The sequence below is a fragment of the Siminovitchia sp. FSL H7-0308 genome (assembly GCF_037980985.1).
Classification (GTDB): domain Bacteria; phylum Bacillota; class Bacilli; order Bacillales; family Bacillaceae_C; genus Siminovitchia; species Siminovitchia thermophila.
Window position 1 is genome coordinate 980,416 of record NZ_CP150282.1, and the last position, 230,686, is coordinate 1,211,101.

Consider the following 230,686-nt stretch of genomic DNA (forward strand, 5'->3'; position numbering starts at 1 on the left):
GCTTTCCAAAACATAGCGGTTTAGGCGCCAGAGACGAATGGCCCAAGCTTTAATCAACAAGGTTTTATTGACGGCACTGTTTTTATTTGAGGAAACGATGCAAATTTCCAAGATCCGTTTTTCTACAGGAATTGTACATGAGCCAGCAAATTGGCAGTTTTCTAGGATATGTCATTTTGGTTCTCTGCCAGTCCTTGTTTTAACTTGTGCTTTCCTCATTTTGAAGGTCAATCAATTCACCGAAACTTTTTTCCCATACTTCCGTAATACAATATAAGAGAATATAAGAAAGGAACGTGGAGGTATGAGTTTAAAGAGGATATATTCTGTCATCGGCATGGCTGTAGCAGGGATCGTTCTGACTGTCTCCTTGTTTACATCTTGGTACACGTTAGGAGAGTCGGACCAGGCTGTTATACTGACATTTAGAAAAGCAGAAGATACGGTCACAGAGCCTGGACTCCATTTTAAGCTGCCTTGGCCGATACAGAACGTAGAAAAGCTGGCCCGCGAAACGATGAGCCTTGAGTTTGGTTATAAAGAAGAGAACGGCAAAAAGGAAAAGTTCTCGGATGAAACAAAAATGATTACAGGTGATGAAAACATCGTCTATGCCGATCTTGTTGTACAATGGAAAATTACGGATCCGAAAAAATACTTATTCCATTCCGAAAACCCGAAAGAAGTTTTATACGATGCGACATCCGCTTCTTTAAGGAGCACTATCGGCAGTTCAAAAATAGACGATGCTCTAACTTCCGGAAAAGCGGAAATTGAAGGAAGCGTCCGGGAATTACTAACCTCCCTGATGGATAAATATGATATTGGGATTTCCATTTTGGCGGTCAAATTAAAAGATGTGGAATTGCCCAATAAAGAAGTACGCAGTGCTTTTACAGCCGTGACCGATGCCCGGGAAACGATGAATACGAAAATGAATGAAGCAAAAAAATATGAAAATCAGCGATTGAATGAGGCGGAAGGTGAAAGAGCAGCCATTATGCATAAGGCTGAAGGGGAGAAAGCGGCCCGTTTGGAAACAGCCCGCGGGGATGTAGCTGTTTTTAATAAATTATATGAACAATATAAATCCAGCCCGGAAGTAACGAGGGAGCGGCTTACAATTGAAACACTCGAGCAGGTGTTGCCCGGTGCCGAAATATATATTATGAACGACGATGGCAGTACAATGAAATATTTCCCGATTCGGCCATTGGAAAAAGAACAACAGCCGAAAAAATCCGATGAATCGAAGGGAGATGAATAATATTGGACAAAAAAGTGGTCGATTTTAATGAGCGCAAGCCTGTGGATATTCAATGGCGCAAATATACGAAAATAGGTATCTTTATTCTTATCATTATTTTATTGCTTGTACTACTTCTTTCAAGCTTGTTTATCGTCAGAGAAGGCGAATATAAAGTTGTCCGACAGTTTGGTGAGGTAGTAAGAATCAAGACAGAGCCGGGGCTTTCCATGAAAGTGCCATTTATCCAAAGTGTCTCCACTTTGCCGAAATACCAAATGACATATGATGTTTCCAGTGCAGAAATTAATACGAAAGATAAAAAACGGATGATCATTGACAACTATGCCCTCTGGAAAATCGTTTCTCCTAAAAAAATGATTACAAACGCGAGAACGGTAGAGAACGCGGAATCAAGAATGGAAGAGTTTATTTACTCTGTCATCCGAACCGAATTGGGCCAACTGAATTATGATGAAATCATAAATGACGAGAAATCGTCACGGGGTAGTCTGAATGACCGAGTAACAGAAAAGGTAAATGAACTTCTCGCCAATGATGAATATGGAGTCGTTGTAACAGACGTCCGCATGAAGCGTACGGACTTGCCAAATGAAAACGAGAATTCCGTCTATACGAGAATGATTTCCGAGCGAGAGTCCACAGCCCAGGAATATTTATCAAAGGGTGACGCGGAAAAGAACCGAATTACCGCGGAAACGGATCGGAAAGTTCGTGAAATGCTCTCCAAAGCCCAGGCAGACGCGGAAGTAATCCGCTCCGAAGGGGAAGGAGAAGCTGCTAAAATGTATAATGAGGCTTTTTCAAAGGACCGGGAGTTTTATCAACTATACCGTACTCTTGAATCTTACAAGAAAACGATCGGAGAAGATACTGTGATCGTTCTTCCGGCTGATTCCCCATATGCACGCCTGTTGATGGGCTACACACAATAAAATAGCACGGTCTTTATCTTCTGGTGAAGCAGAATCCGACCGTCACGTTGGAAAGTTCAGACAAGCGACGTCCTCAAAAAAACTTACGACGCTGTTGTGATGCGGTTCCGCTTGCGCTCGCACATCCTGTATGTTGCGCCAGCCCCATGAAAAAGAAGGATATTTCTTCTTGTGATGTGTCGCCGCTCTTTTCTTGTCCTGTCGGCCTGAACGAACCGATTTTACTGGCGGATAGCCTTTTTCGACTTACTTTAGGGTTAAGAGTATTGCTGCGAGATAAAGCGGGATAAAGGTGGCCGTCGGACTTTTGGACCGGCGGCTTTTCTTCATAAAAGAAACTTTCTTTTACAGCCACATTCATTTAGTATTTCTCCTCTCTTTATCATCTTCCGAAACGAATTTTTCACTTTCACCATTCCACGTGCTAGAATAAATATATTGATATGTTGGACGAGCTGGAACATTGGGAGGGTTTGTTTTGAAGAAAAAATTAATGCTGATCGACGGAAATAGTGTCGCCTATCGCGCTTTTTTTGCGTTGCCGCTGTTGAACAATAACAAAGGCGTATATACGAATGCGGTATACGGTTTTACCACCATGCTGATGAAAGTCCTTGAAGAGGAACAACCAACACACATCCTCGTCGCATTTGACGCGGGAAAGACGACTTTTCGGCACAAAACATTTCAAGAGTACAAGGGAGGACGGCAAAAAACGCCACCCGAATTGTCCGAGCAGTTGCCGTTTTTACGTGAACTGTTGAATGCTTATGGTATTAAACAGTACGAATTGGAAAATTATGAAGCGGACGATATTATCGGTACGCTGGCTGTCGAAGCGGAGAAAGATGGATATGAGGTTAAGGTTATTTCGGGTGACAAAGATTTGACGCAACTCAGCACGGATCATGTCACAGTCGGGATTACGCGAAAAGGTATGACGGATATAGAGAACTACACACCCGAGCACGTGATGGAAAAGTACGGGCTCACTCCTGGACAAATCATTGATATGAAAGGATTAATGGGAGACCAATCTGATAATATCCCTGGTGTTCCTGGAGTTGGAGAAAAGACGGCCATAAAACTGTTAAAAGAATTCGGGACATTGGAAGCCTTGCTCGACTCGATAGACCAGGTGAGCGGCCCCAAACTGAAGGAGCGTTTAACGGAGCATAAAGATTTGGCCATACTGAGTAAAAAGCTTGCTACGATTGAAACCGCGGCTCCAGTAGATATTTCAATGGATGAGATAGAATACAAAGGTTACGATCCAGCCGACTTGAAAGCAGTGTTTCAAGAACTGGAATTTAATTCTCTGTTGGACAAAATAGAAGGTGGAGATTCGCCTGAAGAAAGTACAGAATTAAAACAAGTCGAATTTACAACTGTGGAAACGATCAATGAGGATCTTTTCTCAAATCAAATGGCTTTTTACCTGGAAGTACTCGAAGAAAATTATTATACAGGTGAAATTGTCGGGTTCGGGCTGGCGGATGAAAACGGACCGGTGTTTTTACCGGCAGATATCGCCTTGCAATCAGCGTCCTTTAAAAAATGGGCTGAAGATGATACACAGAAAAAGTTGGTTTATGATGCAAAGCGCTCCATTGTAGCGTTAAAAAGGCGCGGCATTGAATTAAAAGGCATCGAATTTGATCTGCTGCTGGCGTCTTATTTGCTGAACCCTTCCGAATCAACAACTGATTTTGCGGGAGTAGCCAAACGCCACGGCTTCACGGATGTGGAAACAGATGAAGTTGTTTACGGCAAAGGGGTCAAGAGAAAAGTAGCAGAAAAAGAAGCGCTCGGCGAACATTTGGCAAGAAAAGCGCTTGGGATTCATGCTTTATACAAAACATGTCTCGATGAATTAAAAGAAAACGAACAGTTAAAATTGTTTTACGAGCTGGAGCTTCCGCTGTCACTTGTCTTGGCGAAAATGGAATACACAGGTGTAAAAGTGGATGTCGGACGGCTGAAAAAAATGCGTGGCGAAATGGCGGAGCGGCTTACTGATATAGAAGCCAAAATTCATCATTTGGCCGGACAGGAATTTAACATTAATTCACCGAAGCAGCTCGGGGTCATCCTCTTTGAAAAGCTTGGACTTCCAGTCATTAAAAAAACAAAAACAGGCTATTCCACAGCTGCGGATGTTTTGGAGAAGCTGGCACCTTCACATGAAATCATCCAGGAAATTTTAAACTACCGCCAGCTTGGAAAGCTGCAATCAACTTATATTGAAGGTTTGCTTAAAGTGGTACAAAAAGACACCGACAAAGTACACACCCGATTTAACCAAGCTTTAACACAAACAGGAAGACTCAGCTCTACAGATCCCAATTTGCAAAACATTCCGATCCGGCTTGAGGAAGGGCGGAAAATTCGCCAGGCATTCATCCCGTCCCAGAAAGACTGGGTGATTTTTGCAGCGGATTATTCGCAAATTGAATTGCGTGTCCTCGCCCATATTGCGGAGGATGAAAATTTAATCGAGGCCTTTCGCCAAGATATGGACATTCATACAAAAACTGCGATGGATGTGTTCCATGTCAGCAAAGAGGAAGTCACCCCTAATATGAGGCGGCAGGCAAAAGCAGTAAACTTTGGAATCATATACGGAATCAGCGATTACGGTTTATCGCAAAACTTGGGAATTACAAGAAAAGAGGCCGGAAAATTTATTGAGCGCTATTTGCAAAGTTTTCCGGGTGTGAAAAATTATATGGAAGACATCGTGTTGGAAGCAAAGCAAAAGGGCTATGTATCCACTCTTTTGCACCGGAGAAGATATATACCTGAAATTATGAGCAGAAATTTTAATGTGAGAAGTTTTGGCGAACGAACCGCCATGAACACCCCCATTCAAGGGAGTGCGGCCGATATCATTAAGAAAGCGATGGTCGAGATGGCGGAAAAACTGGAAGAAACCGGGCTTCAAGCGCGCCTCCTGCTCCAAGTGCATGATGAGTTAATCTTTGAAGTGCCTAAAGATGAGATAGAAAAATTAAAGGTACTTGTACCAAGCGTCATGGAAAACGCGCTGGAGCTGAAAGTTCCGCTGAAAGTGGACTATGCGTACGGACCGACATGGTACGATGCTAAATAAGGTGAAACAGCAATCAGCTGGGAGGCCCACCCCAGGATGTGGGGGAATACAGGCCAGGCAGTACCACACGGTACGGCGCCAGCCGCATTTTCCCATTGATAGAAATAAAATCGAAAGCCGCTATTGGCAAGTGTAAGCAGCGACGTCCGCTTTACTTGTACGCTACATCCTGGACCTGTACGTCGCAAGGCCTTTGTCGACTTCTTGAATAATTGGACACTTTTACTGGGTGAGATGTGTCACTGTCGAAGTTTTTTCCTGTCCTGTCGACTTTTACTGGCGATAGCTCCTCCCATTTCCAATCTTGCTTTACCGGGAATTCTTGAAGTGAGGGGGCTTGTTGCCAGTTAATGCTGGATAAGGCGAAACTTCAATCAACGTGTGTTTTATTTGTGAAACCACTCGAGCTATGCTGGGAGATGCTCCTCACTTTACCAATTGAAGTGGAAGTCGTACTGCCAGTTAATGCTGGATAAGGAGAAACTTCAATCAACGTGTGTTTTATTTGTGAAGCACTCGAGCCATGCTGGGAGATGCTCTTCACTTTACCAATTGAAGCGGAGGTCGTACTGCCAGTTAATGCGGGAAAAAAACAGAACCAGAAAGACAACGGGGGGAAGGATCGATGCCGGAATTGCCTGAAGTGGAAAATGTGTGCCGCTCTTTATTAAAGCTGGTAAAGGGGAAAACAGTGGAAGATATACACATTGGGTGGCCCAAAATCATTCATTATCCACTGGAAATCGAGCAATTTCAAGACGCGTTGCGCGGGCAGACGTTTCGTGGACTTAATAGAAAAGGAAAGTTCCTTGTATTTGAATTGGATGACTATTCGCTTGTCTCCCATTTACGTATGGAGGGGCATTACAGCGTTCATAAAAAGGGTGATCCATCCGATAAGCATACACACGTTGTGTTTTGTCTGACGGATGGAGAGGAATTGCGTTACCGTGATGTCCGCAAGTTCGGGACAATGCATTTGTTTAAAAAAGGGACGGAGCAAGGCCAGCTTCCGCTCTCCAAGTTGGGGCCAGAGCCTTTTTCCGCTGATTTTTCCGCCGAATATTTAATGGATCGTCTCAAAAAAACCGACCGGATCATCAAGGCGGTACTACTCGATCAAGCGATCGTCGCCGGCCTCGGGAACATATATGCGGATGAAGTCCTGTTCAGAGCCGGCATTCACCCGTGCCGGAGGGCAAAAACGATAACGGAAGAAGAAGCGCGGGTGCTGACAAGCCAAATGATTGAAACGCTGAACGAAGCCATAGAAGCCGGAGGGAGTTCTGTCAATACGTACATGAATTCTCTAGGCTTGGCCGGCTCATTTCAAAATAGCCTTCACGTTTATGGAAGAAATGGCCAAGAATGTGTAAGCTGCGGTACACTGCTTGAAAAGATCAAAGCTGCGGGAAGAGGAACCCATTTTTGTCCATCATGCCAAATAATTGAATAAATGCCTTGAGGTGTGTTACGCCCAAATGTGATTAACCATCAGCCAGCTCATTTCATATACTGATTTACCGACATTGAAGGGAAAGGAGCTGGCCGATGAGCTACATCTCTCTTTTATTGCTGGCGGTTGCAATCAGTTTGGATGGATTGGGCACCGGATTCGCATATGGCCTTAGGAAAATGAGAATACCATTTAAATCCATTATGATAATCGCATTTTGTACCGCCCTTTCGCTTGGCATCGCCATGTTGTTTGGGCAGTTCATTCAAAGTTTTTTATCGCCGCTTGCTGCCAGCCGGATTGGCGGCATGATATTGATTATCATCGGCAGTTGGATCATATTTCAATTTTTTAGATCAGAAATAGAACATTCGGGGTCGCATGAGAAATTTGAATTTAACTGGGAAATTAAATCGCTCGGCATTGTCATTCACATTTTGAAAAAGCCGACACGAGCAGATTTTGACAGTTCGGGCACGATCACCGGACTGGAAGCGATCATGCTTGGTGCCGCCCTTTCTCTTGATGCTTTTGGGGTGGGGATCGGTGCGGCCATGCTTGGTTTTAGTCCTTTGCTTTTATCCGGGGCTGCTGCCTTGTCAGGTGTTCTTTTTTTAAGTGCCGGGCTTGCGCTTGGCAAGTTATTCTCTCATATGAAAGCAATGCAAAAAATCACTTTTTTTCCGGGGTTATTACTCATACTAATTGGCATTTTAAAAATGTAGTGGAAAGAGGCTAGTTTCATGGCATTGATCATAGGTTTAACCGGAGGAATCGCAAGCGGCAAAAGCACTGTTTCCCAAATGCTTGAACAACGCGGATTTACAATAGTTGATGCAGACCTCGCGGCAAGAAAGGTTGTTGAACCCGGAGCATCCGCATATAAGCAGGTGGTAAGTCAATTTGGCGAGGGCATTATACAAAATGACGGGACACTCAATAGGGAAAAGCTTGGAACTATTGTATTCAATGATGAGGAAAAAAGAAAGAAGCTGAATGCCATCGTACATCCCGCTGTTCGGGAAAAAATGAAAGAGTGGCAGGAAGCGGCCATTCAAAACGGAAAAAAAACAATCATTTTGGATATTCCGTTATTGTTTGAAAGTAATCTCCTTCATATGGTCGATAAAACGATTGTCGTTTACGTTGACGAAGAAACACAACTCCAAAGACTTATGGAAAGAAATTCGTTCAGGGAAGATGAAGCCCGGGCACGGATCGCATCGCAACTGCCATTAAGACAGAAAAAGGAAATGGCCGATGCTGTGATTGATAATAATGGTTCGCTCAGTGAAACAGAAAGACAAGTCGAAGACCTCATTAAAAAATGGAAAATGGTACCTTAAACAGGAGTGGATGGGCGCTCTTGTTTTTGGTTAAGATAACAGACACATTTTATTGTTCCTTTTTATGATAATTATGTTATACTAATTACGATAATATGAAATTACAGTATAACACTATATAGGGGGCTCCCGGTAATGATGAAGGCTAATGTTGCGATTAATGGATTTGGCCGTATTGGCCGCATGGTATTTAGAAAAGCGATCATGGAGGACCGTTTTAATATCGTGGCGATCAATGCCAGTTATCCGCCTGAAACGCTTGCCCATCTTATTAAATACGATACAACTCACGGAAAATTCGAGGCTGATGTGCAACCGAAAGAACAAGCCCTTGTAGTTAACGGCAAGGAAATTACATTGTTAAATAACCGCAATCCTCGTGAACTTCCGTGGGATGAATTGAATATAGACATTGTCATTGAAGCGACGGGAAAATTTAACGCTCGTGACAAGGCTGCAATGCATCTTGAGGCCGGTGCCAAAAAAGTCATCTTGACCGCGCCAGGGAAAAATGAAGATGTTACAATTGTGATGGGAGTAAACGAAAACGACTTAAACATTGATAAGCATGACATTATTTCAAATGCTTCCTGTACGACTAACTGTCTTGCGCCTGTTGCAAAAGTACTGGACGATTCATTCGGAATCGAGAATGGTTTAATGACAACTGTTCATGCTTATACAAATGACCAAAAGAACCTTGATAACCCGCATAAAGACTTGCGCCGTGCCCGAGCATGCGCTCAATCCATCATTCCCACAACAACCGGGGCTGCAAAAGCTTTGTCGCTTGTCCTCCCTCAATTAAAAGGGAAGTTACACGGAATGGCACTTCGCGTACCAACACCAAACGTATCGCTTGTAGATCTAGTTGTGGATGTAAAACGCGAAGTAACCGTACAAGAGATCAACAATGCGTTTAAAAAAGCGGCCAATGGTTCTTTAAACGGTATATTGGAATTTACAACAGAACCACTCGTCTCGATTGATTTTAATACAAACCCGCACTCTGCGATTATTGATGGACTTTCCACAATTGTCATGGAAGGAAAAAAAGTCAAAGTATTGGCTTGGTATGATAATGAGTGGGGATACTCTTGTCGTGTAGTGGATCTCGTTACTTATGTAGCATCCTTACTAAACAAAAAAGAAGTAAAAGCTGGTTAATTTAGGGTTTTCTAAAAAGCCCTTAAAATCAATCAGGCGGAAAAATCTGTTTGATCTGCACCGACCTGTTGAAATGAGAAACATAAAACACCTTCGGACGTGTATGTTAAAATAACATGCGCCATTCCGAAGGTGCTTTTAGTAAATACGGCATGAAATTCTTTCAAGGTCAACCTTGCCATCAAGTGTGAAAAATCGCAAAAGCGGTTACCAAACCCGACTAATCGTCCTTATCCAAGAGAGAAAATCGTAAAAGAGTTCATCCATCTATTGTTCATCGTCCCGTCCAAGGCAGGAAATCACAAAAGCGGTCACAACCCCCTGCGAACAGCACCTCAAGAAAAATCGCAAAAGCGGTTACCAAACCCCTGCGAACCGCACCTAAGAAAAAAATCGCAAAAGCGTCCCAAACCCGGCTAGTCGTAGCCGTCCAAGGGAAGAAAGCCCAAACCCGGCCATCCATCTGTTTTATCGTGTCCGTCCAACGAAGGAACTCGATAAGCTTCCACCAATATAAAGCCTGTTCGAAAAAGCTTCATCAATGTAAATAGCTTTCCGATAATAACGGGCAACATTGGCCAGCTCTTCATTACCGATTTTCCTTCTCGTCTTATACCTCAATAGCAGGATGCTATATGAACCGTCATTAGCTGGATGGCCCAAATGCTTCAAATGGATAAATGCGGAATTTTACTTCGCCAATCACAGCATCATAAGAAATGAGCCCGAATGTACGGCTATCCTTGCTGTTTAAGCGGTTATCGCCCATCACGAACAACATTTGTTCCGGAACCTTGGCTTTTCCAGTTTTCTCCTGTAAAGAAAAGTCCTCGGTCAGTTTGTGAAATGGATTGTTTTCTTTATTTTCCGTTAAATACGGCTCCTTGAATCGCTTTCCATTGATATAAAGAGTGTCATTTTTCATTTCAATGCTGTCTCCCGGAAGTCCAATGACACGTTTAATATAGTGCTCATTTTCGTTGTCCGGCGCATCAAAAACAACCACATCAAACCGTTGAATTTTGGAGGTTTTGCTAATGATTACCTTGTCGTGATCCTCAAAGGAAGGCGACATGGATTCTCCAAATACAGTGATGGGCGAGAAGAGAAATTGTCTGCAAACAAGTGTGATAATAACTGCAAATGCGAGTGATTTCATCCAGGAAACTATTTCTTCCTTAGTGCTTTCTTTCAAAGGACTCCCCCTCCAAATTTCCTATTTATATATATTTACTGTACCATATCAATCCGTATAAACAAGATATTTTATGTATCATTTTTCCTTTTATGCTGTTTTACCGAAAAGCTTTTCAAGGCAATCCCCTGCCTCCCGTTTTTCTCCTTTTTCTTTCCTCTTCAATTGCTGTATAATGGGAGAAGCACACTGGAACGGAGCTGAGAAGATGAAATGTCCTTCATGCAAGCATAATGGTACACGTGTCGTAGACTCGAGACCGGCGGACGAATGGAGGTCCATCAGAAGAAGAAGGGAATGTGAACGCTGTTCCCACCGCTTCACCACCTTTGAAAGAGTCGAAGAAATGCCTCTAATCGTCATTAAAAAAGAAGGGATACGTGAAGAATTCAGCCGTGAAAAAATTTTACGCGGTTTGATTAGGGCTTGTGAAAAACGCCCTGTCACCCTTGATCAGCTTGAAAAAATTACAAATGACATTGAAAGCGAACTGCGCCGTCTGGGCCAGCCTGAAGTGAAATCCGAAATAATCGGAGAAATGGTTATGGACAAGTTGGCAAAAGTGGATGAAGTGGCATACGTCCGCTTCGCTTCCGTATATAGACAGTTTAAAGATATTAATGTATTTCTTGACGAGTTAAAAGAATTGATTAAAAAAGATTAGTGAAAGTGTGTTTGGCGTGAAGCAATATTGGAATGAAGTTCAGCCTGTCGATAGTCTTTTTGTTACAATGAACGGTGTACTCCATGAATATGATAAGAAAGTGATTTCACTTTTATACCAGCCTCTTATCGGAGTAGTCAGTACAAATTTATACAATACACTTACATATGCCGTGGAAAAAAACAGCCTATCTTCAAATGAATGGAACCATTATCAACTGATGAATTTAATGGAACTCAACTTGGAAGAAATTTACGAAGCAAGATTAAAACTGGAAGGGATCGGACTTTTAAAAACTTACAGAAAAAGCACCGATGAAAAAAGAGCCTATATTTATGAACTTCAGCCCCCGTTATCTGCCGAACAGTTTTTTACAGATGGTATGTTAAATATCTATCTTTATCAAAAAATAGGCCACACTCACTTTATGAAACTGAAAGGCCAATTTTTGGAAAAAAATATAAAGTCTGCTGAATACAAAGAAATTACCCGCACATTCCAAGATGTGTTTACTTCAATGAGCGTTGAAGCATTGCATTCAGGAAAAGGTGAAAAGGCGAGCGAACCTGAAGAGAACACTTCCTTTGTTCAGCGAAAAACGGCGGAGCCGATTCAAATTTCTGGAAATCATTTTGACTTTGATTTGTTATTATCAGGTTTAACAACTTCTATGGTTCCCAGAAAACTGTTGACGCCGACTGTAAAAGATACGATCAAAAAGCTGGCGTTCCTTTACTCGATCAACGAGGTGGAAATGCAAAAAATCATTCTTTCCAGCATGACAGCAGATGAAACGATTGATCTCGATGAACTGAGAAAATGGGCACGTGACTGGTATCAAATGGAAAATGAAGATATGCTTCCGCAATTGGTCAACCGGCTTCAGCCGCCGAATCTGCGCGAAAGCGAAGGGCCAGGAGATACCAAAGAGAGTAAGTTGATTTACTATTTGGAAACGACATCACCCCGTCAGTTATTAATTGATCTATCGGGGGGCGCACTGCCGGCAATGTCTGATTTGACTGCTGTAGAAGATGTGATGCTTGGCCAGAAGCTTGACCCCGGAGTCATAAATGTGCTGATCCACTATGTCATGTTAAAAACAGATATGAAGCTGTCCAAAAATTATATGGAAAAAATCGCTTCCCATTGGGCCCGAAAAAAAATAAAAACAGTCAAAGCGGCGATGGAATTGGCGAAAAGCGAACATCGCCAATATCAATCATGGGCAAGCAGCAAAAAAGACGGGAAGGAAGCACGGAAAAAACCAATTCGAACGGAAATGCTTCCTGACTGGTTTCTGGATGAAGATCAAGAACAAGTCCCAACAAGCCAGTCACAGACTGCAAAGGGTTCCGATAAACTGGATGAACGTCGCCGCAGATTGAAAGCCATTCAACAAAAATATCAAAAACAGGGAGGTGAAAAAGGTGGAACGAATCAATGATACATTAAGCAGGCTTTCCGGGGGAGAGGCTTTTAAAAGAAGGTTTGAAGATTTGAAGCAGGAAGTGCTACATCATCCCGATGTCCAAGCGTTTATCAGAGAAAACGCCGGACTCGTCACGAGAACCATGGTCGAAACCAACTTAATCAAGCTTTACGAATACATATCCCAAACAAAAAATTGCGCGGATTGTCCGGATCTTGCCAACTGTATGAATATGATGGAGGGATATGAACCTTCTCTCGTCATAAATGGCCAAACGATCGAGGTTCATTACAGGCCATGTGCCAAAAAGCTCATTGATGACGAGCGAAGAAAAACAGAAAAATTGATTAAGAGCTTTTATGTTCCGAAGGATATATTACAAGCATCCTTTGCCGATTTTTCTCTGGACAGCCCCGGCAGGATTGATGCTTTCGAATATGCGGAAAAATTTGCCGCCGAATTCGACCCGCAAAAGAAAATGAAAGGTTTGTTTTTATATGGAGGTTTCGGTGTCGGTAAATCTTATTTGTTGGGGGCAATTGCCAATCAATTGGCGGAAAAAGGGGTGTCCTCTTTTATCGTTTACGTCCCGGAGTTTTTCCGGGAAATGAAACAATCACTTGGCGATCAAACATTGAGTGAGAAGCTGGAGCTTGCCAAAAACGCGCACATCCTGATGCTTGATGACATTGGCGCGGAATCGATGTCAAGCTGGACGAGGGACGAAATTCTCGGCTCTATTTTGCAATACCGCATGCACGAACATCTTCCAACCTTTTTTACTTCTAATTTTGATTTTCAAAGTCTTGAACACCACTTAACTTATACCCAACGTGGTGAAGAAGAGAAGATGAAAGCCAAACGGATTATGGAGCGCATAAAATATCTTGCCAAGCCGATCAAACTTGATGGACCGAACCGAAGACATAAATAAGCCTGCATTTACCGGCCTGTCAAAAATAAAAAGCCCGCCTCCACCGTACTGTCAAAAAACAGCCTGTATCCTGACTATGCTTTGTGAAGGATGCAGGCTGTTTTCATGCTGCCCGCAGTGTAAAGTTAGGCCGCAGGATACATCTCCTGCTTCGTTTTGAATTGAAAACTCCAGGTATTTTCCATGTGCCAGATCTTTACGGTTCCAAATGGCGATCTTTAAACGTGGTTGCAAGTCAAGTCAAAAAACGAACTGCGCCATGTTTAAGCTTATTTCCAATGATTCCTTCTGGAGGAAAATCAAGCCCGACAAAAGCCCAGACAAACAAAACGGCAAGCCAAAGCCATGTTACAGATCGTGTTATTCCAATGAAATGAATAGTTGCTACTTGGCGAAAACGATGAAAAGCTGGCGACTTTTCCCACAAAAATCTCGCAATCCCGTTCCGCAGCTTTTTAACGGCGCCATTCCCAGTTAAATCCATCGCTTTTTTCATTCATTGGCATAGCGTGGACGTGCCCTCCATATACATATATCAGTGCAGTAAAGTTTTTGAATGAGGAGGGGGCCGTCTTGGAACTCATTTTTTTAACTGAAGAGGATGCTTGTCAGTTACAATCTTTCTTTACCAAAACGGGCGTACATTTATCCTATACAAAACAACAAAACCGTTATGTATTCTTTTTTCCGCGAGACGAAAACACGGATCGTTATGCAGAAGCTTTAACGGACTTTATTATAAATGTAAAAAGAGCCGAATTTTTGGATAAGATGTTGTCCACTCACTTTTTTTATGAGAATGAAGAGGAGCGCATACAAATTATCGACATTGTTACAGCGATGTGTTTGGGGAAACGAAAAGAACTGACGGCATTTACAGGCAAGATGAATGAGCATTCCATTGTTAAACAAGCTGTAATCGCCGTTTTTGAAACAAGTGATGCCGTTTTGTTTGATTCTTTGTTAACGTTTCGGCTGCAAGATTATTATGATGCGCTGAAGAAATATTTGTGTGTTGCCATTGATGAATATAAAATGGAGCAGGATTATCAAATGTTTGTTAGCATGCTCAGAGACTATTTACACAAGCAAGAGCCGAAAAAAAAGCTCGTTCACTTGTCACTAACGGACCCTGTATGTTTTTACGATGAAAACTCCAAAGTCATGACAAGGGATGAAGTCATGAAACTGGTGGATCGCCGCCTATTGTTCAATCATCCTGTTTATATTGACTCAGCCGTGATCGCTCCGCTTCTTTCCATCGCGCCTAATGAAATTTTACTTTACACCGATTCTGAGGAAAAAGCGATTATCCGTACATTGTTAAACATTTTTGAAGAAAGATTGAAAATTCTTCCTCTTGCCGATTTCCGTAAATGATCAGTCAACCCCTTGCATTTCCTCAAACAACGATCTATAATAACCTACATAATCATATCATGAAAAGGTTATGACAAGGACATGAGTGTTCACTTACGGTTTACAGAGAGGGAAGATGAAGCTGGGAGCTTCCCAACACGATTTGAATGCTTACCCCCTTGGAACTCCATTCTCGAATTTACAGTAGTGAATGGCGGAGACTTCCGTTACATCTTCTGAAAGTCATTGGCTGTTTGCCAATGAGAATTAGGGTGGAACCACGTGAACAAACTCGTCCCTTTCTGGGGGGCGGGTTTTTTTTATTTTGGAAAAGGAGAGGATAGCATTGACTGAACAACTACAAATTACTTTTCCGGACGGAGCGGTGAAAGAATTCCCAAAAGGAACGACAACTGAAGAGATAGCAGGGTCAATCAGCACGGGTTTACGGAAAAGTGCGATAGCCGGTAAACTGAATGGCCGTTTGCTCGACCTGCGGACACCGATCCAGGAAAATGGAAGCATTGAAATTGTCACGGCGGGCAGTGAAGAAGCACTGGAAATATTGCGCCATAGTACAGCACACTTAATGGCCCAGGCGGTTTCGCGGTTATATCCGGGCGTCAAACTCGGTGTCGGTCCTGTTATTGAAGGCGGGTTTTACTATGACATGGATTTGGATCATTCCTTGACACCTGAAGATTTGCCAAAAATTGAAAAAGAAATGAAAAAAATCATCAGTGAAAATTTGGAAATCGTACGGAAAGAAGTGGAGCGAGATGAAGCGAAAAAGCTTTTTTCCCATGATCCGTACAAGCTGGAATTGATTGACGCCATTCCGGAAGAGGAAAAAGTCACGATCTATGAGCAGGGTGAATTTTATGACTTGTGCAGGGGCGTACATGTTCCTTCTACAGGGAAAATAAAACAATTCAAGCTGTTAAGCATTGCAGGCGCATACTGGCGCGGTGACAGTAATAATAAAATGCTTCAACGCATTTATGGAACGGCGTTCTTTAAAATGAGCGAGCTTGAGGCCCATCTCAAAATGCTGGAAGAAGCAAAGGAGAGGGATCACCGCAAGATTGGAAAAGAGCTCAGCTTATTCACAAACTCGCAAAAAGTGGGACAAGGGTTGCCGCTTTGGTTGCCAAAAGGAGCAACGATCCGCAGAATTATCGAACGCTATATTGTGGATAAAGAAGTGGAGCTTGGCTATGACCATGTCTATACACCTGTTTTGGGCAGTGTCGATTTATATAAGACAAGCGGCCATTGGGATCATTATCAAGAGAACATGTTCCCGATCATGGACATGGACAATGAACAGCTTGTCTTGCGGCCCATGAATTGCCCGCATCACATGATGATCTATAAAAATGAAATCCACAGTTATCGCGAATTGCCGATTCGAATAGCGGAACTCGGCACGATGCATCGCTATGAAATGTCAGGCGCGCTTTCCGGCCTGCAGCGGGTTCGCGGCATGACATTAAATGATGCCCATATCTTTGTCCGGCCCGATCAAATCAAAGAAGAATTTATCCGGGTTGTTCAATTGATCGAAGAAGTATATCGGGACTTCGATTTAAAGGATTATTCATTCCGCCTTTCGTATCGTGATCCGGAAGATACGGAGAAGTACTATGATGATGACGAAATGTGGGAAAAAGCGCAGGCGATGCTGAAAGAAGCGATGGACGACTTGAACCTCGATTATTATGAAGCGGAAGGAGAAGCGGCATTTTACGGACCGAAACTGGACGTCCAAGTGAAGACGGCTCTCGGAAAGGAAGAAACGTTATCCACTGTACAATTGGACTTCTTGCTTCCTGAAAAGCTGGACTTGACCTATATCGGAGAAGACGGGAAGCAGCATCGTCCAGTTGTGATTCACCGCGGCGTCGTATCAACGATGGAACGATTTGTCGCATTTTTAATTGAGGAATATAAAGGTGCATTCCCAACTTGGCTTGCGCCTGTACAGGTCGAGGTGATTCCTGTTTCGCCGGATGTCCACTTCGACTATGCCAAACAGGTCACCGATACATTGAAAGCGAACGGCTTCCGTGTTGAAATGGATAAGCGCGACGAGAAAATTGGCTATAAAATCCGGGAAGCACAAATGCAAAAAATCCCTTATATGATCGTTGTGGGCGATCAGGAAGTAAGCTCTGAAACAGTCAACATCAGAAAATACGGCGAGAAAAAAACAGAAACGCTTCCGCTCCGGCAATTTATCGAAGAACTGAAAGAAGTTGTAGAAAAATATCAGTAACCGCCGCTTGAATCAGCTACTAGCAATTACCCGGGAAATCATGGTAGTACAGAAATCGGACGATTGCAAGACAACCAATCATATCGCTGGCAGGTTTTAAGTGGCGGGAATAGCCTTTCCTTTACAGCTCCATTAGAAAAAAGGACGTTCGCCGCCTGTATGATAAGCGAAAATCACCGGGAGTGGGTTTGATCATTGTATGAGGATCATTCCTCCACATTCAGGAGAGCGGTTGTGGAGGTTTTGTCCGAGAGAAAAAATAAGGGCTGTTTCGCCAAATCAGATTTCACTGATTGCGGAACAGCCCTCTTAAAATGGCCGTGGACCGGCAAGCTCGTGCCCGTCAACGGCGAATTTGCCAACACGGTCACCAGCCGGCCGAGATCGAGTTCCGAGTTGGAAGTGTCCAATAGTCGTTTTTTCGGCTTTTGAACGATTTCAGTCAACAGTATTGCACATGACCAAGGGATCCATTTTACAGCTTTTGTCGATTTTTTGAGTCGTTGGTTTGGCTCGGTATTCGGGAATGTCAGAGCCTACTCCAGTTTAGCAGAGGTTTTTGCGTCTCCAACCTTATTTTCGATCTTCAAACTCTTTCTTCGTTCCGTTTTTTAATACATAATCGAGTTCAAACTTCGTATAATTGTCATCGATTTGAAATGTATCGAAAATTTGTTGCATCGCTTCCTCTTTCGTTGTGTTTTCATCCAGGTGGATGTCTTGCATTAATGTATAAAGCGTTTGAAAAGCCTCTTTTCCCTTTAATTTTTTATCATGGACGGAATCTTCCAATTCCGCACGATAGCTCGCACCGTTGTCATTTACTTCATATTCGAAGTCATATTGCATATCAGGCGCATAATCTATTTCCAGGCTGAACTTGGTAAAAGGGATTTCTTCCATCATTTTTTGTTCATCCATTGCTCTCACATTTCCGTCATCCGAATTATTGCCGCTTTCGTCTTCCCTTACAACGTCATCATTCGTATTAGCGGATTTATCGTTCGCAGACTGTGTTAATTGCTCCTTCGGATGGTTGTCAATGGAAGGATCATCAGAGCAGGCGGCCATTCCAAAAACGGATAAAGATGTTAAAAATACGTAAAACCACTTTTTCATATTGGCGATCTCCTCCAAAACGCATTTGTTATAAAAAGTTTTTCCCATTTCTTTGGAAATAAACATGATTGCGATAGAAACCTTGTAAGGAGATCAATTTTATCATTGTCATTTGCTATTTCAGGGCGTCATTGGGCTTATTCCTTTATCAAGGATTGGCCACGTTTTTTAATTGAAAAGGGCAGATACCCCATAAAGAATACCACCGAGATAAAAGGCAAGCCAGACGATTGGTCATCGTATAAAAAGGTAGCTCACTATAACCTATGATAGCAATGCCAATCATTTGACAGAAGATAAACATCGAAAACAATAAGCATGTTGGTGAAAAAATCCGGTCATTAATTCAGACGGTCAACCCCGCCAGCAAAAAATAACAGCCCATATAAAAGAGATCAATATGAAAAAAAGGCATCTTTTGATCATCCATACGCCTTCTTCGAAATACTGCTGTATGAAAAAAACAGCCAACAACCTGTAAAGATGAAAGGTAAAAATCGTATTCATGAATAAGGCGCATCGTGCAAGCGCCAGGAATGGAAAGCCGCAGCAACTGAATATCGAATGTACAAATGAATCAGCTTAAGCCTTGGGGAACCTCTTTTAAAAGCGTGAGATACCCATCCATCAAACGGGGACAAACTGGTCGGCCCACTGGCTCATCTGATAGGACACGCACAATCATATAGGAATGTTCTTCGTGCATTTGTACAACTTCTTTAGTCGCAATCACTTCATCTAACTCCGCAGGCGGAACGTACAATTCATATGTGCAATGCGCAGCTTTTTCTTTGAGTGTTTCCGGACTGCCTTCAAACAACACTTGTCCATCGCGAATAATGCCAATTTTTGTACACAGAAATTCAATATCTTCTACAATATGCGATGAAATAATAACAGTGTGACGCTGCCCCAACTGCTTTAACAGGTTGTGAAAGCGCACACGTTCTTCCCCAACAAGACCTGCGGTCGGTTCGTCAAAAAGCAGGATCGACGGCTTGCGAAGTAAAAGCTGTGCGATGCCGACACGCCGGCGCATTTCATCTGATAATTCCCGGATTTGCTTATATAAATGATCGGTTAAATGGACTTGCTCCGCAACCTCTTTAATTTGTTTGTGGTATGTGGCAGAGAGCTCGCTTCCTTGAAGGATGGCAATATGTTCAAGCACATCATACATCTTGAGCTCCGGGTAAATCATCAAGTCATGGGGCAAAAATCCAATACGATTTGTACGTTTCACATAAGTGGCTGTACTGATTAATTCCTCTCCAATGAACACGCTTCCAGATTGAAAACTTGCCAATCCCGCCAATATTTTCATTAACGTTGTTTTGCCGGCCCCATTTGGTCCCAATAGACCATACACACCTGAGAAAGAAAGGGACACATTCGATAATATGGGCTGTTTTTTAATGATCTTTGTCAGTCCTTGAACCTGAATCTCCAACGAGCTTCACCTCTTTCCTAAATCCAACGCCTGATTCCGTTTTCTCGTACCATTTTTTAGAAATTGCTGCTGGGGGCAAACATCCAATTGATAAAGTTCATTAGCTTCCGAATCGAAAATTCTACGATTGAACAAGAAGATGACAGAACCCCAAAAAGGAACACTGGTGTTGGAGACCGCTACCAGATGTAGAAAATTGATGCTTTTGCTGAGCATTGCCGATCTCAATAACAGTTTTCGTAATTCTGTAGCTATTCGCAGTTGTGATGAACTAAATCGAGCTTGAAAAATTAATAATTTACTTCTGTAAAATGTTTCACATAAAAAAGAGCGCGCTTCATGTCACGTAAGGAAGAAGAAATTCATACGCCATCCGTTTTTCTTATATTTTGTTTAAATTATGACATAGTTACTATTCGATTTCACCGTAATTCAAGTTGCGGATTTCCGTAACATATTTGCGCTCAATGGACGATCGAGCTTAAGCGAAATTCTGTTGATATTTGCTAGAAGAAAAGCAAATATATGAAAAAAGACTTACTTTCACATAGCAACCTTTTGCCTATTACGTCATATACCGCAATATGATTTGCGGATAACCGCAAGGAAGGTTGCGGCAAAATTCCGCTAAATGTATTAAAATATACATAATAGGAACAATTTACTAGCGGGGAGGAGGAAAGTTGACCAGTGTCGAAGACAGAATCGTACACTCAATAAACTGGATCGTAGATCAGGAAATTCAACAAGAAGATTTAAAAGAAACACTCAAAAAATATGTAGCTGCCCAATCTGCCAAAGGATTTCCTTTTGCAGAACTGACAATTTTACACTATCAAATGCTCAATGGATCGGAGCTGGGCGAAGTAATCCCTGTGGCAGCCGCGATTGAACTATTGGTGTTGTCTTTTGATATCTTGGATGATGTAGAGGATGGTGATGACGATTTAAAGCTTTGGATGCAGGAGCCCAGCGTGGCGTTAAATGCATCTACCGCAATGATTTTTTTATGCGTACATGTCATTAGAAAATCAAAATTGCAGAATAAAGAAAAAGCCGTATCTATCCTCTTGGATTACGCGCTACTTGCCATTAATGGGCAGCATATGGATCTTCTGGGCCATTGCCGCACAGAACAGGATTATCTTGAAATGACGTTAAAAAAATCGGGGGCATTGGTATCGCTCGCTTGTTTGTCCGGGGCCGTGTTGGTCCGTGATGATTATCCGCAAGAGATAAGACAATATCCCAAGTTCATAGGATTGATCGGTCAATTAAATAACGACCTCTCAGATTTAAAAACTTGGGAAGGAAAGAACGATTTATTAAATAGAAAAATGTCGCTTCCTATCATTTACTTATTACATCTTGATGGAAATGACGCGGACATAATTCGTGCTTATTATCAAGGCACGGTTGAAAAAGAGGAACTGCTGGGCAAGCGGGAGCAAATAAGCAAATTGATCATAGAGAGCGGAGCGCTCCATTATACTGAAATTATGAAAAAAGTGTATCAACAACAGGCGAAGAGTCTGCTGGACAAGCTGGATGTCGAACGCAAATATATTCATCAACTATCTGACTATATAATTTGATAGAAAGGGGAAATAACAATGATAGAAATGGTACAATACTTATTAAACAACCCGGATATTTTAGTCAAGGTGAAAGAGGGCAGTGCGAGTTTGATTGGCGTGAATGAAGAACAACTAACAGCAATCAAGGATGTTTTCTTTGGAGAAAGCATTGTCCCCAAAGCACGTTTTTGGAAATAAAATCCTTGCATGGAACAGCCCGGTTATCTAAGGTGATAAGAGTGAAGCGGTTTCAGAAATCCTATGTTATTTTCTCAATAATGGTATTTTTAAAGATGGCGCTGATTTTATATTTTGGTTTATTGATTCTTCAATATCCATTAATTGGTATAGACGTTGAGCATAAAAACGGAAAATGGGTCGTAGGGCAAGTGTATGATAAGGGGTGGGCTTCTAAAAATCAAATTGAAAAAGGCGATATTATTCAGGCGATTAATGGCATTGACCCTGGCGAGCATAAAACGGTTGCCAGGTTTAATTATGTGGAGAAGGCCAAGTCCATTACAATCGTTGATCAGCAAGCGAATACGAATACATATGCGATCTCTTATAAAGATGTAGACATTCAGTATTTCATGTATTTATTTCTGCCCCTTTTACTTTGCCTTGCGACATTCTTTTTGGGGCTGTATTTTTATTGCGCAAATAAAGAAGAAAGCTCGGCCATGATCCTCATATGCTTTCTCTTTTCATTGGGATTATGTTATTTAAGCGCTCCGGTATCCGCTAGGGCCGACTTGGTCGGAAGAATGACAGTAACAGTGACCTTTCCGGGTTCATTGGTGTTACTGATTCATTTTTTGAAAAGTTATTTTTCGAAACATCATCTCGAGTTTGTAAAAGATCGCATGATAAACATATTGTATATTGCTTACTTTCTAGTGCTCACGAGCCACTTCTTTTTTAATGGCGAGCCCCGTGCTTTCACGAGAATGGTTGAATTGGGTTTTTTCATTTTGTTAGTATGCTTGTTGCTTTTTCTTTTAGCAAGATTGTACTATAAGTATAAACATTCCGAAGGTAAAACGATCATCCAAATTCTTTTGACTGCCTTCGTGATTGCATTTAGTCCTTTTATCATTCTATATGCAATCCCTCACATTTTTTGGGGGAAAGGTTTTGTTTCCGCTGAATTGGCATCCATGTTTTTATTGGTTATCCCACTTGCTTTCGTTTATTTACAAAGAGCAAAAAAGCTGTTTGACATTGAATTTTTACTCGGCAGGCTCCAGTATTATGCGCTGCTTTCGTTTGCTTTGACTACTTTTGCAATCATTATTTTAATCACAGTTTTCGATATGAAGATCCTTTCCGGTTCCGCTTTCCTATTTTTTTTCTTGTTCTTTATTGTAGCGATTTTATTTTTGTACATTAAGGAATATATCGATTATCGTTTGAGACATCATTTATTTTGCCAAAAGAATCATGTTGAAGCAAACCTTCACAATTTTTTTCAAAAGGCGAAACACGAAACAAAAGTAAATGGGTTTATCGCAAGTTTGCTGAGAGAAATAAAAGAGGTATTAAGGGTAAAAGAAGTTCATTATATCAATATCCAGGAAAATAAAGATCTAAACAGATGGATTGTAAAGAATCAACAAGAATTCTCTTTCAGCGAAGAAATAGAACAAGTGAATTGGAGAAATTGCCACCCCGGTTCACTTATAGAAGTTCAGACGGGGTTTTGTGTTGTCATTGGCGAACATTATCATGTGAAAGAAATTATTTTCTGTGGTTTGAAAAAGTATAAGACCACTTTGAATATTCAAGAAAAAATTTGGCTGGAAAATATCGCCTATTTTTCGAGTGTTTTGCTTGAGAACTTCAAACTGATAGAAGGATTGTTTGAAGAAATCGAACATTACCATAAAACAAGACAAAATGAAAACGACTCCTATCCTTCGTGGCTGTCCAGGCTTTTATTTTCTTTATCGGAAAAAGAGCGAATGAATTTGTCGATCGATCTTCACGACACCATTTTGCAGGATCAATTGCAGCTCCTAAGGGACATTGAAGCAATCAAAACCAAAATGACAGATCCTTATCTCAAAGAAAGTATGTACCACGTGAAAGAAACAATTCTTGATAATATACATCTTATCCGAGAGACATGTAACGAATTAAGGCCACCGTTTCTTAGTGAATTAGGTCTAATTCAATCGATTCAAAATTTAATCGAGCGTGTCAAATTACGTTCCAACTTTCTCCTGCATGCGGATTTGGACCCTACGATTCAAAGGATGGTTCCAGAAGATGAGTTAACTGTTTATAGAGTGATTCAAGAACTTTTGAATAACGCCATGAAGCACTCGAAAGCTTCTGAAGTGAGTATTTCGTTGAAAAAAATCAACCGTGGCTTCATGTTGTCCTATATAGACAACGGGATCGGCATTCGTATGAGCGAACTAAATGATTCCTTCAAAACGATGGGAATATACGGGATCAAAGAGCGTGTGCGCTCCATGGGCGGCAAGATAAAGATCGAATCGGCGCAAAATCAAGGGCTAAAAGTTCAAATCTTATATAGACAGGGGGATAATGAGATTGATCAAAGTGTTAATTGTGGATGACCACCCTGCCATGGGAGAAGGAACCAGGGCCATTATTGAGTCAGAACAAGACATGGAGGCTGAAGTGTTAACAGAAAGTGATAAAATTACGGAAGTATTGAAAAAAGAAACATATGATGTGTACCTGATCGACTTATATATGCCGAAGATGAACGGAATTGAATTGACAAAAATGATTCTGGAATTCGATCCGGATGCAAATATTCTTATTTACACAGGATATGACGTCATCTCCCATTTTAATTTGCTTACGGATGCAGGCGCATCGGGATTTATCAGCAAAACCTCCACACGGGAACAATTATTGACCGCCATTAGATGTTCCTTGAGGGATGAGGCAGTCATTCCTATCCAATTATTAAAACAATTAAAAAGAGTGGAAGCGGCTCCATCAGTCAATAAAGGAAAACAACATTTGGGAAGTATCAGCTTATCCAGAAAAGAACAACAAATTTTAGAAGGTATATCTAAAGGCCATACGAACAGAGCGATTGCCCTAGAACTGTCTATGAGTCAAAGAAGTGTTGAATACCACTTAACCAAGATTTTTTCAAAACTTGGCGTTGGCTCAAGAACAGAAGCGCTGTTAAAAGCAGAAGAACTTGGACTATTATCACTATTCTCTGTGAAAAAATAGACGCAGGGAGGTTGTAGGGTACGGGACTAATCCAAGTGTCTTTTTTTTGATACTACCGAAATACTTTGCGGAAAACCGCAACATGATTTACGGTGAAAATTCCTGAAAGCTATGTGAAAATTAGGGAGGAGGCTTACAGCTTTAGTGGATCATTAAGGAGTAGAGAGGTCAACTGAAATGGTCAAAGTGACGCGGACATGGATGACGGCTAATGCGTGAATTTTAGTTTAGAAAACGATAATTCAAGTACAAAGTTTTCAATATATTCCTGATCAACACTTTGGAAAAATACATAAAAAAAGCTTTAGAAAGATGAAAAGCTAAAACAGATACAAACTTCCAGAAGCTCAAATGGCAGTATAATTACCTAATCATGATGCAAAGCAGTTACAAAGGGCCATACGATCATAGGATCGAATGGAATGAGACTGTTAAATCACAAAAAACATCCTCCGGCTGTTTTGATGCAGGCGATGCCTGGCAAAGGTAAATATACTTGCTGATAAACTAAGTTCAGCACTTACGATAAAACAGTAAAAGCGTATAGAAACAAGTAGGTGCCGTTAATGAAAAAACGCAAGGGCACAATACTAATTATCGGTATCAATGCTTGTTTTTTACCAATCAGATCGTGAAGATTTAGTTATCAACCAGTCAATTATACGAGTGCACTAGGGTTAGCTTAAAAGTATTCCTCTGTATACATGCGCGATTCGCCTTACATCAAAAAGTAAAAGGCCTCTTGATGAGTGCGTTCATAAAGGGGAATGATTAATGTGATCAGCATGAAGTACATGGCATACTTTGTGGTTTCGTTGGTACTATAATTGCTGTTGTTCTGGTTACAAAGGAAAGCCCTATTATAACAGTGCTAGATTACGTTAATTATTCTCAATTATCCACATTAATTATGTTCATTATCGATAAACTACTCCAACACATAAGCTTGCTTTTTTGCGATGGACAGCATTAGGATCATAACTCAACATTAAAATCTATCATATTTTTTATCAATTCCTTAGTAAATTGGAATACACCAATTACTACTTCATTTACATCAAGAACGATTGCGGCAAACCGCAGGTTAATTGCGGCAAACCGCAAGTTGATTTACGGTGTAATTAGAGAGGATGTATGCAATAATCATAAGTAAGATTCAATTTGCATTTGTCGAAAAAGAGAGTTCCCTTATGAATAGGAAGGGAGGGTTTTTTGAAAGAGAGGGGATTCTTTCAGTACCTTTTAGGCAGTATGTTTGATTATAGACTAAGAGGAACTGGAACCTTATTTAAGTGACAAATCCAAGGGAGTTCACTTTTCAAAAGTGACTGAATCTTAGGAAAATAAGAAGGGGAGAGGTGTAGTAATGGGGAAAATTAAGCTGAAGAAAAAAACTTTAATGCTCTTTGCTATGGTTTCAATGGTGACTATCATGTTATCTAGTCAAGTTTTGGCAGCCTGGTATACTAGCACCATTACATTACCCCGTAATGGTTGGTGGTACACAGTAGAGAGAACTGCGACATCAAATGTACAAAAAACGAGAGTGTCTAAACCTAAATATGATGTTGTTTCGAATATTGCGAGTCCTAGGAATGTGAAATTATCTTCAAATAAGACCCACACAAAAAATAAGACCATTACAAATACCCACGTTACGGGTGCCAAAGGGGCAAAGGTAAAAGGAGCTTTTCGCTCATCTATTATTAATCAGCGTACAAACAGAGTTACCTTAAGTTGGGAGCCATAATTTTCAAGAAAAAGCATCAAACGTGCTTTGATGCTTTTTCTTCTTCTTGATACGCCCAGCATAAGCCAGTCTACAGGGGGCAAGTCCCATCCATGTAGTCAGAAGTAATGTAAGCTTAACGCAAGAAATCCCGCGTAAAGTAGGATTTGAAGGAAGGGGGCGGCAAACTTCCAGTCCGAGGGACACGAATTTTATAATAAGACCTGGGGATGATTGGTAATTTTTCCAAACCAAAACAAAGGTTATATCCATTAAATGAAGTGGACAGAAGGAGGGAAAGACTACGATTCTTACCTAGGGAGGTTTGATGGACACGCCCAATTCCCTTGGTAACCTGTCCAGTGCGATGGACAGTTGAACTATCAGAAGTCAGAAGAGCGGAAGTACTGCGTCCAGCTAAAGATGGACAGGAAGGGCTGAAAAATTGAGAGAGAACAGCATATTTGTATCCAGTCTTCTGTGGTGACTATTGGTCAATCTCGTGGCTGCAGGACGGTGAAGCAGAGGATGGCATAAGAAGGAAATCTAGTTAACATAAATGAGAACTTCGCGTCATCAAGTTTAAATGAGCTGCCCTGTTTCGAACCTTAACGTACTAATGTGAAGGCCGGAGATTAGTCACTCCCTTTTACCCATTAAACAACTGCATTAAGGAGAATGCACATGATTTATAGATTTATACAAGATTGTTTAAAAAGTTTGATAAAGAAAAAGTTTACGTGGATGGCGTTCTTTTTCTATCTTCTAATTGCTGCGGGCAATATTTTGTTCATTCGCAGTGAAGAACCCGTTGGGAATCCTTATTTTACACCGACGTCCGCTTTTGAATACTTTGTTATGATTCAAGGTGGAGGGTCTGGTGTTTTAATGGTTTTCCTGCCTTTGCTGGTCACATTAGCAACAGGAGATTTTTTTATCAAAGAAAGGCGCTCCAGTCTATTATCTTATAGTTTGATGAGGACAAGTCTGCGGCAGTATATTCGCAGTAAAGTGCTATCGATTGGTTTCAGCAGTTTTTTATTTCTCTTTTTTTGCCAATTGCTCCTGTTTATCAGCTTGCTATTGATTTTTCCATTAACGAAGCCGAGTGTTGATAACATCAATTATGCAACGGATTTATTGGTACATAATCCATGGATATATTGTTTGCTCATTATCCTTAATAGTGCGCTTATGGCTTTTTTCTATAGCTGTTTGACGATAATCATTGGCATTATTTTTCAGAACCTTTATGTTTCGATCATGCTTCCGTATGTTTGTTTCATCGGACTATCAGAAATTTTCATGTCATTTCCGCTTTTCCTTGATGGAAAATTAGGAGCTTTTTTTTATGATTTTGCTCCAATGGCTATGGCTGGAGATTATATCACAAGCACATTTTACTGGGCTGTTATACCTTTATATTGGATCGCGCTGGGAGGGCTGAGTTATCTATTCGTCATTTGGCTGTTTGAATGGAAATTTCAAAGAGAAAAGCTTTTGTTATTATAAAAGGAGAAGATATGAATGACAGAAGAGAATAGAATTGTATTTCATCGCGTCGATAAAAGCATAGGCGAACAAACGATTCTACAAAATGTCACATTTGAAGTGCGTGCTGGAGAAGTTGTCGGTATTATAGGCGCGAATGGATCTGGAAAAACAACTATCCTTCGACTTGCAGCAGGCTTAAGTTACCCTTCAAAGGGAGAGATCCTTATAAACGGCAAATCTATCCAACCAGGATTAGTAGGGAATTTACCTGGCGGGATAGGGGTGCTTATTGAATCACCGACATTTTTAGAAAATGTAACCGGTTTTGACAACCTTTATTATTTATCAAAAATTAGGAATCAAATTGATAAGGAAGATATTTATCATGCGCTAAAACAAGTGGGCCTTGATCCAAATAATAAAAAGAAAGTGAAAGCTTACTCATTAGGGATGAAACAGCGCTTTGGGATAGCGCAAGCAATTATGGAGCGACCAGAAATTATTTTATTTGATGAGCCGACTAACGCGTTAGATAAAGAAGGAATATCGTTATTCGGAAACATTATTGACGAGTGTAAAAAAAGAGGTACAAGCTTTTTATTTGTCTCTCATAGTATGGAGGATATCCAAAATTATTGTGATCGTGTCTTTAAGATCGAAAATCAGACCGTTGTATTACAAGAAAACATGCGTTATTACACAGTAATGCTAAAAAAATTAGAAGATGTAGAGAAAGTGCTACAAATAAAAACAAATGCCCGTATTGGTGAAAGACTGGACGGAAACCCGGTGATTCGTATACCTTTTGAAACAGAAAAAGAGCTCCATTCATTTTTTGATGATTTGCAATTAGACTATCAACTATTAAAGGATAAAAAATCATCATGATGCCTTTTGAAATCGCCAAATATTTGAGGCATTGTTGGAAACGACTAGCCGTTGTCACAGGTATACTCATATTAAATGCTATTTTTAATAAGAAAAATGTCTATACTCTTTTAGAATTATTGGATTTAATCCCAGAAGGGGCAGTCCTAACCGTACAGGATTATATAGTCGGCCTTTTTAATTCAGCACAATTTGTGATGTTTTTTATATTTCCCGTTTTGTTTGCTGTGTTGATTGCAGATTTAATCACAGCCGATTTTGATGATGGCTTTATATATCTTATACTTTCCAGATTGGAAAGTCGTTTTCATTATCTTATCACGAAATGCGCCATTGTTTTTTTGATGGCCATTATCTTTACATGTTTAGTTGTCATTACCGCACTCTTTGTAGTGGCTGTTTTCCGTATTCCTTTTTCCGGAGAAACATACCATTATCTCTTTTTAGCAGACCAACGTGCTAGTTCCATCATGACATATGTCATGATCCTAACAACGTTTATACTTGGTCTAACTTTTATCGGAATGCTGACGCTTGTTATCTCTGTTTATACAAGAGGGGCTGGTATTGCGGTGGCTGTAATCATTTTGCTCGGCTTTATACATAATATTTTTTATGTACTCGGCAGTCCTTTTTTACTTTGGTTACCTTTTACACAATATGTTGTCGGTATGCATGCAAACTATGCCCCATTTGGGATCTCGGTCCCTTACTTTACAAACGCATTTTCCAGTGCGTATTTGATCATCGGGATTATTTTTTCTTTTGGACTAATGATGTGGAAAATACGATCCAGTGACATAAATAAAGTGAGGACCAGTAAATGAAAGCACTCGTATTCCTGCAATTAAGGTCGATATTTACGAAAAAAACAAGTATCATACTGTTGCTTTTTTTCATTATTCTTGCTTTCTTACAAGGGTTGCGGTTGCGTCAATATTTCTTAATCTATGAACTAGAAGGAAACGCATTAGACTTTTTGATGTTTACGGTTGGTGGTTGGCAAAGTCCGACATTATTTACATTTATCTTATCATGGCTACTTTTCATGTTCATTTTTCTTTATTTCTCCTTACTTTCATCAACCATTGTTGATCAGTTGTTTAACTACGTGTTGCCGCGATTGCAAAAACGAGTCATTATATGGGGAATTACGTGTATGATGCAAAGTATCTTAAGTGTTCTTCTTTTTCTCTTATTCGTTTTTCTACATCTGTTGATTGGTTGTTTGTTATTTGAAAACAATTGGAATTTCAGCACGTACAGTTTGCAGTTTTACCCGTATTGGGTGAATGCTTCTCTTTCTGTCAAAACGATGTTATTTCGGATAAGTGTGATATTTATTAGTGGATTATATGCCTTATTTATGATGCTGCAAATAATCTTACTTTTCCCGTTGAATAAAACTTATTTGTACATCAGTTTTGTTCTATTCGGTATAGGGACTAGCATCGCATATGTGTATACGACTATGCCGAGAATGTTTGCTCCATTCTTTTATGTCAGTACAATGTCTTTGCCAGCAGATCAGACAGCCTTTATTACGGCTTTTCTTAGTAATATGCTGATTGTTGTTTTTTGTGGGCTGATTGGCATTTTCTTGTGGAGAAAGCGAGAGGTGCTTTAATAAATGTTTAAAAATGACGACAAGTGAAAAGGAGGTTCTATTCAAGAAGGCATGACTGTCCTTATTAATCTGAATAAGGGGGATAATAATGAATGAGGTCTTAAAAATTAAAAACCTGCATAAAAAAATGAATTCAAAAATAATTATTGATAATGTATCTTTTAAAGTAAAAAAAGGAGAAATATTTGGACTTTTAGGCCCTAATGGTGCTGGAAAAACCACTAAAAGTTGGAACTGTTTAACGAAATCATCTGAAAGCAAATAAGCATTTGACCCCTCTAAAAAAGTTAGAGGTATGTATTCGGTTTTAATCTCTTATATTCTGTTACAATGCATACTAAATTGTGAAAACACTCCTCTAGGTAGAGTGCGACTGACGGAATGGAGACAATAGTTGGATGGTCAACTGATTTCAATACACGCACTCACATAGAATGCGACAAGCTACGCACTTGGCCGATAAATCATGGTTACAATTTCCATCCAGGCTCTCCCATAGGGAAAATCGAAAACAAGGATTGTAAAAGACAAAAAGCAGTCGTCACTATATCAAGCGATATGAAGTGCCATTTGGAATGGCATAATTTTTAACATGGACAATTATTATTTATAACAAATGTCATTTGACAAAACTTCTTGTATATGGTAAATTTACTAAGGTGAATCGAATACTCGTTTGTGTAAGAAGGAGCTGCCCGCTTCTCGCCTGATTGACGCAATTTGGCTGTTGACAGGTTACGAATTCATAATCTATTTTTCACATTTTACATGATAAGTGATAATAGCGCGGGTCCTCTGCATACCCGTGCTTTTTTGTTTTGGATGTTTTTAAAATAGGCGAACAAGCAAGTGAAGGAACGATCGAACAGCCCATTTTACCAAACAAAGTATTCTTAAAAAAACTTGGAGGTGGCTAACTATTAGCAAAGATATGTTTGTAAATGAGGGCATTCGTGCCCGTGAACTTCGTCTCATTGATCAAAATGGCAATCAGCTCGGAGTGAAATCCCGAAATGAAGCGCTTGATATTGCTGCCCGCGCTAACCTTGATCTCGTGCTTGTTGCACCGAATGCGAAACCGCCTGTAGCCAGAATTATGGACTATGGTAAGTATCGTTTTGAACAGCAAAAAAGAGAAAAAGAAGCACGCAAAAATCAAAAAGTGATCAATGTGAAGGAAGTTCGCCTCAGTCCCACAATTGATGAACATGATTTTAACACGAAACTCCGCAATGGAAGAAAGTTTCTTGAAAAAGGAGATAAAGTGAAGGCTTCCATTCGCTTCCGGGGACGGGCCATTACCCATAAGGAGATTGGCCAGAAAGTTTTGAACCGATTTGCCGAAGAATGCAACGATGTTGCTACGGTCGAGTCAAAACCGCGAATGGACGGCAGAAGCATGTTCTTGGTGTTAGCACCGAAAACGGAAAAGTAATTTTGAGGAGGAAATTGACATGCCAAAAATGAAAACACACCGCGGCGCGGCGAAGCGCTTTAAGAAAACAGCTTCAGGCCAATTGAAGCGTTCACATGCATACACAAGCCACTTGGCTGCAAATAAATCTACAAAACAAAAACGCAAATTGCGCAAATCAGCGCTCGTTTCAAAGGGTGACTTCCGTAGAATCCGTCACCTTCTTGACAATATTAAATAATTCATTGAGCAATTCATCATAGGAGGGAAATCAAATGCCACGTGTAAAAGGCGGAACAGTAACTCGCAGACGTCGCAAAAAAGTATTAAAATTAGCTAAAGGATATTACGGTTCTAAACATAGATTATTTAAAGTTGCCAATCAACAAGTCATGAAATCCTATATGTATGCGTATCGTGACCGCAGAAACAAAAAGCGCGATTTTCGCAAACTATGGATTACACGTATTAATGCCGCTGCCCGCATGAATGGTCTTTCATACAGCCGTTTAATGCATGGCTTGAAAGTAGCCGGCATCGAAGTAAACCGTAAAATGCTTGCAGACCTTGCTGTTTCTGACGAAAAAGCATTTGCTGAACTGGCAAACAAAGCAAAATCTGCATTGTAAACATGTAAATGAAAAACCATGCCATCATAATGGGATGGTTTTTTTTATTTGCGCCCGGCATGGGCTATAACTTGGTGGTGAAAGTCCACTACAGGCTTGGCAGTAGGAACTGTTAGCTAATGGCAAGGGTGTACATGGGACGTGGAATCTGAAGGAAGTTCGAGGCAAACCTCTGGTCTGACGAACAGAAATCTATAAGAGGCAACGTACGAGGATAAGACTGCAAAAGAAGTTAAAGTCCGATAGCTACGACTGATCATACGGTGTATATATGGCAGATAGATGGAGGGAAAGAGTTCGCGCGGTCTCACTGATCTGCGCCAAAATCTTATAGCGATGTAAGACTGGATAGTGAGAAGTCAGCAGAAGACGTAGTAGTGAAGAAGTCTAATGAAAGTTAGAAGGAGCGAAAGGCTGAGAACCATTTTATCGTTTTAGAAATCTTGATTGGAAGAGGAAAAAAGACCACTGGCATGATGCGTAAAAGTGGATACCAACTTCACGAGACAGAGATGAAATAACGAGCGTGTACGAAGAAAAACTACTCGACAAAATTCTGGAAAGAGAACACCTCAATCAAGCATTCAAGCAGGTGAAAAGGAATAAAGGTGCAGCCGGAGTGGATGGAATGACTGTAGAAGATCTAGTGGGATATAAGGTAAGAAACAAAGAGGAAATCATCTCACTTATAAAATTTTAGTGTTTTTAAAAAAAGATTGACAAGTAAGGAAACGTGATACAAAAGTAGTGATGGCACAATTCCGCTTGCTAAGCTTGCTAATATACTAAATGGGTTATCAATATTTAACATAGAAGTTGAGGTGGAAATTAAAATTAATAATACACCTACACTTAAGATGCCTCCTAAAGCATATCCAATAAGTTTCACAACATACGTTAAAAATAAATTGTGTATCTCTAGCTTTGCAGATTTATAATCTATAAAATAAGATAGGACGGTTCCATACACTAAATAAACAGGCAAGAAAAAAGTAAGATAAATACCGAATAGTTCTTCAAAAGAACTATAGGGAACGCCTATTTCTCGATTTTCTACTGGAGTATAACCTAATTGCGCGAAATACAATGAAATTAGTAATGCCGAAATTAAAGATGATATCACTTTTTCAAAAATGATTAACCCCTTATTCTCAACTTTACTATTTAAGATAATGAAATAACCAATAATAGAAATGATTACTAAAATAAATGGAGCCAAAAGATCCCCTCCACTCCAGAATAAATTTAAGCTCGGTTTAATACAACATATCATAACTTATTTAAAAACATATCCTGAAACACTCTTTTGTCTATAAAGAGAATTTCAAATATTAGGAAAGTAAAAGACATATAAACAAAAAAGAAGGAAGATATGTCGGCTTTCCTGATGAATCAGAGAGAAAAAGTGTGCTGGATCTCTTCGGCACTTGGCTGGCCATTGGCCCAAGCCAGAGCCAACGCTTCGTTTAACAGAGAAAAGTCACTTTTTTTCAGAAGCTTTCCCAATAACCGAAGAATAGCTTTCTGTTCCTCTTCTGTACAGTCGCGGAGAAACTTTGTCCACACTGGAGGGAATTGGTCGTACATATTTGAATACTTAATCGCTCTTGGCCGTTTGGCAAGCAGATCAGATAAGGCTGGCCACTATGGATTTACGCTTCATTCCATACAGCCTGGCGTGTTTGGCCATCACTTCATTTTATATGATGATAGATTCATGGCTGATATGCATACAAACCTTATGCCTCGCTAACCGGGGGGGAGGTGGAATAGTGCTTCTGATCAATAACGAATAAAGTGAAACTTCCCGCATGATCTCCATATTTTAAAACAATAATATCTTCGGCAAAGTTTTGTTTATAGTGTTCCTAAACTAATTGGTGTGCTGTTTAAAAACTTTGTAGTATAAGCCCTTTGTGCTGCGACTCCATCAAAAGTCCCATGAAACGCACCTGTAACAATAACGATTTTATCTTTCCCCGCTGTAGCACGTGCAGCTCGGATAGCTACCATCACCGCCTCGGATTTGTAGGCCTTCAATGCGGTCATCCATTTTCCCGACCTGGCTCCGGCTGTCAACAGGAATGAATAATATACGTTATAACGGAGGGAAATTGGTATACGGTCGTTTCGGAAGCTCGACAACCTACTTTAAAATGTAAGCTCGATCCGATTTATCCGTACGTGGCTAAACACGATTTAAGCCGTTTGTTACTTCTTGGCCATCAGTCATAACCAAAACAACATGAAAATACAATTGTAGAGGAAAGCAGGTGATCACCTTGAATGAGCAATTATTTATAATGCTTTCACTCGTGAAGGATAGCGGAATGTTAGCCCCCGTGATCTTTATTTTTTTTCATGTTGTCAGGCAATTTATGTTTATTCCAGTTGCATTTGTTTGCATGGCTGGCGGTATGATGTTTGGAAGTTTGTTGGGAACGGCTTATTCATTGGCAGGATTGCTCGTACTTTCGGCCGTATTTTATTTTGGCATCGGCAAGCTTCACAGGACACGGTCCAAACTCATGTCCATCAAAACGAAATGGTTCGGTCCCTATACAAAAATGACGGTCGGCCAAATTGCGGTCCTCAGGCTCATTCCTTTTTTTCATTATCACTTGCTCAACCTTTGTCTATTGGAAAGGCGGCCTGATTTTCGCGGATTTATGAGGGGAGCAGTTGCAACGAATGTTCCGCTCGCTTTTTTCTACACTGTATTTGGAGAATTTATTACCAGCTTTTCACCGTTCATGGCCATAATGATTGTTATATCTTTATTCATTTTGGTTTATATTCTAAGGGAAAGGGTCAGTGTCATTAAATGGTCTGATTTTTTTGGCCACCATTCGGCATAAATTAGTCCGCTCTGTTTTTTTTCAGCAATTCTTTGATCGGGCTTTTCCAGTCAATTACTGCATTTGGATAACGCAATTTGATTTCGTTTTCAATAAAAACAAAATCTTCATAACCCAATCCATGAAGTAAATCATTGTTATGTGGAAAAACAAAAATGGATACGACTTCAAATGACTTGTCAGTCGTCCCCAAATATTTTTCTCCCTCAAACATGACACCTTTATAAGTAATGAGAAAATTTTTTCTTATGTTGTCAGGGATATCATAAAAAAAGAATCGCTTCTGTTCATGGGCGCTTTCCAGCTTCCTCTTTGGATCAATAATAAACTTGATTGCTGTATAAAATAAGTAAATAATGAGTGCCAAAATAGCGATCCTAAACAGCAAAATCATGACGATTCCTCCCATTCAATATCAATACCCCATATACGTACAAACAAGCGAAAAGGTTTCATTTCTGGTATAATTTTTTAAAAAAGAGGAGTGAGCCAAAAAATGACTTTTCAGGATTGGTTTACCATGCAGCGGGAGCTGGACCGTTATATAGAAACAAATCATGGTTTACAGAAAGAAGATGTAACAGACAAAAAAATATTGGCTTTACTAGTAGAAATCGGAGAATTGGCGAATGAAACAAGATGCTTTAAATTTTGGAGCAAAAAGCCGGCAGCGGAAAGGGAAAAGATCTTAGAGGAATTCGTCGATGGCATACATTTTATTTTATCGATCGGGCTGGATCTCGGGTTGGAGGAAAGGGAGTTCTCTATTATATCTCATGAAGGAAATGAAGATTTAGTCCGTGGATTCCTTGCGGTATTTGAACGTGTGAACGCTCTGCGCCAATCGAGGAGCGCGGAAGATTATGAACAGTTACTCCGCAGATACTTTGTTTTGGGACATTCACTCGGATTTTCGATGGATGAAGTGCAAGAAGCTTATAAAATGAAAAACAAGGTAAACTATAAACGGCAAGATGAAGGATATTAAGATCGCTTTTTTCGTTTCAGCCATTTAACTATAAGTTTCGATCAATGGAGGATGAAATAAAATGAAGCAATTAGATGAGACGCTGACAATGCTGAAAGAGTTAACGGATGCAAGAGGAATTGCCGGAAATGAACGGGAAGCGCGCGAAGTGATGGAAAAGTACATAGCTCCCTATTGTGATGAAATCAGCACTGATGGCCTTGGAAGCTTGATTGCCCAAAAAACGGGTGAAACAAATGGCCCGAAAATCATGATTGCCGGGCACTTGGATGAGATTGGCTTCATGGTAACGCAAATTGATGACAAAGGATTTTTGCGCTTTCAAACGGTTGGCGGCTGGTGGTCACAGGTGATGTTGGCACAGCGGGTAACGGTTGTGACGGCCAACGGTGACATAACGGGCGTGATCGGATCCAAGCCACCCCATATATTATCTCCTGAAGCGAGAAAAAAGCCGGTTGATATAAAAGATATGTTTATTGACATTGGCGCATCCAGCAAAGAAGAAGCAAAAGAGTGGGGAGTCCGTCCCGGAGACATGGTTGTGCCATCGTTTGAATTCACAGTAATGAAAAATGAAAAAATGCTGCTGGCGAAAGCATGGGATAACCGTATTGGCTGCGCTATTGCGATAGATGTCTTGAAAAACCTAAAAGATGAAAAGCATGGAAACGTCGTGTACGGAGTGGGCACTGTCCAGGAAGAAGTCGGTTTAAGAGGTGCTAAAACTGCGGCTAACCGCATTCAACCTGATATTGCCATCGCGGTGGATGTAGGGATTGCCGGAGATACACCCGGTGTATCGGAAAAAGAAGCCCAAGCAAAAATAGGTGAAGGTCCGCAAATTATTTTATACGATGCTTCCCTCGTATCTCATAAAGGGCTTCGGGATTTTGTCACAAAGACCGCTGACGAGCATGACATCCCTTACCAGTTTGATGCTATGCCCGGTGGCGGAACCGATGCCGGAGCTACGCATTTGACCGGAGAGGGTGTGCCATCTATAGCGATTACGATCGCAACCCGCTACATTCATACACATGGAGCCATTTTGCACCGTGATGATTATGAAAATACGGTGAAATTGATTACAGAGGTCGTTAAAAGATTGGATCGGGAGACGGCAAAGCACATCATTTATGGATGATGGAGCACGGAGAGAATCAGGTAGTGCTCGAAAACATTGGTTAAAGCAATAAAATTTGGGAATGTTCATTCGTGATTTTTTATTGCAGAGGAGAAACGATGGGAAGTATATGGGAATATGTCATTATTTTCTTATTGGCAGCTGTACCATGGATTGAAGTGGCTGCCGTCATACCGCTTGGCATCATCCGGGGTTTGTCGTCGACTTATGTTGTGATTGTGGCTTTTCTTGGTAATTTGTCGACAATCATCTTACTCGTATATTTATTTGATAAAATCAAGGATTTTTGGGTGAGAAAAAAAGGGGAGCAAAAAACATCCGGGAAGCGGCTGGAGAGAGCGAAGCGAATTTGGAATAAATATGGTTTGCCGGGCCTTAGTTTGCTTGGACCGATTTTCATTGGTATTCACATTGCGGCTTTCATTGGTCTAACCCTTGGAGCAACGAGAAATTGGACACTGCTGTGGATGACAAGCAGCTTGGCGTTATGGTCTATTGTTTTTGGTGTAGCCGCGCACTACGGCTTGTTAACATTCAAGATGCTTTTTTAAAGCAAAAAAGCGGCTTTTATGCCGCTTTTACTGTTTCAAGCCTTGTTCTAATGTTTCGAGCATATTGCTTTTCTCTTGTTCATCAGCATGTTGCCAAATGACTTCAAAAAGAACACCTAGCCCTGGAAGCAATTTTTCTTCTCCGCGCTGAATGGCATCAACGATCGTATCCCGCAATTGCGCCTGGTCATTATCTGATACGTTATGGATTACGGCTTTTCGAATATTTATATCCATCCTTTAGACTCCTTTTCAAATCTTTTTATTAGCTTTTCGCAAACGGTCAGAATTATGTACAATGATAAAGCGAAACTTTAATCAGAAGGGGGAAGGCGCTCGCGATGCGGCGTTATGAGTCTGCAACCCTTAAGCACCCATAACTCCTGTTAAGAGCTATCCTTATCTTAAAGCTCGCGCTTTTTTCAAGCCCTGACGATGCGTCAATTTCCGCTTTGCCGCTTCGCTTGCACTCGTATATTTTGCCTATCACCACTCCTTTGTTTGTGGTTGCCATCATTGAAAAAATGCCATGCCTGGTGCGTTGTTGTCGACCCGAAACAATCGGACTTTGAGTGGCGGTTGTCCCGAATAATCCCTTCGATACCCTTTAGATTATGTGGGGCTGACTATCCGTTATTGCGGGATATAACCAGAAAGGAAATACTTTGTCATGGACGTATTACAATCTGTGAAAAATCCGCGTGTCAAAGCGTGGAAAAAACTGCATACAAAAAAAGGGCGCGACCAAACCGGGACCTATTTGATCGAAGGAGCTCATCTGATAGAAGAAGCGCTAAAAACAGATGAGCTTATCGAGCTGATGATTGAACACAATCAGCCGATCCCGGAATATGTCAAAGAAGCCGATATTCCCATTACGTTCATTTCCCCGGAAATCTGCCATGTGATATCAGGGACGGAAACTCCGCAAGGTATGTTCGCTCTTTGTAAAAAAAAGTTGGTGAAGCCTGATCCAACTGTCAACAAACGTTTTTTGCTGCTGGATGGCGTGCAAGACCCGGGAAATATCGGAACCATGATCAGGACGGCGGATGCGGCGGGTGTTGAGGCTGTTATTTTTGGCGAAGGTACGGGGGATTTATATAATCCGAAAGTGATTCGTTCAGCCCAAGGCAGCCATTTTCACCTCCAAATTGCCTCGGGCAATGTACTGGAATGGATTCCGCCATTAAAAGCCCAAGGCATCCCTGTTTACGGTACAGCACTCCGCAACGCGGTCACTTACAAAGAGATACGCCCAGCGGAATCATTTGCATTGATCGTTGGCAATGAAGGTGCCGGTGTTTCGGAACGAATCCTTGACATAACCGATCAAAACATTTATATACCAATTTATGGAAAAAGTGAATCCTTGAACGTGGCAGTCGCTGCCGGTATCCTTATGTATCATTTAAGAACATGATTTGAATTTTTCAAAATGAACGGCTATAATGTGAATATCTATATGGAAAAACGATGACGGAGAAAAGTAACCGGAGGAAACTTACAGGGAGAAAGTGCCTTGACTGCAAGCATTTTCAGTGACAATCCAGGTGAAGTTCATCTCTCGAGTTGGCATCGGGACCGCTGTCTGGCAAACAACAGCGTAAAGATGACCCGGCACGGCCGTTATGACAATGAAGTGAACATGATAACATGTTTATAAGGGTGGTACCGCGACCATAGCCTCGTCCCTTGCTTGGGGGCGGGCTTTTTTTATTTGCAATAAAAGAAGGAGGAATTCATAAATGGAGGAAAAGTTAAAGAGCTTGGAGACGAAGGCGCTTGTGGAAATTAAAGATGCCGCTAATTTAAAAGAGTTAAATCAAGTTCGTGTTGCGTATCTGGGAAAAAAGGGGCCCATTACGGAAGTGTTACGGGGCATGGGCAAATTATCAGCGGAAGAGCGCCCAAAAATGGGGGCACTCGCCAATATGGTGAGAGAGACGATTGCCAAAGCGATTGAAAACAAACATGAGGAATTGGAACAAGAAGCTGTTCGCAAGAAGCTTGAATCGGAAACAATCGACATTACGCTTCCCGGCAGGCCGGTTAAAATGGGGAGCCGTCATCCGCTTACGAAAATTATCGAAGAGGTGGAAGACTTATTTATCGGCATGGGATATAAAGTAGCGGAAGGTCCCGAAGTGGAATTGGACTATTACAATTTTGAAGCAATGAATTTTCCAAAAGGACATCCAGCGCGTGATATGCAGGATTCCTTTTACATCTCAGAGGAAATCATGCTCCGCACTCACACATCGCCGGTACAGACCCGAACAATGGAGAAACACAAAGGGAAAGGGCCGGTCAAAATCATCTGTCCAGGAAAAGTATATCGACGTGACGATGATGATGCGACACACTCCCATCAATTTATGCAAATCGAAGGGCTTGTCGTTGATGAAGACATTACAATGGGTGACTTGAAAGGAACGCTTGAAGTGTTTGCGAAAAAAATGTTCGGGGAAGATCGGGAAATTCGCTTGCGTCCAAGCTTTTTCCCGTTCACGGAACCATCCGTCGAGATGGATATTTCCTGTAAAATTTGCCAGGGCGACGGTTGCCGCGTTTGTAAACAAACGGGTTGGATAGAAATTTTGGGGGCGGGCATGGTTCATCCGAACGTGCTGGAAATGGCCGGTTTTGATTCGAAAAAATATACAGGATTCGCGTTTGGAATGGGGCCTGACCGAATCGCCATACTGAAATATGGAATTGATGACATTCGCCATTTCTATACAAATGATATTCGTTTTCTTAAACAATTCGCTGTCCAAGAATAGATCGGGAGGGTAAACACATGTTAGTTTCTTATAAATGGCTGCAAGAATACGTTGACTTGGGAAATATAACAGCCGCCGAACTGGCGGAAAAAATAACGAGAAGCGGAATTGAAGTAGACGGGGTAGAACAGCTCAGCAAAGGATTGAAAGGAATTGTCGTAGGGGAAGTCCTTGAATGCGAACAGCATCCCCAAGCGGATAAACTCAAAAAATGTCTCGTGGATATTGGAGAAGGCGAGCCTGTCCAGATCATCTGCGGCGCACCAAATGTCGCAAAAGGACAGAAGGTCATCGTTGCAAAAGTTGGGGCTGTTCTGCCAGGCAATTTTAAAATTAAAAAAGCGAAGCTCCGTGGAGAAGAGTCAAACGGCATGATTTGCTCCCTTCAGGAGCTTGGGATCGAAGGAAAGCTCGTTCCCAAAGAGTTCGCAGACGGTATTTACGCTTTCAAGGATGACGTCGAAGCCGGCACCGACGCGATACCACTGCTCAATTTGGATGATGAAGTACTTGAGCTTGATTTAACGCCAAACCGGGCAGATGCCCTCAGTATGCTGGGCATGGCATACGAAGCAGCGGCCATCCTTGACCAAGATGTCAACTTGCCGGATATTGAAATCAACGAAACAGACGAGAAAGCGGAAAGTATGATTTCCGTCAAAGTAGAAGCACCCGAGGATAATCCGTTGTATACAGCCAAAATCATTAAAAATGTGAAGATCGGACCGTCGCCGCTTTGGATGCAAATGCGTCTTATGGCAGCCGGTATCCGGCCACATAACAATGTTGTTGACATTACAAACTATATTTTACTTGAATATGGCCAGCCGCTGCACGCCTTTGATTATGACCTGTTCGGCTCCAAAGAAGTCGTTGTTCGTCGTGCCCGCGAAGGGGAGAAAATCGTTACATTGGATGAAATTGAGCGGACATTGACTTCCGAACAGCTTGTCATCACAAACGGAAAAGTCCCAGTAGCACTTGCGGGTGTTATGGGGGGCGCCGACTCGGAAGTAAACGACGATACGACAACGATTTTACTAGAATCGGCTTATTTTTCAGGACAATCCATTCGCGATACCTCAAAGTATCACGGCCTTCGAAGTGAAGCAAGCCAGCGTTATGAAAAAGGTGTTGACCCGGAACGGGTGCGCCCCGCGGCCGAGCGGGCGGCGCAATTAATGGCCAAATATGCAGGCGGAGATGTGTTGACAGGGCTTGTCGAAGCGAATCATTTATCGATTGAGCCGGCGGTTGTGTCCATTACTTTAGAAAAAATCAATCGTGTACTTGGTACGGAAATTAGTATGGATGAAGTGAAGAAGATTTTTGAGCGTTTAAAATTCGGGGTTCAAATCGAAGGCAGCCTTATTACAGTCACAGTCCCAACACGACGCGGCGACATTTCGATTGAAGAAGATTTAATTGAAGAAGTGGCCCGGTTGTATGGCTATGATCGTTTGCCAAAAACATTGCCAAAAGGAGAGGCAACTCCCGGTGGGTTGACCAAAGCACAAAGAAACCGGAGAATGACAAGAGACTTCCTTGAAGGGGCAGGATTATTCCAAGCGATTACGTACTCGCTGACAAGTGAAGCCAAATCAGTGATGTTCTCTCTTGAACATCGGGAACCGGTAAAGCTCTCTATGCCGATGAGTGAGGAGCGAAGCCGACTGCGATTAAGCCTGATTCCCCAATTACTGGAATCCTTGTCGTACAATATTGCCCGGAAAAATGAATCAGTTGCTCTTTACGAAATCGGCTCCGTTTTCTTAAACGAAGGAGAAGGGCGCCAACCAGAAGAAAGGGAACATATCGCTGGGGCCATGACAGGAATGTGGGTTGACCATCCATGGCAAGGGGAAGAAAAAATGGTTGACTTTTTCGTGGCAAAAGGGATTTTAGAAGCGTTATTCAAAAAGCTCGGCGTGGATCCCCACATCGAATGGAAGCCTGCACAAATTGAAGGCATGCATCCCGGTCGTACGGCGCAAATCTATTTAGCCGGCGAAGAAATTGGATTTGTCGGCCAGCTGCATCCACACTTGCAAAAAGAGTTCGATTTAAAAAATACGATTTTGTTCGAATTGATGGCTGAACCGCTGTTTCATTATGAGCATCCGGAATTGCGATACAAGCCGATTCCTCGCTTTCCGGCGATTTCAAGGGACATCGCGCTTGTGGTTGACAAGGCCGTAGATGCCGGCACATTGGCATCTATTATCAAGGATGCGGGCGGGAAATGGCTCAAGGATATATATGTCTTTGATCTTTATGAAGGAGAGCATATGCCGGAAGGCAAAAAGTCGATCGCATTCTCACTGACTTTTGCTGCTCCTGACAAAACGCTCACCGACGAAGAAGTGGCGGCAGCCCATTCTAAAGTAGTGGAGGCTGTCCAGAAAAAAGCGGGGGCGGAATTAAGAAGCTAATCACACATTCCGGGGCATAATCGCCCCGGAATTTTCTTTCGGGAAGGATTCCATCTAAAACACTCGCCTTGCACTTGGCAAAATTCGAATCGCCGGCGTTAAAAAGTCAATCTATGGAATTCATATGGGAGAGCCTTCGATATAAAGTGGTTTAAAAGAGCCGGCACGCACTCCAATTTATCCCAGATTTTCATTAAAAACCCGATTATATCTATTGTTCACGGATTTGTCATCTAAAGGTTTCGGCACCGGAAAATACATGATAAGATAATAATAAAATGTGCTGCAGGCAAGTCGAGTAATGCGGGAGAGGAGGGACCAATTACTTGAACACGACTATTCTTTCAGGCTATTCCTGGTTAGAATTGTGGAGCCCCGTTACTTTTGTTGCTGTAGTTCTATTGTCATTTTTATATTATAAAAAGGTGGCCAGCTCTTCCCGGTATGTCGTGACCAAAAGGCAAGTCACATACTTTTTTATCGCCGCTTTTATCTTTTATATTGTGAAAGGAAGCCCGGTGAAAGTGATTGCCGACACATTTTTGTTTAGTGCCCACGTCTTTGAAATTATGGCGCTTCTATTTATTGTGTTGCCGCTTCTCATTTTAAGCATGCCGGCCGAGTGGGCCAGAAAGTATTTCTGGAATCATCGTTTAAAATTTGCGATTAAGTTGTTCGGTCATCCTTGGATGGCGGCGCTTTTATTTAACGGTGCCTTGACCGTTTATTTTGTTCCGAGGTTTTTCAACATCGTCCACGAAAGTTTGCTTCTTTCCATTATAAGTCAATTATTTTTAATGTTTATGGGCTTTTTAATGTGGTGGACGATTATTATGCCGCTTCCGGAAATAAGCAAGTTTTCTTACTTCACAAGAGTGGCTTATATCTTTTTAAACGCGGTTTTGCTCATGCCGATCGGAATTTATTTATTGATTATCATCCATCAGGTGCATTACCCGATTTATGAAGCGACCGCCACCCAGTTTATTCCGTCGATAACGGCTGTGTATGACCAGCAGCTTGGCGGGGGACTGCTTAAAGCGATCCAACTCGCGAGTTATGGAATTGCTTTATTTTACCTCGTTAAAAATTGGAGCAGAAAAGAGGACGAACAAGAAGGACAAGTAGATGATGAAAATATTCGTGTTGTTCAAGGAGTCGTCATACACTTGCCTAAAAAATAAAAAGCTGTTTAACGGGCACATCAACCCGGAAACAGCTTTTTATATAAAGGATATATCTGAATTTTCCGTTATGAAAATTCGTTTATCTTAAACTGAAAACGGCGTTCATGTTCCGAAGGGTTTGAATAGGTTCGTTCAATCAACTGCACCTCCCCCTTCTTACTGACTGTAAGGACTGTCGAGCAGCGGGTTCCATAATGGGGACTTCGGATAAAGATAGATGAAAGCGTTTTTTCTAAATCCAATGGAACTCCGGTTTTAGGGAGTTCGTCCTCCAGTGCAGGTTCATCGTCACGGAGTATTTCAAACAATTTTTCATGATCTATTGTTTTCTCAGCTATTAATTTGAGCATAGATGCCTTTCCTTTTTCCACTTTAGGCCAAGGGGAATTCAGCAAGTGGTTGCTCAGGCCGTAAACTCCTGGGCGCAGTGCTTTTGCTTTGTTTTCGATATTGGAATAGTACATCAGTGAGCTTTGATTTCCAACGAGCAGATTGAACCCGCGAAAGTTTTTCTTCTTGCTTTGGAGACTATCCAAGAAATGTTCCGGTTCTTCCGATCCCGATAAAAAATCTCGGACGATGTGTCCCCTGGACTGTTTGTTTGCCTGTTCTTCGTTTGGATCTCGATAATTTGTCAAAGCCGCAAATCGGCCGCTTAATGTTACGCCCATCCATGTACCCATTTGTTCCAAATCTCTTCCCGCAAGAATGTTGGGGTCGTCTTTCCAAAAGTGGGCCGGAGCCGCTTTCCTGCTGTAAAATTCATCACGGTTTGCGGCGACAATCAGGTTGAAATCAGGGTGGGATTTGTAGGCGGCAAATATAATGCACATACATAATCTCCTTCAGTCGGCATTTTTCTTTTTCTGTATTTTAACATGAATCAGATTGATCAGCAGCAAGATCCCCACTTCGCCATCTGGGTAAAACAATAATGGGAAGAGGAGAGCAACAGCCAGTTACTGCCGATTGCCTTAACTAACAATAGCTGAAGCCTCCAGCCAGCAATCGCAATTGGCCAACGAACGATTAGCTGAAGTCCCCACAGTAACTTACGATTGGTTCAACTCACAATCAGCGGCGTAAAAGCTCGCCGCGGCTAGAAGTTTCACTTTATCCGGCGTTAACTTGCAGTAAGACTTCTATTTAAACTGATTTGTAAAATAGCAAGGTTTTTCATTGAAATCAACTGCCAGTAATCGCCCGATTGGTTTAACTAACAGTCAGCGGCGTAAAAGCTCGCCGCAGCTAGAAGTTTCACCTTATCCGGCGTTAACTTGCAGTAAGACTTCTATTTAAACTGATTTGTAAAATAGCAAGGTTTTTCATTGAAATCAACTGCCAGTAATCGCCCGATTGGCTCAACTCACAGTCAGCGGCGTAAAAGCTCGCCGCGGCTAGAAGTTTCACTTTATCCATGGAGGGATCGGTTATGAAAAAGGTATGGTATGTATTGATGATATTGTTTGTTGTAGCCGCTTGCTCTAAAAAAGAGCAGGAGCAGAACGAAAGCGCCGAACGAAAAGAAGAAGCGCCGGCTTCCGGAAGGGTTGCTCCTGAAGTTATTGCCGATCATCTATCCGTACCGTGGTCGATTACAAAGAAAGGGAGCCAGTTTTATATAAGTGAAAGGAATGGCGCGATTGTTTCCGTAGATCCAGAAAGCGGGGAATATAGCCGGTTGCCTGTCATGACCACAAAGGATATATTTACCGGGGGAGAGGCGGGTTTCCTTGGACTGGAGCTTATCCCGAATACGGATTTGGAAGCATTCGCCTACCATACTTATGAAGAAAATGGAGACATTTTCAACAGGCTTATAAGGTTGAAAAAAGAGGCGGACGGTTGGATGGAAACGGATAGCATACTGGAGGGAATACCGGGGGCTCACATTCATGATGGCGGCAGGATAAAGATCGGGCCGGACGGAAAAGTGTTTATAACAACAGGAGACGCCTCCGCACCTGATTTAGCCCAAGATGTAAACAGCTTGGCCGGAAAAATATTAAGGGTTGAAATGGATGGAACGATCCCTTCTGATAATCCATTTCCAAACTCTCCCGTTTATTCGTATGGCCACCGCAACCCGCAAGGCATCACCTGGGATGATAATGGAAATATGTATGCTTCAGAGCATGGATCAAGCGCACATGATGAATTAAATCAAATCGAACCCGGAAAAAACTATGGCTGGCCTGTCATCCAGGGGGATGAGCAGCAAGCAGGAATGGAAACCCCGATGTTTCACACAGGCGAAAAGACGTGGGCGCCTGGAGGCATCGCCTATGCCAATGGCAGGCTTTACATTGCGGGGCTCCGGGGCCAGGCAGTCTTTCAATATGATTTATCAACCGGAAATGCCGATATTTTTCAAACGGGACAAGGGCGGACTAGAGATATATTCATAGAGAAAAATGATTTGTTTTTTATAACAAACAATACGGATGGCAGGGGAACACCTGCCGCAAATGATGATAAGCTTTTACACCTTGAATTGAACGGGGCGCCTGATTAATCGGCGCCCCTTTTCGCACTATGAAATCCCCGCTATTTTCTTCGCTTTTTCAGTATTGGCAAAATGCACTTTGGCAAATTCGGACAAAGCGCCCAAACCTTTATTCCTTATCAGCCTGGCGGCCGCAACATCCACGATGGAGCCGGCCCCTTTCGGAAGGGAAAAACCGGCTTTTTTGCTTAATTGCTCCATTGCTTGCAAAAAGGAGTACCTCGCCAAAATGGAAGCGGCGGCAACAGCAAGGTGGATACTTTCTGCTTTTGTACTGAAGTAGACATTTTCTTTTAAAATTGTTTCTTGCCCCTTTAAATGGCGGAAATATATTTGGGCTTCCGCAAACTGGTCAACCAAGATCGCTTCCGGCTTTTCCGGTGCTATTTTTTCCAAAACATGCAAGAGAGCCCGGTTGTGCAGGATGGCCGTCATTTTTCCTTGCGTCATTCCAGACGCCTGCGCCTCGTTGTATTTTTTGTTATTGAGCTTTAACGAGCTGTAGGGAATAAACGTGAGAAGATCTTTGGCGATGTCCGTAATTTGCTTGTCTGATAAGTGCTTGGAGTCTTTTACACCAAGTTCCTTTAAAAGAGGAATATGCTCTTTTTTTACATAGGCTGCCACGACAGCGAGCGGGCCGAAATAATCTCCTTTACCGACTTCATCCGATCCGATGACCGAAAGGTTGGTAATGTTTTCCGGAAGCGGAGTCCCGGAAGCTTTTCTCGGCTTTGTAGCCGTTGGCAGATCGTGTAGGTTCGCCCACTTTCCAGCTTCCCCTTCACGTCCAACACCTTGAAACATTACTTTTCCCGAACGGTAGGCCGTGATCGTGCATCCGCCTTTTTTTGCAGAAAAAACACTGCCTGGAGGAGAAGTGTCTTTTAAAAATGGACGGTAGTATTCTTTCATTTTATCTATTTCTGCTCGCTTTGCTTGAATAACAATATTTGCCATATCCATTGCTCCCTTACATGAAAGATCAGGAATAAACAAATTTAGACATCTATTCCCATCTATTTTTATTCGTGATATGATAAGAAAGTGGGATTTCTTTAGGAAATGGAGGCATCCGATTTGTCGGGAAATCAAAAAATCCGCACTCCTGTTACAATCTATGGCCAACATTATATCATTACGGGGACGGAAACGTCAGCACATGTAAAAAAAGTGGCCCGATTGGTGGATGAGAAGATGTATGAGATTCGCTCGGCGAATCCAAATCTCGATACAAGCAAACTAGCTGTACTAACGGCTGTCAATGCCGTTCATGATTATATTAAACTGCACGAGCGCTTCGAACATTTGGAAAAAGAGCTTGAACGCTTAAAGGAATGAGCTTTTCATGTTGAGTTTAGTATTATTGATTCTATTGGCCACCGGTTTTTTCGTTGGGTTGCGAAGAGGATTTATCTTGCAGCTTATTCACATGGTTGGCTTTATCATATCTTTTATCGTCGCATACATTTATTATGATGATTTGGCACCAAAATTGAAACTTTGGGTTCCTTACCCTGATTTTGATCATGGACAAACTATGAAAATACTATTGGATGGAGCGGGCGCTGATGAAGCATTTTATCGGGCCATTGCTTTTGTCATCCTTTTTATTGCTGTTCGTATTATCCTTGGGATCATTGGTTCGGCATTGGATTTTGTCGCCAGCTTTCCAATTTTAAAGACACTGAATGTCTGGGCTGGGGGCATACTGGGCTTTTTGGAAATCTATATTTTGCTGTTCATCCTTTTATATATTGGGGCCCTATTGCCGATTTCCAATATCCAGGATGCTCTCGATCAATCCATCCTCGCCAAATGGATCATCCATTACACCCCTTTCCTTTCCGGCGAGGTCAAGAATATGTGGTTTAACTACATTAAAAGCTAAGCTTCTCTTTGCGCAAAGAGAGGTTTTTCTTTTGTCTTGCTAATTTGCTACAATGATAGGCAGGAGAATGAGAACGGTTGGTGACATAAATATGGAAATCAACAAAAAAGATGTGATTCGTTTATTGGAAAAGATTGCAATATACATGGAGTTAAAAGGGGAAAATCCTTTTAAAACAGCTGCTTTTAGAAAAGCGGCTGCCTCGCTGGAAGCAGATGACCGGAGCCTTTCCGAGATAACAAATTTCACCGAAATTCCGGCGATTGGGAAAGGAACGGCCGCTGTTATCGAGGAATTTGTGGAAGATGGTGTTTCTTCCGTTCTTGAGCAACTTCAGGAAGAAGTTCCGAAAGGCTTGATTCCGCTGCTGCAAATTCCGGGGCTTGGCGGTAAAACGATCGCAAGGCTCTATAAGGAATTAAATGTCACAGACGTGGAGTCTTTACGAGAAGTATGCGCTGCCGGAAAGCTCAGGAAGCTGAAAGGCTTTGGGAAAAAAACAGAAGAAAACATTAAAAACGCTCTTGAACAAATGGGCAGACAGCCTGACCGCTTCCCGATTGCTTATATGCTTCCATTTGCTGAGCAAATAGAGTCCTATTTAAAAGAAGTCAAAGAAATCAAGCAATTTTCCCGGGCCGGCAGTTTACGGCGCTTATCGGAAACAATCAAGGATTTGGACTTTGTCATAGCGACAGAGCATCCCAAGGCTGTAAAAGAACAATTGCTGAAATTGGATGGAGAAGCCGCTGTGAGCGGAGATACGAAAGTAACCTTGCACCTGCAAGCCGATTATACAATCTCTGTTGACTTCCGGATCGTTAAACCGAGCGAATTTGCCACGGCCCTACACCATTTTACAGGATCCGCCGAACATAATGTCCGGATGCGCCAAATTGCCAAAGAACGGGGCGAAAAAATTAGCGAGTACGGAGTGGAAAACACTGAAACGGGCAAAGTGGAGACGTTTCAGACAGAAAAAGAATTTTTCAAACATTTTCAGTTACCTTGGATTCCTCCTGAAATCAGGATGAATGGAAAAGAAATTGAACATTTTTCGGAAGCAAAACAGTTGATCGAATTAGCCGATATAAAATGTGATCTTCATATGCATACGACTTGGTCGGATGGCGCCTATTCCCTTGAAGAAATGATCGAAGCATGCAGAAAAAAAGGGTATGAATATATGGCCATTACGGACCATTCTGAATTTTTGCGGGTTGCAGGCGGCCTTACGCCCGACCGGGTGAGAAAGCAAAATGAAGAAATCAAAGCCTTAAATGAAAAATATGACGATATTTTCATTTTATCTGGAATCGAGATGGATATATTGCCGGATGGAAGACTGGACTTTGAAGATGAGCTCCTTTCTGAGCTTGATATTGTCATTGCCTCTATCCATTCCAGTTTTTTTCAGCCCAAGTCCCAAATAATGAAACGCTTAACAAATGCCTTGCAAAACCCGCATGTCGATATCATTGCCCATCCGACAGGGCGCTTGATTGGAAGGCGTGACGGTTATGAGGTAGACATGGACATGCTGATCGAATTGGCCAAAGAAACGGATACGGTGCTTGAATTGAATGCCAATCCGGCAAGACTTGATTTGGCGTACAGTCATCTCCAAAAAGCCCAGGAAGCCGGAGTGAAGATCGTCATCAACACGGATGCGCACAACATCAGTCATTTGGAATATATGGATGTCGGCGTATCATATGCGAAAAAAGGCTGGATCCGTCCGGGATCTGTTATAAACACATGGAAAAAAGACGAGCTGCTTGCCTTCTTAAAACGCGGCGATTAATAATGGGAGAGTGATGTTTTACCCCATGAACGAAAAGATATTAAAAACATTAGAATTTGATAAAATTCTTTCCCGAATGGAACCATTTGCTTCTTCAACGCTCGGGGCAGAACAAATCAGAACACTTAAACCTTCCACCTCATTTGAAGAAGTTTCCATGCTTTTGCAGGAAACTGATGAGGCTTCCACTGTTTTGCGACTTAGGGGCCATGCGCCATTAAGCGGTATCCATGATATCAGACCGCATCTTAAACGGGTGGCAATCGGAGGAGTTTTGAACTCGGCGGAACTTGTTCAAATAGCTGATATGATACGGGCAGGGCGGACGATAAAACGCTTTATTGAATCTTTGCTTGAAAATGAAGTGGAGATCCCCATACTGGAAGAAAAAGTGAATGACATCGTCACCATGAGTGAGCTTGAAAAAGAAATCCGAAATGCGATAGACGACGGGGGCGCCGTGCTCGATTCAGCAAGTGATGCGCTCAGAAATATCCGGCAGCAAATGCGGAGAAATGAAAGAAAAATCAAGGAAAAGCTCGATAGTTTCGTCCGCAGCCGAAATGCACAAAAAATGCTTTCAGACGCGATTATTACGATCAGAAATGAGCGGTACGTCATCCCGGTGAAGCAGGAATACCGTGCAAATTATCCTGGAATCGTCCATGATCAATCTTCTTCCGGACAAACCCTTTTTATCGAACCGCAGGCTGTCGTTGACTTAAACAATGAACTTCGCGAACTCGCATTAAGGGAAGACAGGGAAATTGAACGGATTTTGATGGAGATTTCAGCAAATGTGTCAGAGTTTGCCGATGATCTGCAACTTTTGGTGGATATCATGGAATCACTGGACTTTATTTTTGCAAAAGCACGATTTGCGAAAGACATCCAAGCTACTCGCCCAAACATTAACAAAAAGGGCGTTATCCATCTATACCGTGCGAGACATCCGCTGATTCCCGCAGATGAAGTGGTTGCGAACGATATATCTCTTGGCCAGGAATATTCAACCATTGTCATTACTGGCCCAAACACCGGAGGAAAAACGATCACGTTGAAAACGGCCGGACTTTTAACGGTAATGGCGCAGGCCGGATTATTTCTTCCTGTATCAGAAGGCTCCGAAACAGCTGTTTTCCAACAGATTTATGCTGATATTGGAGACGAGCAGTCCATTGAGCAAAGCTTAAGTACTTTCTCTTCTCACATGGTCAATATCGTTGACATTTTGAAAAAAGCAGATGAAGAAAGTCTCGTTCTTTTTGATGAATTGGGTGCCGGTACGGATCCACAAGAAGGTTCCGCTCTTGCCATCTCGATCCTGGATGACGTTTATAAGCGCGGAGCGCGCGTTATTGCAACGACCCATTATCCGGAGCTAAAAGCTTATGCTTATAACCGGGAAGGGGTTGTGAATGCCAGCGTCGAGTTCGATGTTGAAACGCTGCGTCCGACATATAAACTGTTAATCGGTGTTCCCGGCAGAAGCAACGCCTTTGAAATATCGAAGAGGCTGGGGCTTTCGGATCGGATCATTGATTATGCAAAATCATTGATTAACGCCGAGAGCAACGAAGTGGAAAATATGATTGCTTCACTGGAAAAAAGCAGACACGAAGCAGAAAGAAAATATGAAGAAGCAATGGCTCATTTAAAGCAGGCGGAAAAGCTGCATAAGGATCTTGTACAGCAGATGTCCGAATTTCAGTCAAGAAAACAAGAGTTGTATGAAAAAGCGGAGCAAAAAGCTTCTGAAGTCATTGAAAAAGCAAAAGCTGAAGCGGAAGAAATCATAAAGGAACTCCGCCAAATGAGGCTGGCGAGTGGAGCAGGGGCCAAGGAACATGAGCTTATTGAGGCAAGAAGAAGGTTGGAAACGGTTGTTCCGCAAATGGGTGATGGGCAGGAAACAGTGAAGTCCAACCTAAAAGCACACTCATTTAAGCCTGGTGATGAAGTAAAAATCGCCACCTTGAACCAGAAAGGCATATTGCTTGAAAAAACCGGTCAACACGAGTGGCAAGTTCAGGCAGGCATCATGAAAATAAAAGTGGCGGAAAAAGACATGGAATTCATTCAATCCGAGCCAAAGAAAGAGCCGAAGCCGCTCGCTTCCATTAAAGGAAAGGACTACCATGTCGGAGTAGAACTGGATATTCGCGGGGAGAGATATGAAGATGCCCTTCGGAAGGTCGAGAAATATTTGGATGACGCACTTTTAGCCAATTATCCCCGTGTATCGATCATCCATGGGAAAGGGACCGGGGCTCTTCGTACAGGAGTTTCCGAATTATTGAAACGTCATCGCGCTGTGAAACGTATTAGATTGGGAGAAGCGGGAGAAGGCGGTAGCGGTGTGACCATTGTTGAATTTAGATGAAGCCACACTCTTCCAAAACAAAAAAGGAGCGATGATCTTGGGCTCGTTTTGGGAAAACAATTATGTCCAAACGGCAGGTTACTATAGTGTTACGGTTCTTTGTATTGTGGTCTTCCTATTTATATTTGAGGTTGTAACGAAGTACAACAATTGGGAAGAGATCAAGAAAGGAAACGTGGCGGTGGCAATGGCTACCGGCGGGAAAATTTTTGGGATCGCCAATATTTTCAGACATTCCATTTTGCATCATGATGGATTGTTCGTCATGCTTGGCTGGGGAATGTTTGGCTTTTTACTGTTGTTGACGGGATATTTTATATTTGAATTTTTAACGCCGAAGTTTAAAATTGACGAAGAAATTGAACAGGGCAACCCCGCTGTTGGCTTGATTTCAATGGTCATATCGATCGGATTGTCATTCGTCATTGGTGCCGGCATATATTAAGGAGGAAACGGTGGAAAAACTGGCAAAAGTACTATTTGTCGTGTGTGCAATTTTCGTATTGGTAGGAGTTATATATTTAGTCCGTATGTAAAACCGCTTTTTACCGAAGCGGTTTTTTGCGTTTCTTTTATTCTATAAATAATGTAATTCGTTGTATGTAAGATTTTATTGTAATATAATAAGCATAAGTTTAAATTTTCTGTTTATGAAAAGGGGGACTATACTTGTATGAAACCATGGTTAGAGCATTACCCTGACGAAATTCCGAAAACGCTCACATATGAAGAGAAGCCGGTCCAGCAATATTTAACGGAAGCTGCACAACGTTATCCGGATAAAACGGCCATTCATTTTATGGGCAAGGAAATGTCATATAAAGAAGTGTATGAAAGTTCTCTCAAAATGGCCAATTACTTGAAAAGCCTTGGTGTGAAAAAAGGCGACCGTGTCGCAATCATGCTTCCCAACTGTCCGCAAGCGTTTATCAGCTATTATGGCATTTTATACACCGGAGCCATCGTCGTACAGACGAATCCGTTGTACACCGAACGGGAATTGGAATACCAAATGAAAGACTCAGGGGCTATCGTAATCATCGCTCTCGACTTGCTTTATCCCAGAGTCGCCAAAGTCAAAAAGGAAACGAATTTACAACATATTATTGTAACCGCTATCAAGGATTATCTGCCTTTCCCGAAGAATTTTATTTATCCTTTTATTCAAAAGAGGCAGACCGGAATGGTTGTGAATGTCCAACATGAAGGCAGCCAGCATCTTTTTCCAAAAGTTATGGCCCAGTCAACAGCAGAACCGGTCACAACGGATCTTGATTTTGAAAACGATCTGGCACTCCTTCAATATACGGGGGGAACAACTGGAAAACCGAAGGGGGTTATGCTCACCCACAAAAACTTGATTGCCAATGCGACAGCATGTGACGCATGGCTGTACAAGATGAAAAAAGGAGAAGAAAGCATTCTTGGCATCCTGCCATTCTTTCACGTATATGGAATGACGACAGTGCTTATTTTAGGCGTAATGCAAGGGTACAAGATCATTCTTCTGCCAAAGTTTGATGTCGAAACAACGTTGAAAACAATCCATAAACAAAAGCCAACGCTTTTTCCAGGGGCACCAACGATGTATATCGGGCTTTTAAACCATCCGGATATTAAAAAATACGATCTCTCTTCCATTGAATCATGTATTAGCGGCTCTGCACCGCTTCCAGTAGAGGTACAAGAAAGATTTGAGAAAATCACTGGTGGAAAGCTTGTAGAGGGATACGGCCTGACAGAAACATCCCCTGTAACCCATGCCAACTTCTTGTGGGCAAAAGACAGGGTAAAAGGAAGTATCGGAGTGCCTTGGCCCGATACAGATGCAGTAATCCTATGTATGGAAACGGGCAGCCCGCTGCCGCCGGGGGAAGTGGGGGAAATTGCTGTTAAGGGTCCCCAAGTCATGAAAGGCTATTGGAACATGCCCGAGGAAACGGAAAAAACATTTAAAGACGGTTGGTTATTAACCGGCGATCTCGGGTATATGGATGAAAAAGGTTATTTTTACGTCGTTGACCGGAAAAAAGATATGATTATTGCCGGTGGATTTAACATTTACCCGCGTGAGATCGAAGAGATACTGTACGAACATCCAGCGATTCAAGAAGTGGTAGTTGCCGGTGTTCCCGACCCTTACAGAGGTGAAACGGTGAAAGCCTATATCGTTTTCAGGGAAGGAATGACGTCGACAGAAAAGGAACTTGATGAATATGCCAGAAAGCATCTCGCCGCATACAAAGTACCAAGAATATATGAATTCCGGGATGAATTGCCCAAAACAGCCGTAGGAAAGGTCTTGCGCCGAGTATTAGTAGAGGAAGAGCAAAAAAATCAGGCGCAAGATGAAAAGCTTGGATAGATCGGACGGACGATTTTTTTATCACATATAAGAAAACTTCACAGCGATTTTCCCTTGGTTTGTTGGACAATGAAAAAGGCGTATTGCTGGAGCCGGCGGGCTCTTTTCTTCTGCACGGTATTGCTTGACAGATGAAAAATGAACCTTTAGGATAGAATGATGAATGAACAATCATTCATTTTATGGTGCGGAAAGGTGAAACATGTGAAAAGAAACAGACCGAAATATAAACAAATTATTGAGGCGGCTGTGGTAGTAATAGCCGAAAATGGTTACCATCAGGCCCAAATTTCTAAAATTGCCCGCCAGGCCGGAGTCGCTGATGGCACAATCTATCTTTACTTTAAAAACAAAGAGGATGTTCTCATATCCGTCTTTAGAGAGAAAATGGGCATGTTTGTACAAAAAATAAATGAAGTAACAGCAGGAAAAAAAACGGCAGCAGAGAAATTATTAGTAATGATTCAAAACCACTTTCGGATTTTATCCGAAGACCAATACTTGGCCATCGTGACCCAGCTTGAATTGCGGCAATCCAATAAGGCGCTCCGCTTTAAAATTAACGAAGTGCTAAAAGAATATTTAGAAGTGATCGACCATATATTGGTTTTCGGAAAAGAAAACGGGGAGTTGGCCGCCGACTTGGATATCCGGCTTGCAAGGCAAATGATCTTTGGCACGATGGATGAAACAGCCACAACGTGGGTTTTGAATGAACATAAGTATGATTTGGTTGCGCTTGCCCCGAAAGTACATGAATTAATCCTGTATGGGTGTAAATTAAAAAGCAGTGTATAAAGAAGGAGGACTACATAATGGAGTTCATCACTGTCACTAAAGAGGGGAATGCAGCGATCCTAAAGATTGAACGTCCGCCCGCGAACGCATTGTCTCGGCAAGTGATGCAGGAGCTTGCGAGCGTGTTCGAAGACCTTGAACATGATTCGGAAATAAGGGCAATTCTTTTGTATGGCGAAGGCCGTTTCTTTTCTGCCGGTGCCGATATTAAAGAATTCACAGCGGTTGAAAGTGGGGAAGCCTTTACTGGTCTCGCCCAAAACGGACAGGAAGTCTTGGAAAAGATTGAGAACTTTTCAAAACCGGTTATCGCTACAATACATGGCGCTGCGCTTGGGGGTGGTCTAGAGCTCGCCATGGCATGTCATATCAGGCTTGTAAGTGAAAACGCTAAACTTGGGCTTCCGGAACTGCAATTGGGGCTGATCCCCGGTTTTGCGGGAACACAGCGGTTGCCGCGCTATGTGGGAACTGCAAAGGCGGCTGAAATGTTATTTACAAGTACTCCGCTCACGGGGGATGAAGCAGTTAAATGGGGACTGGCCAATCATGCTTATCCGGAAGAGCAATTGCTGGAAAAGGCAAAAGAAATGGTACATCTAATCGCGCAAAAGAGTCCACTCTCTTTAAAGGCGGCCATCGAGTTGCTTTACCATGGCGGACGGTTTGAAGAAGGGCTGAAACTGGAAGCCAAGAGATTTGGCGAACTTTTTGATTCAAACGATGGAAAGGAAGGCATCTCGGCGTTTATTGAGAAAAGGGAGCCCAAATTTATAGGAGAATAGCAACTTTTGATTTTCAAAGACTGGGAGGGTCATAGAATGAACATTTTTGTACTGATGAAAAGAACATTTGATACGGAAGAGAAAATTACGATTTCTAACGGCCAGATTGATGAAGAAGGGGCCGAGTTTATCATCAACCCATACGACGAATATGCGATTGAAGAAGCAATCCGTGTCCGTGACGACCACGGCGGGGAAGTAACAGTCGTAACGGTTGGGGATGAGGGAGCCGAAAAGCAATTGCGCACCGCCCTTGCCATGGGAGCGGACAAAGCAGCTTTGATCAACATCGAAGATGACCTGGATGAATATGATCAAACGACTGTCGCGCACATTTTGGGCGAATATTTAAAAGACAAGGATCCCGACTTGATACTTGCCGGTAATGTCGCTATTGATGGTGGTTCCGGACAAGTTGGCCCCCGTGTTGCCGACATACTCGATATACCATATGTGACAACGATTACGAAACTCGAAATTGAAGGTGAAAACGTCAAAATTGTCCGTGATGTAGAAGGTGATTCTGAAACCATAGAAGCTTCGCTTCCTTTGCTCGTAACAGCCCAACAAGGACTGAATGATCCGCGTTATCCATCTTTGCCTGGAATCATGAAAGCCAAGAAAAAGCCGCTGGAGGAACTGGAACTGGATGATTTGGATCTCGATGAAGATGACGTAGCAGCCAAGACCAAAACGGTTGAAATATTCCTACCGCCGCAAAAAGAAGCAGGCCGCATTTTGGAGGGGGATATTTCCGACCAGGTGAAAGAATTGGCTGGCTTGCTTACCAAAGTGATTTAACTGATTTCGGATTCTTATATAGAGAAACAGGAGGTTATAGGTGATGGCAAAAAAGGTGTTGGTACTTGGTGAATTGCGTGAGGGCATATTGAGAAACGTATCGTTTGAAGCGATTGCCGCAGGGAAAAAAATAGCTGCAGGCGGAGAGGTAACGGCTGTACTGATCGGCAAATCGGTCAAAGATCAAGCAAATGAACTTTTTCAATACGGTGCAGACCGGGTCGTAGTGGTCGAAGATGATCAACTCGAACACTACACACCCGACGGATATTCCCAAGCATTCATGGCAGTGGTCAATCAAGAAGAGCCAGAGGGAATTGTTTTCGGCCATACGGCGCTGGGGAAAGATCTGTCTCCGAAAATAGCGAATAAAATGAGCGCCGGTTTAATATCTGATGTAACGGCGATTGAGGAAGTGAACGGTGAATTTACGTTTACCCGCCCGATTTATTCCGGAAAAGCGTTTGAAAAAGTGGTGAGCACCGAAGAACCGCTCATGATCACAATCCGCCCAAATAATATAGATAGTTTGGTAAAGGACGCTTCCAAAACCGGAAATGCGGAAACGATGACTGTTGAAATAAAAGACCTTCGTACAATTGTGAAAGAAGTTGTGACAAAAGCGAGCGAAGGCGTTGATTTGTCGGAAGCGAAGGTCATTGTTGCCGGTGGACGGGGAGTGAAAAGCGCGGAAGGCTTTGAACCGCTCAAGGAATTGGCGGATGTGCTCGGAGGCGCTGTTGGAGCTTCGCGTGGTGCATGCGACGCGGATTATTGCGATTATTCCCTGCAAATTGGACAAACAGGAAAAGTAGTAACGCCTGATTTATATATAGCTTGCGGCATTTCAGGAGCGATCCAGCATATGGCCGGAATGTCCAACTCAAAAGTGATTGTTGCCATTAACAAAGATCCCGAAGCCACCATTTTCAATGTGGCGGACTACGGCATAGTCGGCGACCTGTTCGAAGTCGTTCCTTTACTGACGGAAGAATTCAAGAAAATCAAGGTTGCCTCCTCTTAAACCCCGTGTGTAAATGCTTTTGTTTCGGGTATACTAAAGTGCAGGCAAATTGTTAGCGCGGATCACTGCCTGATGATATACTTGCGTTAGCTTCGGATAGTTTATTAGGAGGTAAAAAAATGGCTATAGTTAATGCAACTGACCAAAACTTTGCAGCGGAAACAGGGAGTGGAGTCGTTCTTGTCGACTTTTGGGCGCCATGGTGCGGACCATGTAAAATGATTGCTCCCGTTCTTGAAGAACTTGATGGCGAGTTGGGAGATAAAGCGAAAATCGTCAAAGTAAACGTTGATGAAAACCAGGAAACAGCTAGCCAATACGGCGTAATGAGTATTCCTACTCTCTTTGTCATGAAGGATGGAGAAGTAGTAGATAAAACAGTCGGCTTTCAGCCAAAAGAAGCATTGGCTGAGTTAGTCAACAAACATTTGTAAACCGAAGTGAAAATCCGAGCCGAAATTGCTCGGATTTTTTTCTGACCAAGGTCAAATGCAACTCAGGAAGCATGTGCTCCTGAAGCATGCTATCGCAAGTGTTTCAAGTTAGCTTACTCAGCATGCAAGCGCCCCTAAGGGCAGTAGCGTTTGCCTTGACAAAAATTTCAAGGTGGCACATTCAGTATGCGTATGCTCTTGCGGCGCAGCGAAAGCGGGGAAGACACTTGTTTCACATCGTTGCCGAATCTCAGGAAGCATGTGAAGGTCCTTTTACCTCGCGGAAAGAGCATAAAGGAAGCTTGTTTTTTTCGTATACGCGTGTCCCTAAATGAGGAAATCTTGTTTCACCTTATCGCGAAGCTGCATGAAGCTTAATCCGAACTTATCACATATGATATGAGCGTAGGGCAGTCGCTTGGCACCGGGAGGTAACTTGAATGAATAATGCCATCAAACATAAGCTGGAAATTTTGCCTGATCTTCCCGGCTGTTACTTAATGAAAGATAGGCATGGAACAATCATTTATGTTGGAAAAGCAAAAATATTAAAAAACCGGGTTCGTTCTTATTTTACAGGAGCCCATGACACAAAAACGCAACGCCTTGTATCTGAAATACAAGACTTTGAATATATCGTCACCTCATCTGATATTGAGGCACTCATTTTGGAAATGAACTTGATCAAAAAGCATTCGCCGAAATACAATGTTCTTTTAAAGGATGATAAAAGCTATCCATATATCAAACTGACGAATGAACGCCATCCGCGGCTGATCACTACTCGCAAAGTGAAAAAGGATAAAGGGAAATATTTTGGCCCCTATCCGAATGCTTATGCAGCCAATGAAACGAAAAAGTTGCTTGACCGCATATATCCCTTGCGGAAATGCCGGGCGCTTCCTGACCGGGTTTGCCTTTATTACCATATGGGGCAATGTTTGGCACCGTGTGTAAATGAAGTATCTCAGGAAACATACAAACAACTGACAAGTGAAATTGCCCGCTTTTTAAACGGTGGTTATAAAGATGTAAAAAAAGAGTTGGAAAACAAAATGTACGAAGCCTCCAACAATCTTGAATTTGAACGGGCCAAAGAATATCGCGATCAAATATCCCATATTGAATCAACGATGGAAAAACAAACGATTATTTCTACTGATTTTACAGATCGGGATGTTTTTGGTTTTTGGATTGAAAAAGGCTGGATGTGTGTGCAGGTTTTTTTTATCAGACATGGCAAGCTAATAGAAAGAGATGTTTCCCTTTTTCCGGTATATGCCGAGGAAGAGGAAGAGTTTTTGACATTTCTGGGCCAGTTTTATTTACAACCGCAGCATTTTAAACCGAAAGAAATTCTTCTTCCCCAAGCGGTAGACGAGGAGCTTGCGGAACAGCTTGTCGGGGCAAAAGTGTTAAAGCCAAAAAGGGGACTAAAAAAAGATTTGGTGGAGTTGGCAGAAAAAAACGCCAAAATGGCCCTTCATGACAAATTTGCGCTTATTGAACGGGATGAAGAACGGACGATTGGCGCAGTGGAAAAACTGGGCAAGGCAATGGGCATTTATCCGCCATATCGTATAGAAGCATTTGACAACTCCCATATACATGGCACTGACCCGGTTTCTGCCCTTGTTGTCTTTACTGATGGAAGGCCTGATAAAAAAGAATACCGTAAATACAAAATCAAGACGGTTGAAGGGCCGGATGACTATGAATCAATGCGTGAAGTCGTCCGGCGGAGGTATACGAGGGTGTTAAAGGATCACCTACCGTTGCCTGATTTGATCATAATAGACGGCGGCAAGGGGCAAATAGAGGCGGCCAAAGATATATTAATCAATGAACTGGGACTGGAGATACCGGTTGCGGGGCTGGCCAAAGATGATAAGCACAGAACTTCTGAGCTTTTGTTCGGCGATCCCCTTGAAGTGGTGGAATTGGGAAGAAGCAGCCATGAATTTTATTTACTCCAACGGATTCAGGATGAAGTTCACCGATTTGCCATTACTTTTCATCGCCAGCTAAGAGGAAAAAGCGCATTTCAGTCCGCATTGGATGAAGTGCCGGGTATAGGGCCGGCCCGGAAGAAACTGCTTCTTCGCCACTTTGGCTCATTGAAAAAAATGAAAGAAGCGTCGCTGGAAGACTTTACGAATATCGGCATTCCGTTGCCTGTTGCCGAAAAGCTGAAAGAGAAGTTTGAAGAGCAGAGTTGAATGTTTGATTATTGCATGCTATAATAATTCAAATTTAACAAACTGATAGAGGTGCGGTCCTTAAAGAGTAACCGTTTGGAGAAGTGTGGGCTTCGAAGAAGGATGGTGAAAGGGAAGGATCGCCGAAGTGAAAATAAGACCCATCATTATTTTTGCTGGTTCTGCATTGAAGAAGTGCAGGATTGTCAGCATGAAGGTACATTCATGCTGGAGGGCTATCTCAGATTGTGCGTCGATATGATGTGGCATCGTGTATCACAAGCAATGAGAGCAGCTTCTCATTGCTTTTTTATTATGAGAAAGAAAGAAGGCATGTAAATGGGAACGGTAGTCATTAAATTTGGCGGCTCATCATTAAGTACCACGGACAAAATCAAGCAGGCGGCGAAGCGGATTATTAACATCAAGAAAAGTGGCAAGAACGTCGTCGCCGTAGTATCTGCGATGGGTAAAACAACTGACCAGCTCCTTGGACTGGCGGGGCAGATAACAGACAACCCGGCAAAGCGTGAAATGGACATGCTTTTGGCGACAGGTGAACAAGTATCCATCTCCTTGTTGACCATGGCGCTGACTGAAATGGGAGAGCAGGCTGTTTCCCTGACCGGCTGGCAGGCCGGAATTGTTACGGAAAAAGTCCACAGCAACGCAAGAATCGTTGATGTAAAAACCAACCATCTGGAAGAAATTCTTCAAGAAGGGAAGATTGCTGTTGCGGCGGGCTTCCAGGGGGTAACCGAAGATGGGGAAATCACAACACTTGGCAGAGGCGGCTCTGATACGACAGCAGTGGCACTTGCAGCGGCCCTTGATGCAGAACGTTGTTCCATATGCACGGATGTAACCGGCGTATTCACCTCTGATCCTCGCTACGTCCCGCAAGCAAGGAAGCTTTCATCCATTTCGTATGATGAAATGTTGGAATTGGCCAACTTGGGTGCTGGCGTATTGCATCCGCGGGCAGTTGAATTTGCGAAAAACCATAATGTCAGCCTGGAAGTCCGCTCGAGCGTGGAAGATGAAGAAGGAACTGTGATTGAGGAGGAAGTATCTATGGAAAAAAATCTCATTGTTCGCGGAGTTGCTTTTGAAGATCAAATTACGAGAATGACCGTTTTTGGTCTTTCAAATGAAATTACCGGATTGCCGGCTATTTTCTCTACTTTGGCGGCAAATCATATTGATGTTGATATCATTATTCAAAGTCAAATTGAAGGTGGAAAAACAAACTTGTCTTTTTCTATTAAAAATAAGGACCGTCAAGAAGCAGTCCAGGTTTTGGAACAAGAAAAGGATGCAATCGGATTTGAGCATATTGAGTGTGAGACGGGGCTTGCCAAAGTATCAATTGTGGGTTCCGGAATGGTCTCTAATCCGGGAGTGGCCGCAAAAATGTTCCAAGTGTTGGCTGATAAAAATATTCAAATCAAAATGGTCAGCACGTCTGAAATCAAAGTGTCTGCCGTCGTCGATTCAGATTGCATGACAGAAGCGGCTCAAAGCTTGCATGACGCTTTTGAACTAGGCGTCTTGCAATCGGCTGAAAAATAAAAGATACAGGAAAAGAAGCCTGCTTCTAAATAGAGCAGGCTACTCCTTCGTGCCCAAAGGGATGCATTTCTGACGAATAGCGCAAATAAGGGATTCACGAACCTACCGGGTCGTTTTTATCCCATCTGACGGTGATGATCACCTTCATTTGTTTTTTGTCGATTTCTTCAAAGGCTTCCGCCAATGCTTGTTTCATCGACTGTACTTGTTCGGCAATAAAACCCGATTCCAGGCGGAAACAAGATTGGGAGTTGATTTGCAGCCGTCTTTTCACGATCGAGCCGCTTAATTCAAGCTTGTATTCATTTCTTTTTTCATGAACGATCTGCAAATGACCCCATCCGGCTTCGGCAAAAAACGACAAAGCTTCGTCGATTGATAACAGGGGAAACTTTCTGGCCAAGTTTTTACCCGCCAAATAAGAGATTTCGAATATGTCATCGCCAAGCAAGTCCGGAATGAGAACATCTCTGAGCAGTTCGTAGGCAAACATGGGCACTTCCTGTTGTTTGTTTTCCTTTTTAGTTAGAGATTCCACTATTCATACCCCTCTCTAATGCTAGTTTCTATTATAAACGATTTTTGAACAGCTTAGGGAAAATTCTGTAGGGCGTTGAATTTCGAATATTGGAATCCATTGCCTTGACGAGCCATGAACAGGGGAGTAGAATGTAATATGGTCACATAATTGTTACAAAGAATTGTGTTATTCGACATCCATAATTTGTACAAACGATTAAAGCACATGCAAAGTACTAAGGGAGGTTACATTGTGGCAGGAAAAAATGAGTTTTATTGGCGCAGGCTGCATTCATTGCTCGGGGTGATACCGGTAGGGGTCTTTTTGGTGCAGCACCTTTTCATTAACCATTTCGCTACTATGGGAGAAGAAGCATTTAACAGGGCGGCAGGTTTTGTCGGAAATCTTCCATTTGTCATTATTCTGGAATTTGTCGTTATCTATATACCGCTGTTGTTTCATGCTATTCTCGGGATCTACATTGCATTTACCGCAGACAATAATCCAGTCAGATTAAGCTTTTTCAGAAACTGGATGTTCACACTGCAAAGAATTTCGGGTATTATTCTATTACTTTTCATTTCCTGGCACGTATGGGAAACACGTATCCAAAAAGCTCTGGGTGCAGAAGTGAATTTTCAAATGATGGAGGACATTTTGTCCAATCCAATCATGCTCATCATTTATATCATTGGAATTCTTTCTGCGACTTTCCATTTGTCCAACGGACTGTGGTCTTTCCTTGTTCGGTGGGGCATTACCCAGTCACCACGTTCACAATATATTTCATCTTGGGTAATGGGAGTATTTTTTGTCATTCTTTCGGTCATTGGCATCCGCGCAGCGTTGGCCTTTGTACCAGGATTCTTTAGCTGATTTTTTTGCACGGATTGCGGATAACCAATAGAACAAGTAGCTAAAAAGGAGTGTAAACCACACGATGAGCAAGGGTAAAATTATCGTCGTCGGCGGCGGATTGGCCGGCTTGATGGCAACTATAAAAATTGCAGAACAAGGACACCCCGTAGATCTATTTTCGCTTGTACCCGTAAAACGGTCACACTCGGTGTGTGCCCAGGGTGGAATTAACGGGGCTGTAAATACGAAAGGGGAAGGAGATTCCCCTTGGATCCATTTTGATGATACGGTTTACGGCGGAGACTTCCTGGCTAACCAGCCTCCTGTAAAAGCCATGTGTGAAGCAGCGCCAGGGATCATTAACTTGCTTGACCGGATGGGCGTTATGTTTAACAGAACGCCGGAAGGATTGCTTGATTTCCGGCGCTTTGGAGGAACACAGCACCATCGGACGGCATTTGCGGGGGCGACTACGGGGCAGCAGTTGTTATACGCCCTGGATGAACAAGTCCGCCGTCATGAAGTAGCTGGTCTTGTCAATAAATTTGAAGGTTGGGATTTCCTTGGCATCATTCAAGATGATTCCGGTGTCTGCCGTGGAGTTGTCGCGCAAAACTTGACAACAATGGAAATCCAATCATTCCCTGCCGATGCTGTTATCATGGCAACCGGAGGACCGGGAATCATTTTTGGAAAATCAACGAACTCTGTCATTAATACCGGCTCTGCAGCATCGATTGTATATCAGCAAGGTGCAGCCTATGCCAATGGAGAATTTATTCAAATCCATCCGACTGCCATCCCCGGTGATGACAAGCTTCGCTTAATGAGTGAATCTGCGCGTGGTGAAGGCGGCCGTGTTTGGACATATAAGGACGGAAAGCCTTGGTACTTCCTCGAGGAAAAATATCCGGCATACGGAAACCTTGTTCCGCGTGATATTGCCACACGGGAAATCTTCCATGTGTGTGTGGACTTAAAACTCGGTATTAACGGGGAAAACATGGTTTACTTGGATTTATCCCATAAAGACCCACACGAACTGGATGTGAAACTTGGCGGCATTATTGAAATTTATGAAAAGTTCACGGGTGATGACCCGCGTAAAGTGCCAATGAAAATCTTCCCTGCAGTTCATTACTCGATGGGCGGCTTGTGGGTTGACTATGAACAACATACAAATATTAAAGGTTTATTCGCGGCCGGCGAATGCGACTATTCACAGCACGGAGCGAACCGTCTAGGAGCAAACTCATTGCTATCCGCCATTTTTGGAGGAATGGTCGCGGGCCCCGAAGCATTAAAATATGTGAATGGCCTTGATAAAACAGCCGAAGACCTATCTTCTACACTATTTGATTCAGCCGTTAAAAAGGAAGAAGAAAAATGGTCTGAAATTATGTCGCTTGACGGTACGGAAAACGCCTATGTCCTTCATAAAGAACTCGGCGAGTGGATGACAGACAACGTAACAGTCGTTCGTTATAATAAAAAACTACAAGAAACAGATGATAAAATTCTTGAATTAATGGAACGCTGGAAAAATATCAACATTAACGATACAACGAGCTGGAGCAACCAGGGGGCGGTCTTTACAAGACAGCTATGGAACATGATGCAGCTTGCCCGCGTTATTACAATCGGAGCTTTAAACCGAAACGAAAGCCGTGGAGCGCACTACAAGCCGGACTTCCCGGACCGTAACGATGAAGAATGGTTAAAAACAACAATGGCGATGTATAATCCGGGCAAAAACGGGCCTGAATTCAGTTACGAGGAAGTAGACGTATCGTTAATCAAACCTCGGAAACGCGACTATACCAAAAAGAAAGAGGAGAACAAGGGATGAGTGAAAACAAAACAGTTACCTTTATCATAACTCGTCAAGATCATCCTGACTCACCGCCATATACAGAAGAGTTTAAACTGCCATACAGGCCGAATATGAATGTTATCTCCGCTTTGATGGAAATTCGCCGAAATCCGGTTAACGCAAAAGGGGAAAAAACAACACCTGTTGCCTGGGACATGAACTGCCTTGAAGAAGTTTGCGGAGCATGCTCCATGAGAATCAACGGAAAGCCGCGTCAATCGTGTACGGCACTCGTTGACCAACTGGAACAACCCATCCGTTTGGAACCGATGGATACGTTCCCGGTAGTACGCGACCTGGTCATTGACCGCAGCCGAATGTTTGATGCGTTGAAACGAATCAAAGCATGGATTCCTATTGATGGCACATATGATCTTGGACCGGGACCGCGGATGCCGGAAAGAACACGTCAATGGGCATATGAACTTTCCAAATGCATGACTTGCGGCGTTTGTCTAGAAGCATGCCCGAACGTAAACAGCAAGTCCAATTTTATTGGTCCTGCTCTACTTTCGCTCCCGCGCCTATACAATGCCCATCCAACCGGAGCAATGAATAAAGATGAACGTTTGGAAGCACTGATGGAAGACGGTGGAATCAGCGGTTGCGGAAACTCGCAAAACTGTGTGCAAGTTTGCCCTAAAGGCATTCCTTTGACGACTTCGATTGCCGCAATGAACCGTGCAACGAACATTCAAATGTTTAAAAACTTCTTCGGAAGCGACCATATGGTGGATTAAGGAAGAAGATCATTTTCAAAAACAGCAGTTTTCCCATGTGGAGCTGCTGTTTTTTTAAAAGGAGGATCATGATGTCCCGAATCAGTTATATTCATGACTTTAACGAATGGAAAAAAGAATTTTCATTTTACCAGGAAGTGAAGGTCCGTTTTTCGGAAACAGATATGTTCGGCCATTTGAACAACACAGTTCCATTTGTTTATTTTGAGCAGGCGCGGATTGCTTTTTTCAAAGAAAAAGGATTTATGCAGAACTGGGTAAAACAACAACACGAAACGATGCCGGTAGTCGCCGATCTGCAATGTGATTTCATGGCCCAGGTGTATTTCGACGAATTGTTAAAAGTATATGTGAAAGTAGGTGAGGTGGGAAAATCCTCTGTAGATCTTCATTACCTTGCGACACGTGAAGATGGCTCACCATGCTTTACGGGGAGAGGCGCCATGGTGCAAGTATCCAAAAAGACAGGAAAAAGCGTTCCATGGACAGATGAGATGAAGAATAAGTTGTTAAGCTCCTGAAAGGCGAAAATGGTTGCATGTCACGAATAGGACCTCGGATACATACTTTTTAATAAAGGAAGTTGACAATGAAGAGAATCGCCTTGTATGCGCTCCCGATCGGGATTATTGTTTATTTTCTGTCAATGTGGTGGCTCAATAAGCATTACACAGACATCGAACCGAATATCCGCGTATATCTTGCTATTGGAGCAGCCCTCTTATCCGCTATTATCTCCTTTTTCTTATTTAAAGGAGATGCAGGGGACATCCATCCCGGAAATCAACGTAAAAAAAAGTAATCGTAAGCCTATTTATCCTTTTCTTGCCTTCAACATGTCACTCACGATATTTAATTCACATATGATGTGGTGACAATTAAAATACCCATCCCCACGGTTTAAGCTGGCGAAGGCAAGGAGGGTTACAATAGTTGAAGGAGAACGATTTCACTCATAAACCGCTGCTCACGAAAAGAGAAAAAGAAGTTTTTGAGCTGTTAGTTCAGGATAAGACCACAAAGGAAATCGCAAGCGAACTGTTTATTAGTGAAAAAACGGTTCGGAATCATATATCCAATGCCATGCAAAAGCTCGGAGTCAAGGGGCGTTCTCAAGCTGTCGTTGAACTTTTGCGCATGGGGGAACTAAAGCTATAATAAGCAAAACCGGTTTCCGTAAGGGAACCGGTTTTGTTTTTGCGGCCAGCAAGGCGCGCCGATTCTTGACCACTTGTTTTTCATTAAAGGAGATTTGTTATGCGGTGATGATTCGTTCCAATTTCTGTTCGTTAGGTTGACGGTTAAGTAAAGGTCTGATGAAGCATCTTTTGATATTGCTTTCGAGCCCATAGTGGGCTTGTGTTTCAGGTAACATTCCCGGCAAGAATCCATTTCTGAGAAAATCCATCATCAAAACCATCATTGTCAAGGGTTATTCTTAATACCCTATTTTTCCCATCTCTCATACATAATGGCATGATTGGCTTTCCAACTGTTCTCCGGATAAAAAACGTTTGCCTCCATACAGATCGTTCTTTGGGAAGATCAGCATCTTCTTTTCATCTTCAGCAGCCTGACTTGGCCATTTCTTTTCCCGTTTTCTTTTTGATGGTTCGTTGCTGTTTCACGATTGATCAATACTTTATTGACTTTAACCAAAGTATTTGCGTTAATGGCAGGGCATTGATAAGAACGATAGAAATATTGCTGCAAAATGAGTGAAAACAACGTCACCCATATTGACACCCCTTTTTTCGCACGAATGAATTAGGGGATTTCCCCTATAGGATTCTCTCCCTGTTTTGATTAAGGTTAGAGTAGAAAGTTCATAGAATATAAGAAAGAAGGCTAACGCATGAGAAACTCTTTTAAAGTTGTTATTGTCGGAGCCGGCACAGCTGGAATATCTGTCGCAGCGCGTTTACTTCGCAAGTCACATCATTTAGCTAATGAAATAGCTATTATAGATCCCGCACAAAAACATTATTATCAACCACTATGGACCCTTGTTGGAGGAGGTGCGGCGAAAAAAGAAGATTCAGAACGTGATATGGAAAGCCTGATACCAGAAGGAGCTTTTTGGATTCAACAAGCTGTCGACACTTTTGATCCGGACCATAACAAGGTTATTTTAAAAGATCAAACAGCAGTTACCTATGACTTTTTAGTAGTCGCAGCAGGAATCGAAATCGACTGGGGTTCCATTAAAGGGTTAAAAGAGTCACTCGGTACAAAAAACGTTTGCAGTAACTATTCATTTGAACATGTACAGTATACGTGGGAAACAATCCGTCATTTCACATCAGGAACAGCTTTATTCACACATCCAAATTCCCCAGTGAAATGCGGAGGTGCTCCACAAAAAATCATGTACCTGGCTGAAGATTTTTTCCGAAAAAAAGGGATACGGCAAAATGTGAACATTGTATTCGGTTCAGCAAACCCGGCAATTTTTGATGTGGTAAAATATCGCAATGCCCTTGAAAAAGTAGTGGAACGTAAAGAGATCAATGCGCGGTTCCGCCGCGACCTCAAGGAGATCAAAGCGGAAGAGAAAGTGGCAATATTTGAGAATCTTGAAACGGGAAGCATCGAAGAAGTTCGGTATGACATGATACATGCCGTCCCCCATATGAAAGCTCCAACATTTATTGCCAACAGTCCCTTGGCAGATGAAAACGGCTGGGTGGATGTGGATATGTATACGTTACAGCATAAAAAATATGAAAATGTATTCGGCTTGGGAGATAACGCCAACTTGCCAACATCAAAAACAGGCGCCGCCATCCGGAAACAGGCACCAGTCGTTGCCGAAAATATTGTTGCGAGCATGCGTAACCAGCAAATGAACCACCATTACGACGGATACTCTTCCTGCCCGATCGTCACTGGCTACAACAAATTGATCTTGGCGGAGTTTGACTATACAAAGGAACCAGCGGAATCTATGCCGTTTAACCAAGGCGTTGAACGGGCCAGCATGTATATGATGAAGAAAGACTTACTTCCAATCATGTACTGGAACGGCATGCTAAAAGGAACAATGTAGAGGAGCGCGGATATGATGGAAATGAATCCGATACAACAGCAACTACAGCAGCCAGAAACACAGAAAGCCATTGTCAACTTACTCGTCAATTTACCAACATATCAAAAGAACATGGAAACTTTGGGAGAATGGATCGACTTTGGAAAAGCCGTTTTACAAGATAAACAATCACTCAATCAATATGACGAGCTGATCCGCAGCTACAATCTTGATTTGGAAACAGTAGAAGCACTCATCAGTCTTCTTGAAAAATTGCCGCGTTTAAATGAACTCTTTGAAAAACTCGATAACTTCCTGGAATTTGGCGAAGCCATTTTACATGACGAAGCCTCTTTGGAATATGCGGCAGCCAGCTTGAAATCATATGCTGATCCCGTTGTTGAAAAAGGCAGACAGGGGCTGCGCATTGTGAAGGATATTCAGCAGAAGGCGCAAGCCGACTCTGAACCTATCAAACTAATCACTATCCTGAAATGGTTAAAAGAGCCGTCAGTACAACAAGGACTGAAATATGTACAAGCTACGCTGACCACTTTGAATAAAACAATATAAAAGGGGAGATTCAGAATGTTATTACGGTATTTTTATGATGAAAAACTGGCACACGCATCTTATATGGTCGGATGTCAGCAAAAAGGGGAAGCAGTCATTATTGACCCTATGCGAAATATCGAACCTTATATCCAGGTCGCTGAAAAAGAAAACATGACAATTGTTGGCGCGCTTGAAACACATATTCATGCCGACTTTGTAGCAGGATCACGCGAATTGGCCGATAGATTCGGTGCAAAACTATATCTATCCGACGAAGGGGATGAAAACTGGAAATATCAAAACCTTGACGGAATATCGCATCAATTGCTCAAAGACGGCGACAAATTCGAATTGGGACGTTTAACATTTGAAGTGATGCACACACCCGGCCATACACCGGAATCCATTTCATTCCTGTTGACTGACGGAGCAGCCGCGGATAAACCAATCGGTATTTTCACCGGCGATTTCGTATTCGCGGGCGATATCGGCCGCCCCGATTTACTGGAAAAAGCGGCAGGTATTCAAGGAACGGCAGATGCTGGAGCGAAAGCAATGTTCAAATCCGTCGAGCGCTTCAAAAAGTTACCCGATTACTTGCAAGTGTGGCCAGCACATGGGGCGGGCAGCGCATGCGGTAAAGCATTGGGAGCCATTCCATCCTCTACTGTCGGGTATGAAAAACAATTCAACTGGGCCATGAAATATGACAACGAAGATGAATTCGTCAAAGCATTGCTGGAAGGTCAACCTGAGCCCCCCTATTATTTTGCTGTGATGAAACATGTCAATAAAGTAGGAATCGGTCTGATCAAAGATTTACCACCAGTCCAAACGATCACATCCATTGATGAGGTAGAGCGCCTGGTCACAAAAGGAAGCCAAGTAATTGATACACGGGATGCAGCAAGCTTTGCAAGGGGACATATAAAAGGGACTATGAATATTCCTTTCAATAACTCATTCACCAATTGGATGGGGTGGATTGTCGACTATGAAAAACCATTATACCTGCTCGCAGACCCAGCTCAACTTGATGAAATGTTGATTGCCCTCCGTTCCATCGGCATCGACAAAGTGGCAGCATATGCGGATGCAACAGATATGATACAGCAAGCTCAAGAGCTAGATTCTTATGAAAACGTAACTCCTTTAAAAGCAAAAGAGCTCATGGAGCAAGAGGATGTGGCAGTGCTTGATGTGCGTAATTTAACAGAATATCAAGAAGGCCATATCGAAGGAGCTCAGCATATCATGGTCGGAACACTGAAAAATCGCTTGGACGAAGTGCCTGCGGATAAAAAATTGATTGTCCAGTGCCAGTCTGGAGGCCGCTCCGCCATTGCCGCCAGTATTTTAAAAGCGAATGGCTATCATAACCTTGTCAATATGGCTGGCGGTTATGGCCAATGGATCAAAGATGTAAAAAATTAATCCATTTTACTCAAGAGTGCTCTTGTTCATAAGGGCACTCTTTTTGGGGATGATTGCGTGTCATTTCGTTTCTTATTTTCTTTGTCCCGGTTTGGGCCACCTATACAAAAAGAAGAAAAAACGGGTGACGTTTAAAATGAACAAATCTTAGATGCGTGTGACTGCTATTCAGGCTGTTGCTGTCTCAAACAGGGAATTCCTATTCTTACAGCTATTATCCCCACTGAAAAAAACAGCCGTACAATAACAACTTGAAAGTAACTGCTTCATCCGCTGGCTGCAAAAACATGGCTTTTCAATCAACAACTTTATTAAAATAGATACAACAAAGGAGTTGTAGCTAAAGGAGGCCAAATCATGAATCCAGACATGGAAAACAAATATCTTCGGAGAATATATGAGCACATGTTGGAAGGCATCATTGTCATGAAGGAAAGCAGGGAAATTGTCATGATTAACCCTGCCGCTGTAAGAATGACAGGTTGGAAAGTCGGCGGGCATGTCGATTATTGCTCTTATTGCAAAACCCGCGAATTGAAAGAGGGCGAACCCACGTGCTACTTGATAGCAAATAAAGAGGTGCCAACATTCTTATCGGAGATGCCGACCTATCATGGAAAAACCATTGATGTGGAAATGAGTACCGCTGCTATATATATGAATGAAGATACCGGAGGGACTGAATATCTGCTCGTTTTACGGAATCATGAACTGCATAAACGGGCAAGGGAAGCGGCCATCAATAAAAAAATGATCCGCGCACTAATCGAAGCAAAGGAAGAAGAGCATAAAAGGCTGGCCCACGAACTGCATGACGGTGTTGGCCAATCATTGTTTTCCGTGTCTGTCGCCTTACAAGCCATTGAATCATTTGTGCATGATAACAAACAACTGAATGAATATATTGTCGAAGTGCGAAAAGAGTTACAGAAAGTGATGGACGACATTAATTCATACTCGCATCGCCTGCGTCCCCATAGCCTTGATCAACTTGGCTTAGAGCCAACGATCCGCCATTTGATCGAATTGATCCATAAACAGGTCCCGGGGATTGATATTGAACTAACCACGGAAGGGATTGATCGTAGCGACCCAGCCGTAGAAATCAACCTGTATCGTATTACACAGGAAGCTTTGCATAATGTGATCAAATATGCGAAAGCAACGAAAGTAGATATTAATCTTTTGCGTGATAAAACCCATATATATTTAACCATCAAAGATAATGGCATCGGCTTTGCTCGTGATAAAATCCAAAATGAAGGACTCGGCTTAAAGCATATGGAAGAACGGGTTGATCAGCTGGGAGGCACGTGCAAAATCCTGTCGGAAATCGGACGGGGAACGTCCATTGATATTGTTATTCCAAGATGGAGGCCTGAAATATGATTAAAGTGTTACTGGTGGATGACCATGTGTTAATTCGAAAAGGTATTGGACTGCTATTAACAAAGTATCAGGATATCGAAGTGGTAGGAGAAGCCTCTGATGGTGCCGAGGCGATTCAACTCGCGGAACAATTGCGGCCGAATGTTATTTTAATGGATATTTCGATTCCCAAAGGCATTGACGGTTTTACTTCCACCATCGAAATTAAAAAACACCAGCCTGATATCAAAGTCATCATGTTAACGATGCATAACGAGCTCGCCTACATCCGCCAGGCCATTGAAGTGGGAGCGGACGGATATATTTTAAAAAACAGCCAGGGGGGCGAAATGTATCAGGCGATTCAAGCTGTCTATACGGGCAGGAATTTTTATGAAGTAGGCTTACCTGAAGAACAGATTGAAAAACTGTATAAACAAAAGGGGAAGAAGAAAGCGGATATCCTTTCGACTCGGGAACAAGAAATTTTACGCTTGACCGTTCTTGGTTATTCCAACATTCAAATTGCCGATCAACTGTTCATCAGTACAAAAACAGTAGAAAATCATAAGTCCAATATAATGCAAAAGCTTAATGTCAAAACAAAGGCTGAATTGATTCAGTACGGAATTGCCAATGACTACATCAAGTAGTGATTGGCTTGTACCTGTAAAAGATGATTACGCTTCAAGGAAGATCCCGAATGCCGGCATGCATTTGGGTTTTTTCGTTTTTCTACTTCCTTCAATGGAATTTCTGTCACAACCTTGTCAAACTGATTTTACTTATGGTGGAATCCCCCTATACTTTTTTCTTTTCCCTTTTTTTATACTGAGTTTAAAGATAAGTGAATAAAGAAAGAAGGTGTTAAAAATAGATTGGACATTTTTTATCGTCATATTTCTCATTGGTTTTGTCGGATCGTTCGTTTCCGGACTTGTCGGGGTTGGCGGGTCAATCATTAAATACCCGATGCTTCTCTATATCCCGCCCCTTCTCGGAATGGCCACATTCACTGCCCATGAAGTATCGGGGATCAGCGCGATTCAAGTTTTTTTCGCATCTATTGCGGGTGTTTGGGCCTATAGGAAAGGCGGCTTCTTAAAAAAAGATTTAATTATTTATATGGGGTCTGCCATCTTGATCGGGAGTCTGATCGGCAGCTTGGGCTCAGGCGCCTTGTCAGAGAATACTGTAAATATTGTATATGGTACACTTGCCGTCATTGCGGCGGTCATGATGTTTATTCCCAAGAAAAAAGTGGATGATAAGCCGATGCATGAGGTGACTTTTAACAAACCATTAGCAATGGGGTTGGCGTTGATTGTCGGTATTGGTTCAGGAATTGTTGGTGCTGCCGGAGGTTTCCTATTGGTGCCGATTATGTTGACCGTCCTTCATATTCCTACACGCATGACGATAGCTTCAAGCTTGGCCGTCACATTCATTTCTTCCATCGGCGGAACGGTAGGAAAAATAGCGACGGGCCAAATTGAATATAAATCGGCGGCCATCATGATCATCGCAAGTATCATAGCGGCTCCACTTGGCGCAAAAGTAAGCGGCAAATTGAACACAAAGGTATTGCAACTCATTTTGGCTGTTTTGATTTTGGCGACAGCTATCAAGACTTGGACTGATATTTTATAGATTTTTTGATTACGATTTAATCAGCAACCAAAGACAGGGGTGACGCAATGCTTTACAAAAAACATGAAAAGGTATTGATGGGACTTGTATTTGGCGTAGCAGCCATTATGCTTCTATCCATGCTTGGACGAATTCTCGGAAGTTGATGAAAGGGTGAATGTTTCATGTTTAATGGAGATTCTTTATTTTACAGCAGATTATTAACCGAACTTACCCTCTCCTTCCATATTATTTACGCCACAATTGGAGTCGGTGTCCCGCTGATGATCATGATTGCACAGTGGGTCGGCATCAAGAAAAACGATGAGCATTATATTTTACTTGCAAGAAGGTGGGCTCGCGGTTTTGTGATAACCGTTGCCGTCGGAGTTGTGACCGGAACAGCAATCGGCTTACAGCTCTCCCTTTTGTGGCCCAACTTTATGGAATTGGCGGGGAATGTCATCGCTCTGCCGCTGTTCATGGAAACTTTTGCTTTCTTTTTCGAAGCCATTTTCCTGGGAATTTATTTGTACACATGGGATCGGTTCGAAGACCAGCGCAAGCATCTCTTGCTTCTGATCCCAGTGGCGGCGGGGGCGGCTTTTTCCGCCGTTTTTATCACAATTGTGAACGCATTTATGAATGCGCCGCAAGGTTTCGATGTTGTCAATGGTGAGCTTGTGAATATCAACCCGATCTTAGCCATGTTTAATCCGGCCATGCCTACAAAAGTGGCACACGTTGTGTCAAGCGCGTTTATGACATCCGCTTTTATTTTGGCAGCCATCGCCGGTTTCAGATTGTTAAAAGGTTCAGACCATATTTATCACAAAAAAGCTCTTTATTTGACAATGAAGTTAGGATTGATTTTCTCTATCGCAACGGCAATCATCGGTGACTTTTCAGGAAAATACCTGGCTGATTATCAGCCGGAAAAACTGGCGGCTGCCGAGTGGCACTTTGAAACATCTAAAGACGCACCATTAATTTTGTTCGGGAAATTGGAAAATGGAGAAGTTAAATATGCCATTGAAATTCCCAAAGCGTTAAGTATTTTAGCATACACCGATCCTTCGGCTGAAGTTATCGGATTGGATCAAATCAAAGAGGAAGAAATTCCGCCTCTTTATATCCACTACTTATTCGATATCATGGTTTCCATCGGTGTATGGATGACGCTGTTATCCTTTGTCTACTGGTTGGGAATGAAAAGAAGCTGGTCCTTTATAAACAGCAAGTGGTACCACTCGCTTATCGTTCTCGGCGGTCCCTTATCAATCGTGGCTATCGAGACGGGCTGGTGGCTGGCTGAAGTAGGAAGACAGCCTTGGATTCTCTACGGCCTTATGAAAACTTCCGATGCTGCAACAACAAGCGGTCACGTTGACATGATGCTCATCCTTTTTGCTGGGTTATATCTCATTCTTGCCATAGGCAGTGCCATCGTTTTAAGCAGAATGTTCCTAAGAAACCCCGTAGAACGTGAGCTTGAGGAACGGAGAGCGGAAAAAGGCGGTGCAGTTCAATGAATCTGGAAATCTTAGGCATTATGGTGTTATGGACTTTTTTATTCGGCTACGTCATTGTGGCTTCGATTGATTTTGGGGCAGGTTTCTTTAACGCATATAGCTTATTTAACGGCAAGCAGCATATATTGACGAATATTATTCAGCGCTATCTATCGCCTGTCTGGGAAGTGACGAACGTGTTCCTCGTATTCTTTTTTGTCGGCATCGTCGGTTTCTTCCCCAAAACGGCTTTTTACTACGGAACCATACTACTTGTCCCTGTCAGTATCGCCATTTTATTATTGGCAATCAGAGGGTCGTACTATGCTTTTGAAACGTATGGAGCGAGAGGGCATAAAGGATATTCGTTCATGTACGGATTGTCAGGACTGTTCCTTCCTGCCTCTTTGTCGATTGTGCTGACCATTTCAGAAGGCGGATTTGTTTCGATCGTGGATGGAAAGCCCGTGCTGGACTACTGGGAGTTGTTTACCAGTCCCTTTACATGGAGCATTGTGGTATTGAGCATTGTGGCCGTACTTTATATTTCCGCCGTTTTTCTGACTTGGTATGCCCATAAAGCGCATGATCAAGATGCAACGGAGTTGATGCGCAACTATGCGCTCATCTGGTCAATGCCATTGATTATCACCGCTTCCGGGATCATTGTCGAAATCCGGGCCCATAATCCGGAACACTTTGGGAACTTGCTCAATCTCTGGTGGATGTTCGCTTTATCATTCCTTCTATTCTTGGGGACGGTTTGGCTCATCTGGAAAAGGAAGCATTACGGAAGAGCTTTCGGCTTATTGGCGGGTCAATTTGCCCTTGCTTTTTTTGCATATGGCTTTTCACATTACCCTTACTTGCTTTACCCGCATTTAACGATCTATGATGGCTTTACAAATAAAACGATGGCAATATCGCTGGTTGTCGCCTTTATTGCCGGACTGGGATTATTGATCCCCTCTCTTTATTTACTGTTGCGATTATTTCTTTTCAACAAAGATTACGTCACCGGACAACACATTCATACAAACAAAAGGAGATATTCCTGATGCAGAATTTCTTTATCTTCTACGCACCTTTTCTTACCTTGGCTGCAGCAGTCGGTGTTGCGTTTTGGGCAGCTTTAAAAGATGTACATTTAACAAAATAACAAATGTAGACGTGTCCTAAAGTAATAGTAGTGTCCTTATAACAGGTTGCCAAAATCGGTGAAAAATGACCATTTCCTAATCGGGCTGGGTATTGTGTTCCTTCTATTTTGTAAAACAGGAAATGAAACGTGGGAGCAAGTTCGCTTTGACCCAACAGAAAATATAGCTAAAAATGATAATAGATCCTTTTGAAGAGTGAAATAATGTGCCTTTTTTACTCAAATAACTTTTAAAAACCACTTCTGAAATCAGAAGGTATTCCTTACCGAGTTGGACGAGCCTTTTTTTCAACGAGATAAAGGGATATTGAAATGAGCGTAATTTCTTTATTGTGATAGGGAAATTACGCTTTTTACATAATCAACCCTATTTAAAAAGTGTACAATTTAATTCTGAAACACGAATGTCATTCGGTTATGTACAAGTCTTCCGTAACAACAAAATAATCGGTCGGAGCATCCATTTTGCCTTCAAAAATCCCCTTTAATATTACCCCCGTTTTTTAAAATGAAGTGGCAAAAAGTGAGTGAAATCATTACATAGCGACATGCGATGGCTGGCGTTCTGCGATAGGAGCTGCGAAGGTTGGCCAGAGTGTACTTCCTGCTGAACCTCTTGAAAAATGAATGAACTTTGTTAAAAATCTATTTGCCAAACTGGCAAAAAAGAAGTTGATTGTATGTAGGGCCGTCCACGTGTCCCACCTGCATAGGGTTTCATGAGGTGATTTTACGGTGAGCAAGAAAAAGAGAAAATCTCCTTTGTATATTGGTAAAGAGTATTATGGCGATATTCCAATTGAGGAAGCTTTTAATACAGCGTTAGCACCGTGTTTTAACCTTGATAACTCAACAGAAGCTAAAGAAAAAACAAGCTCATAATGTTAAGACTTTTTCTTTTTTTTAAAGGACAAGCCTCCTATGTATATGTTTTTGTTGACATTTATCGTTTTGATAAGATGAAGTCCATGGTTGCAAAACTGCTATAAGATCGGTCACGATTAAGAAAAAGTGGATGGGCTCATTCACGGGGCGGTTCAACATAAAAAAGGAAGGGTATTGATTTTTCTACCAATAGTAAACAAAAAAATTTAAAGGCTATTTCAATAAAAAAACCATGCTATTTCCCGGCTATCGTTTGTCATGAGGAAGTCTTATCCTGAATATCAAAAGGAAAGAAATATTGGAGAATTCGATCGGATGCTTGATGGATATGACCGTTAGTCTTGTATAATATAATTTATAAAATCTGTTCGGGAGGGATTGTTTTGGATTTATCCAAAGAATATGTTGAGGATTTGTTGGTGAGAATGTCGCATCACTCAAGCGCAATTGAAAACAATACAATTAGCTTGCCAGAAACCGTATCAATCATATTGCATAATACCGTGCCCAATAAAGTTTCTCTTAGAGAGTTGTACGAAATTGATAATCATCGTCACGCGATGGAGTATTTGCTTTCACCGGAAACTCTAAAAAAAGATTTTACTTTCGACATCTTGTTTGAGACACATGCAATACTAATGGATCGGCTGCATCATGAAAGAGGTAAGTTTAAAACAGAGGAAAACTTTATGAAAGGTGCGGATTTTGATGCCGCACACCCCAAAGAGACTCCTATGTTAATGAAGCAATGGATTGATAATGTAAACTTTCGACTGAACACCTCTCATTCAGATAAAGACGTAATCGATTTAGTGTGTGAAAGTCATATTGAGTTTGAACGGATACATCCATTTGCTGATGGAAATGGACGGACAGGGCGATTGATTATGAATTACCTCTTACTGAAAAAGGATATTGCTCCCCTCATTATTGAAAAGAAGGATAAGGAAAGGTATATCTATTTTATAGCAAACCAAGATGGTAAAAGCTTTTCTGATTTTGCGGAAGAAAAAATAAAAAAAGAACAAAAACGAATTAAATCTTTTGCGCCTTCAAAAGTAAATAAGAAAAATAAGCATTCAGAATTTGAAAGCTAATACAATGTCCCATGCAACATTTTTTTGCGTGGGGCTATTTTTTGTAGGGCGTTTTTTATGGAAGCTCCTCTGTTTCATAAAAAAAGTGAATAGATCAGCATTGAAAATTTCTATTTTACGTGTTTGTTTTATTTCACTATAATCAGAATGAAATCGTTACCAAAGTTAAAGGGGGAAGGATTTTGAGGAAAAAGTTCTCATTTTTAGGGATATTCATTGCACTTTCATTTATTCTTGCTGCCTGTAGTGAAAGCAGTCAAGGAACCACAAATGGAGATTGGAAACCAGAAAAGTCAATAGAAATTGTAGCACCATCTGGAGCAGGCGGGGGGTGGGATACAACTGCCCGAATGGCCGCAAAAGTCTTAGATGAAGAGGGAATTATTGATCAAGATATTGGTGTTGTGAATAAAACAGGTGGAGGCGGAGCAGTAGGCTGGGCATATGTGGCGAATTTCAAAGGTGACCCCTATCATCTGTTCGTCGCTTCTCCACCTATTATCGATGTGCCTTTAAATGGACAGTCTGAATATGATCATACCGACTTTACACCAATTGCGAATATCATTGCAGACTATGGTGCATTTGTAGTTAAAGCTGACGCAAAGTGGAATACATTACCTGAATTATTTGAAGATATGAAGAAGGACCCTTCCAGCATTACGGTCAACGGTTCTTCTTCACCAGGAAGTATGGATCATTTACAGTTTATCCGTTTTGCTAAAGCTTATGGTGTGGATATTACAAAAATCAAATACGTATCTGAACAAGATGGCGGTGAATTAGCTGCTTTGCTAAACGGAAGTGTCGATGTGTTCTCAACCGGAGTGGCTGAAACAGTTGAACAAGTTCGTGCAGGTAATGTGAAAGTGCTTGCCATTACTGCTGAAGAGAGACTTGAAGGGGAAATTTTCTCTGATTTCCCAACAGCCAAGGAACAAGGAATTGATGAAACTTTTGTTAATTGGAGAGGATTTTTTGGACCGCCTAATATGGATGAGAATGCCAAGAAATTTTACGAAGAAGCCTTCAAACAGTTACATGAGAGTGAAGCTTGGAATGATATTCGTGCCCAGTTCGGTTGGAACGAAATGTTCATGGGCAGTGAGGAGTTCGAGAAATTCTTAGAGGAGCAAAGAGAAGAGGTAAAAGAGCTTTTAGACGAACTGGGACTCACAAAATAGAAACAACCATATTCTATCAAATAAGAGGGATGGGTAATACATTCCTCTTATTTGAATGAAAGGAGAAAGGTCAATTGCTACGATCAAAAAATAAGCTGGCAGCAAGTGTTTTATTTTTAATATCTGTTTTTTATCTATTTTTTGCTTTTCGCTTGCCAGCGTACGACTTAGTCCCTGTTGATTCAGATGCTGTTCCCTATGTACTGGGTGTTTTATTATTGATTTTGTCTATTGTTTTATTTTTTGAAAAGGATCAGGGGAACGAAGATCAAGAAAGCGCCATTAAGTTAGACAAAAATGCTTTGAAAATGCTGGGTGTCATTACTTTATTTTTCATTCTTTATGCCATCCTATTTGAAGTACTTGGGTTTATGATTTCATCCATGCTTTTCATCTTCATTTCGACCTTTGTTTTAGGATACAAAAGGCATATTGTGAATATGATCGTTTCAATTATGACGCCTGTAGTATTTTACTATATTTTTGAATTACTACAAATCTCACTGCCAAAGGGAATTTTATCGCTTTAGTCTACCATAAGGAGGAAGAGAATGGACATTTTAAATGGTGTAATGCAAGGGCTTCAAGTGGCATTTAGTGTTGAAGGAATCTTGCTTGTTTTTATAGGTGTCCTTATAGGTACCCTAATCGGGATGATTCCCGGACTTGGACCGATTACAGCAATAGGCGTTATGATTCCTATATCATATGGAATGGATATAAATTTAGCGCTCATTATGATGGCGGGGGTTTACTATGGAGCTATTTTTGGCGGTTCCACTTCATCAATATTGTTAAATGCGCCTGGTGTAGAGGGAACCATTTCGACTGCCTTTGATGGGTATCCTATGGCGCAAAAGGGGCATGCAGGAAAAGCATTGGCAATTGCCGCCATCTGTTCTTTTGTCGGCGGTACCGTAGGAGTTGTTTTATTAATGACATTTGCACCGGCATTGGCTTCTGTTGCTGTTGCCTTTGGGCCGGCTGAATACTTCGCGTTGATGCTTTTAGCGCTGACGGCTATCACAAGTTTATCAGATGGATCTATGTCAAAGGCTTTGATTTCCGGAGTATTAGGGTTTATGGTTGCAACAGTGGGGATTGATGGACAAACTGGTACACCAAGGTTTACTTTCGGCAATATCAATTTATTAAATGGAATTGAATTTTTGGTTATTGGTCTCGGTTTATTTGCCATTGCAGAAGTTGCGGTTTTGATCATTAACCGTCATAAAGCCCAAGCAAAAATGCATAAAATAGGGTCCTTACGATTAACGAAAGAAGATTTTAAAGAAATGAGAGGACCTATGGCCAGACAATCGTTAATCGGTTTTCTGATTGGCGTATTACCGGGTGCTGGTGCCACAATTGCATCATTTATTGGATATACATCCGAGAAAAAGCTTTCCAAAAAGCCGGAGGAATTTGGAAAGGGGGCTGTAGCCGGATTAGCCGGACCCGAAACTGCCAATAATGCTGCGACTAGCGGCGCTTTTGTACCTCTTTTAAGTCTTGGGATTCCAGGTTCTGGTACTACGGCTGTCATGTTAGGGGCATTCCTTGTCATGGGAATTCAGCCTGGTCCCTTATTAATGACGGATCATCCTACATTATTTTGGGCCATTATTATTAGTATGTATATAGGTAATATATTTTTATTAATCTTAAATTTACCATTAATTCCATATATATCAAAGATATTGATGATACCACGCCCAATGTTAATTTCACTCGTTATTTTTTTCTGTGTCATTGGCATTTAAACATTAAGCTTTAACGTATTTGATTTATACTTGCTCTTATTCTTTGGCGTCATTGGCTTTTTGATCAAATTGGTCAGAATTCCGGCAGCACCATTTATTTTGGCGTTTATTTTAGGAGATATGATGGAACAATCTCTCAGAAAGGCATTAACGATTTCCAATGGCAGCTTATCCATTTTTATTGAAAAACCGATTGCCGTGTCGCTTTTAATCGTATCTGTCCTGTCTTTGATGATTCCGCCGCTATTTAAATATATTAAAAAAAAGAACACGAGTGAGCAGCCGATGGATATGTAAGACTATGGATAGAGTCATTAAAAACAGAAACAGGTCTGTTTTGCTGGAGGAAGATGATGAAAAAAATTGCATTTATTACGTTAGGTGGTACGATTTCTGCAAAAGGAACGAATAGACTCGACTTAAAAGATTATAAGTCAGGTTTAATAGATGGGGCATTTTTTGTGGAAAATATTCCTGAACTGAAAGAATTAGGCAAAATAAAAGTAATACCCTTTGATAATGTGAGCAGTACTCAAATTAACAGCCAGCATTGGATTCAATTAAAATATGATATTGAATATTATTTAAACGAAAAGGATTTTGACGGTGCTGTCATTTCTCATGGAACGAATACATTGGAAGAAACCGCTTATTTTCTCCATTTAACTGTATATAGTTCCAAACCAATTGTACTGGTAGGTTCTCAGCGTCCTTATACTGCTATCAGCTCCGATGCCCAATTGAATTTATTGAATGCTTTTAGGGTAGCCATACATCCAGATTCATACGGGAAAGGTGTATTAGTCGCATTCAATAATAAGATTCATAGCCCGAGGGAAGTAACGAAAGTGGATACATACGATGTGGATGGGTTCCAATCGGGGACGATGGGATGTTTAGGGTATATCGATGCAGCCCATGAGATTGTTTATTACCGCGAGCCAGTTAGAAAACATACGATAGATTCCCAGTTTTCACAAATCAAAATAACCGATCTGCCAAATGTTGAGATTGTCTACTCCTATGCTGGCGCTACTGGAAATTTAATTAACCATATTGTCCAAAGTGAACATTATCAAGGAATCATCATAGCGGGTACAGGCGCGGGGCGATTTTCAAAAAGTGAAGAAGAAGCTCTCCTAAATGCTGTGGAAAAAGGAATTAATGTGGTACGGAGCAGCAGGGTTGGGAATGGCCGAGTAGTTTGTATCGAACCCTATGACCAGCTCAATGCCATTAGCGGAGATAATTTAAATCCTCAAAAGGCACGCATTTTACTTTCATTAGCACTGTTGCTTGATCGTGATAGAAACTCCATTCAAGAAATATTTCATCAATATTGAGGTTGTGGATGATATGAAAGAGCTGGGACGCAACTAAATCAGCTAAACCATAAAGTGAAACTTCATTCAGTAGGGCTTCTACTGAATGTTAGTTGAACCAATCGGGCATTTAGGTGCCGTTATCTCCCACTTAGACATTTTGTATTCACTCAAGATTTTGAAGTGGGAGTCTTTACGGCACCTTACATGCCGGATAAAGTGAAACTTCATTCAGTAGGCGTTTTCTTCCTCTTCCACTGAATGTTAGTTGAACCAATCGGGCATTTAGGTGCCGTTATCTCCCACTTAGATATTTTGTATTCACTCAAGATTTTGAAGTAGGAGTCTTACGGCACCTTACATGCCGGATAAATTGTCCTAGTGTTATAATACGCAAGCTTTTAGCGTAGTCAACATATGTAGACTCCTGCGGGAATAGCTCGAGCTAAAGATCCCGAGGGAAGCGACCTTTGCTTTCCGAGGAAGCTGAAGAGACCTGCGGAAAGCGAAATTTTTTTGACGTAGCGATGATAGGGATTTTTTTACACAAATAAACCGAACAATTATAAATGAATTGTTCGGTTTTAGCTATTTCGTATTTGCTTATGTTCCAGCCTCTTTCTTACGATTAGTCAAGTGTATTTCATCAATTTCTTTTGTTGTGATGATTAGTTTTATAAATGGTTATGATCATGTAATTTCGCGTAAGAAGAGTGGTTTTTGAGAAACTTAAAAAACTCTTGAACGGCAGGGAAATTCAATGTTTTATGCCTGCAATATGCCCATGTATCACGTTTGACTAACTGCTTATCATGGCCATATAAATTTTGAATAGATAATTCGTGCTCATTCATGAGGCAAATGCCGGGCAATATTGTATATCCAAGTCCCACACGAGCCATTTCCTTTGCTGTTTCCAGGCTATCTACACTCATAGAAATAATGCTGGGTTTTTTAAAAATATCTTTCCACCATTCATCTACCATCCCCTTCAAATAGCTGTCCATTTCGTATTGAATTCTCAGTAATGTAGGTAAAGCATTCATTTCAATAGGTGCCTTCGACACAATGCTGATTGGCTCTGAAACTAATAAATGCTGTTTCTCCTCCCAAAAATACTCCCCTCTTAAAATGGCGATATGAACATCCCCGGATAAAAACAATTTATATATATTCGAACTTAATCCTGTAATGATATGAAAGTTAACCTCTGGATAAATGGATTGAAATTCTTTTAGTATGGTAGGCAATATGTATTGTCCAAAAGTTGATGCTACACCTAGCTTAACCGTACCACGAACACTTTGTTCCATTAATTGTATTTCATCTAGAGTCAATTCTATGTTTCTTACGTTTTTCTTTGCTAATTCAATAATCAATTCTCCCTCTGGAGTAGGGAAAAGACCAGACCGATCACGAATAAAAATCTTTGTATTGAAATATTCTTCAATCTGTCGAAGTCTATAGGTTAAATTGGGTTGCGAGATAAACAACTTTTCAGCAGCCTTTGTCATATTTCTTGCTTGATCAAGCATGATTAAAATAGCGTAATCTTTTTTGTACACTGGAAGTAATCTCCTTTATTTTAAGTACATGAAAATAAAGGTCCGTTGCTGTTTACTCATATGGTCTATCGTAAATACTCGGTATTGAACCATTTTTCAAACTTTCGTGTATTCAATGACTATTATAACATGTATCATAAATGATTTTTCAAAAGCATTAGGTTCAAGAAAGGCGGGAAAAAGGTGTGTTGGAAAAAAAGTCCGCCCGAAAGCATGATAAACGTTAGGCCCTGGAACTGCACTTTTTTTCTTTCTACCGAAGAGTGTTTGTAATTTCAAAGACACTTGTATATCCGGCGCCGGGGAGGATTGTCACTGTTTTACAGACAACGTGATATTCCATTGCCAGTCATTTTCCACACTTTTTTCCATATACTAACTTTTATTTTGCAAATACAGTTTATTCGACCTATACCCAAAGAAAAAAAACAGGATGATTGCCAATGGAAAAAATACCCAACTATATCCCCGCATTAGCGCAAATGGTGTTTCAAATAGAAAGGAAGACCAAAAAGATATCCCGGTCTTATCCCATAAACCAGGTGTAAAATAGAACTCTTGTGGATTCGTTAACGCCTTGAAATCAATGATATCTATCAAATAAAATACTACTAACAGCGGTAAATAGCTGATTGCCAATTCAAAAAACATATTGGCCAATCTTTTATATCTGGCAGCTTTGGAATGATTATCAGAAAAAATCTCATCTCCAACAGTATCGTCCATTTTTTTAAAGTATTGAACCCCTGAGCTTTTCGTGCCGGCAAGATGTTTCCAGCCACCGTCCTCAAACATCGTACAATAATCGATGAAATCCTCCTTTTTCTTAAACATTCTGAAGTCAATTTTTATCGTTGCTTTTTCAGGCTCTCCCTTTCGAAAGTGATATCCGAAGAACTTATTTTGTAAATGATAACCCTCATTGGCCATCTGCTCTAACCATTGTTCCTCTTTTTCAAAGTCGATAAAAAATTTCAGTTTATACATCTTCTTTCCCTCCATTACCTGACATTGCCGTAGGCAGCAATTTTTCAGTTGCTTGTACAATATGCTTCATTCGTTCACAATCCAGTCGCAATACTTCTTTGCCCTTCTCGGTGATGACATATGTTTTTCGCCGTTTATCCGTACTTTTTACTGCTGTAATGAGTTGCTGTTTTAGCAAGTTTTCAATTGCTCCATACATCGTACCCGCAGCTATCTTTACAGTCTGATTGCTTAGCTCTTCGACCTTCTGCATCATAATATAACCATGAGCGGGCTCAAGTAAGGATAATAAAATATAATAGGTCGTTTCAGTCAATGGCAAATATTTATGTAACTCCATATCATTCACGCTCCACAAATTTTTCAAAATATACAGTTAAACTATATAGTTTAACTGTATAGTTTAACTGTATACAACCTAACTGTATAAGTCAATCAAAACTTGAGCCCATTTCCAAAAGAATGGATCTTATGCTGGCATGCCTAATCATTTTACATTCAAAATCCTTTTAAATATAAAAATAATTCAATTTATTTTTAAAAATATACTGTATATATTTTTAAAGCATGTTACATTCGAAATGTGGCAAACAAATACAGGAGAAAGGAAGAAAACAGTGATGCACTATAAAGTAGAAACACTTCCAAACTATCGCCTAGCTTATGTACGAAGGGTTGGTCCATATGGACCTGCCAATGTCGATGTCATGGAGAAGTTAAAAAAATGGGCCAGGGAGAGAAATCTTCTTGAATCGGCAATCCTATTTGCCATTCCACGAGATAATCCTGAGACAACACCGCCTGAAAACTGCAGATTCGATGCTTGTATTGTGATTTCAAAAGATGATCAAATGGATGGTTCCATTTATGAAGGTGAACTCTCTGGGGGAACATACCTCATTTACAAAGTGAGACATACCGCAGAAGATATTCAAAAAGCATATGCTGATATTTTTTCATCCTTACAAAGCACCGGCTATCAAATTGATCATAAACCTATCTTGGAAAAATACACTGGCGATATGAAGAGCAATCCATATTGCGAAATATGCGTACCTGTAAAATCGTAATTTAATTCATTTTCGCGGTTTTAGAAGCGGAGAAGCGTACGGCAATCAAATTGGAACAATATATACTGTATCAATAAGTGCATTCTTGAAACAGGCTGTGTATAAAAAAGTGAAGTATCAAGAACGGAGTGACATTCCTAGAGTCTTTTGATTTCTCCCTGGAAGTTTAAAACGGATGATTTAGCTCTTGAAAATGATACGCCATCCTTGACGCAAATGAAAAGTCTGTTATTTATTGATGAGGCTGTTTACGCTAGTTACAGTAGTAGAACTATCATGTGTTTTAAATGATGAAACAGCTTATCGCAGTCGATCGGCTATCAAAATAAATAAGGAATGGGAGTGGGGAATGCGCATCTATCGAATGTTAAAGTGGCCAAAAATGAAGAAAGATTCACGCCTGGCAAAGCGTCAACGGGTGCTCTGTCCAAATGGTTGGAAACTGAAAAACAGCGTCTGCGGGTAGTAAAGTACCCATCTGGTTATCAAGCCGATCACGTTTGCTATGATGGGCACGCGTTTTATGTCGTAAGTGGCACTATCAAGATCGAAATGGGCGCAGATCTTACTGAGCGGGAAGCGGGAGATGCCTTTATTATTCCCGATGAAGTGCCGCATCGAGTGGTGAATCCTTTTGATGACGACGCTGAGGTTGTTGTTGCAGATCAAGGGTGAGCCGTGCTGAAAGGCAGGAGTACGAAAATGAAATGTGAAGAATCAAGATTGAATCAAGAGAGTTAGAAAGAAGTGCTCGGACAACTGGTGCATGATCACCAAGCCTTTAGCAAATGATGGGAGGAATTCGTTTTTCCAAATGGAAAAATATGGATATTATCCGTTTTTTGCAAGCAAATAAATTCCGCGCAAAAGCTTGAAGCTAGAGTCAGCATTCAAGCCGACACTGAATTTTTGGCAAGACTAACCCTATTCTCGTAATAGGTGATTTCGTTCGAACAATCCGCAGCAAGACGGATTTTGCTGGGGATTGTTCTTTTTTTGAACCTGCCTAGTAGGCTACAAGCTGACGTCGGCACGGATGAACCAATTGAACGATTTTTTATATTTGCTATTCATCTTATTTATGCTATAATGATTCCTATTACTACAAGTGTAGTTAATTCATAAAAACTACATTTGTAGTAATTAAACTTAAGGAGAAGAAGGGGAGCGTGTGAATAGTCGAGTCAGAAGAAAAAAAGATAACAATAAAATGGTTTCTATCATACTATTAATCTTCTTAGTGGTGGGCGGGGGCTTTGGTCTGTTCTTCTTCATTCATAAAAATGATAACAGCCAAGCACGAGAAGCAGCAGATGCTTTCATTCAGATTTTAGAGAACAAAGAATATAAAAAAATGGAGGATGTGCTTGAAAAACAATCATACACTTCGTTAGGCTATACTTCCCAAGAAGTGATAGATAAATATGACCACATCTTCAACGGAATTCATATTCATAACATACAAGCATCCAAAATCTCATTTAAAAAAATAAATAATAGTGAACATGAGCTTTCCTATCAATTAAGGTTTACAACTCCACTAGGTACTTTGAAAAATGTAAAATACCAAACAAAAATCATAAAAACGGATGGTCAATATTTGGTAAAATGGGCTCCTTCCTTGATTTTTCCGGGAATGGAAGGAAAAGATAAGGTGGCTTTCCATGATTGGCAAGCAGAACGCGGAGAAATAACAGATCATCTAGGAAACGGATTGGCGGTAAACGAAGCTTTTAAAGAGGCTGGAATTGTTCCGAAAGATTTATCTCAGGGGAATGAAAAAGAAAAGAGGCTGGAAAATGTGAGTCGGCAACTCGATATTCCTATAGAAGAGATACATCGAAAACTACATCAAAAATGGGTAAAAGATGACTTGTTTGTTCCTCTTAAAGTATTAGAATCCAATAAAACGGAAAATATCCCGGGCATTTCTTATCGAAATATAATACTGCGATATTATCCTTTAAAGGAAGCCGCGGCCCATTTAACCGGTTATATAGGTAAAGTAACAAAGGAAGATTTGGAGGAAAATCCACATGTGGCAGAAGGGGACATGATTGGCAAAGCGGGATTGGAAAGAGCGTTTGACCGGGAATTGCGCGGCAAAGGTGGAGGAGAAATTGTTATTGTCAATGAAGATGGTCAAAGGAAGAAAGAAATTCAAAAGCGGGAAAAAATAGATGGGAAAAATATTCAGCTAACGATTGATACGTATATTCAAACGGAGGCATTTAAACAATTGAAAGGAAAGCCCGGTGCTACCGTTGTCATGAGCCCGAATGATGGAAAACTGTATGCTCTCGTTAGCTCTCCTTCATTTGATCCAAACAAAATGGTTCAAGGAATAACTAGGGAGGAATATGATCAATACGCGAATGATGAAGATAAGCCGTTTATTTCAAGATTTGCTAAACGATATGCACCCGGCTCCACTTTTAAAACCATCACCGCCAGTATTGGCCTTGACGCCAAAATAACATATCCAAGTAAGCTCAGAAAAATAAATGGATTAAGCTGGAAAAAAAATGAAACGTGGGGAGGGTATTCGGTTACTCGGGTTTCTAATGTGCGTGATGTCGATATGAGAAAAGCGCTCATTTACTCGGATAATATTTACTTTGCCCAAGAAGCCTTGGAAATGGGGGAAAAAACTTTTAGAAATGGGTTGGATCAGTTTATCTTCGGCGAGGAATTAAATTTGCCAATCGCCATGAACCCCGCGCAAATTTCCAATCATTCGGCATTTGATTCAGAAATTCTGCTGGCAGATACGGCATACGGACAAGGGGAATTATTGGTCTCGCCGATTCAACAAGCCGCTATGTATTCTGTTTTTCAAAACGAAGGAAAAATTGTTTACCCGACATTATTGAATGATAAAGCCGGGCCAAAGTCAAAATCAGCCATTACTCCTTCAACAGCCAATGAAATGAAAAAACTTTTGCAAGAAGTAGTCAATCATCCAAATGGCACAGCTCATCTTCTGTACAACCATCAGCAGCAATTGGCTGCCAAAACCGGTACAGCGGAATTAAAAATGCAGCAAGGGGAAAAAGGGGATGAAAATAGCTTTTTGCTTGCCTTTGATGCGGGGCATGATCAATTTCTTCTTCTTTCATTTGTAGAACATTATACCGGGGGAAGTTCCGCAACCCAGTTGAATAAAACATTTATAGCGGAGTTATATAAATATTTTCAAATGCGGGAAGGGATGCGGACTCCATCATAGCGAGTAAAGGACTCGTTAGCTCTTTAAGAAATCAGCACTGCCTGCTATAATAAATACTACAAATGTAAAAGCAGGAGGCCGCGATGAAGGAGATTCCGCAAATATCAGAAGCAGAATTTGAAGTGATGAAAATAGTATGGAAATATGAACCGATCTCCACCCCCGAAGTAGTAGAGAAAGTTTCAAAAAAAATTGATTGGAAGCCGAATACGATTCAAACTATGCTTTCACGCCTCGTGAAGAAGAAGGCTTTGCAAACGAAAAAACAGGGGAGAGTATTTGTTTACACATCTCTAATCGAAGAACATGAATATGTGGAACAAAAAAGTAAAAAATTTCTTAAACAATTTTTCGGCGGTACGTTGAATACAATGGTCTTAAATTTTATTGAAAATGATCAGCTTTCAAAGGAAGAGATTTCGGACCTGAAGAAAATATTATCTGAGAGGGATACGAAAGAAGGGGAAAAATGATGGATATTTTTATACTCCGTTTTCTATTAAGTACGATTCTCGTATCTCTTCTTTATTTAATAATTCTCTTCACGAAAAAAATATTCGCCAAACATATGTCCAAACAAACACATTATAAAGTTTGGTATTTTCTATTTACTCCCCTTCTTATTTCCTTTTTTCCTTGGGATTTTTTCCGCCTACATGAAATATCCCAATATATGAAAAGCCTGATGTTCACTAATAGGAACACGCCATTGAATCATGAACAGATAAGTGGAGTGGAAGTTTCACAAGCACCCAACACAAATGTCCTGCATGATTTCTCCGTGTCTGTAAATAAGGCAACGCCGGATTTCTTCTATCATACCTTTATGGCTGTTTGGATCACTGGAATGGTTATTTTCGTTGTGATGGCGATTTACGCAAACTATCAAATCCGGCAATTAAAAAAGTCGGCTGCTCCTATTCAAAATGAAAAAGTAAATGAATTGTTAGAAGTGTGCAAAGAGATGGTCGGAGTGAAAAGAAAAATAAAGTTGCAAGAAACAGCGCTTATTGCCTCTCCTAGCACGCTTGGACTGATACAGCCTTATATTCTTTTACCAAAGACGACACTGGAAACATTCTCATTAAACGATTTAAAATATGTTTTTTTACACGAATTAACCCATCAAAAAAATAAAGATGTGCTTATTAATTACGTCATGTTGTTATTAAACATTATGTACTGGTTTAATCCATTCGTATGGCATGCCTTAAAAGTCATGAGGATGGATCGAGAATTGGCTTGTGATGCCGCTGTTTTAAATCGCTTGGATGAGAGCGGATATATCGAATATGGACAGACGATCATTCATTTTGCAGACAAACAACAAAGCCGCGCCTTTGGACAGTACGCCTCCGGGATGGGCGGAACAAAAACACAAATCAAACAAAGAATCAAGAGCATTGCGAATTACGCTGGGGATTCTCAATTATTGAAATGGAAAAGCAAAGCAATCTGTGCGGCTCTCGGGATTTTTATGCTCTGTCTGACACCGCTCACCTCGGTGATCGCCAGTTCAGACGACGTATATCAATTTAATAAGAAAAATGTAATATATGAAGATTTAAGTTCTTATTTTCATGGATATAACGGGAGTTTTGTTTTATATGATCCCTTTAAAAATCAATATCAAATTTATAACCGCAAGATGAGTGAACAGAGGGTTTCTCCCAACAGCACGTATAAAATATATTCTGCATTATTTGCTTTGGAAACAAATGTCATAACCCCTCATCACAATGAACAACTTTGGGATGGAACAGTTTATCCCTATAAAGAATGGAATACGAATCAAAGCTTATCAACTGCATTGGGCAGCTCTGTCAATTGGTATTTTCAACATTTAGATCAAAAAGTAGGGAAAAAACAACTACAATCTTATTTTCATCACATAAACTACGGGAACGAAGACCTGTCCGGGAATCTGGAGCGTTACTGGATAGAATCTTCATTAAAAATATCACCAATTGAACAAGTACAAATATTATATGGATTAGATGAAAATACATTTGGCTTTAAAGAGGAAAACGTTCGTGCAGTAAAAAACGCAATCCTTATTGATGAGCAAAAACATCGTCAATTATTTGGAAAAACAGGCACTGGTTCGATCAATGGGAACAATGTCAATGGTTGGTTTATCGGCTTTGTAAAAAAGAATGGTCGTAGCTTTTATTTTGCTGTCAATATCCAAAATAAAAAAGGACATGCAAACGGGAGCAAGGCGGCGGATATCGCCCGGCAAATACTGCGTGATAAACGAATATACGAATAAAAAAACCCAAAAAGGATTACTTCATCCTTTTTGGGCATTTTCTCCACTTAATACTACAATTGTAGTATTTATTCCTGTAAAAGGAGCTTTTTATAATGGAACAAAAAAAGAGAAATGTAACCACATTACGAATCAATTTCCTGCTTTTTATCATTTTTCTGCTTTTTTCTGCTCTTATTTTGCGGTTAGGTTACCTTCAAGTTGTACACGGTGAACAGTTTTATAAAGAGGCTGATAAATCGCATTTGGTCGTTGTAAAAAAAGCTGTGCCAAGGGGATCTATTTATGATCGGAAGCATCGTCTATTAGTCGGAAATAAGGGGAAGAAAGCCATTACGTATTTTCGAAATAATGATAGTACGCCAAAAGCGATGGTAAAATTAGCGGAAGAACTAACGAAATTTATTTCCATAGATACGACTGGGCTTAAAAAACATGATTTACAAGAATACTTTGTCGCCAAATATCCGGATAAAATCAATCATCGGCTTACTGGAATGGAGCAGCGTTTAAAAGCAGGAGATTTATATAAAGCGCAAATAAAAAAAGTGACTGACGACGACCTGGCTTCCTTAAACGAAACAGAAAAAAGTGTTGCCAGTATATATAAAAAAATGAACAGCATTTCCGCATTTGAAACTGTAACTATTAAAAATAATCATGTGACGGATGAAGAAGCGGCCAAGGTAAGCGAACATATGCAAGAGTTACCGGGCATCGACGTTACAATGGATTGGGAACGTGAATATCAGGAAGGCACCGTGTTAAAAAGTGTATTCGGTTCGGTAACATCCGAGAAAACAGGTTTGCCTAGTGATGAAAAAGAATTACTGCTGGCTAAAGGCTACGCCTTAAATGACCGGGTCGGCAAAAGCTACTTGGAAAAAGGATATGAAGATGTGCTGAAAGGCACTAAGGAACAATATGAATTAACAATCAACAACGGAAAAGTGGAAAAATCTGTTCTTAAAACAGAGGGGAAAAAAGGAGATAATCTCGTATTAACGATCGATATTGACTTTCAAAAAGAACTGGATGAAATTGCAATCAACGCGTTGCTTCAACGGAAAGGCAAATTGGCAGATCGGCTTTATATTAGTGCCATTAATCCGCAAAATGGGGAAATTCTCGGCATGACCGGAAAAAGGATTAACATGGCTACAGGAAAAATAGAAGATGATACATTAAGTGTTTTTAATACTCAATATACGATGGGATCCAGCATAAAAGCGGCTACTGTTCTTGCGGGTTATATGGATAAAGTGATTTCATTGGATGACAATACACTCATTGATAAACCACTTAAATTTGCGGAGACAAAATCAAAAAGTTCTTGGTTTAACCGCCGGGGAAGTATGCCATTAAATGACATCACCGCGTTAGAAGTATCTTCGAACTCCTATATGATGCAATTGGCTATGCGGATGGGCGGAAAATATGACTACATGCCTGAGGAAAGCTTGAAAATGGATAGTAAAGCGGCTTTTCATAAACTCAGATATTATTTTTCGCAATTTGGCCTCGGTGTTCCAACCGGACTGGATGTTCCGGGGGAGACGCATGGTTTAAAAGGAGTAGAAACAAATCCTGGTCTCGCTCTTGATCTTTCTTTCGGGCAATTTGATACGTATACAACTCTGCAATTAAATCAGTATATATCGACGATTGCGAACGGGGGAGACCGGATCGCTCCAAGAATTGTAAAGGAAGTTAGAGGCAATCATGAGAAAGGTGAACCAGGTGAACTAAAAAAAGCTTTTACTCCAAAAGTCATCAACCATGTAAATATCGAAAAAAAATATATTGATAGGATTCAATCGGGCTTATATCATGTTGTATACGGCAGCAATCCATATGGAACAGGAAAGAAACTTTCCGATTTGCCATATAAAGTCTCTGGTAAGACCGGAACTGCCCAAGCTTTTTATAGTGGGCCCATTCAATCGGCAAATATGACGGCTGTCTGGAATTTGACTTTCGTAGGCTATGCCCCGTCGGATAATCCGGAAATTGCGATCGCTGTTGCTTTGCCTTTTATGGATACAGATAAACAAGATGCGATCCTGGATATCCCCAAAAAAGTATTTGCTGCTTATTTTTCGCTTAACACATGATGATTAAGTCGTTTCATTTTGTCCTAAATACAAACTCTCTAAAAAGAGTAAAGTCCATCAGAAAGGCTCGATTGACTCGTAAATGCAGACGAAACTGTGTAAGTGGGAGGTGTACGCTCCCGCTTCACAGTTTCGTTTCGGTTTATGACAAATTAAATCTTGAAAAACCGCCATTTTAAAGACAATAGAAAATCGCCAGAAAAAGCTGCCAATCAATAAGGAAGGAAGCTGACTTGCCAGCTGCCGCTTTTAAACAATGAAATTCAATTCATTGTAGTAATGATTGATGGATTATTTACTATGAACCCCTTTTTTGTCGACAGCAATAAGCCGCTTGATGATTTCATTTGTAACCTCTTTTGTGCTATGTTTCCCACCAAGGTCTGGCGTTAAGATGCCATCGTTTGTGACGCTTTCAATAACAGTCAATAATGTATTTCCCAAATCTTCTTCTCCAAAATGATCTAACATCATTTTAGCCGTCCAAATTTGGCCAATTGGGTTGGCAATCCCTTTTCCGACAATATCCGGAGCCGATCCGTGAACAGGCTCAAACATGGAAGGATATTTTCCGTTGACATTAATATTCGCTGATGGGGCAATTCCAATGTTGCCCATAATCGCCGCCCCCAAGTCTGATAAGATATCTCCGAATAAATTGCTTGCCACAATGACATCAAATCTTTCAGGCCGGGTGACAAAGAACGCCGATAAAGCATCGATATGTTGGGAATCAGTGCTAATTTCCGGATATTCTTTGGCAATCTCTTTAAAAATTTTGTCCCAGAAAGGCATCGAGTATGTAATGCCATTTGATTTTGTCGCGCTTGTTACATGCTTTTTCCGTTTAGCCGCTAATTCAAAAGCATAACGCATGACTCTTTCCGTTCCTTTTCTTGAAAAGACCGCATTTTGAATGGCCAATTCATCTTCACCGTTGTAGATATTTCCCCCAATAGCGCTATATTCTCCTTCACTATTCTCTCTAACAACGATTATATCAAAATCCTTAGGATTTATAAGCGGGGATCTCACACCACTCATCACTTTTGCGGGACGAATATTAATCACTTGATCAAATTCACGACGAATTTTAATGAGTAATCCCCATAAAGAAATATGGTCGGGAACAAGATTACTATCTCCCACAGCTCCCAAGAATATACTATCGAAATCTTGTAATCTCTCCATGCCATCATCAGGCATCATTTTGTTATGTTCGAGATAATACTCACAGCTCCAAGGAAAGCTGGTAAAATCAAATGTTAATCCTCCATGAATATCTGATACCGTGTTCAAAACATCGATTGCTGCGGGAACAACTTCTTTACCAATTCCGTCTCCTGGTATAGCGGCGATTTTTAACGTTTTCAATTTCAATCTCCTCGCTTTTATATATAATTGTCGTGCAACAGGTCGACAGTATCCGGTCGACCAGATCATAATTTGATTATACGAGACGAAAAAACGTAAAGCAAGCTCGTTTTTTTAAAAAACTTCTTGTGTGAGTGCGCGTATTTTTACAAAAATGGAAAGAGGCCACCACTCTATGTAAGTGTGTGGATTGAAATGTTTTCATGAGCGGACAAAAGGGGAAGTGCCGCATATCGCGCTCTATGGGGAGTATATAAAAAGCCATGATCTACTCATCATGGCTCAGTTGTTTCGGTTGTATGAAGAACGCCAATCAAATGGGATAAATCTAATTTCAAATGTTCAACCATTTCTTTGGAAGCTTGTTCCGCATTTCTTTTCTTCATTTGTGAAAATATGTCCCAATGTTGGCTCAGGATTTGATCTGCTCGACCTTCTCCCTGGAAGTTTAAGATACGGAAAAAGTACATAAGTGATTTTAAATCATTGAGTTGCTTTTGCAATCGGCGGTTATGCGTATACTGGACAATTAAATTGTGAAATTGTTCATTTAATGTAATAATCGTATTCGCTTCTTCTGAATGAAGGATTGCCTGCTCCGTTTGTTTTAGAGTACTCTCAATGTCAGCCAACTCCGTATCCGTTGAAATGGTAGTCGTTAACCCGACCGCGAAGGACTCGAGCGCCATACGGCAAAAGTATATTTCCTCAACATCCTTTATGGTTGGCTCGTAGACGATTACTCTGGACTTTTCGTCAACTGTAACAAGCCCTTCTGTTTCTAAAATACGAATGGCTTCTCGAACTGGACTTTTACTGACATTAAATTCTTTAGCCAATTGCGTCTCGATAATACGTTCTCCCGGTTTGAACTTACCTTCAAAGATCATTTTCTTTATGGAGTGATAAAACTGTTCATAATACGGTGTCGGTTTCTCAATCTTATAATCACTCATATTCTCACCTTTTTCTATACTTTCTACATTTATATAAAAACGAAGCCAATTTTCATTGGCGATGAACATGTTTCTTGATAACAATATTTTCTTCCATGTCTTAATCCTTTGTTTTCTTCAGCATACATAAAGCTTGCTCAATTGTCCTCTTTAAGGATAAAAAGAAAGGGGGCTGAAGTCAATGTATGTTCACGAAAATGAGGCTAAACCATCTTCCCTTTAGACTGGTACTTAACGCCGCTTTGCCAGATGCCATGAAGGGGAAAGCCGGATGCAAAAAGGACTTGATGTATACGAAGGGGATTATTTTAAAAAAGGGTGGTTACTGTCCACGAAAATGAATAAAAAAGCGGGTTTCTTTGTCTGCATTATTGTATGGAGAAGATTATACTACAGCCATTATACTCTATTTACATCCGGAAAAAGTTCAGCCTTTTGAGGAAAATGCCTATGCAAACTATTTATTGTTGTAGGAAAAAGAGATTCAGTGAAAAGGAAATATGCTTATTCAAAACAATGTTCCATCAAGGACTTGGGACCTTGCCCAAAGCTATATTGAAAACTAGTACCAAAATTTGGGAAAGTCATCGTTGACCGATCAAGAATTTCCTTGAAATCAAATAAGCGGATGGGGCAGCTGACAAAAATGATCCATTCCTTCCACATATTATTTCCCTAAAATGAGGAAAATCAGTTGGCTAAAACGGAAAAAATATATTAACATATACATAATGATCATGTTCTTACATACATGCTTTTTTGGTAGATCGTTTTGATTTTTCGGTGAAAGATACGATAGATTCATATTTTGAATGTAGACCGTCTATATTCCCGATTACATATAGGGGTTGTGAAGAAAGGAGATCCCAAAAATGAAGCTATGGCTCAGAAGAATGTTCGTCTTTTTTGTAGCCATCATGACCTTTGGATTGTATATCCCGTCAGCTCAACCGGATTCGAAAGTAAATGATGAGAAAAATATCCTTTCTTCAAGTAAAATCGTTGAGGAAAATGATGAAGGCTCCGACTCTCCAACTGAAGATGGAGATTGTGTCCATTATCCCGAAGAAAAGGAAAGCAAAACGGCTTTACTGGCCAAACAGGCAAGAGAACAAGCGATAGCGAAATTGGGACCAAGAATTTTGGAGCAGGTGGAAGATGACTTCATGGAGGTCATTTTACCGACAATGGAAGAAGTTTTGACCACCCTGCTTGTCGAGGCGGGATCGCAAGAAGTTCCCTATTTCATGATTACTGATCAACCCGCCGATGGGTACGGAGAAAAAATATTTCATGTATATGATGTGCGAAATGATATGGATATTGCCAGATTTCATGTCAGGCGTGATAAGAGGCCGTTAGAAGGATACTGGTTTAATTTCCATTATCATTTGAGTAAAGATCATTTTGAAAAGCACCATGAAATTGGAGAGATTTACTGGTCTAAAGATGACCCGCCAAAATGGATGGCATGATGATTGTTCATAACAGTGTTTGCGATCTTTTTTCGTTTTGACTTCATGCAAAAACACCTTCGAAATTGTGTATGTTATTTCTGCGTACCTGTTCGAAGGTGTTTTTTGTTGTTAGGTTAATCCATGATCGTGTTCAGCCTTGTTAGTAATGATTTTTCATCACAATCTTATAAATGAACGGTTATTCCCGGCCCAAACGGAATTCCGAGGTAGGCAAATAACAATAGTAAAAGAATCCATGTTCCCAAGAAAAACAGACTATATGGCAACATGAGGGAAATCAATGTGCCAATTCCGGCTTTCTTATCGTAGTCTCTCATAAAGGAAAGCACGATCATCATATAGGGGTTCATGGGTGTAATGACATTTGTCGACGAATCCGCAATTCGGTATGCCGCTTGCACAAAAGCGGGGTGATAATCAAGAAAATAAAACATTTTAACAAATATGGGCGCTTCCAAAGCCCATTGCGCAGAGCCGCTAAAGACAAACAAGTTTAAGATCGCTGTTAAGAAAACAAAACCGATAATGACCAATATGCCTGTTAAACCGATGGACTGTAAAAAATTTGCTCCGCTTACCGCAATCCATAAACCTACATTAGACCAATCAAAGTAAGCGATAAACTGGGAAGCTGCAAATATGAGCACGATAAAGCCGGACATGTCTTTCATGGCATCTCCCATATATTTTCCAATATCTTGTGTCGATGTGATTGTTTTCAATGTGAGGCCATACGTAACACCGAGAATGATAAAAAAAACGATAATAAGGGGAATAATTCCATCTAAAAACAATGAAGGGACAATTCCACCACGTTCATTTGTTAATGGAGAATGAGGAATAAGCAGGACAATGATTATAAAAGCAATATAGGCTCCCCCCGCAATCGCGGCATTTTTTAACCCTTTCATTTCTAATGCCGTAGCCTTTTCAAATTGTTTCCCGACAGATCCTTCGTATTTTCCAAGTCGGGGCTCAACTATTTTTTCTGTAACTAAGGCCCCGACAACAGATAAGATGACAACAGAAGTTACCATGAAGTACCAGTTATCTGCCGGTGTAACAACGATATCTGAACCGAGGGATTGCATTACTTCTGTAGTAATACCGGATAAGAGTCCATCTGTTCCCGTAATCATAAAGTTTGCTGTAAAGCCGGAACCGACGCCGGCAAAGCCCGCAGCTAATCCCGCCAATGGATGTCGTCCAATGTTATAAAACACCATCGCGGCCAGGGGAGGAATAATCACAAAGGCTGCATCAGAAGCGATATTTCCCATAATTCCGGTAAAAACAACCGCGTATGTCACAAGTGATTTTGGCGCTTTTACAATGGTACTTTTAATCGCGGTTTCCAATAAACCTACTTTATCGGCTAATCCAATCCCAAGCATCATCGCTAATACAAGACCTAAAGGTTTAAAGCTGACAAAGTTATCCAGCATCGAGGTCAAAATGAATTCCAATCCTTCTGTTGACATTAAGCTTTTGACGAAAATCTTTTCTTCTTCTCCCGGCTGGATAAATGAAACGTTAAAAAGAGAAACAAGCCAGGAGAAGATCATCACGATGATTGCAAGATACACAAACAACATAAAGGGGTCAGGCAATTTATTCCCAACTCGTTCAATTCCATTTAAGAAACCTGTCAGTTTTGACCTTTTTACGGAGTTATTTTCTAAAGCCATATCATTTACCCTCTCTTTACTTTTTATCTTATAAAGCGCTTACATATAATCGGTGTGAATGATTGTTTTTCACTTTGGGAAAGGCCATCAATTACTAAGAGGATGTTCTTTCCGCAAGCACAATACGAATAAACGTTTCCAATGCCACGGGCAGCAATTCTTCTTGAAAATCAAATCGTGGATGATGGTGAGGGTAGTGTAAATGAGTGCCAAACAACATATAAGTTGCTTTACCACCATTTTTTTGAACCTGATCCACCATATAGCTTGCATCTTCTGAACCCATCACAGTTATTTCCGGAATGATGTTTTTAATATAGACACCATTTGCGCAACATGCTGAAATATGAGAGATCAACTCCTCACTGCAAACTATTTCATTGGTGCTGCCCACTTCTTCAATATGTGAGTGAACATCGTGCATGGAAGCCGCGCTCTCAATGATGCGTTTTGCCTCCTCAAACATATACTGATTTACTTTTCGTGTGATTCCTCTCGTTTCGACTTCCATCTTGCTGTTATCGGCAATAATATTTCGCCCATTTCCAGCCATTAATTTTCCGACATTGATACGTGTGATTCCCTCACTATGACGAGGGATTGCATATAAATTAGAAACGGCTGTAGCGGCAGCCAATAAAGCGTTTTTCCCTAATTCCGGCTGCATTCCCGCGTGGGAAGATTCTCCTTGGAACGTGACATTCAATTTGGTTGAAGCTAAAAACCCTTTTGTAGTTGCGGCCACTTCTCCCACTGCCAGAGGTTGAATGCCAATATGTCCGGCGTAAAAATAATCAACATCATCAAGCCACCCTTTATCAACAATTGCTTTCGCGCCGCGCCCACCTTCTTCGGCAGGCTGGAAAATAAGCGTATAGCGTCCCTTTAGTTCATTTATATATTTAGCAATAAAGGCGGCCAACCCTAAGCCAATCGTCATATGGCCGTCATGGCCACAAGCATGCATGACATTCTGAAACGCAGATGCAAAATGGTGTTGAGAAGGAAAATGAGATGACTCTTTACATTCATCAATTGGCAATGCATCGATGTCGAATCGAAAGGAAAGATGGTTTCCTGTTTTACCTGTATCGATCGTTGCTATAACACCTGTAAATCCACCCCGCATGTGATGTAACCAAGACTCTTCGACGCCCCACTCTTGGGCAATCGTCTCTTGTTCTATTAACTTCTTGTTCTCGGGAACACCTAATCGTGATTCGTCTTGCATTACATCCTTTCCAAGGTAGATTGTATATCCAAGTCTCTGTAATTCTTTCCCAATTTTATACGTTGTGATATATTCCATAAATCCAAGCTCAGGTTCTCGATGGAATGAGCGCCGCCATTTTACTAGTTGCGGCGATATATCGTCAATAAAAGCAGCTATCATTATTTTCATCCTTTTTTAATTCATGTAATGTGTCGATGGCAATTTGGGTTAATAAGGCGCTTCCAAGCGGCAAAGCTTGTTCATTTAACTTAAAAAGAGGGTCATGCAGCGGTTTTTGTGCTGTTGGATCATCTAGTTGAGTTCCTAACCATATAAGTGCTCCCGGATATCGGTTTAAAAACCGACTGAAATCTTCGGCTGTTAATGCTGGTTTTACTTCTGGCGCCGCATCTGGTCCCATTATTTTTCGTGCCGATTTACGTGCCAAGCTCGCCCATTTGGGCGTATTAACGGTAGGTGGATATCCATCTTGGTACTCAATTTCTACCCTTGCTTCATACATCTCGGCAACTTGATTGGTAATGATAAAAAAGCGTTCTTTGATTCGATTTTTAATAGATTGCTTATACGTTCGAATCGATCCTTCAAGTATTACTTTGTCCGCGATCACATTTGGCGCGTAGCCACCTTCTATTTTGGCGATGGTAATAACAGAAGCCTCCATTGGATCAATATTTCGACTAACAATAGATTGCAAGTTTGTAATTAAATAGGCCGCGGTCACGATGGCGTCACTCGTCTCATGAGGCATACTCGCATGCCCCCCGTTGCCATGGATCGTAATATGAAAACGATCACTCGCACCCATCATTTCCCGATTTCGAATGCCTACTTTTCCAACGGGAAGTTCGGGCCAGACATGTTGTCCGTAAATGACATCAGGTGTATATGTCGCAAAAACGCCATCCTCCAACATGGCTTGTGCGCCCCCAATCGGCGCATCTTCTTCCGCTGGTTGAAACACGAGCAAAATCGTTCCGTGAATATGTTCCTTCAAGTTATTCAGCACATAACCGGCTCCAAGTAACATGGCTGTATGCGCATCATGGCCGCAAGCATGCATGATACCATGATGTTTAGAGGCAAAAGAACAGCTATTTTGCTCCACAATCGGGAGAGCGTCCATATCAGCTCGTAAAGCGACTGTTTTTCCTGGGTAATGACCATGAATAATGCCTAAAACTCCTGTTTTCGCGAAACCGTTTTCAAAAGGAATATCGTATTTTTGCAGCGTTTCCATGATTAGTTGTGAAGTGTTCCATTCATTATTACTCAGTTCCGGATATTGATGCAGATGCCTTCTGATCTCAATGATGTCATTTTCCACCTGTAGTATATGTGTCTGAATATTGATGTCCATGGTTAACCTTCCTTCTTTATGATAATGGAATACTTCCATATCTATTCCGTAAATGGTCATTTTTACATGGGATCAGCGTTATAGTTTATGAGTATGTTTATACCAAGAATAAGATGAATCATTTCTGTTGGGGGGAGGATGAAGGCTTGCTCAAATCTGGTATATTAGCCCTGTCCCGCGCCGCGAACCATTTCGAGATAGATTACTGTTTACCCTTATAAAGCTCAACAAAGGAATGACATTCTCCTTGAGGCTTTGCTGTCCTATGATAGAGGGGAGGGACTCCCAACCTGACAGCGTTTTTCCCTCTCAACAACTTTGGCAACCTCTAAGCCCGCCAAAATCATCCAACAGCCACATACATGGCAATGGCTAGTCAAACCATGTTCCCATCTTATACTGATCTTATGCAGTTTTTCGGCGACTGGCAGGCGCCCTTGTAGTTTATTATTTCTTTGCGCTGCTTATATTAAGGATATTTCCTTATATATTCCTTAATATAAATAAACGATGTTTTATTGTCAATAGTAAAAAAATTTAAATAGAAATGGAGAGGAAAGGAAAGATAGGGTTTTTTCTATGGTATAATAACGGTGTTTGGAGGAGATCTGTATATAAAGTAATCTGTAAAAATGAACGGACGACCATTATCGAAGGAGAACATCAATGAAAAATCGAATAGGAATTGTCGGACCACAAGATTCCGTTGATCTTATATTGGAGGTTGCACAAGAATTTCATGATCGAATCACGCAAGTCCCGTTTGTTTATACACATTCGGAAGAGGCAAAAGACATTGTATTGGATCATAAAGATAAAATTGATGTGTGGTTTTTTTCGGGACAAGCTCCTTATGCGATAGCAAAGCCATATATCAAATCAAAAAGCGGTTTTTACCCATCTTTAACGGGGTTTAGTTTAACCAAAGTGTTGCTTGATATATCCTATCGTGATCAAAAAAGCTTAGATCGTTTGAGTTTTGACACAATACCTGCCAGCGAAGTAATGGAAACTTTTTCCGAACTGCATTTGCAAACGAAATCGTTGGAACTTTTTCCTTATAGCGGTTATAAGCCCAGTGAGGAATTATTTCAATATCACTACGATCTTTATAAACAAAATAAAGTGGATTGTTGTATCACGGGCATTCACTCTGTATATAAGAAGTTAAATGAATTGGGCGTACCTTCTTATCGGCTCATTCCGACTAAAATGGATATTAGGGATAAAATGTTGATTGCGACACAGCGAAGTGAAATTATGCAATTTCAAAGTTCCCAAATTTCTATCTTGATCCTGCAAATACATGAGATGAGCCATTTGATTAGTAAAAGCAATGTGTCCTTTGATGCGCATCGTTTAAGTTTAAAGTTGCAAGAAATCGTGATTGAATTTGCCGAAAAAATACAAGGATCTTTTATCCAACAAGGGATTGAAAAGTTTATTATTTTTTCTACAAGAGGCACGCTGGAAGACCAATCCAATCAATCCATATTTGATTTATTAGAAAAGATAAAGCTCATTACGAATCTCCCGGCCAATCTGGGGATCGGCTATGGCATTACCGTTGTAGATGCGGAGCAAAATGCCTATCTGGCATTAAACCATGCAAATCAATATGATAAAAACACGATCATGTTAGTAGATGAAAAGGGAGTGGTGAACGGGCCGCTTTTCGATAAAAACAGTATTTCATTCACACGGCGCATTCATGATTCGGAAGTCGTAGATAAGTTGCAGCTTGCAGGTGTAAATGTGAGTACCTACACGAAAGTACTAGCGGTTCAAGAAAAATTAAGAAACGGTTCCTTAAGCGCCCATGAACTTGCTAAATGGTTAGGAATGACACAACGAAATGCCAGAAGAATATTAAGTGACTTGGAAAAGCACGGATTGGCTCAGATTGTGGGGGAAGAGGTCCCCGGTACACGTGGAAGACCTCGAAGAATCTTCAAAGTGGGGAAGGTACAAGACACCCCATGAAGCTTCCCAATATAACTTGGTTCCGCTTTTTGGCTGCCGCCAAATTTCCGGATCATTGGAAGTAGTTTAGTTGGTTGCCAGTCAAGAAGGGGGAGGGCAGCTTAGTTCGAAAAGGTAACAAAAAAAGAGCACTGTAATGACTCATAAAGAAGAAAATAGGCTCCGCCTTCCCATCGTCACGAGTTCTTAATGCGGGAAATAAAGTGGCGAGCTTACTACATAAAGCTTTGAAAGATTGTCTTTCCTCATTCTGCGGAATCAATAAAGCATCATGTTCCGAATAGTAATAGGTAAGGAGAAGTTTAATATGAGCATTAACATCATAACTGTAATCGGATTCATCGGCTTATTGTTATTTATTATATATGATCTTTTTAGAAAAAAATTGAAAAACCTATTAAAGAGAACGATCCTGTTCAGCTTTATTTTCTATTTCATTGTAGTAGCCACTGTTACAACGGGATATATTCACATCCCTCCTCTTGAAAGGGGAGTTGTCAATATACAGCTTTTTCCGTTTTATTTTATTTGGGATTTGAGCGGTTATGGCCCAAACAGTTGGTTCTTTTGGAATGCGGTAAAACTCTCCTTTTTTAATCTTATCATGCTGTTCCCATTGGGTGTGTATTTACCGTTCATTTTTAACATCCAGAGTATAAAAAAAGCAACGCTTATCGTGTTTTTTACAAGTTTATTGATAGAGACTTGCCAACTTGTTCTTGTATACTTTGGCTTTTTATCAGGACGGACGTTTAATGTAGATGATTTACTATTAAATACATTGGGTGGTACTTTAGGTTTTATCTGTTTTAAAAAAATCGCTGAACTGATTCTTGGGAAAAAAAGAAAGACCAAACATATAAGCAGCTTTCCACAATAAAAATCAAGGAGGAAAAAATGAAAGAATTTCCGTTCGAACGTCCAACTATTTATTATGATGAACCTTCTGATGTAGGCTTTGAGCGGCATGTGGCAGTTGTAGATAAACAAGAGACTTTCATTCATTAGAGATGCCTTTTACTGAATCGCTTGGGGGAGTTTATCAACATATGAATTTCCTCCATGAAAATCTTGATGAGAACACCCCGTATTCCCCCGTCATGTTATACCATGTTTGAAAGAGGGGATACCTCATATGACTAAAAAAGGGGCATTTCCTACTGAGAATGAAATCGGATGGTGGGTTGAATCAGAAACTAGTTGTTCCTTCAAGCCTCCCTTAGCCCAATTAAAATATCATTCCAGGCTGAATCCTTTTTGGATTCGGTCTTTTTTGGCTTTCCTGCCATTTTTTATTTCAAACAGTAATCAAAAACATTCCAAAATGAGGGCTTTCGTTCTCGTTCCTCCAGTGGTCATACGGAGAAAAATGGGAGTGGCATTTAGACGACATTGGGAAAGAATAGAGTATTTACCGCGGCTTTTAAGTAGGTGTTTTAAGGATACGCTCGGCACTCGGCTTACATATGATAATTTGCAGGGCTTCATGATTAAATTACTGGAATGGCCATTAAACAAAAAGTGAGGGATTTTCGTTGGAATGGCTCAGCTCTTTTTTTATCATCAATCTGATCGGATTAAGTGCCAATTTAGATAATACGGGAGTTGGCATTGCATATGGGCTTAAACATTTTAGAATACCTTCTTGGTTCAATGCCATCATTAATGTCATTGGTTTCTTTAACACACTGATTGGTGTTTTTTTAGCATCTATCATTTCGCAGGTTATTTCTCCTACAGCAACTGGACTTGTTTCTTTTTGTGTGTTTTTTTCTATCGGATTTTTGACAATTTATAATCGTTATTCTGGCTTACTTTATGGAAAAAATAAACCGATGGTAAAAATTCATCAGCCTACATTGCGGCAGGCTATTATCCTCGGTTTTGCTTTGTCGGTCACCAATATTGCTGCCGGATTTGGAGCGGCGGTTGCATATGAATTACTTATTTGGCCTTTGATCATTAGTATTACTTGTTGGGGATATATTTGCATTTGGATTGGAAATGTGATAGGAAATACTGTTTTCTTAAAAGTTTTTGGCCAATACTCTTCCCTTGTTGCCGGGCTCATTTTTATGGCAATAGGTCTTAATCAACTTTTTCAATAATGCCTACGCAAACTCCAAGAATAAAATGTTAATGAGATTTTCAGTATTAGTCATTTGTATTGCTTTTATCAATATAATGGAATGATAACGATTCTTACTGAGATGCTCTTTTGAAAAAAACAAATGGGATTAGGAAAGAGAAAACCAAAAGAAAAGGTGATTCCATAAGAGATGTTAAGTCTTGTTTCAATAATCCTATTCTTTGTAGCAACAAATCTTGATGACCTCTTGTTTTTGATAACCTGGTTTTCACAAGCAAAAACAACAGAAGAAAAATGGTATATCGTAGCAGGGCAATACATTGGTTTTATTCTCCTTCTATCCATTAGTTTTATCGGGGCTTTTGGAACTTTGCAACTTTCCGAGGAGTGGGTAGGTTTATTTGGGTTCATTCCGATCTATCTCGGAATGAAATCACTCATGTCTTTATATCAGTCGCGAAAGAAAAAAAGCCGCCCTGTTATGTGGCTGTTCAAAACCGCAGTCATAACCTTTGCAAATGGCGCCGATAATATGGGAGTCTATATTCCGCTGTTTGCAACTTATAACCTTGAGAGGATTATGTTGATATTAGTGATTTTTTTAGTCCTAGTAGCGATTTGGTGTTATTTGGGACTTGTATTAGTTCAACAACCTTTATTTGCCCGGGCACTCGAACGCTACGGTCATTTTATCGTTCCTTTTGTTTTAATAGGCTTAGGCGTCTTTATTATGGTAAAACAAGGCACATTTCATTACTTTTTGTAAAGACGGCTTCTAATTGATTCAAAACAACATATAGAAAAAAGATGTGAAGGATATTTGTTGAAAGGAAATCTTTTTTTCGCGGTAAAAGTGGTTGGAGCCCGGAATAGTGTCAAAAGTCAATGTACCTTCCCAAAGCATCTTGCATAGGATGATGTATATATTTGTGAAGGGAATGAGCAAATTGTACCAAACTTCTTATATGTATCCATACCCTTATTATGCATATGACTATGCAAGACACCCGGTATATTGGACTGCTCCATATTCAAATCAACTTGATTCCTCGCACTCATCAATTCCCACTGACAGATTGAAAAGAAAGGACTATGGAAGTCAACCATTTGTGGTGAATATCGAGAAGGCCGTAAAGCAAAATCGCACGTTTCGGACAGCCTTGTGGACAGGGAAGCATTTACAGGTCACATTGATGAGTATCAAACCGGGAGAGGATATCGGCTTGGAAATTCATCCACATCTTGATCAATTCTTAAGAATTGAACAGGGGCAAGGAATTGTTCAAATGGGTAATACGAAAGAAAATTTATACTTTAGGAAAAGAGTTTATGAAGACTATGCAATTATGGTGCCTGCCGGTACATGGCATAACGTAACCAACACTGGAAATATACCATTGAAATTATACTCCATTTATGCACCGCCACAACATCCATTCGGTACTGTTCACAAAACGAAAGCCGATGCGATGGCCGCTGAAAGAAATCAATTTTATTAAAGGTGGGGGCGTAAAGAGTTGATGATGTTTCATCAGCTCTTATTTTCATTTTGTTGACGTGGGTTAACGAGGAGTTGCCCCCGGAATAAAGTTGTTGATTCTACCGTTACGCTAGACAAATGTATTCCATTATAATAAAGAAATACCGTTGGGAATAAATGACATTGACAGCGAAAATGACAGAAGTAATCATTTACTGCGAATTTCTTCTATTGGCATTCACCGTCACGTTTTTATGGCCGATGGCATTTACCATCACGTTATTTTCAGAATGGCCGATTTGATTTTCCATACATATCAAGTTGTGTCTCGTATCATTGAGACAACCTTTTTTGGCTTTGTATATGATTGCCATCACCTTGGACTCCATTATCTCGCTGACCCGTCTTCACGCTGTAGTTGATTACGGCGGAAAGTTGTGTGATGTGAGGAATAAGGAGAAGTAAATCAGTTGCATCCCAAAATAGCCTTGTTTTGTTATGATCTTGGTAAGACAGCAATAAATATACAGCAAGGAGTAATGTGATGGAACTTGTGTGTAAATTCTTTTTTATAAGACTTTCGTACATTGTACATGATGAATCTTCCAGATATAATGGCGGGAGGACATATTTCCATAAAAAGGAGCAGTATAATGGATGAAAATATAAAGAAATTAGTCCGAAGAGTTGAAACCTTGGAAGAGGAAGTAAGTACTTTAAAGCGAAAAATTGCGAAAATGGAGCCCCTGTCAACTGCCGACATCAGGAAAGCGGAAGTAAAGGAATCACCACAAAAAACAACGGTTGAGCAAACAGGAGAACGAATGACGGCTGAGCCGGAAAGCAAGCAAACAGCTGCGCAGACAACGGCCGAGTTGGAAGACAAGCAAACAGTTGCGCAGACAACAGCTGAGTTGGAAGACAAGCAAACAGTTGCGCAGACAACAGCTGAGTTGGAAAGCAAGCAAACAGCTCAACCTGTTCAAATGAAACAGGAGCCGAAAAAAGAAGTAGACTTTGAAAAAATATTGGGAATTTGGCTGCCGCGCGTTTTCATGTTCATTCTATTACTGGGCTTTTATGGGGATTGAAAGTCGGCATGGACAACGGCTGGATTACCTATTCAGTCAGAATTGTGATGGGATATGCAAGCACCATACTTCTTTACTATTTAGGAATGCGCTATGTAAAAGGCGAGAAAAAATTGTTCGGGGTGACGTTGCTGGGCGGAGTTATTGCTTTGGGGATTTTAACGACATTTGCCGCACACTATTTATACGATTATTTTCATTATATGTTGGCGTTTATGATTGGGATCTTCTACATTGCGCTTGGATTATTTTTGTCTAAAAAAACAAAGTCCGAAACGCTTACCATTTTCTCTGCCATCGCCGGATTTTTACTGCCATTTTTATTAGAAGGTCAAGGAGCAACAGCTCTTCAATTTTGTTTATATATCTTATTGCTTTTCTTATCATTATTTTATGTTTCATTAAGTGAGAAACACAAAATCACTTTTTATGTAACCTTTGTCTTGTTCCATGTAACGTTAATGATTTATGCCAACTTTGCAGGAACGTATGGCAGTGAATATATTATTGTAGCCACCGTCCTCATTCAGCATATATCCTTATTGACTTTTTATATAAGAGGACTTATTTCAAGACAAGTATTTACAGAAGTATTAATTTATACAAACTTTGTATTTGCGATAAGCTGGATTAAATTGCTCATCCAGCCCCAAGAAGTGGTTGTTTACGGGTTGTTTGCATTATTATACATCGTTTTAACAGCATATGTGTTTTCCGAAAAAGATCGTTCGTTACAAGGCGTGCTATCAGCCGTAGCGGTATTTGCAACGAGTGTGTTTATCTTGTCATTTCAACTTGAACATATTCAAGTGAAATTAATGTTATTGCTTATTAACGGCGCGATCGGATTATGGGTCGGCCTCTATTATGCTACGAAACGGACGATTGTCACGAGTTCGATCATATACGGGATTACAGCCTGGACGGTTATCTTAACTGTATATATGGAGCGGTTTGTTTCATATGATCATCTCGTTTGGCTCCTGTTGTTAATAACGATGGGGTGGATCTATCATTCTATTTATCGCTTTGGGCCGAACAAATTTCATTTACAAGTCCAAAAGATTGATATGAGTCTGATGATCGGGCAAATCATCAGCCTGCTTTATATTTTTCACTTAACCCAAATTTGGCTGGCTCAGACTTACCTGCCATATGAAACAGAAAGCCATATTCAAGCGCTCATCTTTATGGCCGCCTTGCTTTTCATGTATTTTGCATATAAATGGAAACATGGGGTTTATGTGACGTATGCGGCCGTGATCGAATATTTGGTGTTGGGGCTTGTCATTGTTTCTCTACCATTAACCGATGATTTTCTGAATCAATGGTTTTTATTTCATTTATTTGTGGAAATCGGATATGTCTTTTTGTTAACATGCCTTTTTGTGATCATTTTCAAAGGAAAACTTCCTAATAAGGAAGGAATGAAAGCAAAAGCTTCTGCGTATTTTATTGCGCTGCAAGTTACTTGTTTTATCTTCTTAAATAAATGGTATTTCGCCATTACAAATGTGTACGATTGGGATAGAGAATATGTCTTTTTAGTTCATACATTTTTACTCTTTTTATTCGCGTTTCTCTCCATTAGTTTGGGACGGAAATGGAATTGGAAAGCTGTAAAAATCATCGGGAGCTTGCTCATTGGCTTTTGTTTATTGAAATTGTTTTTCATTGACTTGATCAATATTTCCATCATTATTCGGGCTATCCTCTTTATTATCGTTGGGGTTGTTGGACTGTTGTATTCAAGGACATTATTGAAAGATTAGTTCATGAAAAGAAGGGAGCCAGAGCGGTCATTTTGTAAAAGTGAGCCGCTTGGGCGGCTCCCCTACAATGGAGTAGAGACACGAAACCTTGGCGTCAAACGGAAAAAAATAGCGGAACGTCAACTCATTCATGGGCCGTCTGTATCCTTTCTTGATTTGTTTCCAGACTTCAAGGAAACAGAACAAAAAGCGAACTGATCACAAGTTTGAAAAATAAAGCGGGGCTGGGGACATAAGCAAATACGAAATAGCGGGACAACCCCTGTAAAATGAAACAAACCGCATGAAATCAAGTTTAAAACCTTGATTTCACGCGGTTTTATTCTCACGATTTTTACAAATATGCATCAGATTTCAACTTGTGTCCCAGCCTCCAGTTGTTGAGAAACCCTTGAAAACTGAATCACGGGCAAATCCATTGGGGAGTTGCTCGCTTCTTTGTTCATTTACTCTGTCCTTATGGGCTTACTATCCACTTTCTCTAGAAGCGGTAGTTTGTTCTTAAAGTCGTCACAGTGTATTCAAGCACCCTATTGTTTTATTTTGGGATAGGCTATACGATTGATGCAAACAGCTCCCATATTTCGGGTATGTAAGCGAGTATGGCTGTAGGAGTGAAAAAAGTTGGAAAATGTCACTGTATTACTTGCATTTAGTGCAGGTTTTTTAGCGTTTATTTCTCCATGTTGTTTGCCGCTGTATCCGTCTTTTATTTCATACATAACCGGGGTCTCTGTAAATGAGTTAAAAGAACAAAAAGAAACTTTCTTCAGCAAAAAAGTATTGCTTCATACGCTGTTCTTTTCTTTAGGTTTTTCGGTTGTTTATTATATCCTGGGGTTTTCTGTTAGCAAGCTCGGAGCGTTTTTTTCTGCCTATCAAAGCTATATTAAAATGTTTGGCGGCATTTTCTTAGTGGCAATGGGCCTGTTTTTAATGGGCGTTATTAAACCGGCATTCATGTTCAAAGAAGTTCGGCTTCATTATCGAAAAAAATCTTCTAGCTATTTCAGTTCTTTTTTAGTTGGTTTCGTATTTGCCGCTGGATGGACACCTTGCATAGGGCCTATTTTCGGGGCGATTATATATGCAAGCGTTTTAAATCCCGGACAAACATTTGCCAATATTACGGCTTATTCATTGGGCTTTTGCATTCCCTTTATTTTGATGGCGCTTTTTATTAGTAAGACTAAGTTCATCTTAAAGTATTCTTCCGCTTTAATGAAATTTGGCGGTTTTGTTATTGTCATTTTGGGTCTCATGCTTTATTTTGATAAAATGCTGTATCTAAATATATGGGCTTCCACTTTACAATATTTTATTGAAAGTTTATTTTTCGATTAACCATTCCATTTTGAGGAGTCTTTTTCTTTCAGTGAAAATAGATCGCGGTTGTTAACTCCCTGCTTTAGTCTGCTACATGACAATGTCTTGTTTCAATTGTTAAATTTGATTGGTCAATCAAATTTCATCTTAATCAAGCAAATAATAGGGTGTTTATGGGTCAATATAATAATCTCCCGCACGGATTTCAACGTATAAGCATTGTTTTATGTGCGGTTATTTTGCCATCAGGCTTTTTGCGATGCCTATACCATGGCATGGAGAGGGTGGGGCGTCTGTTTTGAGTAATTTTAAATTGAAGCCTTTGTTAACCCTAGGGTTCATTTTTATCTTTCTGACAACTCTTCGTCTTTTATGGGTGGCGTATCACTATCCTCCAAAGCAACCTTTGGCGCATGATGGTGTTTTGGATTTGCAAGACTATGATTTAAGTAATGATCAGACCATTACGCTGAACGGGGAGTGGGCTTTTATTCCAAATACTTTCATTTCTCCCGACCTGACAAACGGCAATGTAAGCAATATGGAAAAAACTTTATTGCCGGTACCATTTGAGGGGGAAAAGAACGTAACTTATCAATTTGGAACATATCGGTTACGGATTTTACTTGACGGAAATCAGGGAGATGTGCGTACATTTGGGATTCGGTTACCATCAGCAAAAACGGCTTCTGCATTGTTTATCAATGGACGGTTAAAAGCACGCTCTGGTACAGTGGCTGATAATCCTCACGAACATAAAGGGGAAGATATACCGTCCACAGTTTTCTTTAGCACTGATCAACAAGAGATTGATATTATTTTGCATATTTCTAACTTCGATACTCCTGAAAGTACAACGATCAATAAAACGATCACATTCGGTATGGCCGAGGCGATTATCAAGGAAGAGAGTTTCATAAAAAATTTGATCACGATGATTGTCGTTGTCCTTATTCTTCATAGTATATATTCACTACTCATTTATTTTTTTATTTATCGACATAAAATGTTGCTTTTTTTTACAGTCGGTTTCCTTTTTCCGGCGATAGATGAGGTCTTGATTTACGATAAAGGTATGCTCTCATGGCTTCACCTTGATTATGATTGGTCCATGAAGCTGGGGAACTTGATTTATTTGGGCTCTTCATTTTTCTTTGTGCAATTAATGAGGATGTTATTGGAAAAGCACCGAAATGACCAATGTTTTCGTTGGTTTACGATATTATACGGTCTTTGCGCACTAACCATTATCGCGCTTCCCACAGAATATTTAGTACCGGCAAATGCCCTCTTCTTTATCGTTTATTTCTTGTCATTTATCACGATTCTTTTTTTGGCTCTGAAAGAATATTTTCATCATCACAAAGAATCTTTTTTTCTTGCCTTCGTTACTTTGAGTACGACCTCCGGAATTATTTGGGGACTGATCAAAGTCTTGGCCAAGATGGAAATACCATTTTACCCCTTTGATTATATATTCGCCTTTCTCGGATTTGCTATCTTTTGGTTTAAACAATATCATAAGAAAAACAAGCAAGCGGCAGAACTTGTCCATGAGTTACAAAAGGCGGATACATTGAAAGATGAATTTTTAAAGAATAGTTCTAAAAAGTTGCGGACACCTTTGAATGAAATGATCATTATGGCACAAACGATATATGATGGGAAAAGGACCGAATTTGCAAAACAAGACAAGGATGATCTTAAATACCTGATCAATATGGGAAGAAGCATGTCCTTTATGCTCGCCGATCTTCTTGATTATACACGGCTCAAGGAGCGGACAATCCAGATAAACCCACAAAGTACGAATATCCATGGATCTGTCTCGGGGGTGTTCGACATGTTAAGGTTTATTTCAGAAGGAAAGCAGGTTCAAATGATATCAACGATTCCGTCTTCTTTTCCAAACGTATATGTTGACGAAAATAGACTGATTCAAATATTGTTTAACCTTTTGCATAATGCCATTAAGTATACACATGCAGGAAAAATAGTCATTGATGCCGATGTGCGTGATAATATGGCGGTGATTCATGTTCAGGACTCCGGGCAGGGAATGGATGAGGAAACACAGAAGCGAATATTGGCTCCCTATGAACAAGGAGAACCATATGATACTGGGTTGGGCCTAGGTCTGAATGTTTGTAAGCAGTTAATCGAATTGCATGGGGGCACTTTACAAGTGGAATCTGTATTAAGGAAGGGATCAGATTTCTTCTTTACATTGCCACTGGCCAAAAAAGAAAATGTCGCGAATATGGCAATACAGAGTATGGATATAAATGATTCGGCGGCTGCGGTTGATGGTAGTATGCGCAAGCGGCAAAATCATATGGCTGACAGCAAAAAGCATTATATTCTTGTGGTAGATGATGATCCGGTCACTTTGAAAGTCATCAGTAATCTTTTCCCGGCTAACAAATATGATGTCTTAACTGTCATAAGCGGTAAAGAAGCACTGGACATGTTAGATAAAGTTGAATGGGATTTAATCATTATCGATGCCATCATGCCCCATATTTCCGGCTATGAATTGACGAGGTTGATTCGGGAGAAATATTCCGCACTGGAACTCCCGATCCTTTTATTACCTGCCAGAAATGATCCTGAAGATGTGTATACTGCTTTCTCTTTAGGGGCGAATGATTATGTGACAAAGCCCATTCATTCTCTCGAACTGAAATCTCGCGTACGTGCCCTTATTGATTTTAAAGACTCAGCCAATGAGCGTCTTTATATGGAAGCCGCGTGGCTGCAGGCTCAAATTCAGCCTCATTTTCTCTTTAACACTTTAAATACAATCGCATCGCTAAGTGAAATTGATTCAGAAAGAATGATTAACCTACTTAATACATTTGGAGAATACTTGCGCGGAAGCTTTAATGCGGAAAATTTGAAGCGGCTCGTTCCTTTGAATCATGAACTTGAACTGGTTCGTTCTTATCTGTATATCCAAAAGGAGAGATTTGGAGATCGCTTGCAAATAAAATGGGAAGTGGATGAAAACGAGGTTTTCGAAGTTCCACCCCTTTCGATTCAACCGCTTGTGGAGAATGCTGTCCGTCATGGCGTTATGAAAAGAATACGCGGAGGAACCGTTGAGATACGAATTGAAAATCATCCTACATTTACAACAATTGCCGTTGCGGATGATGGTGTGGGCATCAGCAAAGAATTAATGAGCCGAATACTGAATGAGAAAACCAAGATTGGAAGCGGCATTGGGTTGATCAACACAAACAGACGACTAAAACGAATATACGGACACGGATTAGAGATTACCAGCTCGGTGAATCATGGAACAGAAGTGAAGTTTAACGTCCCTAAATTAGAATAGTGGGGATGTAGACAATATGATCATACGTCTTGCATGAAAATCATTCTAGGGCTACCATTTTTTGGAATATGCATAGCTGTATGAGGGTCAATATTGAAATGAAAATGGGTCATACAGTTGACGAAAACAAAACACTCATCCTATTAGGTGTCATGAACTTGATCTGATCATCAAATATGTAACAGGCAATTTTTCATTTTCTTGAAGCTTACAGAATATATCCTTTGGCGCTTAATATGGTCGTGCTGGTTGTCAGCGGATTTCGTTTTTCTCGAATTTTTGAGCCATTTCCGGTTTGTTCCCCGGTATTCCGATTTTGCTTAAAACGGGTTTAACATTTTGTGAACAGACTATAGTTATACGAAGAAACAGTCTCCTCATAACAAGCAAGCGCTCATTATCGAATATAATATTATACGCTGAAAGAAACTACATATGTCTATCATTTTTACACAACAACGTTCTGTTTGATTGACAAGCGCCTCGATGATCAATCCATTAGCATCATAACTCAAGATGCAGGGATGCGGAAAATATCTTGGATTTGGGCAATGAACGCGCAGAGAACGAGTTTTCTTTGCGCTTTTTTTCGGGTTACATCTTGTTAAGTCTATGGACATCATCACCATCTGGATGTTAGATATAAGATAAATATTCGTGCTATTTATCTATTAAAATGAAGATGGTAACGCTACTGAACTTATTATCTTATGGGGCGGAAGCCTTAAAACCATAAGTCTTCTGTATAAGAAGGGTTCCCGTGGAGATTTTGGGCCGCTAGATGCGGCAATGAAAAATCTACCGGGGGAAGCAGAAATATTGATGGGCTGCCTATAAATGTTGTTTCATTACATCTAGTGCCGCCAATGACATTTGGAAAAGGAGTTGGTCTTTTATATTTTTAGGATCTAGTTGAGTTAATTCCTGAATCATTTTTAAACGATACCTGACAGTATTCTTATGGATGTATAATGCATCCGCGGTACTATCAAAATTCGCGTTGTGAGCTAAAAATGTTTTTAAAGTTTCTAATAGATCACTGTTTTTTTCTTTATCATATTTGATTATGTTTACCAAACAATCTTCAACGAGTTTTTTTGCTTCATCACTCGGATTATGGGAAAAAAGGAACCGCTCAACATTTAATTCGGAAAAGGTACGGACATACAGCTGATTCACTTTCTTTTGATTAAAATCTTCAGGTATGTTGGCATAGGCTACTTTTAAAGCCAACAAGGCTTCATTATAACTCGCTGCTAAATTTTCAATAGGATGTAATCTTCCAATTCCACCATAAAAAGAGGTTGAATTTATTTTTTTGACTAATTTGTTTAAATGATGAATAAGATCTTGTTGATATTTCTTTGGAATGAGTAATGTAAAAAAATTATGTTTATCAAAGCCTATAAGTGATCCTGGCGATAACCATTTTAACTCATAGTCGATCATTTCTAGAATAGTTTCTTTCTTTTGCCATGTGGCCAGGTTTTTAGACTTGTTGGATACATATTTTTCTTTCACATCAAAATCCAACAATACTACATGATAGTGACTTTCGAGATTCCATTTGACCTCTTCTGCCCGTCTGGATAATACTTCGTGTGATTCAAATCCTTCAGATAACAACATGTTTAAAAAATCATTTCTAAAACGTTGAAAAACTAAAGATACGCTTCTCATGCGTTCTATTTCTAATGCTAATATAACAGCGGTTTGCTCTAGAGCTGCTTTTTGCCATGTGTGAAGATGAGTATGTACTCCCCATAGGAATACGCCCCCTTCTAATTGATCTGAATTGTATACCCACCTGACAGTAAATTTGTTTCCTTGCCAATTCAATCTCTGGATTGGCCGCTCCTGTACACAAGACAACGCCGATATCATACTTTCAATTTCATCCGCCGAAAAAAAGCTGTGATGTACGTCAATTTTTTGATGAGCGTTTCTAACGTAGATGGTAACCGGTTTGTTTAAAATCTTATTGAGTAATTGGGCAAGATCCTGTAAGTCACCTTGCATCTTTAGATGGTGATGGAACATCTCGTAAACAGTGTGATTCATTTCTAATTCATTTTGATGTTGTTTATTGATTTGGGTAACAATGGGCATAATAATCTCTGACCAAGAGACATTATGCGGTAAAGAAATAACCGGAAAGTTATTGTCGTTGGCATAAGAAAGGGCCTCTTTTGGAAAGGACGGGATGTAACGCCCCAGCTTTATTCCTAAACCCGAGCATTCTTTCTCAATAAGCGCATGTAGTAACTTCATGATTCCCGCTTCCCAATGCATATTACTTGTAAAAGGATATCCTGTTGTGATGATGAAATCCCCTTTCGAACACCACTTATAACCATCGGGTGCATCAATGATGGTAGCATGAAGTACTCTATTGTTTAACCCCTTTTTTCCGGCAAGAATTTCTGAATCTTTTAGTACATCTAATTGGTTAACATCATTAATATTCATCACTCACCACTCCTCTCCGAATATGTCAAATTCAAATACCATTTCGGCCTTAGTTTTATAGATTACTAATATCGGGTTAATTTTGAAATATTTAGAATAGGCCTTTGACTCAATTCCCTTTATTTGTTCGTATATACAAAGTAGTTCACTATTCTTTGTGCTTATTTCCAAATGTTACTATGCTAATATTGTATAACAGTTAGAAACAATAGAAACGTTTAAAATGAAAAAGTTTTTTAAATACAGGAGATGTATTTCACAAAATAATGATAGGCGGTTGATCTGATGGTAAATCAAGAAAGGGCTATCAAATTTTTGCAAAAGCTAATCAAAATAAAAAGTGTCAACCCTCCTGGAAACGAGCTTGGGGTTGCCAAGGCAATCGTTGAGCATGCCGCAAAAGCAGGTTTGCAAACTGAAATTAAAGCGCTTTCTTCAAGTCGGGCAAATGTGATTGTTCGTTTAAAGGGGAATGGTTCAAAACATCGTTCTTTACTATTTAGTGGACATCTTGACACTGTGCCTGTAGGAGAAACTGAATGGAAGCATTCACCGTTTTCCGGCAGTCTCATAAATGGAAAAATCTTTGGGCGAGGCTCTTGTGATATGAAAAGTGGTGTTGCCGCGTTAATAGAAGCAATGATTACTTTGAAGGAAACAAGGACAAGTCTGGATCATGATGTGGTTTTTGTCGGGACTGCGGGTGAGGAGGTCGATTGTATAGGTGCTTCAATGATGGTTAATGATGAAGCACTTAAAAATGCTGGGGCAATAGTTATAGCAGAGCCTAGTAATGGAAAGGTTTTCACGGCTCATAAAGGGGCGTTATGGATTGAAATTAAATTATTTGGTAAAACAGCCCACGGTTCCATGCCCCATGAAGGTATAAATGCTATTGTTCATATGAGTGAACTGATAGAAAGACTGAAACATTTTTCTTTTTCATACGAAAAAGAACATAAGTTATTAGGAAAGCCGACACTCACTATCAGTACTGTCAATGGGGGAATAAAGACAAACGTAGTGCCAGATCAATGTAAAGTGACGATTGATATACGAACAATCCCTGAAATAAAGCATGGCAACATCATAAAAGACATCAAGGAAATCCTGAAAGATCTTGAAATGAAAATTGACCACTTCAAAGCTGAGTTAAAGATCATAAATGATTTGCCGGCGCTGGAAAACGAAAGGGATAGCGATTTTGTTTCATTAGCTTTGGAACTTAATAAAGAATTGAACAAAATAGAAGCAGAAGAAAAAGGCGCAAATTATTATACGGATGCATCAGTCTTTTTTCCCGCTTTAAAAATCCCGACGATTATCTATGGACCGGGTGATGAGAAGCTGGCACATCAATCTGATGAATATGTCGAGGTAAAAAAATATATAAGGGCTATCCAATACTATGCGGAAATAGCTAAAAGGTTTTAAATGAAAGGAGGTGGTTACTGAGACCGTTCGATCATCCATTTTACATACAATTACGCAATCTCTTTTAACAAGACCACCACATGATAGGGAGGAATTCACATGAGTGCCAACAAATTGACAGAGTTCATGGCTAAAACAAAATTGATAACTGGCTCCGGTTGTGTAAAACAACTCAAAGATGAAGTGAACAACAGAGAATACAATACGATGTTAATTGTCACCGACAAAGGAATAAGAAACTCTGGAATTCTTGAAAAAATTGAAACTATATTACAATCTACCTCTATAGAAACGCTGATCTATGATGAGGTTAAACCAAACCCCACAGTAACAGCTACTAATGAGGCATATATATTATTTAAAGATAAAGGGATTAAAAGTATTTTAGCTGTGGGCGGCGGAAGTGTGATAGATAGCGCAAAGGCGCTTGCCGTATTATTTGCAAATGGCGGTTCCATTGCCGATTATTTTGGCTTTGATATATATGGCAATGACCCCATCCCTCTATTTGCTATTCCCACTACAGTAGGGACTGGAAGTGAAGGGGGGCATGCAGCCGTTATAACGGAAGATCATGTAGAGCTAAAAACAAAAAAGCTTGTTTTTGGGGAAACGTTGTTTCCCAAGGTGGCGTTTTTAGATGGCGAGCTATTACAAGGTATGCCTGGTTCACTTGTGGCATCAACAGGGATGGATGCTTTAACACACGCAATAGAAGGTTATGTGTCAAGAAATGGATCAGTCATTACAGATGCGCTTAATCTTCATGCGGTACGGGTGATTGGAGCGTCCATTCTCGAAGCAGTTGGCAATACGGAAAATGTAGAGGCAATGAACAAAATGGTTCAAGCTAGTTGTTCAACAGGAATAGGCATGGCCAATGGCGGTCTCGGTTTGGTTCATGGGATTTCACATGCCATTGGTGCGCAGTATGACGCTCCACATGGAATTGTAAATGCCATTCTTCTTCCATATGTTTTAGAGTTTAACTGGATTGCCGATCCTTATAAATTTGCGCAAATTGGTGAGGCTTTACGTGTCAATACATGGGGAATGACGGTTGAAGATGCCTCGAAAGCAGCTGTGGAAAAGGTAAAAGAATTGACACGGGAAGTGGGGATTCCTGACAAGTTAAGCGCAATTGGGGTAGATAAACAGAATATAGATGTGTTAACGGATATTGCCTGTAAAGATGAGCTTTATATGATACCTAATCCACGCAAAGCGACTCGTCAGGATATATATAACATTTTAGAAGCGGCAATTTAATTCTTATCTAAAAAAGGAGGTTTTAAAGTGACACAAACAATACAAATTTCAAATAAAGTGGCGGCGTTTTTAAAGGGCACGAAAAAATTGTTTATAAATGGGGAGTTTGTAGAATCAAGCTCCGGTAAAACTTTTGAAACGTATAATCCGGCAAATGGCGAAGTCCTGGCATATGTCAGTGAAGCACAAGCTGAAGATGTCGATAAAGCAGTCACTGCCGCTAAAAGAGCGTTTGAAGAAGGGCCTTGGTCCAGAATGAGCGCAGCGGATCGTGGCAGGCTCATGTATAAACTTGCTGAATTAATAGAAAAAAATAAACAAGAATTAGCGGAAATCGATACGCTCGATAACGGAAAGCCCATCAATGAAGTATTAGGCAATGATATTCCCAATGCAGTTGGCCAATTTCAATATTTTGCTGGATGGGCGACAAAAATAGTCGGACAAACAATTCCGGTTTCTGGAAATTATTTCAACTACACCCGACATGAACCTGTTGGTGTCGTCGGTCAGATTATCCCATGGAATTTCCCGCTCATGATGGCTGCTTGGAAAATAGCCCCGGCATTGGCTACGGGTTGTACGGTTGTTTTAAAGCCAGCCGAACAAACGCCACTTTCCGCTCTTTATCTAGCCCAATTGGCCGCTGAAGCCGGTTTTCCGGAAGGGGTCATCAATATGGTTCCTGGTTTCGGTGAGGTAGCGGGAGATGCATTGGTCAAACATCCTGATGTAGACAAAATTGCCTTTACAGGCTCCACCAGCGTCGGAAAGGCCATCATGAGAGAAGCGGCAAATACAATGAAGCGGGTAACACTTGAACTCGGTGGAAAGTCTCCCAATATTATTTTGCCAGATGCCGATTTGTCAAAAGCGGCTCCCGGCGTTTTCTCGGGTATCATGGCGAACCAAGGTGAAGTGTGTAGTGCCGGGTCTAGGGTTTATATTCAGAAGAAAGTGTATGATCATGTATTATCCGATTTAATCAATTATGCTGAAAACGTGAAACAAGGCAGTGGATTATCGACCGATACTGATATGGGGCCGCTCGTTTCGAAAAAGCAGCAAAACCGTGTTGTTGATTATATCAATAAAGGCAATGAAGAAGGAGCAAAAATGCTTTGCGGCGGCGGGCATACTGAAAAGGGGTATTTTGTAGAGCCCACTATTTTCACGAATGTTGATGAAGAAATGTCCATTGCGAGAGAAGAGATTTTTGGACCGGTGGTCGTTGCAATGCCGTATGAAAGTCTAGATGAAATCATTGAACGTGCCAACAATTCCAATTTCGGTTTGGCCGCGGGGTTATGGACGGAAAACCTAAAGAATGCGCATTATGTTGCCAATCGGCTAAAAGCAGGGTCCGTATGGGTTAATTGTTACAATGTAACGGATCCCGCCTCGCCATTTGGCGGGTATAAAGAATCCGGATTTGGACGGGAAATGGGCTCCTATGCGTTACAAAATTACACAGAGGTCAAAAGCGTTTGGATCAATTTGGATTGATCTGTTCAAATAAGGAGGAGTCTAGGACAAAACCAAATACGAAATAGCAAAGGGGCCGGGATACAAGGTTCGTAAAATCTTGAATATAAAGCCGCGTGAAATCAAGGTTTTTAAACTTGATTCATGCAATTTATTTCATTTTTACAGGGTTTTGTCCCGGCCTTAAATGTGTTAAAAAAATCCCTATTATTGCTACGTCAACCTATTTCGCTTTCCGCAGGTCTCTTCAGCTTCCTCGGAAAACAAAGGTCGCTTTCCTGCGGGATCTTCAGCTCGAGCTATTCCCGCAGGAGTCTCCTTATTTTGACTACGCTAAAAGCTTGCGTATGATACACTGGGACAATTTCCCAGCATGTAAGGTGCCGTAAGACTCCTACTTCAAGACCTGAGTTGACACAAAAGGTCTAAGTGTGAGAAAACGGCACCTAAATGCCCGATCGGTTCAACTAACATTCAGTACTAGCCGTACTGAATGAAGTTTCACTGTATTGTTCGTTTTTTCATTAGCTGATTTAGTTGTGTCCCAGCCTCACGGTTTCTTGTAAAAAGGATGCCATTACGTCAGGTGGACTTCATTTTCATCCTTCACTTTAAACTTCAAGGTTGCTCTCTATTTTTTTCAATAGTCCTTTTACTTTCTCCGGGATTATTACTTTTGCGATAGGGTCCTATTTTCGGGATTCGTCAACGGCATTGCGTTTTGATTCATCGTCAGCACTAATCACTTCAATGTCCCATTTTGTTTGCTGATAAGGTTCGTGGACCCAGTTGGTGAATAGATTCGTTTTTAAGTTCAGTGAATCCTCTAAAGCTTGGACAATATGATCCTCACGAATATCCTGTCCCATGTTCGTTTTGTAAAGGGTGTTCAAAAAATAGTTGAACTTTTCCTCGCCAACTTTATCACGCAAAGTCAAAAACATATCTGCAGAACGCGCATACCAGGAATCATAAAACTCTTGTTTATTTTTAAAACCGTACATCCCGGCAGCCATTGTTTGATGAGGTGAATTTTTCACAAGAAGCTGATTTCTTTGGCGATATTGATCCCTTAGTTGTTTTCCGGCGGATTTGGAATAGCGGTTTTCCAAATATAAGACAACACTGAGTTCTGCCAAACCTTCATCGATCCATCCCTCTTTTATTTCATTTACACCTACAGCGTTATACCACCATAGATGGCCAATTTCGTGGGGCAGCCAGTGTTCAATCTCATTGTTGGCATACATATCTTTGGAGAAGATGGCTACATTTGGATACTCCAGTGCGAAATTGGTGCCATGGCCTGTTTCAACGATGGCGATGTTGGAATAGGGAAGCTGACCGTATAATGATTGAAAAAGCGGGAAGGCAAAGCGTACGATATCAACGACTTCGGAAAATTTTTCCTCGTCTGTCAAGGCGATTGTCACGGTTGTGTTTCCCTTAAATTGTAAAGTTTGTTGTGTGTAATTTTTACTTCCGGCCAAAGCGAAATTGCGGACGTTTTTTACTTTCCATGTTGTTTTTCTTTTGTTCTCTATGATTGTATCGGATGTTAAGTCCCCTGATGTTACCCACTTAATGGACGGTGAACTGGACCATTCAACGACATAGTCGGCATAGTTGAATAAAAAAGGGTCACCCATGCCGATGGGATCTGGTCTCGTCATCCAATTTTGCTGCTCGTCCAAAACACCGAGCATCGGATACCAAGTGGTGATCAACCATACATCCTCTTTATACCCGAAACGGGTTCCTTCGCGGGGGACAGGTGTTATAAACTCGATGGAAAAGGTAAGTTCTTTTTCTTCTTTAGGGTTTTGTATCAATAATTGTTTTTTGTCATAGGAAAAAGTAACTTCTCTCCCATTTAAAACGACTTTGTTGATTTTCATAGGTGACCACGAATATGAATACGTATAAAAAGTGATGAAGTCGGTACCCGGATTCTCAATCGTAACGTTCATTTGTCCGTCAATTTCATAGCTGTTTTCATTTAAATCAGCCTTGATATAGTATGTGGGTTTGCTTTCTTTTGTTATCTCTTTGTCATTGGAAATGTCGTTTTCTGACGCACTGTTACTCGTTTGCAACCAATTGCCGAGGTTGAATGTGACGGCCAGTTCCTGTCCTAGATCTTCAACAAGTTTTACAGCTCTGTCCAACATAAGAAGCGCCTTCATTTGCGGAAAAAAATAGGTCAGAATGATCGTGTAGGTGATCGTCATCATCGTTACGATAAAAATGTTTTTCATGTGTCGTTTCATTTATATAAACTGCTCCATTTTTTCTTCTCATTAATCTAGTTATTACGGTTTTTTAAGGATCATTTTTCATTAGACGAATGGTATTGTAATCGGAAACATCCAAGTATAGATGGGTCCCATTCGAGATATTAAGCAATTTTCTAAGCTCCATAGGTATCGTAACTTTATCATTGGCAAAGAGGCACTGATTTAACGTATCGTCCTCATGATCTTTTTCAATATAGATGCACTTTTGCGATTCATATATATAGAGATAATGTCCTTCCAATAGATTTAAATCGTTTTGGACTTTTTTGGGTATTCGTATTTGACCATTTTTAGTTATTTTGGTGTACATTAGTAACACTAACCCCTTTTTAGCATGTTGTATCATAAAAGCTTTCTGCTGACGCTTAAAAAAATACGAACTTATTAGATGAATCTGCAAGCGGTTTGTAAATCGGGCTTTTCGGTTGTATGCCCATTATACAAAAGAATTCTGAAGAAATTTTGCAGATCCCATTTCTTTGAAACTTCGTGAATAAATTGTCTGACCGCAAGTCAAAAATGGACTTTTCTATTTGATTGAATTATATTTTTGTTGAATCTACTCTTCATTGTCATTTGTCGGCAAGAATTTCAATTTTTACACTAGGAATTGATGAAAATATGGAGCATGTGGTGACGGAATGGTTTCCTGAACATCAATGGATGGCAGTGATCATAAGTATCTGCCTTAATATGATTATAGCAATCTCGGGAATTCTTCCAAGTGCCCCGGTGACTGCTGGAAATATCATTTTCTTCGGTTTTAAGACAGGGTTGCTTATTTCCATTATCGGGGAGGCGGCGGGGGCTGTTGTCAGCTTTTTGCTCTACCGCAAAGGTATTCGTACATGGTTTGCGCGAAATAAAGTAAAGAACAGATTTTTGAACAAGCTAAAACATACCCATGGGGTGGAAGCCGCTATTCTCGTCATCATGTTGCGAATATTGCCATTCGTCCCTTCAGGTGCTGTTACGCTAGCCGCCGCCTATAGTCAAATGCGTTTACTTTCTTTCAGCATTGCCAGCACATTGGGAAAAATCCCCTCACTGTACATAGAAGCTTATTCAGTGGATCGTGTACTTGCCTTAACAGTTGGATGGCAGATTGGCATTGTTTTCGCCATGATTTTTATCTTCATCGTTTACAGGCATTGGAAACAAAAACGGGCCGACTGAAAGCACGTCATCTGTTTAGTTTTTTTGATGAAAACAAATAGATGAATTGTGCCAGATCATTTTCAAAAACAGCAGTTTTTCCATGTAATTGTGCCAGTATGAAGATCAATAAAAAACCAACATAACAAAACCGAGATGGTCTGTACCAGGTTCCCTCGAGTAAATCCTATTCAACCGCAATGGAGAGATTAGCAAGCGCACCATGGTTCAACAGTTTCCATCTTTTATGAGCTTGAGCCTGATCCAGCGCTTTGCATAGATTGCGTTGCGGCTATCTTCAATGAGCGCTTGGATTGAGACTTTTGCGGGACCAGCTTAGTCTTATCGATCACCGTCTCACTCTATATGAGTGGGTGAATTAATGGTATTTCTATTTTCTTCTGCTGATCCTACACCATGTCGCACTCTGTACAAGGCTCCTTCCCCAGATTTTATTCGTTACATCAGCTGTTTTACGAGCAATATGTTTGTGGAACATCACTGACTGAAAATGTTTGGTAAAGTCTATCATACCAGATTTATAATTGCTTCTTCACAGGTTGGCTATGCGTTAGCCGCCCCGCAAATGTTCATCAAGCTATTGAACCTTCGATTTTAAGCTTCGGGTTGCGCCCATTTTCCCTTTCAACATTGAATAGTCTAATGGAAAAAGATGAAGAAATGATGAAGATATCATTTCGAATCACAAAGAAATAACAGCAAATCGTTCAGATGGATGTGAGGATTGTCACACTTTATTGATCCATTTTCAACTATTTTATGTCTTTTAAGTTAACTGCATAGTTTCTTCACATTCATACCTTATCTTAATGGTGCGTATATCCAAAAAACCTGGGGAGGATGTGTACATTTTTTGGAACAAGTGAACCTGTTTCTGGCATTTGGCGCGGGCTTTTTATCTTTTATATCACCTTGTGCGCTCCCTTTATATCCGGCTTTCCTTTCTTATATTACAGGAATGACAGTGAGCGAATTAAAAAGCGGACAGGCAATTTTAAGAAAAAAAGCGTTTATTCATACGATCCTATTTTTAGTTGGTTTTTCTATTATCTTTTTAGCGCTTGGGCTGTCCACATCTTTTATAGGAGCTTTTTTTGCAAAATATCAAGATCTTTTAAGGGAATTAGGCGCCATACTAATGGTGTTTTTTGGGCTGGTTCTTGCCGGTGTGCTCCGCTTTCAATTTTTGCAAGCGGATAAAAAATTTCAGTTTCGCAATCGTCCTTCGGGTTATTTGGGATCGGTGTTGATCGGAATTGGATTTGCCGCAGGCTGGACTCCCTGTACAGGGCCGATTTTAGCCGGAGTGATCGCTCTTGGTATAGCAAATCCGGGTATGGGACTTCTTTATATGGCGTTTTATGTGCTTGGTTTTTCTATCCCGTTTCTCATCATGGCCTTTTTCATCGATAAAATGACTTTTTTAAAAAAACACGGAAATCGTTTTATGATGTTTGGGGGAATATTAATGGTTTTGATGGGGATTCTCCTATATTTTGATTGGATGACCGTCATTATTTCCTTGTTGGTTCCTTTGTTCGGCGGTTTTACAGGATTTTAGGATTCGTCATAACGAACATGGCTTAAAGAGGAGGTAAAAGATGAAGAAAAAGAAACGGCTCGTCATGCGAAGTATCATACTGGTCATTATGTTGGCGGCTATCGTCTACACACTCTATGGAAATTTCACCAAGGAAACGAGAGGGGAGATGGCGGTAGGGGAGCAAGCGCCGGACTTTATCCTTTCTGATATGGATGGCAATGAACATAGATTATCAGACTATAGAGGCCAGGGAGTGTTTTTGAACTTTTGGGGTACATGGTGCAAGCCGTGTGAAAGAGAGATGCCTTATATGAACAATCAATATGAAGTGTACAAAGATCAAGGGGTAGAAATATTGGCGGTAAACGTGGGTGAGCCCGAGTTTGTCATCAATAAATTTATCCAAAAGCATGGTTTGAACTTTCCCATTTTGAAAGATACGAACAAAGAAGTTTTGAATCTTTACGGTGTCACTCCTTTGCCTACTACCATGCTGATTGATCCTGAAGGCAAGATCACCGCAATAGAAACAGGAGAACTGTCAGAAGCAAAAATTAAAGGAATGATGGAGAGCATTAAGCCTCAATAAGGAGGTGATGAAATGTTGGATAAAATAAAATGTGTGTGCGGGCATGTGAATCCGAACGGAACCGTTTTGTGTGAAGCATGCGGACGGGCTTTGGCCGAAGAAGCTAAAAGTCAAAGGCTCCATGATATGCGCTATGAAGGAAGTGCCCGCAGATCGCAGACTTATAACAGAACCATTGTTGATAAAATCTGGACATTCTTTTCTTCGGTAAAAGTGGGTGTGTGGTTAATCGTCATTACGTTACTGGCTTCGGCTCTTGGAACCATTTTGCCGCAGGCCATGTACATTCCGCCGTTTGCCGATCCCGCCGTTTATTATGAAGAGCAATATGGAATGGCTGGAAAGGTTTTTTATCAGTTGGGCTTCCACGATTTATATAGTTCTTGGTGGTATCTGCTTCTGATTGCCTCTATCGGCGTTTCACTGGTGATTTGTAGCCTGGATCGTGTCATTCCGCTATATAGGGCTTTAAACAACCAGCGTGTGAGCCGGCATGAAAGCTTCTTAAAAAGGCAAAGGCTTTTCAACCGTGGAGTTGCGGCCCAGGCTGATCAAGATTTTGAGCTCATGAAACAAAAGCTGAAACAGAAAAAATACCGTATTCGGGAAGAAAACGGGAATATCCTGGCTGAAAAAGGTCGTTTTTCCCGTTGGGGACCTTATGTAAACCATATCGGATTGATTATTTTTTTAATCGGGGGCATGCTTCGCTTTGTTCCCGGCATGTATGTGGATGAAGTGCTGTGGCTTCGGGATGGAGAAAGAAAAACCATTCCGGGCACTGATGAAAAATACGTACTGGAAAGCAAGGGGTTTAAAAGGGAACTATACGATAAGGAAACCGATAGAGAGGAATTTCGGGAAGCGCTCGATCGGGTAGGTGGTGTCATTAAAAATTTCCAAACCGATGTCATTTTATATGAGCAGGATTCAAATAAAACAGTGGGTGCTGATGAAAACCTCACAAAGTTGCAGGAAGCAAAAATTCGTGTGAATGAGCCTTTAAAGTTTGACAAATTTGGCGTTTATCAAGTCGATTATAAACTTGACGAGTTTAAAAGCATGTCATTTAGTTTCCTGGACAAAAAAACGGAGAGTTCCAAAGGCGAATTGGCCATTGATTTGTTTGACCCGAAGGATATATACGATCTAGGCAACGGCTATCAAGTAGAACTGTTGGGCTTTTATCCCGATTTTACAGGTTTTGCCGATAACGGCGAGCCGCAAAATAATTCGCCTGTTCCCAATAATCCCGCTTTTTTATTTAACATGATTTCGCCGGAACATCCCGATGGAGAAGTTATTTTTACCGCTATTCGCCAAACCATTGAGCCGCTTGGGGAAACCGACTATAAAATGGCGTTTTCAGGGATTACAACCCGCAATGCCACTGCGCTTGTGATTCGAAAAGATCTCACTCTCTGGGTTGTGGGAGTTGGCGGTTTGATTTTTATGATTGGGTGTGATCCAGGGTTCCTATTGGAATCATCGCCGCATCTGGTTGCAAAAGCATGAGGGAGAGGTGCTGATTGCTGCTCACACAAATAAAAATTGGTACGGGCTAAAAAGAGAAATTGCCGGTATTATCAATGGAACGTCAATACCTGAACCACTAGACCAGCACACGGGAGGGAGAAAATAAATGTTAAATTTTATACAAATAAGCAGTAGTTTGTTATATGCCGCATTTGTACTGTATTTAATTGCTGTGCTATTCTTCTCTGGAGCGATTAGGGAAAAAGGAAAAGAAGAGATATCATCTCATAAAAATCGTTGGGGGAAAATAGGGATTGCATTGGCTATTGCCGGTTTCATTTCGCAAATTTTCTCCTTCGTCACGCGCTGGATCGCGGGAGGGCATGCCCCAATCAGTAATATGTTTGAGTTTATCAGTTTTTTTGGAATGATGATTGTAGGGGCTTTTATTCTCATATATTTTATCTATAAAATAAATGTGTTGGGGATTTTTGCTTTATCCGTAGCCGCTATTTTAATAGCCTATGGAAGCATGTTTCCCCGTGAAATCAACCCTCTCATTCCCGCATTGCAAAGCGATTGGCTGTTTATTCATGTATCGACAACCGCAACCGGACAAGCGATACTTGCTATCAGTTTTGTGGCAGGCTTGATCTATTTGCTCAAGGCAATCAACCCCGCGGTAAAAGACAAACGATCATTTATGCTGGAAGTGATCATGTTTGGCGTTATTTGTGTGATTGGTTTTATTGCTGTCACATCCTCTTTTGCAATCGCCGACTACAAGGCTGAATTTAACTGGGTAGACAAAGAAGGCAATGAAAAAGTCATGAAATACCAATTGCCTGCACTTGTAGGGCCAAACGAGGGGACTATGTCGACTACGGACCGCTTCAGCCCGATTGTTGAAATGCCGGCCATCATCCATGCGAGAAAGCTAAATACGGTCATTTGGACCTTGCTTTCAGGGACAGTCTTTTATACGGCTATACGGCTTCTCACTAGAAAGCGAATAAGCCAAATTCTTCATCCGGTGGTCAGAAAGGTAAACTTGGATCTGATGGATGAAATCAGCTATAGATCTGTGTTGATTGGTTTTCCGGTGTTTTCTCTTGGCGGGCTAATATTCGCGATGATCTGGGCCCAGATTGCTTGGACACGTTTTTGGGGATGGGATCCCAAAGAGGTATGGGCGCTTATTACCTTTTTGTTTTATGCGGCATTTCTTCATTTGCGTCTTTCAAGGGGCTGGCACGGGGAGAAAACGGCATGGCTTGCGGTCATTGGGTTTGTCATTATTATTTTTAATCTCATCGTTGTCAATCTAGTGATCGCCGGATTACATTCTTATGCCTGATAAAATGAAGCAACTTTGACAGGAATCATGAAATCCATCAGTAACTGAGGTTGATCCATATGTATCAAGAAATCAGCAAAATAAGCCAATTATTAAGTGAGCCTTTCATGTCACTGTATCACGGAGCGGAAGCACCTATTGTGGCCGCCTTTGTGCTCGGTTTAATAGGCGCTCTGGCTCCTTGCCAACTAACTGGAAATATAGGCGCGATTACACTTTATGGAAATCGGAGCCTGCAACATTCTCGTTACTGGGGCGATGTTATTTTTTTTATCCTTGGCAAGATTGTAGTGTTTAGCGGGCTGGGATTATTTGTATGGTTGGCGGGACGGAGCTTTGAAGAAAATCTCATCATATTATTTCCTTTTTTCCGCAAAGTGATCGGACCGTTCCTTATCTTGCTTGGTCTTTTCTTAATGGGGGTTATTCAACTAAACATCATCAATAGACTGGCGAGTAAAATACCGTTAAAACTGCGCAGTGGAAAAATAGGCTCCTTTTTAATGGGCGCAAGCTTCTCTATTGCTTTTTGTCCGACCATGTTTGTCATATTTTTCGTTACTCTTATGCCGATTGTTTTGGCTTCTTCATACGGAATGATTCTTCCCACAGTGTTCGGAATTGGGACTTCCATCCCCGTGCTTGTCGTAATGGGGATGACTTCTTTCCTTGGCTTAAGTGGCTCCCTGCTGAAACGAAGTAAAAAAATGGGGCTCTGGGTTCAACGGGTAGCGGGAGTCATACTCATATTACTCGGTTTATTCGATACCATAACATATTGGTTGTAATGTGGCCCCTTATTTGTGTAAACTTTTCCAGCAAGTCGATTGAAGAAAACAGGCATCGTTTGATGTGTAGTTTCAGTAACAGCTTAGAGGGGTGTAAATGTGTTTAAATTCAGTCTATTTCGAGAGGTCACAATAAAATAAAGCTTTACTTAAAAGCTTTATATCAGAATGAATGAGCGCCTTTATATGAGGGTCCCCGCATTTGTAGTAATCTTCCATTAATCGTTTAAGTTCGTAACAAACAAGTTGTATTGGCATATATCAGTAGCTGTCCTTTCTGTTCGATGATAAAAATGAAATGGGGAAGATGCATTAAATGGGGACATTTCTGCTCGTCTGTTATTGGAAGTATTGTCCGTGTCGCTTCATGAAACAGGAGAGCATATGCTATTTCTTATAACAAATGCTCTCCTTTCCCCATTTATGCATTAAGAAGCCATTTTTCGACATTCTTCCGCACATTTAAAGCAAGCTTCCGCACATCTTTGACAGTGGTCGTGATCATGCTTTTTACACTCATTTCCGCAAGCTTCGCAAATCTCCGCGCACAATTGGCAAATTTGTTTTGCGAATGGGTTGCCAGACTGCATCGCCTTGGCTGCAAAAGCACATATATCTGCACATTCCCGATCCATACGAATACAGTCAGCCATTTTGGCTATGTCCTCTTCTCGTAAGCAAGCATCATAACAGGTGTTGCACGCCTCCATGCACTCCAGGCAAGCTTGGATACATTGTTCATACATTTGGTTATTCACCAAATCATCCTTCCTTTTGAGGTATTCATTTTTTATTTTCCCCTTGGAAGATTTGAATAAACTGCAAAAAAAATGCATATTTTCCTGTTTTCTTCATCAACTCTTTTTGAATGTACCCGTTAACCCCATATACCCTCAATAGGTATGAAGTTAAACCTGAAGGAGAGGACACAGCATGGAAATAATTTTTTTTACATTCGTTTCTTGAAAAAATGTAATGGCAAGAATTTCAAACAATGGCTGGCTATCTTTGCCGCCGTAAAATCGTCAGTTGGCAAAGAAAAATACGGATCTTGCTTTAAGTTAAGTAAGACGGAGTTTTTGATGAAGTGCCTTCCATTTGAATGTTTATGTTCCACAATTAGCCAAATATAAAGAAAAACATAAAAATATGAGCCCGGTACAATACCGAACTCATACAAGCAAGCTGTCTTTTCGTCCATTTCATTAACGGAACAATTTAAAAGCTTTTTCTAATGGCCCCCGTGTCCGCCGCCGCTCGCATTTGTAATTTCCAATTTCTCATCAATGATTCCCTGGGTCTTAAACGAAATTTGATCAAAAGTTCCCGTCATAAAGGCATGGTTGAATGGTCCGTCTTGAGGGTTATTTGTAAATGTCGGGCGGATGGTTGCCAAAAACTTGTAAATATCCTCATGAAGCTTACCATTTTCGAGCCAAATGAGCGGTGCGTGTTTGCCTAAATGTGAAAACGGAGCAGCGGCAATGGCCAATTCCGGGGTTTTCGTCGATACAAAGGAAAGACCGTGTCCAGGCTCATTCATCCCCCAGCCAAAACCAGTGTCTTCATCTTTAAATTGAGCAAAGGAAATAGCATTGGAAACCGGGTCTTCACCCGCGATTCTTGTTACTGTCCCAATCTCGCCAAGTTGATCTTCTACCTTTTTTGAAATCACTGATTCCGGCCCCAAAATATACATATTCGGTTTCTTTTTCCTTACTTCTAGAGCAGCAAGGGTCGCTTCAGGAATGTCGTCCTTGTTCACAAATAAAACAGGCTCCGGCATATGCGCAATCCAGTTAACGGCGGGAAGTGAAAATAACTTGGCCTTTTCTTCAGATGAAACGATGATCACACTCTCGGGAACTTCTCCCGCCACTTCGGCATACACCCGGTCAATATCGGCCGCGAATTTTGCGGGATCACTTCCTTCTATATGTTGTACTTTATACTCTTCAAGCTGCTTCAAGACATTTTCGGAGACGTCCCCCATGACCATTATTTGAGTTCCAGCCTCATTTCCCACAGGTCTAAGCCGTTTGATTTCATCCAGCGTCTCTTGGGGCACGGCGTCTTTTTTCGTAAATAAGACAGGACCATTATTCGGATGATGGATTAAGTCGGCACTTGCCATACTGATTTGCCACTGGCCTTCTGGAACCAAAATCACTGTCCCCGGCTGATTCTCCTTGTGTGTCGCCGGCCAAATTGTTTGAGAAACAAGAGTGGCCGCTCTGGTTGTTTGCTCCTCATTGATCCGCGTTACATTTTTTGTGCTTTCTATTTTAAGATTTGTAGACGCTTGATCGTTAAAATCGGTTGGAGGGGCAGCGAATTTTTCTTGCATTTCTTTGCTCGGTTGTTTTCCATTGTTTTGTTCCTGCTTTGTTTGCTCCTGTCCATTATTGGCCGATGTCCCATTTTGGTTGTTGTCTTGTCCGGAAGCCGCGCAACCAGAAAAAACGAGCACCCCGGCAATGATGAATAAATGGATGGGATAAAAAACTTTTTTCATCATCAAACCGCTCCTTTTAAAAGATGATCTAATAATAGAATTCCCTAAATATATGCAGAATATCTGCATTTTTCTTGACAATTTTTATGTAAGGGAATATGTAGTGCTAATTGTTCTTTTGGGAGCCATATACTTGTACAAAGTCTTGGAGATGGTTTAGATGACGACTGGGTTGATATTACTTATTTCCGTCTTTTTCACATTTTTTTTCGGAGTGACTGTTTGCGCTTTTTTCGCAAGAAAAAAAGTAACAGTTATGCAAGGAATGATTTTTGCCATGTCGATGGCGATGGGAATGGGATTATTTGCTGGAACGCTTCTAGGCATTGTGTTTCAAGGGCATTTATTGTTATCTACTGCAGTGGGGATGGGGGCAGGGGCACTCGCGGGCGCGCTCATCGGCTCATCTTTTTCATTTCTTGCCCTATTAGAAGGTATGCTATCGGGAGTGATGGCCGGAATGATGGGCGCCATGCTTGGAGAAATGATAGAGCCTGCAGATTGGGATAAAGCCCTTATGTTGATGTTTACATTTGCGCTATTGATCTGTTTTTTGCTGGCATATGAGATACTTCCCTTGCTGAAAGAGCAGTTTAAATGGATGCGTTATTACCAGAATCCTTTTTTGCTGGGCTTCCTATTTTTCTTGCTGTGCTTATTCCTATATACTCAAACACCTTTTATTCAGAAAGTGATTTTACCTTATCATTTCCACTGATAACAATATTTTTATAGGGCATGCGCTTGTTTACTCTGCATATTTTCTGGACATATTACGTGTAAAATGGGGTAAATAAACAGAAAGGAGAGGAAGCAGTATGGATAAAAACGACCGCGAACATTCCAACCAACAAACAGACATCCCTCATTCCGGTGATCATCACCATGACCATGCAAAGCAGCATTCTCATGCTCATGGCGGACACGGGGGAGATCAGGGCGGCCACATGGGGCACCATGACCACCATGCCCATATGGTGGAAGATTTTAAAAAGCGTTTTTATATTTCCCTGATTCTCACGATTCCGATCTTGATCTTGTCTCCTATGATCCAAATGTTTCTGGATGTCAACTGGCGCTTTGCTGGTGATATGTACATATCGTTTGCCCTGTCAACGATCGTCTTTTTCTACGGTGGCTGGCCGTTTTTAACTGGTGCGAAAGATGAAATACAAGAAAAAAGCCCAGGGATGATGACGCTCATTACGTTAGCGATTGTTGTTGCCTATGTCTACAGTTCGGCGGCGGCATTTGGCTTCGCAGAACAGGATTTTTTCTGGGAGCTGGCTACATTAATTGATATTATGCTTCTAGGCCATTGGATTGAAATGCGTTCTGTCATGGGCGCCTCCAAAGCACTGGAAGAATTGGCAAAACTAATGCCTTCGGAAGCGAGTATTATAGATCAAGACGGCAATGTAAAAGTAGTCGATATTACCGAGTTGCGCCATGGTGACCATGTATTGGTCAGGCCTGGAGAAAAAGTTCCGGTGGATGGGGAAATTATTGAAGGGAAATCAACTATCGATGAATCGATGTTGACCGGGGAATCTGTTCCAGTGGAAAAGGAAACAGGAGACGAAGCCATAGGCGGTTCGGTCAATGGAGAAGGATCTCTTATTATATCGATTAAGAAGACTGGCGAGGAAACGTATCTTTCTCAGGTGATCAAGCTTGTGAAAGAAGCGCAGGAATCCAAATCAAAAGCCCAGGATCTTGCCAACCGTGCCGCAAAATGGCTGTTTTACGGGGCGCTTCTCGCTGGATTGCTCACGTTTGTTATTTGGTTGTCACTTGGTTATTCTGTTTCTTTTGCCATCACCAGAATGGTCACCGTTCTCATCATTGCTTGTCCACATGCGCTCGGGCTTGCGGCTCCTCTCGTCGTAGCTGTCTCCACATCCATTGCTGCCAAGAAAGGATTGTTGATCAGAAACCGTGCCTCATTTGAAAATGCCCGTTTCATCGAGGCGGTTGTATTTGATAAAACAGGAACGTTGACCAGGGGAGAGTTTGGAGTGACGAATATCGCTGCTTCAAGTCCTTATGCAGAAGAAGAAGTGTTATCATTGGCTGCAGCGGTTGAAGCCCATTCAGAGCATCCCATTGCCCGCGGCATTTTGAAATCCGCAAAAGAACGACAGCTTTCGATTCCGTCTGTAAGCAACTTCCAATCCCTTACCGGTAAAGGGCTTCAGGGAGAGGTGGATGGAAAAGAAATCATGGTAGTAAGCCCTGGCTATGTGCGGTCTCAAAATCTTTCCTTTGATGAAGGGCCATTTAATGAATGGTCCGCTGAAGGAAAAACGGTCGTCTTTACTTTGGTCAATGGAAAAATTGCCGGTATGATCGCACTGGCAGATATCATTCGGGATACAGCTAAAGAAGCCATTCACCAATTAAACGAATTGAATATCAAGTCGATTATGCTCACGGGCGACAATACGAAGCAAATACGAAATAGCAAAGGGATCGGGACAAAACCCTGTAAAAATGAAATAAGCCGCATGGAATCAAGTTTAAAAACCTTGATTTCAGGCGGTTTTATTCTCACGATTTTTACGAATATGAATCAGCTTTCAACTTATGTACCGACCCCTATTTGTGTAAAAAAATCCCTATCATCGCTACGTCAAAACATTTCGCTTTCCGCAGGTCTCTTCAGCTTCCTCGGAGAGCAAAGGTCGCTATCCTGCGGGATCTTCAGCTCGAACTATTCCCGCAGGAGTCTACATATGTTGACTACGCTAAAAGTTTGCGCATTATACACTAGGCCAATTTATCCCGCATGTAAGGTGCCATATACACCACTTTAAAATCTTGTGTGACTACAAAAGGTTCAAGTGGGAGAAAACGGCACCTACATGCCCGATTGGTTCAACTAACAATCAGTAGGAGATGGAAGAAAACGCCTACTGAATGAAGTTTCACTGTATTGTTCGTTTTTAATCAGCTGATTTAGTTGTGTCCCAGCTCCTTATCAACATAGTAATTCCAAAAGCTAAAGGTTTGGCGCCAGCCGGTTTGCCAAGTCAGGAAAGTCGATAAAAGGATTCCGATTCCCTTGAATTTCAAAGATGGCTTTATTTCTATGTCTTTCATAATCGTTTACAGGGAATGTCTCATGCCATTTGATCAATAACGGAAGACAAATCGCTTTTTTATATTTTTTTAAAATGTTGGTCGGGTAACGCAATAGAAAATAAAGAGTGGCTCGGGCAACCGCCCCTTTTCCGTACTCGGGTTCAAATCGGCCATTTTCATATAAACCGCATTGGTTACGTAAGCTTGCCTGCTTTGTGTTTGCATCAAATTCATAATATGGAAAGTTGGAACGGATGCTATTGCATTCAGGCTCACAGGCAAATAGATGATGCAAGTCTCCTTTCATGGGTTCTTTGGCTTTAAACCAAGATTGGGGTACAACATGTTCGGCATTAAATTTATATTGGCGAGAGATGATTCGGATGTGCCTGTCAATTTCCATGTCGGAGTACCTTTGAGCCGTGATGAGATGCCGATACTGTGTAAATCGTTGTTGAATTGTTTCAAAGTCTTCTTCTATGGCTGTTTTGGGACTTTTTTGGACTCCGGAATAAATATTTTTTAGTTGGCCGTTTGGTTGAAGATCAACCCATGTATACAAGTATTGATCTTTGCTTATACCATACGGGTGTTTGTATTTATGTGTACTGGCTACGAGTCTTTGTAATTCTTTTAGTAAGTGGATCGGTGTTGCATTTTTAAAAGAAATGCCGCAATAATAATGCTCGATCCATGATTCATCTTGTTTTTTATGATAGTACAGTTCATAGCTTGCTTGAATTTTTTGTTGATTTTTTGTTAATTCGGCTACCAGTACATCCGAATCGCATTGCCCCATGCCTTTAAGCTCATCTAACTCGCATTGAATCATATGATTGTTCCCCAATAACACCACCAACCTTCAGACTTTTTCAGGCGGTCTCGCTAATTGACCTCAAACTGGCCCATCATTCCGGCATCTTCATGTTCGAGAATATGACAATGATACATAAACACCCCATCTTTTTTAAACGTGGCAATTGTTTTTACTTTATCGCCAGGCATGAGGAGGATCGTATCTTTCCACCCCTGTTCATTTTCAGGCGGCTCTTTCCCATTTCTTTCAAGGATCTGGAACTGTACCCCGTGTGGATGGAAAGGATGAGGCATTCCCATTCCACCCATCATCCCGTTATCAATATTTGTAATTTCCCATATTTCGGTAGCATTGAGCTGGACTTCTTCATCAATGCGATTCATGTCCATTTGTTTGCCATTGATGTTAACTGAATTACCCATGCCTTGAAAAGCAAATGTTCTTGTGACAGTTCCTGAAGGAGGATTGATCTTTTCGATTGTTGTCAGTTGGTCAGGGATTTCGAATTTCTCTTTTTCCGGAGTTCCTACAATAAAATTCATGAGGCGTACATCCTGATCAAAAAGTTGAACTTTATCACCTTGTTTATATTGTGAAAAATCAACAATCATTTCTGCTCTTTCAGCTTGCCCTAACACGATTTGATCCATTTTAACCGGTTTTTCAAGAAAACCGCCGTCACTGGCAATTTGCCAAAAATGGTTATCTTTACTTAGTTTCAGTTGAAAGATCCGGGCATTGGACCCATTCAGAAGTCTCAGACGGACCTTCCCTTGGGGAACTTCAAGATAGGGATCGAAGACACCATTAACGAGAGGCGTGTCGCCGTGCATCCCATGCATTAAAGACATCATATTCAGGTCATAGGATAATTGGCCATCTTCCCGTAAATTTCGATCTTGAATGACAATAGGAAAATCATTTTCTCCATACGACTTGGGGATATTCAGCCGATTAGATACCTCATCTTCAATATAAAATAAACCAGCCAATCCCTTGTACACTTGTTCTCCTGTTTTATGGAGCGGGTGGGGGTGATACCATAATGTTGCCGCTGGCTGGGTAATGGTAAAGGAAGGGCTAAATATTTCGTTTGGCTTTATGGCGTTATGCGGCCCTCCATCAGCACTTCCCGGGACTTCCAAACCATGCCAGTGAACGGTCGTTTCTTCATCGCCCAATTCGTTTTTAATATGGACTTTCACCTGTTCCCCTTTTTGTACCTGAATGACCGGTCCCAAATAATCCCCATTATATCCGTATGATTCGGTTTCGACCCCATCCAAAAATGATTTTGTTGATTTTTGCGCTTTTAAATAAAACTCCGCGACATCGTCTGCCGGATTCTTATCCTCAAGCAGGGGGGGAATGGGGAGTGCGTTCTTTCCTTTTTGTTCAGGCGGCGGGGAGCTTACCTTATCCTGATCAGGAGCTTGATTGAAAGAGCAACCTGACAATATGGCGAAAAAGACGATTCCGAATCCGATTAATAGCTTTTTTTTAGAGCTTTTCATATTCTCACCTTTCGTCATTATTTTTTCATGGCAAGCTTGACCGCGATGTAAACGACGATTCCAGTGAGGAGTAAATGGATGATATACCCTAACACGCCAAATCCGCCCATCATTCCTCCGTAACCATATCCATGCATCATCACTCAACACTCCATTCATCCTTTTGGTTTTCATGATCTTTCCTTACAATTATTATCCCACCTGCGTGTGGAGAAAGTGTGCAGAAAGATGAAAAGAAATGTGAATGACGATATAGTTGTTTTTTCTGGGATGAACCAGCCAATAAAAAATCCCCCGTAGGGGGATAAGGGAGATGTTCCCTCTGTTATTCAAGTTTTCCTTCTTTGGCGACTTGTTTCCAATTATTCCCGGAATCGTTCGTGATATAAATATCGTTTGCGTATGTTATGATCGCCATTTGCTCAGGTTTTTCATGACTTGCTGCTATAAACATGATCGGGTTCTTATCGGAAATCTTGGGAATTTGTATTTCAGCGGCCTCTTTTTCATTGATATTTTGATGATACAGATGAATGCCTTTATCCTCTATAGTTGAGTAAATCATGGCATCTTTAAGCAAAAATACCGCCGGGACCATAAAGGTATCTGTCATCAGTTCAAAGTTGTTTCCGTTATCCTTAGATAGATACAGACCATCTCTCGTAGAAACGGCAATCATTTCTTTCTTTTTCGGGTGGGCAGAAATACTGCCAATCGAATCGGACTCTATCCCGGAAAATTTGCTGGATTCCCACGTTTTTCCTTCATCCCTTGTGTAATACATGCCCGTTTTAAGCTCCGAGTTGGACTCCTGATTAATGACATAGATCGTGTCGGAGTCATAACCGGCTGTCAAGTAGTGAAAGTCTGATTCGCCATAGAGGGCAAGTCGGTCAAGTGTTTTACCTTTATCGGTACTTTTAATTAACCCGAGCGGATCTTTTAAGTTCGACCCTTCTGCCGGATGGCCACTTGAGTAAAAAGCATCTTTTGTCATGGTGAATCCCATATAATCATGATTATTTCCAGTCGTTGTATACCAGTTTTGCCCATCATGCTTTATAATTCCTTCATGGGTGGCAACATAAAGATCATTTTCCAAAAAGCCAGCGCCGTGAACATGGTCTATTTTTTTATCTGTTTTTTCATAGGTAAATTTTTTTCAGTTTGTGAGCAACCCGTCATAAGAATGAATGAGGTGATTGCAAGCACGGTGAGTTTTGTTAACTTCATTGTTTTTCCTCCTGGTGTACAGTCAGTCATTTTCCCATTTATAGCCCACCCCCCAAACGGTGGTAAGGTGGTTATCAATAGGAAAACCGGCATTTCTTAATTTATCCCGGATGTTACGTATATGGGAGTCAATTGTCCTGTCTTCCGTTCCCGCTTCCAGGCCCCAAATGATGGTGAGAAGCTGTTCCCTTGTAAATACGCGGTTTGGATATTTAAGTAATAAACCAATAAGGGAAAACTCTTTTGGTGTGACTTGGATGGGCTTATCCTTATAATTGATGGAGTAAGAGTCCGGATTCCAAATAAGGCCATTAAAACGGATGGTTGTATCTTCTTTATGTTTTGTTCGTCTAAAAATGGCTTCTATTCGGGCAAGGAGTTCACCTGAATCAAAGGGCTTTGTTATATAATCATCCGCTCCCACACTTAACCCTTTTACTACATCGGTTTTGTCCGTTCTGGCTGTCAGCATAATGATGGGAACGTCGGAGAACTCCCTGATTTTCTGACAAGTTTCCCAGCCGTCCATGTCAGGCATCATGACGTCAAGGATGACCAGTTCGCATGACTTTTTCGATAAATAGGCTAACGCCTCGGTGCCAGAGGATGCTGGAATACACTCAAACCCGGCCGGAGATAAATATAATGTGATTAATTTTCTCATCCGTTCTTCATCATCTACAATTAAAATTTTTCGCACTATGATGACTCACCTCTTGCTATTATCGTAATAGTGGTACCTTTATTCACTTCACTGGCAACTTCAATCTCCCAATGATGGGCATAAATCAACTCTTTCACAATAGCCAATCCAAGGCCTGTCCCTCCTAAGTCCCTGGAGCGTGATTTATCGACTCTGTAAAACCGTTCAAAAATAAAGGGTATATCTTTTTTCGGGATGCCTTTTCCCTCATCACGGATAGCAATCTTTACATCCCCGTTTTCGTGTACAACTTCCAAGGTTGTAATCGTTCCGTTGGGAGAATATTTTCTCGCATTATCCAACAAGTTGGTTAAGATTTGCTCGAAGCGGACGGGGTCTGCATAGATTTGAATATTTTCGGGACAAATGACCACTAATGTAATGTCAGCTTCATGGAAAGAGGGCAGTATTTTTTTCGTTATTTTTTTCAAAGCTTCGCTGACTGGGAACCATTCCTTATGAATTGTAAAAGCGTTGTTATCCAGTTGAGCCAACTCTATTAATTCAGTTACAAGGGTTGTTAGCTTTTCTGTTTCGTCCATTATGATGTTCAGGTAATGCTCCCTGTCCTGTTTGCTCAAGTTATCTCTTTTGGCGACATCTGCGTATCCTTTCATATAAGTTAAGGGTGTTCTCAGTTCATGGGAAATGCTAGACAAAAACTCATTCCGTTCTGTTTTAAGATGATTCAGTTCATCAGCAAGCCGTTGAATGGATCCCGCAAGTTCTCCCAGTTCATCATTGCTTTTATTATCTAACTGAATGGAAAAATTTCCCCGGCTTAACTTTTTGGTCGCTTCCTTCATTTTTATGAGCGGTTTTGCAATAAAACGCGAGAGAATCAGGATGATAATGGCTGTCACAATGGCGGTGGCGATTCCCGCAATGAGAAAATGTTTATTAAGTTGTTTCATTAATTGTTTTACTTGGCTTGTATCTTGGAACATGTATACATAACCAGTTTTTATCCCCGTTTCAAATGGGGTGACTGTGGCAATATAGGGCTTGGACTTCCAGTCATTTTCAATGATTTGTCCACTTCTGGGGATATCCTTTTTTTCTGCTTTGATTAACTGACGGATTTGATTCGTGATATCCGTGGAGGAAATGATTATTTTCCCTTGTTCATCGGTGATCACAACCTCGGTAACCGATTTTACTTCCATTAAAGCGATGTGGTGGATTGTTTCTTCATTGTAGTATGTTTCCAACACGTCACGATGATTGTTGCCCCGGTTTACAAGTGCAGAAAGCTCTTCTTCAATTCTTGAGTGGGCAATTTTTTGATGCAACAGAAAAAACAAGCAGACTTCCATTGTAAAGATCAAACAAAAAAAGAGAAGGCCGATTTTGATTGATATTTTCTTCAAATTCACACCACCTACTGGACATTTTACAAATAAGATATCGAGATTTTATGCAGAAACAAAGACGATTCAATCATTGACATACGAGATAACAATGGTCTAGGGCATTTCAAAGTTTAGAAAAGGGAGGTGTGATTTTAATTTTTCGTTAAATATCGCGCTAACATGATTATAGGATAGCGATATTGAATCATAATCACAAATACCGGTAACGGGCGAAGGATAAAACTCATATGTTTATCATGTTAAAGGACATCCCCATAAGGGATGTTAGAAAAACTGAAGAATATGTCGATCATGTGGGTTCTTCATCTTAAGAACAGGAGTCAGGCCATTGACAAAGGCATTCATATTCTCAAAGCATTATGTATCATATAAAGGAATGAGTGGGAAGAGGTAAAAATATGGATGGCTAAAATAGCAAAAGTCTCCAAATGAGCCCTTTCAATACACTCACTATTACGAGACTGGTTTATTTGGAGGGACTGTGATTTCAAGCTGAAAGTAGAAGTATAAGTAACATAAGGAATCGTTTTCGGATTGCTTATACCTTCTGAGTATTTGATGTCAGTTTAATATTGTGAACCATATATCAATACTACCCGGAAGAATCCGGGTAGAGCTGCTCTTGTTTCATGTATTTTAAACAAGGAAGAGAGGGAGACAAGTGTTTGTTTAATGGCTTTTTTAAATCGTAACCAAGCACCTTTTATTTATTTTTTCCAAATGGCTTATACAATACGATCATTAAAATGGTGATGATTGTAAAAGCGGTCAAAGCCAAAAATGGAATCGTCACAAAACCAAACCAGTTAATATACTGCATATTACAAGGCACACCTTGTACACAGGGCTTAATGCTGGCAAATCCAGGGACTTTTTGAACCATGTAATGATATAAGGAAATGAAGCCCCCAGTGATGGAGAGCGGCAATACATACTTTTTCAACTTTTTATCATTGTCAAATGCCGCAATTCCAAGAATAATGGCCAAAGGATACATGAAAATTCGCTGAATCCAGCATAACTCACATGGTATGAATTCTTTTATTTCACTGAAGTACAGGCTCCCTAAAGTTGCGACAACAGAGACCACCCAGGCTGCGTAAAGAATATAGCCTTTTGAATGAGCGTCAGATGGATTAGATTTACTCATTCTTCTTTTCCAGTTCCTTTTCTATTAAGGATACAATTGCGTCATAGTCAAATGGGTCCTCCACCATAACACCATTTATGATGATTGTCGGTGTCAATTCAACGTTAAATTCTTTTACTAAATCATCATCCTTTTTCACTTCTTCTTTCGTGCCCTCCGTATTGATATCTTCCTCTAGCTGCTTGAGATCAATTTCAGGAGCGGTTTCTTTGGCGATTTCTACTAATTTTTCAGATGTTACCCATTGATTATCATGCTGTTGTGTTTCAGGCTGTTGAGCAAAAACAGCATTGTGAAAGGCCCAAAATGAATCGGGATCTTGTTTATATACCGACTCGGAAGCCAATGCTGCCAATGTAGATTCTTCTCCGTGAAATAAAACATTGATATAGGAAAAAGTGGCTTTCCCTGTTTGAATAAACTCTTTCTCTAATTGTGGGAATACTGTTTCTCCCCAAGCTTTACAAGAAGGACATTTATAATCGCCGAATTCCACAATTGAAACAGGCGCATCCGTTTCCCCCATTGTGGGCTGCTGTTCAATAGGAGGGTGCTCCGCTTTTTTATTGCTTTGCGTATCTTTATCTTGTTGGTTTACCAGAAAAACGATTGCCACCAGCAATGCGATAAAGCCTAAAGTGAATAAGACCAATTTCTTGCTGTTCATAAAATTTTTCACTCCATTCGATATTGTTTTAATCTCTTTTGTCAATGAGTTCGGCTATATACTGCGCATCCTTGCCAACACCCAGCAAGAGTGCTGAACCACGACAAGTTTGCCAGGGAAGCCCTAAAAAGTATAGGCCAGGTATGTTTGTTTCTCCTTTTGTTTGCAGGGGCATACCTTGCTGATCAAGAATCCCTTTGATGTTGATCCAGCTATAATCCGATTGAAATCCGGTTGCCCAAATGATGTTTTGCACATGTAAAATGGACTTGTCTTGAAACTGTACAGTTGTCCCTTCTCCGGAAATAGCCCTGCTTTTTAGGATCACTTTTCCCATTTCGATGGCCTTCTTTAATTCATATCCAAAAATAGGGTCCCCCTTGGCTCGCACCTTTCTTCCCAGCCATGAATCAGGGGCTGCTTTCGTGATTCCAAGCATGTCGAACCACCAAAATATGCTTTTATTGCCTATTTGATTAGGTAAAAATTGCAACTTATGGCCAATGGATAAATAGGTTTCCCGTTCTTCGGATAATTCGACGGCAATTTGGCCGCCGCTGCTGCCGCCGCCTACAACTAACACATTGCCTTTTCTAAGGTTGGCAGGGTTTTTGTATTCGGAAGAATGTAATTGTAATATATCAGTTGACAAGTTTTTTGTAAAAGCAGGTATATGCGGCTTCTGAAAAGGACCAGTCGCGACCACCACATTTTCAGCTTCGTAAATCTGCTTGTTTGTTTCTATCAAAAAGTGGTTGTTTTCCTTCCAAATGCGGGATACCTCTATGCCGGTTTGCACTGGAAGCTGAAATGTTTCACGGTAAGTGATTAAATAATCCGCTATTTCATCTTTTGTTGGATAATCATGTGGATTTCCTGCCAGCTTTAAACCAGGTAAGGAACTGTATTGTCTTGGTGTGAACAGTATTAAGGAATCATATCTTGACTTCCATGATGATCCTATTGCTTCAGACTTGTCTATAATTAGAAAAGATTGATCTAACTGTTTCAGATAATAGCCCATTACCAGCCCAGCCTGTCCAGCTCCTATTATAATAGTTTGATATATTTTCATTAACCGCCCTTTCCAATGATTGATGGAAATAAAACATCTAATCCATCAAATTTCATAGTTTGGGTTAATTGTAACAGTGTGCGCACCTCATTAAAATACTCATTTGAATATTATAATTGAAAATTATTTGAAGGAAACTTACACTATAATCGAATGGAGGGGGATTCAGTGATTGAAAAAACAATAAAAAATGTGCCTGATACGTGTGAAACTAGATGTTATCATCAAGATGTGGTAACTCGGGTGCAACAGAGGATAAATGAAGTGAATGGAGTTGAATTGCTTTTCAAGGCTTTAGCTGATGCGACACGTTTAAAAGTGGCATATGCTCTGACCCTCGAAGATGAACTATGTGTTTGTGATGTAGCCGAAATTATTGGCTCAACGACTGCAACAGCCTCACACCATTTGCGCTACCTTCGAAATATGGGACTTGCCAAATATCGCAAAGAAGGAAAATTGGTTTTTTATTCTTTGCTGGATGAGCATGTCCATCAGATTGTGAAAATAGCTCTTATCCATCATACGGAAGATAGGTAGACTTTTTGTATAGGTTACAATCCTCATCTCTAGAAACATCATACTCATAATTCCTATCACAAATCCATAGCTCGACTGTAACGCGAGCATATGGAGATTGAGAAAAAAAAGTGCACTTGCCAGTGTTATGCAAGATTCGTTGACTACTTGGGCTACGCCGTTTACACAATCAGGGGCGTAACATCTGGTGAACGAATCGCTCTAAAAATGAAGAACCTAGATACTAGTGGCATCCTAATCCAAAGTAACATCTGTCGAACGAATCGCTCTAGAAATTGCGCCCAGTCCATCATAAAGAGCCTTTTAACAAATGCATAGAAAAGGCTCTTTATAGAATTTTATTAATGATAGTGGTAATCTTCCATGGAACGGGAGCCTTTTTTATTTACCTGGATGGTTGAATGTTTGATATGAAAGTCATGTTGGAGAATCCGCTTCGCCTCCATTAAAACTTGATCGTGATCGGCTTGTGATTCCACAATTAAGTGGCAGCTTAATGCCGGATAACTAGATGTAATCGACCACACATGCAAATCATGTACTTCTTCCACTTGATTTACTTCGAGCAATGCCTTTTTAAGTTCAAGAACATCTATATTAGTTGGGGTCCCTTCCATTAAAATATGATAAGAATCTTTTGTAACACGCCATCCACTAATAATAATCAAGATGGCCACCAGGAGGCTTGCAATCGGATCGGCAAGGCCCCATCCAAAAAATATCATGAGCAGCGCCGCGACAATTGCGCCTACTGAACCCAACAAATCACCCAAGACATGCAGAAAAGCACTCCGAACATTTAAGTTCTCTTTTCTGTCACTCTTCATAAGAATGAGGGCAGCTATGATGTTTACAATTAATCCGATCGTTGCGATCATGAGCATTCCTGAGCTCATCACTTCAGGAGGATTCGAAAACCGCTGAAAAGCCTCATAAAATATGTAAATAGAGATGACAACTAATGTAAGACCATTTAAGAATGCCGCCAAAATCTCAAATCTCTTGTACCCAAATGTTTTCGTCAAAGTAGCTTGCTTCTCTCCAAACTTTATAGCAAGATAACTTAAACCAAGTGCCACTGCATCGCTGAGCATATGCCCCGCATCCGATAACAAAGCAAGACTGTTTGTATAAATTCCACCTATTACCTCGATAATCATATAGGTAGTAATGATCCAAAACGTCCATCCCAAAGCTTTTTTATTGCTAGGGCTATGTTGATGCTGGACTTGACCATCTCTGCTTTTCTGATTGCCGCTTTCACGAGCATTCTGAGAGTGTTGCAATTTTTTACCTCCTTCTAAATTTATATATTACCCTTCATTACAGCTATTATGCAGTCCATTATATATCTGTTTGTAAAAGATTGTTACAAAAATGCAAGTCACTGTCGATTGATTACACATAACACATCTCTTTATGCAAAAACTTTGATTTTTCAAAGCGATGGTCATGTATAAAATGGTAAGACCACTATTGTATGTTGGAATATGCTTAGACATTAACCATTAAGGCCTCTTCTCGCATCCTTCATTGTGATTGATGACGCCGCATTTACGGTTTATGCGATTAGAACATGACTGTTATACCAGAAAAAACAATCCCATTTGTGTATAAGTATCTGCTATAAAAATAGTATAATATGTGGGTGGAATCAGAAAACGAGAATACCAATTTAAGGATGATGGAAAGTGATTCGGATATTAGTAGCAGAAGATGACCCTCATATTCAGCGGCTCATGAAAGTCTACCTTGAGCCCGAAGGATTTCAGATTTTACAAGCCTTTGACGGTGAAGAAGCTTTGGATGTCATAGAGAACAATCAAATTGATTTAGTGATTCTTGATATTATGATGCCAAAGGTGGATGGTTTTGACGTATGTCAGGAAATCCGCCGATTTTCGACTGTGCCGATATTAATGGTCACTGCGAAAGGGGAGTCTAACGATAAGGTGAATGGTTTTCAAAGTGGAACGGATGATTATATCGTGAAGCCGTTTGACCCTGTTGAACTAGTATTACGCGTAAAAGCGCTACTGCGCCGCTACCGGATAGCCTATTCTTCGATCATTACGATCGGCCATTTGAAATTGGATGAACAAAAACAAACGGTGGAAATAGATGGTCAAATCATTATGTTGCCGCCTAAAGAGTTTCAGCTCTTTTTTAAATTGGCCAGTTATCCAGGAAACATCTTTACGAGAAGCCAGTTAATCGAACAAATTTGGGGAATTGACTACGAAGGCGATGAAAGGACGGTGGATGTTCATATCAAACGTATCCGTCAACGGTTTGAAAAATGGACGAACCAGTTCCAAATCTTGACAGTCCGCGGTTTAGGCTATCAATTGGAAGTGAAAAAATGAAGACATTATATACCCGGATTGTAATCGTCTATATCATTACAGTTATGATTAGTCTTGTCATCGGCTTTTTCACGCTTACTCTATTATATCGGGAAATCCTTGGGAGTGAGCAAGAAGAGATGTTTATTAAACAAGGAAAAGGCATTATTACGTTATTTAGAGAATTTGATGATATGTCAGAATTGAAGAATGTGGCAAATGAATTGTTGAAGCCTATGCTTATCGATTTCACTATATATGATTCGGAAGGAGCGCCGGAGGTTTTTGGAACAGTCAAAAGATCAATTTCAGAAGAGAGGATTCAACAAGTTTTAAAAGGAGGTGTCTATCGGGAAGAAGGGAGTGACCCGAATAATCCAATCGTCGGCCTTCCATTTCAAAAAGATGACAAACAATATGCATTATTTGTTTATGTCAGTGATAGCGATCTCAACAAGGATGCTTATCAAGTAATTATTTTGGGCTTTTTAAGCATATTGATTTCTGGCAGTATTTTAATTTTGATTGTCTCCCGCTTTATCGTCAAGCCATTAACAAAAATGACTCAAGTAACGCAAGAATTGTCCAAGGGGAATTTTGACATTCATCTCAATTGGAAACGAAAAGATGAAATCGGTGTGTTGGCAAGAAATTTTGACATCATGGCGGAAGATTTAAAGAAACTCGAACAAATGCGGAGAAACTTTATTTCAGATGTTTCCCATGAAATTCAATCTCCCCTTACTTCGATTCGCGGATTCTCCAGAGCGTTGCGGGAGAAAGACTTGCCTAGTGCGGAGCGTCTGGAATTTCTACAGATTATCGAATCGGAAAGTGAACGGCTCTCCCGCTTAAGTGGCCACTTGCTTCAACTGGCATCTTTGGAATCGGACCAACACACATTTGAACCGAAAGTTTTTTCCGTTGATGAACAAATCAGAGCGATTATTTTAAAGTTACAACCGGAGTGGTCGAAAAAAGACATACAATTTACTGTAGATTTGCCAAAAACGTATATTGTAGCAGACAAGGATTTACTGCACCAAGTTTGGCAAAATATCATATATAACAGCATTAAATATAATAAGGACGGAGGTACCATCGGGATTCGATTAACGAAAAAGACTCGTATGGCCATCGTTGAAATTGAAGACACCGGAATCGGTATAGCCGAGGAACATTTGAGAAATATTTTTGAGCGATTTTACAAAGCAGAACAGTCCCGGTCAAAGAAAAATGGCAGCGGGATCGGGCTTGCCATTGTAAAAAAAATCTTGGAATTACATCATGGTAATATTTACGTAAGAAGCAAGCTTGGAGAAGGAACCAAATTCATCATTACACTCCCCTTAAAAAACAAACCGAAAAGATAAAATGCAGATGTGGCCGCAAATTTCATTTTGCGGCCACTTTTGTTCATATACAGTTCATATTGCATTGTTATCGTTTGTTTGAAGTCATTATAGGGGGTAGAAAAGTGTCGAGAATCACACAATGGAGTCTAAAAAATGGGATAGCTGTATTTTTTCTTTGTATCCTCGTTTTGGGAGGAGGATTATTTTCAACAACGAAAATTCAAAAGGCGATCATGCCAGATCTCTCCTTTCCCACTTTATTTATTCAAATAGCAGTTCCCGGACAGTCTGCTGAAGAAACCCAGAAAAATATTACTGTGCCACTGGAAGAAAAAATATTGGCGGCAAATGAAGCGGAAAATGTCATTGCTTCAACTACAAGTAATATGGTCACGCTTGAAGTTCAATATCCCTTCGGGACTGATCTTGACAGGGTAAACAGTAAACTCGAAGCGATTGTGAACAGTGTTTCATTGCCTGAAAATGCCGATAGACAAGTTTTAACGATAGATCACTTGTTAAATAGTGTTTATCAAGTTGCAATAACAGGAGAAGACCGCGATAAACTTCAGAAAAAAATAACTGACACCATTATGCCCGAGCTCAAAAAAGTGAAAGGGGTAGCAGGTGTAGAGGTTACCGGACTCAGAGAAAATAGTTGGCAAATAGAATTACAGCAGGACAAAGCGTTGGAAAAAGGAATCAGCTTACAAGCTGTCCAGGAGGCGCTGCAAAGTAAAAATGCCGATGTGACAGTTGGAACGGTTGAAAATGATGGGAAAACAATACCCGTTGATATAAAAGGTACCATTCAATCCGTTGAAGATTTGAACAAACTGATCATTACCAGCCAACAACCAGATGCGGCAGCAAGTGTAAAATTATCTGATATTGCCACTATTAAACAAACGGAAAAAGAGCAAGAAATTTCTCGTTACAACGGAGAGCCGGCATTTGTTTTCAGTATTACAAAAGAGAAAGACGCCAACACGGTTGCTGTAACAGACAAAGTTGAAAGTATTTTTGATGAATATCAGAAAGAAGCGAAGTACGAAAAGTATCCTATTCTGAATTATGGCAAGGAAATTGATACGTCCATCTCCAAATTGGTAAAAGAAGGACTGTTTGGAGCATTATTTACGATCATCGTCATCGCCTTATTTTTACGAAGCTTCCGCGCGACGATTATTTCAATCATTTCCTTACCAGTATCCATTCTTGTTACGATCATGGCACTGGATTATATTGGCTATACGTTGAATGTTATGACCTTGGGGGGGCTTGCAGTCGCAATCGGACGAATTGTCGATGATAGTATTGTCGTCATAGAAAATATGTACCGTTGGCTGCAGGAAAAAGGCAGCACAATGAGCAGGAAAGAGATTGCCTTCAAAGCAACGAAAGAAGTCATGACTGCCGTTGCCTCATCCACTTTTATCACTTGTATTGTCTTTTTACCGGTTGCCTTTGTAGATGGGATGATTGGGGAGCAGTTCCGTCCGTTTGCTCTAGCCGTTGCGATTTCCATCTTAACTTCACTCTTTGTGGCGATTATGCTTATCCCCGTGTTAGGGAACGCCTTTTTCAAAAAAGTGAAGTCGAAAGAAAAAGAAGGCAGAATGGTGTTAGGATATGAAAAACTTCTTCGTCTTGCGATCAGAAGAAAAGGCGTGGTGATCATTCTTTCGATCCTATTGCTTGTCGGTTCAGTGTCATTAGTGCCACTCATGGGGTTTTCGCTCATTCCCGCGGGAAGTAGCACATCATTAAACATTAGTATGACGCTGCCCGCAGGGACAGAGCTGGAAGAAACAGACAAAATCGCCAAAAAAGTGGAAAACTATTTAGGTGAAAAGAAGGAAATTGATTATAGCAGTGCTGAAGTTGGTAAACCGGCTGATCCGATCTCATTCCAGCAAAAAGACAATGAAGCCGGCTTTATCGTGAAATTGAAAAAAGGCTATACAGCCGACGAAGAAATCAATTCATTAAAAAAGGAGCTATCCAAGCTTGTCAAAGCGGATGTTCCAGAGGCAGACATAAAGGTTGAAGAGTTATCACAAGCACAAGGGCCTTCGGGGAATATTGTGGCCATTGAATTGTATGGTGATGATCTCCAAACGTTGGAGAAGGCTTCAAAACAAGTGGAAAACTTATTGCAGCAAAACGATCAATTAAAAAATGTAAAAAATGAAATGAATGAAGCTCGGGAAAAATGGTCAATCTCTTTAAATGAGCAGGGAACAGAGTTAAACATTGATTCCAACCAATTAATGGGACTGATCAATGAACAGTTAAATGCTGTTGAATTAATGGATTACAAAATAAAAGATGAGAAAATCAATATTACGATCAATTACAATAAAAAAATAACGAGCAAATCGGGATTGGAAGATTTACAAGTTCCAACTCCAAGAGGTGTAAAGCCGCTGAAAGACGTGGCAGAAGTCGTTGAAATGAAGACACCTGTTGAGATTAACCGGGAGAACGGCAAAACGTTGGCAAAAGTAACCGCGGAAATAAAAGGGAATAGCATTTTAGCGGAGTCAAACAAAGTACAAAAAGATGTCGATGCATTGAAACTGCCTGAAGGAGTAAGCTTAAAAACAGGCGGGGCTAATGAAGAAATCACGAAGCAATATACCGATATGGGTGTATCGATGGTCATTGCGATCGTCCTGGTATTTTTAATCTTATGTATGACCTTTAATGGCTTGTTGACACCAATGGTCATCTTGACTTCCATTTTGTTCGTGCCAATCGGCTCATTTGGATTTTTGCTCATCGCCGGCCAACCGCTGTCTTTGAGTTCATTAATCGGGTTGTTAATGCTAATCGGGATCGTTGTGACGAATGCGGTTGTACTTTTGGACCGGGTTGAAAATAACCGTAAACGCGGAATGGAAGTAGAAGAAGCCATCGTGGAAGCAGGAAAAATTCGCTTAAGACCGATCGTCATGACTGCCGTTGCAACCATTTGCGCGTTAATACCGCTAGCGATATCAGCCGATGTGGAGTCAGTTTCTGCCGCCTTGATTTCAAAAGGATTGGCAATCACTGTTATAGGCGGCTTGACGACGTCGACATTGCTCACATTGGTCATAATCCCTGCGCTATATCGAGCGGTTGAAAGATTCCGCAGAAACAAAGGGAAATTTGAGGAGGATACTGGGCTAGAAGACAAAATAACGGAAAGTATGTAAGATGGATTTTTTTACAAAAGGTATTCGCTGCTCTTTTTAAGCGGGAAGTGATCAGAACATCACGCCTTTCCGTAAGGAAGTCAGTCCAGCCAGGCTGTCGAGTTTTTGCTCGACAGCCTTTTTTAGGTGAGTCGGTGATTTCCTTAATTCCTGAACAATTACTATCCGCTTTTTTCAACATTATTCGCAGCTCGTAACCAATACCACCACTTGAGGGTATTTTTTCGTAATACTCGCTGTTTGAGGGCTTTCACATTTTTTGTAATACTCACATCCGTGGATTAATCTCTTCACATTTATGGAAGCACCCTCTGCTAGAGGGTATTACTTTCTCCTTTTTCGTAATTCTCGCTGTTCGAGGGTACTACACTCTACTTTTTCGTAAACTCGCTGTTCGAGGGTACTACACTCTACTTTTTCATAATACTCGCTGTTCGAGGGCTACTACTCTTCACATTTTCGTAATACCCACCATTCGTGAGTCAATACTTTTCACCTTATTGAAATACTCTCCACTCGAGGGTACTACTATCCACTTTAACGAAATACTCGCGACTTTTGAGCAAATCCTACTAAGTAATGACTGTCCAAATTACGATATATTCTCTGTAGGGGTGCCATGTCAAAATTATAAAATTTTAAAAGGTGTGATTTTACAGCGGGTCAACACAGATGGAATCAAGGTGGTATTCGATTGTTTTAATGACTCTTTTCTTACTTAAGCGGTTAGGGTCTAACAAAGCGTGGATCGCTATCCCATCAACGAGCGCATATAGCCTTTCAATTTCCATATCAATGTCCAAGCCAGGCTTTAACAAGCCATGTGTATCAAGGAAATGAATGGTTTGTTGCACGACTGTAAAGACCCCATCTTCAGGTATTGGCAGCTCATCTTTCCGATGTTTTACATGTGCCATAAAAGCAAACCAGACTTCCGTTTCTATGAGCTGTTCTTCATTGATGGGAACTATGTCTAATAAAACATTCATCACCATCTCTTTTGGCGAGAAATCACCTTCCGACTTAGTCCGAATGCGCTTTGTAACTTTTTCTTGTACGAGATCCATCGCATACACAATCAATTCATCTTGATTGGGAAAATAATGGCGCAACGCACCTAATGATAGTCCCGCCTCTTGGGCAATATTTCGTACTGTCGCTCCTTCCATCCCCTTTTTCAAAATAACTTTCCACATCGCCTCTGCAATCCGTTTACGTCTTTTTTCATGATCCACAATTTTTGGCATATGTGGATTTTAACATACAAAGATATGTTGGACAATTAAATAACACAATTGTATTGAAAAAAACATTGGTGTATACTGATTTTAAATAATACAACTGTGCTAATTAGGGGTGATCGGATGAGTGTGATTGTTTGGGCAATTATTTTAGCCGAAGTTAGTTTTTGGGTTGTCATTTTGCTCGGGCTCGTGTTTCGTTATGTATTCAACCGTAAAAAAATGGGTTTTTTCTTTTTAGCTTTAACACCTGTCATCGATTTGTTTCTCTTAATCGTGACTGCTTTTGATCTATTAAATGGGGGTACGGCCACACGAGCTCATGCAATTGCTGCTATTTATTTAGGCGTTTCAGTTGCATTTGGAAAAAGTATGATTAGGTGGGCTGATGAAAGGTTCTTATATTACGTGAAAAAACAGGGGGAAAAGCCAGAGAGAAAGACTGGCTTTTCCTACGCTCGCCACTCTTTAAAAGGCTCTTTTCAGCATTTGTTCGCTTATGTAATTGGAACAGGTTTTTTAATCTCCTTAATTTACTTAGTTGATGATCCAGCACGCACTTCCGTATTTTTCAGTACATTAAAAGTGTGGGCAGCCATTCTCCTGATTGATTTTGTTATTTCTATCTCTTATTTTATTTGGCCGCGAGAAAGAAGAGCATCATAGTTGATCGTTTTACCTATCTATAAGTAGCACTCTTATCTGTAAAGGTTTCTTGGGAAGTTCTATTCCAATGTTTGTGGAATATGTTGCATGGAGCAGGGCGGCGAGATGGACTGATGCCGATACATCAAAATAGCAAAAGCCGAACAATTCATTTATAATTGTTCGGTTTATTTGTGTAAAAAGACCCCTATCATCGCTTTCCGCAGGTCTCTTCAGCTTCCTCGGACAGCAAAGGTCGCTTTCCTGCGGGATCTTCAGCTCGAGCTATTCTACCTATTTTGCCTACGCTAAAAGCTGCATATTATACACTGGGACAATTTATCCGGCATGTAAGGTGCCGTAAGACTCCTACTTCAAGACCTGAGTTGACCACAAAAGGTCTAAGTGTGAGAAAACGGCACCTAAATGCCCGATCGGTTCAACTAACATTCAGTAGGTGCCCTACTGAATGAAGTTTCACTTTATTGTTCGTTTTTTTATCAGTTGATTTAGTTGGGTCTCAGACTCTTTGTTTATTTAGAAAGTAAAAAAGGATACCGTCTGATAAAATGAATTCACAACCATAATTGATGGGAGGTATCCTTATATTTAATATTATAGCATGAACCAAATCGTTTGCCTGTTGGACTTGGAATGAAAACTTCTGGAAAAGGACATTGCCTATGTGTCAACAAGGTGGTGGAGAATATTCCAGATAAAGTTTTCACTGTTTTTTTGCGTGAAACCGCCTGTTCAGGAAGGGCGCTATAACTTTTATTTGAAAGCGTTTTCTTACAGCTGGCGGAATGGTTAAAAGATTCGCCACCAGATGTTACGTTCTATGGATTCACATGCTAAGGATTTTGCATTGATCCAGAACAAGAAATGTTTAAAGCGTTAAGAAAAGCCCGCCAATACATTAAAAGTAAATCGTTTTCATTTTGTTCTTTTACCGGAACGATTGTTACGGGCCTGACAGGAGGGAATCTTCATGCGCCGAATGAATGGGTAAATTTAGAAAGTGTAAAATCGTGACGAAAACATATTTTTACTAGAGTGGTGTAAATATAAAAACACTTGATAGGGATGAACTCGTTTTGATAGTAGATTGACGTGAAATGATCAAAAAGAGGTGTCGCTATTTGCTACGTAAAACCGCTGTTGGACAGTGTTAACCTGTTCACAGCACATGCCTATCTCACTTGTATAATAGGAGGTTAGTAAAATGAACACTGGTGTACTCATTTTATTTGTAAATGCAATCGTTACAACTCTCATCTCTTCGGCGGTCGTCATATGGATTTTAAAAAAAGAATACTTGCCAACGATTAAAAAATTAGAAGCCGATATGAGAAGTAAAGAAGGGGATTAATGCCATGGAGAAGATTGTGTTTTTTGCTGTCATTATTGTTTATATCATTGCCGGTGTTATTGTTACAAGGTATGTGAAAAGTAAAGATGACTTTTATGTCATGGGAGAAAAAGGTTCTACTGTTTTGATCGTAGGCACTTTAGCTGCTACTTATTTAAGCGCTGTCACATTGCTTGGAATTGGGGGGATGATCTATAATGAAGGGCCCGTTCCACATGCGGCATTTGGCTCGTTTGGCGCTTGGCTTGGGACGCTTATTGCTGTCATATATGTCGGCAGAAAAATGAAATCATTGAATTGTCAAACAATACCGGAGTTTTTCGAAAAAAGATTTAATAACAAATGGGTAACCGTTATTGCCGTATGTATTATGATTGTTGCATTATTAGGGTACGGAGTCGTCCAATTAATCGGGGCTGGAGTTGTTTTAGCTGAAATATTGGACATTCCATTCCCGCTGTTGATTTTACTATTTACTGGGGCTCTCTTAGTTTTTAGTGCGTTAGGCGGCATGTTTGGTGTGGTGGTGACTGATACGCTTATGTTTTTCACGATGCTTGCGATTTCTTTGATCATCGCTCCACTTATCATCGGACAAGCAGGTTTAGATCAAATTAAAAATTTGGGAGAAGTCATTCCCAATTACTGGGGAATGACAGGTGCGGCGGAAAGGCCAATCGGTTGGGTTATTTCTCAATTCATCATGTGGATACTATTTTTTAGTTGTACGCCTGCATTGGTGTCACGTGTCTTTCCGGCAAAAAATGATTTCGTTATTTTGAAAACAGCTGTCATTGGTATTTTTTGCGCCCCGTTCATGCAGCTTTTTATTTTTTTAGCCGCGGCAGCGATGCAAGTGCTACAGCCAGGAATTGATCCGGCTGATCGGATGTTTATCGTTGGATTAATGGACTATACTCCACCATCATTGGCAGGTGTAGGATTGGCGGGTTTAATGGCTTCGATTATGTCAACGGCTTCGACACTGTTTGTCTTAACAGGCTTTGCGCTTGCTAAAGATTTATTTGAGAATATTTTGCATATACAAATGGATGAGAGGAAAGGACTGATTTTGGGACGGGTCGCACAAGTTTTCATTGCTGTTCTCGTTTGTATCGTTGCAATCATGCAACCATCAACGATTTTCTGGATCTCCATATACGCTGGTTCCATTTTTGCCGTATCTTGGATGCCTACGATTATTGCCAGCTTTGAATGGAAAAGAATGAATAGTAAAGCCGCCATTGCTAGCATGACAGTTGGCGTAATTAGTTTCATTGTTTTAGGAGAATTGAATAAAAGTGGAATCATTCACTTGTCACCAAACTTTGACCATTTTTATATCTCGATGATTTTGTCTATTATTGCTCTTTTCGTAATAGGTTTTATGACGAAGCCTAATGAGCATGAAATCACATTTTATCAAAAAATGAAAACGGTGAAACTTTCCACCTCTACGATTGCAACTATTTTAAAGAAGGAAAATGGAATTGTCGAACTAAAAAGAGAGTATAAAACGACAATGATTTATGCCATTGCATTTCTCATTATGTCGATCGTTATTTGGGGTTATTTCATTGTGAAAATGGGGTTTTAATCGGACGAGGGGGGCGTTTTCCCACTCTTAATTTGCGGACTTCTTATATAGAAGTCTTTTTGAATTTTGTATGCGTTGCCCATTTAAAAAAAATTCTTCTTTTATAGCTTTTATTGGGAAATGAGCTTTTATCCCGCATATAAGGTGCCGTAATACTCCCACTTCAAAACCTGAATTGATACAAAAGGTCTAAGTGGGACAAAACGGCATCTAAATGCCCGATTTGTTCAACTAACACTCAGTTGGAGATGGAAGAAAACGCCTACTGAATGAAGCTTCACTTTATCCCACAGTATAAGAAGTACTGGTATTCATTTATGGCAGCAAATACATCGGGGAACGGACCCTGTCAAATTTATTGGGAGAGTTTTGTTATTGACAAACGTGATTGCCCATTTTATAGTAGGTATATAAATAACTACTAAAGGAGAACGCTTGATGGAAGCCATTTTTACAGAGCTCCAGAAGTTGGGTTTTTCGCCATATGAGTGTAAAGCTTATGTCGGCTTATTAAAAAACTCACCTGTTACAGGCTATGAAGTGAGCAAACGTACGGGTGTGCCCAGATCCATGATTTATGAGGTTTTAGGAAAATTATTGGATAAAGGGGCGATTTATGTTGTTCCTTCCGAACCTGTAAAGTATTCACCAATACCCGCAAAAGATTTAATCGAGCGTCTTCGCAAATCGTTTGCCGAAACTTTCGATGTATTGGAACAGCATTTGCCAGCGATCGAAAGTGAACGTGAAACAGATGTGATTTGGCATATTCGAAGCCATGAGCATGTGATAGAAGAAATGCTGAATATCATACGTTCGGCGAAAAATGAGCTATGGCTGTCTGTTTGGGAAAAGCAAGTTCCCCTAATCAAAGAGGCGATTGATCAGCGGGTCGAGGATGATATTCACATTTTCTCCATCCTTTTTGGGGCCCCGAATACGCAGTTGGGGTTAACATTTCACCACAACTATATGCCGCCTGAGGTTGTAAAGGAGCGTATGGGCGGTCACTTGACGATTGCAGCCCGTGACGGAGAAGAAGTGCTGATTGCCAATTTCACTGAAAACTCGTTTGCATGGGCTGTAAAAACGCAGGATCCGGCTCTTGTGCTTGTAGCTACTGAATATATTAGGCATGACATCATGATTGAGGAAATTACGAAAGAGTTTGGGCCTGATAAATTGGATGCTCTTTGGAGAACAAATATTGATTTAAGTCATGTTGTGAAAGGAAAGCGGTTCAAATAGAAATGAACCGTATTTTCTTCAAAATTTTTTAGTGGTTAGTTCTATAACATCTAATATGGAGATGATGAAAAGATGACAAAAGAGCTTTTCTTGAACGATTCATACGAAAAAACATGTGACGCTCAGGTTTTGTCGATTGACGGGGATAAGGTCGTTCTCGATCAGACAGTCTTTTATCCAACCGGTGGGGGACAAGAGTGTGACACCGGCCAATTGATTCAAGAGGGCAATTCGTTTGAAGTGTTTCAAGTCAAAAGGGCTGGTGGGAAAATCATCCACTTCATCAAAAATGCCGCGCGATTAAAAATGGGAGAGGTGACAGCCAAAGTCGATTGGGAAAGACGGTGGGGGCTCATGAGGCATCATTCTTTATTACATGTGTTGGGAGCGGTTGTTTATAAAAAGTACGGAGCATTGTGCACGGGTAATAAAATTTATCCTCATAGAGCGAGAATAGACTTTAATCATCTTCACGATTTGAGCGATGATCAATATGAGGAAATTGTCAGCGAAACGAATCACATCATTAAAGAATCTCATCCAATCAAATATGAATGGCTATCACGAAGAAAAGCCGAGAATCGTCCCGGTCTGGTCAAAACGGTTGTGAATTTGTTGCCTCCAACTGTTACGCAAATTCGCATCGTAAAGATTGATTCTGTTGATGAACAGGCTTGCGGCGGCACACATGTGGCAAATACGAAGGAAATTGGTGAAATGAAGCTCGTTAAGGTTAGCAGCAAAGGAAAAAACAACAAACGACTGGAAGTAGAGCTAACTTCTTCTTGAGTTCATGTGTGAAAGGGACATATAAGAGATGGAAAAGTTGATTAAGACAAACGATTCCCTTCATGCTTTTTTTCAAGGTGTGAAGGATTGTTTACCGACTGTATTAGGGTATTTAAGTATTGGTTTTGCCGCCGGTGTAGTGGAAAAAACAGCCGGATTAAGCTTAATGGAAATAGCGCTTATGTCATTACTTTTGTATGCGGGTTCGGCTCAATTTATTGCTGCGGGAATGTGGGTTGCAGGTGCTCCTGTCTTATCTATTATTTTGACCATTTTTATTGTGAATCTGAGATACTTTTTATTGAGCGCTGCTCTCGCTCCCCATTTCCGTCACTTGTCTGCAAAGAAGAATATGATAAATGGATTTTTGTTGACAGATGAAACATTTGGTGTAGCAGCCTATCAGTTGGCTAAAAGAAATGATGCTAATTATCACTGGATGCTTGGCCTAAACGTAACGGCTTATGTAAATTGGTTATTGGCAAATTTGGCGGGAGGCTATTTTGGCTCATGGATTGAACAACCGGAAGCTTTCGGCCTTGATTTCGCCTTGCCCGCCATGTTTATTGGCTTGCTTATACTACAAGTTATAAATCGGCCCACTATATCGATTGAGTTAATCGTTATTGCCGCTGCGGTTATTTTTACAGTGGTGGCCAGTCAGGTTGTTCCAACCGGAATTGATGTTATGATTGGCACAATCATTGCTGCTTGTATCGGGATGGTGATAGAAAAGTGGAAATAAGGTGGGATGTGTTATTCATCATAATCGGAGGAGCGATCGTCACCCTTTTATCCCGGGCTTTTCCCTTAATCGTTTTTAGTAAGCTTCATATTCCGGAGTGGGGCATGCGCATGTTAAACTATATACCTGCCGCCATCTTATCTGCCTTATTGGCCCAAGAGCTCCTTCCTTTAGAAGATGGACAGCACTGGGAGGTTTCGCATCTCCTTGCTGCTGCGTTATGTCTGGCCGTGGGGCTCTTGACAAGAAGCCTAATATTGACAGTGGGGACCGGAATAGGGGTTGTCATATTGTATAATTTATTGCATTAAATGGGATTCTATTTAGAAAGAGGCGGATGGTATATGGGATGGACTTTTTCTGATGCTTTGCTGATTATATACCATCCCGCATATCCGTTACGATCCTTTGGACTAAAAGTGAGGATGATTCCATGTCACTAGATGCTCTGATTGTGATGATGACTAGTATCACTTTACTTTGGGGTGGTTTGGGTTATTTTATTTTTCGGTTTATTAGATATGGTCGGATAAAAAAGGGGCAACCTGGCAATGTGATCCGTTTAAAAAAGTATGACTAGATAGACCCTAACCCATTCACGGATATGGAAGGGCTTATTCCAATTTGGCAGGGCCGTGACATAACAAAATCAGCTGATTAAAAAACGAACAATAAGTGAAACTTCATTCAGTAGGCGTTTTCTTCCATCTCCTACTGAATGTTAGTTGAACGAATCGGGCATTTAGGTGCCGTTTTCTCCCTCTTAGACCTTTTGTATCAACTCATCAAGTCTTGAAGTGGGAGTCTTACGGCACCTTACATGCGGGATAAATTGTCCAAGGGTATAATAATACGCAACCTTTTAGCGTAGTCAACATATGTAGACTCCTGCGGCAATAGCTCGAGCTGAAGATCCCGCAGGAAAGCGATCTTTGCTTTCCGAGGAAGCTGAAGAGACCTGCGGAAAGCGAAATATGTTGACGTAGCGATAATAGGGATTTTTTTAACACAAATAGGGGCCGACATAAATAGAAAGCTGATTAATATTCGTGAAAATTGTGAGAATAAAACCGCGTGAAATCAAGGTTTTAAACTTGTGTTTATTTCATTTTTACAGGATTTGTTTTTTGTTTTTTTAAAATATTGAAATAACAGGTTGTTTACTTGAAACTAATTGCCATATCGAGCGTATATAGAGATAAGGAGGGGAGAGACAGTGAAATATGTAATCATAGGCATTCTTTTATCCTTTGTTGCTGTGTTATTTAGTCTCGCAGTGTGGGGAATGGAGAAGGTTGTCTTGATTACCGGGGGTATTGGAGTATTGTTTCTTGGCTTAGCGGCATTGATGTCGGGAGCGCTTGTGAGTGGGGATCGGATGAGAGCCAATTATACAAGCGAATCTTCAGGAGAACGAAACGAAAGAACCACAGTGAGTACAAGACTTGCTTTAATTAGTTTCCCCAATCTGGTTGTAGCGGTATGCTTTCTTTACTTTATGTAAACCTATAACGAAAATAGCGTATATAGAATAATGAGCAAATATTCAGAACGAACGAAACTTTCAACCATTCTCTTCTATGTATTTAATCCATCATACGAGATTTTCCCCTTTGCATATAGTTATGGTACAGAAGCATATAACAAAACCGGCTTTCCACTAGGAGGCCGGTTTTCCATTATCCAGTAAAATCCGTTCTTGCTCCTAAAAACAATGGCTGCTTGAAGCTGCTTGCTTGTTTCCGTTATGGTGGGGAATATCTGGGGTTGATCGCTATTTATAGAGTTCTTCTTAAAAAATTGACATTTATATTCTTATAATATATAGTTAAGTTTAGTTAACTAAACTAAATGGATTTTTAAATAGGAGTTGAGATTATTGAGGTTGTTTGAGGGGATTTTAATAGCAGTTCATACTTTGTGGCTTTTTTCTTTTTTGTTTAGATTTAATGCAAAGGTAAAAATAAGCATCAATGTCATCGCACTTTTCCTTTTTGTTATTCACTTGGGGTTTGAGGGTTACCGATGGCAAATGGGATTAACCTATATATTATTTATTTTTTTAACTTTGTTGACATTAAAGTCATTCATACAAAGGAACGCAGAAAAAGCCGCACTTGAATGCGCCAATCAAAAAAAGAAGCTCAAAAAGCTTATATATATTACGCTTATTCTCATTTATTCGTTCAGCAGCTACGGTTTAGTTACTGTCATGCCTGTATTTCAACTTCCAAAGCCTACAGGTCCTTTTGAAGTAGGTATGAACTCAAGGCATTTGATAGATGAATCCAGACATAGTTCAGAACAAAAAGATCGGGAATTAATGATACAAATATGGTATCCGGCAGAGGTGGAAGATAATGCGAAGGACATTCAATATGAATCCTTTCCTTATGAAGAATGGTCAGGAACGATGGAATTCATTTTTTCTGTTCCGCGCTATTTCTTCGAGTATTTGAAGTATGCACAAACTAACAGCATAAAAGATATAGCTGTATCCAATCAAGAAAAGAAATATCCGGTTCTTTTATTTTCCCATGGGTTTGGCAGTACCAGAATGCAAAGTTTTTCCCAAATGGAGGAATTGGCCAGTCATGGGTATGTTGTTGTCAGCGTTGATCATACGAATGATGCAGCTTATACGAAGTTCCCGGATGGACGGGAGATGATGAATCAAACAGACGCATATTCTTATTCATTTAATATTGAAGATGAGAGAGATGTTAAAGCACGATCAGAAGATATAAGCTATGTACTAGATCAATTAACAAGTATCAATGATAAGGATCCTCAAGGTTTGTTTACTGGAAAGATTGACATAGACAGAATCGGTATATTCGGCCATTCATATGGGGGTTCAACAGCTGCACAAGCTTTGCTGGATGATAGCAGGATTTCTGCAGGAATCAACATAGATGGACCTTTGCATGAACCGGTAGCCAGCTCAGGGTTTGAACAACCTTTTATGTTTATTTTAGATGAAGATTATCTCTATTTATCAGAAGAAGAAATTCAGTATACGAATATCACCCAGGAGGAATTTCAAAAGTATCACGATAAAATTTCCGAGCTTGCCGATTTTCACTATAAAGAGGGAATTAAAGGAGATACTTATATGCTTACTTTTATAGCAGGAGATCACTATACTTTTACAGATTTCCCCTTTCTCTCTCCTTTATTGTCATGGAATGTTGACATAGATCAATTCCATCAAGTAATGAACCGGTACACTTTGGCTTTCTTTGATCACTATGTGAAAGATGAAGAGATTGATCCCTTGCTTAGGAAAGAGAAAAAAGAAGATCAGTTTTACTATTTTAAAACCAATATTAAAAATGATTGACAGATTAAAATAATAAACATATAGTTAAGTTTGTTAAACTAAATGGTTGTATCTCCCTCGTATCTGTTAAAGAAAGCAAACAGGGAAGTGAGTTTATGGAAGAATATTTGAAAGTGATCGAACAAATTAACGAGAAATTTGATCTATTCAAGCTGCTGGTTTCACATGAAATAAAAGAGGCCGATCAATTGGAAAGTTTCGGTTTGACTCCGCAGCAGGAAATGATGATGTTATATATCATACGTAATGCGCCCGTGACATCGAATGACATTGCCTCTTATTTAAATATTTCAAAAAGTGCCGTCAGCCAGGTAATTCCGAAGTTGGAAGAAAAGAAGATGATCGAGCGCCAAGTGAATCCGTCCAACCGCAGGGAAATTTATATATATATTGGCAGCCGGGGAAGGGATTACTTGGAGCTTCTTAACAAAATTGATGAACTGCTTGTAAAGAAGTATTACTCGAAAGTAACCATCGAGGAATTGAGACTTGTCCTTTCTATATTAAGCAGAATTGTTGAAAGAGAGTAAGAAAAACTCATGGTGTCGGCTCTGTTGGATATCGGGAGCTTGTAATCACAAGCGTATTCGAAATCCATCTAGAGCAAAGTGCTGGAATTCCGCAGTCTGTCTTACCGATTCATAGGCTGATTTACCATTACTTATGCGCTTTTGAACGGGTCTTATGCTCCCGAGACGTTCGGCACTCATTGCCAACTGGACGGGAGGTTCAGCCAACATGGTCATATTGCAGGGGAATTTTGGATGTACCGGAAAACATTTACGGCTATGCCTTAATGATGGATACTGTCAACTATTGCTCTTTGGGTGATGCTTTTATTTTGGCTTGTACCATTAGCGGATTTTTCCCCTTTGCATATAGTTATGGTACAGAAGCATATAACAAAACCGGCTTTCCATCAGGACGCCGGTTTTGTTTTTTTAAGATGACATCGACTTATAATGTCTTGCTTTTCCTTTATACAATTGATACAAAATAAACGCCAGCACTGAAATAATCATTCCCGAAATATACGGAAGGCCAATTGTGATAGAGAATAGCCAGCCGCCAAGCGGCGGGCCGATAATTCTGCCGAGCGAATCAAAGGAGGAGAGCAACCCGGTTGTGCTTCCATGGCCGGTCATTGATTTTTTCGTCAGAAGAGCGGAAACACTTGGCCTGATCACGCCGTTTCCAATACCGAAAATAGTCAAATAGATGGCTGCTGTAGTAAAGCTGTCCACAAGCAATATTAGAGCAAAACCGATGGTAGAAACAATAATTCCGCCTTGAATGACGGCGCCTTCTCCGTATTTTTTTGTAAGTCTCCCAACAAGGCCGCCTTGAACTATCGCTCCCGCCAATCCCATGATCATGAACAGATATCCAAGTTCAACGGTTCCCAATCCGGCTGTTTTTGCGGCAAAATAGGCAAATGTCGCTTCAAGCCCTGCCAATGAAACCGAAGTGAAAAATTGCATGATATATAATACAGAAACAGGTCCTTGCAATGCCCGGAAAATGGACACCTTTTTTTGAGCCTGTTCACCCCGTACCTCTTTAGGTAATGATTCTTTTAGAATAAACATCACTAGAACAAACGTAAAGAGCGACGAAATACCCGCTACATAAAAAGGCATGCTCAAACTTGTTTTTGAAAAAATTCCGCCGATCGCCGGGCCAAAAATAAAGCCGAGACCAATGGACGCACCTATGATGCCCATCCCTTTTCCACGGTCCTCGTCAGTCGTAATATCTGCCACATAAGCCATAACCGTTGGCATATTGGCCGAAGAGAGAAATCCCCCGATGATCCTTGCTGCGAACAGCATCCAAAGCTGCGAAGACAGGGCCATCATGAAGAAGGATAGCGCCAAACCGAATATGCCGATCATCATGACGGGCTTACGGCCGATCCGGTCGGATATCCTTCCCCACATGGGAGAAAATAAGAGCTGCATTAGAGAATAGACAGCCATCAAAAGCCCTAATTCAGCCGGGGAAGCCCCCATATGTTCAGCATAAAACGGAAGAACGGGAATAATGATCCCAAATCCCACCATAACAAAAAACATAACCGCAAATAAAATCGGCAATGCTCTTTTCGTTTCCAAAAGAAGTCACTCCAGTCCACAGTCAGTTGAAAATCACATGTTTCTTTGTTGTAGATTCACTTCATCTTACCATGAACAAATTTAGGTTGTGAATTAAAAGGCTGTTCTGTGATAACTTATCCAAAAATATGTCACTTTTGGTTTGAGAAGAATCGTAAAGGGCAAATAAGAAAATAGAAACACATATAAGGAGTTGTTCCAATTGAGCAAAATTGCAACCGTCATAACAAACCTGTTTGAAGACTCGGAGTTTACAGAGCCTGCAAAGGCTTTTCGTGAAGCCGGCCATACGGTTGTCACGATTGAAAAAGAAGCGGGAAAAGTTGTCAAGGGTAAACAGGAACAGGACAGTGTTTCCATTGATAAGGGGATTGACGAGGTTTCAGCAGATGAGTTTGATGCCTTGTTTATTCCAGGAGGTTTTTCACCGGACCAGCTCCGTGCCGATGACCGCTTTGTCGAATTTGCGAAAGCATTCATGGATGCAAAAAAACCCGTGTTCGCCATTTGCCACGGTCCACAATTGCTGATTACGGCAAAAGCTTTAGAAGGAAGAAAAGCCACCGGGTACAAATCCATCAAAGTCGATATGGAATACGCAGGGGCCGATTACCACGATGAAAAAGTGGTCGTTTGCTCTAATCAGCTTGTCACAAGCAGAACCCCGGAAGACCTTCCGGCATTTATTGAAGAATCAATGAAATTGTTATAAACCAAGGGGAAATCACTGTGTTTCCCCTTGTTTTTTTGTTTAAAAAAAGCGACAATGCATATAAAAGGATGTGGGAGGAGCCTCATGAATGGATGGAAAGATGATCCTGAAACATAATGATCAAATCATTGCCGCGCTTGAAAAGGATCTAAGGTACATATCGACGATTGTCAAACAGAAGGGACGAGAATTGCTAACCGACTATTCAATTACACCTCCGCAATTTATAGCCCTGCAATGGCTGTTTGAAGAAGGGGACATGACGATTGGCGATCTTTCGGGCAAGATGTTCCTTGCTTGCAGCACAACAACCGATCTCATAGACAGAATGGAGAAAAAAATGCTCGTTGAACGGGTAAAAGAACCGAAAGATCGGCGGGTCGTTCGCATACATTTATTAGAAAAAGGCGAAAAAATCATCGGCGAAGTCATCAAGAAAAGACAACAGTATTTGCACGATGTTCTTCAGGATTTTTCAGAGCAGGAAGTAATGCATTTAAAGGACAATTTGAAGAAGCTGCATCGCGAAATGAAAAAAGAATGAGGCGTTTTTATTGAAACAGGCAATAGGAGTTATTGATTCAGGCATTGGAGGATTAACTGTAGCAAAAGAAATTATGCGGCAACTTCCAAATGAACACATCTACTATGTTGGTGATACGGCCCGCTGCCCATATGGCCCGAGACCGCAAGAGGAAGTAAAGGGATTCACATGGGAAATGACTTCTTTTTTAATGGAATGGAATATTAAAATGCTCGTCATTGCATGTAATACGGCTACTGCTGTCGTGCTGGATGAAATACAGTCCGAACTTCCCATACCGGTAATCGGTGTCATTTCTCCCGGGGCAAGAGCGGCCTTAAAAGTAACAAAGAATAATCGAATCGGCGTTCTTGGAACGGAAGGGACAATCAAGAGCGAAGCCTATGTGCGCGAACTCATCGCCATCAATATGGAATCGAAAGTGACTCAGCTTGTTTGTCCCAAGTTTGTTCCCATTGTAGAGAGTTTTCAATATAATAGCGATATCGCCAAAAAAATTGTCAAAGAAACATTGACACCGATGAAGAAAACGGATATAGACACACTGATTCTTGGCTGCACCCATTACCCGTTATTGGGACCTCTCATTGAAAAAGAAATGGGACCCCAAGTCCAAGTCATCAGCTCGGGAGAGGAGACGGCCAGCGAAGTAAGCGCCATTCTCCATTATAAAAAAACATTAAATATCGAATCCGCTCCTCCGGAACATCGCTTTTTTACAACCGGATCTAAAGAGCTGTTTGGAAAAATCGCATCCGACTGGCTGGGAATCAGCGATCTATCCATTCAAACGGCAAGCATTGAAAAGGGCGTTATGAAAATATAAACTGCAAAACATATCCCAGTGCAGGATATGTTTTTTCAAGTTAAGCAGTAAAGTTTTTGTATATATTCTTCTTGCGAAGTAAACGGGCGTTGTCCAGTGTCAGCCCCCCAACAACAAGCAAACTTCCTCCTCCTCTCTAAAAAGCTCCGCTTTTTTGTGTGGTTGTTTTTTCAAAAAAGTGAATTTAGAGCACAACGATCAGTCAACAAACTGAACTAATACGAAAAAGTCTTGTTCCGCTCAAAGATTTACGAAGCTCAATTTAAAGAACATGGAGTTTAGCAATCTGCGCCATCGCTTATATGAAGAAGTTTTGTTCTGCTCGATGCAAAGCTTTACAAGGCTTATGAAAGAAGAAAATAAATATGATTTTGAAGCAATCTTCTGGGCCCTTTTCTTCACTTTATTCTTCATTAGCTGGAAGTAAGCCCACCTACTTTAAGAATTCATGTAAAAAGGAAAATGGCATTGGATCAACCACTCGATTGGTTTGGGGCGACAGGACAAGTAAAAGCTTGGGAGCCCGACACATCTCATGTTTTTCAAGGATGTCGATCACAAGGGCGTTGCGACGTCCAAGATGTACGAGTGCAAGTGACAAGGAAGTCTTCAGGGAACATCGTCATCGCACGAAGAAAGGCGGGAGCTTCGAGGTTATCGCTGCCTGAGCATGTACTTCCGCTTTAGCCTTTGTTCTGCTTTTGAAACGCGGACTGAAAGCTCCGTTGATCGAAGTTTCACTTTCTCTTTTGGAGTGCTCCCGTTTGTACGTTGCTAAACGGGGGCTTGCGCTTTTCTTAAATTGTTTCCGAAAACATGTGCCCAAGCGGTCTAATTGGACAAAACAGCTCGTATACATAAAAGTACAAACCGGATAATTAGGAGGGGTAGGTATGTTTAAACGAGCGCAATTGGCCGCCTTGATCGTTATTTTGGCAGCAAGCGGGTTCATATCTGGCTGTGGTCTGTTGAACAAAGGAAAAGAAAAGTTGGATCCTCCCAAGGAAGTCTCCTACTTAAAAGAAGGAGAAGAAATCGAAACATCTCCGAAAAAAGAAGGAGAAGAAATCGAAACATCTCCGAAAAAAGAAGGGGAGGAAATCGAAACATCTCCGAAAAAAGAAGGAGAGGAACAAGAAACTACAGGCGAGGAAGAGAAAGAAAGTACAGTCATGAGAGATTTATACTTGATTGACCGAAACGGATTAGTCGTTTCCCAATCACTTCCTCTTCCTGCCTCCGATAGTGCAGCCAAGCAGGCCTTGGAATACCTTGTTGCGGACGGACCGGTCACCGACATTTTGCCAAACGGTTTTAGAACTGTGCTTCCCGCAGATACAGCAGTGGATGTAGATATACAAGACGGAACGGCCATTGTTGATTTTTCAGAGGAATTTGCCAATTACGAAGCAAAAGATGAAAAGAAAATTTTACAGGCGATTACTTGGACATTGACACAATTCGATACAATTGACCGTGTCGAACTGAGGATGAATGGCCATAAACTAAATGAAATGCCGGTGGACAAAACTCCGCTCAGTGAAAAAGGAGTATCGAGACAGGACGGCATTAATGTAGAGAAAACCGGGGTTGCAGATATTACAAATACACGGCCATTGACTGTTTATTATTTAGCCCAGTCAAATGACAAACCGTATTATGTCCCTGTCACAAAACGGGTTTCAAACACTGAGATGGATGACGTAACCGCAATCGTCAATGAATTGATAGAAGGTCCCGGAATGATGACCGCTTTAGTTAGTGGAATGAGCAGCGACATCCAATTACTCGAGGAGCCTAAAATAAAAGAAGGGGTTGTCACCTTAAACTTTAATGAAGCGGTCCTGGGCAGTTCCAAAGAGCAAATGATTTCGGAAGAAACACTTCAATCTTTGGTTCTTTCTTTAACAGAATTGAATGATGTGAAAAGTGTCGCCATATCTGTGGAAGGCAAGAAGGAATTGGTGAACGAAAAGGGTGAACCGTTAACAGCTCCTGTTTCCCGTCCGGAAAAAGTGAATACCGGAAGTTATTAATTCAAATATTTTTGTTATACTAAAGAGGAACGTGAAAGAGGCTGACAAAAAATTGGTGCAGCCTCTGTTGTTTTTTATAATAATTGATCTCATGAAGCGGTTCAGCGAATGATAAAGGAGGACAAGCAGTTGCGAATTGATGAAAGAAAAGCGGATGAATTAAGAGAGATACATATTGAAACCGACTTTTTAAAGCACCCTGAGGGCTCAGTGCTCATTACTGTCGGCGAAACGAAAGTGATTTGTACGGCAAGTATTGAGGAGCGGGTGCCGCCTTTTATGCGCGGGGAAGGAAAGGGCTGGATATCGGCTGAGTACTCCATGTTGCCAAGGGCTACGGAAACCCGGAATATCAGAGAATCATCTAGAGGCAAAGTCTCAGGAAGAACGATGGAAATTCAGAGGTTGATCGGAAGGGCGCTTCGGGCAGTTGTTGATTTAAATGCCATTGGTGAAAGAACGATCTGGATTGACTGCGATGTTATCCAAGCGGATGGCGGAACGAGAACGGCTTCCATAACTGGCGCCTTCGTTGCCATGACAATGGCAATAGCCAAACTTGCCGAAGAAAAAGAAATAGCGGGATTTCCTGTTACAGATTTTCTGGCTGCTACAAGCGTCGGTATCGTAGAAGAGGAAGGCGTCTTATTGGATCTGAATTACCACGAAGACAGCGCCGCACTTGTAGATATGAATGTTGTCATGACAGGTTCAGGAGAATTTGTTGAACTGCAAGGAACTGGGGAAGAAGCGACCTTTTCTGCTCTCCAACTGCATGACATGCTGGCCGCAGCAGAAAAGGGAATGAAACAATTGTTTGATATGCAAAGAGAGGCATTGGGAGTAATAGCCCTCAAAATCGGGAGCAAACCCGAAAAAGTGGATGAGGGCGGTGAGTGCTGATGAAAAGTATTATCGTGGCTACGAAAAATAAAGGGAAAGCAAAAGAATTTGAACAGTTGTTCTCCCGCTATGGAATTGAGGTAAAAACACTCCTCGATTTTCCGGATGTTCCGGATGTCGAGGAGACAGGGGAAACGTTTGCGGAAAATGCCATCCTTAAAGCAGAGACAATAGCCAAACTTTCAGGTCAATACGTTGTGGCAGATGATTCAGGCTTAATGGTCGACGCGCTAGACGGAAGACCTGGCGTCTATTCGGCCAGGTACGCCGGGCCTGGAAAAGACGATAATGCCAATATTGATAAAGTATTGCAGGAGCTGGATGGGGTCAAGGAAAAAGACCGCACTTCCCGCTTTTATTGTGCGCTGGCATTGGCCGGGCCGGAACTCAAAACGATTACGGTAAATGGAACATGCGAAGGGATCATTTTACAGGAGCGGAGAGGAACGGGCGGCTTTGGGTACGACCCTATTTTTTACGTTCCATCCGAAGACTGTTCCATGGCCGAGCTTACGCCGGAAACGAAAAACAACATCAGTCATCGTGCCCAAGCGATGAAGAAGCTGGAGCGGTATATAAAAAAACTGGCAGAAGCCCGGTAATAGGCAAGTCTACATAGTTACGATTTAGTAATAAATTTGGTAAATGCCTATAGTTTGCATTTGAAAGCGGCATTGTGGCTGGACAAGAAAGCGGCAAATGAAAAGGCATGTTGGTCCATTATTTCCGCCATTTTTTTCCGGAACTTTTCAGCAGTGCATGTCAGCAATTAATATTGCTATTCATCGTTTATGGGAGAGTTTGCCGCAAAGTTGCCGTTAGCGCAATGCTGGTTGCTGGAGTCGCTGTACCTTTTGAAGGCTGTTTGTGCCCGTTTTGGTTTTAAAAAAGTTTATATGAGGGCATTTATCGGGCTTTTTTACATGCTCGCTATTGATGAAAGTCTCTTGGTCTATTGGAATACTAATGATCTCCCGTATGCGTCAAGATGCTTTCAGCGGCATTTTAATGCCGACTACGATAACGCTTATCAGAGGGTCGACAAACGGCGGCAGGCATTTGGGATGAGCCTCTGGAACATGTCTTTAGCACTTGGTTGGCCCGGTGCTTGCCGGGTTTTTGATTGATTTGATTGATTATGTTTGATTGGCAGGCATTATTTTGTTTTAACACGCCAGTCGCAGTGGGCGCGATAGTGATCATTCTGAAGTACTCGCCTAAAACAGGAATAAGTGAAAAACCCGCTTTAATCTTTGGGGACTCGTCTTTTCTTTTGGCGGCAGTTTGTTCTTGCTGGCCGCTTTTGCGGAAGCAGGGTCGTGGGGTTGGCTAGACAAACGGACAATCTCCATGGTTTTAGCAGAGGTGATCCTGTTGGTCTTATGTGTAAAAAGAGAGTTGGCAGTTTGAATTTCCGCTGTTGAACTTTAGTGTGCTTGCCCATCAAAGATTTACGTACAGCATTACTTTGAACGCCGTATTGTCTATTGCCTCAGGCGCTTTTTTAATGCAGTCTTGTGAGGGGGATTGCAAACTCGATTGCATGATGCTAGAGCATTTGTGATGACACTGTTTACTCCTGTCACCGGGAAGTTATATAATAAGACAGGGACATTGCCACTCATATTGGCGGGTTTGGCCATTATGGGAAGCGATACATATATAATGAATAGCCTCACAATTTAGCGACAGCTTTATATGATTATTTTTTCATCAGTCCGGTATCGTGCTTTTGCAACATGCCAATTGTGAATGTCGGGATATCTGCTGTCCCGTTAAATATCGCAGGCTACGCCTCAGCACATAATGGACGCGGCCGGCTAATGCATCCTTCTTTATCGATTACCCTGTTCTCCGGGTAATCACTTAGCGTCTGCGATTTATGCGCTACAGGAGTCATGCGGATGAAAGATGCAGCATCTGTATGGGCGGCGGGTGATGTATTTTTGCTTTACTTCATTCCAGTTCTCATTTCATTGCCACTGGCTTTGCTGTTGAAAAGTAAAAAAGCATAAACATTTGGCGTTTCCACACGCAGTGTTGTTTTAGTCTGTGAACCCGGACCCGTTTGGATTGATCAGGATTTTACAGACAATTGCTCCCCTACAAAGCGTCTTCAAATGCCGACAAGTTGGAGTGCGGGCGGATGATACGGGATAAAAAGCTGCTTTTGAGGAATGACGGCCTGACAATTTGATAATAAGAGTTTATTTTTTAAAAAAAGGTTGACTTTATGAAGCGCCAACCATATAATTAATAATGTCTTTCAAAATAATATGTCCCAGTAGCTCAGCTGGATAGAGCAACAGCCTTCTAAGCTGTGGGTCGGGAGTTCGAATCTCTCCTGGGACGTCTTTATATTTGGGTTAAGATTGATACCATGGGAAATACTCTGAAGCGTTTCTATATCAACGTTTTGGGGTGTTTTTATTTTTTATGGGGAATACGCTGAAAAACGAAAAGCTTTTTGACACAAACATCTCTCGAAAGTGGTGATGATGCTCTCTTTTGTATAGCTTTTATTTTGATTTCGTTTTTCTCAAAATCGAAATCTTTTCGGGTAAGGCCTACCATTTCACCAATTGAGCCGGACTATTCAAAGGGAAAGCCGGATGGGATGTTGAAAAGCGGGAATAGAAGTATGAAGCTGACTGGGCTTTCTTTTATTTTATATACATGGTACAATAAAAGGAATGCTTTTTCGAATGAACTTGAAATATCAAAGGTGAAAAAAATGATGTGGCGTTCTTGATTAAAATAATTAAGAACTTAATCACACTGGATCGACTACGGAGTCGTAAGGATGTATGAGAGGTAGGGCATACGTCGTTTAAGTTTTAAATACAGGAATATTATCGCGGCAATTTATCTTGAGATATAGAGTAATAACAAGTTTTTTTAACATATTCGTGAAGTATTATAAGGCACCTTAGCGGGTGCTTTTTTTAATGCAGGAAAAACTCCCTCCTTGACGTATTATGGGGATGAGGAGAGAGGGGGGACTTTTAAACACTATTTGCGGCATTTTATGTACCTGATGGGATACAAATATTTCGGATAGTAGAAGAACACGAAGAGAATAAAATCTTTTCAGATACAGAGCAAAAAATTTTTCTTTTAAGAAATAATGATATGAGTATGGTTTATACGGCAAAGGGTATGCCTGTTGATCTGAATATGCAGGAATTCACATGAATTTTGAGAGGTTTTTTGTGAAATCTACGGATTCTATTTATACAATTGCAAGATTTTTTACCTTTTATATCATTGGTTCCGGGTATTCTAGTAGATATTGTGTACGTAGCCGAATTGACTTAAAACAAGGTATCTTAGTCGAGCCATGCTAGGGATGTCGGCATCCGGTTTATACAGCTGACAAAAAATATAATTGAGAGCAAAAGTGACGCATAAGTGTTACTCTTTTTCCCAGCATAGGCGAACAAAAAGAGCCCGGCGCTGGCCGGGCTTTACTTAAGCAAGGTTTAGGGTGTCGCCCCTAATAGTAATTTTAACTCGTTTATTTGTTCTATGTGTCGCTGTTCATGCAAATATATTTGTTCAATCCATTGATCAAGGGGTAATTCACCCAAAGCTGGATGCATCACTGATTTTTTTGCCAGCATAGATTTATCTTCTAATGTATTAAGAAAAGTCATCAACTTTTTTCTGGAATGGGTCAACAAGTCAATTATTTGCTGAACTTTAAATGGTTTTACATCTGGTTCAACGATTTTTGGAGCTTTAATCTTTTTTGTTCTATTCAATAATATAGTGCTAACATTTTTACGCTCTTTTGGGGCGCAATCAGTCTCTTTTAACCCCCATGCAATAGCCTTTATGGATGCCTCTTCCACTAAAACCAAGTGATGGCAAACTTGTGCTATACTCCATTTATTCATACTGGGCTTACTGTTAAATTGAGCATCGCTTAGTAAAGTAATCTCCTTTACTAGGTTATTTCTCGTTTCATGTAAATTGTCATCTAGAAATTTATTCATCAGATTCCTCCCTTCATTAAAAAGTGCGTACTTCCTGTATATATTCTCTACGATGAAAAATATTCAACTTTGTCACGAGTCTTTTTTTCTTTTTCTACATCTAATCCAAATTATCCTTCTCAAAATTTTTCCGTTTGCATACACAGAAGAACTTTCGTAAGCAATATAAAAACATAAGTTTGGTATGGTGATTATGGAAAAATGGACAGCAGTAATGCTGCCCATTTGAGTGTTGATTACGAACGAGTGAAAAAAGCCGCGACTGGATGAACAAAGCTGGGAGCAGATCAATGAAGTGTTACATACGGATTATGGGTTGCCTGTTATTTTTACTTTGTGGGTCGATAGTTTTTTTGAGGAAGTGGAGGGAATTTTTCATTATATTAACGAAGTCAAGAAGATGGTCCACGTTGTTGATATATACGGAAATGTTCAAATAATTAAATTGTGGGTTCGGTGTCAAGTTTGCAAATAAAAATTTGCGAGGATTATTCTTTCTAAATAAACAAAATACATTTTAAGTCGCCTTAAATTGTTTCACTCTGACCGGGGAAGTGAGTTTAAAAGCAGCGTGATTGTTCAAGACTTAGGTACGTTTGATATCAAACTGTCATTGTTTGAAAAAGGGGCTGCGTACGACAATGCGGTCGCTGAGGCGACAATTAAAATCATTAAAGCAGAGTTCGTTAGTGGCAGAGTTTTTCCTTGCCAACAATTACTTGAATTTGACTTTTTGATTCAACAATTTTCGTATAGAAGGATCGTTAAACCATTTTACACCAAATGATACAAGTTAATGCACCTTTCATTTTTTGTACAGTTTTGTTTTGACATGCCAATATACTTATTACAGTAATTAGCTGGGATAATGATAAAGAAGTTAAATTTGAAACAATGGATGGCTAGAGAGAGTATGGAGAAGTTCAATTTCAGAAGCTGCGAGGTGACCACTATACATTTTTAAATGCGCCAACGGAGCTGTTAGATCTTATTTCATCAAAAATTCAGGAGAAATAAAAATGCGAGGTGCCCGCTTTATGAGCACCCGTTTACTCTTCTAGATGCTTATTTTTTTAATAAGTGATTTAGGTGAAGTAGTTTCTATGACAATATTTTTAGCTTTATGAAACACGGCAAACTGTTTTAAGGCTTTTCTTAGTTCGTTAAGTAATTTTGAATCTATTTTTATGTGACTTTCTATCTGAAGCAGTTTAATTTGTAATATATTGCTCTTGCGCAAATATTTAGGGTCGATTCTACCAATTAACTTATCACCATAGAGTATTGGCATTGCGTAATATCCAAATTCTCTTTTCGATTCGGGAAAATAAATTTCCCATTTGTAGCTGAAGTTGAATAAATCCTCTATTCTAGACCTTCTCCATAACAGATTATCCAAGGGGGGAAGAAATTTAACGGTAGAACAATCAGTATACTCATCTGATGTTTCAAACTTTTCTACATCTTCAGTTAAAATGTAATATTGTCTTTTTACATTTTTTATGTCGACTGGGATGACTATCCCTTGATGTAATAGTTTATCTCGTATTGCTATGCGTTCTTTTGCGGTAGTTTTAAACCAACCAAATCTTGGATCTTCAAAGTCAAAAATACGATAAGCCTTCATATATTTTCTTATTAACGCTTCTTTTGAATCATTAATACTAATATTTGAAAGTTCATTTAAAAAAGATTTAGGCACATGATTTTCTGTAGCAGTATAGAATTTTTCATTACCGTTTCTTTTTGCTACTGTAATTTTACCTAAATCAAATAATATATTTAATGCTAATGTAGTTTCTTTTGTTGTAGGTTTTGCGTTGTCCCAATATCCTTTCACTATTTTGTCCGATTTTAAAGCCCTTGAAGGTAGCGGTTCACTTTTCATCATTTGATCCATTACCTTCTCCATTATTTCATTAAGACTTTGAGTGGATGTATGAATGGTATTTATATAAAAATCTTGTATTATCTTAAATTTAGGAAAGTCCTCTATAGGAATAATGCAAGCGGCATTAGCTACATATTCAAAGAGGTGACGGTTAGATATTAACTTTTCAAGTATTTCTACACGGTAGTTTGGCTGTCTTGCTTGAAGGACTAAATGATGATTTCTTTCTACGGCAGCAATGGGGTCAAGCTGTATACATTCTAAATTTCTAATAATGTTTAAAGCTAACTCTGATTCATTTTTATTAGATGGAGTCTTTGAATCATTCAGCAGTTGGAAGTCTAATAGAAATCTTTTAGCATTGGTTTTGGTGGTTGAAATGTTAGATATCATTTCTTGTCTCCTTTTCTGTAATTTAGTAAGTCTATATAAGATTTTAACATTAAAATACAGGGTATTTTTTGAAAATTTTAAATAAGGGGTGTTTGTAAATAGATAATAAAAAAGGAAAGAGTCCAATAAGAGGAGTAATCGGTCATAAAAATTATTTAAAGTGGTCATTAGCTGTTCAATTGATGAGGGCACCTTCGTTAATGACCTCACTTGCTTTTGTCATTATAGGGTATTATGCAACAGGGAGCCACACTGTTGGTGGATTGATAATACATTTTTGAGTCAAATAACCTTCTAATGTTTACACTTTTCCATACCTAAAACGTTTTCTATATACATATTGGGGAATTAGGTATATTCTTTTGTGAAAACTACTAAGATGAAACTAATTATATTTACACTCATCTAAGACGGACCGGTTGCTAAATGGGGCTTGATACGATTAAATGATACAGAAGGTTTTTCATCTTCGAAAAGGAGGGAGTTGGATGCTTTATCTGAATCCAGATGATTTTGTGTTGAAACCGGCATTAGCCACTATTCATTGTGAACCGAATTGGAAGTGGAGAAAAAGAGCTACTCCCATGCCTAATTATGATTTATTTTATGTTTGGAGTGGTGAGGGTACTGTTTTACTAAACAACAAGCCATATCATGTAGGGAAAGGTCATTGTTTCTTGTTTAGGCCAGGTGATGAGACGGAAGCGACACATAATCCCCAAAATCCCCTAGTGTTAACGTATATTCATTTTGATATAGCTGAAACACCTCGATTGATCCCTGCCTCACATCGAATTCTAGAAAATACGATTAGTTTTGAATCGCTGTTGACCCAATACGTTCGTTTGTTCTTAGTGAAAACATATGGTGCGGAAATTGAAGGGAAATTGATTTTGAAGCAGTTGATGATTCATCTATTAAGGGAAGAGCAAGAAAAGGAAGAGAAGTTGGGGGATGCCAGTCATAGCTTATTGGAAACGATTCATGAAATCGCCAATTATGTTCAACAACATCCTGGAGAGCCGCATACGATTGAGAGTTTGGCGGCACGCGCCAATCTTTCTCAGCGGTACTTTTCTCAAAAGTTTAAACAAATCATTGGGCAGACGGTTAAGTCATACATCGTTTATTCTCGTATAAAACGCGCAGAACATCTACTCCATTTTACCGGCATGACAGTAACGGAAGCTGCATATGCCCTTGGTTATAATGATTTGCATTTTTTCAGCAGGCAGTTTAAACAATACACTGGTAAAAATCCTTCTGAAATTAGGTGAACAATTTTAAATAAACTGGAACAGGTTGCTAGGGGATTTCATCAAGATTCCCCGGCAACCTTATTTATTGTGCGGACAATACATGAATAACAGGATAAAAATGAAAAAATGAACATTGTCCATTCTAAAATGCAATATTGCCTGCTTGTAGGGTTATCAAAAAAGTGTAAATGATTCACCAATAACTCTAAATACATTTGGCTTCAAATTGATTAACATAAAAAAATAGATAAAGGATATAAGGGGAGGATACGATATGCATCGGACGTGGACGATAGACAAACAAGGGATGTATGATCCTCAATTAGAACATGATGCTTGTGGGATTGCCCTGCTTGCGCATATCAGTGGTAAGCCAACTCACTCGATTGTATCCCAAGCATTAATGGCCCTTGAAAGGCTTGATCATCGGGGAGGGCGGGGCGCAGATCAGCTGTTAGGGGATGGAGCTGGTATTTTAACCCAAATTCCTCATGAATTTTTTCAAGCGGAGTGGGAAAAAGCGGAAAAGCGTCTACCCGATGCGGGGAAATACGGCGTAGGAATGTTCTTCCTTCCGCAGCAAAAAAACGCCAGACAGCGTTGTGAAAAAATCATTGAACATACAATTGAAACAGAAAAATTGGGATTGCATGGTTGGAGGACGGTGCCAATAAATGATGGTAATCTACATCAGCAGGCAAAAGAAACACAACCGGTGATCCGCCAAGTATTCGTGAAATCTCCATATGACGAACCAGGGGATATAAAGTTTGAAAGAAAATTGTATGAAGTTCGCAGAAAGATTGAAAAGGTACTTAAAAATGCTCAGTTCGCCAATGATGAGCACTACTATGCTGTCAGTTTTTCAGCGAGAACGATTATTTATAAAGGTTTACTGCTCCCTGAACAATTGAAAGATTATTATGTTGATTTAAATAGTGAATTATATAAGTCGGCGATGGCGCTGGTCCATAATCGTTTTAGCACGAATACATTTCCGAGTTGGCAAAGGGCGCAGCCCAATCGTTACACCATGCATAATGGTGAAATCAACACGATAAAAGGAAATGTGAACTGGATGAATGCCAGAGAAGCAACATACAAAAACGACTTAGTGGAAAAAGTTGAAATTGTGCGGCCGATTGTTGATATGGATGGCAGCGACTCTGCGATGTTTGATAATGTGTTGGAGTTTCTCGTGTTATCGGGATGGTCATTGCCGCATGCCATGATGATGATGATTCCGGAACCATGGAAAAATAATGAACGAATGGATGAACAGAAAAAGGCGTTTTATCAGTATCACAGCAGCTTTATGGAGCCATGGGATGGGCCGGCCGCAATGTCATTTACGGATGGAAAACTTGTGGGAGCATGCCTTGATAGAAACGGGTTAAGGCCAGCACGCTTTATTGTGACGGATGATGATTTTATATGTCTTTCCTCCGAAGTGGGGGTTGTTGATATTCCGGAAGAAAAAATCAGCAAAAAAGATCGTTTGAAACCGGGACAAATGCTTTTAATAGATTTAGAAAATGGCCGTTTATATGAAGATGAAGAAATCAAACAACTGATTATTTCCCAGAGACCTTATCAGAAGCTCGTGGAAGAAAACATTGTACCTTTAGAACATTTTACAGAAAATACAGCTCAAGCCAAGGAAATATCGGATGGAGAAACGCTTCGCAGACAGGTGATCTTTGGCTATACAAATGAAGAGTGGGAGAAAGTGTTAAAACCGATGGCCATGGATGGTCACGAACCTGTTGGTTCAATGGGCTATGATGCGCCTTTGGCCATATTATCAAGGAAACCTCAACTGTTATTCAATTATTTCAAGCAGAAATTTGCTCAAGTCACCAACCCGCCCATAGATGCGATCCGGGAAGAGTCTGTTACTTCAGTTGAAGTCATGTTAGGACCCGACGGCAACTTATTTCAACCTACACAAAAGGGATTTAGAAAAATACGTCTGAATACACCGATTTTATTAGATTCAGAAATGAGAAAAATAGGCGATTTACAAACAAAGGACTGGATGGCGGCACGTATTTCAACTTTATTCCCCAGTCAAGGAGATTTGGGAGTCGCGGTCGATGAGTTGTTCCAGAGAGTAGATGAAGAGATTGAACGCGGGAGCAATATCCTCATTCTCAGTGACCGAATTGTAAATGAAGAACTTGCGGCGATCCCTTCATTACTTGCAGTATCCGCCGTTCATCATCATTTAATTCAAAGCGGCAACCGAAGCAAAGTGAGTTTAATTGTAGAATCCGGAGAACCGAGAGAAGTACATCATTTTGCGGCGTTACTTGGATATGGCGCCAATGCCATATGCCCTTATCTCGTATACGAATCACTTCCTTTATTAGTTGAAGAAGAGGGAGATAGTCTTTCCATTAATGAGGCGTCCAGAAATTATGTGAAATCAGTCACAAAGGGCATCATGAAAATAATGTCCAAAATGGGCATCTCAACCGTTCAAAGTTATATGGGTGCGCAAATCTTTGAGGCTTTGGGGATAAGTCAGGAAGTGATCGATCGTTATTTTCCAAATACATCTTCGAAACTTGGTGGAATGACATTAGAAGATATCGCGAAAGAAGTCCGTTTGCGCCATGAAGGTGCATTCCATTCGGAAAAAGCAGATTTGGAAACCGGGTCGGATTTTCAATGGCGTTATGACGGGGAGATACATTTATTCCAACCGAAAACGATCCATACGTTACAACATGCCGTTCGCACAGGAAAATATGAAATATACAAAGAATATAGCCGCCTGTTACAGGAGGAAATCAGCCAACAGACGACACTGCGTGGCTTACTGGACTTCAATGATGAAAGAAAACCAGTGCCGATCGAAGAAGTGGAACCGATTGAGTCAATCTTTAAAAGGTTTAAAACAGGGGCGATGTCATACGGATCGATTAGTAAAGAGGCTCATGAAGCAATCGCGATTGCGATGAATCGAATTGGTGGAAAGAGCAATAGCGGTGAAGGTGGGGAAGACCCGAAAAGATTCAAACCAATGGAAAACGGTGATTCCAAATGCAGCAGAATGAAACAAGTGGCATCAGGAAGATTTGGGGTTACGAGCCACTATCTGGTGAATTGTGATGAAATCCAAATTAAAATGGCCCAAGGAGCCAAACCCGGTGAAGGGGGGCAATTGGCAGGTCACAAAGTAACACCTAAAGTAGCAAAAACTAGGGGATCGATTCCAGGCATTGAATTGATATCGCCGCCACCCCATCACGATATTTATTCCATTGAAGACTTGGCCCAACTCATTTATGACTTAAAAAATGCAAATCCTAAAGCAAGAATCAATGTAAAACTCGTTTCAGAATCTGGAGTTGGAACCATCGCCGCAGGTGTGGCCAAGGCGAAAGCGGATGTGATTTTAATTAGTGGTTATGATGGCGGAACTGGAGCAGCTTCCCGTTCAAGTATCAAACATGCTGGTATGCCTTGGGAGTTGGGGCTTGCTGAAACCCACCAAACATTAAAGCTGAATGGGTTGAGGCATAAAGTGACACTGGAAACGGATGGAAAAATGATGAGTGGACGAGATGTGGTCATAGCCGCTCTTCTTGGCGCAGAAGAATATGGATTTTCAACATTACCACTAGTTTCCCTTGGCTGTATCATGATGAGAGTTTGCCATTTGGATACATGTCCAGTTGGAATCGCGACTCAAAACCCCATCCTTCGTAAAAATATGGTCGGTACGGCGGAACATGTTGTTCATTTGATGCATTTTATTGCTCAAGAAATTCGTGAATATATGGCTGAATTAGGGTTCAGAACATTGGATGAAATGATTGGACAGACTCATTTATTGAAACCTGCTCCATCAGATAATTGGAAAGCGCAAAAACTTGATTTGTCGCCCGTTTTATATGACTTCCCTTACGATAAGCACTCTAAAGAAGAGCAGGACCATGAAATGGATCAAACATTGGATAGGCGTGAACTGCTGCCCATTTACCATGAGGGATTAAAAAATGCCCAACCGATTCATGCGGTGCTTCCAATTTGTAATACGAATCGCTCCGTCGGAACGCTGATGGGAAGTGAAATTTCAAATACATTCGGATTGGAAGGATTACAAGAAAACTCGATAACGTTTCATTTTATCGGTTCAGCCGGTCAAAGCTTTGGGGCATTTTTACCAAAAGGAGTGACGTTGACATTAGAGGGAGACGCCAATGATTACGTCGGAAAAGGATTATCTGGCGGGAACATGGCCATTTTTCCCTCACCAAAATCCACTTTCTTGGCTGAACGAAACATCATCATTGGTAATGCGACATTTTATGGGGCAACGAGCGGAAAAGCATATATTCGCGGGATGGCGGGGGAAAGATTTTGTGTAAGAAATAGTGGTGCCCATGTAGTTGTCGAAGGAATCGGCGATCATGGTTGCGAGTATATGACGGGAGGCAGTGCAGTCATCCTTGGAGAAGTAGGCCAAAACTTTGCGGCAGGAATGTCAGGGGGAATTGCTTATGTTCTCGTAGACGAAGTAGAAACTTTCCAGAAACAATGCAATCAAGAACTTGTCATCATTGAACCTTTACAAGATAGGGAAGAAATGAATGTTGTAAAAGAACAAATCAATCAACATTATCAATATACAAAAAGTACGAAAGCCGCGGAAATCTTGGAAAAGTGGGACTGCTTTGTCTCCCATTTTGTGCGGGTGATTCCGACAGAATATAAAAGAATTCTTGCTGAATCCGGGAAAAACGGACATTTGCAATACAGCTGAATGTAGATAGGGGGTTAGGTAGATGGGAAACATAACTGGGTTTATCGACCACCGAAGGAGTTCAGAACTCTATCGTGACCCGCTGGAAAGAGTGAAAGACTGGAAAGAGATCGCCCAGCTTCCTTCTGAAAAAGTGTTACGGGAACAGTCTTCTCGTTGTATGGATTGTGCTGTTCCCTTTTGTCAAAATGGCAGTGAGTTGGCAGGGATGACAACGGGATGTCCGGTTTATAACTTAATCCCGGAATGGAATGATCTCGTTTATAAAGGAAGATGGAAGGAGGCGTACGAGCGCTTAAGCCGGACAAATCCCTTTCCGGAATTTACGGGACGTGCTTGTCCGGCTCCATGTGAAGGCGGATGTGTCGCCTCGCTCGCCAATGATTCTGTCACCATCAAAAACATCGAACGCGCCATTATTGATAAAGCATTTGAAAAAGGATGGGTTCAACCCCAAATTCCTAAACAACGGACAGGTAAACAAGTGGCCATTATCGGATCTGGTCCTTCCGGGCTCGCTTGCGCCTCTATTTTAAATCAACAAGGACACATGGTGACGGTTTATGAACGTGCGGATCGGATCGGCGGCTTGTTAACATACGGAATCCCTAAGATGAAAATTGAACAACATGTTGTCGAGCGCAGAATCAAGTTAATGCAAGCAGAAGGAATTCAATTTGTTCCCAATACGGAAGTGGGGAAGGAACGATCGCTTGAACAATTACGTTCGGAAAATGATGCGGTTGTCCTTTGTATCGGCGCCACTCGGCCTCGGGATTTGGCGATTCCGGGAAGGGAACTTGAAGGAATCCACTTTGCCATGGATTACTTACATGCAAATACGAAAAGTTTACTGGATTCCCATTTGGCTGATGGAAACTTTATCTCCGCAGAAGGAAAAGACGTCATCGTCATTGGAGGTGGAGATACAGCAACAGACTGTGTTTCTACCGCCTTGCGTCAGAACTGTAAAAGTCTTGTGCAATTTGACATTTATCCGATGCGGCCTAATAGCCGATCTGATGACAATCCATGGCCGCAATATCCACTTATTCATAAACAGGATACGGGTCAGGAGGAAGCTGCTAGTGTATTTGGGCGGGATCCGAGAGTGTTTGCCACAACAACAGTAGAATTTGTGGGTGATGGGAACGGAAATGTAGCAGGGGTAAAAAGCGCCAACATTCAAACAACTTTTATGGAAAATGGTCAAAAAATAAGAGAAGTGATTCCCGGAACGGAAAAATTGTGGCCAGCACAATTGGTGTTACTCGCTGTAGGCTTTGAAGGCCCTGAAACAGAAATGTTCACCAATAGCAATATAACAGTGAACCATCGTTCTAATATCGCAGTCAAAAACGGCACATATCACACACATGAAGAAGGTGTTTTTACTGCAGGAGATGCCCGAATGGGTGCCAGTTTGATTGTTTGGGCGATTCAAGAAGGAAAAGAAGCTGCTATGGAATGTCATGATTACATGATGAGAAAGATGTCGTGAAAGTGTGGAGGAATCAATATGTTGGCAATGGATTATATACAACAACTTTTTGCGGACCGAATAGGTGGAGCACAATTTGGTGTTAAAGATGAAGTCTATAAGTTTGAGAAAATAAAAAGAGCGAAGAAGGTGGCGCAGCAAAACAATCCCGGCAAGGCATTAATCGATCTTGGTGTCGGTGAACCGGATGACATGGCGGATGATAGGGTCATTGGAAAATTGGCAAACGAAGCCAAAAAACCAGAAAATCGTTTTTATGCTGATAATGGAATACTTGAGTTTAAGCATGCCGCGGCATCTTATATGAAAGAAGTATTTGGGGTAGATGATCTTGATCCAGAAGAAGAAGTGAATCATGTCATTGGTTCAAAATCGGCATTAGCCATGCTGCCAACAGCATTTATCAATCCTGGTGATATAACGATCATGCCTTCGCCCAACTACCCGATTTTAGGCACTCATACGAAATATCTAGGTGGAGAAGTTGTACAATTACCGTTGCTAGAAAAAGACTCTTTTCTTCCAAGACTTGATTCATTGCCTGAGGACATATTGAAAAGGTCTAAATTACTTTACTTAAACTATCCGAACAATCCAACAGGCGCTGTAGCGAATCGGGCATTTTTCGAAGAGGTTGTGTATTTTGCCAAAAAACATGAACTGATCGTTGTCCATGATGCCGCATATGCCGCGCTTGTATTTGACGGTCAAAAGCCGCTCAGCTTTTTATCGGTTCCAGGTGCAAAAGAGATTGGCGTTGAACTGCATTCTTTATCAAAATCATTCAATATGACAGGCTGGCGCATTGGTTTTATCGCGGGTAACCGGAAACTTGTTTCAGCATTTGCAACGGTAAAGGATCATTATGATTCGGGGCAATTTATTCCTATTCAAAAAGCTGCAGCTTACGCTTTATCACACCCTGAAATCACAACACAAATTGCAGAGAAATATTCACGGCGCCACGATGCTTTATCAGCCATTTTACGTGAAAGTGGATTTCATGCGAAAAAACCAAAAGGCTCTTTTTTCTTATATACAAAAATTCCGAAGGCAGTAGAAAACGGTCCGCAATTTCAATCAGCAGAAGATTTTAGCCAATATTTAATACAGGAGCATTTGATTTCGACTGTTCCTTGGGATGATGCCGGTCCATATGTGCGCTTTTCAGTAACTTTTCAAGCCGATCGCCGGGAGGAAGAACAGCGCATTTTTGATGATATAAGAGCAAGGCTTAGCACTTCCAAATTCGTCTTTTAAGGGGGAATGAGGGGATGATTTTTACGAAAATGCATGGATTGGGAAACAATTATATTATTTTTAATCAATTGGACGATCCAGACAATGTACTGGAAGAACGAGAATATCCAGCACTTTCAAGAAAGGTTTCTGATGTCAATTTTGGAATTGGTTCCGATGGTATCATTCTCATTTGCGCATCGCAAATGGCTGATTTTAAAATGAGAATTTTTAATGAAGATGGTTCCGAAGCGAAGAATTGCGGGAATGGTCTACGCTGTGTCGCCAAGTTTGTATTTGACCACATGTACGCGACGAAACCCCGCTTTACGATTGAAACATTGAGTGGTGTGGTAAGTGTTGAAGTGGAATTGGATAAAAAACAATTTGTTCAATATGTCAATGTGGATATGGGTGAGCCGAAATTATTAAAAGGAATGATTCCTATGGAAGGTGATCCTTTCGTTGCGGCAATAAATGAACCTCATACCTTTGGGGAAGAAGAGTATTTTTTGACTTGCGTCTCGATGGGCAATCCCCATGCAATCATATTTGTTGATGAAGTGAATGCTTTTCCGCTGGAGAAAGTGGGACCAGTCATAGAGCATGCCAGTCTATTTCCGGAAAGGGTCAACGTAGGAATTGTTCAAGTGAAAGGACGTCAGGAGATGGACTACCGAGTATGGGAGAGAGGATCAGGGATCACAATGGCTTGCGGTACTGGCGCTTGTGCTGCGGTAGTTGCCGCTACAATGAATGAATTTCTTGATAAACACGTGCCAATCACCGTTCATCTTCCTGGAGGAGACTTGACGGTAAGATGGGACGAACAAGGTCATGTTTGGAAAAGAGGAGAAGCTACCTATATTTGCCATGGTGAATTAGAATTATAACATTCATTTTTAGCTAAAAATAATGGACAACAAGGAGAGCTGAAGATATGAACAGAGAAAAAGTACTTGAAATGGTAAGAGAACATAATGTCCGGTACATCCGTCTGCAATTTACGGATTTATTTGGTACGATCAAAAATGTGGAAATTCCCGTTAGCCAGTTACCAAAAGCTTTAGACAATAAAATGATGTTTGATGGTTCATCGATTGAGGGGTTTGTCCGAATTGAGGAGTCAGACATGTATTTATATCCCGACTTAGATACATTTGTTATTTTTCCTTGGACATCAGAAAAAGGAAAAGTAGCCAGACTGATCTGTGATATTTATCATCCCGATGGGACGCCATTTGAAGGAGATCCCCGTAATAATCTAAAAAGGGTTTTAAAAGAAATGGAAGAACTGGGGTTTACCGATTTCAACGTTGGCCCTGAACCTGAATTTTTCTTATTTAAACTGAATGAAAAAGGTGAACCAACACTCGAATTAAATGATCATGGCGGTTATTTTGACCTTGCTCCAACCGATTTGGGGGAGAATTGCAGGCGTGATATTGTGTTGGAATTAGAAGAAATGGGCTTTGAAATTGAGGCATCCCACCATGAGGTGGCCCCGGGTCAACATGAAATAGACTTTAAATATCAAGATGCTTTAAGGGCGTGCGATGATATTCAAACCTTTAAATTGGTCGTTAAGACGATTGCCCGTAAACATGGTTTGCTGGCAACTTTTATGCCAAAACCAATGTTCGGTATAAATGGGTCGGGGATGCATTGTAACTTAAGCTTGTTCAAGGGAGGAGAAAATGCTTTTTATGATCCGAATGGGTCGTTGGAAATGAGTGATACAGCGAGAAGTTTTTTGGCAGGAATATTAAAGCACGCACCAAGTTTCACAGCCGTTACAAACCCAACTGTCAATTCTTATAAGAGGCTTGTTCCAGGATATGAGGCGCCATGTTATGTGGCCTGGTCGGCAAAAAACAGAAGCCCGCTTATTCGTATCCCGGCTTCACGCGGCTTAAGCACCCGTGTAGAAGTCCGCAGTGTCGATCCTTCTGCAAACCCATATCTAGCAATGGCAGTCCTATTGGCTGCTGGATTGGACGGAATTAAAAATAACTTAACCGCACCCGAACCAGTAGACAAAAATATTTATGAGATGACAAAAGAGCAGCGCAAGGAATATGGCATCGTTGATCTGCCAGCCACGTTGGCACAAGCGCTCGAATTGCTAAAGACGGATGAAGTCGTTACGAATGCTTTAGGCAGCCATTTGCTTGAACACTTTGTAGAGGCAAAAGAAATCGAATGGGATATGTTCCGGACCCAAGTACACGCATGGGAAAGGGAGCAATATATGACACAATATTAAGGAGGCATTTTGCGAAAAAAAGTGATGGCGAAGTATGAGGAATGGTCGCAATAAGGGAGTTTTACGCAAGGGTTAGCATCATGATCTTCTATATCATAGCGAATCTAAAAAACACCCGGACAATCATTCATCACTAATATGTGAAATCATTACAGAGCAAAAAGGGAAGGATTTTCAGATGCACTTCTTTTAAAATTTATTGGGTAGGGCTGTCGAAAAAGTCCAATTTAAAGCAAATGCATTTAAAACTTAAACCCCGAGAATGTGAACAGCATTTTCGGGGCTTTGCTTTTCAATGACACCCTAGCTATTATTTTACTCATATGGTTTCAAGGAATCAGTCATAAAGGCTGTTAGACTGTTACAGAATATTTAGCAAGGCTAAAACCCAAGGAATGTAACATTATCCTTGGGTTTATTTTGTCCGGCGGTAACTGGCAGTAATATTCGAAAGAGGTGGTAAAAATTCCCATGTCCCGATCGGCTCAACTAACAATCAGCAGTGCGCTGATTGAAGCTTTGTTCTATATATGATTACGTACAGGGATATCATGATGTATCAAGTATTTCTTGATATCCCTAACGGTTAACTCTTCGTAATGCAATAATGAAGCAACCAATGCAGCATCTACATTTCCATCTTTAAATGCTTCTTGGATATGTGCTACATTTCCCGCACCACCAGAAGCTATGATTGGAATGTTAACGGCCTCTGTTAATGAACGCAGCAGTTCAATATCATAACCATTCTTCATTCCATCTCGATCAATACTTGTACAAACTATTTCTCCGGCTCCTAATTCCTCCGCGCGGCAGGCCCATTCAATCGCGTCCATTCCACTACTTTCATGTGCTGAATGTGTATATACTTCCCAGCGAATGATTTCACCGTCGTTATTTTGAATCGGCTTGGCATCGAGTGCCAAAACGACGCATTGCTTGCCAAAAATATCAGCTGCTTTCGTTAATAATTCTGGCTTCTTGACAGCAGCTGTATTAACACCCACTTTATCAGCTCCAGCACGTAACACATGCTTGAAATCATCAATGGCGCGAATCCCCCCTACGACAGAAAACGGGACATATAACTTTTCCGCGACACGCCGGATCCATTCATACTTAACATCATGACTGTGTAATGAAGCCGTCGTGTCTAAATAGAGGATTTCATCGGCTCCTTGTTCAGCATATTTCTGGCCCAGTTCTGCTGGATCCCCGATAACCGTAGGGTTCCGAAATTGTACATATTTCACAGCTTGGTTATTTGCAACATCAATTGCTGGAATGATTCGTTTTTTTAGCATAAACATGCTGCCTCCTTAGAAATTGCCGCAAAAGTTTTCTAATATTGTCAGTCCCGCTTCTGCGCTCTTTTCAGGATGAAATTGTACACCAATGACATTGTCCTTTGCGATTACTGAACAAAAATCTTGGCCATAATCTGTGATCCCAATCGCGTCGGACTCATCATTTGGCTTGACATAGAATGAATGGACGAAATAAAAATCGGATTTATTCGGAATATTGCGGAAAATGGGATGCTGTCTTTTTTGATGAACTTCGTTCCAGCCTATATGAGGAACCTTTATGCTTTTTTGAAAGGGGTAAACGGCTCCTTCAAAGATTGATAGACAATCTGCATCATTTTCTTTGCTATATTCCATTAAAAGCTGCATACCCAAACAAATGCCGAGGAATGGGATTCCTGCTTTTATCGCTTCTGTTATTTTATCATCCAATCCATGGAATCTAATCATTTCCATTGTTTTGCTCGCGTTACCCACACCAGGGAAAATGATTTTATCAATTCCTGTAAAATCCCTGGGCTCAGCAATAATTTTAGTTGGAAAATCAAGCTTTATTACAGCTTTTTCAACACTATGCAAATTGCCGGCTCCGTAATCTATAATGCCAATCATAAAACGACCTCCCATCTACCTGACATACTTATTTTACTTTATTACATTAATGAAGTAAAAGGTTTTTTGTAAACATCATTATACTATTTTGGTGATGCTTTATTTTCCACTTATGGCAATAAGTAAAGCGCTTCCTGGCTTGACCTGGTTGTACTACAGGGAATGTTTGGCAAGATCAAACAAGAATGTTAGGTTTTTCCCGCGTCTTGCAAAAAATACGAAAGGGAACATCTTGCATTCTTCAAAACAATTATGTCGAAAAGTCGATTTTTGTTATAATGTGTAATTAACTATCGTATTGGTGGTGTAGCAATGAACTTAATGGATATTCAACCGATTGTGCAAAGTATCGCAGAGGCGACGGCAGCAGTGTTGAAAATTGAAGTAGAGATTGTGAACCATGAGTTTATTCGTATTGCATGTACAGGGGAAATGCAAGTCGATATTTTGAAAAAATTGGAAGGTGATCGTGTTTATAAAAGCGTTTTCGCTAACAAAAAACCAATTATTATCAAAGAGCCTGGTTATGAAGAGATATGCGGCAGTTGCAAATTTTTTGCGAATTGCATGGAAATGGGAGAAATCAGTGTTCCTATAATGGTTTATGGTCAAGTTGTTGGTGTCATTGGATTACTCGCTTTTAATCAAGATCAGAAAGCTCGATTATTCGAAAATATCGAAGGTATTTTAACTTTTTTAGATAAGATGGCAGATTTGCTTGCTAGTAAATTGGATCAATTGTATATGATGGAGGAATTGGAAAAGCATAATCATAAAATGATTAAAATGCTTGGCCTTGTTCAAGAAGGAGTGTTAATTATCGATCAACATTCTCGCATCATTGAGTTAAATGAACAAGCAAAAATGATCTTGGGAATCTCTCAATCACATGAACTTCCTGCGGCAGTACAAGTGTTTATTGACAAAGTATTAGAAGAAGATGAGGTAACCAATCAAGCATTTGAACTGCAACATCAGTTATTTCAAAAAACGGTCATTGTAACAAAAAAGATATTATTTGACAGAAATAATGTCAAAGAAATACTGCTCATTTTACAAGATGTAGAAACGATTCAAGGTATCGTAGAGCGTGCTAGCGAAGAAAAAATGAAGCCCTTTCAACGCATTATTGGTTCGAGCAAACAAATACAGGAAGTGAAATCTTATGCGTTTAAAGCGTCACAATCGAAATCTACCATTTTAATTCAAGGGGAGAGCGGAACAGGAAAAGAAGTCTTCGCAAACGCTATTCACAAAGCAAGTGATCGAAAAGATAAAATGTTTGTAGCGGTAAATTGCGGAGCCATTCCAGATCATTTACTTGAGAGTGAGTTGTTTGGATATGAAAAAGGAGCATTCACAGGAGCGAGTCATGTCGGCAAAGTAGGAAAATTTGAATTAGCAAACGGCGGGACAATCTTTTTAGATGAGATTGGCGAGATGCCTTTACATTTGCAAGTAAAGCTATTGCGCGTTTTACAAGAAAATGAAGTTGAACGAGTAGGGGGAACGAAAGTCATCCCCATTGATGTACGGATCATTGCGGCGACAAATCGTGAGCTGAGTGATTTAATTGCAGAAGGACGTTTTCGGGAAGATTTATATTTTCGTTTAAATGTCATTCCCATGATGATTCCTCCTTTACGCAGCCGGCGAGAAGATATTTTGACGTTAAGTAATTATTTTATGGCGGAATATAATAAATTGTTTCAAGCCAAAGTACTTGGATTTGATAAAGAACTAACGAATTTAATACTGCAATATCCGTGGAAAGGAAACGTGCGCGAATTAAAAAATTTTATTGAGTATTTATTTAACTTTATTCAAGATGGCTATATGACGATGGAAAATGCCGGTACGTTAATTGAGCGTAAATTGCATGTCGTTCAACCAAAAGAAACAAAAATGGTGATGTATTCATTGGAGCGAATGGAAAAAGAATGTATTAAAAAAGCGGTTGATTATGTAAAGAAAAACAATCAAAATATCGAAGATGCCGCATCTTTACTTGGAATAAGCCGAGCCACTTTATTTAGAAAATTAAAAAAATACAAACTCTGAAAAATAAGCAGGAAAAGTCATACAGTAAGTTTTATCGTTGAGCTTAGCCGCTTCCGTTTAGGTATCAAAATGATATTAAGTGTCGTTTTGATACTTTTTTGTTTAGATCGTTCATGTGGGTGTTTCTTGTCCTTACTAGAACTAGAACTCAAGTATCAAAATGATACTTCCATGGAAAGAACTCATCTCTGAACGAGCCATACATCCACTTTATTGATTGGCATGATTTTTGCAATTTAAGATGAGTCAAGGGGGGATTTAAAAATGAACGTAATGTCCAGTAAGTTTGCTCCAACGGCAATCGGTCCTTATTCACAAGCAATTGAACATCGTGGTTTCATTTTTATGTCAGGAATGTTGCCGATTGACCCTGAAACTAACCAGCTAGCCAGTTTAAACATCCAAGAACAAACAGAACAAGTTTTAGCCAATATAAAGAACTTCTTAAATGATCAGGGCTTAGAATTGGACCAAGTAATCAAAACAGTTATGTATATAACTTCAATGGCTGATTTTCAAGTGGTGAACGATATATATGCCTCGTATTTTACAACCCATCGGCCAGCCAGAAGCTGTTTGGAAGTAAGCGCTCTCCCCAAAGGAGCACTCATTGAGATAGAAGCAGTTGTAGCTAAAGAATAGGAGGAAATAATGTGACAACTTCTGATAGGCAATACATTAAATGGGTGAAAAATAATTTTAGAAAAAATGAGGTGGTTGAACAAGACTTGAAGGATTTTCATGCTGAGCAAGTTCGGCATATCCATGAGTTTCAAAAAACGCACCCTGCGTACACGTATACGCCACTATATGAGTTGCCGAATTTGGCGAGTTATTTAAATGTATCCATGATTCAAGTAAAAGATGAGTCGCAGAGATTTGGTTTGAATGCTTTTAAAGTACTCGGAGGCATTTATGCAATCGCTAAATACATTGCAAATCAATTAGGTGAACCGATTGAACACCTATCTTTTGAAAAGTTAAAACACCCTTCGGTCAAGGAACGCCTTGGTGATGTCACTTTTATTTCAGCGACAGATGGCAATCACGGGAGAGGTGTGGCGTGGGCGGCACGAGAGTTGGGTTTTAAATCCGTTATTTATATGCCGAAAGGTTCTTCGCTGCAACGATTACAAGCGATTCGAAATGAAGGGGCAGCAGCTGACATACTAGAAGGAAATTATGATGATACTGTTAGAACTTGTGCAAGACTGGCTGAAAAAAATGGCTGGGTTATGGTACAAGATACAGCATGGGAAGGCTATGAAGAAATTCCACTTTGGATTATGCAAGGTTATTCCGCAATGGCCTATGAAATGATCGAACAATGGAAACAAACATCAAAACAACCGCCTACCCATCTTTTTTTACAAGCAGGCGTCGGCTCCTTTGCTGCGGGAATAGCTGGATATTTTTTACATGTTTACGGAGAAAACGCGCCTAAAATGATCATTGTCGAACCAGATCAAGCCGATTGTTATTACCAATCTTTAAGTACAAAAGAAGGGCGTCGTGAAATTGTAGGGGGAGATATGGCAACCGAAATGGCGGGATTGGCTTGTGGAGAACCGAATACAGAAGCGTTCAAGCTTTTGAAAGCGTACTCAACCGGGGCTTTATCTTGCCATGACACGATTGCGGCGATTGGGATGCGTGTATATGGCAATCCTTTAAAAGGAGATCCGGCGGTTATTTCGGGAGAATCGGGTTCTGTAACGTTAGGTGTTGTGTATTATTTGCGAAAATTTATGCGGGATAGTCCGGTTACAGCCGATTTAGAACTTGATGAAAATGCTCGTATACTAGTGATTAATACAGAAGGAGATACAGATGAAGAGAATTATCGAAAAATAGTTTGGGATGGATTTTTGCCTGTTCAATCAATAGAGAAATGAAAGGAGTCCACGACATGTTAACACAAGAGCGTCTAGACGAGGTCGTCCAGTTATGCAGTTCACTTGTTAAAGTTCCAAGTTTGTCAGGAGAAGAACAAGAGGTAGCACATTATATTAAACAGTACGCTGAGAACCACGGTTTTGACGAAGTTCATATTGATGCTTTGGGCAATGTTACAGCGGTCATTAATGGAACAATGGAAGGGCCGACTATTTTGTTGGATGGACATATAGACACCGTGCCAGTGCAAGAGAGTAATTGGAGTGAAGACCCATATGGTGGAAAAGTGTCTGAGGGTAAGATATTTGGGCGTGGAACTTCAGATATGAAGGGTGCGGTAAGCGCCATGTTGCTTGCAACAAAATATTTTGCGCAAGACCGAAAAAAGAATTTCCCAGGGAAAGTGGTTGTTTCTTGCAGTGTCCATGAAGAATGTTTTGAAGGAGTCGCTACACGTGAAGTGAGCGCTCAATATAAACCAGATTATGTTGTCATTGGAGAAGCAACAAATTTGCGTCTTAATCGTGGTCAGCGCGGGAGAGCGGAAATTGTACTTGAAACGTTTGGAAAGCCGGCACATTCGTCTAATCCAGAAGCGGGAATTAATGCCGTTTATAAAATGGTAAAGTTGCTGGCCGAAATTAAAGCTTTAGAAATGAATGAACACCCGATTTTAGGAAAAGGGATATTGGAATTAACAGATATTATTTCTTCGCCTTATCCCGGGGCATCAGTTTTACCGTCACATGCACGTGTCACATTTGATCGGAGACTCTTAGTCAATGAAACACGTGAAAGCGTATTAGAACCTATTCAGCAACTCATTAACGAAGCTATGAAAGAAGATCAGGAATTACAAGCAAACCTTTCTTATTCCAGTGGAAGAGAGAGGTGCTATACTGGAGCGGTCATAGAAGCGGAACGCTTTTTCCCAGCTTGGCTTTACGATGAGAATGAGCCATTTATTCAAAAAACATTTCAGCAATTACAAAGTGTTTTACCTGAAACGACCATATCTCATTATTCTTTTTGCACAAATGGAAGCCATTTCGCGGGAGAAGCGAACATCCCAACGATCGGTTTTGGTCCTTCATACGAAAATGTAGCCCATATTGATAACGAATATATTGAAATCGAGCAACTGGAAAAAGCAGTTGTTGGTTATATGGCAATCATTGACGCATTAACTAGTTTATAAAAAGTCTGCGGCAGCTAGAACGCCGATCGGGGGCCTCGTATTTGAGTACTATCTTACGCCCTGGAACTGCTGACATCAGGTTCGTACAACAAGGTATACACATCCGTGTATGAGGAGCGAAAGCAGATTATCCGGTTAATCCCGTAAGGAGAATGGGAATTGTACGACATGATCTTATGAACAAGAAGCTTGACATAGTGGCGGAAAAATAAGCAAGAATTTATAGGCGAAAAAACTGTTTAAAAATACGATGCGAGGAGAATGCACATGTACGATTTACTGATCAAAAATGGCCGTATTATCGATGGAACCGGATCACCTTGGTATTACGGCGATATTGGTATAACGAACGGAAAAATAGAAGCGATCGGTTTATTAAATGCCAATGAAGCAAAACAAATCATTGATGCAGGGCAGCAAGTCGTGTCTCCGGGTTTTATTGATATGCACACTCATTCAGATTTGGTCATCTTAGATGAACCGCTTATTGAAGCGAAAGTACGCCAAGGAATTACGACAGACTTACTGGGGCAAGATGGGATTGGCGCTGCCCCTCTCCCTTCCGAATATATTTCTACATGGCAAAAAAATTTAGCAGGATTGAACGGTACACCTCTGATTGAGTGGGATTGGGAAACGGTTGGAGATTACATGAGAAAAATAAGGCATAATCAACCGAGCTATAATCTAGCTGTTTTAGCACCGCATGGCAATATTCGTATGGAAGTCATGGGATTAGCAAATCGCCCGGCTACAGATGACGAAATTTCAAAAATGCAAGATGTATTACGGCGCTCTTTGGATGAAGGAGCAGTGGGGTTATCGACAGGACTCATATATTTGCCATGTTGCTTTGCCGAGATGAAAGAATTGGAAGCGCTTTGCATGGTGTTAGCAGAGTACGGTGCGCCACTAGTCATTCATCAGCGAAGCGAGGGAGACGAAATACTCGAATCAATGGATGAACTTATAGCAATGATGAAAAAATGCGGAGCGCATTTACATTTTTCACACTTGAAAGTTTGCGGAAAAGATAATTGGTCTAAGACAGAACAAGTATTACAAAAAATAGACGAGGCGCGTTTAGACGGCTTGGAAGTCACATTCGACCAATATCCATATATCGCCGGGAGTACGATGTTAAGCGCTATTTTACCTCCATGGGCGCATGATGGCGGGACGGATGAAATGTTAAACAGATTAGAAGATGAGCAGATGCGTGAAAAAATGATGGCTGAAATGGAGACGGCTTTCGCAGGCTGGGACAGTATTTCGAAATGGGCAGGCTGGGACGGGATTATGATTACTTCTGTCGCCTCAGAAAAAAAGAAGTACTGTGTCGGGAAAACAATAAAAGAAATTGCTGTACAGGAAGGGAAAAAGGAAGCCGATGTTGCTTTAGATCTTATTTTACATGAAAAGAATAGTGTTGGAATGGTTGACTTTGTCATGGAAGAAGCATCTGTCAAGCGGATCTTGGCACATCCTGCCGGAACAGTGGGTTCAGATGGTTTACTGGGCGGTGAACCACATCCACGCGCATACGGGACTTTCCCGAGAATTTTGGGGAAATACGTGCGTGAAGAAAAAGTGACATCATTAGAAGAAATGATTCGCCGCATGACTTCTCAACCTGCTCGTATTATTGGACTGCAAGATCGGGGCATTATTCGAGAAGGGCTGGCCGCGGATATTGTCATTTTTCATCCCGATACGATTATAGATCAAGCGACTTATGAAAACCCGCGTCAATTTAATATGGGAATTAGCGCTGTTATTGTGAATGGTCAAATGGTTATTGAAGGGGAAAATGCTTATCGAAAACCTTCCGGCAAGGTATTTACGCGGGAATATGCTGTAAAGAAGAGAGGGTGACTTTCATTGGAACTTCTCTATGAAGCCATCATTTGTGGAGAATGCTCTTAACAAAAGAACTATGCTAGTCCTTCAGTATTAGGTCAAGCACGACACTTTTGGTAGCTCATAACTTTGTAACTTCCTGTTGTTAAAGCAGGTGGGGGAATGATTCGGAATGCCCCGAATCACCTTCGCCTATAAGAACCTATTTGCACTGATCGCAAAAAAGGGGGCTCTGACGGGAAGACTGGTGAAATAGATTGATAGGGTAATGGGCTGCAGTGGAGTAAGTACTCCTCATACGATCCCAAGCCGATTATTGAGGGGACAGCACGAAAAGTTCGCCTCTGAAATTGGATTTTTCAGATAGCAGTGGATTGATCCCGCTATCTGGACTTTCTTCTATGGGTTGCCAAAGTTGAATCATTGAACTGAAAGGACTATAAACTTACTTATGAGGAGCAGATGCTATGACAATTATTTGGATCATTATTTTGGTTTATATGTTAGGGATGATTGGGATCGGCTTTTATGCAAAAACAAAAATTAAAGACAGTTCAGACTATCATTTGGCAGGCAGGAGATTGGGGCCGGTCATGTTAGCCGGGACGTTGGCCGCGACTGAAATAGGTGGAGGAAGTTCTGTTGGCGTGGCGTCCAAAGCTTACGGGGAATGGGGGCTTTCAGCAGGTTGGTACGTTGTTTCAGCAGGGATAGCGATCATTTTAGTATCTTTTATCGCTCCTTACATGAGAAGGGCATTGGCTACCACTGTACCGGAAGTCATTGGAAGACGGTATGGCAAATCAAGTCAACTAATCGCCAGCATCCTTTCGTTAATTGCTTCTTCAGCCTTAACAGCAGTACAAATTACTGCAACCGCTTCCATCGTTCATGTCTTAACAGGCTTTGATGTAAAGTGGGCGATCATTATCTGGAGCAGTCGTTGTTTTCTATACATTTCTAGGCGGAATGTGGAGTGTAACATTAACTGATTTTGTTCAATTCTTCATTATTGTCATCGGTTTTGCAATTGCTGTGCCATTCGCTTTTTCGAATGCAGGAGGAGTTGAACATGTGATGAATCAATTGCCAAAAGAGCAGTTGGGGTTCACAAAAATCGGCTGGACAACCATTATAGGATTTATTGTTCTATACTTTATGACATTTTCAACTGGCCAGGAAGCAGTTCAACGTTATTATTCGGCCAGAGATGAAAAAACAGCAATTTGGGGCTCGGTGATGTGTGGAGTACTGATGTCTCTCTATGCTTTTATTCCAGCTGTGCTCGGATTAATTGGTTTAGCAACTTTTCCAAACATTGATGAAAACAGTGCGCTCGCTACGGTATCGACAGAATTGTTGCCTCCCGCGATTGCCGGCATACTTTTATCAGGTGTCATTTCAGCCACATTGTCTAGCGCATCTGGCAATTTACTAGCTGTTGCCTCGGTCTATATTAAAGATGTACACAGTTCCATTTTCAAAAAAGAGTTAAAAGATGAAGCAGAATTAACCGCTTCTCGTTGGATAGTGATCATTACAGGGATGGGCGCAATCGGGATTTCTTTATTCAGTCAACAAATTATCCCCCTTCTTGTTTTCGCATTTACGATTAGATCGACTGGCCCGTTTGCCGCCTATTTATTAGGGCTTCTAGTTGACAAAGTAACAAAAAATGCAGGGCTATTATCGATCATAATCGGTACAGCTATCGGAATTATCTGGGAGTATTTAGAGAATCCGTATGGAATTATGGCGGTTATCGTTGGAAGCGTTGCTAGCTTAATTACATTCTTGATCGTGAACAAAATCGAGTTAAAGCGGGGTGTGCCAATCGCTCCATCTCCCTACGTTGATAAATAAAAGGACTACTGCGCAACTTTTATAGCTGAATAAGCTAAGTATGGCATATTGAAAAGCATTTATTTAAACGGCAAATATACCTCACAGTTAAATCGTGAGACACGAACGATGTCAAACTTCTCTCTGAGTGCGTTTCCATTGCAGATTATGATGGATAAAAAATGTATACGATTGCTGCTTGTGATCACACATTTTATCTGATGTCATTGATAAAGCGGCTCGGTTTCGCAAGAAACATATTTTTTGCAATGTAAGGCGACTTTATTGGAAAGTACGACCACATAAATAATATTAACTCGATATAGCATGGAGTCAGCCAGAGGTAGTGCTTGATCCGACTATCACTAAGCAGGTTGTCGAGATGAACCATGGCATAGAAAGTGTCATTTTATTATTAGGAATATTCAAAATACCATAGATAACGAGCAAATATTCGAGGTAGTGAGTGTCCATGTGCCGGCGCTATATAATGCACAAAAATAATCCCCGTGTGTTTTTAGGCTTGTAAGCGGGGATTTTTCCTTTAGTAGTAACGATAATTGGACAATTCGGCGGGCTTTATTTCATCGTTTCCTTTTCAATTTGTCTTAGTTATTTTTTCTCGCTGTTGATATATGTAAAATGGTCTGGGTGCAAGAAACTTCCTGCAAGGTTTGCGCGCAAATAGGATAACGTTATGATTCAGCTTCAGGCAAGATGGCAAATGAGCGAACAGGGAACCCCGAGGCGTTTTCTGGTTTCGCTACGATGTTAAAAATATAAGCACCTTTGGCCGGAACTCGATCCAAATTGGCCATAAGCTCAATTTGGTAAGTGTCTTGATCAAGAACGTAATATTCTCCAATTAATGCGCCGTGTTTTTGGAGTTCCATAGCCGAGTCCGTGTCATATGTCTCATGGCCAATGGCTTGAATCTTTCTTTCTTCAAATAAAAACTGTAAGGCATCCATACCCCAACCGGGAATTTGATTATTTCCTTCCTCGTCTTTGTTATTGAAGGCATCTTTATCGGGCCAACGCTTGCTCCAGTCTGTTCTAAGGGCTACAAAGGTGTTTGGCTCAATTTTTCCGTGAATTTTTTCAAAAGCGAATAAGTCGTCGATGGATAAAGTAAAATGATGATTGTTTTCAACTTCTTTGGAAACGTCGATGACGATGAGCGGGAGAATAAGTTCTTTTAATGTAAGCTCGTGAATATAGCGAGTATCACGGATAAAATGAATGGGAGCATCAATATGAGTTCCATATTGACCGGCAAATGAAAATTGTTGTGCGAAAAACCCTTCATCATGGTTGAATAACGTTTCAAAAGTTGCGTCATTGAAAGCCTCAAAATGGGGTGTGTCGGGACCGAAAGCATGTGTCAGATCTACCCATTTTCTTTGTTTTATATATGAAATAGCTTTAGCTAATTCATGTGGCATAGTATTCCTCCTTTTTATCTCCGTAAAAAAACTTCCTTATATAAAACCAGCATCTTTTTATCTCTATAGAAGTTAGCCCCGTTTTTTCCAATCTGTTCTTTATAAGGCCAATACTGAGGATCAGATATTTGTTTTTTAATAACACAATAATTTCAATATTTTTAAAAGTAAAGCAGTTCTGGGTTGCAGTTTAATAAAATGATACATTACGATTTTAAGGGCCGGAGTAGGGCTAGAAAATGCTATACTTTTGCTTTTTTTTACAGTATAGTAAGAACGAATGTTCCGAGGGAGGGGAAGAAATGAAACTACCAAAACAATTACAGCCTTTTGCCAAAGAATTAGCAGAGAGCAAAAAGCCGAGTCTTATGATTCACGGGAAAACTCGAAGCACGACACCTTTGGAAAGTAAGTTCGGGGGGCGCCCGTATTGGCTTAAAAAGGAGCCTTATCCAACAGCCAAAAATGGAGATCCCTTGCGTTTGCTGGCGCAAATCAATTTTAGTGAAATGGAAGTATCAATCCCTGACTATCCAACGGCAGGCATTTTACAGTTTTTTGTTGCCGACGACGATGTGTATGGCTTAGATTTTGATGATATGACGAATCAAGATACATTCCGTGTCGTTTATCATGAAACAATTGAGTTTGATGAGTCGAAATGGATGACGGAATTTCCCGCGTTTAGTGATGACAGTTATTTTCCCATAGAAGGGGAATGTGTATTATCTTTTGAGCGTTCAGAAGAAATTGTGTCGGCTAATGATTATCGTTTCAACGCTATTACGAAAGTCGATGCCTTATTAGATCATGCAACAGATGAAGATGATGATATGCACGACGAGATCATGGATGCGTATTATGATATCGCGGATGGACAAGGTTCAAAGCTTGGAGGATATCCGTTTTTCACCCAAGAAGATCCAAGAGCGTACGGTGACTACCCAACTTTTGATACCCTCTTATTGCAAGTTGATACGGATGATGATTTGAACATTATGTGGGGAGATGCGGGAGTTGCAAACTTCTTTATTGCGTTGGATGACTTAAAAAAGCGGGATTTTTCCAAAGTGCTTTACAACTGGGATTGTCATTAAATATAAAATATGGCGCAGAATGCACTACTTGGGAAAAAAGAAGTAAAAGTCTGGCAACATGACTATTTTTGACAAAATATGAAATCTCGGGCTTGTCGTCTAGACAAGTCTTCCCCTTTCTTCATATATTATATTAACATTAGAAAGGGGGTTCTTTTATTATGGGTTCAAATTGCCATGATAAAAAAAGAGAAGAGACAATCGTTAGCCCTACTAAAAAAATTGTAAGAAGAAAAACAAGAAAACGAGTCAGAAAGCATATTCATCCAACTGAAGTTATAAATGTCAATAGAACGATTATTAGAAATGAACATTACTATCCGGTTTATGAAAGGGAAGTTAAAGAAACGATTGAAGAAAACTATAATTGTGGAAGAAATATAAAGAAGCCCAGATGCAGGCGATATTAGAATGAATGGCAACCATTGATGAAAACCGAAAGCGCTGTCCTGATTGAAAAAGGATGGCGCTATCTTTTTATAGCAGGGATAAAGGGAAGAAAGATTTGGCTTTAATAGAGTAGACGGATTGAAATGCTTAGATTAAAAGTGTGGAAAATAAAATGAAAATTCCCTGTTTTTTTGCGGTTGGGTCATTGAAATACGTGTTTTCGCCGCCAGTCGTGTCCCATCTTGGTCGCACTCTTTATGGATGCGTTAATTGAAATCGGACAAATTCTTAGCCTGTAACGATTACTACATCGAAACGGCAACTGTAGTAAAAAGTACAGAATTACTTGATGTAAGCCGCTACTTCTATAGTGGAAGACTTCCATATAAAACACGACTTAGCAAGTCTACGGACTTTTAGATACAATAAGGAAGAAGATTTTGTATATAGCGGGGTGAAAGGCATGGTGGTGAAGGTTGGATATATTGGTACGGCCCATTCCGTTCGGCGAATTAGGAAGTTGGCAGAATCCCTCCCTGGAATAAAGCTTATAACATATATTTATGAAACGCCAACGGATGTAAAAAAGTTGCATCAGCAAGCGACTCAAGAAACGGATGTTGTTTGTTTTTCAGGCATCGTTTCATATTATTATCGGGACAAGGCGCTGGAAGGAGCAAAGCCTGTTACATTCCCTCCTTTTCATGAGTACATGATCGTTGCTTCGATCATGAAATGCCTTTTACATGATAAGATCCATATACATGACATTTCCATTGATCTTCCAAATCGAGACGCATTGGAGCGCTTGTCGAAAGATATTGATTTTCAGTTGCATGATAAGCAAATATATGATTATCAGTGGATTTATGATGATGCCATCAGCAAGGATTTCAACTTTAAGGAGATAGCGAATTTTCATCTCGAACGATACAGGAGCGGCCAAACGAAGATGGCCATCACTAGCGTTCACTTTGTATATGATATGTTGAAAAAACAACATATACCCGTCATATATATGGTCGACAATGATCAAATTCAAGAAGAGGCATTATATGATGCCTATGAACGGGTCTTGTTTTCACGTCTTCAGGATGGAATGATTGCCGTGATGTATTTATCATTGCAAGATAACCGGCCTTTTTCAGAAAGCGACTATGATGTCATCTACTCCTACTTTCAACCGATGGTCAGTTTCCACCAAAGCAAGCGCCTTAAATTAAAAAATAAACATATGATCGTGTTGATTTCTACACGAGGATTTATTGAAAAAAATCTACTAGATCAAGTAAATAAGAACTGGCTAACGGAACTGGAAAGAAACCTTGATAAGCAGATTTATTTTGGTGTTGGCTATGGAAGACAGCTTATAGAAGCGGAAGAAAATGCCGGGCAAGCGGTGCAAATTGCTCTGAGTAAAAAGGAAGGCAATGGATACATACTGACTGAAACGAAAGAAAAAATCGGGCCTGTTTTTGGGGAAACGAAACACGAGAATATTCGGATGACTGATGAATGGATGCAACAAATCGCTCATGATATAAAAGCGAATATGAAAAAACATTGCAGCGCTTTTTCAGCTTTATGAAAACAATCGACTTTCAACCATTCACTGTCAATGAGCTGGCGGCTTATACACAAGTCTCCATTCGAACATCTGAACGGTTCGTGAAGCGGTTGTATGAAGCAGGATATATAGAACTGTATGGACAAGAGCAGAGTTATCATATCGGCAGGCCAAGACAAGTTTATATTCTCCGTAAACATATAGAAACGGCGCTGCGCAGGAGATTAGGGAATCTAAGCTAAAATGAAGATGGTTATGAGGGGCTGGGATAGTTGAAAAAGTGCATACGTTCCAAGCATTGCCTTCCCCCTTTCTTATTCCTTTATTCAAATGCGATAACGTTTCAATTGCTTGTTTTCGTTTTGGGGAAGTATGTGGCAGGAAATTTATTACTTCTCAAGTTGCACGATGTCTCGTTTTTTACTCAAAGACTCGCTCGGAATACATTCAAGTGTATGTTTCATACTTTGGGCGATTCAATTGTCAAGGAACAACGAGGGAGAAAATCGTTAAAGCGCAAGTGCTGTTTTATTTCATGCATAGAATTTTATTCTCGATTATTCATTACTTGATTCACTTAAAAAAGCATAAATGTAAGTCGACTTATTTGAGTAAAATATAAAATTGAGTGAATGGATCACGACTTCGTGATAAGATGAAAAGAGGTATGAATTGTTTGTATCCAGGGGGTATGTCAAGTGAGTGTCAGTTATCATAAGCTTTTTCACTTATTAATTGACAGAGGCATTACAACGATTGATTTACAAAAGCAAGCAGGCTTTTCTGGGAACATCATCACACGTATGAAAAGAAACCAATACGTATCGTTAGAAAGTATTGAAAAGATATGCCATGCCCTGCAATGTGGTGTAGATGATATTTTGGAATTCATTGTGGAAGAAGGAAAAGCTAAAAAATGATTGGAAGAAAAAAAGCTGATTAGACAAGTTGTTATTTATTATAAAATAATGATATGACTAGAAGAGTATGCAGCTTTCTGTATAGGGAGGATACATCATGATCACATCAGATGAAATTAAAAAAAGACTTTGGGACGGCGCCAATGAATTAAGAGGATCGATGGATGCGAGCCGATACAAAGATTATATGTTAGGTTTAATGTTTTATAAGTTTTTAAGTGATAAAACACTAGACACATTTAAAAAGACAAGTGGTATGAAGCAAAATGACGAGAAAGAAATTGTACAAGCTTATCGTGAAGCGTATGAACAATACGGTGAACAATTGGTATCAATGATTCGGAATGTGCTTGGTTATTATGTGTTACCTGACAATTTATACCAAACATGGTTAGAAGATATTCGAACAGGTGAATTTGAAGTTCAAAAAGTAACGGATAGTTTAAACAGTTTCGAACGAACGATAGCAGTCACTGGGGATTCGGATGACTTTAAAGGACTGTTTTCTAATTCCACAATTGACTTCACAGACACCGCTTTAGGAAGTAATTTAAATGAACGTAGTAAAAATATAAAATCGCTTATCTTACTTTTTGCTGATTTAAATATGGTTGCCTTACAAAAAGGTGATGTTTTAGGTGATGCATATGAATATCTCATTGGACAGTTTGCAATGGAGTCAGGAAAAAAGGCGGGAGAATTCTATACACCTCATCAAGTCAGTGAAGTAATGGCGCAAATTGTTGCGAAAACGTCAAAGATTGAGTCAATCTATGACCCGACAGTTGGTTCAGGCTCTTTATTGTTAACAGTTAGAAAGCATTTAACAGAAGATGCACAAAAAAATTTAACGTACTACGGACAAGAAAAAAATACTGCCACCTATAACTTAACACGAATGAACTTATTACTGCACGGTGTGCGTCCTGAGAAGATGACGATTCGAAATGGCGATACGTTAGCAGAGGACTGGCCTGAAGACCCACAGCGACCAAATGAAGGTATACAGTTTGATGCGGTTGTCATGAACCCACCTTATTCGGTAAAAAACTGGAATAAATCAGACTTAAAAGTAAGTGATCCTCGATTTGAAATCGCTGGCGTGTTGCCACCAGATTCAAAAGGAGATTATGCATTCCTTTTACATGGATTATTTCATCTAGGACAGCATGGTACGATGGCAATTGTTTTACCTCATGGCGTGTTATTCAGAGGTGGAACAGAAGGAGAAATTCGTAAACGACTAGTAGATAAAAATCGTATCGATACAATTATCGGATTACCCGATAAATTGTTTACAAATACAGGCATTCCCGTTGCTGTTATCATTTTAAAAAAGAATCGTAACATTGGTGATCCAGTGTTAATGATTGATGCATCGAAAGATTTTATAAAAGTAGGAAAGCAGAACGTCTTACAAGAAAAAGATATTGCAAAAATTGCCGATACATATACAGAGCGTAGAGAAGAAAAAGGTTATAGCCATTTAGCAACACGAGAAGAAATCATGAAAAATGAATATAACTTAAACATTCCACGCTATATTGAATCAATCGAAGAAGATATTCCGCACGATGTTGATGCGCACTTATTTGGTGGGATTCCACGTTCAAATATAGCTGAGTTAAAGGTTTTACAATCAACTGTTCCTATTATTTTAGAACAATCTTTGAAAGAAATTAGTGATGGCTATGTCGTATTATCAAGTTCGATCGATGAGATAACGAAGAATGTTTTAAATGATCCTCGTGTCATAGAGAAATCAGAAGAAATGGAAGTTAAAATAACGGCTTATATGAATAAGTATTGGCAAGCACTTAAAAATATTGAAGATGTAAATCAAATAACAGAATTAAAAAATGAAATGCTGATCGAAATTAAAAACGTTTTATCCGAATTCAACCATGTTGATGTCTATGATGGATATCAAATTATTGCAGAAATTTGGAAAAATACATTGACAGATGATACTGAAATTATTGCATCTAGCGATTTTTATACAGCAGGTCGGACACGTGTGCCACGTATGGTAATAAAAGGTACAGGAAAGAAAAAACGTATAGAGCAAGATGGTTGGATGGGTAGTATTGTACCTAACACCTTAATTACCAAGCATTTATACAGTGGTGAGTTAGCAGAAATTAAAGCGAAGAAAACGAGATTACAAGAAATTGAAACAGAATTAGCTGACTTAGTGGAAGCTGCCAAAGTAGAAGGTAGTGAAGAAGAATTTGCATTAGGTGAAACATTAAATGATAAAGAAAATGCATTTCTTGTTGGATCTGTTAGAGCGGAATTAAAAGAAGCGAAAAAAGATACGGCAGAATATGCATTGTTAAAAAACGTAGAATCATTATTAAACGAAAAAGCCACATTAAATACTAAAACGAATAAATTAGAAAAAGAATTAAAACAGGCAACGGAAGAACGTATTTTAACATTAACGGATGACGAAATTGATCACTTAATGTATGAAAAATGGTTTGGAAATGTCCTAGAGAAAATGGTGCGTTTAATCGAAAACCCTTTAAAAGAGGAGTTACATACACTCGAAAGGTTACAAGAACGCTATTCAGAGACATTATCTGAAATGGAAAAAGAAAGTGAACGATTAGAAAAACAACTCGAAGCAATGATGCAAGAATTGGTGGTGAACGAATCGTGGAACAAAAGAAATTAGTTCCGAAAAGAAGATTTGCAGGGTTTGTGGATGAGTGGGAAGAACGGAAGTTAGGAGATTTGGCAGAAATTGTTCGAGGAGCTTCCCCAAGACCAATTCAAGATCCAAAATGGTTTGATAAGAAGTCTAATATTGGATGGTTACGAATTTCTGACGTAACTGAGCAAAACGGTCGAATTAGGTATTTGGAACAACGTTTATCAAAATTAGGTCAAGAAAAAACACGTATCTTAAATGAACCACATTTGTTATTGAGTATTGCCGCAACAGTGGGAAAGCCGGTTGTAAATTATGTAAAAACGGGAGTACATGATGGATTTTTAATTTTTAAGAATCCAAAATTTGATCGTGAGTTTTTGTTTCAATGGTTAGAGATGTTTCGGCCAATGTGGAATAAATATGGACAACCTGGAAGTCAGGTTAATCTTAATTCTGATATAGTAAAAGAACAAATAATTGTTGTGCCAAACCTAGAAGAACAAAAGAAAATAGGAGTATTTTTCAAAAGTATTGATACCATGATTATGAATCACCAACGCAAGTTAGAAAAAACAAAAGAAATAAAATCTGCTTATCTTGCTGAAATGTTCCCTGCTGAAGGCGAGCGATTGCCAAAAAGAAGATTTGCAGGATTTAATGATGAATGGGAAAAGTGGAAGTTGGGAAATTTGGCAGAGATTGTTAGGGGAGCATCCCCAAGACCAATTCAAGAACCAAAATGGTTTGATAAGAAATCTAATATTGGGTGGTTACGAATTTCTGACGTAACTGAACAAAACGGTCGAATTAATTATTTGGAACAACGCTTATCAAAATTAGGTCAAGAAAAAACTCGTGTTTTAAATGAACCACATTTGTTATTGAGTATTGCAGCAACCGTAGGAAAGCCAGTTGTTAATTATGTGAAAACAGGAGTACATGATGGATTCTTAATTTTTATGAATCCAAAATTTGACCGTGAGTTTATGTTTCAATGGTTAGAGATGTTTCGACCAATGTGGAATAAATATGGACAACCTGGGAGTCAGATTAATCTTAATTCTGAAATAGTAAAGGAACAAATAATTGTTGTGCCAAACCTAGAAGAACAAAAAAAAATAGGAGCATTCTTCAAAAGTATTGACACCATGATTACGAATCATCAACGTAAACTAGAAAAGTTACAAGCGTTAAAACAAGCGTATTTACATGAGATGTTTGTGTAAAAAGGAAGTGAAATAGATGAGCAATGCACCAAAAAACGCTGCTGAGAAGACGTTTCAAGAGAAGTTTGTGGAACGATTACAGAAGTATAAATGGGAAGCGCCTGAGGAACTGAATGGAAATAAACAAAAGGTAACCGTTCAACATTTAATTAACCATTGGCGTAGTGAGTTAAATCGCATCAATGTTGATCAATTAGAGGGTGTTCCACTAACAGATAATGAGTTTAGTCAAGTGATGGCACAGGTCAATCAAATCGCTAATAGTTTTGAAGCAGCAAAACGATTAGCAATGGAAGGATCAAAAGGTAAGATTGATGGCATATATCGTGATAATCACCCTGATGTGACGAGAGAGCAAATTACATTAACGATTTTTAAAAAGGCGGAAGTACGTGGTGGGGATTCCAGTTATCGAATTGCAAGAGAAGTAGAAACGGCGAACGGCAATCGCTTTGATCTTGTTCTCCTTATCAATGGATTGCCTTTAATTAATATTGAGCAAAAGCGTACAGATAAAACATTAGACGAAGCATTTCGACAATTTAAACGGTATTACCAAGATGGAGAGTATACACATAACTTCATGGCATTCTCACAAATGATGGTCATTACATCAGAAATTGCAACACGCTATTTTGCGACACCAAAAACGGTGCATGATTTTAACCCGAGTTTTGTTTTTCATTGGGCAGATGAAAACAATCAAGCCGTTAATAATTGGGAAGAAGTCATTAGCCAATTTTTAATGATTCCGATGGCACATCAAATGGTTGGTGACTACTTAGTCATTGACGAGGCGCGTGAAGAAGAGAATAGACGGCATATGCTTATGCGCCCATATCAAGTGCATGCGTTACAAGCTGTTGAAGGAGCTGCATTTGGTTGGGATAATGAAGATAAAATACCCCATGGTGGATTTGTTTGGCATACAACAGGGTCTGGGAAAACAATCACAAGTTTTAAAACAGCTCTATTCCTATCAACTCGTGCAGGATTCGATAAGGTCGTTTTTCTCGTGGATAGAAGAGAGTTGGATAATCGCACGAGTGAAAACTTTAAAGCGTACGCAGCATATGAGTCAGTTTCTGTCGACGATACGAAACATACGTATCAACTAAAAAAAATACTAAAATCACCCAACAATGGTATTGTCGTTACGACAACATTTAAACTAAATAGTCTAGTAAAAGAATTAATGGATACACAGGATAATAGTTTAGCTGAGAAGCGAATGGTTTTTATTGTCGACGAAGCACATCGGACGACGATGGGACAAATGATGGGAACGATCAAGCGTTATTTTAAGAAAAATAGCTTGTTTTTTGGCTTTACTGGAACGCCTCTTTTTGATGAAAATAAAGTAAGAGGAAAAATTAATGAAAAAAGCGAAGTTATTAATACAACAGAGAAGTTATTTGGGCCATTATTACATCAATATACGATTGATGAAGCAATTGCTGATAAAAACGTGTTAGGTTTTCATGTCGATTATATTAATACAGGTGAATTTAATAGCTACGATGAATTAAGAGAACAAATCATATCTGAAATGAAAAAAGAGCAACCCAATGTAGCAGAAAGAGAAATCGAGCGTCTTGTATTTGGTTGGTCTGAATTAGAAGTTGAAAAGCAAGCAAAACGAAGAGGTATTCTTGTTTACCATGATGAAACGCATATTCCACGTGTTGTTGAAGAAATATTAAGTAATTGGGAGTCTCAATCACAAGGTAGGGAGTTTAATGCAATTTTAACCGTTGCTTATAAGAAGCGGGTAATCGCTTATTATCATGAATTTAAAAAACAGATGAAAGAAAAAGGAATATCATTGAATGTGGCGATGACGTTTAGTTTCGGTAATGAAGATGACCCTAAACCGTTAGATCCGCTTATTGTAGAAGAGATGTTTCAAGATTATGCTGCATTTACAGGAATCGAATTTGTTGTAGGAGACAAAAAACATGGTGAAGATGCTTATTTTGAAGATGTTGTAGAACGAGCGACACGTGGAGGCAGTGGACGTAATCCTAAAAATATCGACCTTGTCATTGTAGCAGACCAACTATTGACAGGATATGATTCGAAACGTCTAAATACACTCTATGTTGATCGTTCACTCGAATTACAAGGGCTAATTCAAGCTTACTCGCGAACGAATCGTGTATATGGGCCTAATAAAGAATTTGGAACGATTATCAATTTTCAATATCCTAGAATAACTGAGGAAATGGTAAATCAAGCACTAACGTTGTATGGAAGTGGTGGCAAGAGTAGTAAGGCGATTGTTGAGCCATATCAAACAGCGGTTGAAAAATTAGCAATAAAAATAAGTGAAATGATTACAACTCTACCTGACCCAACGAGCTGGCAAACAATTGAACATGATGAAGAGAAGAAAGAAGCATTTATTCTTGCTTATAAAGATGCAGCTGAACAACTTCATTTAGTTCAACAGTATTATGAATATAAATGGGATGACGATGCTTTTGGAATTGATGAGCATACGTGGTTGCGCTATGTCGGTGCGTATAAAAATCTTACGTGGGAACCAGGGAACCCAGCGTCTCCTACACCTGCGAATGTGCTTGTCGGAAAAACGAAACTCGCAGGTACACAGGTGATTGATGCAAATCATATTTTAAATTTAATAGGTTCAAAAACAACGTCATCTAATGGAAAACAGACGGTAGATACAGAAACATTGCGAATCATTTATCAGCAAATCAATGAATTAAGTAATATGGGAGAGCATGAACAAGCCCAATTATTAAAAGAATTTGTAATGGAAGAACTTGAACCTGGTAACATATCAAGTGAGATTAACTTTGATGATGCATTTGAAAATTGGAAAAACAATAAAAAGAAAAAGGTTATTTATGAAATATCTAAAGAATGGGGATTAGATTGGACGGTTTTCGAAAAGTCAGTAGATGCATATTCAAGTGCAAGTCCTGATGAAATTCCTTTTATTGACGATTTAATGGAAAGCGTAGATTTTGAAGCCGCAACAAATAAAAAGGCGAATGATCAATTACAACATAATCTAGCGTTAACACCATACCTTTCTAAAGTCATTCCAGAAATTAAATTAAAATATAAGTAATAAAGAAGTGTTAACTTGTTGGCTATTTGCATACTAAAATTAAATCATGTTTAAATGTATTAAATGAAAAACGACCCTATAAAAAAATTAATCTTAAATAGGGTCGTATTTTTATATCCGCATGAAGCTGTCATTTCCCGTTATTTTATGCGAAACACTTGGTGAATTAGCATTCGGAGGTGTTTTATGGCTAAATATAGATAAGGAATTAAAATAAAGCTTGTCATCGAGTATTTATAAGGCAACCAAGGATATGAATCATTGGCAAAAAATATAATATGGGTAGCCAAGCATCAATAATTGAATGGATGCAAGTCTATAATTCTCAGGGAATGAATGGGTTACAGCGAAGAAAAAAAAGGAGTTAGTATCCTATCCAATTTATGTTAAAGACAGGTACTAAAAATTGACCAACAAGGACACACTAGTCCGGTATTTGAAGCAGATGATCAATCTAAATGGTCAAAAGCCATTGACAAGCAACAAAGTTTATTATAGTTTGTTTTTATATTAGCGACATCAAAACGACATTTATTTGAAAGCGATGTCAAGAAGGAGAGATACAAATTGAAAATAACCAAAGCAGAAATTTTCCAAATTGATTTACCCTTAAAAGAACCTTTCATCATTTCGTACGCTTCTTATCATTCCATGCCAGCCATCATCATAAAGTTATATACAAGTGAAGGAATTGTGGGTTATGGAGAAAGTGTTCCCGATGAACATGTGACGGGAGAATCGGTATATAGTGTATTTCACGCGTTAAAACATCAACTACTTCCGGCGGTGATGGGAGAGGATCCGAGAAACATTCGGGAAATTCACCAAAAAATGAACACCGCATTGGTGCGAAATGGTGCGGCAAAAGCGGCGATTGATATTGCCTGTTATGACATTTTGGGAAAAGTCAGTCAATTACCTGTTTATATGTTGTTAGGAGGAAGGAAAAAAGAACAGCCGTCTATTCCGAAAGTATTGAGTATTTTAGAACCAGAAGAAGTTGCCCAACAAGCGTTAAAGGCGAAAGCGGAAGGGTATCGAGAAATCAAGATGAAGCTTGGTATTGACCATGAAAAGGATATTGCAAGAGTCGCAGCTGTCAGAAATGCGGTTGGCGAACAGGTGCTCATTCGTTTAGACATTAACCAAGGATGGGAAAGTGTGCAAAATGCCCAACAAATGATGCGAAAGTTAGAGCCATTTAATATATCTTGGGTGGAACAGCCTATCGCCGCGATGGATGTATCTATGTTTAGAAGTTTAAAAGAGAAAAGTACGATACCGTTGATGGCCGATGAAAGTATGGTAACGGCACAAGACCTAAGGACTTTGACGGAACATCGCTCTGTTGATTATATAAACATCAAATTAATGAAGAGTGGTGGAATCTATCCGTCTTATAAACTCGCAACTCAAGCTGAGTTATTCGGAATGAAGTGCCAAATCGGATCGATGGTTGAATCTAGCATTGCTTCTGCAGCAGGATTTCACGTGGCGCTGGCAGGAGAAAATATTGTGTCTACGGAGCTATCCGGGCCTACCAAGTTTACGATTGAACCGGGGAATTTGCAATACTCTTTGCCACACGTAAATATAACTGATCATCCTGGATTAGGCATCTCTGTCGATGAGGACATCATTGAAAAACTATGTATAAAAAAAGAGGGGTTGACAGGCTAGTATGAAAGAAAAAAGGTGGGTCATCCCACATACGTACGCCATTATTTTTACCATTATTCTGATCGTTGCGATGGCCACATGGCTGATACCGGCGGGAGAGTATGAAAGGCATGAAATTGATGGAAGGCAAGTTGTAGTCGAGAATAGTTTTCATTATGTGGAAAAAAGTCCTGTATCCTTTTTTGAGATTTTCACATCCATTCCACTAGGTATGGAAAAAGGAGCAACCATTATCTTTTATATTTTTTTAGTGGGTGGAGCGTTTGGAGCAATCCAGGCAACTGGCGCAATCGATTCAGGCATTCACAAGCTTGTGGTGAAAATGGGAAAAAATGAAAAATTTTTAATACCTGTCGTCATGCTTATCTTTTCCATTCTTGGTTTCACTACTGGTATGGCGGAAGAGTCCATTATTTTTGTTCCGATAGGAATCGCCATTGCAAGGGCTTTAGGTTATGATGCCGTCGTTGGAACAGCAATGATCTCTCTGGGAGCCGCGAGTGGATTTATAGGCGGAATGATGAATCCGTTTACAGTAGGGGTGGCCCAAGGTATAGCTGAAATCCCTATCTTTTCAGGGTTTGCGTTTCGGGCAATTGTTTATATTTTTATACTGAGTGCCGGTATCATGTATGTCATGCGTTATGCAAGCAAAGTAAAAAAAGATACATCACATTCGGTTATGTATGAGGTAGAGCAGCAAGTTAGTACAGTTGATAAGAAAGATATTCATTCGGGTTTTCAAGAAAAATTTACGAAAAGACATATGCTTGTTCTTTTTACATTAGCTGGCGGGATCGGCATTAATATGTACGGAGTATTCAACTGGGATTGGTTTTTAAATGAATTGGCGGCTTCTTTTATTGTGATTGGGCTTATTGGCGGTATGATAGGCGGATTAGGAATCAATAAAACCTTTTCCTCTTTTGTAGAAGGCATGAAATTGGTTGCTTTTGGAGCATTAATCGTGGGTTTTGCCCGTACGATTCTTGTTGTTATGGAAAATGGCGTCATTATTGATACAGTCATTCATTACCTCGTCAATATCATTTCCGGTTTGCCGGCAACATTGAACGTTATCGGCATGTATGTGTTCCAGATTTTCCTGAATTTCTTTATTCCGTCGGGCAGCGGACAAGCAGCAACAACGATGCCTTTAATGGTGCCATTAGCCGATTTGTTGGGAATTGAACGGCAAGTAGCGGTATTGGCATTTCAATATGGTGATGCCATCAGCAATTCGGTGATTCCAACATCCGCAGCATTGATGGGCTACTTGGCAGTTGCGGGAATTCCGTACGACCGTTGGGTCAAGTTTATCTGGAGACTCATTATCATTTGGTGGGCAATAGCCGGAATAGGATTGGTTATGGCAGTATTGACAGGTGTAAAATAACAAAAATACAGCAAATAAAAAAATGGAGTGATTCGGTTTTGGAAAGAAAAGAAATGTACGCGTTATGGGAGCACTTGCATGCAAATCCGGAAGTGAGCTGGGAAGAAAAGGAAACATCGGCTTATTTAATCAAGTTTTTTGAAGATCATGGATTTCGCCCGGTCCCATTCGCATCTATACCAGGTTTTTACGTAGATGTGGGAAACGGCAGTCCAAAAATAGGACTGCGCGCCGATATGGATGCTTTGCTGCAAGAAGTGAACGGACAATTGCAACCGAATCATTCTTGTGGCCATGACGCTCATATGGCAATTGTTACCGCGGTTATGCTCCGCTTAAAAAAAGTAGAGTCAAAGCTATCTGGAACAGTTCGGGCTATCTTTCAACCGGCGGAAGAGCTTGGCAATGGTTCTGTCAAAGTAGTTGAAGCAGGGTGCGTTGATGACCTTGATTACTTATTTGGAATCCATCTTCGGCCTCAAAATGAATTGCCATACCCACATTGTGCCCCCGGGATTCAGCATGGCGGATGTGTCTTTATCAAAGGGAAAATAAACGGAGCGGACCATCATGGAGCAAGACCGCACGAAGGGGTAAATGCAATTGAAGTAGGCCATGCGATCCAACAGCAGATTAAGGACATTCATACATCTCCATTAGTGCCGGCAAGTATTAAAATGACTAACTTTCATGCAGGAACAGAAAATCTGAACATTATCCCGGGAAAAGCAACATTTGGATTGGATGTCCGCGCGCAATCTAACACAGTCATGGATGATATAAAGAAAAAACTGACCAGGATTTTCACGCATTTAGAACAAATTTATAAAGTGCCGATAGACATTGAATTCGTTGATGATGTTCCGGCAGCTATCATCCACCCTGAAGCCGAGCAAATAATGGGTCAAGCCATTATAAAAGTGTTGGGCAATGGCAACTTTGTGCCGGCCATTGAGACATCGGGATCAGACGACTTTCATTTTTATACTTTGTTAAGACCGGATATGAAAGCGACTATGCTCGCTCTGGGAGCCGATGTAAAGCCCGGCTTGCACCATCCGAATATGACCTTTAAAAAAGAAGCAATGGAAAATGGTGTAGAAATACTCACAACGGCATGTTTACTGTCTTTAGAAAGAAATGGAGAAAAACGGAATAACTGAGTAGCAGGGGAATGAGAAAAGAATAAAGCTTATGACTCCAACAGATCAGTGTTCATATGAAAAAATAGATTTTACGATAAATGGTTCCCTCATGTACTAGAAAAGTACAGAATCATAGAGTTTATTTAGGGTAGCCTATTCACTTTTTTTCCAACAAATTTATGAGACGGACACATCAGGAGCTGCTAGTGTTAATCTCAAATTATTGCCATTTAAACGCTTGCCAGAGGACTTTTATCCCTTTTCAACTTTAGAAAATGACAAGGTTTGAACGCAATTTTTGCTGGGGAAAATGAAAATGGCCGCTCAAAAAATCTTTCTACAAAATGCTTCAATCATCTTTGTGCTGAAAAATAGCTTGTTTGAGTATTGCTTCCCTAATTTGTATTTCTGTAGTATGCGGGGCTAAAATACACTTATGGATTACTGATTATGGATAGAAATAGTACAAAATGAGGCTCAGATCGAAGCCTGAAAAATGAAAACACCGCATGAAATCATATTTAAAAGCTTGACTTCATGCGGTTTTATTTTCACGACTTGACTAATATCAACTCTTGCGACTTTTATGGATTATCATCTGCTTTTTTCGCTTTACTCTCGAATTCAGGGAAATACTCTCCACTTTTGGATTACTCTCGACTTTTATGAATTACTTTCCGCTTTTTCGCTTAACTCTCGGCTTTTGTGAATTACTCTCCACTTTTAGATCTACTCGCCGATTTCGGGTTTTCTAGTTTTACTCTCGACTTTTGGGCTTAGTGAAGGTAAAATCTCTATTGGCTATATGGTTTAAACAAGTAACGATTATGATAGATTACTTAAAGTTCTATTTAATCATAATCCCGCCATCTTTCGTTTTGGCTGAAAGGATATTTGATCCATCGCCGATCATATGTGTTTTTTTATCATATTTTGGTAATGTCACTTCGATATCTTCACCTTCTGTTATGAATTGAAGTGATGTTGGCGATTTTAGATAGTCGATACTAATATCTCCAGAAACACTTTTTATATTGAGATTTGGCTGTTCTGTTGCCTCTTTCAATTCGATATACCCATCCGCCGTTTGTATCGTATGCGCTGTTCCGGTGCCTTTTTTTATGGCGATATCACCTGCATTTGTTTTAATATTCAAGTTTTCCAGAGCGCTTTTAGCGATTGTCACATTCCCATCATTCGTATGAAGTTCAGCATTTGAAGTGGAAAGGTTTTTTAAATAAGCCATCCCTGAAGATGTTTCAACTTGTACTGTATCCAAGGCTACATCTTCCATGGCGACATCTCCATACGCACTTTTCAGTGTCAGTGATTTACTTTGGGATTTGGGGAGTTGCACGATGATGGTTGGCGTTGGACGAAAACGGATATTTTCTTGCCATTTTTTTTTGCGTTGCTGCTCCTTTATGACGAATCTATTGTTTTCTTTATTGACTGTCAGCCTATGCTTTTTTAATGTATGTCCTTGCATTTGAACGTGTATTTGATCATCAGGCGAGTCGGAAATAGCGATATTTAACTCATCGAGTGTCACTTCGATATGTGGCATTGCTTTATATTCACCTATTGCGATGGTCTCAGCCGGTTCTTTCATAAAAAGAATTATGGCTACGGTGATGACGCTAAGCAATAGCACAAATAGGATTTTTCGGATCATTTATGCCACATCCTTTACATCAATGTTGCGGAATGATAAATAAGCAATGCCAATTCCACACAACGCTAATATGATTGGAATGATGACGACATTCGCTAAGCTGAATGAGGCACCGCCATTTGAAACCGTTGAGTTCATCAAAAAAGCGATGATGACAGCAGATGTAATCGTAGTGGCGGTCGATTTTTTCCGCATACCGAAAAATAACGGAATTAATGAGATAGCGCCCATCATGAACGCGTTCGTCACTGTATTTGGCAATGTCGCCCATAAACCTTGTGGTGTGACCGTGCCTTCAAATAACCCGAGTGATGGCTGTAAAAAGTATGTGATGATTTGCATGAGCCAAATGCCAGCAAATAAACTTCCTGTCGTAAACAAGTAAGCGAGGATTAATTTGGCAAATAAAAGTTTTTTACGCTTTATAGGATAGGTAAACAATACTTGCATCGTTTTCGTACGAAACTCGGAAATGATCAAGCGAGATAAAATAACACTGCCCAAAATGATAAATGTAATATTCGAAAAAATCTGTATGAGTGACATAAATTCTTGAAATGAACCCATAGCCCCGTCAACATCATTTTTTGAAGCTAATGAAATGAAAGCCACAAAGCCATAAATGCCAATCACACAAGAGAAAAAGTTTGTAAAATATCGTGCCATACGATGTTTGCGCCATTCTAATTTAATTAAATCAAGCATGCTGTTTCCCTCCATTAATACGATTGACAAAGTATTCTTCCAACGATTTTTGCACCGTTTCAACCTCTTCTACATCAATACCTTGCATGATTAAATGCTTTGTTAATGTGGATGGTTTTTCATTTATTTGTTGAATATGCAAGGTTCTAGCATTCACGACTCGCACCTTAGCGTTGAATGTTTCCTCTAATAATCGTTTCGCTTTGTTCGTGTCACTTACAACCATTTCTATCGTTGATTGTTGTTGATCACGCAGGGAATGCATCGAAATTTCCTCCATTAATTCACCTTGATGTAATACGCCAATCGTATCTGCAATGGATTCGATCTCTGAAACGATATGGCTTGAAATTAAAATGGTCATGCCATATTGCTGATTTAATGTGACAAGCAGCTCTCTTACTTCTTTAATGCCGATGGGATCCAGCCCGTTAATGGGCTCATCTAAAATCAGCATTTTCGGTTTGGTAACAATGGCGCGCCCAATTGCCAGACGTTGACGCATACCGAGAGAAAATTTCTTTACTTTTTTCTTTTCAATTTGCTGCAAGCCTACAATGTCTAACACTTTTTTTATATGGCTTTGGTCTTTATAACCCATATAAGCACAATGCATTTGCAAGTTTTCTTGTGCGGTTAGTTCCTCATAAAAAATCGGATATTCAATAAGGCTGCCGATGTTTTTTAGATATTCATAAGATGTTGGTATAATAGGTTGATTTTGAATGAAAATTTTCCCGGATGTCGGTTTCACTAAATTTAAGAGCATTTTCATCAACGTCGTTTTTCCAGCCCCATTTGGACCGAGAAAGCCATAAATTTCTCCTTCTTTAATATTCATACTTACTTGATTAATGACAGATTCAAGCTTAAACTGTTTTGTCAATTGTTGTGTTTCAATTATGTTTTTCATACATAAGCCTCCCGTTTCATTGCTTAAGACAATCGTAAAAGATGAAAGTAAAAAGAAAGTAAATAAGCAGGAAAATGTAAGTAATTTTTACTGAAAAGGATAGGTATGGATGAAAAAACTTGTTAGGATAGAAAGAGAAGAGAGGGAAACGCATGAAAGATGATGCAAACATTTTAATAGTGGATGATGAAGCGGGCATTTTAAAAATGCTTGACATCACATTGCAAAAAGAGCATTTTACACATATTACAACAGCGTCAACGAAAGCAGAGGCGCTGCAAGCGATAACGGGTCAAAACTTCGATGTTATTTTGTTGGATGTCATGTTGCCAGACGGGGATGGCTTTGCATTATGTTCAGCTATTCGTCAGCAAACAACAGCACCGATTCTATTTATTAGCGCGCGTTCCAGTGATTTTGATAAATTAACCGGACTCAGTGTGGGCGGCGATGATTATATTACAAAGCCTTTTAATCCACTGGAAGTTGTGGCAAGAATACGGGCGATTTTACGCCGTCAGCGTGTATACGAAAAAAAAGCAGATCAACCTGAAATGAAAAGCTATATATATGACACATTCACATTTTCACCAGATAAGGCTGTATTAACTGTGCATGGGAAAATCGTTCAAGCTACTGCCAAAGAGCTGAAATTACTGCATTTCTTTTGTGAAAATCCAAACCGCGTGTTTACGACTTCACAAATTTATGAGCGTGTATGGGGAGAAGATGTGTTTGGGGAAGAAAAAACCGTCACGATTCATATCGCAAAGCTGCGTAAAAAGTTGGGTGATCATACGAGGAAGCCAAGTATTATCGTGAATTTGCGAGGGATTGGCTATAAATTTATTCCGCCAACAGGTGATGATTCATGAAAATCCAACAACGCTTTATTCAGCATTTATTATTGGGCTTTGTCTTTTGGCTATTTTTCCTGGCGTTTATTGTTCCACTTGCGATGGAAGGAATTTTGCCGAAGCTGGGGTTTGGCGATGAACGTTATGAATGGTTTGTAGCGGTTGTTATTGGCTTTGTTACAGTCGTATGGCTCATATGGTTCGGCTGGTATTTTGGCAGCCCCTTATTACTCGTGATGAAATGGATTGGCCAACTTGAGAATGAAGACTTTTCACCCCTTAAAGAGCGGCATAAAGTGTATAAGCGCAAAGGGAAATTTAAAATGCGCTTTCGCGTATATCAAGAAGTGATCACTCAACTTGATCATATGCGGGCACAATTGCAAAAAGCAAAGGTCGAGCGCGCACAAGTGGAGGAAGCGAAACGCGACTGGATTGCGGGCATTTCACATGATTTGAAAACACCTTTAACCTATATTAAAGGCTATTCCACATTATTATTAAATCCTGATTATGAGTGGTCAAAAGAGGAACAGCGAAATTTCATTCAAGAAATTGATGATAAGGGGACGCATATGGAGCAACTAGTGCAAGACTTGAATTTAGCGCTGCGCTTTGATGGCTCACAGTCTGTACCCATTCGTACAACAACACAAAATATAGTATCGTTTGTTCAACATGTGATAGCCGATACGAGCAATGATTTGCGCGCACAAAAGCACCAATTTGAATTGCAAACGGAAATACAGGATGCAGCTATGACATTTGATCCGCATTTATTAAAGCGGGCACTCCATAATATTTATTTGAATGCAGTCATCCATAATGAACAACCTGTCATGATTTCAACAACGATTGAAAGACAACAAAATGTGGTAACGATACGTATCCAAGATAACGGGGTAGGGATGACAGAGGAAACACAACAAAATCTATTTAATCGTTATTATCGTGGCACGACGACCGAACAAAATTCTGAAGGAACAGGCTTAGGCATGGCGATTGTGAAAAGTTTGATTGAAGCGCATGAAGGCACGATTTTAGTTGAGAGTGCCCTACAGCAAGGTACAACATTCACTATAACATTACCGGTTGTAAAATAGTGCAGAAAGCGAAGCTTACATATAAGTGTAACAGGCTGACATGCGTTATGGGCAAGCAAAATAACAAAGGAATAGGGAAAGGTGACACACCATTTAAAGTCGAGGGTGAGTGCATGCAGGCAGGATTTTAAAAATGCGCATATTTTCCAAAGTGACAGCGAACATTAAGGCCCTTTTTAACTATATCTATACCCGCAAGTAAGAGTGGGTATGGCTTTCCTTTTTGATTCAATTGGCTACATCTAGATCAGTTTCCTATTCAGAAACAGGCCATATTACTTTGCAGCACAAGCCCTTTCCAGCAGCTTCGCCATGAGTGGAAAGGGGCGCGTATCCTAACCATAGGGCCAGTGTTTTGGAGGCACAACGGTTGCCTTACTGAACTCATTGACACGCCAGCTTAGTCAATGAGTTTCACTTTTATTCTTTTTTTCTTAGGGCCTTTATTTTGAATTTTTATGATAGAAAAATCCCCAATATCTTTTGTGTTTTTCACATGCGTTCCTCCGCAGGCTTGTTCGTCGATATTGTCAATTTGAACAATTCTAATTTTATGAAGTTGCTGTGGCAAAAGGTTGATGACCGTTTTAATAGCTCCTTCCTTTTTCTCCGCCTCTTTTCTGCTAATGATTGTAGTATGAACATCGTGCGGTTGTGCTAATACGTTTTTAAGCGATTGATCGAGTTGTTCAAACGGAACGGTTTCGATTACATCGTCTGGAAAAGCCGACTCTATTCTGGCATACTCTTTTTCAATGTGGCTGCTCGTAGCCAATGCTTTGTAATGTTGGTAAATATATCCGGCAATCACATGTAATAATGTATGATATCGCATATTTCGAAACCGCCAAGGCCAATCAATCTTCATGATTACTGGACTACTTCCATTTTGTAATGGGCGATCAAGCTCGTGAACAATTTCTCCATTTTCTTTTCTAACGTTTACGACTTTGTAAGCTTGTCCCTCCTGTTGCATCAACCCTTTATCGGATGGCTGGCCGCCTCATCCCGGGTAAAAAATGGTTTGATTGAATGAGACAAACCGTCCATCCATTGAAACGATGTTGGCTTGACATTCTTTCAGAAAGCTATTTTCTACATATAGTTCTACTGTCAATTGACAACCTCCTCTGCAATATATGAAACTGTCGTGTAGCCAATGATCACTCCAAAAATCATTAACATGGCACCTAGTCCGCGGTCAAACCAATGCATATGTTTTTGATAAAATGTTCGAAAATAACGATTGGAAATCAGTGTTGCCAGCAAAATAAACCACAGACTCACAGCAAAAATGATTTCTCCGCCATAAATCCATCTCAACCACCCCGAAGTATTTGCATCTATCAATTGTGAAAAAATACTTAGAAAAAACAAGGCAGATTTGGGATTTAAGACGTTGCATAAAAATCCTTGCCAAAAACTTTTCCTTCATGTAGTTGGTGCCGCAGATTGGTAAGAGACAAAAGGAGAAGCTTCAGGTTTTGCCCGCGATCGAATACCTTGAAAACCTAACCACAGTAAATATCCTGCGCCAAGAAGTTTAACGAATTGAAAGAGCATCGGCCATTTTTCCAATAAAATCGTAAATCCTAAAATGGTATAAGTAATGCGGACAATAAGTGCACAAGAAATTCCCAATGCCGTAAAGATCCCGTTTTTTCTCCCCAACATTAAACTGTTTTTCACTACGACAACAAAGTCCGGACCAGGAGATAACCCGGCTAAAATCCCCACCAAAAAAACTTCCGCATACACTATTATTCACCTTGCTTTTTCTCGTTCTGAACAATGTAATTGAGTAAGTCATCCTTACGCCAAAGTGCATCAAGCTGTTCATGGCCAAATTTGTTGCCCACTATTTTCATCATCATATCGTGGCGTATATATTCTTTTGCTAAAAGAATGAGCATCGTATCTTTCGTTTGAATGGCTTGTGGAATCTGGCCATCTATAAAACCTGCAATTAATACTTCTTCATGATCTCTAATCACAATAGATAATCTTTGCCCCATTCGCTGTTTTTCAATCGTAGAGGTATGTTTGTGATGATAAAAAGATTTGCCGAAAGAGTCCGTTTCTTGATCTGTAAAGAGCACTGAATACATTTCTTTTCCGTTTTTACATTGTGTTTCTACAGTCGTTTGTAAATCCCCCAGTTCATCTTCCCATAAAGAAAGCCAAATCTCTTCATATGCACCGTTCATTAGTTTTTTCATAGCATTTAAAATATATTTTCGACCTTCTAAATGTTGGATGACTTCGACCTTTACCGGTTTTTCAATAGTGCTCAGTTCTCTTTCTAAAAAATCAAAGGTTTCTTCCGCTTGTTTTTTTCGATTCATCACGAGTTCTTTTACAGGTATTGGAACATAAGTCGGTGGATCGGTTCGTAATTCCAAGATCGCTTCCTTTGCTACTAATTTTTCAACTACCGCATAAACCATTGATCGGGGAACACCGCTTTTTTTACTAATTTCATATCCAGTCAATGGGGACTTTGCGAGCAGTGCCATATAAGCCTTTGCTTCATTCTTTGAAAAACCAATCTCTTCAAATTTGTCTATAACATGTTCCAAGGTACCCCTCCTATATAGTAGTAATATCTATTATGACTATAATGAAGGTGTATCATGTTGTCAATGGCAGACAGATGTCGGACAACTAATTCACAAAGCAACATGCTAAAACATGGGGAAATAATGGTACCTGTAATCATGGTGGTTTCGTAAAGTTTGCGAAATCATTGTTATTTTTGTAGTAAAATTAATGTAGATCATTTGTGGAATGAGGGCATGTAACGATGCAGGAAAATATTTTGCTTATTGAAGATGACGAGTCGATTCGTGAAATGGTTACAACGTATTTAACGAAAGAGGGCTTCCGTATGCTGCATGCATCTGATGGAGAAGAAGCGATGAAGTTGTTTTATACACACTCTTTTGACTTGATTCTCTTGGATTTAATGTTGCCGAAAATGAATGGAATGGACTGTTTAAAAGAAATAAGGGAACAGAGTCTCGTTCCTGTTCTGATCCTATCCGCTAAAGATAGTGATGTCGATAAAGCGCTGGGATTGGGCTTTGGCGCAGATGATTATATCGCTAAGCCCTTTTCGATGATCGAACTGCTGGCCCGGGTAAAAGCCGCACTCAGAAGGGCCGGTTATTCCAGTAAAAAAGAGAATGTTCATCAACCGATTATTCACGTTCATGAGCTTGAGCTTGATATGGACAATTTCCTTGTCAGCAAACATGGGGTATCTATTCAATTAACATCAAAAGAATGGGAAATATTAAAGCTATTTGTTTTGCATCCAACAAAAGTATTTACGAAAGAGCAAATATACCGGTCTGTTTGGAATGAAGAATATTATGGGGATGCAAACATTATTAATGTGCATATAAGCCGGTTGAGGGAAAAAATAGAAGACAATCCATCCAATCCAAAGTATATCAAGACACTTTGGGGCATTGGATACAGGCTCGGGGAGTTTTAACATGAACGTTGTGTTGCTGGCCATTATATGTGTATTGGTTGCTTTTATCATTGTACAACAGCAACAAAAGAAAACGAGGAATAAACACCTAATGTATATGGCCAAAAAAATCAACAGCATATTAAGTCAGGATTCCAAAGAGCAACTTTTATTGCTGACAGACGATCAAGAATTGAGAGCGTTATTGATAGAAATCAATCTTTTATTAGATAAGCAACAACGTGAAAGGGCCATGTTTGAAAAATCAAGACACTCCATGAAGAGAATGTTGGCAAACATTTCACATGACTTAAAAACGCCATTAACGGTTGTGTTGGGCTATATCGAAACGCTGAAAAATGATCAAAACATCGCTCTAAAAGAAAGGGAAAGGCGATTGCGCCATGTCGAGAAAAAAACGCTGGAAATCATTCAATTCATGAATGCTTTTTTTGACCTGGCCAAATTAGAATCCGGCGATAAACAAATCCAATTAACAAAAATCAATATGATTGAAGTGTGTAAACAAAATATACTTTCATTCTATGATTTTGTAGAAGCAAATGGCCTTGAAGTGGATCTCCAACTCCCTGAGGAGCCCGTATATGTATTGGGCAATAAGGAGGCCCTGGATCGGATTTTGCACAATTTATTGTCCAATGCCATTCGCTATGGCGGGGACGGGAATGTGGTTGGCTTAGCTTTGTTCTATGACGATAAACAGGTATATGTCGAAGTGTGGGACAAAGGAAAGGGGATAGCGGAGCAAGAGCAGGATCAAGTATTTGAAAGAATGTTTACATTGGAAGAGTCAAGAAACAAAGCATTTCAAGGAAGCGGTTTGGGATTGACCATTACAAAAAGGCTTGTGGAAAAAATGAACGGAAAAATACACTTGCATAGTATACCGAATGAAAAGACAACCTTTACAATCACATTCAAGCGATTTACCTATTGACAACTTAAGAAATTCTTAAGGTTTCAGAAAGAAAAAAGAAACAGTCGGTTGTTAAGATAGAAAGCAGCAACCAAACTACTGAATGGAGTCAGGAAGGATGAACTGTGTGTATATCGTTAAGACCCGCAACTTGACGAAATGTTTTCAAGGACAAGAAGTTGTCTCAAATGTCAGCATGAATATTAAGAAAGGAGAAATTTACGGATTTCTCGGACCAAATGGCGCCGGAAAAACAACCATCATGAAAATGCTGACAAACTTGGTGAAGCCGACATCCGGAGAGATTGAAATATTTGGTCAAGTGCTAACATCTTCGTCATATGACGTGTTGGGAAGAATGGGCAGCATGATTGAATATCCCATTTTTTACGAAAAATTGACAGCTAGGGAAAATTTGGAGCTTCATTGTGAATACATGGGTTACCATCATCATCATGCCATTGAAGAAGCGTTGGACATGGTGAATTTAAAACATGTCGACAACAAATCCATCTCGCAATTTTCACTCGGCATGAAGCAGCGGCTGGGCATCGCCAGAGCCATTATCACCAGGCCGGAATTGTTGATTCTTGATGAACCGATTAATGGGCTCGATCCCATCGGGATCAAAGAGATCAGACATTTATTTCTTGTACTATGCAAAGAGTACGGGATCACGTTGTTAGTTTCCAGTCACATATTGGCTGAAATCGAGCAAATGGCCGATACGATCGGAGTGATAAGCAAGGGAAGATTGATTACCGAAGTGTCTATGGAGAAATTAAAAGGGGAAAACACGGAATATATTGAGTTGGTGACAACCAATCCGACACAAGCATGTGTTGTCCTTGAAGATAAGCTGCAGATTACCAATTTTAAAATTATCCAACAAAGAATGATTCGTATTTATGAGCAAGGTATATCCCAAACAGACATCTCTAAGACAATGATTCTAAATGGGATCGAAATTGAATCCATCAATAAACAAGTAACTTCGTTGGAAGAATATTTTTTGGCATTAATCAACAAAGAAGAAAGCACATCCGGGTAAATTGATTACACATTGTACGAGGTGATTGTTCATTGTTTACATTAATGAAATTGGAATTAAAGAAATTCAAATTAGGATGGTATGTGAAGGGAGTCATTATTGCGAACATCCTTATTGCAGCATTGCTCGTTTGCATCGGTTATGTAGAAAAACTGGAAGGAAACGTCGGGATTTCAAGCTATGATGAAGCTTTCTTAATTGCGGGTACGTTGGTAAGGGCTACGTTTATTATCTTTGCCGCAGTATTAATTACAAAGTTCATTATTGAAGAATTTAAAAATAAAACAACCAATGTCCTTTTTACATATCCCGTTCCCAGGAAGAAGTTTATAGTAGTCAAATTATGGATCATTGGTTTATTAACTTTTATCACGATTTTCATTTCCAATGTGTTTGTGCTTGTTTCCATTATCGTCTTTGATTCATATTTTGAGTTTATCCCGGGAACCTTTTCTACAGCTGCTTTAGGCCAACAACTGTTGAGTATGGTCACGTTCGCGTTTGCCGCAGCGGGAACCAGTTTAATCCCGCTATATTTCGGAATGCGCAAATATTCGGTTCCGGCAACCATAATATCGTCTATTTTAATCGTTTCTCTTATCAGTTCGCATAACCCAGTTTTCTCTACAGCTTCCATTGTTTATATTCCGCTCTTCCTTGCGGTGATCGGCATTGTCATCGCCTTTTGGTCAATCAGAAATATCGAAAAGGTCGATATGATTTAATGCGCGGATCTCATGTACTGGCTGTTGCGGGTGTTTACTCAAGAGAGAGCTGTTGAATCTGCACGAGTTTGTTTTTTTAACAATATAAGTGGACCTGCCACTTTTTATCCGGCATGTAAGGTGCCGTAAGACTCCCACTTCAAGACCTGAGTCGATACAAAAGGGTCTAAGTGTGAGAAAACGGCACCTAAATGCCCGATTGGTTCAACTAATGGAAGAAAACTTCTACTGAATGAAGTTTCACTTTATCCGGCATGTAAGGTGCCGTATACACCACTTCAAAATCTTGAGTGGATACAAAAGTCCAAGTGGTAGAAAACGGCACCTAAATGCCCGATTGGTTCAACTAACATTCAGTAGGGAAAACCCCTACTGATGAAGTTTCACTTTATCCGGCATGTAAGGTGCCGTAAGACTCCCACTTCAAGACCTGAGTCGATACCAAATGGTCTAAGTGTGAGAAAACGGCACCCAAATGCCCGATTGGTTCAACTAATGGAAGAAAACTTCTACTGAATGAAGTTTCACTTTATTGAATAAAGGAGCTTTGTTTGTATGAAAGACAATCAGCAAATGAAAAAATGCGGGTTTCTGTCTGACGATCCGAATGTAAAAGTAATACCGATTATGATTTCCTTGAACGTGGGGGCTTTTTTGTAGTGTTAAACGAAACGCTCTTCAATATTGCCTTTACTACAACGTTGATGCAAGAATTTCACATTTCATTACGGACATTTCCATGGATGGTTACAGGTTTTATGTTGGTGATGGGGATTGTCATTCCTGTCTCTGTCTTATTATTGCAATGGTGGTTCACAACTAGACAATTATTATTAGGGATGATACTCATTTTTACGGTTGGTACAGTCATCAGCGCTGCAGCGTACACTTTTCCGATTTTATTAGTTGGACGTTTAATCCAGGCTGCCGGAACAGGATGGGTTATGCCTATTTTTTACTGAATAAAGGAGATTTGTATGAAAGACAATCAACAAATGAAAAAGTACGAGTTTCTGGCTGACGATCCGAATGTAAAAGTAATGCCGATCATGATCTCTTTGATCGTGGGTGCTTTTTTTGCGCTGTTAAACGAAACGTTATTAAATATTGCCCTTACGACGTTGATGGAAGAATTTCACATTTCGTTGCCAACAGTCCAATGGATGGTTACAGGTTTCATGTTGGTGATGGGGATCGTTATTCCGGTCTCTGCCTTATTATTGCAATGGTTCACAACTAGACAATTATTTTTGGGGACGATGATCGTTTTTACGGTTGGCACAGTCATCAGTGCTGCTGCGCCCACTTTTCCGATTTTATTAGTTGGACGCTTAATCCAGGCTGCTGGAACAGGATTGCTTATGCCCATTATCTTTAATGTGTTTTTATTGGTTTTTCCGCCGGAAAGACGAGGAAAGGTGATGGGGGTTATCGGTCTTGTCATGATGTTTGCTCCTGCTATTGGACCAACTTTGTCGGGTGTCATTGTAGAATACTTGGGATGGCGCTTTTTATTTATCATTGTGATTCCATTCGCTTTATTCTCGATCGCATTTGCTTATAAATATCTCATGAATGTGTCGGAAGTGACGAAACCGAAGATTGATATCCCGTCCATTGCGTTCTCAACCATTGGATTTGGCGCCATTATTTATGGGTTTAGCGCGATGGGAGAAAGTGAGGGCGGATTTTTCAGCGCAACTGTCTATATTCCAATCATTGCCGGAGTTGTAGGTATCGCTTTATTTTCCATCAGACAGCTAAAACTGGATGAACCGGTAATGAATTTAAGGGTTTTTAAATACCCGATGTATACACACGCGGTTTTGATGTTCTTAATTATTATGATGGCCATGTTTGCTTCCGAAATCATTTTACCGATTTATATGCAAGGACCGCTGGCTTTAACGGCAGCCACCGCAGGACTCGTTTTACTGCCTGGGAGTATATTGAATGGGGCAATGGCGCCGTTCATGGGTCATTTATTTGATAAATTTGGCCCGCGCGTGTTGATGATCCCTGCCACGATTGTGTTGAGCGGAACGATGTTGATGATGAGCAGATTACATACGGATACGCCTCTATGGGTAGTCATCGTTGGGTATATTCTATTGATGCTATCGGTTTCGGCCATCATGATGCCTGCGGAGACAAATGGCTTAAATCAGCTGCCAAAACATTTGTATCCGCATGGGACTGCCGTGATGACAACATTGCAGCCGGTGGCCGGGGCTATCGGCGTCTCGGTGTTTATTAGCATCATGAACACAAGACAGCTTCACTTTTTGCAACATGCAAATAATCCCCAGGATTCCGCCACTATTCACCAGGCGATGGTGGCTGGGGTTGAACTCGTATACTTCATTGCTTTTATGATGTCGGTAGCAGCGGTGATCTTGGCGTTTATTGTGTATCGTGCCGTATCGGAAAAAGATGTTGCTGAATGATCGATATAATTGTGTGAAACAACTCAGTATCTCGTCATCACGTGATTGCGTTTTTCTAATAGAGTTGGATCGATCATGATGGTACAGAAGCAAAAAGAATGTTGTAAGAGGGTGGGTGCTGGGAAACACTCTGACAGAGATCGGAGTGTTTTTCTTATTCGCGGATGAAAGGGTAGGTCACCATTATAGACTGTTACATTTCAGCTTTTTTATTTTTATGCTATATGTGCCTGTTTTTATTTTTCACAATAGACCTAATTTTTTTATTATGCTAGGATGACGTTATCTCGTATAGAGATTTTGAAAAACAATATGATAAAGGAAGGATGCAAGGATATGCTGAATAATGAAAAAAAAGAC

The 230,686-nt window shown here is 40.4% G+C and carries 196 protein-coding genes, 1 tRNA gene, 7 pseudogenes, 1 riboswitch and 2 other annotated features (1 of these 207 cut by a window edge); of the genes and pseudogenes, 152 read left to right on the forward strand and 52 right to left on the reverse strand.

Features of this window, described 5'->3' with window-relative positions; translation table 11 throughout:
* The first annotated feature begins 304 nt into the window (after positions 1-304).
* On the forward strand, positions 305-1,267 hold the full coding sequence (gene hflK / locus MHB50_RS04685) for an FtsH protease activity modulator HflK (protein WP_340084921.1): 963 nt from the start codon (positions 305-307) through the stop codon (positions 1,265-1,267).
* Positions 1,267-2,202: a protease modulator HflC gene (locus MHB50_RS04690; protein ID WP_077110100.1), complete on the forward strand. Its 936-nt coding sequence runs from the start codon at positions 1,267-1,269 to the stop codon at positions 2,200-2,202. Before hflK ends, MHB50_RS04690 begins: the two co-directional genes overlap by 1 nt.
* A gap of 73 nt (positions 2,203-2,275) precedes the next feature.
* On the opposite strand, the gene MHB50_RS04695 is transcribed toward MHB50_RS04690, so the two are convergent.
* The gene (locus MHB50_RS04695; RefSeq protein ID WP_077110101.1) at positions 2,276-2,563 is read right to left on the reverse strand and encodes a hypothetical protein; all 288 of its coding nucleotides are present in this window, start codon (positions 2,561-2,563) and stop codon (positions 2,276-2,278) included.
* Positions 2,564-2,680: 117 nt separating this feature from the next.
* Here MHB50_RS04695 and polA point away from each other — a divergent pair, with 117 nt between their 5' ends.
* The 5 genes from polA to MHB50_RS04720 all read left to right on the forward strand — a co-directional run bounded on the left by polA (position 2,681) and on the right by MHB50_RS04720 (position 9,283).
* Complete coding sequence (gene polA / locus MHB50_RS04700; RefSeq protein WP_171973817.1) at positions 2,681-5,314, forward strand: DNA polymerase I; 2,634 nt, start codon at positions 2,681-2,683, stop codon at positions 5,312-5,314.
* A gap of 625 nt (positions 5,315-5,939) precedes the next feature.
* Complete coding sequence (gene mutM / locus MHB50_RS04705; RefSeq protein ID WP_077110102.1) at positions 5,940-6,770, forward strand: DNA-formamidopyrimidine glycosylase; 831 nt, start codon at positions 5,940-5,942, stop codon at positions 6,768-6,770.
* A gap of 95 nt (positions 6,771-6,865) precedes the next feature.
* A complete protein-coding gene (gene ytaF, locus MHB50_RS04710; RefSeq protein ID WP_077110103.1) occupies positions 6,866-7,495 on the forward strand; it encodes a sporulation membrane protein YtaF in 630 nt (209 codons plus the stop codon).
* An 18-nt stretch (positions 7,496-7,513) separates the two neighbouring features.
* Positions 7,514-8,116: a dephospho-CoA kinase gene (gene coaE, locus MHB50_RS04715; RefSeq protein ID WP_077110104.1), complete on the forward strand. Its 603-nt coding sequence runs from the start codon at positions 7,514-7,516 to the stop codon at positions 8,114-8,116.
* 138 nt (positions 8,117-8,254) lie between these two features.
* Positions 8,255-9,283 carry a glyceraldehyde-3-phosphate dehydrogenase gene (locus MHB50_RS04720; RefSeq protein ID WP_077110226.1) on the forward strand — a complete coding sequence of 343 codons (1,029 nt, stop codon included), beginning with the start codon at positions 8,255-8,257 and terminating at the stop codon, positions 9,281-9,283.
* A 416-nt stretch (positions 9,284-9,699) separates the two neighbouring features.
* Here the strand turns inward: MHB50_RS04720 and MHB50_RS04725 are convergent, their stop codons facing one another.
* Positions 9,700-9,873 carry a hypothetical protein gene (locus MHB50_RS04725; RefSeq protein ID WP_340084922.1) on the reverse strand — a complete coding sequence of 58 codons (174 nt, stop codon included), beginning with the start codon at positions 9,871-9,873 and terminating at the stop codon, positions 9,700-9,702.
* Between the two features lie 56 nt (positions 9,874-9,929).
* On the reverse strand, positions 9,930-10,478 hold the full coding sequence (lepB, locus tag MHB50_RS04730) for a signal peptidase I (protein ID WP_340084923.1): 549 nt from the start codon (positions 10,476-10,478) through the stop codon (positions 9,930-9,932).
* Between the two features lie 208 nt (positions 10,479-10,686).
* Between lepB and nrdR the strand changes: the two genes are divergently transcribed.
* From nrdR to dnaI, 3 genes are read left to right on the forward strand one after another with little or no spacing between them, the layout of a single operon-like run.
* A complete protein-coding gene (gene nrdR / locus MHB50_RS04735) occupies positions 10,687-11,142 on the forward strand; it encodes a transcriptional regulator NrdR (protein WP_077110107.1) in 456 nt (151 codons plus the stop codon).
* Positions 11,143-11,158: 16 nt separating this feature from the next.
* Entirely contained in the window at positions 11,159-12,589 is a 1,431-nt protein-coding gene (locus MHB50_RS04740) for a replication initiation and membrane attachment family protein (RefSeq protein WP_339162238.1), read from the forward strand.
* On the forward strand, positions 12,573-13,508 hold the full coding sequence (gene dnaI / locus MHB50_RS04745) for a primosomal protein DnaI (protein WP_340084924.1): 936 nt from the start codon (positions 12,573-12,575) through the stop codon (positions 13,506-13,508). The genes MHB50_RS04740 and dnaI overlap by 17 nt, the downstream gene beginning before the upstream one ends.
* Positions 13,509-13,743: 235 nt before the next feature.
* On the opposite strand, the gene MHB50_RS04750 is transcribed toward dnaI, so the two are convergent.
* Complete coding sequence (locus MHB50_RS04750) at positions 13,744-13,992, reverse strand: hypothetical protein (protein WP_340084925.1); 249 nt, start codon at positions 13,990-13,992, stop codon at positions 13,744-13,746.
* 89 nt (positions 13,993-14,081) lie between these two features.
* Here MHB50_RS04750 and MHB50_RS04755 point away from each other — a divergent pair, with 89 nt between their 5' ends.
* Together MHB50_RS04755 and thrS are read left to right on the forward strand one after the other, a co-directional pair.
* A complete protein-coding gene (locus MHB50_RS04755; protein ID WP_077110111.1) occupies positions 14,082-14,888 on the forward strand; it encodes a putative sporulation protein YtxC in 807 nt (268 codons plus the stop codon).
* A gap of 61 nt (positions 14,889-14,949) precedes the next feature.
* Positions 14,950-15,170, forward strand: a binding site (T-box leader).
* A 43-nt stretch (positions 15,171-15,213) separates the two neighbouring features.
* Positions 15,214-17,145: a threonine--tRNA ligase gene (gene thrS, locus MHB50_RS04760; protein WP_077110112.1), complete on the forward strand. Its 1,932-nt coding sequence runs from the start codon at positions 15,214-15,216 to the stop codon at positions 17,143-17,145.
* Positions 17,146-17,351: 206 nt separating this feature from the next.
* On the opposite strand, the gene MHB50_RS04765 is transcribed toward thrS, so the two are convergent.
* The 3 genes from MHB50_RS04765 to MHB50_RS04775 form a co-directional block, all read right to left on the reverse strand.
* On the reverse strand, positions 17,352-17,591 hold the full coding sequence (locus tag MHB50_RS04765) for a hypothetical protein (protein ID WP_139345564.1): 240 nt from the start codon (positions 17,589-17,591) through the stop codon (positions 17,352-17,354).
* A gap of 127 nt (positions 17,592-17,718) precedes the next feature.
* Entirely contained in the window at positions 17,719-18,264 is a 546-nt protein-coding gene (locus MHB50_RS04770) for a YusW family protein (RefSeq protein ID WP_171973818.1), read from the reverse strand.
* Between the two features lie 577 nt (positions 18,265-18,841).
* Positions 18,842-19,714, reverse strand: a complete 873-nt coding sequence (locus MHB50_RS04775; RefSeq protein WP_077110115.1) for an ATP-binding cassette domain-containing protein — start codon at positions 19,712-19,714, stop codon at positions 18,842-18,844.
* Between the two features lie 683 nt (positions 19,715-20,397).
* Between MHB50_RS04775 and MHB50_RS04780 the strand changes: the two genes are divergently transcribed.
* From MHB50_RS04780 to rplT, 13 genes and pseudogenes are all read left to right on the forward strand, one after another.
* A complete protein-coding gene (locus MHB50_RS04780) occupies positions 20,398-21,309 on the forward strand; it encodes a class 1 isoprenoid biosynthesis enzyme (protein ID WP_077110116.1) in 912 nt (303 codons plus the stop codon).
* Positions 21,310-21,327: 18 nt separating this feature from the next.
* Positions 21,328-21,489, forward strand: a complete 162-nt coding sequence (gene comX / locus MHB50_RS04785) for a competence pheromone ComX (protein ID WP_083717317.1) — start codon at positions 21,328-21,330, stop codon at positions 21,487-21,489.
* 41 nt (positions 21,490-21,530) lie between these two features.
* Positions 21,531-23,879, forward strand: coding sequence for an ATP-binding protein (locus MHB50_RS04790; RefSeq protein ID WP_139345565.1), 2,349 nt, complete (start codon positions 21,531-21,533; stop codon positions 23,877-23,879).
* Entirely contained in the window at positions 23,848-24,516 is a 669-nt protein-coding gene (locus MHB50_RS04795; protein ID WP_321189655.1) for a response regulator transcription factor, read from the forward strand. The genes MHB50_RS04790 and MHB50_RS04795 overlap by 32 nt, the downstream gene beginning before the upstream one ends.
* Before the next feature lie 1,366 nt (positions 24,517-25,882).
* Entirely contained in the window at positions 25,883-26,266 is a 384-nt protein-coding gene (locus MHB50_RS04800; RefSeq protein WP_339162258.1) for a hypothetical protein, read from the forward strand.
* A gap of 663 nt (positions 26,267-26,929) precedes the next feature.
* Complete coding sequence (locus MHB50_RS04805; protein ID WP_339162261.1) at positions 26,930-27,757, forward strand: hypothetical protein; 828 nt, start codon at positions 26,930-26,932, stop codon at positions 27,755-27,757.
* Positions 27,758-27,772: 15 nt separating this feature from the next.
* On the forward strand, positions 27,773-28,627 hold the full coding sequence (locus tag MHB50_RS04810; RefSeq protein WP_340084926.1) for an ABC transporter ATP-binding protein: 855 nt from the start codon (positions 27,773-27,775) through the stop codon (positions 28,625-28,627).
* Positions 28,624-29,454 carry a hypothetical protein gene (locus tag MHB50_RS04815; RefSeq protein ID WP_077110121.1) on the forward strand — a complete coding sequence of 277 codons (831 nt, stop codon included), beginning with the start codon at positions 28,624-28,626 and terminating at the stop codon, positions 29,452-29,454. The genes MHB50_RS04810 and MHB50_RS04815 overlap by 4 nt, the downstream gene beginning before the upstream one ends.
* Positions 29,451-30,254: a hypothetical protein gene (locus MHB50_RS04820; RefSeq protein ID WP_077110122.1), complete on the forward strand. Its 804-nt coding sequence runs from the start codon at positions 29,451-29,453 to the stop codon at positions 30,252-30,254. Before MHB50_RS04815 ends, MHB50_RS04820 begins: the two co-directional genes overlap by 4 nt.
* Before the next feature lie 85 nt (positions 30,255-30,339).
* A pseudogene (locus tag MHB50_RS04825) lies at positions 30,340-30,477 on the forward strand (ATP-binding cassette domain-containing protein); the annotation flags it as partial.
* Positions 30,478-30,930: 453 nt separating this feature from the next.
* Positions 30,931-31,075, forward strand: a sequence feature (ribosomal protein L20 leader region).
* A gap of 110 nt (positions 31,076-31,185) precedes the next feature.
* A complete protein-coding gene (infC, locus tag MHB50_RS04830) occupies positions 31,186-31,689 on the forward strand; it encodes a translation initiation factor IF-3 (protein WP_139345566.1) in 504 nt (167 codons plus the stop codon).
* A gap of 19 nt (positions 31,690-31,708) precedes the next feature.
* A complete protein-coding gene (gene rpmI, locus MHB50_RS04835) occupies positions 31,709-31,909 on the forward strand; it encodes a 50S ribosomal protein L35 (protein ID WP_077110124.1) in 201 nt (66 codons plus the stop codon).
* A 34-nt stretch (positions 31,910-31,943) separates the two neighbouring features.
* Positions 31,944-32,297 (forward strand): 50S ribosomal protein L20, encoded by a 354-nt coding sequence (gene rplT, locus MHB50_RS04840; RefSeq protein WP_077110125.1) that lies wholly within the window; start codon positions 31,944-31,946, stop codon positions 32,295-32,297.
* Between the two features lie 682 nt (positions 32,298-32,979).
* On the opposite strand, the gene MHB50_RS04845 is transcribed toward rplT, so the two are convergent.
* Positions 32,980-33,516 (reverse strand): hypothetical protein, encoded by a 537-nt coding sequence (locus MHB50_RS04845; RefSeq protein ID WP_077110126.1) that lies wholly within the window; start codon positions 33,514-33,516, stop codon positions 32,980-32,982.
* A gap of 153 nt (positions 33,517-33,669) precedes the next feature.
* On the opposite strand from MHB50_RS04845, the gene MHB50_RS04850 reads away from it, so the two are divergent.
* On the forward strand, positions 33,670-34,050 hold the full coding sequence (locus MHB50_RS04850) for a hypothetical protein (RefSeq protein WP_340084927.1): 381 nt from the start codon (positions 33,670-33,672) through the stop codon (positions 34,048-34,050).
* Positions 34,051-34,154: 104 nt separating this feature from the next.
* On the opposite strand, the gene MHB50_RS04855 is transcribed toward MHB50_RS04850, so the two are convergent.
* The gene (locus tag MHB50_RS04855; RefSeq protein WP_077110128.1) at positions 34,155-34,346 is read right to left on the reverse strand and encodes a hypothetical protein; all 192 of its coding nucleotides are present in this window, start codon (positions 34,344-34,346) and stop codon (positions 34,155-34,157) included.
* 233 nt (positions 34,347-34,579) lie between these two features.
* On the opposite strand from MHB50_RS04855, the gene MHB50_RS04860 reads away from it, so the two are divergent.
* A complete protein-coding gene (locus MHB50_RS04860; RefSeq protein WP_077110129.1) occupies positions 34,580-35,155 on the forward strand; it encodes a VTT domain-containing protein in 576 nt (191 codons plus the stop codon).
* 1 nt (position 35,156) lies between these two features.
* Here the strand turns inward: MHB50_RS04860 and MHB50_RS04865 are convergent, their stop codons facing one another.
* Complete coding sequence (locus tag MHB50_RS04865) at positions 35,157-35,549, reverse strand: sigma-w pathway protein ysdB (protein WP_077110130.1); 393 nt, start codon at positions 35,547-35,549, stop codon at positions 35,157-35,159.
* Positions 35,550-35,651: 102 nt separating this feature from the next.
* Here MHB50_RS04865 and MHB50_RS04870 point away from each other — a divergent pair, with 102 nt between their 5' ends.
* The 3 genes from MHB50_RS04870 (at position 35,652) to MHB50_RS04880 (ending at position 37,841) form a co-directional block, all read left to right on the forward strand.
* Positions 35,652-36,143, forward strand: coding sequence for a dUTP diphosphatase (locus MHB50_RS04870; RefSeq protein WP_077110131.1), 492 nt, complete (start codon positions 35,652-35,654; stop codon positions 36,141-36,143).
* Between the two features lie 61 nt (positions 36,144-36,204).
* Entirely contained in the window at positions 36,205-37,290 is a 1,086-nt protein-coding gene (locus MHB50_RS04875; protein WP_077110132.1) for a M42 family metallopeptidase, read from the forward strand.
* Positions 37,291-37,388: 98 nt separating this feature from the next.
* Positions 37,389-37,841: a small multi-drug export protein gene (locus tag MHB50_RS04880; protein ID WP_339162274.1), complete on the forward strand. Its 453-nt coding sequence runs from the start codon at positions 37,389-37,391 to the stop codon at positions 37,839-37,841.
* Between the two features lie 27 nt (positions 37,842-37,868).
* Here the strand turns inward: MHB50_RS04880 and sspI are convergent, their stop codons facing one another.
* Positions 37,869-38,078, reverse strand: coding sequence for a small acid-soluble spore protein SspI (gene sspI / locus MHB50_RS04885; RefSeq protein ID WP_339162277.1), 210 nt, complete (start codon positions 38,076-38,078; stop codon positions 37,869-37,871).
* Between the two features lie 433 nt (positions 38,079-38,511).
* Between sspI and MHB50_RS04890 the strand changes: the two genes are divergently transcribed.
* The 4 genes from MHB50_RS04890 to MHB50_RS04905 all read left to right on the forward strand — a co-directional run bounded on the left by MHB50_RS04890 (position 38,512) and on the right by MHB50_RS04905 (position 44,243).
* Positions 38,512-39,264: an RNA methyltransferase gene (locus MHB50_RS04890; RefSeq protein WP_339162278.1), complete on the forward strand. Its 753-nt coding sequence runs from the start codon at positions 38,512-38,514 to the stop codon at positions 39,262-39,264.
* 325 nt (positions 39,265-39,589) lie between these two features.
* Positions 39,590-40,627 (forward strand): phenylalanine--tRNA ligase subunit alpha, encoded by a 1,038-nt coding sequence (gene pheS, locus MHB50_RS04895; protein WP_339162281.1) that lies wholly within the window; start codon positions 39,590-39,592, stop codon positions 40,625-40,627.
* Positions 40,628-40,644: 17 nt separating this feature from the next.
* Entirely contained in the window at positions 40,645-43,059 is a 2,415-nt protein-coding gene (pheT, locus tag MHB50_RS04900) for a phenylalanine--tRNA ligase subunit beta (RefSeq protein WP_340084928.1), read from the forward strand.
* Between the two features lie 326 nt (positions 43,060-43,385).
* Complete coding sequence (locus MHB50_RS04905) at positions 43,386-44,243, forward strand: cytochrome c oxidase assembly protein (protein ID WP_340084929.1); 858 nt, start codon at positions 43,386-43,388, stop codon at positions 44,241-44,243.
* A gap of 68 nt (positions 44,244-44,311) precedes the next feature.
* Here the strand turns inward: MHB50_RS04905 and MHB50_RS04910 are convergent, their stop codons facing one another.
* Positions 44,312-45,079 carry an NRDE family protein gene (locus MHB50_RS04910; RefSeq protein ID WP_340084930.1) on the reverse strand — a complete coding sequence of 256 codons (768 nt, stop codon included), beginning with the start codon at positions 45,077-45,079 and terminating at the stop codon, positions 44,312-44,314.
* Between the two features lie 599 nt (positions 45,080-45,678).
* Between MHB50_RS04910 and MHB50_RS04915 the strand changes: the two genes are divergently transcribed.
* Complete coding sequence (locus MHB50_RS04915; RefSeq protein ID WP_077110140.1) at positions 45,679-46,761, forward strand: PQQ-dependent sugar dehydrogenase; 1,083 nt, start codon at positions 45,679-45,681, stop codon at positions 46,759-46,761.
* Positions 46,762-46,779: 18 nt separating this feature from the next.
* Here MHB50_RS04915 and rnhC read toward each other — a convergent pair whose 3' ends face one another.
* On the reverse strand, positions 46,780-47,712 hold the full coding sequence (gene rnhC / locus MHB50_RS04920) for a ribonuclease HIII (protein ID WP_077110141.1): 933 nt from the start codon (positions 47,710-47,712) through the stop codon (positions 46,780-46,782).
* 120 nt (positions 47,713-47,832) lie between these two features.
* On the opposite strand from rnhC, the gene zapA reads away from it, so the two are divergent.
* The 13 genes from zapA (at position 47,833) to MHB50_RS04985 (ending at position 62,807) form a co-directional block, all read left to right on the forward strand.
* Entirely contained in the window at positions 47,833-48,093 is a 261-nt protein-coding gene (zapA, locus tag MHB50_RS04925) for a cell division protein ZapA (protein WP_077110142.1), read from the forward strand.
* A gap of 7 nt (positions 48,094-48,100) precedes the next feature.
* The gene (locus MHB50_RS04930; protein ID WP_077110143.1) at positions 48,101-48,643 is read left to right on the forward strand and encodes a CvpA family protein; all 543 of its coding nucleotides are present in this window, start codon (positions 48,101-48,103) and stop codon (positions 48,641-48,643) included.
* A 91-nt stretch (positions 48,644-48,734) separates the two neighbouring features.
* Positions 48,735-50,447: a DNA polymerase/3'-5' exonuclease PolX gene (gene polX / locus MHB50_RS04935; protein WP_340085291.1), complete on the forward strand. Its 1,713-nt coding sequence runs from the start codon at positions 48,735-48,737 to the stop codon at positions 50,445-50,447.
* A 25-nt stretch (positions 50,448-50,472) separates the two neighbouring features.
* Positions 50,473-52,830: an endonuclease MutS2 gene (locus MHB50_RS04940; protein WP_340084931.1), complete on the forward strand. Its 2,358-nt coding sequence runs from the start codon at positions 50,473-50,475 to the stop codon at positions 52,828-52,830.
* Positions 52,831-52,867: 37 nt separating this feature from the next.
* A complete protein-coding gene (locus MHB50_RS04945) occupies positions 52,868-53,275 on the forward strand; it encodes a DUF350 domain-containing protein (protein WP_139345567.1) in 408 nt (135 codons plus the stop codon).
* 228 nt (positions 53,276-53,503) lie between these two features.
* Positions 53,504-55,195, forward strand: a complete 1,692-nt coding sequence (locus MHB50_RS04950) for a long-chain-fatty-acid--CoA ligase (RefSeq protein WP_077110144.1) — start codon at positions 53,504-53,506, stop codon at positions 55,193-55,195.
* 204 nt (positions 55,196-55,399) lie between these two features.
* A complete protein-coding gene (locus MHB50_RS04955; protein WP_077110230.1) occupies positions 55,400-55,993 on the forward strand; it encodes a TetR/AcrR family transcriptional regulator in 594 nt (197 codons plus the stop codon).
* 17 nt (positions 55,994-56,010) lie between these two features.
* Entirely contained in the window at positions 56,011-56,778 is a 768-nt protein-coding gene (locus tag MHB50_RS04960; protein WP_340084932.1) for an enoyl-CoA hydratase, read from the forward strand.
* 36 nt (positions 56,779-56,814) lie between these two features.
* On the forward strand, positions 56,815-57,579 hold the full coding sequence (locus tag MHB50_RS04965) for an electron transfer flavoprotein subunit beta/FixA family protein (RefSeq protein ID WP_340084933.1): 765 nt from the start codon (positions 56,815-56,817) through the stop codon (positions 57,577-57,579).
* 43 nt (positions 57,580-57,622) lie between these two features.
* A complete protein-coding gene (locus MHB50_RS04970) occupies positions 57,623-58,603 on the forward strand; it encodes an electron transfer flavoprotein subunit alpha/FixB family protein (protein WP_077110147.1) in 981 nt (326 codons plus the stop codon).
* A gap of 119 nt (positions 58,604-58,722) precedes the next feature.
* On the forward strand, positions 58,723-59,037 hold the full coding sequence (gene trxA, locus MHB50_RS04975) for a thioredoxin (RefSeq protein WP_077110148.1): 315 nt from the start codon (positions 58,723-58,725) through the stop codon (positions 59,035-59,037).
* Between the two features lie 440 nt (positions 59,038-59,477).
* Positions 59,478-61,256: an excinuclease ABC subunit UvrC gene (uvrC, locus tag MHB50_RS04980; RefSeq protein WP_339162313.1), complete on the forward strand. Its 1,779-nt coding sequence runs from the start codon at positions 59,478-59,480 to the stop codon at positions 61,254-61,256.
* A 38-nt stretch (positions 61,257-61,294) separates the two neighbouring features.
* Positions 61,295-61,482, forward strand: a riboswitch (Lysine riboswitch).
* Positions 61,483-61,574: 92 nt separating this feature from the next.
* Positions 61,575-62,807 (forward strand): aspartate kinase, encoded by a 1,233-nt coding sequence (locus MHB50_RS04985; RefSeq protein WP_339162316.1) that lies wholly within the window; start codon positions 61,575-61,577, stop codon positions 62,805-62,807.
* A 94-nt stretch (positions 62,808-62,901) separates the two neighbouring features.
* Here MHB50_RS04985 and MHB50_RS04990 read toward each other — a convergent pair whose 3' ends face one another.
* Positions 62,902-63,345, reverse strand: coding sequence for a YslB family protein (locus MHB50_RS04990; protein ID WP_340084934.1), 444 nt, complete (start codon positions 63,343-63,345; stop codon positions 62,902-62,904).
* A gap of 234 nt (positions 63,346-63,579) precedes the next feature.
* Here MHB50_RS04990 and MHB50_RS04995 point away from each other — a divergent pair, with 234 nt between their 5' ends.
* The 6 genes from MHB50_RS04995 (at position 63,580) to MHB50_RS05020 (ending at position 67,956) form a co-directional block, all read left to right on the forward strand.
* Positions 63,580-64,203, forward strand: coding sequence for a succinate dehydrogenase cytochrome b558 subunit (locus tag MHB50_RS04995; RefSeq protein WP_077110152.1), 624 nt, complete (start codon positions 63,580-63,582; stop codon positions 64,201-64,203).
* 64 nt (positions 64,204-64,267) lie between these two features.
* A complete protein-coding gene (sdhA, locus tag MHB50_RS05000; protein ID WP_077110153.1) occupies positions 64,268-66,034 on the forward strand; it encodes a succinate dehydrogenase flavoprotein subunit in 1,767 nt (588 codons plus the stop codon).
* Positions 66,031-66,798 carry a succinate dehydrogenase iron-sulfur subunit gene (gene sdhB, locus MHB50_RS05005; protein ID WP_077110154.1) on the forward strand — a complete coding sequence of 256 codons (768 nt, stop codon included), beginning with the start codon at positions 66,031-66,033 and terminating at the stop codon, positions 66,796-66,798. The genes sdhA and sdhB overlap by 4 nt, the downstream gene beginning before the upstream one ends.
* 71 nt (positions 66,799-66,869) lie before the next feature.
* Complete coding sequence (locus MHB50_RS05010; RefSeq protein WP_077110155.1) at positions 66,870-67,319, forward strand: thioesterase family protein; 450 nt, start codon at positions 66,870-66,872, stop codon at positions 67,317-67,319.
* A gap of 68 nt (positions 67,320-67,387) precedes the next feature.
* Positions 67,388-67,600: a hypothetical protein gene (locus tag MHB50_RS05015; RefSeq protein ID WP_077110156.1), complete on the forward strand. Its 213-nt coding sequence runs from the start codon at positions 67,388-67,390 to the stop codon at positions 67,598-67,600.
* A 131-nt stretch (positions 67,601-67,731) separates the two neighbouring features.
* Positions 67,732-67,956 carry a response regulator transcription factor gene (locus MHB50_RS05020; protein WP_077110157.1) on the forward strand — a complete coding sequence of 75 codons (225 nt, stop codon included), beginning with the start codon at positions 67,732-67,734 and terminating at the stop codon, positions 67,954-67,956.
* 387 nt (positions 67,957-68,343) lie between these two features.
* Here the strand turns inward: MHB50_RS05020 and MHB50_RS05025 are convergent, their stop codons facing one another.
* Positions 68,344-68,532, reverse strand: coding sequence for a hypothetical protein (locus MHB50_RS05025; RefSeq protein WP_340084935.1), 189 nt, complete (start codon positions 68,530-68,532; stop codon positions 68,344-68,346).
* Between the two features lie 121 nt (positions 68,533-68,653).
* Here MHB50_RS05025 and MHB50_RS05030 point away from each other — a divergent pair, with 121 nt between their 5' ends.
* The 14 genes and pseudogenes from MHB50_RS05030 to MHB50_RS05095 all read left to right on the forward strand — a co-directional run bounded on the left by MHB50_RS05030 (position 68,654) and on the right by MHB50_RS05095 (position 83,754).
* Positions 68,654-69,847, forward strand: a complete 1,194-nt coding sequence (locus MHB50_RS05030) for an FAD/NAD(P)-binding oxidoreductase (protein ID WP_340084936.1) — start codon at positions 68,654-68,656, stop codon at positions 69,845-69,847.
* A gap of 12 nt (positions 69,848-69,859) precedes the next feature.
* Complete coding sequence (locus tag MHB50_RS05035) at positions 69,860-70,399, forward strand: hypothetical protein (RefSeq protein WP_340084937.1); 540 nt, start codon at positions 69,860-69,862, stop codon at positions 70,397-70,399.
* 15 nt (positions 70,400-70,414) lie between these two features.
* Positions 70,415-71,815, forward strand: a complete 1,401-nt coding sequence (locus MHB50_RS05040) for an MBL fold metallo-hydrolase (RefSeq protein WP_340084938.1) — start codon at positions 70,415-70,417, stop codon at positions 71,813-71,815.
* Positions 71,816-72,172: 357 nt separating this feature from the next.
* Positions 72,173-73,204, forward strand: coding sequence for an ATP-binding protein (locus MHB50_RS05045; RefSeq protein ID WP_340084939.1), 1,032 nt, complete (start codon positions 72,173-72,175; stop codon positions 73,202-73,204).
* Positions 73,201-73,836, forward strand: a complete 636-nt coding sequence (locus MHB50_RS05050) for a response regulator transcription factor (RefSeq protein ID WP_077110163.1) — start codon at positions 73,201-73,203, stop codon at positions 73,834-73,836. The genes MHB50_RS05045 and MHB50_RS05050 overlap by 4 nt, the downstream gene beginning before the upstream one ends.
* A 220-nt stretch (positions 73,837-74,056) precedes the next feature.
* Complete coding sequence (locus MHB50_RS05055) at positions 74,057-74,833, forward strand: sulfite exporter TauE/SafE family protein (RefSeq protein ID WP_339165608.1); 777 nt, start codon at positions 74,057-74,059, stop codon at positions 74,831-74,833.
* A gap of 164 nt (positions 74,834-74,997) precedes the next feature.
* The gene (locus tag MHB50_RS05060; RefSeq protein WP_340084940.1) at positions 74,998-76,344 is read left to right on the forward strand and encodes a cytochrome ubiquinol oxidase subunit I; all 1,347 of its coding nucleotides are present in this window, start codon (positions 74,998-75,000) and stop codon (positions 76,342-76,344) included.
* Positions 76,341-77,381 carry a cytochrome d ubiquinol oxidase subunit II gene (locus tag MHB50_RS05065; RefSeq protein ID WP_340084941.1) on the forward strand — a complete coding sequence of 347 codons (1,041 nt, stop codon included), beginning with the start codon at positions 76,341-76,343 and terminating at the stop codon, positions 77,379-77,381. The genes MHB50_RS05060 and MHB50_RS05065 overlap by 4 nt, the downstream gene beginning before the upstream one ends.
* Before the next feature lie 836 nt (positions 77,382-78,217).
* The gene (locus MHB50_RS05070; RefSeq protein WP_171973822.1) at positions 78,218-78,364 is read left to right on the forward strand and encodes a hypothetical protein; all 147 of its coding nucleotides are present in this window, start codon (positions 78,218-78,220) and stop codon (positions 78,362-78,364) included.
* 386 nt (positions 78,365-78,750) lie between these two features.
* Positions 78,751-79,464, forward strand: coding sequence for a Fic family protein (locus MHB50_RS05075; RefSeq protein WP_236017026.1), 714 nt, complete (start codon positions 78,751-78,753; stop codon positions 79,462-79,464).
* Positions 79,465-79,679: 215 nt separating this feature from the next.
* Positions 79,680-80,648, forward strand: a complete 969-nt coding sequence (locus MHB50_RS05080; RefSeq protein ID WP_340085292.1) for a tripartite tricarboxylate transporter substrate binding protein — start codon at positions 79,680-79,682, stop codon at positions 80,646-80,648.
* Between the two features lie 74 nt (positions 80,649-80,722).
* Positions 80,723-81,178 (forward strand): tripartite tricarboxylate transporter TctB family protein, encoded by a 456-nt coding sequence (locus tag MHB50_RS05085; RefSeq protein WP_340084942.1) that lies wholly within the window; start codon positions 80,723-80,725, stop codon positions 81,176-81,178.
* A gap of 21 nt (positions 81,179-81,199) precedes the next feature.
* A pseudogene (locus MHB50_RS05090) lies at positions 81,200-82,708 on the forward strand (tripartite tricarboxylate transporter permease).
* Between the two features lie 53 nt (positions 82,709-82,761).
* A complete protein-coding gene (locus MHB50_RS05095; RefSeq protein WP_340084943.1) occupies positions 82,762-83,754 on the forward strand; it encodes an asparaginase in 993 nt (330 codons plus the stop codon).
* A gap of 653 nt (positions 83,755-84,407) precedes the next feature.
* Here MHB50_RS05095 and MHB50_RS05100 read toward each other — a convergent pair.
* From MHB50_RS05100 to MHB50_RS05110, 3 genes are all read right to left on the reverse strand, one after another.
* Positions 84,408-85,298: a LysR family transcriptional regulator gene (locus tag MHB50_RS05100; protein ID WP_340084944.1), complete on the reverse strand. Its 891-nt coding sequence runs from the start codon at positions 85,296-85,298 to the stop codon at positions 84,408-84,410.
* 375 nt (positions 85,299-85,673) lie between these two features.
* The gene (locus MHB50_RS05105; RefSeq protein WP_339162347.1) at positions 85,674-86,285 is read right to left on the reverse strand and encodes a DUF2812 domain-containing protein; all 612 of its coding nucleotides are present in this window, start codon (positions 86,283-86,285) and stop codon (positions 85,674-85,676) included.
* Positions 86,278-86,625: a PadR family transcriptional regulator gene (locus MHB50_RS05110; RefSeq protein ID WP_339162349.1), complete on the reverse strand. Its 348-nt coding sequence runs from the start codon at positions 86,623-86,625 to the stop codon at positions 86,278-86,280. Before MHB50_RS05110 ends, MHB50_RS05105 begins: the two co-directional genes overlap by 8 nt.
* A gap of 280 nt (positions 86,626-86,905) precedes the next feature.
* Here MHB50_RS05110 and MHB50_RS05115 point away from each other — a divergent pair, with 280 nt between their 5' ends.
* From MHB50_RS05115 to MHB50_RS05140, 6 genes are all read left to right on the forward strand, one after another.
* Positions 86,906-87,355 (forward strand): GyrI-like domain-containing protein, encoded by a 450-nt coding sequence (locus MHB50_RS05115; protein WP_339162352.1) that lies wholly within the window; start codon positions 86,906-86,908, stop codon positions 87,353-87,355.
* Between the two features lie 342 nt (positions 87,356-87,697).
* A complete protein-coding gene (locus MHB50_RS05120) occupies positions 87,698-88,030 on the forward strand; it encodes a cupin domain-containing protein (RefSeq protein WP_339162354.1) in 333 nt (110 codons plus the stop codon).
* A gap of 496 nt (positions 88,031-88,526) precedes the next feature.
* The gene (locus MHB50_RS05125; RefSeq protein WP_340084945.1) at positions 88,527-90,584 is read left to right on the forward strand and encodes a penicillin-binding transpeptidase domain-containing protein; all 2,058 of its coding nucleotides are present in this window, start codon (positions 88,527-88,529) and stop codon (positions 90,582-90,584) included.
* Between the two features lie 83 nt (positions 90,585-90,667).
* Positions 90,668-91,057, forward strand: coding sequence for a BlaI/MecI/CopY family transcriptional regulator (locus MHB50_RS05130; protein WP_077110173.1), 390 nt, complete (start codon positions 90,668-90,670; stop codon positions 91,055-91,057).
* Complete coding sequence (locus MHB50_RS05135) at positions 91,057-92,856, forward strand: BlaR1 family beta-lactam sensor/signal transducer (RefSeq protein WP_340085294.1); 1,800 nt, start codon at positions 91,057-91,059, stop codon at positions 92,854-92,856. The genes MHB50_RS05130 and MHB50_RS05135 overlap by 1 nt, the downstream gene beginning before the upstream one ends.
* A gap of 95 nt (positions 92,857-92,951) precedes the next feature.
* Positions 92,952-94,970 (forward strand): penicillin-binding protein 2, encoded by a 2,019-nt coding sequence (locus MHB50_RS05140; RefSeq protein ID WP_340084946.1) that lies wholly within the window; start codon positions 92,952-92,954, stop codon positions 94,968-94,970.
* 291 nt (positions 94,971-95,261) lie between these two features.
* On the opposite strand, the gene MHB50_RS05145 is transcribed toward MHB50_RS05140, so the two are convergent.
* Both MHB50_RS05145 and MHB50_RS05150 read right to left on the reverse strand, forming a co-directional pair.
* Positions 95,262-96,344, reverse strand: a complete 1,083-nt coding sequence (locus MHB50_RS05145) for a tartrate dehydrogenase (RefSeq protein WP_340084947.1) — start codon at positions 96,342-96,344, stop codon at positions 95,262-95,264.
* A gap of 275 nt (positions 96,345-96,619) precedes the next feature.
* Positions 96,620-97,384, reverse strand: a complete 765-nt coding sequence (locus MHB50_RS05150) for a GntR family transcriptional regulator (protein ID WP_340084948.1) — start codon at positions 97,382-97,384, stop codon at positions 96,620-96,622.
* A gap of 187 nt (positions 97,385-97,571) precedes the next feature.
* Here MHB50_RS05150 and MHB50_RS05155 point away from each other — a divergent pair, with 187 nt between their 5' ends.
* Positions 97,572-97,739 carry a hypothetical protein gene (locus MHB50_RS05155; RefSeq protein ID WP_340084949.1) on the forward strand — a complete coding sequence of 56 codons (168 nt, stop codon included), beginning with the start codon at positions 97,572-97,574 and terminating at the stop codon, positions 97,737-97,739.
* A 433-nt stretch (positions 97,740-98,172) separates the two neighbouring features.
* On the forward strand, positions 98,173-98,775 hold the full coding sequence (locus MHB50_RS05160) for a YpjP family protein (protein ID WP_077110178.1): 603 nt from the start codon (positions 98,173-98,175) through the stop codon (positions 98,773-98,775).
* Positions 98,776-98,942: 167 nt separating this feature from the next.
* Here MHB50_RS05160 and MHB50_RS05165 read toward each other — a convergent pair whose 3' ends face one another.
* The 3 genes from MHB50_RS05165 to MHB50_RS05175 all read right to left on the reverse strand — a co-directional run bounded on the left by MHB50_RS05165 (position 98,943) and on the right by MHB50_RS05175 (position 103,060).
* Positions 98,943-100,466: an AbgT family transporter gene (locus tag MHB50_RS05165; protein WP_340084950.1), complete on the reverse strand. Its 1,524-nt coding sequence runs from the start codon at positions 100,464-100,466 to the stop codon at positions 98,943-98,945.
* A gap of 94 nt (positions 100,467-100,560) precedes the next feature.
* Positions 100,561-101,859, reverse strand: coding sequence for an amidohydrolase (locus MHB50_RS05170; RefSeq protein ID WP_340084951.1), 1,299 nt, complete (start codon positions 101,857-101,859; stop codon positions 100,561-100,563).
* Positions 101,840-103,060 (reverse strand): M20 family metallopeptidase, encoded by a 1,221-nt coding sequence (locus tag MHB50_RS05175; RefSeq protein WP_340084952.1) that lies wholly within the window; start codon positions 103,058-103,060, stop codon positions 101,840-101,842. Before MHB50_RS05175 ends, MHB50_RS05170 begins: the two co-directional genes overlap by 20 nt.
* Positions 103,061-103,726: 666 nt before the next feature.
* Here MHB50_RS05175 and MHB50_RS05180 point away from each other — a divergent pair.
* The 5 genes from MHB50_RS05180 to MHB50_RS05200 all read left to right on the forward strand — a co-directional run bounded on the left by MHB50_RS05180 (position 103,727) and on the right by MHB50_RS05200 (position 108,631).
* Positions 103,727-105,043 (forward strand): hypothetical protein, encoded by a 1,317-nt coding sequence (locus MHB50_RS05180; RefSeq protein ID WP_339162378.1) that lies wholly within the window; start codon positions 103,727-103,729, stop codon positions 105,041-105,043.
* Positions 105,044-105,350: 307 nt separating this feature from the next.
* Positions 105,351-105,923 carry a VanZ family protein gene (locus MHB50_RS05185; protein WP_340084953.1) on the forward strand — a complete coding sequence of 191 codons (573 nt, stop codon included), beginning with the start codon at positions 105,351-105,353 and terminating at the stop codon, positions 105,921-105,923.
* A 655-nt stretch (positions 105,924-106,578) separates the two neighbouring features.
* Entirely contained in the window at positions 106,579-107,151 is a 573-nt protein-coding gene (locus MHB50_RS05190; RefSeq protein ID WP_340084954.1) for a hypothetical protein, read from the forward strand.
* 171 nt (positions 107,152-107,322) lie between these two features.
* Positions 107,323-107,898: a cadmium resistance transporter gene (locus MHB50_RS05195; RefSeq protein WP_340084955.1), complete on the forward strand. Its 576-nt coding sequence runs from the start codon at positions 107,323-107,325 to the stop codon at positions 107,896-107,898.
* A 181-nt stretch (positions 107,899-108,079) separates the two neighbouring features.
* Positions 108,080-108,631, forward strand: a complete 552-nt coding sequence (locus MHB50_RS05200) for a cupin domain-containing protein (protein ID WP_077110236.1) — start codon at positions 108,080-108,082, stop codon at positions 108,629-108,631.
* A gap of 193 nt (positions 108,632-108,824) precedes the next feature.
* Here MHB50_RS05200 and MHB50_RS05205 read toward each other — a convergent pair whose 3' ends face one another.
* Positions 108,825-108,986 carry a hypothetical protein gene (locus MHB50_RS05205; RefSeq protein WP_340084956.1) on the reverse strand — a complete coding sequence of 54 codons (162 nt, stop codon included), beginning with the start codon at positions 108,984-108,986 and terminating at the stop codon, positions 108,825-108,827.
* 279 nt (positions 108,987-109,265) lie between these two features.
* Between MHB50_RS05205 and MHB50_RS05210 the strand changes: the two genes are divergently transcribed.
* The 4 genes from MHB50_RS05210 (at position 109,266) to MHB50_RS05225 (ending at position 116,141) form a co-directional block, all read left to right on the forward strand.
* Positions 109,266-109,703, forward strand: coding sequence for a hypothetical protein (locus tag MHB50_RS05210; protein WP_340084957.1), 438 nt, complete (start codon positions 109,266-109,268; stop codon positions 109,701-109,703).
* A complete protein-coding gene (locus MHB50_RS05215; RefSeq protein WP_340084958.1) occupies positions 109,700-111,475 on the forward strand; it encodes a DUF2339 domain-containing protein in 1,776 nt (591 codons plus the stop codon). Before MHB50_RS05210 ends, MHB50_RS05215 begins: the two co-directional genes overlap by 4 nt.
* A gap of 624 nt (positions 111,476-112,099) precedes the next feature.
* The gene (locus MHB50_RS05220) at positions 112,100-112,819 is read left to right on the forward strand and encodes a cytochrome c biogenesis protein CcdA (RefSeq protein ID WP_077110189.1); all 720 of its coding nucleotides are present in this window, start codon (positions 112,100-112,102) and stop codon (positions 112,817-112,819) included.
* 280 nt (positions 112,820-113,099) lie between these two features.
* Positions 113,100-116,141, forward strand: a complete 3,042-nt coding sequence (locus MHB50_RS05225) for an ATP-binding protein (RefSeq protein ID WP_340084959.1) — start codon at positions 113,100-113,102, stop codon at positions 116,139-116,141.
* An 831-nt stretch (positions 116,142-116,972) separates the two neighbouring features.
* Here the strand turns inward: MHB50_RS05225 and MHB50_RS05230 are convergent.
* Positions 116,973-118,610, reverse strand: a complete 1,638-nt coding sequence (locus MHB50_RS05230) for a PucR family transcriptional regulator (RefSeq protein ID WP_077110191.1) — start codon at positions 118,608-118,610, stop codon at positions 116,973-116,975.
* Positions 118,611-118,895: 285 nt separating this feature from the next.
* Here MHB50_RS05230 and MHB50_RS05235 point away from each other — a divergent pair, with 285 nt between their 5' ends.
* The 3 genes from MHB50_RS05235 (at position 118,896) to MHB50_RS05245 (ending at position 122,819) form a co-directional block, all read left to right on the forward strand.
* Complete coding sequence (locus tag MHB50_RS05235; RefSeq protein WP_340084960.1) at positions 118,896-120,044, forward strand: M20 family metallopeptidase; 1,149 nt, start codon at positions 118,896-118,898, stop codon at positions 120,042-120,044.
* A 99-nt stretch (positions 120,045-120,143) separates the two neighbouring features.
* A complete protein-coding gene (locus tag MHB50_RS05240; protein ID WP_340084961.1) occupies positions 120,144-121,313 on the forward strand; it encodes an iron-containing alcohol dehydrogenase in 1,170 nt (389 codons plus the stop codon).
* A 27-nt stretch (positions 121,314-121,340) separates the two neighbouring features.
* On the forward strand, positions 121,341-122,819 hold the full coding sequence (locus tag MHB50_RS05245) for an aldehyde dehydrogenase family protein (protein ID WP_205179011.1): 1,479 nt from the start codon (positions 121,341-121,343) through the stop codon (positions 122,817-122,819).
* 668 nt (positions 122,820-123,487) lie between these two features.
* On the opposite strand, the gene MHB50_RS05250 is transcribed toward MHB50_RS05245, so the two are convergent.
* Positions 123,488-125,068, reverse strand: a complete 1,581-nt coding sequence (locus tag MHB50_RS05250; protein WP_340084962.1) for a M1 family aminopeptidase — start codon at positions 125,066-125,068, stop codon at positions 123,488-123,490.
* Positions 125,069-125,120: 52 nt separating this feature from the next.
* Complete coding sequence (locus tag MHB50_RS05255) at positions 125,121-125,405, reverse strand: AbrB/MazE/SpoVT family DNA-binding domain-containing protein (RefSeq protein ID WP_340084963.1); 285 nt, start codon at positions 125,403-125,405, stop codon at positions 125,121-125,123.
* 311 nt (positions 125,406-125,716) lie between these two features.
* Here MHB50_RS05255 and MHB50_RS05260 point away from each other — a divergent pair, with 311 nt between their 5' ends.
* From MHB50_RS05260 to MHB50_RS05285, 6 genes and pseudogenes are all read left to right on the forward strand, one after another.
* Positions 125,717-126,271 carry a VTT domain-containing protein gene (locus tag MHB50_RS05260; protein ID WP_340084964.1) on the forward strand — a complete coding sequence of 185 codons (555 nt, stop codon included), beginning with the start codon at positions 125,717-125,719 and terminating at the stop codon, positions 126,269-126,271.
* A gap of 853 nt (positions 126,272-127,124) precedes the next feature.
* Complete coding sequence (locus tag MHB50_RS05265) at positions 127,125-127,832, forward strand: cytochrome c biogenesis protein CcdA (protein ID WP_205178508.1); 708 nt, start codon at positions 127,125-127,127, stop codon at positions 127,830-127,832.
* A 40-nt stretch (positions 127,833-127,872) separates the two neighbouring features.
* Positions 127,873-128,403 (forward strand): thiol-disulfide oxidoreductase ResA, encoded by a 531-nt coding sequence (locus MHB50_RS05270; protein ID WP_340084965.1) that lies wholly within the window; start codon positions 127,873-127,875, stop codon positions 128,401-128,403.
* Positions 128,404-128,418: 15 nt separating this feature from the next.
* Positions 128,419-130,045: pseudogene (locus MHB50_RS05275) on the forward strand (cytochrome c biogenesis protein ResB).
* The gene (ccsB, locus tag MHB50_RS05280; RefSeq protein ID WP_340084966.1) at positions 130,046-131,236 is read left to right on the forward strand and encodes a c-type cytochrome biogenesis protein CcsB; all 1,191 of its coding nucleotides are present in this window, start codon (positions 130,046-130,048) and stop codon (positions 131,234-131,236) included.
* Positions 131,237-131,295: 59 nt separating this feature from the next.
* Complete coding sequence (locus MHB50_RS05285; protein WP_205178493.1) at positions 131,296-132,024, forward strand: sulfite exporter TauE/SafE family protein; 729 nt, start codon at positions 131,296-131,298, stop codon at positions 132,022-132,024.
* Positions 132,025-132,452: 428 nt separating this feature from the next.
* Here the strand turns inward: MHB50_RS05285 and MHB50_RS05290 are convergent, their stop codons facing one another.
* Positions 132,453-132,770 carry a four-helix bundle copper-binding protein gene (locus tag MHB50_RS05290; protein WP_340085296.1) on the reverse strand — a complete coding sequence of 106 codons (318 nt, stop codon included), beginning with the start codon at positions 132,768-132,770 and terminating at the stop codon, positions 132,453-132,455.
* Positions 132,771-133,255: 485 nt separating this feature from the next.
* The gene (locus MHB50_RS05295; RefSeq protein ID WP_340085298.1) at positions 133,256-134,539 is read right to left on the reverse strand and encodes a cell wall-binding repeat-containing protein; all 1,284 of its coding nucleotides are present in this window, start codon (positions 134,537-134,539) and stop codon (positions 133,256-133,258) included.
* Between the two features lie 160 nt (positions 134,540-134,699).
* Between MHB50_RS05295 and MHB50_RS05300 the strand changes: the two genes are divergently transcribed.
* Together MHB50_RS05300 and MHB50_RS05305 are read left to right on the forward strand one after the other, a co-directional pair.
* The gene (locus MHB50_RS05300; protein WP_340084967.1) at positions 134,700-135,257 is read left to right on the forward strand and encodes a hypothetical protein; all 558 of its coding nucleotides are present in this window, start codon (positions 134,700-134,702) and stop codon (positions 135,255-135,257) included.
* Positions 135,258-135,357: 100 nt separating this feature from the next.
* Positions 135,358-137,355 carry a copper-translocating P-type ATPase gene (locus MHB50_RS05305; RefSeq protein WP_340084968.1) on the forward strand — a complete coding sequence of 666 codons (1,998 nt, stop codon included), beginning with the start codon at positions 135,358-135,360 and terminating at the stop codon, positions 137,353-137,355.
* Positions 137,356-137,540: 185 nt separating this feature from the next.
* Here MHB50_RS05305 and MHB50_RS05310 read toward each other — a convergent pair whose 3' ends face one another.
* The 9 genes from MHB50_RS05310 to MHB50_RS05350 all read right to left on the reverse strand — a co-directional run bounded on the left by MHB50_RS05310 (position 137,541) and on the right by MHB50_RS05350 (position 146,149).
* On the reverse strand, positions 137,541-138,455 hold the full coding sequence (locus MHB50_RS05310; protein ID WP_340084969.1) for an endonuclease: 915 nt from the start codon (positions 138,453-138,455) through the stop codon (positions 137,541-137,543).
* Positions 138,456-138,508: 53 nt separating this feature from the next.
* The gene (locus MHB50_RS05315; protein ID WP_340084970.1) at positions 138,509-139,954 is read right to left on the reverse strand and encodes a multicopper oxidase domain-containing protein; all 1,446 of its coding nucleotides are present in this window, start codon (positions 139,952-139,954) and stop codon (positions 138,509-138,511) included.
* 17 nt (positions 139,955-139,971) lie between these two features.
* Positions 139,972-140,094 carry a hypothetical protein gene (locus MHB50_RS05320; RefSeq protein ID WP_268920943.1) on the reverse strand — a complete coding sequence of 41 codons (123 nt, stop codon included), beginning with the start codon at positions 140,092-140,094 and terminating at the stop codon, positions 139,972-139,974.
* A 185-nt stretch (positions 140,095-140,279) separates the two neighbouring features.
* Positions 140,280-141,056, reverse strand: a complete 777-nt coding sequence (locus MHB50_RS05325; protein ID WP_340084971.1) for a F510_1955 family glycosylhydrolase — start codon at positions 141,054-141,056, stop codon at positions 140,280-140,282.
* 153 nt (positions 141,057-141,209) lie between these two features.
* Complete coding sequence (locus MHB50_RS05330) at positions 141,210-141,887, reverse strand: response regulator transcription factor (protein WP_205178477.1); 678 nt, start codon at positions 141,885-141,887, stop codon at positions 141,210-141,212.
* The gene (locus MHB50_RS05335; RefSeq protein ID WP_339162421.1) at positions 141,887-143,266 is read right to left on the reverse strand and encodes an ATP-binding protein; all 1,380 of its coding nucleotides are present in this window, start codon (positions 143,264-143,266) and stop codon (positions 141,887-141,889) included. Before MHB50_RS05335 ends, MHB50_RS05330 begins: the two co-directional genes overlap by 1 nt.
* Before the next feature lie 700 nt (positions 143,267-143,966).
* Positions 143,967-144,413, reverse strand: a complete 447-nt coding sequence (locus MHB50_RS05340; RefSeq protein WP_077110208.1) for a disulfide oxidoreductase — start codon at positions 144,411-144,413, stop codon at positions 143,967-143,969.
* Positions 144,406-145,080 (reverse strand): DsbA family protein, encoded by a 675-nt coding sequence (locus MHB50_RS05345; protein ID WP_340084972.1) that lies wholly within the window; start codon positions 145,078-145,080, stop codon positions 144,406-144,408. Before MHB50_RS05345 ends, MHB50_RS05340 begins: the two co-directional genes overlap by 8 nt.
* 28 nt (positions 145,081-145,108) lie before the next feature.
* Positions 145,109-146,149, reverse strand: a complete 1,041-nt coding sequence (locus MHB50_RS05350; RefSeq protein ID WP_205178532.1) for an NAD(P)-binding domain-containing protein — start codon at positions 146,147-146,149, stop codon at positions 145,109-145,111.
* A gap of 159 nt (positions 146,150-146,308) precedes the next feature.
* Between MHB50_RS05350 and MHB50_RS05355 the strand changes: the two genes are divergently transcribed.
* Positions 146,309-146,695 (forward strand): metalloregulator ArsR/SmtB family transcription factor, encoded by a 387-nt coding sequence (locus MHB50_RS05355; RefSeq protein ID WP_205178471.1) that lies wholly within the window; start codon positions 146,309-146,311, stop codon positions 146,693-146,695.
* Positions 146,696-147,036: 341 nt separating this feature from the next.
* Here the strand turns inward: MHB50_RS05355 and MHB50_RS05360 are convergent, their stop codons facing one another.
* Complete coding sequence (locus MHB50_RS05360) at positions 147,037-147,888, reverse strand: cation diffusion facilitator family transporter (protein WP_236016952.1); 852 nt, start codon at positions 147,886-147,888, stop codon at positions 147,037-147,039.
* Positions 147,889-148,386: 498 nt separating this feature from the next.
* Here MHB50_RS05360 and MHB50_RS05365 point away from each other — a divergent pair, with 498 nt between their 5' ends.
* The 3 genes from MHB50_RS05365 (at position 148,387) to MHB50_RS05375 (ending at position 153,598) form a co-directional block, all read left to right on the forward strand.
* Positions 148,387-149,061: a response regulator transcription factor gene (locus tag MHB50_RS05365; protein ID WP_205178469.1), complete on the forward strand. Its 675-nt coding sequence runs from the start codon at positions 148,387-148,389 to the stop codon at positions 149,059-149,061.
* Positions 149,058-150,413 (forward strand): HAMP domain-containing sensor histidine kinase, encoded by a 1,356-nt coding sequence (locus MHB50_RS05370; protein ID WP_205178460.1) that lies wholly within the window; start codon positions 149,058-149,060, stop codon positions 150,411-150,413. The genes MHB50_RS05365 and MHB50_RS05370 overlap by 4 nt, the downstream gene beginning before the upstream one ends.
* Before the next feature lie 104 nt (positions 150,414-150,517).
* Entirely contained in the window at positions 150,518-153,598 is a 3,081-nt protein-coding gene (locus MHB50_RS05375; RefSeq protein ID WP_205178458.1) for an efflux RND transporter permease subunit, read from the forward strand.
* A 653-nt stretch (positions 153,599-154,251) separates the two neighbouring features.
* Here MHB50_RS05375 and MHB50_RS05380 read toward each other — a convergent pair.
* Positions 154,252-154,845, reverse strand: coding sequence for a TetR/AcrR family transcriptional regulator (locus MHB50_RS05380; RefSeq protein ID WP_205178456.1), 594 nt, complete (start codon positions 154,843-154,845; stop codon positions 154,252-154,254).
* Between the two features lie 117 nt (positions 154,846-154,962).
* Here MHB50_RS05380 and MHB50_RS05385 point away from each other — a divergent pair, with 117 nt between their 5' ends.
* The 11 genes and pseudogenes from MHB50_RS05385 to MHB50_RS05435 all read left to right on the forward strand — a co-directional run.
* Positions 154,963-155,505 (forward strand): hypothetical protein, encoded by a 543-nt coding sequence (locus tag MHB50_RS05385; RefSeq protein ID WP_205178454.1) that lies wholly within the window; start codon positions 154,963-154,965, stop codon positions 155,503-155,505.
* Between the two features lie 1,204 nt (positions 155,506-156,709).
* Positions 156,710-156,856, forward strand: coding sequence for a hypothetical protein (locus MHB50_RS05390; protein ID WP_205178452.1), 147 nt, complete (start codon positions 156,710-156,712; stop codon positions 156,854-156,856).
* 4 nt (positions 156,857-156,860) lie between these two features.
* Complete coding sequence (locus MHB50_RS05395; RefSeq protein ID WP_205178450.1) at positions 156,861-158,453, forward strand: sodium:solute symporter family protein; 1,593 nt, start codon at positions 156,861-156,863, stop codon at positions 158,451-158,453.
* 438 nt (positions 158,454-158,891) lie between these two features.
* The gene (locus MHB50_RS05400) at positions 158,892-159,701 is read left to right on the forward strand and encodes a TrmB family transcriptional regulator (protein WP_205178448.1); all 810 of its coding nucleotides are present in this window, start codon (positions 158,892-158,894) and stop codon (positions 159,699-159,701) included.
* Positions 159,702-159,773: 72 nt separating this feature from the next.
* The gene (locus MHB50_RS05405; RefSeq protein WP_205178446.1) at positions 159,774-160,490 is read left to right on the forward strand and encodes an alanyl-tRNA editing protein; all 717 of its coding nucleotides are present in this window, start codon (positions 159,774-159,776) and stop codon (positions 160,488-160,490) included.
* Positions 160,491-160,518: 28 nt separating this feature from the next.
* Positions 160,519-161,235 carry an AzlC family ABC transporter permease gene (locus MHB50_RS05410; protein ID WP_340084973.1) on the forward strand — a complete coding sequence of 239 codons (717 nt, stop codon included), beginning with the start codon at positions 160,519-160,521 and terminating at the stop codon, positions 161,233-161,235.
* The gene (locus MHB50_RS05415) at positions 161,226-161,546 is read left to right on the forward strand and encodes an AzlD domain-containing protein (protein ID WP_205178442.1); all 321 of its coding nucleotides are present in this window, start codon (positions 161,226-161,228) and stop codon (positions 161,544-161,546) included. The genes MHB50_RS05410 and MHB50_RS05415 overlap by 10 nt, the downstream gene beginning before the upstream one ends.
* Positions 161,547-162,451: 905 nt before the next feature.
* Positions 162,452-162,739 carry a DUF5316 domain-containing protein gene (locus MHB50_RS05420; RefSeq protein ID WP_205178438.1) on the forward strand — a complete coding sequence of 96 codons (288 nt, stop codon included), beginning with the start codon at positions 162,452-162,454 and terminating at the stop codon, positions 162,737-162,739.
* 375 nt (positions 162,740-163,114) lie between these two features.
* Entirely contained in the window at positions 163,115-164,578 is a 1,464-nt protein-coding gene (locus MHB50_RS05425; protein WP_340084974.1) for a hypothetical protein, read from the forward strand.
* Positions 164,579-164,673: 95 nt separating this feature from the next.
* Entirely contained in the window at positions 164,674-165,108 is a 435-nt protein-coding gene (locus tag MHB50_RS05430) for a MarR family transcriptional regulator (RefSeq protein ID WP_205178433.1), read from the forward strand.
* 172 nt (positions 165,109-165,280) lie between these two features.
* Positions 165,281-165,432: pseudogene (locus MHB50_RS05435) on the forward strand (DUF819 family protein); the annotation flags it as partial.
* Between the two features lie 87 nt (positions 165,433-165,519).
* Here MHB50_RS05435 and MHB50_RS05440 read toward each other — a convergent pair.
* Positions 165,520-166,692, reverse strand: coding sequence for an MFS transporter (locus tag MHB50_RS05440; protein WP_205178424.1), 1,173 nt, complete (start codon positions 166,690-166,692; stop codon positions 165,520-165,522).
* 202 nt (positions 166,693-166,894) lie between these two features.
* Between MHB50_RS05440 and MHB50_RS05445 the strand changes: the two genes are divergently transcribed.
* The 8 genes from MHB50_RS05445 to MHB50_RS05480 all read left to right on the forward strand — a co-directional run bounded on the left by MHB50_RS05445 (position 166,895) and on the right by MHB50_RS05480 (position 174,065).
* The gene (locus MHB50_RS05445; protein WP_205178422.1) at positions 166,895-167,404 is read left to right on the forward strand and encodes a type 1 glutamine amidotransferase domain-containing protein; all 510 of its coding nucleotides are present in this window, start codon (positions 166,895-166,897) and stop codon (positions 167,402-167,404) included.
* A gap of 88 nt (positions 167,405-167,492) precedes the next feature.
* Complete coding sequence (locus tag MHB50_RS05450) at positions 167,493-167,948, forward strand: MarR family transcriptional regulator (protein WP_205178420.1); 456 nt, start codon at positions 167,493-167,495, stop codon at positions 167,946-167,948.
* A gap of 10 nt (positions 167,949-167,958) precedes the next feature.
* Positions 167,959-168,774, forward strand: a complete 816-nt coding sequence (racE, locus tag MHB50_RS05455) for a glutamate racemase (RefSeq protein ID WP_205178418.1) — start codon at positions 167,959-167,961, stop codon at positions 168,772-168,774.
* Between the two features lie 468 nt (positions 168,775-169,242).
* Positions 169,243-169,461, forward strand: a complete 219-nt coding sequence (locus MHB50_RS05460) for a hypothetical protein (protein WP_205178416.1) — start codon at positions 169,243-169,245, stop codon at positions 169,459-169,461.
* A 206-nt stretch (positions 169,462-169,667) separates the two neighbouring features.
* Entirely contained in the window at positions 169,668-170,810 is a 1,143-nt protein-coding gene (locus MHB50_RS05465; RefSeq protein ID WP_340084975.1) for a GerMN domain-containing protein, read from the forward strand.
* Positions 170,811-170,939: 129 nt separating this feature from the next.
* Entirely contained in the window at positions 170,940-171,713 is a 774-nt protein-coding gene (gene rph, locus MHB50_RS05470) for a ribonuclease PH (RefSeq protein WP_205178409.1), read from the forward strand.
* Positions 171,713-172,315: an XTP/dITP diphosphatase gene (locus MHB50_RS05475; protein ID WP_340084976.1), complete on the forward strand. Its 603-nt coding sequence runs from the start codon at positions 171,713-171,715 to the stop codon at positions 172,313-172,315. Before rph ends, MHB50_RS05475 begins: the two co-directional genes overlap by 1 nt.
* 1,676 nt (positions 172,316-173,991) lie before the next feature.
* Positions 173,992-174,065: transfer RNA gene (locus tag MHB50_RS05480), tRNA-Arg, on the forward strand.
* Between the two features lie 1,130 nt (positions 174,066-175,195).
* Here the strand turns inward: MHB50_RS05480 and MHB50_RS05485 are convergent.
* On the reverse strand, positions 175,196-175,711 hold the full coding sequence (locus tag MHB50_RS05485; protein ID WP_339162450.1) for a DinB family protein: 516 nt from the start codon (positions 175,709-175,711) through the stop codon (positions 175,196-175,198).
* A 508-nt stretch (positions 175,712-176,219) separates the two neighbouring features.
* Here MHB50_RS05485 and MHB50_RS05490 point away from each other — a divergent pair.
* Positions 176,220-176,567: pseudogene (locus MHB50_RS05490) on the forward strand (hypothetical protein); the annotation flags it as partial.
* Positions 176,568-176,768: 201 nt separating this feature from the next.
* On the opposite strand, the gene MHB50_RS05495 reads toward MHB50_RS05490, so the two are convergent.
* Entirely contained in the window at positions 176,769-177,995 is a 1,227-nt protein-coding gene (locus MHB50_RS05495) for a crosslink repair DNA glycosylase YcaQ family protein (protein ID WP_340084977.1), read from the reverse strand.
* 488 nt (positions 177,996-178,483) lie between these two features.
* On the opposite strand from MHB50_RS05495, the gene MHB50_RS05500 reads away from it, so the two are divergent.
* The 6 genes from MHB50_RS05500 (at position 178,484) to glnA (ending at position 189,034) form a co-directional block, all read left to right on the forward strand.
* Positions 178,484-179,272 carry an AraC family transcriptional regulator gene (locus tag MHB50_RS05500; protein WP_340084978.1) on the forward strand — a complete coding sequence of 263 codons (789 nt, stop codon included), beginning with the start codon at positions 178,484-178,486 and terminating at the stop codon, positions 179,270-179,272.
* Between the two features lie 256 nt (positions 179,273-179,528).
* Entirely contained in the window at positions 179,529-184,028 is a 4,500-nt protein-coding gene (gene gltB, locus MHB50_RS05505; RefSeq protein WP_340084979.1) for a glutamate synthase large subunit, read from the forward strand.
* Between the two features lie 22 nt (positions 184,029-184,050).
* The gene (locus MHB50_RS05510) at positions 184,051-185,529 is read left to right on the forward strand and encodes a glutamate synthase subunit beta (RefSeq protein ID WP_340084980.1); all 1,479 of its coding nucleotides are present in this window, start codon (positions 184,051-184,053) and stop codon (positions 185,527-185,529) included.
* A gap of 18 nt (positions 185,530-185,547) precedes the next feature.
* Positions 185,548-186,789 carry an LL-diaminopimelate aminotransferase gene (locus tag MHB50_RS05515; protein ID WP_339162457.1) on the forward strand — a complete coding sequence of 414 codons (1,242 nt, stop codon included), beginning with the start codon at positions 185,548-185,550 and terminating at the stop codon, positions 186,787-186,789.
* A 14-nt stretch (positions 186,790-186,803) separates the two neighbouring features.
* Entirely contained in the window at positions 186,804-187,661 is an 858-nt protein-coding gene (gene dapF, locus MHB50_RS05520) for a diaminopimelate epimerase (RefSeq protein ID WP_339162459.1), read from the forward strand.
* Positions 187,662-187,708: 47 nt separating this feature from the next.
* Complete coding sequence (gene glnA, locus MHB50_RS05525; protein ID WP_340084981.1) at positions 187,709-189,034, forward strand: type I glutamate--ammonia ligase; 1,326 nt, start codon at positions 187,709-187,711, stop codon at positions 189,032-189,034.
* A gap of 524 nt (positions 189,035-189,558) precedes the next feature.
* Here glnA and hisF read toward each other — a convergent pair.
* Both hisF and hisH read right to left on the reverse strand, forming a co-directional pair.
* Positions 189,559-190,338 (reverse strand): imidazole glycerol phosphate synthase subunit HisF, encoded by a 780-nt coding sequence (gene hisF / locus MHB50_RS05530; RefSeq protein WP_340084982.1) that lies wholly within the window; start codon positions 190,336-190,338, stop codon positions 189,559-189,561.
* A 15-nt stretch (positions 190,339-190,353) separates the two neighbouring features.
* On the reverse strand, positions 190,354-190,953 hold the full coding sequence (gene hisH, locus MHB50_RS05535; RefSeq protein WP_340084983.1) for an imidazole glycerol phosphate synthase subunit HisH: 600 nt from the start codon (positions 190,951-190,953) through the stop codon (positions 190,354-190,356).
* 312 nt (positions 190,954-191,265) lie between these two features.
* Between hisH and MHB50_RS05540 the strand changes: the two genes are divergently transcribed.
* The 6 genes and pseudogenes from MHB50_RS05540 (at position 191,266) to MHB50_RS05565 (ending at position 199,831) form a co-directional block, all read left to right on the forward strand.
* Positions 191,266-193,014 carry a sigma 54-interacting transcriptional regulator gene (locus tag MHB50_RS05540; RefSeq protein ID WP_340084984.1) on the forward strand — a complete coding sequence of 583 codons (1,749 nt, stop codon included), beginning with the start codon at positions 191,266-191,268 and terminating at the stop codon, positions 193,012-193,014.
* 264 nt (positions 193,015-193,278) lie between these two features.
* Positions 193,279-193,656: a Rid family detoxifying hydrolase gene (locus MHB50_RS05545; RefSeq protein WP_340084985.1), complete on the forward strand. Its 378-nt coding sequence runs from the start codon at positions 193,279-193,281 to the stop codon at positions 193,654-193,656.
* An 11-nt stretch (positions 193,657-193,667) separates the two neighbouring features.
* Positions 193,668-194,909: a diaminopropionate ammonia-lyase gene (dpaL, locus tag MHB50_RS05550; protein WP_340084986.1), complete on the forward strand. Its 1,242-nt coding sequence runs from the start codon at positions 193,668-193,670 to the stop codon at positions 194,907-194,909.
* A gap of 14 nt (positions 194,910-194,923) precedes the next feature.
* On the forward strand, positions 194,924-196,108 hold the full coding sequence (locus MHB50_RS05555; protein ID WP_339162470.1) for a YgeY family selenium metabolism-linked hydrolase: 1,185 nt from the start codon (positions 194,924-194,926) through the stop codon (positions 196,106-196,108).
* A 267-nt stretch (positions 196,109-196,375) separates the two neighbouring features.
* On the forward strand, positions 196,376-197,983 hold the full coding sequence (locus MHB50_RS05560; protein WP_340084987.1) for a D-aminoacylase: 1,608 nt from the start codon (positions 196,376-196,378) through the stop codon (positions 197,981-197,983).
* 578 nt (positions 197,984-198,561) lie between these two features.
* A pseudogene (locus MHB50_RS05565) lies at positions 198,562-199,831 on the forward strand (hypothetical protein).
* A 674-nt stretch (positions 199,832-200,505) separates the two neighbouring features.
* On the opposite strand, the gene MHB50_RS05570 reads toward MHB50_RS05565, so the two are convergent.
* Positions 200,506-201,255 (reverse strand): cyclase family protein, encoded by a 750-nt coding sequence (locus MHB50_RS05570; protein WP_339162475.1) that lies wholly within the window; start codon positions 201,253-201,255, stop codon positions 200,506-200,508.
* 302 nt (positions 201,256-201,557) lie between these two features.
* On the opposite strand from MHB50_RS05570, the gene MHB50_RS05575 reads away from it, so the two are divergent.
* The 11 genes from MHB50_RS05575 to MHB50_RS05625 all read left to right on the forward strand — a co-directional run bounded on the left by MHB50_RS05575 (position 201,558) and on the right by MHB50_RS05625 (position 216,453).
* The gene (locus tag MHB50_RS05575) at positions 201,558-202,352 is read left to right on the forward strand and encodes a YwqG family protein (protein WP_339162477.1); all 795 of its coding nucleotides are present in this window, start codon (positions 201,558-201,560) and stop codon (positions 202,350-202,352) included.
* A 161-nt stretch (positions 202,353-202,513) separates the two neighbouring features.
* Positions 202,514-202,762 (forward strand): CotD family spore coat protein, encoded by a 249-nt coding sequence (locus MHB50_RS05580; protein WP_077111194.1) that lies wholly within the window; start codon positions 202,514-202,516, stop codon positions 202,760-202,762.
* A gap of 443 nt (positions 202,763-203,205) precedes the next feature.
* Positions 203,206-204,330, forward strand: coding sequence for a hypothetical protein (locus MHB50_RS05585; RefSeq protein WP_340084988.1), 1,125 nt, complete (start codon positions 203,206-203,208; stop codon positions 204,328-204,330).
* Entirely contained in the window at positions 204,327-204,551 is a 225-nt protein-coding gene (locus MHB50_RS05590; protein ID WP_340084989.1) for a hypothetical protein, read from the forward strand. Before MHB50_RS05585 ends, MHB50_RS05590 begins: the two co-directional genes overlap by 4 nt.
* A 456-nt stretch (positions 204,552-205,007) precedes the next feature.
* Positions 205,008-205,229, forward strand: coding sequence for a helix-turn-helix transcriptional regulator (locus tag MHB50_RS05595; protein WP_340084990.1), 222 nt, complete (start codon positions 205,008-205,010; stop codon positions 205,227-205,229).
* Positions 205,230-205,326: 97 nt separating this feature from the next.
* Positions 205,327-207,909, forward strand: coding sequence for a type I restriction-modification system subunit M (locus MHB50_RS05600; protein WP_340084991.1), 2,583 nt, complete (start codon positions 205,327-205,329; stop codon positions 207,907-207,909).
* Positions 207,891-209,114 carry a restriction endonuclease subunit S gene (locus tag MHB50_RS05605; RefSeq protein ID WP_340084992.1) on the forward strand — a complete coding sequence of 408 codons (1,224 nt, stop codon included), beginning with the start codon at positions 207,891-207,893 and terminating at the stop codon, positions 209,112-209,114. The genes MHB50_RS05600 and MHB50_RS05605 overlap by 19 nt, the downstream gene beginning before the upstream one ends.
* A gap of 16 nt (positions 209,115-209,130) precedes the next feature.
* Complete coding sequence (locus MHB50_RS05610; RefSeq protein WP_339162486.1) at positions 209,131-212,214, forward strand: HsdR family type I site-specific deoxyribonuclease; 3,084 nt, start codon at positions 209,131-209,133, stop codon at positions 212,212-212,214.
* 567 nt (positions 212,215-212,781) lie between these two features.
* On the forward strand, positions 212,782-213,894 hold the full coding sequence (locus tag MHB50_RS05615) for a dipeptide epimerase (protein WP_205178355.1): 1,113 nt from the start codon (positions 212,782-212,784) through the stop codon (positions 213,892-213,894).
* 1 nt (position 213,895) lies between these two features.
* The gene (locus MHB50_RS05620; protein ID WP_340084993.1) at positions 213,896-215,290 is read left to right on the forward strand and encodes a TIGR00366 family protein; all 1,395 of its coding nucleotides are present in this window, start codon (positions 213,896-213,898) and stop codon (positions 215,288-215,290) included.
* A 38-nt stretch (positions 215,291-215,328) separates the two neighbouring features.
* A complete protein-coding gene (locus MHB50_RS05625; protein ID WP_236016940.1) occupies positions 215,329-216,453 on the forward strand; it encodes an amidohydrolase in 1,125 nt (374 codons plus the stop codon).
* A gap of 829 nt (positions 216,454-217,282) precedes the next feature.
* Here the strand turns inward: MHB50_RS05625 and MHB50_RS05630 are convergent.
* The 3 genes from MHB50_RS05630 to MHB50_RS05640 are packed head-to-tail and all read right to left on the reverse strand — an operon-like array spanning position 217,283 to position 219,728.
* Positions 217,283-218,110, reverse strand: a complete 828-nt coding sequence (locus MHB50_RS05630; RefSeq protein WP_340084994.1) for a DUF4097 family beta strand repeat-containing protein — start codon at positions 218,108-218,110, stop codon at positions 217,283-217,285.
* A complete protein-coding gene (locus tag MHB50_RS05635; protein WP_340084995.1) occupies positions 218,111-218,815 on the reverse strand; it encodes an ABC transporter permease in 705 nt (234 codons plus the stop codon).
* Positions 218,808-219,728 carry an ABC transporter ATP-binding protein gene (locus tag MHB50_RS05640; RefSeq protein WP_339162497.1) on the reverse strand — a complete coding sequence of 307 codons (921 nt, stop codon included), beginning with the start codon at positions 219,726-219,728 and terminating at the stop codon, positions 218,808-218,810. Before MHB50_RS05640 ends, MHB50_RS05635 begins: the two co-directional genes overlap by 8 nt.
* Before the next feature lie 152 nt (positions 219,729-219,880).
* On the opposite strand from MHB50_RS05640, the gene MHB50_RS05645 reads away from it, so the two are divergent.
* Together MHB50_RS05645 and MHB50_RS05650 are read left to right on the forward strand one after the other, a co-directional pair.
* Positions 219,881-220,603 (forward strand): response regulator transcription factor, encoded by a 723-nt coding sequence (locus MHB50_RS05645; RefSeq protein WP_205178345.1) that lies wholly within the window; start codon positions 219,881-219,883, stop codon positions 220,601-220,603.
* Positions 220,600-221,688: a HAMP domain-containing sensor histidine kinase gene (locus tag MHB50_RS05650; RefSeq protein ID WP_340084996.1), complete on the forward strand. Its 1,089-nt coding sequence runs from the start codon at positions 220,600-220,602 to the stop codon at positions 221,686-221,688. The genes MHB50_RS05645 and MHB50_RS05650 overlap by 4 nt, the downstream gene beginning before the upstream one ends.
* Before the next feature lie 400 nt (positions 221,689-222,088).
* Here MHB50_RS05650 and MHB50_RS05655 read toward each other — a convergent pair whose 3' ends face one another.
* The 3 genes and pseudogenes from MHB50_RS05655 to MHB50_RS05665 all read right to left on the reverse strand — a co-directional run bounded on the left by MHB50_RS05655 (position 222,089) and on the right by MHB50_RS05665 (position 224,267).
* Positions 222,089-222,664: an alanyl-tRNA editing protein gene (locus MHB50_RS05655; protein WP_340085300.1), complete on the reverse strand. Its 576-nt coding sequence runs from the start codon at positions 222,662-222,664 to the stop codon at positions 222,089-222,091.
* 137 nt (positions 222,665-222,801) lie between these two features.
* Positions 222,802-223,362, reverse strand: a pseudogene (locus tag MHB50_RS05660) (LysE family transporter).
* Between the two features lie 86 nt (positions 223,363-223,448).
* Complete coding sequence (locus MHB50_RS05665) at positions 223,449-224,267, reverse strand: helix-turn-helix domain-containing protein (RefSeq protein WP_340084997.1); 819 nt, start codon at positions 224,265-224,267, stop codon at positions 223,449-223,451.
* A 224-nt stretch (positions 224,268-224,491) separates the two neighbouring features.
* Here MHB50_RS05665 and MHB50_RS05670 point away from each other — a divergent pair, with 224 nt between their 5' ends.
* The 7 genes from MHB50_RS05670 to MHB50_RS05700 all read left to right on the forward strand — a co-directional run.
* The gene (locus MHB50_RS05670; RefSeq protein WP_205178336.1) at positions 224,492-225,187 is read left to right on the forward strand and encodes a response regulator transcription factor; all 696 of its coding nucleotides are present in this window, start codon (positions 224,492-224,494) and stop codon (positions 225,185-225,187) included.
* 1 nt (position 225,188) lies between these two features.
* Entirely contained in the window at positions 225,189-226,124 is a 936-nt protein-coding gene (locus tag MHB50_RS05675) for a sensor histidine kinase (protein ID WP_205178334.1), read from the forward strand.
* Positions 226,125-226,230: 106 nt separating this feature from the next.
* Positions 226,231-227,154: an ABC transporter ATP-binding protein gene (locus tag MHB50_RS05680; protein ID WP_328799759.1), complete on the forward strand. Its 924-nt coding sequence runs from the start codon at positions 226,231-226,233 to the stop codon at positions 227,152-227,154.
* 32 nt (positions 227,155-227,186) lie between these two features.
* Positions 227,187-227,879, forward strand: coding sequence for an ABC transporter permease (locus tag MHB50_RS05685; RefSeq protein WP_205178330.1), 693 nt, complete (start codon positions 227,187-227,189; stop codon positions 227,877-227,879).
* A gap of 659 nt (positions 227,880-228,538) precedes the next feature.
* Positions 228,539-228,841: an MFS transporter gene (locus tag MHB50_RS05690; RefSeq protein ID WP_328799758.1), complete on the forward strand. Its 303-nt coding sequence runs from the start codon at positions 228,539-228,541 to the stop codon at positions 228,839-228,841.
* 15 nt (positions 228,842-228,856) lie between these two features.
* Positions 228,857-230,326, forward strand: a complete 1,470-nt coding sequence (locus MHB50_RS05695; protein ID WP_205178328.1) for an MDR family MFS transporter — start codon at positions 228,857-228,859, stop codon at positions 230,324-230,326.
* A gap of 336 nt (positions 230,327-230,662) precedes the next feature.
* On the forward strand, positions 230,663-230,686 hold the beginning of the coding sequence (locus tag MHB50_RS05700) for a C45 family peptidase (protein WP_340084998.1). 1,110 nt of this gene lie beyond the right edge of the window; only the first 24 of its 1,134 coding nucleotides appear in the window; it begins with the start codon at positions 230,663-230,665; its stop codon lies off the right edge, out of view.

Coding starts and splice junctions, on each gene's coding strand:
- MHB50_RS05050 (WP_077110163.1), top strand. CDS start 73,201: ATGATTAAAGTGTTACTGGTGGATGACCATGTGTTAATTCGAAAAGGT.
- dapF (WP_339162459.1), top strand. CDS start 186,804: ATGATTTTTACGAAAATGCATGGATTGGGAAACAATTATATTATTTTT.
- MHB50_RS05585 (WP_340084988.1), top strand. CDS start 203,206: ATGGTGGTGAAGGTTGGATATATTGGTACGGCCCATTCCGTTCGGCGA.
- mutM (WP_077110102.1), top strand. CDS start 5,940: ATGCCGGAATTGCCTGAAGTGGAAAATGTGTGCCGCTCTTTATTAAAG.
- MHB50_RS04865 (WP_077110130.1), bottom strand. CDS start 35,549: ATGATTTTGCTGTTTAGGATCGCTATTTTGGCACTCATTATTTACTTA.
- MHB50_RS04870 (WP_077110131.1), top strand. CDS start 35,652: ATGACTTTTCAGGATTGGTTTACCATGCAGCGGGAGCTGGACCGTTAT.
- MHB50_RS05570 (WP_339162475.1), bottom strand. CDS start 201,255: ATGCCACATGAATTAGCTAAAGCTATTTCATATATAAAACAAAGAAAA.
- MHB50_RS05255 (WP_340084963.1), bottom strand. CDS start 125,405: ATGTACACCAAAATAACTAAAAATGGTCAAATACGAATACCCAAAAAA.
- MHB50_RS05040 (WP_340084938.1), top strand. CDS start 70,415: ATGTTATTACGGTATTTTTATGATGAAAAACTGGCACACGCATCTTAT.
- MHB50_RS05380 (WP_205178456.1), bottom strand. CDS start 154,845: ATGCCAAAAATTGTGGATCATGAAAAAAGACGTAAACGGATTGCAGAG.
- MHB50_RS05610 (WP_339162486.1), top strand. CDS start 209,131: ATGAGCAATGCACCAAAAAACGCTGCTGAGAAGACGTTTCAAGAGAAG.
- MHB50_RS04985 (WP_339162316.1), top strand. CDS start 61,575: ATGGGAACGGTAGTCATTAAATTTGGCGGCTCATCATTAAGTACCACG.
- MHB50_RS05405 (WP_205178446.1), top strand. CDS start 159,774: ATGACAAAAGAGCTTTTCTTGAACGATTCATACGAAAAAACATGTGAC.
- MHB50_RS04880 (WP_339162274.1), top strand. CDS start 37,389: ATGGGAAGTATATGGGAATATGTCATTATTTTCTTATTGGCAGCTGTA.
- MHB50_RS04725 (WP_340084922.1), bottom strand. CDS start 9,873: ATGAAGAGCTGGCCAATGTTGCCCGTTATTATCGGAAAGCTATTTACA.
- MHB50_RS05370 (WP_205178460.1), top strand. CDS start 149,058: ATGAAGACATTATATACCCGGATTGTAATCGTCTATATCATTACAGTT.
- MHB50_RS05045 (WP_340084939.1), top strand. CDS start 72,173: ATGAATCCAGACATGGAAAACAAATATCTTCGGAGAATATATGAGCAC.
- rnhC (WP_077110141.1), bottom strand. CDS start 47,712: ATGGCAAATATTGTTATTCAAGCAAAGCGAGCAGAAATAGATAAAATG.
- MHB50_RS05630 (WP_340084994.1), bottom strand. CDS start 218,110: ATGATCCGAAAAATCCTATTTGTGCTATTGCTTAGCGTCATCACCGTA.
- MHB50_RS05010 (WP_077110155.1), top strand. CDS start 66,870: ATGTCCCGAATCAGTTATATTCATGACTTTAACGAATGGAAAAAAGAA.
- pheT (WP_340084928.1), top strand. CDS start 40,645: ATGTTAGTTTCTTATAAATGGCTGCAAGAATACGTTGACTTGGGAAAT.
- MHB50_RS05465 (WP_340084975.1), top strand. CDS start 169,668: ATGTTTAAACGAGCGCAATTGGCCGCCTTGATCGTTATTTTGGCAGCA.
- MHB50_RS04805 (WP_339162261.1), top strand. CDS start 26,930: ATGATTTATAGATTTATACAAGATTGTTTAAAAAGTTTGATAAAGAAA.
- MHB50_RS04940 (WP_340084931.1), top strand. CDS start 50,473: ATGAACGAAAAGATATTAAAAACATTAGAATTTGATAAAATTCTTTCC.
- MHB50_RS05130 (WP_077110173.1), top strand. CDS start 90,668: ATGAAGGAGATTCCGCAAATATCAGAAGCAGAATTTGAAGTGATGAAA.
- MHB50_RS05390 (WP_205178452.1), top strand. CDS start 156,710: ATGAACACTGGTGTACTCATTTTATTTGTAAATGCAATCGTTACAACT.
- MHB50_RS05650 (WP_340084996.1), top strand. CDS start 220,600: ATGAAAATCCAACAACGCTTTATTCAGCATTTATTATTGGGCTTTGTC.
- MHB50_RS05295 (WP_340085298.1), bottom strand. CDS start 134,539: ATGAAAAAAGTTTTTTATCCCATCCATTTATTCATCATTGCCGGGGTG.
- MHB50_RS05135 (WP_340085294.1), top strand. CDS start 91,057: ATGGATATTTTTATACTCCGTTTTCTATTAAGTACGATTCTCGTATCT.
- MHB50_RS05540 (WP_340084984.1), top strand. CDS start 191,266: ATGAACTTAATGGATATTCAACCGATTGTGCAAAGTATCGCAGAGGCG.
- MHB50_RS05495 (WP_340084977.1), bottom strand. CDS start 177,995: ATGATATCTAACATTTCAACCACCAAAACCAATGCTAAAAGATTTCTA.
- nrdR (WP_077110107.1), top strand. CDS start 10,687: ATGAAATGTCCTTCATGCAAGCATAATGGTACACGTGTCGTAGACTCG.
- MHB50_RS05430 (WP_205178433.1), top strand. CDS start 164,674: ATGGAAGAATATTTGAAAGTGATCGAACAAATTAACGAGAAATTTGAT.
- MHB50_RS05230 (WP_077110191.1), bottom strand. CDS start 118,610: ATGAATATTAATGATGTTAACCAATTAGATGTACTAAAAGATTCAGAA.
- uvrC (WP_339162313.1), top strand. CDS start 59,478: ATGAATAATGCCATCAAACATAAGCTGGAAATTTTGCCTGATCTTCCC.
- MHB50_RS05695 (WP_205178328.1), top strand. CDS start 228,857: ATGAAAGACAATCAACAAATGAAAAAGTACGAGTTTCTGGCTGACGAT.
- MHB50_RS04720 (WP_077110226.1), top strand. CDS start 8,255: ATGAAGGCTAATGTTGCGATTAATGGATTTGGCCGTATTGGCCGCATG.
- hisF (WP_340084982.1), bottom strand. CDS start 190,338: ATGCTAAAAAAACGAATCATTCCAGCAATTGATGTTGCAAATAACCAA.
- MHB50_RS05340 (WP_077110208.1), bottom strand. CDS start 144,413: ATGAGTAAATCTAATCCATCTGACGCTCATTCAAAAGGCTATATTCTT.
- MHB50_RS05035 (WP_340084937.1), top strand. CDS start 69,860: ATGATGGAAATGAATCCGATACAACAGCAACTACAGCAGCCAGAAACA.
- MHB50_RS04820 (WP_077110122.1), top strand. CDS start 29,451: ATGAAAGCACTCGTATTCCTGCAATTAAGGTCGATATTTACGAAAAAA.
- rplT (WP_077110125.1), top strand. CDS start 31,944: ATGCCACGTGTAAAAGGCGGAACAGTAACTCGCAGACGTCGCAAAAAA.
- hflK (WP_340084921.1), top strand. CDS start 305: ATGAGTTTAAAGAGGATATATTCTGTCATCGGCATGGCTGTAGCAGGG.
- MHB50_RS05635 (WP_340084995.1), bottom strand. CDS start 218,815: ATGCTTGATTTAATTAAATTAGAATGGCGCAAACATCGTATGGCACGA.
- MHB50_RS05205 (WP_340084956.1), bottom strand. CDS start 108,986: ATGGCAATCATATACAAAGCCAAAAAAGGTTGTCTCAATGATACGAGA.
- MHB50_RS05030 (WP_340084936.1), top strand. CDS start 68,654: ATGAGAAACTCTTTTAAAGTTGTTATTGTCGGAGCCGGCACAGCTGGA.
- glnA (WP_340084981.1), top strand. CDS start 187,709: ATGAACAGAGAAAAAGTACTTGAAATGGTAAGAGAACATAATGTCCGG.
- MHB50_RS05410 (WP_340084973.1), top strand. CDS start 160,519: ATGGAAAAGTTGATTAAGACAAACGATTCCCTTCATGCTTTTTTTCAA.
- MHB50_RS05250 (WP_340084962.1), bottom strand. CDS start 125,068: ATGAAACGACACATGAAAAACATTTTTATCGTAACGATGATGACGATC.
- MHB50_RS05240 (WP_340084961.1), top strand. CDS start 120,144: ATGAGTGCCAACAAATTGACAGAGTTCATGGCTAAAACAAAATTGATA.
- MHB50_RS04695 (WP_077110101.1), bottom strand. CDS start 2,563: ATGAATGTGGCTGTAAAAGAAAGTTTCTTTTATGAAGAAAAGCCGCCG.
- MHB50_RS05165 (WP_340084950.1), bottom strand. CDS start 100,466: ATGGCTTTAGAAAATAACTCCGTAAAAAGGTCAAAACTGACAGGTTTC.
- MHB50_RS04960 (WP_340084932.1), top strand. CDS start 56,011: ATGGAGTTCATCACTGTCACTAAAGAGGGGAATGCAGCGATCCTAAAG.
- MHB50_RS05515 (WP_339162457.1), top strand. CDS start 185,548: ATGTTGGCAATGGATTATATACAACAACTTTTTGCGGACCGAATAGGT.
- MHB50_RS05645 (WP_205178345.1), top strand. CDS start 219,881: ATGAAAGATGATGCAAACATTTTAATAGTGGATGATGAAGCGGGCATT.
- MHB50_RS05320 (WP_268920943.1), bottom strand. CDS start 140,094: ATGATGCATGGATATGGTTACGGAGGAATGATGGGCGGATTTGGCGTG.
- rpmI (WP_077110124.1), top strand. CDS start 31,709: ATGCCAAAAATGAAAACACACCGCGGCGCGGCGAAGCGCTTTAAGAAA.
- MHB50_RS04970 (WP_077110147.1), top strand. CDS start 57,623: ATGGCAAAAAAGGTGTTGGTACTTGGTGAATTGCGTGAGGGCATATTG.
- MHB50_RS05600 (WP_340084991.1), top strand. CDS start 205,327: ATGATCACATCAGATGAAATTAAAAAAAGACTTTGGGACGGCGCCAAT.
- MHB50_RS05575 (WP_339162477.1), top strand. CDS start 201,558: ATGAAACTACCAAAACAATTACAGCCTTTTGCCAAAGAATTAGCAGAG.
- MHB50_RS05160 (WP_077110178.1), top strand. CDS start 98,173: ATGAAGCTATGGCTCAGAAGAATGTTCGTCTTTTTTGTAGCCATCATG.
- MHB50_RS05140 (WP_340084946.1), top strand. CDS start 92,952: ATGGAACAAAAAAAGAGAAATGTAACCACATTACGAATCAATTTCCTG.
- infC (WP_139345566.1), top strand. CDS start 31,186: ATGTTTGTAAATGAGGGCATTCGTGCCCGTGAACTTCGTCTCATTGAT.
- MHB50_RS05545 (WP_340084985.1), top strand. CDS start 193,279: ATGAACGTAATGTCCAGTAAGTTTGCTCCAACGGCAATCGGTCCTTAT.
- MHB50_RS05115 (WP_339162352.1), top strand. CDS start 86,906: ATGCACTATAAAGTAGAAACACTTCCAAACTATCGCCTAGCTTATGTA.
- MHB50_RS04810 (WP_340084926.1), top strand. CDS start 27,773: ATGACAGAAGAGAATAGAATTGTATTTCATCGCGTCGATAAAAGCATA.
- MHB50_RS05235 (WP_340084960.1), top strand. CDS start 118,896: ATGGTAAATCAAGAAAGGGCTATCAAATTTTTGCAAAAGCTAATCAAA.
- sdhB (WP_077110154.1), top strand. CDS start 66,031: ATGAGTGAAAACAAAACAGTTACCTTTATCATAACTCGTCAAGATCAT.
- MHB50_RS05110 (WP_339162349.1), bottom strand. CDS start 86,625: ATGGAGTTACATAAATATTTGCCATTGACTGAAACGACCTATTATATT.
- MHB50_RS04800 (WP_339162258.1), top strand. CDS start 25,883: ATGGGGAAAATTAAGCTGAAGAAAAAAACTTTAATGCTCTTTGCTATG.
- MHB50_RS05400 (WP_205178448.1), top strand. CDS start 158,892: ATGGAAGCCATTTTTACAGAGCTCCAGAAGTTGGGTTTTTCGCCATAT.
- MHB50_RS04815 (WP_077110121.1), top strand. CDS start 28,624: ATGATGCCTTTTGAAATCGCCAAATATTTGAGGCATTGTTGGAAACGA.
- MHB50_RS05395 (WP_205178450.1), top strand. CDS start 156,861: ATGGAGAAGATTGTGTTTTTTGCTGTCATTATTGTTTATATCATTGCC.
- MHB50_RS04930 (WP_077110143.1), top strand. CDS start 48,101: ATGTTGAGTTTAGTATTATTGATTCTATTGGCCACCGGTTTTTTCGTT.
- MHB50_RS04950 (WP_077110144.1), top strand. CDS start 53,504: ATGAAACCATGGTTAGAGCATTACCCTGACGAAATTCCGAAAACGCTC.
- MHB50_RS05180 (WP_339162378.1), top strand. CDS start 103,727: ATGAAAAATCGAATAGGAATTGTCGGACCACAAGATTCCGTTGATCTT.
- hisH (WP_340084983.1), bottom strand. CDS start 190,953: ATGATTGGCATTATAGATTACGGAGCCGGCAATTTGCATAGTGTTGAA.
- MHB50_RS05355 (WP_205178471.1), top strand. CDS start 146,309: ATGGAGGGGGATTCAGTGATTGAAAAAACAATAAAAAATGTGCCTGAT.
- trxA (WP_077110148.1), top strand. CDS start 58,723: ATGGCTATAGTTAATGCAACTGACCAAAACTTTGCAGCGGAAACAGGG.
- MHB50_RS05175 (WP_340084952.1), bottom strand. CDS start 103,060: ATGGACATCAATATTCAGACACATATACTACAGGTGGAAAATGACATC.
- MHB50_RS05560 (WP_340084987.1), top strand. CDS start 196,376: ATGTACGATTTACTGATCAAAAATGGCCGTATTATCGATGGAACCGGA.
- MHB50_RS04875 (WP_077110132.1), top strand. CDS start 36,205: ATGAAGCAATTAGATGAGACGCTGACAATGCTGAAAGAGTTAACGGAT.
- gltB (WP_340084979.1), top strand. CDS start 179,529: ATGCATCGGACGTGGACGATAGACAAACAAGGGATGTATGATCCTCAA.
- MHB50_RS05270 (WP_340084965.1), top strand. CDS start 127,873: ATGAAGAAAAAGAAACGGCTCGTCATGCGAAGTATCATACTGGTCATT.
- coaE (WP_077110104.1), top strand. CDS start 7,514: ATGGCATTGATCATAGGTTTAACCGGAGGAATCGCAAGCGGCAAAAGC.
- MHB50_RS05590 (WP_340084989.1), top strand. CDS start 204,327: ATGAAAACAATCGACTTTCAACCATTCACTGTCAATGAGCTGGCGGCT.
- ccsB (WP_340084966.1), top strand. CDS start 130,046: ATGTTAAATTTTATACAAATAAGCAGTAGTTTGTTATATGCCGCATTT.
- MHB50_RS05500 (WP_340084978.1), top strand. CDS start 178,484: ATGCTTTATCTGAATCCAGATGATTTTGTGTTGAAACCGGCATTAGCC.
- MHB50_RS04750 (WP_340084925.1), bottom strand. CDS start 13,992: ATGGATTTAACTGGGAATGGCGCCGTTAAAAAGCTGCGGAACGGGATT.
- sdhA (WP_077110153.1), top strand. CDS start 64,268: ATGAGCAAGGGTAAAATTATCGTCGTCGGCGGCGGATTGGCCGGCTTG.
- MHB50_RS05385 (WP_205178454.1), top strand. CDS start 154,963: ATGAGTGTGATTGTTTGGGCAATTATTTTAGCCGAAGTTAGTTTTTGG.
- MHB50_RS05640 (WP_339162497.1), bottom strand. CDS start 219,728: ATGAAAAACATAATTGAAACACAACAATTGACAAAACAGTTTAAGCTT.
- sspI (WP_339162277.1), bottom strand. CDS start 38,078: ATGGATATAAATATTCGAAAAGCCGTAATCCATAACGTATCAGATAAT.
- MHB50_RS04795 (WP_321189655.1), top strand. CDS start 23,848: ATGAGATTGATCAAAGTGTTAATTGTGGATGACCACCCTGCCATGGGA.
- polX (WP_340085291.1), top strand. CDS start 48,735: ATGGAAATCAACAAAAAAGATGTGATTCGTTTATTGGAAAAGATTGCA.
- MHB50_RS05345 (WP_340084972.1), bottom strand. CDS start 145,080: ATGAACAGCAAGAAATTGGTCTTATTCACTTTAGGCTTTATCGCATTG.
- MHB50_RS05305 (WP_340084968.1), top strand. CDS start 135,358: ATGGATAAAAACGACCGCGAACATTCCAACCAACAAACAGACATCCCT.
- ytaF (WP_077110103.1), top strand. CDS start 6,866: ATGAGCTACATCTCTCTTTTATTGCTGGCGGTTGCAATCAGTTTGGAT.
- MHB50_RS04915 (WP_077110140.1), top strand. CDS start 45,679: ATGAAAAAGGTATGGTATGTATTGATGATATTGTTTGTTGTAGCCGCT.
- MHB50_RS04855 (WP_077110128.1), bottom strand. CDS start 34,346: ATGACCGCATTGAAGGCCTACAAATCCGAGGCGGTGATGGTAGCTATC.
- comX (WP_083717317.1), top strand. CDS start 21,328: ATGATAGAAATGGTACAATACTTATTAAACAACCCGGATATTTTAGTC.
- MHB50_RS05675 (WP_205178334.1), top strand. CDS start 225,189: ATGAACGTTGTGTTGCTGGCCATTATATGTGTATTGGTTGCTTTTATC.
- MHB50_RS05285 (WP_205178493.1), top strand. CDS start 131,296: ATGTATCAAGAAATCAGCAAAATAAGCCAATTATTAAGTGAGCCTTTC.
- MHB50_RS05485 (WP_339162450.1), bottom strand. CDS start 175,711: ATGAATAAATTTCTAGATGACAATTTACATGAAACGAGAAATAACCTA.
- MHB50_RS05620 (WP_340084993.1), top strand. CDS start 213,896: ATGAAAGAAAAAAGGTGGGTCATCCCACATACGTACGCCATTATTTTT.
- MHB50_RS05170 (WP_340084951.1), bottom strand. CDS start 101,859: ATGATAGCTGCTTTTATTGACGATATATCGCCGCAACTAGTAAAATGG.
- MHB50_RS04965 (WP_340084933.1), top strand. CDS start 56,815: ATGAACATTTTTGTACTGATGAAAAGAACATTTGATACGGAAGAGAAA.
- MHB50_RS05670 (WP_205178336.1), top strand. CDS start 224,492: ATGCAGGAAAATATTTTGCTTATTGAAGATGACGAGTCGATTCGTGAA.
- MHB50_RS05210 (WP_340084957.1), top strand. CDS start 109,266: ATGGATGAAAATATAAAGAAATTAGTCCGAAGAGTTGAAACCTTGGAA.
- MHB50_RS05065 (WP_340084941.1), top strand. CDS start 76,341: ATGAATCTGGAAATCTTAGGCATTATGGTGTTATGGACTTTTTTATTC.
- MHB50_RS05450 (WP_205178420.1), top strand. CDS start 167,493: ATGGATGGAAAGATGATCCTGAAACATAATGATCAAATCATTGCCGCG.
- MHB50_RS05580 (WP_077111194.1), top strand. CDS start 202,514: ATGGGTTCAAATTGCCATGATAAAAAAAGAGAAGAGACAATCGTTAGC.
- MHB50_RS05105 (WP_339162347.1), bottom strand. CDS start 86,285: ATGTATAAACTGAAATTTTTTATCGACTTTGAAAAAGAGGAACAATGG.
- MHB50_RS05060 (WP_340084940.1), top strand. CDS start 74,998: ATGTTTAATGGAGATTCTTTATTTTACAGCAGATTATTAACCGAACTT.
- MHB50_RS05315 (WP_340084970.1), bottom strand. CDS start 139,954: ATGAAAAGCTCTAAAAAAAAGCTATTAATCGGATTCGGAATCGTCTTT.
- MHB50_RS05555 (WP_339162470.1), top strand. CDS start 194,924: ATGTTAACACAAGAGCGTCTAGACGAGGTCGTCCAGTTATGCAGTTCA.
- MHB50_RS04910 (WP_340084930.1), bottom strand. CDS start 45,079: ATGTGCATTATATTTGCCGCCTACAAATCCCACCCTGATTTCAACCTG.
- MHB50_RS05475 (WP_340084976.1), top strand. CDS start 171,713: ATGAAAAGTATTATCGTGGCTACGAAAAATAAAGGGAAAGCAAAAGAA.
- MHB50_RS05260 (WP_340084964.1), top strand. CDS start 125,717: ATGGAGCATGTGGTGACGGAATGGTTTCCTGAACATCAATGGATGGCA.
- MHB50_RS04770 (WP_171973818.1), bottom strand. CDS start 18,264: ATGAAAAAGTGGTTTTACGTATTTTTAACATCTTTATCCGTTTTTGGA.
- MHB50_RS05300 (WP_340084967.1), top strand. CDS start 134,700: ATGACGACTGGGTTGATATTACTTATTTCCGTCTTTTTCACATTTTTT.
- MHB50_RS04890 (WP_339162278.1), top strand. CDS start 38,512: ATGGACGTATTACAATCTGTGAAAAATCCGCGTGTCAAAGCGTGGAAA.
- MHB50_RS04850 (WP_340084927.1), top strand. CDS start 33,670: ATGTCGGCTTTCCTGATGAATCAGAGAGAAAAAGTGTGCTGGATCTCT.
- MHB50_RS05195 (WP_340084955.1), top strand. CDS start 107,323: ATGTTAAGTCTTGTTTCAATAATCCTATTCTTTGTAGCAACAAATCTT.
- pheS (WP_339162281.1), top strand. CDS start 39,590: ATGGAGGAAAAGTTAAAGAGCTTGGAGACGAAGGCGCTTGTGGAAATT.
- MHB50_RS05290 (WP_340085296.1), bottom strand. CDS start 132,770: ATGTATGAACAATGTATCCAAGCTTGCCTGGAGTGCATGGAGGCGTGC.
- MHB50_RS05510 (WP_340084980.1), top strand. CDS start 184,051: ATGGGAAACATAACTGGGTTTATCGACCACCGAAGGAGTTCAGAACTC.
- MHB50_RS05310 (WP_340084969.1), bottom strand. CDS start 138,455: ATGATTCAATGCGAGTTAGATGAGCTTAAAGGCATGGGGCAATGCGAT.
- MHB50_RS05185 (WP_340084953.1), top strand. CDS start 105,351: ATGAGCATTAACATCATAACTGTAATCGGATTCATCGGCTTATTGTTA.
- MHB50_RS05655 (WP_340085300.1), bottom strand. CDS start 222,664: ATGCAACAGGAGGGACAAGCTTACAAAGTCGTAAACGTTAGAAAAGAA.
- MHB50_RS05095 (WP_340084943.1), top strand. CDS start 82,762: ATGATGAAAAAAATTGCATTTATTACGTTAGGTGGTACGATTTCTGCA.
- MHB50_RS05015 (WP_077110156.1), top strand. CDS start 67,388: ATGAAGAGAATCGCCTTGTATGCGCTCCCGATCGGGATTATTGTTTAT.
- MHB50_RS05155 (WP_340084949.1), top strand. CDS start 97,572: ATGCAAAAAGGACTTGATGTATACGAAGGGGATTATTTTAAAAAAGGG.